General features: G+C 66.6%; 224 protein-coding genes, 2 tRNA genes and 5 pseudogenes (2 of these 231 only partly in view). 125 read left to right on the top strand and 106 right to left on the bottom strand.

Translation table 11 applies throughout. The features are described 5' to 3' along the window. From ACT53N_RS05555 to hemC, 14 genes are all read right to left on the bottom strand, one after another. Positions 1-818: the start of a DEAD/DEAH box helicase gene (locus ACT53N_RS05555; protein WP_476062960.1), read on the bottom strand. It extends 1246 nt beyond the left edge of the window; 818 of the gene's 2064 nt are visible here — the first part of the coding sequence; the start codon lies at positions 816-818; the stop codon falls past the left edge of the window. A 38-nt stretch (positions 819-856) separates the two neighbouring features. Next, positions 857-2047 (bottom strand): hypothetical protein, encoded by a 1191-nt coding sequence (locus ACT53N_RS05550; protein WP_476062959.1) that lies wholly within the window; start codon positions 2045-2047, stop codon positions 857-859. After that, complete coding sequence (locus ACT53N_RS05545) at positions 2044-4800, bottom strand: class I SAM-dependent DNA methyltransferase (RefSeq protein WP_476062958.1); 2757 nt, start codon at positions 4798-4800, stop codon at positions 2044-2046. The genes ACT53N_RS05550 and ACT53N_RS05545 overlap by 4 nt, the downstream gene beginning before the upstream one ends. 95 nt (positions 4801-4895) lie before the next feature. Continuing rightward, the gene (locus tag ACT53N_RS05540; protein ID WP_476062957.1) at positions 4896-5453 is read right to left on the bottom strand and encodes a hypothetical protein; all 558 of its coding nucleotides are present in this window, start codon (positions 5451-5453) and stop codon (positions 4896-4898) included. A gap of 215 nt (positions 5454-5668) precedes the next feature. Continuing rightward, positions 5669-6781 (bottom strand): tyrosine-type recombinase/integrase, encoded by a 1113-nt coding sequence (locus tag ACT53N_RS05535; RefSeq protein WP_476062956.1) that lies wholly within the window; start codon positions 6779-6781, stop codon positions 5669-5671. 17 nt (positions 6782-6798) lie between these two features. Further along, positions 6799-7257, bottom strand: coding sequence for a helix-turn-helix domain-containing protein (locus tag ACT53N_RS05530; RefSeq protein WP_476062955.1), 459 nt, complete (start codon positions 7255-7257; stop codon positions 6799-6801). Continuing rightward, positions 7244-7432 carry a helix-turn-helix domain-containing protein gene (locus ACT53N_RS05525; protein WP_476062954.1) on the bottom strand — a complete coding sequence of 63 codons (189 nt, stop codon included), beginning with the start codon at positions 7430-7432 and terminating at the stop codon, positions 7244-7246. Before ACT53N_RS05525 ends, ACT53N_RS05530 begins: the two co-directional genes overlap by 14 nt. A gap of 114 nt (positions 7433-7546) precedes the next feature. Continuing rightward, complete coding sequence (locus ACT53N_RS05520) at positions 7547-8011, bottom strand: hypothetical protein (RefSeq protein ID WP_476062953.1); 465 nt, start codon at positions 8009-8011, stop codon at positions 7547-7549. Between the two features lie 202 nt (positions 8012-8213). Next, positions 8214-9467, bottom strand: a complete 1254-nt coding sequence (locus ACT53N_RS05515; protein WP_476062952.1) for a tyrosine-type recombinase/integrase — start codon at positions 9465-9467, stop codon at positions 8214-8216. 165 nt (positions 9468-9632) lie between these two features. After that, positions 9633-9708 (bottom strand) — tRNA-Thr (locus ACT53N_RS05510). A gap of 41 nt (positions 9709-9749) precedes the next feature. Beyond that, on the bottom strand, positions 9750-11285 hold the full coding sequence (locus tag ACT53N_RS05505) for a heme biosynthesis HemY N-terminal domain-containing protein (protein WP_476062951.1): 1536 nt from the start codon (positions 11283-11285) through the stop codon (positions 9750-9752). Next, the gene (locus tag ACT53N_RS05500) at positions 11282-12178 is read right to left on the bottom strand and encodes a COG4223 family protein (RefSeq protein WP_476062950.1); all 897 of its coding nucleotides are present in this window, start codon (positions 12176-12178) and stop codon (positions 11282-11284) included. Before ACT53N_RS05500 ends, ACT53N_RS05505 begins: the two co-directional genes overlap by 4 nt. A gap of 43 nt (positions 12179-12221) precedes the next feature. Further along, positions 12222-12908, bottom strand: coding sequence for a uroporphyrinogen-III synthase (locus ACT53N_RS05495; RefSeq protein WP_476062949.1), 687 nt, complete (start codon positions 12906-12908; stop codon positions 12222-12224). Positions 12909-12912: 4 nt separating this feature from the next. After that, entirely contained in the window at positions 12913-13881 is a 969-nt protein-coding gene (gene hemC / locus ACT53N_RS05490; RefSeq protein WP_476062948.1) for a hydroxymethylbilane synthase, read from the bottom strand. A gap of 72 nt (positions 13882-13953) precedes the next feature. Between hemC and tsaD the strand changes: the two genes are divergently transcribed. From tsaD to trpS, 9 genes are all read left to right on the top strand, one after another. After that, a complete protein-coding gene (tsaD, locus tag ACT53N_RS05485) occupies positions 13954-15057 on the top strand; it encodes a tRNA (adenosine(37)-N6)-threonylcarbamoyltransferase complex transferase subunit TsaD (protein ID WP_476062947.1) in 1104 nt (367 codons plus the stop codon). Next, on the top strand, positions 15054-16064 hold the full coding sequence (locus ACT53N_RS05480) for an NAD(P)H-dependent glycerol-3-phosphate dehydrogenase (RefSeq protein WP_476062946.1): 1011 nt from the start codon (positions 15054-15056) through the stop codon (positions 16062-16064). Before tsaD ends, ACT53N_RS05480 begins: the two co-directional genes overlap by 4 nt. 16 nt (positions 16065-16080) lie before the next feature. Continuing rightward, positions 16081-16362, top strand: a complete 282-nt coding sequence (locus ACT53N_RS05475) for a YciI family protein (RefSeq protein WP_476062945.1) — start codon at positions 16081-16083, stop codon at positions 16360-16362. A 4-nt stretch (positions 16363-16366) separates the two neighbouring features. Continuing rightward, positions 16367-16735: a Rieske (2Fe-2S) protein gene (locus tag ACT53N_RS05470; RefSeq protein WP_476062944.1), complete on the top strand. Its 369-nt coding sequence runs from the start codon at positions 16367-16369 to the stop codon at positions 16733-16735. A gap of 57 nt (positions 16736-16792) precedes the next feature. Continuing rightward, positions 16793-17566, top strand: coding sequence for a class I SAM-dependent methyltransferase (locus tag ACT53N_RS05465; protein ID WP_476062943.1), 774 nt, complete (start codon positions 16793-16795; stop codon positions 17564-17566). Between the two features lie 161 nt (positions 17567-17727). Beyond that, on the top strand, positions 17728-19524 hold the full coding sequence (locus ACT53N_RS05460) for a methyl-accepting chemotaxis protein (protein ID WP_476062942.1): 1797 nt from the start codon (positions 17728-17730) through the stop codon (positions 19522-19524). 90 nt (positions 19525-19614) lie between these two features. Then, positions 19615-21225: a murein biosynthesis integral membrane protein MurJ gene (gene murJ, locus ACT53N_RS05455; RefSeq protein WP_476062941.1), complete on the top strand. Its 1611-nt coding sequence runs from the start codon at positions 19615-19617 to the stop codon at positions 21223-21225. Between the two features lie 41 nt (positions 21226-21266). Then, positions 21267-21314, top strand: coding sequence for a hypothetical protein (locus ACT53N_RS05450; RefSeq protein ID WP_476063398.1), 48 nt, complete (start codon positions 21267-21269; stop codon positions 21312-21314). Positions 21315-21391: 77 nt separating this feature from the next. Next, a complete protein-coding gene (trpS, locus tag ACT53N_RS05445; protein WP_476062940.1) occupies positions 21392-22426 on the top strand; it encodes a tryptophan--tRNA ligase in 1035 nt (344 codons plus the stop codon). Between the two features lie 137 nt (positions 22427-22563). Here the strand turns inward: trpS and ACT53N_RS05440 are convergent, their stop codons facing one another. Then, complete coding sequence (locus ACT53N_RS05440) at positions 22564-23832, bottom strand: cytochrome P450 (protein ID WP_476062939.1); 1269 nt, start codon at positions 23830-23832, stop codon at positions 22564-22566. Positions 23833-23953: 121 nt separating this feature from the next. On the opposite strand from ACT53N_RS05440, the gene ACT53N_RS05435 reads away from it, so the two are divergent. From ACT53N_RS05435 to trmB, 14 genes are all read left to right on the top strand, one after another. Continuing rightward, positions 23954-24526 carry a NifU family protein gene (locus ACT53N_RS05435; protein WP_476062938.1) on the top strand — a complete coding sequence of 191 codons (573 nt, stop codon included), beginning with the start codon at positions 23954-23956 and terminating at the stop codon, positions 24524-24526. Positions 24527-24595: 69 nt separating this feature from the next. Then, a complete protein-coding gene (locus tag ACT53N_RS05430; RefSeq protein WP_476062937.1) occupies positions 24596-25183 on the top strand; it encodes a malonic semialdehyde reductase in 588 nt (195 codons plus the stop codon). Positions 25184-25268: 85 nt separating this feature from the next. Continuing rightward, entirely contained in the window at positions 25269-25901 is a 633-nt protein-coding gene (locus ACT53N_RS05425) for a DUF1131 family protein (RefSeq protein ID WP_476062936.1), read from the top strand. Between the two features lie 3 nt (positions 25902-25904). Next, entirely contained in the window at positions 25905-26540 is a 636-nt protein-coding gene (gene tsaB / locus ACT53N_RS05420; RefSeq protein ID WP_476062935.1) for a tRNA (adenosine(37)-N6)-threonylcarbamoyltransferase complex dimerization subunit type 1 TsaB, read from the top strand. Between the two features lie 7 nt (positions 26541-26547). Beyond that, complete coding sequence (locus ACT53N_RS05415; RefSeq protein ID WP_476062934.1) at positions 26548-27000, top strand: GNAT family N-acetyltransferase; 453 nt, start codon at positions 26548-26550, stop codon at positions 26998-27000. Positions 27001-27045: 45 nt separating this feature from the next. Further along, positions 27046-27453, top strand: coding sequence for a Fur family transcriptional regulator (locus ACT53N_RS05410; protein WP_010917946.1), 408 nt, complete (start codon positions 27046-27048; stop codon positions 27451-27453). Positions 27454-27629: 176 nt separating this feature from the next. Further along, positions 27630-28976, top strand: a complete 1347-nt coding sequence (gene miaB / locus ACT53N_RS05405) for a tRNA (N6-isopentenyl adenosine(37)-C2)-methylthiotransferase MiaB (RefSeq protein WP_476062933.1) — start codon at positions 27630-27632, stop codon at positions 28974-28976. Beyond that, a complete protein-coding gene (locus ACT53N_RS05400; RefSeq protein ID WP_476062932.1) occupies positions 28973-29917 on the top strand; it encodes a PhoH family protein in 945 nt (314 codons plus the stop codon). Before miaB ends, ACT53N_RS05400 begins: the two co-directional genes overlap by 4 nt. Positions 29918-29936: 19 nt before the next feature. Continuing rightward, complete coding sequence (gene ybeY, locus ACT53N_RS05395; RefSeq protein WP_476063397.1) at positions 29937-30404, top strand: rRNA maturation RNase YbeY; 468 nt, start codon at positions 29937-29939, stop codon at positions 30402-30404. Positions 30405-30412: 8 nt separating this feature from the next. Then, positions 30413-31327 (top strand): hemolysin family protein, encoded by a 915-nt coding sequence (locus ACT53N_RS05390; RefSeq protein WP_476062931.1) that lies wholly within the window; start codon positions 30413-30415, stop codon positions 31325-31327. Beyond that, entirely contained in the window at positions 31324-32916 is a 1593-nt protein-coding gene (lnt, locus tag ACT53N_RS05385; RefSeq protein WP_476062930.1) for an apolipoprotein N-acyltransferase, read from the top strand. The genes ACT53N_RS05390 and lnt overlap by 4 nt, the downstream gene beginning before the upstream one ends. Positions 32917-32944: 28 nt before the next feature. Then, positions 32945-33379 (top strand): helix-turn-helix domain-containing protein, encoded by a 435-nt coding sequence (locus ACT53N_RS05380; RefSeq protein ID WP_476062929.1) that lies wholly within the window; start codon positions 32945-32947, stop codon positions 33377-33379. Between the two features lie 120 nt (positions 33380-33499). Continuing rightward, positions 33500-34723, top strand: a complete 1224-nt coding sequence (gene metK, locus ACT53N_RS05375) for a methionine adenosyltransferase (protein ID WP_476062928.1) — start codon at positions 33500-33502, stop codon at positions 34721-34723. A gap of 89 nt (positions 34724-34812) precedes the next feature. Then, a complete protein-coding gene (trmB, locus tag ACT53N_RS05370; RefSeq protein WP_476062927.1) occupies positions 34813-35493 on the top strand; it encodes a tRNA (guanosine(46)-N7)-methyltransferase TrmB in 681 nt (226 codons plus the stop codon). Positions 35494-35545: 52 nt separating this feature from the next. Here trmB and ppa read toward each other — a convergent pair whose 3' ends face one another. Then, positions 35546-36079 carry an inorganic diphosphatase gene (gene ppa / locus ACT53N_RS05365; protein WP_062097522.1) on the bottom strand — a complete coding sequence of 178 codons (534 nt, stop codon included), beginning with the start codon at positions 36077-36079 and terminating at the stop codon, positions 35546-35548. Between the two features lie 258 nt (positions 36080-36337). Here ppa and rimP point away from each other — a divergent pair, with 258 nt between their 5' ends. The 12 genes from rimP (at position 36338) to ACT53N_RS05305 (ending at position 49835) form a co-directional block, all read left to right on the top strand. Beyond that, the gene (rimP, locus tag ACT53N_RS05360; RefSeq protein WP_476062926.1) at positions 36338-36913 is read left to right on the top strand and encodes a ribosome maturation factor RimP; all 576 of its coding nucleotides are present in this window, start codon (positions 36338-36340) and stop codon (positions 36911-36913) included. A gap of 2 nt (positions 36914-36915) precedes the next feature. Beyond that, the gene (gene nusA / locus ACT53N_RS05355) at positions 36916-38568 is read left to right on the top strand and encodes a transcription termination factor NusA (RefSeq protein ID WP_476062925.1); all 1653 of its coding nucleotides are present in this window, start codon (positions 36916-36918) and stop codon (positions 38566-38568) included. A 77-nt stretch (positions 38569-38645) separates the two neighbouring features. Then, on the top strand, positions 38646-39296 hold the full coding sequence (locus ACT53N_RS05350; RefSeq protein ID WP_476062924.1) for an RNA-binding protein: 651 nt from the start codon (positions 38646-38648) through the stop codon (positions 39294-39296). A 276-nt stretch (positions 39297-39572) separates the two neighbouring features. Next, complete coding sequence (infB, locus tag ACT53N_RS05345; RefSeq protein WP_476062923.1) at positions 39573-42602, top strand: translation initiation factor IF-2; 3030 nt, start codon at positions 39573-39575, stop codon at positions 42600-42602. Positions 42603-42704: 102 nt separating this feature from the next. After that, positions 42705-43223, top strand: coding sequence for a DUF2939 domain-containing protein (locus ACT53N_RS05340; protein ID WP_476062922.1), 519 nt, complete (start codon positions 42705-42707; stop codon positions 43221-43223). Next, a complete protein-coding gene (locus ACT53N_RS05335) occupies positions 43223-43798 on the top strand; it encodes a hypothetical protein (protein WP_476062921.1) in 576 nt (191 codons plus the stop codon). The genes ACT53N_RS05340 and ACT53N_RS05335 overlap by 1 nt, the downstream gene beginning before the upstream one ends. A gap of 58 nt (positions 43799-43856) precedes the next feature. Beyond that, the gene (locus ACT53N_RS05330) at positions 43857-44645 is read left to right on the top strand and encodes a dienelactone hydrolase family protein (protein WP_476062920.1); all 789 of its coding nucleotides are present in this window, start codon (positions 43857-43859) and stop codon (positions 44643-44645) included. A 106-nt stretch (positions 44646-44751) separates the two neighbouring features. Then, positions 44752-45201: a 30S ribosome-binding factor RbfA gene (gene rbfA / locus ACT53N_RS05325; protein WP_476062919.1), complete on the top strand. Its 450-nt coding sequence runs from the start codon at positions 44752-44754 to the stop codon at positions 45199-45201. Between the two features lie 2 nt (positions 45202-45203). Further along, the gene (truB, locus tag ACT53N_RS05320; RefSeq protein WP_476062918.1) at positions 45204-46136 is read left to right on the top strand and encodes a tRNA pseudouridine(55) synthase TruB; all 933 of its coding nucleotides are present in this window, start codon (positions 45204-45206) and stop codon (positions 46134-46136) included. Positions 46137-46150: 14 nt separating this feature from the next. Next, positions 46151-46420: a 30S ribosomal protein S15 gene (gene rpsO, locus ACT53N_RS05315; RefSeq protein WP_004618114.1), complete on the top strand. Its 270-nt coding sequence runs from the start codon at positions 46151-46153 to the stop codon at positions 46418-46420. Between the two features lie 249 nt (positions 46421-46669). Then, on the top strand, positions 46670-48808 hold the full coding sequence (gene pnp, locus ACT53N_RS05310; protein WP_476062917.1) for a polyribonucleotide nucleotidyltransferase: 2139 nt from the start codon (positions 46670-46672) through the stop codon (positions 48806-48808). Between the two features lie 172 nt (positions 48809-48980). Further along, entirely contained in the window at positions 48981-49835 is an 855-nt protein-coding gene (locus ACT53N_RS05305) for a DUF1206 domain-containing protein (RefSeq protein WP_476062916.1), read from the top strand. On the opposite strand, the gene ACT53N_RS05300 is transcribed toward ACT53N_RS05305, so the two are convergent. Continuing rightward, the gene (locus ACT53N_RS05300) at positions 49836-50549 is read right to left on the bottom strand and encodes a ribonuclease T2 (protein WP_476062915.1); all 714 of its coding nucleotides are present in this window, start codon (positions 50547-50549) and stop codon (positions 49836-49838) included. 183 nt (positions 50550-50732) lie between these two features. Here ACT53N_RS05300 and ACT53N_RS05295 point away from each other — a divergent pair, with 183 nt between their 5' ends. The 4 genes from ACT53N_RS05295 (at position 50733) to ACT53N_RS05280 (ending at position 58379) form a co-directional block, all read left to right on the top strand. Then, positions 50733-53042, top strand: a complete 2310-nt coding sequence (locus ACT53N_RS05295; protein WP_476062914.1) for a TonB-dependent receptor — start codon at positions 50733-50735, stop codon at positions 53040-53042. 149 nt (positions 53043-53191) lie between these two features. Continuing rightward, positions 53192-53875, top strand: a complete 684-nt coding sequence (locus tag ACT53N_RS05290) for a Fe2+-dependent dioxygenase (protein ID WP_476062913.1) — start codon at positions 53192-53194, stop codon at positions 53873-53875. A gap of 92 nt (positions 53876-53967) precedes the next feature. Further along, positions 53968-56670 carry a PAS domain-containing hybrid sensor histidine kinase/response regulator gene (locus tag ACT53N_RS05285; protein ID WP_476062912.1) on the top strand — a complete coding sequence of 901 codons (2703 nt, stop codon included), beginning with the start codon at positions 53968-53970 and terminating at the stop codon, positions 56668-56670. A 56-nt stretch (positions 56671-56726) separates the two neighbouring features. Then, the gene (locus ACT53N_RS05280) at positions 56727-58379 is read left to right on the top strand and encodes an MFS transporter (RefSeq protein WP_476062911.1); all 1653 of its coding nucleotides are present in this window, start codon (positions 56727-56729) and stop codon (positions 58377-58379) included. Positions 58380-58389: 10 nt separating this feature from the next. Here the strand turns inward: ACT53N_RS05280 and ACT53N_RS05275 are convergent, their stop codons facing one another. Together ACT53N_RS05275 and ACT53N_RS05270 are read right to left on the bottom strand one after the other, a co-directional pair. Next, positions 58390-59280, bottom strand: a complete 891-nt coding sequence (locus tag ACT53N_RS05275; RefSeq protein WP_476062910.1) for a precorrin-2 dehydrogenase/sirohydrochlorin ferrochelatase family protein — start codon at positions 59278-59280, stop codon at positions 58390-58392. A 17-nt stretch (positions 59281-59297) separates the two neighbouring features. Then, the gene (locus ACT53N_RS05270; protein ID WP_476062909.1) at positions 59298-59612 is read right to left on the bottom strand and encodes an MliC family protein; all 315 of its coding nucleotides are present in this window, start codon (positions 59610-59612) and stop codon (positions 59298-59300) included. A 200-nt stretch (positions 59613-59812) separates the two neighbouring features. On the opposite strand from ACT53N_RS05270, the gene ACT53N_RS05265 reads away from it, so the two are divergent. From ACT53N_RS05265 to ACT53N_RS05255, 3 genes are all read left to right on the top strand, one after another. After that, complete coding sequence (locus ACT53N_RS05265; protein ID WP_476062908.1) at positions 59813-60343, top strand: (2Fe-2S)-binding protein; 531 nt, start codon at positions 59813-59815, stop codon at positions 60341-60343. Next, entirely contained in the window at positions 60340-62532 is a 2193-nt protein-coding gene (locus ACT53N_RS05260) for a xanthine dehydrogenase family protein molybdopterin-binding subunit (RefSeq protein ID WP_476062907.1), read from the top strand. Before ACT53N_RS05265 ends, ACT53N_RS05260 begins: the two co-directional genes overlap by 4 nt. Positions 62533-62652: 120 nt before the next feature. Next, on the top strand, positions 62653-62991 hold the full coding sequence (locus ACT53N_RS05255) for a hypothetical protein (protein ID WP_476062906.1): 339 nt from the start codon (positions 62653-62655) through the stop codon (positions 62989-62991). A 100-nt stretch (positions 62992-63091) separates the two neighbouring features. On the opposite strand, the gene ACT53N_RS05250 is transcribed toward ACT53N_RS05255, so the two are convergent. Beyond that, positions 63092-63715, bottom strand: a complete 624-nt coding sequence (locus tag ACT53N_RS05250; protein ID WP_476062905.1) for a nucleotidyltransferase family protein — start codon at positions 63713-63715, stop codon at positions 63092-63094. A gap of 30 nt (positions 63716-63745) precedes the next feature. Between ACT53N_RS05250 and moaA the strand changes: the two genes are divergently transcribed. Genes moaA through moaC form a run of 5 tightly spaced genes read left to right on the top strand, consistent with a single transcriptional unit; the run spans position 63746 to position 66503 of the window. Further along, positions 63746-64795: a GTP 3',8-cyclase MoaA gene (gene moaA, locus ACT53N_RS05245; protein WP_476062904.1), complete on the top strand. Its 1050-nt coding sequence runs from the start codon at positions 63746-63748 to the stop codon at positions 64793-64795. Beyond that, entirely contained in the window at positions 64796-65035 is a 240-nt protein-coding gene (locus ACT53N_RS05240) for a MoaD/ThiS family protein (RefSeq protein ID WP_476062903.1), read from the top strand. Then, positions 65032-65475 carry a molybdenum cofactor biosynthesis protein MoaE gene (locus ACT53N_RS05235; protein ID WP_476062902.1) on the top strand — a complete coding sequence of 148 codons (444 nt, stop codon included), beginning with the start codon at positions 65032-65034 and terminating at the stop codon, positions 65473-65475. The genes ACT53N_RS05240 and ACT53N_RS05235 overlap by 4 nt, the downstream gene beginning before the upstream one ends. 9 nt (positions 65476-65484) lie before the next feature. Then, entirely contained in the window at positions 65485-66036 is a 552-nt protein-coding gene (gene moaB, locus ACT53N_RS05230) for a molybdenum cofactor biosynthesis protein B (RefSeq protein ID WP_476062901.1), read from the top strand. After that, positions 66033-66503, top strand: a complete 471-nt coding sequence (moaC, locus tag ACT53N_RS05225) for a cyclic pyranopterin monophosphate synthase MoaC (protein WP_476062900.1) — start codon at positions 66033-66035, stop codon at positions 66501-66503. The genes moaB and moaC overlap by 4 nt, the downstream gene beginning before the upstream one ends. Before the next feature lie 2 nt (positions 66504-66505). Here moaC and ACT53N_RS05220 read toward each other — a convergent pair whose 3' ends face one another. The 4 genes from ACT53N_RS05220 to dnaK form a co-directional block, all read right to left on the bottom strand. Further along, entirely contained in the window at positions 66506-69328 is a 2823-nt protein-coding gene (locus tag ACT53N_RS05220) for a [protein-PII] uridylyltransferase (RefSeq protein WP_476062899.1), read from the bottom strand. Between the two features lie 20 nt (positions 69329-69348). After that, positions 69349-72054, bottom strand: a complete 2706-nt coding sequence (gene mutS / locus ACT53N_RS05215) for a DNA mismatch repair protein MutS (protein ID WP_476062898.1) — start codon at positions 72052-72054, stop codon at positions 69349-69351. Between the two features lie 93 nt (positions 72055-72147). Continuing rightward, positions 72148-73305 (bottom strand): molecular chaperone DnaJ, encoded by a 1158-nt coding sequence (dnaJ, locus tag ACT53N_RS05210; RefSeq protein WP_476062897.1) that lies wholly within the window; start codon positions 73303-73305, stop codon positions 72148-72150. A 162-nt stretch (positions 73306-73467) separates the two neighbouring features. Further along, on the bottom strand, positions 73468-75363 hold the full coding sequence (dnaK, locus tag ACT53N_RS05205) for a molecular chaperone DnaK (RefSeq protein ID WP_476062896.1): 1896 nt from the start codon (positions 75361-75363) through the stop codon (positions 73468-73470). A 420-nt stretch (positions 75364-75783) separates the two neighbouring features. Here dnaK and ACT53N_RS05200 point away from each other — a divergent pair, with 420 nt between their 5' ends. Continuing rightward, a complete protein-coding gene (locus ACT53N_RS05200) occupies positions 75784-76395 on the top strand; it encodes an alpha-ketoglutarate-dependent dioxygenase AlkB (RefSeq protein ID WP_476063396.1) in 612 nt (203 codons plus the stop codon). 51 nt (positions 76396-76446) lie between these two features. On the opposite strand, the gene ACT53N_RS05195 is transcribed toward ACT53N_RS05200, so the two are convergent. From ACT53N_RS05195 to ACT53N_RS05155, 9 genes are all read right to left on the bottom strand, one after another. Further along, on the bottom strand, positions 76447-76809 hold the full coding sequence (locus ACT53N_RS05195; protein ID WP_476062895.1) for a hypothetical protein: 363 nt from the start codon (positions 76807-76809) through the stop codon (positions 76447-76449). A 232-nt stretch (positions 76810-77041) separates the two neighbouring features. Then, positions 77042-78514 (bottom strand): chromosomal replication initiator protein DnaA, encoded by a 1473-nt coding sequence (gene dnaA / locus ACT53N_RS05190; protein ID WP_476062894.1) that lies wholly within the window; start codon positions 78512-78514, stop codon positions 77042-77044. A gap of 400 nt (positions 78515-78914) precedes the next feature. Continuing rightward, positions 78915-79190, bottom strand: coding sequence for a 30S ribosomal protein S20 (gene rpsT, locus ACT53N_RS05185; RefSeq protein WP_004617408.1), 276 nt, complete (start codon positions 79188-79190; stop codon positions 78915-78917). 149 nt (positions 79191-79339) lie between these two features. After that, positions 79340-80128 (bottom strand): enoyl-CoA hydratase, encoded by a 789-nt coding sequence (locus tag ACT53N_RS05180; protein ID WP_476062893.1) that lies wholly within the window; start codon positions 80126-80128, stop codon positions 79340-79342. Positions 80129-80261: 133 nt separating this feature from the next. Beyond that, positions 80262-80975, bottom strand: coding sequence for a DNA polymerase III subunit epsilon (gene dnaQ / locus ACT53N_RS05175; protein ID WP_476062892.1), 714 nt, complete (start codon positions 80973-80975; stop codon positions 80262-80264). A 31-nt stretch (positions 80976-81006) separates the two neighbouring features. Then, a complete protein-coding gene (coaE, locus tag ACT53N_RS05170; protein ID WP_476062891.1) occupies positions 81007-81606 on the bottom strand; it encodes a dephospho-CoA kinase in 600 nt (199 codons plus the stop codon). A gap of 1 nt (position 81607) precedes the next feature. Then, positions 81608-82465, bottom strand: a complete 858-nt coding sequence (gene aroE / locus ACT53N_RS05165) for a shikimate dehydrogenase (RefSeq protein WP_476062890.1) — start codon at positions 82463-82465, stop codon at positions 81608-81610. Continuing rightward, positions 82462-83061, bottom strand: a complete 600-nt coding sequence (locus tag ACT53N_RS05160; protein WP_476062889.1) for a Maf family protein — start codon at positions 83059-83061, stop codon at positions 82462-82464. Before ACT53N_RS05160 ends, aroE begins: the two co-directional genes overlap by 4 nt. Further along, positions 83058-83963 carry a pyruvate, water dikinase regulatory protein gene (locus ACT53N_RS05155; RefSeq protein ID WP_476062888.1) on the bottom strand — a complete coding sequence of 302 codons (906 nt, stop codon included), beginning with the start codon at positions 83961-83963 and terminating at the stop codon, positions 83058-83060. The genes ACT53N_RS05160 and ACT53N_RS05155 overlap by 4 nt, the downstream gene beginning before the upstream one ends. A 445-nt stretch (positions 83964-84408) precedes the next feature. Here ACT53N_RS05155 and hemE point away from each other — a divergent pair, with 445 nt between their 5' ends. The 4 genes from hemE (at position 84409) to rho (ending at position 88667) form a co-directional block, all read left to right on the top strand. Further along, positions 84409-85452 carry a uroporphyrinogen decarboxylase gene (gene hemE / locus ACT53N_RS05150; protein ID WP_476062887.1) on the top strand — a complete coding sequence of 348 codons (1044 nt, stop codon included), beginning with the start codon at positions 84409-84411 and terminating at the stop codon, positions 85450-85452. After that, complete coding sequence (gene hemH / locus ACT53N_RS05145) at positions 85449-86492, top strand: ferrochelatase (RefSeq protein ID WP_476062886.1); 1044 nt, start codon at positions 85449-85451, stop codon at positions 86490-86492. The genes hemE and hemH overlap by 4 nt, the downstream gene beginning before the upstream one ends. After that, complete coding sequence (locus tag ACT53N_RS05140) at positions 86462-86956, top strand: CopD family protein (RefSeq protein WP_476062885.1); 495 nt, start codon at positions 86462-86464, stop codon at positions 86954-86956. Before hemH ends, ACT53N_RS05140 begins: the two co-directional genes overlap by 31 nt. Positions 86957-87227: 271 nt before the next feature. Continuing rightward, a complete protein-coding gene (gene rho / locus ACT53N_RS05135; protein WP_476062884.1) occupies positions 87228-88667 on the top strand; it encodes a transcription termination factor Rho in 1440 nt (479 codons plus the stop codon). Between the two features lie 81 nt (positions 88668-88748). On the opposite strand, the gene ACT53N_RS05130 is transcribed toward rho, so the two are convergent. Continuing rightward, positions 88749-89714: a quinone oxidoreductase family protein gene (locus tag ACT53N_RS05130; protein ID WP_476062883.1), complete on the bottom strand. Its 966-nt coding sequence runs from the start codon at positions 89712-89714 to the stop codon at positions 88749-88751. After that, positions 89714-90409, bottom strand: a complete 696-nt coding sequence (locus ACT53N_RS05125) for a dienelactone hydrolase family protein (RefSeq protein ID WP_476062882.1) — start codon at positions 90407-90409, stop codon at positions 89714-89716. Before ACT53N_RS05125 ends, ACT53N_RS05130 begins: the two co-directional genes overlap by 1 nt. 119 nt (positions 90410-90528) lie before the next feature. Here ACT53N_RS05125 and ACT53N_RS05120 point away from each other — a divergent pair, with 119 nt between their 5' ends. The 6 genes from ACT53N_RS05120 to ACT53N_RS05095 all read left to right on the top strand — a co-directional run bounded on the left by ACT53N_RS05120 (position 90529) and on the right by ACT53N_RS05095 (position 96547). Beyond that, complete coding sequence (locus ACT53N_RS05120; protein WP_476062881.1) at positions 90529-90786, top strand: DUF6489 family protein; 258 nt, start codon at positions 90529-90531, stop codon at positions 90784-90786. A gap of 4 nt (positions 90787-90790) precedes the next feature. Continuing rightward, on the top strand, positions 90791-92131 hold the full coding sequence (gene mnmE / locus ACT53N_RS05115; RefSeq protein WP_476062880.1) for a tRNA uridine-5-carboxymethylaminomethyl(34) synthesis GTPase MnmE: 1341 nt from the start codon (positions 90791-90793) through the stop codon (positions 92129-92131). Positions 92132-92302: 171 nt separating this feature from the next. After that, the gene (gene mnmG, locus ACT53N_RS05110; protein ID WP_476062879.1) at positions 92303-94159 is read left to right on the top strand and encodes a tRNA uridine-5-carboxymethylaminomethyl(34) synthesis enzyme MnmG; all 1857 of its coding nucleotides are present in this window, start codon (positions 92303-92305) and stop codon (positions 94157-94159) included. Then, positions 94149-94799: a 16S rRNA (guanine(527)-N(7))-methyltransferase RsmG gene (gene rsmG / locus ACT53N_RS05105; protein ID WP_476062878.1), complete on the top strand. Its 651-nt coding sequence runs from the start codon at positions 94149-94151 to the stop codon at positions 94797-94799. Before mnmG ends, rsmG begins: the two co-directional genes overlap by 11 nt. Next, complete coding sequence (locus ACT53N_RS05100; RefSeq protein WP_096052982.1) at positions 94789-95592, top strand: ParA family protein; 804 nt, start codon at positions 94789-94791, stop codon at positions 95590-95592. Before rsmG ends, ACT53N_RS05100 begins: the two co-directional genes overlap by 11 nt. Before the next feature lie 37 nt (positions 95593-95629). Beyond that, positions 95630-96547: a ParB/RepB/Spo0J family partition protein gene (locus tag ACT53N_RS05095; RefSeq protein ID WP_476062877.1), complete on the top strand. Its 918-nt coding sequence runs from the start codon at positions 95630-95632 to the stop codon at positions 96545-96547. A 237-nt stretch (positions 96548-96784) separates the two neighbouring features. Here the strand turns inward: ACT53N_RS05095 and holA are convergent, their stop codons facing one another. From holA to ACT53N_RS05075, 4 genes are all read right to left on the bottom strand, one after another. Then, the gene (holA, locus tag ACT53N_RS05090; protein ID WP_476062876.1) at positions 96785-97837 is read right to left on the bottom strand and encodes a DNA polymerase III subunit delta; all 1053 of its coding nucleotides are present in this window, start codon (positions 97835-97837) and stop codon (positions 96785-96787) included. A 5-nt stretch (positions 97838-97842) separates the two neighbouring features. Then, positions 97843-98343, bottom strand: coding sequence for an LPS assembly lipoprotein LptE (lptE, locus tag ACT53N_RS05085; protein WP_476062875.1), 501 nt, complete (start codon positions 98341-98343; stop codon positions 97843-97845). An 11-nt stretch (positions 98344-98354) separates the two neighbouring features. Further along, positions 98355-100940, bottom strand: a complete 2586-nt coding sequence (leuS, locus tag ACT53N_RS05080) for a leucine--tRNA ligase (RefSeq protein ID WP_476062874.1) — start codon at positions 100938-100940, stop codon at positions 98355-98357. A 137-nt stretch (positions 100941-101077) separates the two neighbouring features. Continuing rightward, positions 101078-101605: a DUF3576 domain-containing protein gene (locus ACT53N_RS05075; protein WP_310214064.1), complete on the bottom strand. Its 528-nt coding sequence runs from the start codon at positions 101603-101605 to the stop codon at positions 101078-101080. A gap of 253 nt (positions 101606-101858) precedes the next feature. On the opposite strand from ACT53N_RS05075, the gene ACT53N_RS05070 reads away from it, so the two are divergent. Further along, positions 101859-102269, top strand: coding sequence for an NtrZ family periplasmic regulatory protein (locus ACT53N_RS05070; RefSeq protein ID WP_310214062.1), 411 nt, complete (start codon positions 101859-101861; stop codon positions 102267-102269). A gap of 7 nt (positions 102270-102276) precedes the next feature. Here the strand turns inward: ACT53N_RS05070 and ACT53N_RS05065 are convergent, their stop codons facing one another. Continuing rightward, positions 102277-102837, bottom strand: a complete 561-nt coding sequence (locus tag ACT53N_RS05065) for a thiamine phosphate synthase (RefSeq protein WP_476063395.1) — start codon at positions 102835-102837, stop codon at positions 102277-102279. Between the two features lie 72 nt (positions 102838-102909). Here ACT53N_RS05065 and ACT53N_RS05060 point away from each other — a divergent pair, with 72 nt between their 5' ends. Further along, on the top strand, positions 102910-103563 hold the full coding sequence (locus tag ACT53N_RS05060; RefSeq protein ID WP_476062873.1) for a YggS family pyridoxal phosphate-dependent enzyme: 654 nt from the start codon (positions 102910-102912) through the stop codon (positions 103561-103563). On the opposite strand, the gene ACT53N_RS05055 is transcribed toward ACT53N_RS05060, so the two are convergent. Beyond that, a complete protein-coding gene (locus ACT53N_RS05055) occupies positions 103560-104069 on the bottom strand; it encodes a L,D-transpeptidase family protein (RefSeq protein WP_476062872.1) in 510 nt (169 codons plus the stop codon). The genes ACT53N_RS05060 and ACT53N_RS05055 overlap by 4 nt on opposite strands. Before the next feature lie 74 nt (positions 104070-104143). On the opposite strand from ACT53N_RS05055, the gene ACT53N_RS05050 reads away from it, so the two are divergent. After that, entirely contained in the window at positions 104144-104830 is a 687-nt protein-coding gene (locus ACT53N_RS05050; RefSeq protein ID WP_024266002.1) for a response regulator transcription factor, read from the top strand. 199 nt (positions 104831-105029) lie between these two features. Here the strand turns inward: ACT53N_RS05050 and secB are convergent, their stop codons facing one another. Continuing rightward, positions 105030-105521 carry a protein-export chaperone SecB gene (gene secB / locus ACT53N_RS05045; protein ID WP_310214052.1) on the bottom strand — a complete coding sequence of 164 codons (492 nt, stop codon included), beginning with the start codon at positions 105519-105521 and terminating at the stop codon, positions 105030-105032. A gap of 145 nt (positions 105522-105666) precedes the next feature. On the opposite strand from secB, the gene timA reads away from it, so the two are divergent. The 3 genes from timA to ACT53N_RS05030 are packed head-to-tail and all read left to right on the top strand — an operon-like array spanning position 105667 to position 108021. Further along, positions 105667-106269 carry a TIM44-related membrane protein TimA gene (gene timA, locus ACT53N_RS05040; RefSeq protein ID WP_476063394.1) on the top strand — a complete coding sequence of 201 codons (603 nt, stop codon included), beginning with the start codon at positions 105667-105669 and terminating at the stop codon, positions 106267-106269. Continuing rightward, on the top strand, positions 106269-107450 hold the full coding sequence (gene mltA / locus ACT53N_RS05035) for a murein transglycosylase A (RefSeq protein ID WP_476062871.1): 1182 nt from the start codon (positions 106269-106271) through the stop codon (positions 107448-107450). The genes timA and mltA overlap by 1 nt, the downstream gene beginning before the upstream one ends. Position 107451: 1 nt before the next feature. Then, positions 107452-108021 (top strand): Smr/MutS family protein, encoded by a 570-nt coding sequence (locus ACT53N_RS05030; protein ID WP_476062870.1) that lies wholly within the window; start codon positions 107452-107454, stop codon positions 108019-108021. On the opposite strand, the gene ACT53N_RS05025 is transcribed toward ACT53N_RS05030, so the two are convergent. Genes ACT53N_RS05025 through ACT53N_RS05000 form a run of 6 tightly spaced genes read right to left on the bottom strand, consistent with a single transcriptional unit; the run spans position 108018 to position 112086 of the window. Continuing rightward, a complete protein-coding gene (locus ACT53N_RS05025; RefSeq protein WP_476062869.1) occupies positions 108018-108344 on the bottom strand; it encodes a phosphoribosyl-ATP diphosphatase in 327 nt (108 codons plus the stop codon). The genes ACT53N_RS05030 and ACT53N_RS05025 overlap by 4 nt on opposite strands. Next, positions 108341-109123 carry an imidazole glycerol phosphate synthase subunit HisF gene (gene hisF / locus ACT53N_RS05020; protein ID WP_476062868.1) on the bottom strand — a complete coding sequence of 261 codons (783 nt, stop codon included), beginning with the start codon at positions 109121-109123 and terminating at the stop codon, positions 108341-108343. Before hisF ends, ACT53N_RS05025 begins: the two co-directional genes overlap by 4 nt. Beyond that, the gene (gene hisA / locus ACT53N_RS05015; protein ID WP_476062867.1) at positions 109123-109857 is read right to left on the bottom strand and encodes a 1-(5-phosphoribosyl)-5-[(5-phosphoribosylamino)methylideneamino]imidazole-4-carboxamide isomerase; all 735 of its coding nucleotides are present in this window, start codon (positions 109855-109857) and stop codon (positions 109123-109125) included. The genes hisF and hisA overlap by 1 nt, the downstream gene beginning before the upstream one ends. Further along, positions 109845-110486 carry an imidazole glycerol phosphate synthase subunit HisH gene (gene hisH / locus ACT53N_RS05010; protein ID WP_476062866.1) on the bottom strand — a complete coding sequence of 214 codons (642 nt, stop codon included), beginning with the start codon at positions 110484-110486 and terminating at the stop codon, positions 109845-109847. The genes hisA and hisH overlap by 13 nt, the downstream gene beginning before the upstream one ends. Positions 110487-110498: 12 nt before the next feature. Next, a complete protein-coding gene (gene hisB, locus ACT53N_RS05005; protein WP_476062865.1) occupies positions 110499-111089 on the bottom strand; it encodes an imidazoleglycerol-phosphate dehydratase HisB in 591 nt (196 codons plus the stop codon). 7 nt (positions 111090-111096) lie between these two features. Next, positions 111097-112086: an adenosine kinase gene (locus tag ACT53N_RS05000; RefSeq protein ID WP_476062864.1), complete on the bottom strand. Its 990-nt coding sequence runs from the start codon at positions 112084-112086 to the stop codon at positions 111097-111099. A gap of 144 nt (positions 112087-112230) precedes the next feature. Between ACT53N_RS05000 and ACT53N_RS04995 the strand changes: the two genes are divergently transcribed. Further along, positions 112231-113088 carry an ATP-grasp domain-containing protein gene (locus ACT53N_RS04995; RefSeq protein WP_476062863.1) on the top strand — a complete coding sequence of 286 codons (858 nt, stop codon included), beginning with the start codon at positions 112231-112233 and terminating at the stop codon, positions 113086-113088. 120 nt (positions 113089-113208) lie between these two features. On the opposite strand, the gene nth is transcribed toward ACT53N_RS04995, so the two are convergent. Further along, the gene (nth, locus tag ACT53N_RS04990; protein ID WP_476062862.1) at positions 113209-113934 is read right to left on the bottom strand and encodes an endonuclease III; all 726 of its coding nucleotides are present in this window, start codon (positions 113932-113934) and stop codon (positions 113209-113211) included. A 63-nt stretch (positions 113935-113997) separates the two neighbouring features. Between nth and ACT53N_RS04985 the strand changes: the two genes are divergently transcribed. Then, positions 113998-114474, top strand: coding sequence for a DUF2244 domain-containing protein (locus ACT53N_RS04985; RefSeq protein WP_476062861.1), 477 nt, complete (start codon positions 113998-114000; stop codon positions 114472-114474). Positions 114475-114520: 46 nt separating this feature from the next. Further along, positions 114521-115423 carry a methylated-DNA--[protein]-cysteine S-methyltransferase gene (locus tag ACT53N_RS04980; RefSeq protein WP_476062860.1) on the top strand — a complete coding sequence of 301 codons (903 nt, stop codon included), beginning with the start codon at positions 114521-114523 and terminating at the stop codon, positions 115421-115423. 125 nt (positions 115424-115548) lie between these two features. On the opposite strand, the gene hslU is transcribed toward ACT53N_RS04980, so the two are convergent. Together hslU and hslV are read right to left on the bottom strand one after the other, a co-directional pair. Continuing rightward, on the bottom strand, positions 115549-116841 hold the full coding sequence (hslU, locus tag ACT53N_RS04975) for an ATP-dependent protease ATPase subunit HslU (RefSeq protein ID WP_476062859.1): 1293 nt from the start codon (positions 116839-116841) through the stop codon (positions 115549-115551). Further along, complete coding sequence (gene hslV, locus ACT53N_RS04970) at positions 116841-117443, bottom strand: ATP-dependent protease subunit HslV (RefSeq protein ID WP_476062858.1); 603 nt, start codon at positions 117441-117443, stop codon at positions 116841-116843. The genes hslU and hslV overlap by 1 nt, the downstream gene beginning before the upstream one ends. 5 nt (positions 117444-117448) lie before the next feature. On the opposite strand from hslV, the gene ACT53N_RS04965 reads away from it, so the two are divergent. The 4 genes from ACT53N_RS04965 to ACT53N_RS04950 all read left to right on the top strand — a co-directional run bounded on the left by ACT53N_RS04965 (position 117449) and on the right by ACT53N_RS04950 (position 121364). Then, positions 117449-118186: a HesA/MoeB/ThiF family protein gene (locus tag ACT53N_RS04965; RefSeq protein ID WP_476062857.1), complete on the top strand. Its 738-nt coding sequence runs from the start codon at positions 117449-117451 to the stop codon at positions 118184-118186. A 54-nt stretch (positions 118187-118240) separates the two neighbouring features. Beyond that, on the top strand, positions 118241-119200 hold the full coding sequence (locus tag ACT53N_RS04960) for an alpha/beta fold hydrolase (protein ID WP_476062856.1): 960 nt from the start codon (positions 118241-118243) through the stop codon (positions 119198-119200). Between the two features lie 80 nt (positions 119201-119280). Then, positions 119281-120795: an acetyl-CoA hydrolase/transferase family protein gene (locus ACT53N_RS04955; protein ID WP_476062855.1), complete on the top strand. Its 1515-nt coding sequence runs from the start codon at positions 119281-119283 to the stop codon at positions 120793-120795. Between the two features lie 179 nt (positions 120796-120974). After that, the gene (locus tag ACT53N_RS04950; RefSeq protein WP_476062854.1) at positions 120975-121364 is read left to right on the top strand and encodes a group II truncated hemoglobin; all 390 of its coding nucleotides are present in this window, start codon (positions 120975-120977) and stop codon (positions 121362-121364) included. Between the two features lie 4 nt (positions 121365-121368). Here ACT53N_RS04950 and ACT53N_RS04945 read toward each other — a convergent pair whose 3' ends face one another. Continuing rightward, positions 121369-122355 (bottom strand): 2-hydroxyacid dehydrogenase, encoded by a 987-nt coding sequence (locus ACT53N_RS04945; protein WP_096053008.1) that lies wholly within the window; start codon positions 122353-122355, stop codon positions 121369-121371. 72 nt (positions 122356-122427) lie between these two features. On the opposite strand from ACT53N_RS04945, the gene ACT53N_RS04940 reads away from it, so the two are divergent. The 5 genes from ACT53N_RS04940 (at position 122428) to ACT53N_RS04920 (ending at position 127521) form a co-directional block, all read left to right on the top strand. Then, positions 122428-122973, top strand: coding sequence for an SH3 domain-containing protein (locus ACT53N_RS04940; RefSeq protein ID WP_476062853.1), 546 nt, complete (start codon positions 122428-122430; stop codon positions 122971-122973). Between the two features lie 68 nt (positions 122974-123041). Next, positions 123042-123554 (top strand): 3-hydroxyacyl-[acyl-carrier-protein] dehydratase FabA, encoded by a 513-nt coding sequence (gene fabA, locus ACT53N_RS04935; protein WP_476062852.1) that lies wholly within the window; start codon positions 123042-123044, stop codon positions 123552-123554. A 70-nt stretch (positions 123555-123624) separates the two neighbouring features. Further along, entirely contained in the window at positions 123625-124836 is a 1212-nt protein-coding gene (gene fabB / locus ACT53N_RS04930) for a beta-ketoacyl-ACP synthase I (RefSeq protein ID WP_476062851.1), read from the top strand. A gap of 12 nt (positions 124837-124848) precedes the next feature. Beyond that, entirely contained in the window at positions 124849-126639 is a 1791-nt protein-coding gene (locus ACT53N_RS04925; protein WP_476062850.1) for an O-linked N-acetylglucosamine transferase, SPINDLY family protein, read from the top strand. A 66-nt stretch (positions 126640-126705) separates the two neighbouring features. Next, positions 126706-127521 (top strand): enoyl-ACP reductase FabI, encoded by an 816-nt coding sequence (locus ACT53N_RS04920; protein ID WP_096053013.1) that lies wholly within the window; start codon positions 126706-126708, stop codon positions 127519-127521. An 18-nt stretch (positions 127522-127539) separates the two neighbouring features. On the opposite strand, the gene ACT53N_RS04915 is transcribed toward ACT53N_RS04920, so the two are convergent. The 4 genes from ACT53N_RS04915 to ACT53N_RS04900 form a co-directional block, all read right to left on the bottom strand. Beyond that, on the bottom strand, positions 127540-128148 hold the full coding sequence (locus ACT53N_RS04915) for a TetR/AcrR family transcriptional regulator (RefSeq protein WP_476062849.1): 609 nt from the start codon (positions 128146-128148) through the stop codon (positions 127540-127542). A gap of 16 nt (positions 128149-128164) precedes the next feature. Continuing rightward, positions 128165-129769 (bottom strand): DHA2 family efflux MFS transporter permease subunit, encoded by a 1605-nt coding sequence (locus ACT53N_RS04910; protein WP_476062848.1) that lies wholly within the window; start codon positions 129767-129769, stop codon positions 128165-128167. Between the two features lie 16 nt (positions 129770-129785). Next, positions 129786-130892 (bottom strand): HlyD family secretion protein, encoded by a 1107-nt coding sequence (locus ACT53N_RS04905; RefSeq protein ID WP_476063393.1) that lies wholly within the window; start codon positions 130890-130892, stop codon positions 129786-129788. A gap of 112 nt (positions 130893-131004) precedes the next feature. Further along, positions 131005-132795 carry a methyl-accepting chemotaxis protein gene (locus ACT53N_RS04900; RefSeq protein ID WP_476062847.1) on the bottom strand — a complete coding sequence of 597 codons (1791 nt, stop codon included), beginning with the start codon at positions 132793-132795 and terminating at the stop codon, positions 131005-131007. Positions 132796-133176: 381 nt separating this feature from the next. On the opposite strand from ACT53N_RS04900, the gene ACT53N_RS04895 reads away from it, so the two are divergent. Beyond that, a complete protein-coding gene (locus ACT53N_RS04895) occupies positions 133177-133317 on the top strand; it encodes a hypothetical protein (protein WP_476062846.1) in 141 nt (46 codons plus the stop codon). Here ACT53N_RS04895 and dut read toward each other — a convergent pair. Both dut and coaBC read right to left on the bottom strand, forming a co-directional pair. Then, complete coding sequence (gene dut / locus ACT53N_RS04890) at positions 133314-133781, bottom strand: dUTP diphosphatase (RefSeq protein WP_476062845.1); 468 nt, start codon at positions 133779-133781, stop codon at positions 133314-133316. The genes ACT53N_RS04895 and dut overlap by 4 nt on opposite strands. Positions 133782-133839: 58 nt before the next feature. Next, the gene (gene coaBC, locus ACT53N_RS04885) at positions 133840-135036 is read right to left on the bottom strand and encodes a bifunctional phosphopantothenoylcysteine decarboxylase/phosphopantothenate--cysteine ligase CoaBC (protein WP_476062844.1); all 1197 of its coding nucleotides are present in this window, start codon (positions 135034-135036) and stop codon (positions 133840-133842) included. 150 nt (positions 135037-135186) lie between these two features. On the opposite strand from coaBC, the gene ACT53N_RS04880 reads away from it, so the two are divergent. Next, positions 135187-135747 (top strand): hypothetical protein, encoded by a 561-nt coding sequence (locus ACT53N_RS04880; protein WP_476062843.1) that lies wholly within the window; start codon positions 135187-135189, stop codon positions 135745-135747. A 40-nt stretch (positions 135748-135787) separates the two neighbouring features. Further along, entirely contained in the window at positions 135788-136102 is a 315-nt protein-coding gene (locus ACT53N_RS04875; protein ID WP_476062842.1) for a DUF5076 domain-containing protein, read from the top strand. A gap of 4 nt (positions 136103-136106) precedes the next feature. On the opposite strand, the gene ubiB is transcribed toward ACT53N_RS04875, so the two are convergent. Both ubiB and ACT53N_RS04865 read right to left on the bottom strand, forming a co-directional pair. Next, positions 136107-137612 (bottom strand): 2-polyprenylphenol 6-hydroxylase, encoded by a 1506-nt coding sequence (gene ubiB / locus ACT53N_RS04870; RefSeq protein ID WP_476062841.1) that lies wholly within the window; start codon positions 137610-137612, stop codon positions 136107-136109. Positions 137613-137616: 4 nt separating this feature from the next. Next, positions 137617-138375, bottom strand: coding sequence for a class I SAM-dependent methyltransferase (locus ACT53N_RS04865; RefSeq protein WP_476062840.1), 759 nt, complete (start codon positions 138373-138375; stop codon positions 137617-137619). Positions 138376-138456: 81 nt separating this feature from the next. On the opposite strand from ACT53N_RS04865, the gene mutM reads away from it, so the two are divergent. After that, positions 138457-139320 carry a bifunctional DNA-formamidopyrimidine glycosylase/DNA-(apurinic or apyrimidinic site) lyase gene (gene mutM, locus ACT53N_RS04860; RefSeq protein ID WP_476062839.1) on the top strand — a complete coding sequence of 288 codons (864 nt, stop codon included), beginning with the start codon at positions 138457-138459 and terminating at the stop codon, positions 139318-139320. A 12-nt stretch (positions 139321-139332) separates the two neighbouring features. Here the strand turns inward: mutM and xth are convergent, their stop codons facing one another. From xth to ACT53N_RS04845, 3 genes and pseudogenes are all read right to left on the bottom strand, one after another. Then, complete coding sequence (gene xth, locus ACT53N_RS04855; RefSeq protein WP_476062838.1) at positions 139333-140139, bottom strand: exodeoxyribonuclease III; 807 nt, start codon at positions 140137-140139, stop codon at positions 139333-139335. A 240-nt stretch (positions 140140-140379) separates the two neighbouring features. Further along, positions 140380-141039 carry an outer membrane lipoprotein carrier protein LolA gene (locus ACT53N_RS04850; protein ID WP_476062837.1) on the bottom strand — a complete coding sequence of 220 codons (660 nt, stop codon included), beginning with the start codon at positions 141037-141039 and terminating at the stop codon, positions 140380-140382. Positions 141040-141163: 124 nt separating this feature from the next. Beyond that, positions 141164-143639: pseudogene (locus tag ACT53N_RS04845) on the bottom strand (FtsK/SpoIIIE family DNA translocase). A gap of 273 nt (positions 143640-143912) precedes the next feature. Here ACT53N_RS04845 and ACT53N_RS04840 point away from each other — a divergent pair. Continuing rightward, positions 143913-144011: pseudogene (locus tag ACT53N_RS04840) on the top strand (hypothetical protein); the annotation flags it as partial. Between the two features lie 444 nt (positions 144012-144455). Here ACT53N_RS04840 and ACT53N_RS04835 read toward each other — a convergent pair. Continuing rightward, positions 144456-144596: pseudogene (locus tag ACT53N_RS04835) on the bottom strand (hypothetical protein); the annotation flags it as partial. A 42-nt stretch (positions 144597-144638) separates the two neighbouring features. Further along, complete coding sequence (locus ACT53N_RS04830; protein WP_476062836.1) at positions 144639-145487, bottom strand: glutamate racemase; 849 nt, start codon at positions 145485-145487, stop codon at positions 144639-144641. Between the two features lie 135 nt (positions 145488-145622). On the opposite strand from ACT53N_RS04830, the gene ACT53N_RS04825 reads away from it, so the two are divergent. The 3 genes from ACT53N_RS04825 to ACT53N_RS04815 all read left to right on the top strand — a co-directional run bounded on the left by ACT53N_RS04825 (position 145623) and on the right by ACT53N_RS04815 (position 149370). Beyond that, complete coding sequence (locus ACT53N_RS04825) at positions 145623-147749, top strand: M3 family metallopeptidase (RefSeq protein ID WP_476062835.1); 2127 nt, start codon at positions 145623-145625, stop codon at positions 147747-147749. A gap of 71 nt (positions 147750-147820) precedes the next feature. After that, positions 147821-148789 (top strand): TraB/GumN family protein, encoded by a 969-nt coding sequence (locus ACT53N_RS04820; protein ID WP_476063392.1) that lies wholly within the window; start codon positions 147821-147823, stop codon positions 148787-148789. Positions 148790-148848: 59 nt separating this feature from the next. Next, positions 148849-149370 carry an ATPase gene (locus ACT53N_RS04815; protein WP_476062834.1) on the top strand — a complete coding sequence of 174 codons (522 nt, stop codon included), beginning with the start codon at positions 148849-148851 and terminating at the stop codon, positions 149368-149370. A 79-nt stretch (positions 149371-149449) separates the two neighbouring features. Here ACT53N_RS04815 and creS read toward each other — a convergent pair whose 3' ends face one another. Together creS and ahpD are read right to left on the bottom strand one after the other, a co-directional pair. Beyond that, positions 149450-150823, bottom strand: coding sequence for a crescentin (creS, locus tag ACT53N_RS04810; RefSeq protein WP_476062833.1), 1374 nt, complete (start codon positions 150821-150823; stop codon positions 149450-149452). 152 nt (positions 150824-150975) lie between these two features. Then, complete coding sequence (gene ahpD, locus ACT53N_RS04805) at positions 150976-151527, bottom strand: alkylhydroperoxidase, AhpD family (RefSeq protein WP_476062832.1); 552 nt, start codon at positions 151525-151527, stop codon at positions 150976-150978. A gap of 222 nt (positions 151528-151749) precedes the next feature. Between ahpD and ACT53N_RS04800 the strand changes: the two genes are divergently transcribed. Next, on the top strand, positions 151750-152652 hold the full coding sequence (locus tag ACT53N_RS04800; RefSeq protein WP_310213986.1) for a hydrogen peroxide-inducible genes activator: 903 nt from the start codon (positions 151750-151752) through the stop codon (positions 152650-152652). Positions 152653-152658: 6 nt separating this feature from the next. Here the strand turns inward: ACT53N_RS04800 and ACT53N_RS04795 are convergent, their stop codons facing one another. Genes ACT53N_RS04795 through ACT53N_RS04775 form a run of 5 tightly spaced genes read right to left on the bottom strand, consistent with a single transcriptional unit; the run spans position 152659 to position 156299 of the window. Then, positions 152659-153429, bottom strand: coding sequence for an ABC transporter ATP-binding protein (locus tag ACT53N_RS04795; protein WP_476062831.1), 771 nt, complete (start codon positions 153427-153429; stop codon positions 152659-152661). After that, the gene (locus ACT53N_RS04790; protein WP_476062830.1) at positions 153426-154235 is read right to left on the bottom strand and encodes an MlaE family ABC transporter permease; all 810 of its coding nucleotides are present in this window, start codon (positions 154233-154235) and stop codon (positions 153426-153428) included. The genes ACT53N_RS04795 and ACT53N_RS04790 overlap by 4 nt, the downstream gene beginning before the upstream one ends. Position 154236: 1 nt before the next feature. Next, on the bottom strand, positions 154237-154749 hold the full coding sequence (mlaD, locus tag ACT53N_RS04785) for an outer membrane lipid asymmetry maintenance protein MlaD (protein WP_476062829.1): 513 nt from the start codon (positions 154747-154749) through the stop codon (positions 154237-154239). 30 nt (positions 154750-154779) lie between these two features. Beyond that, positions 154780-155445 (bottom strand): MlaC/ttg2D family ABC transporter substrate-binding protein, encoded by a 666-nt coding sequence (locus tag ACT53N_RS04780; RefSeq protein WP_476062828.1) that lies wholly within the window; start codon positions 155443-155445, stop codon positions 154780-154782. After that, on the bottom strand, positions 155442-156299 hold the full coding sequence (locus ACT53N_RS04775; protein ID WP_476062827.1) for an MlaA family lipoprotein: 858 nt from the start codon (positions 156297-156299) through the stop codon (positions 155442-155444). Before ACT53N_RS04775 ends, ACT53N_RS04780 begins: the two co-directional genes overlap by 4 nt. 304 nt (positions 156300-156603) lie before the next feature. Between ACT53N_RS04775 and ACT53N_RS04770 the strand changes: the two genes are divergently transcribed. Beyond that, complete coding sequence (locus tag ACT53N_RS04770; protein WP_476062826.1) at positions 156604-157182, top strand: PadR family transcriptional regulator; 579 nt, start codon at positions 156604-156606, stop codon at positions 157180-157182. A 13-nt stretch (positions 157183-157195) separates the two neighbouring features. Further along, entirely contained in the window at positions 157196-157483 is a 288-nt protein-coding gene (locus ACT53N_RS04765) for a DUF2218 domain-containing protein (protein ID WP_476062825.1), read from the top strand. 12 nt (positions 157484-157495) lie between these two features. Here the strand turns inward: ACT53N_RS04765 and ACT53N_RS04760 are convergent, their stop codons facing one another. From ACT53N_RS04760 to ACT53N_RS04750, 3 genes and pseudogenes are all read right to left on the bottom strand, one after another. Next, on the bottom strand, positions 157496-158581 hold the full coding sequence (locus ACT53N_RS04760; protein WP_476062824.1) for a GNAT family N-acetyltransferase: 1086 nt from the start codon (positions 158579-158581) through the stop codon (positions 157496-157498). A 130-nt stretch (positions 158582-158711) separates the two neighbouring features. Beyond that, positions 158712-160856 (bottom strand): prolyl oligopeptidase family serine peptidase, encoded by a 2145-nt coding sequence (locus ACT53N_RS04755; RefSeq protein WP_476062823.1) that lies wholly within the window; start codon positions 160854-160856, stop codon positions 158712-158714. Further along, positions 160857-163117: pseudogene (locus ACT53N_RS04750) on the bottom strand (prolyl oligopeptidase family serine peptidase). It abuts the gene before it with no gap. Between the two features lie 14 nt (positions 163118-163131). Between ACT53N_RS04750 and dapF the strand changes: the two are divergent. Then, positions 163132-163983, top strand: coding sequence for a diaminopimelate epimerase (gene dapF / locus ACT53N_RS04745; RefSeq protein WP_476062822.1), 852 nt, complete (start codon positions 163132-163134; stop codon positions 163981-163983). A gap of 4 nt (positions 163984-163987) precedes the next feature. Beyond that, positions 163988-165328: a tRNA (N(6)-L-threonylcarbamoyladenosine(37)-C(2))-methylthiotransferase MtaB gene (gene mtaB / locus ACT53N_RS04740; protein WP_476062821.1), complete on the top strand. Its 1341-nt coding sequence runs from the start codon at positions 163988-163990 to the stop codon at positions 165326-165328. Positions 165329-165356: 28 nt separating this feature from the next. Here mtaB and ACT53N_RS04735 read toward each other — a convergent pair whose 3' ends face one another. The 4 genes from ACT53N_RS04735 to ACT53N_RS04720 all read right to left on the bottom strand — a co-directional run bounded on the left by ACT53N_RS04735 (position 165357) and on the right by ACT53N_RS04720 (position 168062). Next, positions 165357-166370, bottom strand: a complete 1014-nt coding sequence (locus ACT53N_RS04735) for a TerC family protein (protein ID WP_476063391.1) — start codon at positions 166368-166370, stop codon at positions 165357-165359. 134 nt (positions 166371-166504) lie between these two features. Next, a complete protein-coding gene (locus ACT53N_RS04730; protein WP_476062820.1) occupies positions 166505-166642 on the bottom strand; it encodes a hypothetical protein in 138 nt (45 codons plus the stop codon). A gap of 41 nt (positions 166643-166683) precedes the next feature. Then, complete coding sequence (locus ACT53N_RS04725) at positions 166684-167142, bottom strand: tellurite resistance TerB family protein (RefSeq protein WP_476062819.1); 459 nt, start codon at positions 167140-167142, stop codon at positions 166684-166686. A gap of 269 nt (positions 167143-167411) precedes the next feature. Next, complete coding sequence (locus tag ACT53N_RS04720; RefSeq protein ID WP_476062818.1) at positions 167412-168062, bottom strand: trimeric intracellular cation channel family protein; 651 nt, start codon at positions 168060-168062, stop codon at positions 167412-167414. Positions 168063-168153: 91 nt separating this feature from the next. On the opposite strand from ACT53N_RS04720, the gene ftsY reads away from it, so the two are divergent. The 3 genes from ftsY to ACT53N_RS04705 all read left to right on the top strand — a co-directional run bounded on the left by ftsY (position 168154) and on the right by ACT53N_RS04705 (position 170384). Further along, complete coding sequence (gene ftsY, locus ACT53N_RS04715; RefSeq protein ID WP_476062817.1) at positions 168154-169095, top strand: signal recognition particle-docking protein FtsY; 942 nt, start codon at positions 168154-168156, stop codon at positions 169093-169095. Positions 169096-169098: 3 nt separating this feature from the next. Further along, a complete protein-coding gene (locus ACT53N_RS04710; RefSeq protein ID WP_476062816.1) occupies positions 169099-169722 on the top strand; it encodes an inner membrane-spanning protein YciB in 624 nt (207 codons plus the stop codon). Positions 169723-169823: 101 nt separating this feature from the next. After that, positions 169824-170384, top strand: a complete 561-nt coding sequence (locus ACT53N_RS04705; protein WP_476062815.1) for a MarR family winged helix-turn-helix transcriptional regulator — start codon at positions 169824-169826, stop codon at positions 170382-170384. A gap of 216 nt (positions 170385-170600) precedes the next feature. Here ACT53N_RS04705 and ACT53N_RS04700 read toward each other — a convergent pair whose 3' ends face one another. After that, entirely contained in the window at positions 170601-170876 is a 276-nt protein-coding gene (locus tag ACT53N_RS04700) for a hypothetical protein (protein ID WP_476062814.1), read from the bottom strand. A 116-nt stretch (positions 170877-170992) separates the two neighbouring features. On the opposite strand from ACT53N_RS04700, the gene ACT53N_RS04695 reads away from it, so the two are divergent. After that, on the top strand, positions 170993-171376 hold the full coding sequence (locus ACT53N_RS04695) for a hypothetical protein (protein WP_476062813.1): 384 nt from the start codon (positions 170993-170995) through the stop codon (positions 171374-171376). Positions 171377-171379: 3 nt separating this feature from the next. Here the strand turns inward: ACT53N_RS04695 and ACT53N_RS04690 are convergent, their stop codons facing one another. The 4 genes from ACT53N_RS04690 to ACT53N_RS04675 form a co-directional block, all read right to left on the bottom strand. Continuing rightward, the gene (locus ACT53N_RS04690) at positions 171380-171892 is read right to left on the bottom strand and encodes a DsbE family thiol:disulfide interchange protein (RefSeq protein WP_476062812.1); all 513 of its coding nucleotides are present in this window, start codon (positions 171890-171892) and stop codon (positions 171380-171382) included. Beyond that, complete coding sequence (ccmD, locus tag ACT53N_RS04685; RefSeq protein WP_476062811.1) at positions 171889-172056, bottom strand: heme exporter protein CcmD; 168 nt, start codon at positions 172054-172056, stop codon at positions 171889-171891. The genes ACT53N_RS04690 and ccmD overlap by 4 nt, the downstream gene beginning before the upstream one ends. Beyond that, the gene (locus ACT53N_RS04680) at positions 172053-172796 is read right to left on the bottom strand and encodes a heme ABC transporter permease (protein ID WP_476062810.1); all 744 of its coding nucleotides are present in this window, start codon (positions 172794-172796) and stop codon (positions 172053-172055) included. Before ACT53N_RS04680 ends, ccmD begins: the two co-directional genes overlap by 4 nt. A 100-nt stretch (positions 172797-172896) precedes the next feature. Next, a complete protein-coding gene (locus ACT53N_RS04675) occupies positions 172897-173550 on the bottom strand; it encodes a Spy/CpxP family protein refolding chaperone (protein ID WP_476062809.1) in 654 nt (217 codons plus the stop codon). A gap of 222 nt (positions 173551-173772) precedes the next feature. On the opposite strand from ACT53N_RS04675, the gene ACT53N_RS04670 reads away from it, so the two are divergent. Continuing rightward, positions 173773-174666, top strand: a complete 894-nt coding sequence (locus ACT53N_RS04670; RefSeq protein WP_476062808.1) for a DMT family transporter — start codon at positions 173773-173775, stop codon at positions 174664-174666. A gap of 9 nt (positions 174667-174675) precedes the next feature. On the opposite strand, the gene ccmB is transcribed toward ACT53N_RS04670, so the two are convergent. After that, the gene (gene ccmB / locus ACT53N_RS04665; protein WP_476062807.1) at positions 174676-175341 is read right to left on the bottom strand and encodes a heme exporter protein CcmB; all 666 of its coding nucleotides are present in this window, start codon (positions 175339-175341) and stop codon (positions 174676-174678) included. Continuing rightward, positions 175338-175952 carry a heme ABC exporter ATP-binding protein CcmA gene (gene ccmA, locus ACT53N_RS04660; protein ID WP_476062806.1) on the bottom strand — a complete coding sequence of 205 codons (615 nt, stop codon included), beginning with the start codon at positions 175950-175952 and terminating at the stop codon, positions 175338-175340. The genes ccmB and ccmA overlap by 4 nt, the downstream gene beginning before the upstream one ends. 183 nt (positions 175953-176135) lie before the next feature. Between ccmA and acnA the strand changes: the two genes are divergently transcribed. The 3 genes from acnA (at position 176136) to ACT53N_RS04645 (ending at position 180582) form a co-directional block, all read left to right on the top strand. After that, positions 176136-178823, top strand: a complete 2688-nt coding sequence (acnA, locus tag ACT53N_RS04655; protein WP_476062805.1) for an aconitate hydratase AcnA — start codon at positions 176136-176138, stop codon at positions 178821-178823. A 170-nt stretch (positions 178824-178993) separates the two neighbouring features. Further along, positions 178994-179737, top strand: coding sequence for a DUF1223 domain-containing protein (locus ACT53N_RS04650; protein ID WP_476062804.1), 744 nt, complete (start codon positions 178994-178996; stop codon positions 179735-179737). Positions 179738-180249: 512 nt separating this feature from the next. Next, on the top strand, positions 180250-180582 hold the full coding sequence (locus ACT53N_RS04645; protein ID WP_476062803.1) for a DUF2794 domain-containing protein: 333 nt from the start codon (positions 180250-180252) through the stop codon (positions 180580-180582). Between the two features lie 97 nt (positions 180583-180679). Here ACT53N_RS04645 and ACT53N_RS04640 read toward each other — a convergent pair whose 3' ends face one another. After that, positions 180680-181432 carry a Bax inhibitor-1/YccA family protein gene (locus ACT53N_RS04640; protein ID WP_476062802.1) on the bottom strand — a complete coding sequence of 251 codons (753 nt, stop codon included), beginning with the start codon at positions 181430-181432 and terminating at the stop codon, positions 180680-180682. Positions 181433-181634: 202 nt separating this feature from the next. On the opposite strand from ACT53N_RS04640, the gene ACT53N_RS04635 reads away from it, so the two are divergent. Together ACT53N_RS04635 and thpR are read left to right on the top strand one after the other, a co-directional pair. Further along, entirely contained in the window at positions 181635-182687 is a 1053-nt protein-coding gene (locus ACT53N_RS04635) for an aldo/keto reductase (protein ID WP_476062801.1), read from the top strand. A 7-nt stretch (positions 182688-182694) separates the two neighbouring features. Next, entirely contained in the window at positions 182695-183234 is a 540-nt protein-coding gene (thpR, locus tag ACT53N_RS04630; protein ID WP_476062800.1) for an RNA 2',3'-cyclic phosphodiesterase, read from the top strand. Here the strand turns inward: thpR and ACT53N_RS04625 are convergent, their stop codons facing one another. Beyond that, on the bottom strand, positions 183235-183618 hold the full coding sequence (locus ACT53N_RS04625) for a DUF2237 family protein (RefSeq protein ID WP_476062799.1): 384 nt from the start codon (positions 183616-183618) through the stop codon (positions 183235-183237). Between the two features lie 134 nt (positions 183619-183752). Here ACT53N_RS04625 and ACT53N_RS04620 point away from each other — a divergent pair, with 134 nt between their 5' ends. Together ACT53N_RS04620 and ACT53N_RS04615 are read left to right on the top strand one after the other, a co-directional pair. Then, entirely contained in the window at positions 183753-184640 is an 888-nt protein-coding gene (locus ACT53N_RS04620) for an HpcH/HpaI aldolase/citrate lyase family protein (RefSeq protein WP_476062798.1), read from the top strand. Next, on the top strand, positions 184549-185682 hold the full coding sequence (locus tag ACT53N_RS04615; protein ID WP_476062797.1) for a hypothetical protein: 1134 nt from the start codon (positions 184549-184551) through the stop codon (positions 185680-185682). The genes ACT53N_RS04620 and ACT53N_RS04615 overlap by 92 nt, the downstream gene beginning before the upstream one ends. On the opposite strand, the gene ACT53N_RS04610 is transcribed toward ACT53N_RS04615, so the two are convergent. Next, a complete protein-coding gene (locus ACT53N_RS04610) occupies positions 185679-186104 on the bottom strand; it encodes an HIT domain-containing protein (protein ID WP_476062796.1) in 426 nt (141 codons plus the stop codon). The two genes, ACT53N_RS04615 and ACT53N_RS04610, sit on opposite strands and share 4 nt — an antisense overlap. Beyond that, a complete protein-coding gene (locus tag ACT53N_RS04605) occupies positions 186097-187143 on the bottom strand; it encodes a MaoC family dehydratase (protein WP_476062795.1) in 1047 nt (348 codons plus the stop codon). Before ACT53N_RS04605 ends, ACT53N_RS04610 begins: the two co-directional genes overlap by 8 nt. A 147-nt stretch (positions 187144-187290) precedes the next feature. On the opposite strand from ACT53N_RS04605, the gene mdh reads away from it, so the two are divergent. Continuing rightward, positions 187291-188253: a malate dehydrogenase gene (gene mdh, locus ACT53N_RS04600; RefSeq protein ID WP_476062794.1), complete on the top strand. Its 963-nt coding sequence runs from the start codon at positions 187291-187293 to the stop codon at positions 188251-188253. 61 nt (positions 188254-188314) lie between these two features. Here mdh and ACT53N_RS04595 read toward each other — a convergent pair whose 3' ends face one another. Next, entirely contained in the window at positions 188315-188746 is a 432-nt protein-coding gene (locus ACT53N_RS04595) for a CBS domain-containing protein (protein ID WP_476062793.1), read from the bottom strand. Positions 188747-188867: 121 nt separating this feature from the next. Here ACT53N_RS04595 and ACT53N_RS04590 point away from each other — a divergent pair, with 121 nt between their 5' ends. The 6 genes from ACT53N_RS04590 (at position 188868) to ACT53N_RS04565 (ending at position 194103) form a co-directional block, all read left to right on the top strand. Further along, positions 188868-189374, top strand: coding sequence for a DUF1993 domain-containing protein (locus ACT53N_RS04590; protein ID WP_476062792.1), 507 nt, complete (start codon positions 188868-188870; stop codon positions 189372-189374). A gap of 338 nt (positions 189375-189712) precedes the next feature. After that, a complete protein-coding gene (gene ffh / locus ACT53N_RS04585) occupies positions 189713-191239 on the top strand; it encodes a signal recognition particle protein (protein ID WP_476062791.1) in 1527 nt (508 codons plus the stop codon). 27 nt (positions 191240-191266) lie between these two features. Next, the gene (gene rpsP, locus ACT53N_RS04580; RefSeq protein ID WP_096053077.1) at positions 191267-191764 is read left to right on the top strand and encodes a 30S ribosomal protein S16; all 498 of its coding nucleotides are present in this window, start codon (positions 191267-191269) and stop codon (positions 191762-191764) included. A 57-nt stretch (positions 191765-191821) separates the two neighbouring features. Then, positions 191822-192388 (top strand): ribosome maturation factor RimM, encoded by a 567-nt coding sequence (gene rimM / locus ACT53N_RS04575; RefSeq protein ID WP_476062790.1) that lies wholly within the window; start codon positions 191822-191824, stop codon positions 192386-192388. A gap of 20 nt (positions 192389-192408) precedes the next feature. Then, the gene (locus tag ACT53N_RS04570) at positions 192409-192996 is read left to right on the top strand and encodes an NUDIX hydrolase (RefSeq protein WP_476062789.1); all 588 of its coding nucleotides are present in this window, start codon (positions 192409-192411) and stop codon (positions 192994-192996) included. Positions 192997-193053: 57 nt separating this feature from the next. Then, positions 193054-194103, top strand: a complete 1050-nt coding sequence (locus ACT53N_RS04565; protein WP_476062788.1) for a S41 family peptidase — start codon at positions 193054-193056, stop codon at positions 194101-194103. Here the strand turns inward: ACT53N_RS04565 and ACT53N_RS04560 are convergent, their stop codons facing one another. Then, entirely contained in the window at positions 194104-194958 is an 855-nt protein-coding gene (locus ACT53N_RS04560; protein ID WP_476062787.1) for an acyl-CoA thioesterase, read from the bottom strand. It lies immediately after the preceding gene. Positions 194959-195039: 81 nt separating this feature from the next. On the opposite strand from ACT53N_RS04560, the gene ACT53N_RS04555 reads away from it, so the two are divergent. Further along, on the top strand, positions 195040-195954 hold the full coding sequence (locus ACT53N_RS04555) for a histone deacetylase family protein (protein ID WP_476062786.1): 915 nt from the start codon (positions 195040-195042) through the stop codon (positions 195952-195954). An 81-nt stretch (positions 195955-196035) separates the two neighbouring features. Here the strand turns inward: ACT53N_RS04555 and ACT53N_RS04550 are convergent, their stop codons facing one another. The 3 genes from ACT53N_RS04550 to ACT53N_RS04540 all read right to left on the bottom strand — a co-directional run bounded on the left by ACT53N_RS04550 (position 196036) and on the right by ACT53N_RS04540 (position 197267). Next, positions 196036-196134: a hypothetical protein gene (locus ACT53N_RS04550; protein WP_310213912.1), complete on the bottom strand. Its 99-nt coding sequence runs from the start codon at positions 196132-196134 to the stop codon at positions 196036-196038. A gap of 216 nt (positions 196135-196350) precedes the next feature. After that, positions 196351-196770, bottom strand: coding sequence for a PaaI family thioesterase (locus tag ACT53N_RS04545; RefSeq protein ID WP_476062785.1), 420 nt, complete (start codon positions 196768-196770; stop codon positions 196351-196353). Further along, complete coding sequence (locus ACT53N_RS04540) at positions 196767-197267, bottom strand: PaaI family thioesterase (RefSeq protein ID WP_476062784.1); 501 nt, start codon at positions 197265-197267, stop codon at positions 196767-196769. The genes ACT53N_RS04545 and ACT53N_RS04540 overlap by 4 nt, the downstream gene beginning before the upstream one ends. Positions 197268-197365: 98 nt before the next feature. On the opposite strand from ACT53N_RS04540, the gene ACT53N_RS04535 reads away from it, so the two are divergent. Continuing rightward, a complete protein-coding gene (locus ACT53N_RS04535; protein WP_476063390.1) occupies positions 197366-198433 on the top strand; it encodes a ligase-associated DNA damage response exonuclease in 1068 nt (355 codons plus the stop codon). Here ACT53N_RS04535 and ACT53N_RS04530 read toward each other — a convergent pair. Next, complete coding sequence (locus ACT53N_RS04530) at positions 198409-199587, bottom strand: citrate synthase family protein (protein ID WP_476062783.1); 1179 nt, start codon at positions 199585-199587, stop codon at positions 198409-198411. The two genes, ACT53N_RS04535 and ACT53N_RS04530, sit on opposite strands and share 25 nt — an antisense overlap. A gap of 74 nt (positions 199588-199661) precedes the next feature. On the opposite strand from ACT53N_RS04530, the gene ACT53N_RS04525 reads away from it, so the two are divergent. From ACT53N_RS04525 to queG, 5 genes are all read left to right on the top strand, one after another. Continuing rightward, complete coding sequence (locus ACT53N_RS04525; RefSeq protein ID WP_476062782.1) at positions 199662-200747, top strand: citrate synthase/methylcitrate synthase; 1086 nt, start codon at positions 199662-199664, stop codon at positions 200745-200747. Positions 200748-200779: 32 nt separating this feature from the next. Beyond that, complete coding sequence (locus ACT53N_RS04520) at positions 200780-201709, top strand: cation diffusion facilitator family transporter (protein ID WP_476062781.1); 930 nt, start codon at positions 200780-200782, stop codon at positions 201707-201709. Positions 201710-201770: 61 nt separating this feature from the next. After that, entirely contained in the window at positions 201771-203222 is a 1452-nt protein-coding gene (gene rfaE1 / locus ACT53N_RS04515) for a D-glycero-beta-D-manno-heptose-7-phosphate kinase (RefSeq protein WP_476062780.1), read from the top strand. A 119-nt stretch (positions 203223-203341) separates the two neighbouring features. Continuing rightward, positions 203342-204028, top strand: a complete 687-nt coding sequence (fzlA, locus tag ACT53N_RS04510; protein WP_476062779.1) for an FtsZ-binding protein FzlA — start codon at positions 203342-203344, stop codon at positions 204026-204028. Then, on the top strand, positions 204009-205127 hold the full coding sequence (gene queG / locus ACT53N_RS04505) for a tRNA epoxyqueuosine(34) reductase QueG (RefSeq protein WP_476062778.1): 1119 nt from the start codon (positions 204009-204011) through the stop codon (positions 205125-205127). Before fzlA ends, queG begins: the two co-directional genes overlap by 20 nt. Here queG and ACT53N_RS04500 read toward each other — a convergent pair. Continuing rightward, positions 205124-206020 carry a UTP--glucose-1-phosphate uridylyltransferase gene (locus ACT53N_RS04500; RefSeq protein WP_476062777.1) on the bottom strand — a complete coding sequence of 299 codons (897 nt, stop codon included), beginning with the start codon at positions 206018-206020 and terminating at the stop codon, positions 205124-205126. The two genes, queG and ACT53N_RS04500, sit on opposite strands and share 4 nt — an antisense overlap. Positions 206021-206163: 143 nt before the next feature. Between ACT53N_RS04500 and ACT53N_RS04495 the strand changes: the two genes are divergently transcribed. Further along, positions 206164-206661, top strand: coding sequence for an FKBP-type peptidyl-prolyl cis-trans isomerase (locus ACT53N_RS04495; RefSeq protein WP_476062776.1), 498 nt, complete (start codon positions 206164-206166; stop codon positions 206659-206661). Positions 206662-206778: 117 nt separating this feature from the next. On the opposite strand, the gene ACT53N_RS04490 is transcribed toward ACT53N_RS04495, so the two are convergent. The 3 genes from ACT53N_RS04490 to rfbC all read right to left on the bottom strand — a co-directional run bounded on the left by ACT53N_RS04490 (position 206779) and on the right by rfbC (position 209637). Next, entirely contained in the window at positions 206779-207981 is a 1203-nt protein-coding gene (locus tag ACT53N_RS04490; protein ID WP_476062775.1) for a threonine ammonia-lyase, read from the bottom strand. A gap of 75 nt (positions 207982-208056) precedes the next feature. Further along, on the bottom strand, positions 208057-208959 hold the full coding sequence (locus ACT53N_RS04485) for an alpha/beta fold hydrolase (protein WP_476062774.1): 903 nt from the start codon (positions 208957-208959) through the stop codon (positions 208057-208059). A gap of 120 nt (positions 208960-209079) precedes the next feature. Continuing rightward, positions 209080-209637: a dTDP-4-dehydrorhamnose 3,5-epimerase gene (gene rfbC, locus ACT53N_RS04480; RefSeq protein WP_476062773.1), complete on the bottom strand. Its 558-nt coding sequence runs from the start codon at positions 209635-209637 to the stop codon at positions 209080-209082. A gap of 36 nt (positions 209638-209673) precedes the next feature. Here rfbC and ACT53N_RS04475 point away from each other — a divergent pair, with 36 nt between their 5' ends. Beyond that, positions 209674-210699: a glycosyltransferase family 2 protein gene (locus ACT53N_RS04475; protein WP_476062772.1), complete on the top strand. Its 1026-nt coding sequence runs from the start codon at positions 209674-209676 to the stop codon at positions 210697-210699. 8 nt (positions 210700-210707) lie between these two features. Here ACT53N_RS04475 and ACT53N_RS04470 read toward each other — a convergent pair. Together ACT53N_RS04470 and argE are read right to left on the bottom strand one after the other, a co-directional pair. Then, positions 210708-210791 (bottom strand): annotated as a pseudogene (locus ACT53N_RS04470) (hypothetical protein); the annotation flags it as partial. A 30-nt stretch (positions 210792-210821) separates the two neighbouring features. After that, on the bottom strand, positions 210822-212000 hold the full coding sequence (gene argE, locus ACT53N_RS04465; RefSeq protein ID WP_476062771.1) for an acetylornithine deacetylase: 1179 nt from the start codon (positions 211998-212000) through the stop codon (positions 210822-210824). A 176-nt stretch (positions 212001-212176) separates the two neighbouring features. On the opposite strand from argE, the gene purU reads away from it, so the two are divergent. From purU to ACT53N_RS04450, 3 genes are all read left to right on the top strand, one after another. After that, on the top strand, positions 212177-213019 hold the full coding sequence (gene purU / locus ACT53N_RS04460; protein WP_476062770.1) for a formyltetrahydrofolate deformylase: 843 nt from the start codon (positions 212177-212179) through the stop codon (positions 213017-213019). Between the two features lie 74 nt (positions 213020-213093). Then, the gene (rfbB, locus tag ACT53N_RS04455) at positions 213094-214158 is read left to right on the top strand and encodes a dTDP-glucose 4,6-dehydratase (RefSeq protein ID WP_476062769.1); all 1065 of its coding nucleotides are present in this window, start codon (positions 213094-213096) and stop codon (positions 214156-214158) included. An 81-nt stretch (positions 214159-214239) separates the two neighbouring features. Beyond that, the gene (locus tag ACT53N_RS04450) at positions 214240-215517 is read left to right on the top strand and encodes a serine hydrolase domain-containing protein (RefSeq protein WP_476062768.1); all 1278 of its coding nucleotides are present in this window, start codon (positions 214240-214242) and stop codon (positions 215515-215517) included. On the opposite strand, the gene ACT53N_RS04445 is transcribed toward ACT53N_RS04450, so the two are convergent. Next, positions 215514-215948: a COG3650 family protein gene (locus tag ACT53N_RS04445; RefSeq protein WP_476062767.1), complete on the bottom strand. Its 435-nt coding sequence runs from the start codon at positions 215946-215948 to the stop codon at positions 215514-215516. The two genes, ACT53N_RS04450 and ACT53N_RS04445, sit on opposite strands and share 4 nt — an antisense overlap. Before the next feature lie 47 nt (positions 215949-215995). On the opposite strand from ACT53N_RS04445, the gene ACT53N_RS04440 reads away from it, so the two are divergent. The 3 genes from ACT53N_RS04440 to ACT53N_RS04430 all read left to right on the top strand — a co-directional run bounded on the left by ACT53N_RS04440 (position 215996) and on the right by ACT53N_RS04430 (position 218647). Next, positions 215996-217120, top strand: a complete 1125-nt coding sequence (locus tag ACT53N_RS04440; protein WP_476063389.1) for a DNA cytosine methyltransferase — start codon at positions 215996-215998, stop codon at positions 217118-217120. Between the two features lie 67 nt (positions 217121-217187). Beyond that, the gene (gene cysK / locus ACT53N_RS04435) at positions 217188-218174 is read left to right on the top strand and encodes a cysteine synthase A (RefSeq protein WP_476062766.1); all 987 of its coding nucleotides are present in this window, start codon (positions 217188-217190) and stop codon (positions 218172-218174) included. Positions 218175-218191: 17 nt separating this feature from the next. Then, complete coding sequence (locus ACT53N_RS04430; RefSeq protein ID WP_476062765.1) at positions 218192-218647, top strand: very short patch repair endonuclease; 456 nt, start codon at positions 218192-218194, stop codon at positions 218645-218647. Here the strand turns inward: ACT53N_RS04430 and ACT53N_RS04425 are convergent. The 3 genes from ACT53N_RS04425 to ACT53N_RS04415 all read right to left on the bottom strand — a co-directional run bounded on the left by ACT53N_RS04425 (position 218581) and on the right by ACT53N_RS04415 (position 221175). Next, positions 218581-220347 carry an ATP-binding protein gene (locus ACT53N_RS04425; protein WP_476062764.1) on the bottom strand — a complete coding sequence of 589 codons (1767 nt, stop codon included), beginning with the start codon at positions 220345-220347 and terminating at the stop codon, positions 218581-218583. The genes ACT53N_RS04430 and ACT53N_RS04425 overlap by 67 nt on opposite strands. Positions 220348-220568: 221 nt before the next feature. Continuing rightward, positions 220569-220859, bottom strand: coding sequence for a DUF167 domain-containing protein (locus tag ACT53N_RS04420; RefSeq protein WP_476063388.1), 291 nt, complete (start codon positions 220857-220859; stop codon positions 220569-220571). Position 220860: 1 nt separating this feature from the next. Continuing rightward, positions 220861-221175, bottom strand: coding sequence for a YggT family protein (locus tag ACT53N_RS04415; RefSeq protein WP_476062763.1), 315 nt, complete (start codon positions 221173-221175; stop codon positions 220861-220863). Positions 221176-221280: 105 nt separating this feature from the next. On the opposite strand from ACT53N_RS04415, the gene ACT53N_RS04410 reads away from it, so the two are divergent. After that, a tRNA-Ala gene (locus ACT53N_RS04410) sits at positions 221281-221356 on the top strand. Between the two features lie 176 nt (positions 221357-221532). Continuing rightward, a protein-coding gene (locus tag ACT53N_RS04405) for a carbohydrate porin (protein ID WP_476062762.1) crosses the window boundary here: on the top strand, positions 221533-221953 show its start. Its footprint extends 767 nt past the window's final position; the window shows 421 of its 1188 coding nt (coding positions 1-421); its start codon is at positions 221533-221535; the stop codon falls past the right edge of the window.

Below are 221953 nucleotides of genomic sequence, written 5' to 3'. Positions count from 1 at the left end.
CGGGCGTTGACGTTGGGAATGTGGATGATGGTCTTCAGGTCAGGGTCGAGCACCTTCATGATGCTGTCGAGATAGGACCCCGAGTAGAAGAAATAGCCGATGTCCAACGTCTTCAGATGGTCATAGCCGTTTAGCTGCTCATGGTAGGTGTAGGTCACGGTCACGAACCGCGCCTCGTCACCAGGACTCAAGACGGCCTCGGCGTCGCCCCGGAAGTAGGACCCCGTCATCGCCACGATGTGCGCCTTGTCGCGGGCGATGAACTGGGTCAGTTGCGCGCCCAGGCGGTTGTCGGGATTGGCGCTGACATGGTGGAATTCGTCGACCGCGATCAGGCAATCGTCGAACGCCTCGATTCCCAACTCATCGACTGCGAACCGGAAGGTCGCGTGGGTGCAGACCAATACCTGATCGGCGCTGGCCAGGAACTCGCCCACGGCCTTGACCTTGGACTGGGCCACCTTGGGCTGATCGATGCCCGGCAGATTGCACAGGTTCCATTGCGGCTTGACCGTCCAGTCGGCCCAGAACCCGAACTTCGATAACGGCTCGTCGGCGAAGCTACCGCCGATCGACCGTTCGGGCACGACGATGATCGCCTTGCGCACCCCCTGCCGGTGTAGCTTGTCCAGGGCGATGAACATCAACGCCCGCGACTTGCCCGAGGCCGGCGGGGACTTGATCAGCAGATACTGCTCGCCCCGGCGCTCATAGGCGCGCTCTTGCATGGCGCGCATGCCCAGTTCGTTGGGGCGGTTCGAGGCGCCAGTGCGGGCGGTGGCGATAGAAACGGCCGGAATGGCTTTCACGCTACTCATTGGATACGGCCTTGCCCCGATAACTCAATCATTTCGGCCTATGGTCCTTGAAACGCTTCGGCGGCGCGATTTCCTTCGCGCCATGCGTGGATCAGCGCCGCTTCGTCAGCTAGGAAAAACTCGCCGCCGAGCGACTTCCCCCTTTTAGCCAGCGCATCCTTCATAGCCTGCTCGCCAGCGAGAGCGTGACCGGAGGAAGGAAAAGGCGCGCCGCGTTCATCGTGGGTCGATTTCAGGACCGCCCACCTATAGGCGCATGCCGGCAGCGCCTTGTTGTGCGCGTAGCATCTGACCGACGGCGCTGACGAAAGACCTATTTTCACTACCCATCGACCTCCCGGATCATAGCCAAGGAGGCCCTTCTCATCGCCCTCCATTCTGAGAATGTAGAGATGCTTTGGCCCCTCCGCTTCTCGTACGGTGTACGCTGACTGGGAAATGGGGCCGGCTCGGCTGGGCGCAAAAATCTCCTTCGCAGGCTCTGGAACAAACGCGTTGACGGTAGGCCCGCCGAAAACGGGCACCTCAAAGAGATTTAGCTTGAGGAACGCTTGAGCCTCGAGAGATCGCAGCTGAAGACCATAGGCTCCAATGGCTGTGCCATTGTCGCCCCCCTTGTGGGTCCACGGAAAGATGTCACGAACTAGGGGGCGTTCCTCAGGCGGAACGCGCCAAGCGCGAAGGGCCTTTAGGGCGAACCCCCAGCGTCGAGCGCGTTCGGGATCAGCGCGCTCATGCTCGTGAAGTTCAGGCGACAGATACCGCCACTTGGACACCGGGATATGAGACTGCTGCTGTACGCCAAGCACGCGCAATCTTTCGGCAGGTTCTGCTGCTGAGGCGGTGCCACAGATGACCACCAAAGCGCCAGGCTTGCTTTCTCGAAGGAAGCGATCGCGGCCCTTTTGCTGCGTAAAACCTAGGAAACCCCAAGTTTCGGGGTCAAAACCGTAGAGGCTTTTTAGGAAAACTTGCGGCGGGTCCGAACGGAAGGCCGCCTGGGGGTCTAGCATAGGGTTGAGATCGCGCCCCTCGGCGTGAGCCTTTGCAAAGGCCTCCGTGCTTCCGTAGGTCTCTACAATGCGCCTGCCCTGGGCGGGCATCATGTCTCCGCCCCGTTCAGGCCAGCCGTGCGCCTCGAACAGCGCGGCCATGCCGCCATAGTAGCGCTTGGCGATGGCGGCGATCGCCTGGGCGTCCCAACCCGGAGCGCGGCGTTCAGCGCTCATGCAACGGCCTTTCTACCGGTCATCTTGGTGTAGAGGTCGAACAGCGTCTCCAGTCGTTCGGTGTCGTTGCGGAAGCGTCGACCGATGTAGATGCGCTCCAGCGTCTCGTCGTTCCGGTCATGCGCGGCGCGCAGGTCGTCGGGCATGGCGTCGGGATCATAGAGGTCGGCGATGGTGGCGGGCCAATGGGCCTCGCGCGCCAGTAGGATGTCCTCCGCACAGCGCGTTAGGTCTGCCTTGTTTTTTCCCGTCAACGTCGGGATCGGGAAGGTGTTCCAGCCCATAGTGTTTGAGTAGCGATACCGCGTCTCAAGTTTTCCGCAGACAGTAGCAATCCAAATTAGATGAAGGCGACTGGAAATAACAGCAAGATTGTATAGATCAGCGTCGTAAAGACCATATGTAGCATTAGTAAGCGTGCTACCATTGTCAGTTAGTCCTACTGGCAAATAAGGACGACTCTCAGACGAGTGAATTGGAACAATAATTGTTTGCAAACTCCCAATTCTCATCAACTTCATTTGGTGCGGACGCTTGGCGAGGATTGTTCGCGCGCCTTTATCGGGACTAGCTAGCCTGAGTTCGCGCACGGCATCAATGCGCTCCTTGAGCACGGGGATACTCAGGGCCTCGTTAAGATACCTATCTTCAATCCAGATACAAAATCGCACTGTATCATTAATCAAATCGTGCGCGCCATAGATGCGACGAACAAAACGCTTCTTTTGAGATGGAGACAATCCGAGCGAGATCATCTCATCATGATTAAGAAGCAGATAGCCCCCATCACTCGGCTTATTTCCAAACTCCATAACTCCGCGACCAGAAAGAGGGTCGCTCTTCTTGCTTACAATAATTCTTGGTCCGATAGTAAGATAAGGCGATATGGATTCACCCTCACGCAGAACAACCTCACCGCTCTCCTGGTGTGCATATAGGCGACGCGGAGCACCATTAGGAACACCGATGCCAACTACCGCAACAGTCACGCCCGCATTATTGCTAGCGAGATTAGCCCACCTAAATGACGTATAGGCAAATACGATGTCACATCCAGTGTCATAAACCATAGGCCAAAGTATTGGAACGGATTGCCCCTGGCAAATAGAGTTTGTACTGACAAACGCAGCTACTCCCCCGGCAATGCGGATATAATCTGCAGCTTTCACAAACCATCCCGCAACATAGTCCAAGAAGCCAGGAGAGGCGCTACGGCCCTTCACGACATCTCTAATTTCGGCTTTCTGCTCCTGAGTCTGATAGGTGTTGCCCAGATAAGGCGGATTGCCGCAAATGAACGTCTCCCCGCCCTCATTTTCAAAGTCGATCTCCGTCTGCTCCATCGGCGTGTGGAGAAGGTCGTCACCTCGGTACTTCACTGTCGTCCCCGTGGGACGGCAAACGCTCAGCCAATCAATCTTCAGAGCGTTGTCGCATGTGATCCAATTCCTGGTGTCCAGCGGCAGGAAAGTCGCCAGCGCTTCCTTCTGACCTCGATAGAGCACGTCGCACTGATACTCCGCGATGATCAGCGACAGACGCGCGATCTCCGCCGGAAAGTCGCGTAGCTCGATGCCTCGGAAATTTGTAAGCGGGATTTCGCTGCGGAGTTCCGGCTCCTGTCGGCGGCGATTTACCTCCGCCTCAATCGCCCGCATCTCCTTGTAGGCAATGACCAGGAAGTTTCCCGAGCCGCATGCCGGGTCGAACACCCGGATGCGCGCCATCCGCTTGCGCAGGTTCAGAAGGGCGCGGGGATTGTCGCCGGCCGCATCCAATTGAGCCCGCAGGTCGTCGAGGAACAGCGGGTTCAGCACCTTCAGGATATTGGGCACCGACGTGTAGTGCATGCCCAGAGCGCCGCGCTCTTCGTCGTCGGCGACGGCCTGGATCATTGATCCGAAGATGTCAGGATTGATCTTCGTCCAGTCCAGCGCCGCCGCCCGCAGCAGGTATGACCGGGCGATCTTGCTGAAACGTGGGCAGTCGGTGGTTCCCGAGAATAGGCCGCCGTTCACGTAAGGCAGGGCGTCAGCCCAGGGGCGTAGCTTAGCCGCCGTCCGGTCGGCGCCCTTGGTGTTCATCGCCCGGAACAGCTCGGAAATCACCTCGTGGGTGTTCGTCGACTGCGGATCACTCATCCGCTCGATGGCGCCCGAGAAAGGCCGCTCGCCCAGGAAGATGCCGGTGTCTTCTGCGAACAGGCTGAAGATCAGCCGGGCCATGAACTGATTGAGGTCGTGCCGACGCTCGGCCTTAGCCCAATCAGGATTGTCCTTGAGCAGCTCGACATAAAGCTTGTTCAGCCGCCCGGTCGCCTTGATGTCGACAGGGTTGTCCTTGATCTGCTTGACCGTCGAGATACCGGCCAGGGGCAGGAAGAACGCGAAGTGGTTGGCGAAGTCGGGGAACTTGCACGCCAGCGCCTCGCCGCCGATCAGGTCTTCGGCCTCCAGCGTCACCCCGTCGGTCGCCAGGATGAACTTGGCCTTGTTCGCCGCCGTCTTCGGGCTGGCGCGCAGGGCGTTCAGGGTGTCGACCACCGCGCCGGGCTCACAGACCGCGATATGGATGTTGCTGCGTTGCAAGACCCCGCCGGGGATGTCCGACGCATTGCCCGACCCCGCCCGAAGGCGCTGGATCGTGACCGGCTTGTTGCCGAAGGCCAAAAGGAAGTCAAAAGCGAACTCGGCGCGATCAAACGGCGCGGCGGCAAGCTCCGATACGGCTTCCTCGATCTCGACGGCGTTCATGGGGCCCTTAAAGCGGCTGACACGGAGACAGCCACTCTAGCGGAGTCGCCGCCACGATCTAAAGGCCCAGTTGCAGGGGCGAGGGGGACTTGGCGCTATAGATCCAGCCGGGTTGTCGGCCAGCCAAAGTGAAAGCGTCCGACATAGTATTCACTATGAAGGAATTCGAGGTCGGCCTCCCAATCCGAGATTGCGATCTCAAAACGCTCATCACCCCGGCGCTTTGCGTTGCGCGCGAGAGCCGCCAAGGTGTTTGCCATCTTTCTCAGGCGGTGCGGGGTTGCCGGCGAACCCCATTCTTCCAATTGCCGAGTTGGAAACGCGGGCGGTAGTTCGCCCAAAAAAGCCCTGGTGAGGATCGCGCGGCGTAGGGGTGATGATAGATCGGCACCCTTGCCTACGTGATAGCCCAGGTACGCCAAAACTCCTTCGTCCCACCAGTCACCAGCGAGCGAGCCATCACCCGGCCTTGCCACTGTGTCCGGCCATTTGAACCAACCCTCCTGGGCAGCATTCCTTACTCTCCGGCGCTGCCATTCGGCTTCTACAGCCGTGATAACCGCGCGCGCGTCATCCCAAAAGCGTCGTCGATTTTGATTTTCTAACAAAATCAGAGCGTTATGCCAAGTTTGGATGGTTTCGGGGAGGGGCATCCGAACCAACTTTTTGATTGTTCGAGGGGCACTTACTTTTATAGGTTTCGGGTTTAGGCGCTTTGCTTTCGGAGGCTTGGGCGGCTCACGGGGGACATCTTCTGGGATGTTTATGACGTTCACTTTCAACGTCTTTGGCGGAACCTGCCTCTTTCGCATTTGATGAGTCTCGCCTCTGAGGCCCTCAGCCGTACAGTCTCGGACGCCTCGCGAACTCACAAGACAGATTCGACGGACAGCTCTCGGGCCATCTCCGCCAGCAAGTTCTTCAGCTTCGGATTGATCGGAGGGGCATGGCCAGAATTTTTCTGCCCCAGCCCCCGGATTAACGCAGCCTGCCGGTGCGAGGCCACCGAGCCGTAGCTGGAAAAGGTGGTCATAACCTTCTCATGGCCCAGGTTCTGCGACCAGGCCTTGAACTCCTCGGGCGACCGGCAGGTCTGCTCGCCAAGCTGGACCAGGGTGTCGCGCAGAGCGTGGGGCTTGAAATAAGGCAGACCGGCGCGCTCGAAGGCTTGGCGGAAGATGCGCCGGATCGGCTCGGCGGTGGTCCAGGCCTCGCGCTTCAGGCCGGCGGCGACGAAACCGCCCTCGGGGCCGACCTCCATCCGAGTCGCCGGGAACAGGGGATCGCTGTCGCCCCATAGAAGTGCGCCGCGCATATGGTCAACCCAGTCGACCAGGATGTCCCGCGCCGGGCCCTCGACGGGGAAGAACCAGGTCGAAAAGGTCTTGGAGAACTTGGTCCGGACCTCGCGCGCATCCTGATCCAGCCGCCCCTCAGCGATGTTGAGATGCTTCAGGCGCAGCGACGCGACCGCTCCGTCCCGCGCGCCGGTCAGGAGGATTAGGGCGATCAGCGCCCGGTCGCGCAGTTCGATATCGGTCTCGGCAGGGGCGGTGGTCAGGACGTGGTTGACCTGGGCCAGGGTCGGGAATGGCTTTTCGCGGACGGCGCGGGCGATCCGAACGTCCTTTTCCGCGAGGTTGAAATAGTCGGCGTCCGAATAGCTGATCTTGCGCTTGTAGCCGGGCTGATCGGCTAGCCAGATGAAAAAGCTCTTGAGGGCCGACAGGGTGGAGTGGACCGTTGCTCGGCTAAGGCGCTCGCCGCTGCGCGCGGCGATCATTTCGTCCAGTTTGCGCTTGAAGGCGACGGCTTGCTCGCGATGGAACCGTGCGAAGTCGCGATATGCGGTGGCGTCCTCGAACCGCGCCAGAGCCTTGGCGACCGCATCAATCGACGCATCGTTCCGACGACGGGCTTCGCGCAGATAGATGAAATAGGCGCGCTTGATGCGCTCGTTGGCGGGGTTGTGCTTGGCCATGTCAGGCTATCCTTTCGCTAGTCACAAATCATGAAGGGCTGCGGGCGCTCATCTATGTGTCGCTCCGCCTCCACGATCTGGACGGCCACGCCGGGCAGAATGGCGGGCAGGCTAGCCCGCGCCGCACGGCGGAACATGCGGGCGCCGCAAGTTCCGCAGATCGCCTTCAGCGTCCCGGCTCGGGCTTTCCCCACCTCGAAGACCGCCCGACCATCCGCTGGGGCGCGAGGCTCTTTGCACCGGAAGCAATAGATGGTTCCCGGCGGACAGGGCCGCTTGGCCTGAGCGCGGCGGGTTTGCAGGAACGCGCGCAGGGCCCGCCCCTGAATCAGCACCGGCCGGCCTCCGTCCAGGACGGGCAAGCCCCTGTCGCACCAGTTTCGGACGGTGTTGCGGTGAACCCGGTAGAGGCGGGCGACCTCCTCCACCGTGTAGGATCGGTTCACCTTGGCCCGGTTGGGATTAGGCCGCGTCATGGGCGACGCCCTGCTCAAGCTCCATGAGGCGGCGAACCGACGCGGTCTTGATCAGCGTGCGGCGGCCCAGCTTGATGGTGTCCAGCCGTCCCTCGCGGATCAGCATGTAGATCGAGGTCCGCCCCAGGCTGAGGGTCTTGGCGGTCTCATTGATGGATAGGGCGATGGGCTCCACGGCGGGGCCTCCTGTTTGCTGACGAGCACCAGCGTGCACAGGAAGGATCGTTGTCCGCCGACCGGATTCGGGGCAGCCGGAATGGGCCGGAAAGCGCCGGAAACGGGCGCAGGGCTAGTTTCCGGCGTTGCGCAACCGCACGAGAACGGCGCGCGCTGTCGCCTGAACGGTCGTCCTGCTGGGTGCGGTCAGCCCCCTCTCAGAAAGCCGCTCTTCAATCGTTGCAATGATCGCATCCAGACCGGCGGCGCCGGCGCCAGAGGGTACGCCATCAAAATGGACGTAGGCCACTAGCTCGGCGACCCATTCAGGCCACCGATCCGACATTGGCCGACCGCTGGTCTCTTTCGTCGGCTGAGTTTCGCGAGGGGATTGTCTGGCAGAGGCGGTCCGGACGATCTCGTCAACATCGTCGCGATGAAACTTCACGCCGAAAACTTGATATCGGACACGGCGATCGATCCACGTCTCAAAGTCACCAAGATCCCAATCTTGCTTCAGTGCATCATGGCCGTCCGCCCACCAAAATCCGGCCGGAACATCACAGTCCATGTGCCGCTGAGTGTTGTTGACGACCATAAGCCGCGCCCGCGCCCTCAAAAGCCCCGCATGAGCGCGTTTGGCCATCGATACGTGGGCTGTCGGGGACAGGGTTGCAGCGCGGACCAGCGCTATGGCTGCGGAAGAATACACCCAATCGTCGTCCCGATAGACTGACGAGGGTTCGCACTGCTGATCTGTTTCTCTCACACGTTGAGCAATTCATGCGAATCGCACAGGTTCAAGTCGCGCTCGTGCCTCGCGTCAGAAAAACAACCGTGCCGCCGATTTTAAGCTGGTCCAGATAGTCGCTCCACCATTGAGCCATCTGGACGCGTTCTGCCCAGTGCGCGCCACGGTGATAGGCGGCGCGGATCGGATCGCGGTCTTTATGGGCGAGCGCCCTCTCTATTGCGTCCGGTTGCCACTTGCCGGATTCATTTAGCAGGGTCGACGCCATGGCCCGGAACCCATGGGCCGTCATCTCATCGCCAGAAAAGCCCAAACGCCGCAACGCGGCATTGACGGTGTTTTCCGACATGTGGTCAGCCGGTGTTCGTATGGATGGGAACACGTAGCGGCCATTCCCGGTAAGCTCATGCGCCGCGCGGAATAGGGCGACCACCTGCCGGGAAAGGGGGACAGCATGCTCTTGCCGCGCCTTCATCTTGTGGGCGGCAATGCGCCAAACCGCGCCATCGAGATCAATTTCGTTCCACTCAGCCTTTCGCAATTCTCCAGGCCTGACGAAGACGTGCGGCGATAGGGCAAGAGCGATCTGAGTGACCATGCCTCCCCGATAGCCGTCGATGGCCCGGAGAAGTTCACCCACCTGCTTCGGGTCTAGGATTGCAGCGAGATGTTTCGGCTTCGGCGCGGTCAGTGCGCCGCGCAGATCACGGGTCGGATCGGCGGTGACAAGCTGATTGGCCACCGCAAAGCGAAAGACTTGGCCGATGAACTCCAGAGTACGGCGAGCACTTTCAAGCTTGCCCTTAGCCTCAATTGGTTTGACGGCCTGTAGGACGTCGTAGGGCTGGATTTCCGAGATTGGGCGGTTGCCCAAGGTCGAGCTGACAAGCTTCAAGAACCAAACGCGCTTTGCCAAGGTCGCCTCAGCAAGGCCCTCGCGGCGATTTTTCTCGATGCAAGCGCGCGCAACCACTGCGAAGGTCTGAACGGCGGCGGCTTTGGCCGCTCGTTTATCTTGCTGCTTTCGAAGCGCGGGGTCGATGCCCTGGGCTTGGCGCTCCCTTGCCTCATCGCGGCGCTCGCGAGCCGCTTTCAGGCTCACCGCCGGATAAGCGCCGAACGAAAGAAGCTTCTCAACGCGCTTTGGTAGGCCACTTTCATCAACCCCATTGACTCGGATCTTCATGCGCCAAAGCAAGCCGCCGGATGGCGAAACGAGCAGATACAGCCCTTTCTCGTCCGACAGCTTGTAAGCCTTGGCCCGGGGCTTTGCCGCCCGGATCGCCGCATCGGTCAGGGCCATTTTGGGGGTATCTCGCCTTAGCGCCTTGGGAATACCCCCAGAAAAACCCCCAGAATGGGGTGCCTGCGGGCGAACGCCAGCGATCAACAGCGGTCGCTGGAGAGGAAATATCTTTGTTTTTGCTTGATTTGTCCACACACTGGCGACGTGTGACGAACAGGGTGGTGGTGCCGCCTAGGTGACTCGAACACCTGACCTACGCATTACGAATGCGCCGCTCTACCGGCTGAGCTAAGGCGGCCCACGGGCTCCGAAGCGGGCGCTTCAGAGCGAAGGGAGCGCCTATTTAGCGGCGCGCGAGCCACTTGCCAAGCGCCGTCTTGCACCAGAATTGCGACGGGGCGCAGGACCGCCTTCCGGGGGCTCTGGAACCGGGGGCGCGTCGAACACGCCAGGGTCGTCGGGAATGGGCAGCAGGGCCCCGCCAGTCTCGGCCGCGCGGATGAACGGCGTCGACTCCGCATAGGCCGACGGCAGCTCGGGCAGGTCGTTCATGGTCCGCTCGCGCCGCTCGTGACGGGGGTGGATCAACTGGCCGCTTTCGGCGTAGCTAACGGCCAGACGCGCCCAGTCGTCGCGCTGATAGGCGAAGGCCAGCCCCTCGGGGTCGAGATCAGACCAGTCGGGCTCCTGCGGCGCGGCCGCGCCCCGCGCGACCCAGGCGCGGGCCTCGTCGGCCTCGCCATTAGCGGCGGCCACGCGCGCCATAAGGCCGGCGAAGCGCGCCGTCGGCGCCTCGTCGTCCAGGAGACGGGCGGCGGCGCGGGCGGCGACCGGATCACCGCCGATGAGCGCGCTTTCCACCCGTAACAGGCGGCTCTCCCGCGCCTCGGGCTTCAGGGCGGCCAAGGCGGCCAGGCGCTGAGCGCGGGCCTTGGGGGTCTCGTTGGTCTTCAGGTCGCGATAGGCCAGCCAGAGCGCCGGGTGCGGTTCCGCCTTCCAGGCGGTCTCGATCAGCCCGCTGGCCTTGGCGGCCTTGCCGTCTTCCGCCAGAAGCCGCGCGGCCATGACCACGCCGGGCGCGAAGTCGGGCTTGAGCTTCACCGACTGGGTCGCGAAGTCCAGCGCCTGGGCGCGGGCCTTGGGGTCGGGCGCGTTGACGAGGCTGGCGGCCGAGGCGGCCAACAGCGCCGCGCGACTGCGCTCGGCCACGACCGGCGAAACGATCTTGCGCTCCAGTGCGCCACGGACGAGCTCTAGGGCCGCAGCCCAGTCGCCAGCTTCGAGGCGGGCCTCCAGCAGCGCGCGCCAGGCCCAGCGGGCGGTGCGCGCCAGACCATAGGCGGTCTCGGCGTGACGGATCGCGGTCTGCCGGTCGCCTTCCGCCTGAGCTGCGAGCATCAGACCGCGCAGGCCGGCCAGGCGCATCTCGGGAAAGCCGAGCATGGCGTTGTAGGCGCTCTTGGCGGCGCCGCGGTCGCCGGCGGCTTCGGCGGCCTGGGCGGCCAGCACGCGGACCAGGGCCGGGGCGTCCTCGGCCAATTCGGACGATTTCTGCGCCAGACGGCGGGCCTCCGAGCCGTCGCCGGCCGCCACGGCCAGGAAGCCGCGCGAGAGGGCCTCGATCGCCTGCTTGCGCTTGGCCTCGGCGCGCGTCCGCGCCGCGCGGCGAGGGGCCTCGACGATCCAGATGACCCCCCGCCACAGCAGGGTGAACATCAGCGCCGACAGCAGGGTCATGAGCGCGGCGGCGGCGGCTGTCATCTCGACCCGCCAGCCCATCCATTCCATCGAGGCGCGGCCCGGCTCGCCGGTCAGGGCCAGGACGCTGACGGCGACGACGGCGACCAGGAAGAGCGAGAAGGCGACCCGGGTCATGGCGAAACCGGCGCGGAGGCGCGCGAGACCCGCGCCAGTTCGGCCAGGGCGTCGGCGCGGACGGCCGAGACGTGGCGGTCGATCTCGATGCGCCGATTGGCGGCCACGAACCAGGGCGCGAGCACTTCACGCGAGGAGTCGTTGAGCGGGTCGAGCGCGGCGACCGCGCCCTCGACGTCGCCTTCATCCAGCAGGGCCTGGGCGCGCGCGAGCATCGCGTCGGGCGTCGAGCCCTTGGTAGAGCCCACATAGCGGATCGAGACGATGCTGGAGAGGGCGTAGCGGATCCGCGAGAAGAGGTCGGCCTCGACGCCGGGATTGCGCGCGGCGCTGGCGGCGCGGCCGGCCAGATTGCCGAACTGGGTGGCGAGGCCCGCGCGGGTGGGCGCGCCCGTGCGAGAGAGGGGCTCCAGGGCGCGCAGGTCCGGCGAGCCGGGCAGAACCCGCTCCAGACCCAGCAGTTCCGGACCGAACGGCCGAGAGGTCCCCGCCGCCTCGGCCAGGGTCGCGACGGCGAGCGCGGCGACGGCGGCGTCGGCCACGGTCTTCTGGCCGGCTTCCAGGGCGGTGATTCGGCCGTTGAGTCGTTCGACCTCAGCCTGTGCGGGCGCCGGCGCCAAAGGCTGGGGGCTTTCCAACGGAAGCGCAGTTCCCGCCGCCACCCGCTCGGCGATCGGGCTCGGGCTGGGCGTGGCCGAGACGGGTGCCTCGGGCGCGGCGGGCTTGGCCGAGAACCAGGACGGCCCAAACCAGGCGACACCGGCTCCGAGGGCGACGCAGACGAGGCACAGGAAGAGCCAGGCCCAGACGCCAGGGCCCATCACCCGACGACGGGCGTAGAGCGCCGGATCGCTGGGCGCGGCGATTTCAACGGGATCGGCATCGGCGTTCATGGCCCATTCGTGCCCCACCCCGCCGCGTCGCGCAACGCCGCGCTCAAGCTCCCAGCAGTTCGAGCAGCGCGGATTCGTCCGGGCGCGGCGCGAAGGCCACAAAACGCGGTTCGTCCACCTCGGCCAGCGGCGCGGCGACCGACGCAGAGAGGCAGAGGAGGCGCAAGTCGGCGTGGGCGCGGTTCCTCAGAATCCGGGCCAGGGCGCGCGCCGCGCGCGGAGAGTGGATCAGCACGGTCAGCGGCGCGTTGAGCAAGGCCAGTGTGGCGGCGGATGCAGCTCGCTCGACCGTGGCGTAGATCGCGACGCCCCGCGCCGAAAGGCCTCGTGCGCGCAAGCCTGAGACAAGGTCCCCGGCCGGCGTTGCGGCCCCCGCCCACAGCACCGGGCCCGGTCTTGCCTCGGCGATCAGCCGCTCCAGGGCCTCGACGTCGCCATCGGCGCTGCGCGTGTCGGAAAAGCCAGCGTCCTGGGCGGACCTGGCCGTGGCCGCGCCCACCGTAAACACCGGTAGATCGCGCCGGGCGCAGCAGCGCGCGAAGCCCTCGACGCCGTTGACGCTGGTGAAGGCCAGCGCAGCCACGCCCGCCAGATCGATCGTCGCCGGGATGGGTTCGACCGCCAGCAAGGGATCGATGATCGGCGAAAAGCCCAGCGCGGCAACGCGTTCGCTCGTCGCCGCAGCGCCAGGCTGGGCGCGGGTGATCCAGACCGGCGCGCCCGCGTGCAAGGCTCTATTCCGGCAGGATGATGGCGTCGCCGCCGGCCGCGCGGACGTCCGCGCCCAACGTCAAGCCGAAGGCGCGGGCTTCGCCCACATCGTCGGCGCCGGTGAGGACGATCTGGCCCTCGCGCCGGAAACGCTGGGCGCCGTCGGGGGTCAGGGCCTCGACGATCATGGAAAGACGCGCCCCGTTGAGGATCGCCCGCGCGCCGATGGCGGTGCGGCAGGAGCCTTCCAGCGCCAGGAGGGCGCCGCGCTCGGCAGCCACGGCGATCGTGGTGTCTCGGCAGCGGACCGCCTCAAGCCAGGGGGCGCCGACATCCTCGGCCCGGGTCTCGATGACGAGCGCGCCCTGTCCGGGCGCGGGCGGGCAAGCGTCGGGATCGAGCCAGCTCCTGGTCAGATGGCCCAGACCCAGGCGGTTAAGGCCCGACTGGGCCAGCAGGATGGCGTCAGCCTCGCCGCGCTCCAGCTTGGCCAGGCGCGTGTCGACATTGCCGCGCAGCATGACGATCTCGAGATCGGGCCGCACATGCAGGGCCTGAGCCTGGCGACGCAGGGATGCGGTCCCAAGGCGCGCGCCCTTAGGCAGGTCTTCCAGCCGCTCGCAGATGTGGCTGATAAAGGCGTCGCGCGGGTCTTCGCGCTCCGGCGTGGCGGCCAGAACAAGGCCCGGCGGCAGCTCGGCCGGCATGTCCTTCAGCGAGTGGACGGCGCAGTCGATGCGGCCGTCCAGCAGGGCCTCCTCGATCTCCTTGGTGAAGAGGCCCTTGCCGCCGATCTCCATCAGGCGGCGGTCCTGGATGCGGTCGCCGCTGGTGACGATCGGGATCAGCGGGGCGGCCGCCTCGATCTCGTCCTTGGACGCTCCGACCGGAACTCCCAGGGCGTGGGCGATCCGCGCCTGCATGAGGCCAGATTGCGCCAGAGACAGCTTGGAGCCGCGCGCGCCGATGCGGATGGGAGGTTGCCGGGACACGGTCTGAACGTTACCTGCGGAGACGAATTTTATCCTTCGCTGCTACAGGAGCGGCGGAAAGCCCGCAACCTGATGACATCCCCTAAGCAATCCGACCTTCTCATCCTCGGCCTCGAGACCAGCTGCGATGAAACCGCGGCCTCGGTCGTGCGCCGCGCGGCGGACGGGACGGTGAGCGTGCTGTCGTCGGTGATCGGGACCCAGTTCGAAAAGCACGCCCCGTTCGGCGGGGTCGTGCCCGAGATCGCCGCCCGGGCCCACGTCGAGTCGATCGACGCCATCGCCGCCGAGGCCGTTCGCGCGGCGGGCGTCGGCTTTGCGGAGCTGGACGGTGTCGCGGCCACAGCGGGGCCGGGCCTCGTGGGCGGGGTCATGGTGGGGCTGGCGTTCGGCAAGGCGGTGGCCCTGGCGCGCGGCGTGCCGCTGGTGGCGGTGAACCATCTGGAGGGCCACGCCGTCTCGGCGCGGCTCGGCGCCGACATCGCCTATCCGTTCCTGCTGCTGCTGGTGTCCGGCGGCCATTGCCAGCTGCTGGAAGTGTCGGGCGTCGGCGCCTGCAAGCGCCTGGGAACCACGATCGATGACGCCGCCGGCGAGGCCTTCGACAAGATCGCCAAGAGTCTCGGCCTGCCCTATCCGGGCGGACCGGCGCTGGAAAAGCTGGCCGTGGGCGGCGATCCGACCCGATACGCCCTGCCGCGCGCCCTCTTGGGCCGCAAGGACTGCGACTTTTCCTTCTCGGGTCTGAAGACGGCGGCGGCGCGGATCGCCGAGACCTTGACCACGGAGGACGAGCGCCGCGATCTGGCCGCCGGCGTCCAGGCCGCCATTGCGCGCCAGCTCTCGGAGCGGGTGGATCGGGCGATGAAGCTCTATAAGGACAGCCACGGCGCGGAGGACCTTCGCTTCGTGGTCGCCGGAGGGGTCGCCGCCAATGGCGCAGTGCGCGCGGCCCTGCTGGCCGACTGCGAGAAGAACGGCTTCTCATTCGCCGCCCCGCCGCTGGCCTATTGCACCGACAACGCCGCCATGATCGCCCTGGCCGGCGCCGAGCGGTTGGCGCTGGGGATTTCCGACGACCTCGACGCCGTCGCCCGTCCGCGCTGGCCGCTGGACGAGGCTGCGGCGCTGGCCAATCCCGCCAACGCCTACGGACGCAAGGGAGCCAAGGCATGACGTTGCAGCCCACGACCTTTGAAAAGGTCGGCGTCATCGGCGCCGGCGCCTGGGGTACGGCCTTAGCTCAGGTCGCGGCCCGCGCAGGCCTGACAGTGACGCTGCAAGCGCGCGAGCCCGAGGTCGTGGCCGCGATCAACGACAAGCGCGAGAACGCGGTGTTCCTGCCGGGCGTCGCGCTGGAGCCGGGGATCAGGGCGGTCGCCGACCTCTCGGACCTGGCCGACTGCGACCTGATCCTGGCGGTCGCGCCCGCCCAGCACCTGCGCGCCGCCCTGACCGCCTTCGCGCCCTATCGCAAGGCGAGCGCCCCGGTGGTGCTATGCTCCAAGGGCGTCGAGCAGGGCTCGCTGAAGCTGATGACCGATGTGGCGGCAGAGGCCCTGCCGGGCGCGCCGATCGCCGTACTGTCGGGGCCTAGCTTCGCCGGCGAGGTCGCTCGCAATCTTCCCGCCGCCGTCACCCTGGCGTGCGAGGACGAAGCCCTGGGCCGCGCTATCGCCGAGGCCATCGCGATCCCGACCTTCCGTCCCTATACGGCGAGCGACCTGATCGGCGCCGAGGCCGGCGGGGCGGTCAAGAACGTGCTGGCCATCGCCTGCGGCATCGTCGAGGGCAAGGGCCTGGGCCGCAACGCCCACGCCACGGTGATCACCCGCGGCTTCGCCGAGCTGACCCGCCTGGCGGTGGCGCTGGGCGCTCGGCCGGAGACCGTGGCCGGTCTTTGCGGTCTGGGCGACCTGGTCCTGACCTGCTCCAGCCCGCAGTCGCGCAACATGAGCGTCGGCCTCGCGCTGGGACAGGGCCTGACCCTGGAGCAGGCGCTGGCCGGCAAGGTCTCGGTGGCCGAGGGCGTCGCCTCCGCCCCCGCCGTCCGCGCCCTGGCCCGAAAGGTCGGAGTCGAGGCGCCGATCTGTGAGGCCGTCGCCGCCATTCTGGCCGGCGAGGTCGCCGTCGACGCCGCCATTGCGGGCCTGCTGTCTCGCCCCCTGAAACCCGAAGCCTGATCAAAGGACCGCCCGCATGGCCCTCTTCGCCATCATCTGCAAGGACAAGCCCGGCGCGCTGGAGACCCGCCTGGCCACGCGTCCCACCCACCTCGACTACCTGAACCAGTCGACCGGCCTGAAGCTGGCCGGCGCGCTGCTGGGCGACGACGGCAATCCGATCGGCTCGCTGCTGATCGTCGAGGCCGAGGACCTGGCCGCCGCCCAGGCCCAGGCCGACAACGACCCGTTCACCACCGCCGGGGTGTTCGAGAGCGTCGAGGTCCGCCCCTGGCGCGTGGCGATCGGCGCGCTCTGAGCCCTTGCGGGACGCCGACGACAATCCCGCCCGCCCGCCCGTCGGGACAGTGCTCTGCGGCCTGGACGAGATCGCCTCGCCCGGGTCGAAGGGCTTTCGCTGGCGCGAGGGCGACGCGATGTTCGCGGGCTTCGTGGTGCGCACGGACGAGACCCTGGTGGGCTATGTCGACAGTTGTCCCCACGCAGGCTGGCCGCTGGCCGGCTTTGCGGGACGCTACCTGACCCGCGACAACGACCTGATCCTGTGCGCCGGCCATGCGGCCCTGTTCCGCATCGAGGACGGCGGCTGCGTCGCAGGGCCCTGTCCGATCAGCGCCCGCCTGACGCCCTGGCCCGTCGTGGTGAAGGGCGGACAGATCGTCACGGCCTGACCCTTCCTTAAGACCTTGGCCCTAGTCTCCCCGGCGACCGATGGAGGAGCCGGGACCATGACCGCCGACATGCACTTCGACGCCGAGACCGTCACCCATCGCGGCGGCCTCTCGAAGCTGCGCTCGCTGACCAAGGTCAATCCGCGCCTGGCGCCGAATCTGGCCAAGACCATGCTGGGCGGTCCGCGCGACCACGCGGTGGTCGAGGCCTTCAACGCTCACGCCGCCGACAAGGGGTTCGAGTTCACTTCGACCTGGGCCAGCAACAACATCCCGTTCGTCACGCCGCTGCTGCGCGACTTCGCGGCCAAGCGGCCGGCGGGCGAGACGATCCGCTACATGGAGATCGGCGCCTATGAGGGTCGCAACCTCGCCTTTATGGACTGGCTCTTGCCCGACCGTCTGGCGGTCACCGTCATCGATCCGTGGTTCGACGAGGCCCTGAACCCGGAAGAGAAGTACCATGCCGTCGAGCCGCGCTTCCGCCGCAACATGGAAAAGTGCGGCTTCAAAAGCCTGGCCACGCACAAGGGCTTCTCGACCTACGTCCTGCCCCAGATGCTGGAGCGCGGCGAGCAGTTCGACCTGATCTATGTCGACGGCAGCCACACGGCGCTGGCGGTCCTGATCGACCTGTGCTTCTGCGCCAGCCTGCTCAGCGTGGGCGGCATGATGGTGCTGGACGACTACTGGCACGACATCAGCGAGATCGGCGGGCCGGGCGTGAAGCAGGCCGTCGACCAGTTCCACGCCGCCTTCGGCCGCTACTTCGAGATCGCCGCCGTTTACCGTCAGGTGGCGCTGGTGAAGACCGCTGAAATCCCGCGCTAAGGGCGAGAACCCTTAAGTATTGGAAGAATAGATACTTTTTCTCGAACCTCGCGCCTTGCCCTGCGACACTATGCCACCAGAGCACGAAGGTCGTGGTTAAGGCTCGCTAGACTGGTCGCCCCGCATGATCCTCCCGGTTTCGGCCTCTGGGAGAAAACGGTATGGCGTCGTTGGGTCAGAAGGTCATGGGCGCCGCCGCCGGCGCGGCGATGCTTTGCGCGGCGACGGCCGGCGCAGGACTCTGGGTGGCCTGGAGCCTCGACGCCGCGCTGACCCGGGCAGAGGACTCTGCCAAGATCCTGCAGCTCCATATGCACGCCGACATGATGCACGACGCCCTGCGGGCGGATGTCATGGGCGCGATCATGTCCAGCGACCCTACGCTGGGCGTCGACCTCAAGGCCGTTCGCGCTGATCTGGCTGAGCATACTCAGGCCTTCCGGGACGATATCGCGCAAAGCAGCAAGCTGGCCAAGAACCCACGGACGAAGGCGGCTCTTCAGGCGGTTGAGGCGCCGCTCAACGCATACATCGCTGCGGCCCAAGATATCGTACGAACGGCGGACAGCGATCCGACCGGAGCGCACGCCAAGCTGCCCGGCTTTGGCCAGCAATTCTCCGCACTGGAAGACAAGATGGAGGCCGCGTCGACAGAGATCGAAGCCGCCGCCTCGCACGATGCGGCATCGGCGAAATCGCTGGGCGTGATCGGTCAGGCGATCATGGCGGGCCTCTTGCTGTTGGCGGCGGCCTTTGCGGGCCTCCTGATGTTCGCCGCCCGTCGCGGCCTGGTGGCGCCTCTGGTCGAGATCACCCGGTGCCTGCGCCGCCTGTCCGCCGGGGACCTCGACGTCGCCCTTCCCAAGAAGAAGAGCGAGGACGAGATCGGCCAGATGACCGATGCGCTGCGGGTCTTTCACGAAACCGTCGAGGCGCGGCGCAAGGAGCTGGAGGCCGCTGACGTCCGTGACGCGCTGGAGACCGAGCGGCGCGAAAGCGATCGCCGTCGCGCGGAGGCCGAGGCGACACAGAAGGCGGTTGTCGAAAGCCTGGCCGAAGCCCTCGGCCGTATGTCCGACGGCGATCTGACCTGCCGACTGGATCGTCCCTTCCCGACCGGATACGAGGCCCTGCGCCTGGACTTCAACACCGCGATCGAGAAGCTCTCCGGCGTCATCGCCGCCTCGCTCGACGCGGCGCGCGTGATCCATGGCGGGACAGCCGAGATCTCCGAGGCGGCCGACGACCTGGCCACCCGCACCGAGCGGCAGGCCGCCAGCCTGGAAGAGGCCGTGGCGGCGCTGGATGAAATCACCAGCACCGTGCGCCAGACCGCCGAGGGCGCGGCGCGCGCCCGAAAGGTCGTGGAGCGCGCTCGCTGCGCCGCCGACGCTTCGGGGTCGATCGTCAGTCAGGCGGTCGAGGCGATGGGCGCTATCGAGAAGTCCTCCAGCCAGATCGGTCAGATCATCGGCGTGATCGACGAAATCGCTTTCCAGACCAATCTTCTGGCGCTGAACGCGGGGGTTGAGGCCGCACGCGCGGGCGAAGCGGGACGCGGCTTCGCGGTCGTGGCCCAGGAGGTTCGCGCCCTGGCGCAGCGTTCGGCCGACGCGGCCAAGGAAATCAAGACCCTCATCAGCACGAGCACCGCCGAGGTGGGACAGGGCGTCGAGTATGTCGGCAAGGCCGGCGAAGCGCTCAGCGCCATCGCTCACGAGGTCGACGAGATCGACAGTCTGGTCTCGGCGATGGCCGCATCGACCCAGGAACAGGCGCGCGGCCTGTCCGAGGTGAACACGACCATGAACCAGATGGATCAGGTGACCCAACAGAACGCGGCCATGGTCGAGGAGACCACCGCCGCCAGCCACACCCTGGCTCAGGAAGCTACGCGGCTGGCCCAGCGTATGGGGGAGCTGCGGATCACGCGCGCCCAAATGCAGGCGGCGGCCTAGACAAGCCGCGGCCCGGCGGTGCGGGAGCCGATGGATCCCGGGACCTAGCAGGGCCTTGACGCCCCTCTGTCGAACGCCCAGAAGCCGGACGTGACCGACACCGCGCCGCCCGCATCCGCCCCCCAAAAAGCCCCCGGCATGATCCGGTCCTCGGCGATCTATTCGGGCCTGACCCTGGTCAGCCGGCTGATGGGCTTCGTCCGCGATCTGGTGATCTCGTACTTCCTGGGGGCCAGCGCCAATTTCGCGGCCGACGCCTTCAACACCGCCCAGATGTTCCCCAACCTGTTCCGGCGGATCTTCGCCGAGGGGGCGTTCGCGGCCGCCTTTGTGCCGGCCTATTCAAAGACCCTGGACCGCGACGGGGCCGAGGTGGCCGACAAGCTGGCCGCCGACGCCATGGCCACCATCGCCGCCTTCACGGTGGGCCTGACCCTCATCGCCCAGGCGACCATGCCCTGGCTGATGATGGTGATCAGCCCAGGCTTCGGCTTTGGCACCGACAAGTACAAGCTGGCCGTGATCCTGACCCAGATCACCATGCCCTATCTGCCCTGCATGGCGATCGTGGCCCTGCTTTCGGGCGTGCTGAACGCGCGGGGCAAGTTCATCGTCTCGGCCGCAGCGCCGATCCTGCTAAACCTCGTGACGCTGATCGCGGTGATCCCGACCAGAAACGCCCACGACGCGGCGTTGGCGGCTTCCTGGGGCATCTTCGCGGCCGGGCTCGCCCAGGTGGCGCTGCTGATCTGGGCGGTGCGCAAGGCGGGCGCCACGATCCGGTGGCGGCTTCCGCGCCTGACACCGGAGATCAAGGGTCTGATCGCTCTGGCAATCCCCGGCGCCATCGCCGCCAGCGCCAGCCAGATCAACATCACCATCTCGGGCGTTCTGGCCAGTCATGTGAACGGCGCGCGGACCTGGCTGGCCTACGCCGACCGCCTCTACCAGCTACCGCTGGGCCTGGTGGGCGTCGCCATCGGCGTGGCCTTGCTGCCGCGCCTCTCGCGGGCCGTGGCCGCCGAGGACCGCGCCGAGGCGCAAGGCGCCATGGACCAGGCCATCGTCTTCGCCCTGGCCCTGACCCTGCCGGCCGCCGTGGCCCTGTTCAGCATTCCGTTCTTCCTCATCGATGGTCTGTTCACCCGCGGCGAGTTCACGGTCTTTGACGCGCGCCAGACCGCCAACGCCCTGCTGCACTATGGCTGGGGCACCCCGGCCTTCGTGCTGGCGCGTATCCTGTCGCCGGCCTTCTTCGCCCGAGGCGACACCAAGGGGCCGATGCGATTCGCCCTGATCTCGGTCGCGGTCAACATCGGCCTGGGCCTGGCCCTGTTCCCAGTGATGGGAGTTCCCGGCCTGGCGGCGGCGACCAGCGCCGCCTCCTGGATCAATGTCCTGCAGATGGCCCTGACCCTGAACAAGCGCGGCGACTACGCCCCCAGCGCCGCCGCCTGGGGCAAGATCCTCCGGGTGCTGGCGGCCAGCGTGGCGCTGGGCCTGATCCTCGCGGCGATGTCGCACTGGCGCGCCGCGCTCGAGGCGCCCATCCTGGCGATGGGTCTGAGGTCGGCCAAGGAGCTGGCCATCCTGACCACCTGCGCCGCAGCTGCGGGACTCTACCCCGCTCTGCTGTTGCTGTCGGGCGGCGTCACCCTGGCCGAAGCCCGGACCGTGCTGCGACGTGGCGCGGGCCGTTGAGCCGGCTTGCCCTGCGCAGCGCGGAGCGGTAACCAGCGTCCATGGCCGTGATCGGATTGCGCGCGCCGCGATGGCGCGGCTCACACTGACCTGATCACCGCATCCCAGGATGCGGTTTGCGCCGCCGCGCTCGCCATTCCAAGTTTCAAGACCCAAGGCTGAAGCCATGACAGACCAAGCTCCCGTCACCTATGCGGGCCCGCCCCGCGTGCTTTCGGGCGTCCAGCCCTCAGGCGCCCTGCACCTGGGCAACTATCTCGGCGCGCTGGTGAAGTTCACCCGCCTGCAGCACGAGATCGACACCTTCATCTTCGTGGCCGATCTGCACGCCATCACCGTCTGGCAGGACCCGGCGGCCCTGGCCCAGCAGACCCGCGAGATCGCGGCGGCCTACATCGCCTCGGGCCTGGACCCCGACAAGGCGACGATCTTCCCGCAATCGGCGGTGCGCGAGCACGCCGAGCTGTCCTGGATCTTCAACTGCGTCGCGCGCCTCGGTTGGCTCGACCGCATGACGCAGTTCAAGGAGAAGAGCGGCAAGCACAAGGAGCGCAGCTCGGTGGGCCTCTATACCTACCCGGTGCTGCAGGCGGCCGACATTCTGATCTACAAGGCCACGCATGTGCCGGTCGGCGAGGACCAGAAGCAGCACCTGGAACTGACCCGCGACATCGCCCAGAAGTTCAACCACGACTTCAATGCGCCGGGCTTCTTCCCGCTGCCCGACCCGCTGATCCAGGGGCCTGGCGCGCGGGTCATGTCCTTGCGCGACGGCTCGGCCAAGATGAGCAAGTCTGATCCGTCGGACTATTCGCGCATCAACCTGACCGACACGGCCGACGACATCGCCGCCAAGGTCAAGAAGGCCCGCACCGACCCGGAACCGCTGCCGGAGACGATCGAGGAACTGGCCGGCCGCGCCGAGGCCGACAACCTGGTGGGCATCTTCGCGGCCCTGGCCGGCAAGACCAAGGCCGAGGTGCTGGCCGAGTACGCTGGCAGGGGCTTTGGCGCCTTCAAGCCGGCTCTGGCCGAATTGGCGGTCGAGAGTCTGGCGCCGGTGGGCGAGCGGATGCGCGGCCTGCTGGGCGATCCGGCGGTGCTGGATGCGATCCTGGCCAAGGGCGCTGAGAAAGCCCGCGAGGCCGCCGCCCCGACCCTCGCCGAGGTTAAGAAGCTCGTCGGCTTCTGGGGGGCATAGGCCCGTCGGCTCTAGAGCCGCAAACCGTGTCATCCCGGAAGCCTTGAAGAGGCTATCCGGGACCCAGGGGCCGGCGCACAGCAGTCGCCGCTGGGTCCCGGCTCGGCGCGCTTCGCGCTGGGCCGGGATGACAGGCTTTAAATGCGTTCCGGGATCCGCACCATCATGCGCTCGTAGCCCTTCACGAAGGTCGAGTAGACCCGCTTGGGCTCTTCCAGGACTTCGATCTTCGGGAAGCGCTTGAGGATCTCCTCCCAGACGATACGCAGCTGCATCTCGGCCAGGCGGTTGCCCACGCAGCGGTGAATGCCGAAACCGAACGACAGGTGGCGACGGGCGTTCGGGCGATCGACGATGAACTTGTCGGCGTCCTCGATGACGGTGTCGTCGCGGTTGCCTGAGACGTACCACATGACGACCTTGTCGCCCTTCTTGATCGTCTGGCCGGCCAGCTCGAAGTCTTCCAGCGCCGTGCGGCGCATGTGGGCCAGCGGCGTCTGCCAGCGGATGATCTCCGAGACCATGTTCGGGATCAGGCTGGGATCGGCGCGCAGCTTGGCTTCTTCCTGCGGGTTCTTCGACAGGGCGTAGAGGCCGCCGGTCAGCGAGTTGCGGGTGGTGTCGTTGCCGCCGACGATCAGCAGGATGACATTGCCCAGATATTCCATCGGCGGCATGTCGCGGGTGGCTTCGCCGTGGGCCAGCATCGAGATCAGGTCGTTGCCCGGCTCGGTCAGGTTCACCCGCTCGTTCCAGAGGTTGGTGAAATAGGCCAGGCACTCCAGCAGCTCGGCGCGGCGCGCCTCCTCGCTCTCGATCAGGCCGCTCTCGGGCGAGGCGGTGGCGATATCGGACCAGCGGGTCAGCTTGCGACGCTCTTCCCAGGGGAAGTCGAACAGGGTGGCCAGCATTTGGGTCGTTAGCTCGATCGACACCTTGTCGACCCAGTCGAACGGCTCGTTGATCGGCAGGGCGTCGAGGATCCCGCAGACCCGCTCACGGATAATGCCTTCCAGACGACCCAGGTTCTGCGGCGAGACGATCGGGCTGACCGTCTTGCGCTGGATGTCGTGCTTGGGCTGGTCCATGGCGATGAACATCGGCAGGACGAAGTCCTCGTCGAAGTTCCGGATCGTGATGCCGCCCAGGTGCGCGTCCGACGAGAAGACCTGGTGGGTCGTGTCGACGGTCATGATGTCGTTGTAGCGGGTGACCGACCAGTAGGGGCCGACCTCTTCGTCGCCCTTCGAATAGTGGACAGGGGCTTCCTTCCGCAGGCGCTCGAAATACGGCCACATCGCATCGGCCTGGAACAGGGCCGGGTCGGCGACGTGATAGTCTTCGAGGGGAATGGAATAGGCCCGCGCCCGCGCGTCAGCCTTAAGGTCGATCGAACCGTCGCTCATGAGATCCTCCCGCGGATCGTTGTTTTGCGACATCACGCCAGAAAATGACGCCTGTGTCACTTTTAAAATGCGCGCGTTCGGCGCCCTTGCGTCACGACGTCGCGAGGTCCATCTGAAGCGCATGTTCATTCAGACCGAAACCACCCCCAATCCAGAGGTCCTGAAGTTCCTCCCCGGCCGTGAAGTGCTGGGGGACGGCGCGCGCGAGTTCCGCACGCCCGAGGAAGGCGACGCCTCGCCGCTGGCCAAGGCGCTGTTCGACCTCGGCGACGTGACGCGGGTGTTTTTCGGCCCCGACTTCCTCACTGTGACCAAGGGCGAGGACGCCCAGTGGCCGCACCTGAAAGCGCCGATCCTAGCGGCGATCATGGACCACTTCACCAGCGGCCGACCGCTGCTGCTCGACCAAAGCGCCGAAAGCGGCGGTCACGACGAGGGCGACTACGACGAGGAGACCTCGCAGATCGTCGCCGAGATCAAGGAACTACTCGACACCCGCATCCGCCCGGCGGTGGCCCAGGACGGCGGCGACATCGTCTTCTCGCGGTTCGAACCGCAGACCGGCGTGGTGTGGCTGCACATGCGCGGCGCCTGCTCGGGCTGCCCGTCCTCGTCGGCGACGCTGAAGTCCGGCGTCGAGAACATGCTCAAGCACTACGTCCCCGAAGTGACGCGGGTCGAGCAGACCCTCTGAACCTTCGAGGTTGATCCGCGCTTTCGGGGCGCTATATCGTAACCGATCTAGTTACGGAAAGGACGTTCCATGGCCAAGCTCGAAGACACCACGCTCGCGCAGTTGTTCACGGAGGCCCGCAGCTACAACGGCTGGAACCCCGAGCCCCTGCCGGAAAGCGTGCTGCGCGAGCTGTACGCTCTGACCAAGTTCGGCCCAACCGCCGCCAACGCGACGCCGGCCCGCTTCTATTTCCTGACTTCGGCTGACGCCAAGGCGCGCCTGGCCAAGCTGTCGTCCGGCTCGAATGGCCCTAAGATCCTGCAAGCCCCCTGCACGGTGATCGTGGGCTACGATCTCGATTTCCCCGAAACCCTGCCCAAGCTCTTCCCCCATGCGCCCGGCGCCAAGGACTGGTTCAACGATCCGGTCGCCAAGGAATGGGGCGCGCTGCGCAACAGCTCGCTGCAGGGCGGCTACTTCATGATCGCCGCCCGCGCGCTGGGTCTGGACGTCGGCCCGATGTCGGGTTTCGACAACGCCGGCGTCGACGCCGAATTCTTCGCCGGGACCAACATCAAGAGCAACTTCATCGTCTCGATCGGCCACGGCACGGACGAGGGCCTGTTCCCGCGCAACCCGCGCCTGGACTTCGACGAGTCCGCCAAGATCCTCTGATCGGGATCGCATCGCCCGGACGTGAAGCTACGTCCGGGCGACAAGCGTTTTGTGCGCAGGACGCACATTCGCTAGAAGGATCCCCATGACCCTCCGCCACAGCTATCTCGCCCTGCCGTTCGTGCTTTTGGCCGCCTGTGGCCCGGCCAAGACAGATCAAGCCGCCAAGGCTGAGGACGGCGCCAAGGGCCCGGTCACCGTCGCCATCGCGCCCTATGCGGGCGGCCCCCTGAAGATCAGCAACGACGGCGTTGGACCGATCAACACGTCGGTGGCCTTCGACTTGGCGACCCTGAAGGTTCTCTTCCCCAAGGCCAAGGTCGAGCAGGCCTTCCTGCAGTCCGGCGAAGGCCCGGCCCAGCCGATCATCAATGTCGAACAGGACGGCACGCCGCTGGCCGAGATCGGCAAGACCGACGATGGCGAGATCGCCTATGTCCGCGTCGAGGCCGGCGATGCGCGCGGCCCCCGTGACGAACAGCTCTTGGCCAAGTGGGGCGAGCTTGGTTTTACGCTCGACCAGTGCCGGGCGGGCGCAGGCCGGGAGATCAATATGACCATCTGCGTGCGCCCTGACGCACCGCAGGTGTCCTACGTCTTCGGCGTCCCGGGCTGGACGAAGGCCGGCCTGCCGTCGGAAGCCGCCCTGAAGACCAAAGGCCAGCTCAACGCCCTGATCTGGCGTCCCGCCGAGGGCGCGGTCGTCGGCGCGGCTTGATCCATGATCCTCTCGATCGACACCTGCCTGGGCGCCAGTTCTGTCGCCATCGTCGACGGCGAGCGCGTGCTGGCCACGCGCGCGGAGCCCATGACCCGCGGTCACCAGGAGCGCATCGGGATTCTGGCGCGTGAGGCCGCCGCCGAGGCGGGCGTCGCGCTCTCGGACCTGTCGCGGATCGCCGTGACGGTGGGACCGGGCTCCTTCACCGGCCTGCGCGTAGGTCTCGCCTTCGCCAAAGGCCTGGCCACCGCGCTTTCCATCCCCTGCGTCGGGGTCAACACACTGGAGAGCCTAGCCTATGGCGCGCCGGGCTTCGCCGTCGCCCTGATCGACGCCCGGATGAGCCAGGTCTACATCCAGGCCTTCGTCGATGGCGCGGCGGTGATGGCGCCGGACGCGCTGGGCCTGGGCGAGGCTGCGGCGCGACTGGTCGAGCTGCATCCCGGCGGCCCCGCGACCCTGGTCGGTTCGGGCGCGCCCTTGCTGGGCGATGTGCTGAAGGACGCGACCATCCTCACTCCCGCCGCGCCCGACCCCGTGGCGGTCGCACGTCTGGCCGCCGCCCGCCCTGCGCCGACCCACACGCCCCGGCCGCTCTATCTGCGCGCGCCGTACGCAACCCTGCCTGCGGCCTAGGCTGAGCATGAACCTGCGTCCCGTCGGCTCCGAAGCCGCCTTCGATCTCGCCGACCTGCACGACAAGGCCTTCGACCGCCCCTGGACGGCGCTGGAGCTCGATGACCTCCTGAAGTCGCCCGGGGCCTTCGCCATCCTCGGCGAGGCCGGCGAGCCGGCCCAGGCCAAGGGCTTCATCCTTTGCCGATCGATCGCCGGCGAGGCCGAGATCCTGACCATCGCCGTCGATCCCGCCGCCCGCCGGCGCGGCTGGGGCGCGGCCCTGGTCGAGATCGCCGCCGGGATCGCTGCGGAGACCAAGGCCGAGGCGATGTTCCTGGAGGTCGCCGCCGACAACCTCGCCGCCATCGCGCTGTACCAGGCCACCGGCTTCCTCAAGGTGGGTTTGCGCAAGGGCTATTATCCCCATCCCGATGGGGCCAAGGACGCGCTGGTGATGCGACGGGCGCTTAACACTTAAGGGTCTTGCCCCTATCTTGCCGGCGACTCAGACGGAGGCTCCGCCGTGGATCGACTCGAAAAGGCCTGTATCGAAAAAGGCATGCGCATGACCGACCAGCGTCGGGTCATCGCGCGCGTGCTGTCGTCGGCCGAGGATCATCCGGACGTCGAAGAGCTGCACCGCCGCGCCCACGCTATCGATCCGCACATTTCGATCGCCACGGTCTACCGCACCGTGCGCCTGTTCGAGGAAAGCGGCATCATCGAGCGGCACGACTTCCGCGACGGCCGCTCGCGCTACGAGCAGAGCCCGGACCATCACCACGACCACCTGATCGACATGAAGACCGGCAAGGTCGTTGAATTCGTGGACGAGGAGATCGAGGCCCTTCAGCACGCAATCGCCAAGAAGCTCGGCTACAAGCTGATCGACCACCGCCTCGAGCTCTATGGGATGCCGCTGGAGGAGTGACGCCAACCGTCCTCTCCCCAGGGGAGAGGTGTCGGCGAAGCCGACGGAGAGGGAAGTTTTACTGAACCTCCCGTCCCCCTTCCCCTCATATCGCTTCGCGATCACCTCCCCGGCTAGGGGGAGGATCGCCCCGCCGCCCTTGCGGAACGGGCCTCTCGACCCCATAACCTCGCCGCATGAGCGAGACCCCGCAAAAGCGCCTCTTTATCAAGACCTACGGCTGTCAGATGAACGTCTATGACAGCGAGCGCATGGCCGATGTCCTGCGCCCGCTGGGCTATGGCGTCGTCGATGAGCCCGAGGGCGCGGATCTGGTGGTGCTGAACACCTGCCACATCCGCGAGAAGGCCACCGAGAAGGTCTATTCCGAGCTTGGCTACATCAAGCAGATGAAGGACCGGAAGGCCGAGGCCGGCGGTCGCATGACCATCGCCGTGGCCGGCTGCGTCGCCCAGGCCGAGGGCAAGGAGATCATGAACCGCCAGAAGGCGGTCGATCTGGTTGTCGGCCCCCAGGCCTATCACCAGCTGCCCGAGCTGATCGCCCGCGCCCACCGCGCGACCGGCGAGCGCTTGGCCGCCGACTTCGCCGCCGACGAGAAGTTCGACGCCTTACCAGCCGAGCGCCATGTCACGGGCGTCACCGCGTTCCTGACCGTGCAGGAAGGCTGCGACAAGTTCTGCACCTTCTGCGTCGTGCCCTATACGCGCGGCGGCGAGTGGTCGCGTCCGGTCAACGACATCGTCGAGGAGGCCAAGCGCCTAGCCGGCGCCGGCGTGCGCGAGGTCACCCTCTTGGGCCAGAACGTCAACGCCTATGACGGCGACGGTTCGAGCCTGGCTAAGCTGGTCCGCCAGTTGGCCAAGATCGATGGCCTGGACCGTATCCGCTACACGACCAGCCACCCGCGCGACATGGGCGATGATCTGATCGAGGCCCATGGCGAGCTGCCGGAGCTGATGCCCTATCTGCACCTGCCGGTGCAGGCGGGCAGCGACAAGATCCTGAAAGCCATGAACCGCGATCACACGGCCGAGAGCTATGTGAAGCTGATCGAGAAGATCCGCGCCGCGCGCCCCGACATCGCCATGAGCGGCGACTTCATCGTCGGCTTCCCCGGCGAGCGCGACGGCGACTTCGAAAAGACGCTGGAGCTGGTCCGCGAGGTCGGCTTCGCCTCGGCCTTCTCGTTCAAGTATTCGCGCCGCCCGGGTACGCCGGCCTCGGCCATGCCCGGTCAGGTCGACGAAGCCGTCAAGGCTGAGCGGCTGGAGCGCCTGAACCAGCTGCTCGACGAGCAGCAGCGCGCCTTCAACGCCAGCCAGGTCGGCAAGGTGCTGCCGGTGCTCTTCGAGAAGGCCGGGCGTCATCCTGGCCAGATCGTCGGCCGCAGCCCCTATCTTCAAGCCGTCCACGCCGAAGGCGGGGAGCATCTGATCGGGAAGATCGTTCCTGTCCATATCGAGAGCGCCGCCAAGATGAGCCTGGCGGGACGTCTCGAACCCGTGCTGGAGACCGCTTGAGCCGCACCCCTGAGTTCCTGCCGCTGTCCGATGACGCGGTGCACGCCGTCTCCGGCCCGAGCGGCCGCCACGCCGCCCTGATCGAGGACGCCTTCAAGGTGCTGATCGAGACGCCGGGCGGCGGCGTCACCATCACCGGCGACGCGCGGGGCCGCACCAGCGCCAAGCGCGCCTTGCAAACCCTGGCCGCTCGCGCCGACGCGGGCGACGAGGTAGTCGAGGCGGACGTGCGGATCGCCATCGGCGGCGCGCACGAGACCAGCGGCCAGGCCTCGCCCCGCGCGGTGCGCAAGGGCAATGTCTCGCCCAAGACCAAGAGCCAGGCCCAGTATCTGGAACGCATGGCCAGCCATCCGCTGGTGTTTGGCCTGGGTCCGGCCGGCACGGGCAAGACCTTCCTGGCCGTCGCCCATGGCGCGGGCATGCTGATGCGGGGCGAGGTCGACCGCCTGATCGTCACCCGCCCGGCTGTCGAGGCCGGTGAGAAGCTGGGCTTCCTGCCCGGCGACCTGAACGAGAAGGTCGATCCCTACATGGCGCCGGTCTGGGAGGCCCTGACCGACATCATGGGCGCCGACCAGCTGCGTCGCCGCCGCGAGAAGCTGGAGATCGAGGTCGCCCCCATCGCCTTCATGCGCGGCCGCACCCTGGCCCATGCGTTCGTCATCGTCGACGAGGCCCAGAACTGCTCGCGCCTGCAGATGAAGATGGTGCTGACCCGCATCGGCGAAGGCGCGCGAATGGTTGTCACCGGCGATCCGACCCAGGTGGACCTCTTGAACCCGCGCGACTCCGGCCTGGCCCACGCCGTGTCGATCCTGGAAGGCGTCGAGGGCGTCGCGGTGTCGCGCTTTACGTCTTCCGACGTCGTGCGCCACCCGCTCGTCGAACGCATCGTCAAGGCCTATGACGCGGACGCGGCGCAGAGTACTCCCCGGTAACATGACCATCACCGTAGATATCGAGATCGAGGACGAAGCCTGGACGGCGGCGGAGCCGGAGGCCGAGGCCTTGGTCTGGCGCGCCGCCCAGGCTGTTCTGGACGCGCATGAAGACATCGAGGGCCAGGGGATCGTGATCCTGCTGACCGACGATGACAGTGTGCGGACCTTGAACCGCGACTTTCGCCAGAAGGACTACGCGACCAACGTCCTGTCCTTCCCATCCCCTCAAGGTCCCGAGGCCAATCCCGAAGGTCAGATCGGCGACATCGCGCTGGCCTATGGCGTCTGCGCGCGCGAGGCGGCCGAACAGGGCAAGCCGCTGGCCCACCACCTGCAACATCTGGTGGCGCACGGCGTGCTTCATCTTTTAGGATATGACCACGAGCGCGACGACGAGGCGGAAGCCATGGAGGCGCTCGAACGCGAAATCCTGGCGGGTCTGGACGTTCCCGACCCCTATGCCGGCGATGAAGAGGGACGCTGACCGGGGCCATGCCCAGCGACGAGCCTAGTCAACAGCCCGCCGCCCGACGAAGCCGGGGCGTGCGGGCGTTCTTCCGACGTATGCGCAAGCAACTGACGGGCGGCGGCGAGTCGCCTCGCCCGCCCGAAACCGCAGCGTCCGCGGCTGCGGTCGACCTAGTGGATCAGGCCGAAGCCTTTCAAAGCCTGCGGGTCGCCGATGTGATGACGCCGCGCGCCGACATCGTCGCGGTCGAACTGTCGACCCCGTTCGAAGCGGTCGCCGCCCAGTTCGCCGAAGCCGAACACTCCCGCATGCCGATCTACCGCGAGACGCTCGACGACCCTGTCGGCGTCGTCCACGTCAAGGATGTGTTCCGCCTGCTGGCCGACGAGGCCAAGCGGCCCGCGCCTGGCGATCTGGTGCTGAACAAGCTGCGCCGCGACGCGTTGTACGTGCCTGCGTCAATGAAGGCCGCCGACCTCCTGCTCCGCATGCGCACCAGTCGTATTCACATGGCCCTCGTCATCGACGAGTTCGGCGGCACCGACGGGCTGGTCTCCATGGAAGACCTTATCGAAGCCGTGGTCGGCGAAATCGACGACGAACATGACGACGCCACCGCCGCGGCTGTGGTCGCCCGCCCGGGTGGCGTGTTCGACGCCGACGCCCGCGCGCCGCTCGAAGAGCTGGAGGCCGCCCTGAGCCATGATCTGGCGCCGCCGGACATGGACGAGGACATCGACACGGTCGCCGGCCTGGTCGTCGCCTTGGCCGGGCGCGTACCGCAGCGGGGCGAGGTCATCGCCCATCCCGATGGTTTCGAGTTCGAGGTGGTCGAGGCCGACCCCCGTCGGGTGCGGCGCGTTCGCGTGCGCGGCGGTCCGTCTCGACCCTCGGAGGCCGTCCTTGACGGCGCCGTCATGGATTCAGAGCGCTCGTGACAGCCTGGGCGCAGTTTCGCCAACACCGCTGGAGCGGACCCCTGCTGGCCCTGATCTCGGGCCTCGCGGCGGCGTTTGCCCATCCGCCCATCGGCTTCCTGCCTGGCCTGCTGGGTTATGCGGGACTGCTCCATCTGCTCGACGACGCGAGTCCCCAACGTCCGCTGCGCTCGGCGTTCTGGCGCGGCTGGCTCGCAGGCCTTGGCTACTTCAGCCTTGGCACCTGGTGGATCGGCGAGGCCTTCATGGTCGACGCCGCCAACCAGGGCTGGATGGCCCCGTTCGCCGTCTCCGCGATGGCGGCCGGCCTGGCCCTGTTCTGGGGTCTCGCCGCCTTGATCTACCGTCTTGTCCGGCCGGCCGGCGTGATGCGCGTGCTGGCCTTCGCCGGCGCGTTCGCGACCCTGGAGTGGATGCGCGGACACGTATTGACCGGCTTTCCCTGGAACCTCCCGGGCGAGACCTGGCGAGCAGGCTCCGCCCCCTCGCAGGCCGCCGCCCTGGTCGGCGCCTATGGCCTGACCTGGATCACCATCGCTACGGCCGCCGCCGCCGCCGTCTGGCGCGAGGGCCGCGCGGGCCGGATCGCGGTGGGAGTCGCCGGGAGCGCGCTGATCGGCCTCTATGGCTACGGCGCAATCGCTCTGTCGCGCCCCGTCGCGACAGGCGCGCCGACCACGGTGCGCATCGTTCAGGCCGACATTCAGCAAGACGCCAAGTGGGACGCCGTGCGCTTCTCCCAGATCGTCCAGGCCTATGTGTCGCTGACCGCCAAGCCCTATTCGGATAGGCCCACAGATATCGTGATCTGGCCCGAAGGCGCTTTGCCGGCCGCGATCAATGACTATCTCGCGCCGGGAACCTGGGTGCGCCAAGCGATCACCGACAGCTTGCGGCCCGGACAGTTGCTGTTGATCGGTGGCTACCGTTACGAGGGCCCCGCCGAACGTCCGGTCTATTTCAACAGCCTGATCGCCTTGCGGCGCACGGAAGCGGACCTCGAACTGGTCGGCATCTATGACAAGCATCGTCTGGTGCCGTTCGGCGAGTACCTACCCGCTGACCGGTTCCTGACCGCGATCGGCTTCAAAAGCCTGGCGCACCTGGGCGACGGCTTCGCCACAGGTCCCTCGCCCGCGCCCTTGCGGGTTTCGCCCGAACTCCTGGTTCAGCCCCTGATCTGCTACGAAAGCCTCTTCCCAGGCTTGGCCAGACCGGATCCCAATGTCCGCGCCCTGATCAATGTTTCGAACGACGCCTGGTTCGGCGTCACGTCCGGCCCGCCACAGCATCTGAACCTGGCGAGCTACCGTGCGATCGAAAGCGCCAAGCCGATGTTGCGCGCGACACCGACGGGTATCAGCGCCGTTGTCGATGCGCGCGGACGAATCGCACCTGGCGCATCGCTTGCCTTAGGAAAAAGTGGCGTCATTGACGCGCAAATACCCGGCATGGGCCAGGTTACGCCCTACGACGACTTCGGAGATTTGGCGTTTTTGATGCTTATACTTATATCAGGGGTTGCATCAGCTCGCCCTTGGATCGTCAAAACCTCATCCTCTATTGCACGCCAGCGAAACTTAAGCTGAACTTGAAATCCAAGTTTCAGCTTCTGGCGTGGGCATGAGCGAACCGTCGGATACCGAACGCCGCCCCAATCCCGTCGACCTGCATGTTGGCGCTCGTATTCGCATGCGTCGGCGGATCCTGGGCGTCAGCCAGGAGCGGCTCGCCGAGGACCTGGGCCTCACCTTTCAGCAGGTTCAGAAATACGAGCGCGGCGCCAACAGGGTCAGCGCCAGCAAGCTCTACGAGATCGCCAAGAGCTTGCAGTCGCCCGTGGACTACTTCTTCGAGGGTCTGGAGGACACCACAAGTGGCGGCATGGCCGAGCGGGGCGGGCCCTTCGTACATGACCTGTTGCTGACTTCAGAGGGGCTGGAGCTCGCCACGCTGTTTCCCAGGATCGACAGACAGAGGGTTCGTCGACGGATCCTGGAGCTGGTGCGATCGATGGCCGCGGAAGATGCGGCGGCCGAGACCGACGATTGACGCCGCTGTTAGATAAGCTCGCCTTGCTCGCATAAACATATCTTTATATGATTCTGGTCTAACTGGACGCCGACTGGGCGTCCGCGCGCCCGTGCGTGTCTTCATGACCGGAGCTGTCTCTTGAGCCGTTCGTCCTACATCTTCACCAGCGAGAGCGTTTCCGAAGGTCATCCCGACAAGGTCGCCGATCGGATCAGCGACACCGTCGTCGACGCCTTCCTTTCGGTCGATCCCGAGGCGCGGGTCGCCTGCGAGACGCTGGTGACCACCAACCGCGTCGTGCTGGCTGGCGAGGTCCGCGCCGGCAAGCCGGACGGCGACAAGAAGGCCAACAAGCAGCTGACCAAGGACATCCTTGGCTCGCTGGAGCCCAAGGTCCGGGCGGCGATCAAGGACATCGGCTACGAGCAGAAGGGCTTCCACTGGCAGAAGGCGAAGTACTCCAACTTCCTGCACGGCCAGTCCGCCCACATCGCCCAGGGCGTGGACGCGACCGACAAGAAGGACGAAGGCGCCGGCGACCAGGGCATCATGTTCGGCTACGCCAGCACCGAGACCCCGGAGCTGATGCCGGCCACGCTTCAATACAGCCACAACATTCTCAAGCGCCTCGCCGAGCTGCGCCACTCGGGCGACCTCTCGGAGCTCGAGCCGGACGCCAAGAGCCAGGTCACGCTCGAATATGACGGCGCCGGCCGCCCGCAACGCGTGGTGTCGATCGTCGTGTCGCACCAGCACAAGAAGAAGATCGACGGCAAGGCCGCGACCTCCAAGCGGGTGCTGGAGCTCATCAAGCCGCACATCCTGCCGATCTTCCCGGACGGCCTGATCACCAAGAAGACCCAGTGGCTGGTCAATCCGACCGGCCGTTTCGAGATCGGCGGCCCTGATGGCGACGCCGGCCTCACCGGTCGCAAGATCATCGTCGACACCTACGGCGGCGCGGCCCCGCACGGCGGCGGCGCGTTTTCAGGCAAGGATCCAACCAAGGTCGATCGCTCGGCGGCTTATGCCTGTCGGTACCTCGCCAAGAACGTGGTGGCCGCCGGCCTCGCCGACCGCTGTACGATCCAGATCGCCTACGCCATCGGCGTGGCCCAGCCGGTCTCGTTCCATGTCGACCTGCACGGCACGGGCAAGGTGGATCCGGCGGTGCTGGAAAAGACCCTGCCGCAGCTGATCGGCGGCGCGACCCCCCGCGCCATCCGCGAGCACCTGCAACTGAACCGTCCGATCTACGCCCGCACCGCCGCCTACGGCCACTTCGGCCGCACGCCCGACAACGAAGGCGGCTTCTCCTGGGAGAAGACCGATCTGGTCGGCGACCTGAAGGGCTTGGCGTAAGCCTCAGGCCACATCCTGATAGCGCGGGCTCCGATCCTCACAGGTCGGAGCCCGTTTTCTTTTCCCGCCCAGCGCTTTAAGACCCGCCCATGACCAACCCCCAACAACCCCATGGGCCGCTGCGCTCGTTCGGCCGGCTGAAGTCGCGCCCGGTGAAGCCACGCCAGCAGGCGCTGCTCGACACCCTGCTGCCCGAGATCGCCGTGCCCCAGGGTCCGTTCCAGCCGCTCGACCTGATGCCGGGCGCCAAGGCGGTTTGGCTTGAGATCGGCTTCGGCGGCGGCGAGCACATGGCCGCTCAGGCCGGCCGAAACCCCGAGACCCTGGTGATCGGCGCCGAGCCGTTCGTGAACGGCGTGGCCAGCGCCGTGCGTCACGTCGAGGAGCAGGCGCTCAAGAATGTCCGTATCCACGAAGGCGACGCCCGCGACGTGGTGGACTGGCTGCCTGAGGCGTGTCTGGACCGGGTTTTCATCATGTTCCCCGACCCCTGGCACAAGGCCCGCCACAACAAGCGCCGCCTGATCCAGCCCGAGTTCGTCGCCAAGCTGGCCCGTGTGATGAAGCCTGGCGCGGCTCTTCGGTTCGCGACCGACTGGGCCGACTACGCGGAATGGACCACAGAGCGCGTACTCGCTGATTCCAGCTTCTGCTTCGCCGAGGAAACAGCGGACCGCAACGCGATCCCGGCCGATCACGTGACCACGCGCTACGAGGAAAAGAAGCTGGGCGATTGCGCGCCGGTGTTCCTGGATTTCATCCGCGCGTAGAGCGTGATCGCCGCCAAGAAAAAGGGCCGGCTTGCAGCCGGCCCTTCTGAACTCAGTAGCTTTCGTTGTAGCGCTTGATCGCAGTGCGGATGATCTCGGCGGTCTCGTCCGGATCGGCCCAGCCGGTGATCTTGGTCGACTTGCCCTTTTCCAGGTCCTTGTAGTGCTGGAAGAAGTGGGCGATCTGCTCGGTCAGGATGGTCGGCAGGTCGCGCCAGCTGGTCACGCCCGTGTAGAACGGGTGCAGCTTGTCGACCGGAACAGCCAGGATCTTTTCGTCCGAACCGGCTTCGTCGACCATCATCAGGGTACCGATCGGACGGCAGCGGATGATGGCGCCGGGCACCACCGGGGTTGGCCCCACCACCATGATGTCGGCGGGGTCGCCGTCATCGGCCAGGGTGTGCGGGATGAAGCCGTAGTTGGCCGGATAGAACATCGCCGTGTGCAGGAAGCGGTCGACCATCAGGGCGCCGCTTTCCTTGTCGATCTCGTACTTCACCGGCTCGCCGCCCTGCGGGATCTCGATGATGGCGTTCAGGTCGTACGGCGGGTTCACGCCGACGGCGATCTTGGACAGGTCCATTTTGACTCTTTATCAGATGCGGCCCTTGGGGAGCGGCCTGCGCGGCTGGGCTTATAGGCCCAAAATGCTGCGACGCGGAAGACGACTCTGGAGATTTCCCCGCCATGAGTCGACAACGGCCGGCAATTCGCCTACAAAGCGTTCCACATCGTCCGTTAGCGCTAGATGGCGCTTTCGAGCGGCGGCCCGAAAGGCTGCCGCTTTTTGTTTGGCCGAACGGTCTCAGCGCCGCCGGCCCAGAACTTGAGTTGAGAGACCGTGCGCGGCAAGACGCAGGAAGACCGTGATCTGATCGAGATGCTCGATCCCGTGGCTGAAAGCCTCGGCTACGAGATTGTCCGCCTGCGCCTGATGGGCGGCGAAGAGCAGCGTCGTCTGCAGATCATGGCCGAGCATCCGCTCCTGGAAGACGGCACGGGCGGCGACATGAACGTCGAGGACTGCGCCAAGCTGTCGCGCGCGGTTTCCGAGGTGCTGGACGCCGCCGATCCGATCTCCGGCGAATACACCCTGGAAGTCTCCAGCCCCGGGATCGACCGGCCGCTGACCCGCCTGAAGGACTTCGACGACTATGCGGGCCTTGAGGCCCGCATCGAGCTCGATCGCGTGGCCGAGGGCCGCAAGCGCTTCAAGGGCGAGCTCGCCGGCGTCGAGGACGACCAGGTGGGCCTGAACATCGAGGGCGAGGACGACGTCACCGTCTACTTCCCCTTCGCGTGGGTCATCGACGCCAAGCTCGTCATGACCGACGCCCTCATGGAGCGGGGGGCCAAGCAACGGGCCGCCCGCCTCGAATCCGAAAACGAAGACCTGTCCGAAAGTGAAGAGGACTGACCATGGCCATCGGCATCGCCGCCAACCGGCTTGAACTCCTGCAGATCGCCGACGCGGTCGCCCGTGAAAAGGGCATCGAGAAGGAAGTTGTCATCGAGGCCATCGAGGACGCCCTGCAGAAGGCCGCCCGCGCCCGCTACGGCGCCGAGCACGACATCCGCGTCAAGATCGACCCCAAGACGGGCGAGACGACGCAAAAGCGTGTGATCGAAGTCGTCGCGGACGAGACCGATCTGGAAGGCGAGATCGGCAAGATGCCGTTCTCGATCGCCAAGCGCACGTGGCGCGACGCCGAGATCGGCAAGGTCTACGAAGAAGTCCTGCCGCCGTTCGAAATCGGCCGCGTCCAGACTCAGATGGCCCGTCAGGTCGTCATGCATAAGGTCCGCGAAGCCGAGCGCGAGCGTCAGTACGACGAGTACAAGGATCGCGTGGGCGAGATCGTCAACGGCAGCGTCAAGCGCGTCGAGTACGGCAACGTCATCGTCGACCTGGGCCGCGGCGAAGGCATCATGCGCCGCGACCAGTCGATCCCGCGCGAGAACTTCAACGTCGGCGACCGCATCCGCGCCTACATCTACGACGTCCGTCGCGAGACCAAGGGCCCGCAGATCATGCTGAGCCGGGCGCACGGCGGCTTCATGGCCAAGCTGTTCGCCCAGGAAGTGCCGGAAGTCTATGACGGCGTCATCGAGATCCGCGCCGTCGCTCGCGACCCGGGCTCGCGCGCCAAGATGGCCGTCATCTCCAACGACGGTTCGATCGATCCCGTCGGCGCCTGCGTCGGCATGCGCGGCTCGCGCGTGCAGGCCGTCGTGGCCGAGCTGCAGGGCGAGAAGATCGACATCATCCAGTGGTCGGAAGACGAAGCCACCTTCATCGTCAACGCCCTGGCCCCCGCCGAAGTCTCCAAGGTCGTCATGGACGAGGAAGACGAGCGCGTCGAAGTCGTGGTGCCGGACGAACAGCTGTCGCTGGCCATCGGCCGTCGCGGCCAGAACGTTCGCCTCGCCTCGCAGCTGACCGGCTGGCAGATCGACATCATGACCGAAAGCCAGGAGAGCGAGCGCCGTCAGCGCGAGTTCGCCGAGCGCACCGCTCTCTTCCAGGAAGCCCTGGACGTCGACGAGGTCATCGCCCAGCTGCTGGTCACCGAAGGCTTCGCCGCGGTGGAAGACGTCGCCTATGTCGAGCCGCATGAAATCGCCTCGATCGAGGGCTTCGACGAAGAAACCGCCGAGGAATTGCAGGCTCGCGCCCGCGAATTCCTCGAGAAGGAAGCCGCCGAGCTGGACGCCAAGCGCAAGGCTCTGGGCGTCGAGGACGAGGTCCTGGCGATCGAAGGCGTGACCCTGGCCATGGCCGTGGCCCTGGGCGAAGGCGACGTGAAGTCGGTCGAAGATCTTGCCGGTCTGGTGCCTGACGACATGCGCGGCTGGTTCGAGAACAAGGGCGGCGAGCGCGTGCGCGAGCCGGGCATCCTGGAAAGCTTCAACCTGTCGCCGGAAGACGCCGAGGCCCTGATCATGCGCGCTCGTATCGCCATGGGTTGGGTCGAAGCCCCGCCGGAGCCGGAATACGAAGACGCCGAGGGCGACTCCGCTGAAGAAGCGACCGCTGAAGGCGACGTCGCCGCAGAGCAGGAAGAGGCCTAAGCGCTTTGGAGCTGTGCTGGACGGCCTCGCGGAGCAATCCGCGGGGCCGTTCGCGCTCCTAGGCCGCTCGCAAGATCATGACCGAAGCCCCCGCGCCCAGGACCCACGCCGAAGCCAATCGCCTGCGCAAGGACATCGTCCTGGGCGAGGCGACCGACGAGGCGCGCCTGATCCGGTTCGTGGCTGGGCCGGACGGCGCTGTGGTTCCGGACCTAGCGCGCAAGCTGCCCGGGCGAGGCATATGGGTCGGCGCCGACCGCGAGTCGATTACGACAGCGGCCAAAAAGGGGCTCTTCTCGCGCGCCGCCAAGACCAAGCTGACGCCGCCGGCGGATCTGGCCGACCAGGTCGAGGCGCTTCTGGCGCGGCGCGTTCTTGAGGGCCTGGGCCTTGCGCGTAAGGCTGGGAGCATTATTTCCGGGTTCGAAAAGGTCGTGGCCGCCCTTGGAACGGGCAAGGTCGCTTGGCTGATCGAGGCCTCGGACGGGGCCGAAGACGGTCGCCGCAAGGTCCTGGCGGCCGCGCGAAGGGCCACAAATCAGCCGCGACTGCTGGGCGCATTCAATTCCGACGAATTGGGTTTGGCCTTGGGCGGGGAGAATGTGATACACACAGCGTTTCTCGCTGGGCGCGGGATCGATCGCTGGGCATTGGATGTCGAGCGTTTGTCCGGCTTCCGCCCGCTTCTGCCTCCCGAATGGTCGGCGAACGGACGCGAGGGCGACTAGGCGTTTCTGCTTCGGCGGGAGCCCTGATCAGACGGCGGGCCTGTCCGCCCGGTCGGTTCGCTGACCCTGGCAGGCGCTAGAGCTTTTCCATCCTACCGGGCCTCCGGTGAGATGGAAAAGCTCTAGAATCTTTGAGTGAGCCCAGGTGTTCGGCCGGGCTCGTGAGCGAAGGGTCGGGGAAACGGCTTCCTTTTGGAGGTACGTCCGGGCCCCTTTCTCACATGGAACGAACGGTTTTTTAGCCGGGTACCGCCCGGCGGAAGTACAAGCGAGCGCATGAGCGACGAGAACGAAAACGGCCGACCCGGCGGACGCACCCCGATGACCCTGAAGCCCCGCCAGGGCTCAGTGAGCGCTGGGGTCGTGAAGCAAAGCTTCAGCCACGGCCGGACCAAGACGGTGGTGGTTGAAACCAAGCGGACGCGCACCCACGCGCCTGCAGCAGGCAATCTTGCCGCGCCGTCCTCGGCCGAGCGTCGCCAGGGCGATCCGCCCGCGCCGCGTCCGTCGCAGCCGCAAGGCGGCGGTGGTGGCGGTTCTGCCGGCGGCCTGTCGCAGGAAGAGCTGCGCGCCCGTCAACGCGTTGTCGACGCCGCCCGGGAGGCTCAGGCCCGCCAGGCGGCTGAACAGGCCGCCGCCGAAGCCCGCGCCCGCGCGGCTGCGGAAGCCGCCCAGCGCGAAGCCGCCGCCAAGGCCGCCGCCGAACGCGCCGCAGCGGCTCCGCCGCCCGCCGCTCAGGCTCCGGCCGCTCCCGCAGCGCCCGTGACGCCGCCGCCGGCCGCTCCGCAGGCGCCGCGCCCCGTGGCCCAGACTCCAGCCGCGCCGTCGGCGGCGCCGCGCCAGGACGCCCCGCGTCAGGACGCGCGCCCCGCTGCGCCGGGCCAGACCCGCACCTACGAGCCCAGCCGCGACCGGCGCGATGATCGTCCCAGCACGACGACCTATCGTCCGGCGCCGCAGGGTGACCGTCCGTTCAACCAGCGCGCTCCGCGTCCCGACGCCGGCGCCAACTTCGGCCAACGCGCTCCGCGTCCCGAGGGTGACCGCCCGCGCGGCCCCCGTCCCGACGGTGATCGTCCGCAAGGCGATCGCAGCGGCTATCGTGGCGACCGGCCGCAGGGTGACCGCCCGCAAGGCGATCGTCCGCAACAGACCGTGCGTTACTCGGCCCTGGCTCCGCGCCCGGCTCCCGGTGGCGCGCGCGGTCCCGGCGGTCCGCCCCGTGGTCCTCGCCCTGGCGTACCCGCCTCGGCCCCGGCGACACCGGAAATCCAGCGCGCCATGCGCTCGGCTCCGCGTCCCGGCGGTGAAGTCAGCCGTCGTCCCGACGAGGATGACGATCGCCGCAAGAGCGCCGCGCCGAACAAGGCCGTCTCGCGCGTCAAGGGCGCTCCGCAGCGCCGCGAAGGCCGCCTGACCATCCAGGCTGTCGCGGGTGACGGAGATTCCGCCGACCGGATGCGTTCGCTCGCCTCGGTCCGCCGGGCTCGCGAACGTGAAAAGGAAAAGCGTCGCGGCGGCGTGGCCGAACAGGCTCGCGTTGCGCGTGAAGTCGTCATCCCGGACGTCATCACCGTGCAGGAACTGTCCAACCGGATGGCCGTGCGCGGCGTCGACATCATCAAGTTCCTGATGCGTCAGGGCGTGATGCTGAAGATCAACGACGTCATCGACAACGACACCGCCGAGCTGGTGGCCACCGAGTTTGGTCACACCGTCAAGCGCGTGTCGGAAGCCGACGTTGAAGAAGGCTTCATCGGCGCCGAGGATATCGACGATCACATGGAGCCGCGTCCTCCGGTCGTGACGATCATGGGTCACGTCGACCACGGCAAGACCAGCCTGCTCGACGCCCTGCGTTCGACGGACGTGGCGGCCGGCGAACACGGCGGCATCACCCAGCATATCGGCGCCTATCAGGTTCGCCTGAAGGACGGCCAACGCGTGACGTTCCTCGACACGCCCGGCCACGCCGCCTTCTCGGCGATGCGCGCCCGCGGCGCCAACATCACTGACATCGTGGTGCTGGTCGTGGCTGGTGACGACGGCGTGATGCCCCAGACGATCGAGGCGATCAAACACGCCAAGGCCGCCGAGGTGCCGATCATCGTCGCCGTCAACAAGATGGACAAGCCGGGCTCGGATCCGACCCGCGTGGTCAACGAGCTGCTGCAGCACGAGATCGTCGTCGAAAGCCTGGGTGGCGACACCCAGATCATCGAGGTCTCGGCCAAGGCCCGCACGGGTCTGGACGACCTGCTCGACGCCATCCTGCTGCAGGCTGAAGTGCTGGACCTGAAGGCCAACCCCGACCGCACCGCCGACGGCGTTGTGATCGAGGCCAAGCTGGACAAGGGTCGCGGCGCGGTTTCGACCGTCCTGGTCAACCGCGGTACGCTGAAGCGTGGCGACATCGTCGTCGCCGGCGCCCAGTTCGGTCGGGTTCGCGCCCTGCTGAACGAGCGCAACGAACAGCTGACCGAAGCGGGTCCCGCCACCCCGGTCGAGATTCTCGGCCTGGACGGCGTGCCCTCGCCGGGCGAAGCCTTCGCCGTGGTCGAGAACGAAGCCCGCGCTCGCGAGCTGACCGAGTACCGCATCCGCCAGAAGCGCGAGAAGTCGCTGGCGCCGATCGGCGCGGGCGCCTCGATGGCCGACATGATGGCCAAGCTGCAAGACAAGAAGCTGAAAGAGCTTCCGCTGATCATCAAGGCCGACGTGCAAGGTTCGGCCGAGGCGATCATCGGTTCGCTGGACAAGATGGCCACCGACGAGGTCCGCGCGCGGATCATCCTGTCGGGCGCCGGCGCGATCAGCGAAAGCGACGTCATGCTGGCCAAGGGCGCCGGCGCTCCGGTCATCGGCTTCAACGTCCGCGCCTCGGCGCAGGCGCGAGCCCTGGCCGAACGCGAAGGCGTCGAGATTCGCTACTACGCCATCATCTACGACCTGCTGGACGACATCAAAGGCGTGCTCTCGGGCATGCTGGCCCCGATCCAGCGCGAAACCTTCCTCGGCAACGCCGAGGTGCTGCAGGCCTTCGATATCTCGAAGATCGGCAAGGTCGCCGGCTGTAAGGTCACCGAAGGCGTGGTCCGCAAGGGCGCGAAGGTCCGGATCATCCGTCAGGACATCGTCGTTCTCGAACTGGGCACCCTGCAGACGCTCAAGCGCTTCAAGGACGAGGTCAACGAAGTCCCCGTCGGTCAGGAGTGCGGCATGATGTTCCAGGGCTTCCAGGACATCAAAGTCGGCGACACGATCGAGTGCTTCACCGTCGAGGAGATCAAGCGCCAGCTCGACTAAGAGCGACGCTGGATCGGAAAATCAGGGCGCGGGTCGAAAGGCTCGCGCCCTTTTTCTTGGAAAAGACACAGACTGGAAATCGCCCCAATCTGTGGCTACGCCTTGCGGATGCGCCTGAAAGCCCTTCTCGCCCTGACCGCTGTCGCCGCGTCCTTGAGCGCCTGCGCCACCGCCAACCGCCTCGATGCGGGCGCCGACGTGCATGATTTGCTGGTCGCGATCCGCGACAATGATCGCGCGACCTTTGACGCGCACGTCGATCGGCAAGCCCTCAAGGGTCAGATCGAGGCGCGATTGATGGCGGAGGCCCGACAGCGCGCCGGCCAGAGCAACAGCGCCATGGCCCTGGCGGCGATCGCCGCCGGCCCGCTGGCCGACGCTGCGGGCGAAGCGCTGATCCGCCCGGCGACCTTCCGGGCGGCGGCCAACTACTACGGCTACACCCCCGACAAACCGATCCCGGGCCGCGTGGCGATCGCCGCCGCCCTTCGCCCCACCGGCGACGGCCGCGTCTGCGCCGCGCGCAAGGATGGCCCTTGCCTGCTGACCTTCAGCCGCGAAGGCGATCGCTGGCGCCTGTCGGGCTTCGACGCCCAGGCGGCCAATCTTCGCGGCAAGTAATGCGTCGCTCGCTTGTCCGCAGCACAATCCTCGCGGCGGCCCTCGTCGGCGCGTCATCGTCGGCCGCCCACGCCGAGACGCGGATGTTCTCGTATGACCCGATCTCGCCCGACGCCAAGCGGCTGACCGGCGCGGGGGTGACTCTCCTGTTCAAGGACGGGCTTCTGGGGGCCAGTCGGCCGCTCAAGGTGTTGGCCACCGGCGTGCCCGCCCAGGCGATGCTGAAGGCCGCGCGCTCAAAGGACCTCGGCCCCGGCGGCCTGTCGGCGATGAGCGGCGTCGACGCCAACGCCGCCCTGTACGAAGTCGACGCCTCGGCCGCCCAGGGCAAGATCTATCTGCGCGCCTTTTGCCCGGGCTCGACGCGGCTCTGGCTGTCGTTCAGCCCCATCGCCGTACGCCGCGACCTGCGCATCCAGGCGTTCGGCGACGATCCCAAGGCGTCGGGACAAGCCCGTCTGTGCGGAACGCTCGACTTCTCCTATCGCGGCGAGTGGCGTCTGCCGGACAATCGCACCCCCGATCCCATGTCGGACTGGACCGACACCCCCCAGCGGCCGGACGTCTCCAACTAGGTGTCTCGCCAGCCGCGTGGCCACGGTCTAGCCTCGCTCCAAAGCAAAGGGGGGCGAGATGGCCGACGACAAGGTGCTGGCGGGTTTTGAGCGCTTCGACTTCGACGACGGCCGCTGGTCCCGCGAGGTCTACAAGATCGGCGCGGGCCCCGCCGTCATCGTCATCCATGAGGTTCCGGGTCTGCATCCGGGCGTGCTGGCCTTTGCGCGCGACCTGGCGGACGCCGGTCTCACCGCCTATTGCCCCAGCCTGTTCGGCAAGCCGGGCAAGCAGGTCTCACGCGGCTACGCGATCGGTACGATCCTCAAGAACATCTGCGTGCGGCGCGAGTTCAGCGTGTGGAAGGACGGCCGCTCCAGCCCGATCGTCGACTGGCTGCGCGCCTTGGCCCGCCAGGCCCACGCCGATTGCGGCGGCAAGGGCGTCGGGGCGGTGGGCATGTGCTTCACCGGCGGCTTTGCGCTCGCGATGATGACCGAGCCCTCAGTCGTGGCGCCCGTACTTTCCCAGCCCTCGCTGCCGCTGAAGGACAAGGGCGGCCTTGATTGCTCGGCGTCCGAGATCGCCTGCGCCAAGAAGCGGTTCCAGGACGAGAACCTGTCGCTGATCGCCATGCGCTTTACCTCCGACAAGCTGGTGCCCGACGCCCGCATCACTCGCCTGAAGGCCGAGTTTGGCGACAAGGTCGAGGTGGTGGAGCTAGCCGACGAAGACGCCGCCCCGGGTCAGCCGATGGACCCGCACTCTGTGCTGACCCTGCATCTGCATCGCTCGGTCCCCTCCAGCGGCAGCATGAAGGCGCGCGACAAGGTGATTGCGTTTTTTAAGGAGAGGACGGGAGCCTGAGGCGCGGCTGGACATTCACGACTGGGAGGCCTAGACACCGCGCCTTCCGATTTTCCCCGCGCACCGGCGTTCGATCCGCCGGCCGGGCCACAAGGACGTCCGCGCCATGAAGCGCCAATCTGACACCAAGAAGGGCGCCCTGACCGGCCCCTCGCAACGCCAACTGCGCGCCGGCGAACTGATCCGCCACGCCCTCGTCGAGATCCTTCGTGAGGAGGAGCTGCAGGACGAGGCGCTGCACAACATCTCCGTCACGGTCTCCGAAGTGCGGATGAGCCCCGACCTCAAGCACGCCATCTGCTTCGTCGAGCCGCTGGGCGCGGGCCTGACCGGTCAGGATACGACCGACATCATCAAGGGGCTGAACCGGGTGTCGAAGTTCCTGCGCGGACGTCTCGGCCGCAGCATCGACATGAAGTTCACGCCGGACCTGAAGTTCATCCACGACGAGAGCTTCGGCACGGCCGCCTATATGGACAAGCTGTTCCTGGATCCGCGCGTCCAGCAGGACACCCGCCGCCTGTCCGACGTGGTCGACGACGAAGACGAGGCCTGAGCATGGCCCGCCGCAAGAAGGGCGACGCCGTCTCGGGCTGGCTGTGCCTGGACAAGCCCTACGACCTGACCTCGACCACGGCCGTTTCCCGCGTGCGTCGGGCGTTCAACGCCCAGAAGGGCGGCCATGCCGGCACCTTGGATCCGCTAGCCACGGGGATCCTGCCGATCGCGCTGGGCGAGGCCACCAAGACCGTCCCGTTCCTGATGGACGCCGACAAGGCCTATCGCTTCACCATCGCCTGGGGCCGCGACACAACGACGCTGGACCGCGAGGGCGAGACCACCGCGACCTCCGACGTGCGGCCCACCCGAGAACAAGTCGAGGCGGCGCTGCCCGCCTTCATCGGCGAGGTCGACCAGGTTCCGCCAAACTTCTCAGCCATCAAGGTCGACGGTGAGCGGGCCTATGATCTGGCCCGCGACGGCGTAGAGTTTGAACTGCCGACCCGCAAGGTCAGCATTTTCGATCTTCAGGTGGTCGACCAGCCGGACGCCGATCACGTCACGCTCACGATGGAATGCGGCAAGGGCACCTATGTCCGCGCCGTGGTCAGGGACCTGGCCAAGGCCTTGGGAACCTGTGGTCACGTCGCCGACCTCCGCCGCACGCGGGTGGGCGGCTTCTCCGAGGCATCGGCGATAGCGCTGGAAACTCTGGAGAATTTGAGCTATGAGGCCCGGCTGTCGGAGGCATTGCTTCCGGTCGAGACCGCGCTGGACGACATCCCGGCGTTGGCCGTGACCGATGAAGACGCTTTCCGGCTTGCACAGGGACGCGCCATCGTCCTGCTTCCGCGTCAGGTGGAAACGTTGAAAGCCGAGCTTCCGCCCGGTGATCGCACCGTTTCCGCCATGCTCGGCGACAGGTTGGTGGCCCTGTGCGAGATGCGCGCTGGGAAGCTCAATCCCGTGCGGGTCTTCCAACTCACCTGAGCGGAGACAACCCGATGTCGATTACTCTCGAGCGCAAGGCCGCTCTCATCGCCGAACACGCCCGCGGCGCGGGTGACACCGGCAGCGCTGAAGTCCAGGTCGCGATCCTCTCGGAACGCATCTCGAACCTGACCGAGCACTTCAAGACGCACAAGAAGGACAACCACAGCCGTCGTGGCCTGCTGAAGCTGGTTTCCCAGCGTCGCCGGCTTCTCGACCACCTGAAGAAGTCCGACGCCGGTCGCTATCAGTCCCTGATCGAAAAGCTGGGTCTGCGTCGCTAAGGCATCAAGATCCGCCGCCCCGCTCCGGCAGGGCGGCGGATCGCGTATTTGGGATCCGGCGGCCGAGACAGGCCGAACGCCGGATTACCCCAGGGCGGTCCGCTCAAAACGGATTGTCCGATTGTCCGAGGGTTCACGTCCTCAAACCCGCCTGTCACACTGGATGAGGATCATCGGGCCGGCTTCCGTTAGCCGTCCGCCCCTGTCCGCCCCGACGGGAATCCGCCCGCGGGAACCGAAAGAAGAAAAATGTTCGATATCAAACGCAAGACGATCGAGTGGGGCGGCAAGACGCTGGTCCTCGAAACCGGTCGCATCGCCCGTCAGGCTGACGGCGCCGTCCTGGCCACCATGGGCGAAACCGTCGTCCTGGCCACCGCCGTGTTCGCCAAGAGCCAGAAGCCGGGTCAAGACTTCTTCCCGCTGACGGTCAACTATCAGGAAAAGACCTTCGCGGCCGGCAAGATCCCCGGCGGCTTCTTCAAGCGCGAAGGCCGTCCGTCGGAAAAGGAGACCCTGGTCTCCCGCCTGATCGACCGTCCGATCCGTCCGCTGTTCGTCAAGGGCTTCAAGAACGAAGTCCAAGTCGTCGTCACCGTGCTGCAGCACGACCTCGAGAACGATCCCGACATCCTGGGCATGGTCGCCGCCTCGGCCGCCCTGACCCTGTCGGGCGCTCCTTTCATGGGTCCGATCGGCGCCGCCCGCGTGGGCTGGATCAATGACCAGTACGTGCTGAACCCGACGCTCGACGAGCAGAAGGAAAGCAAGATGGACCTCGTCGTGGCCGGCACCGCCGACGCCGTGATGATGGTCGAGTCGGAAATCCAGGAGCTCTCGGAAGAGATCGTGCTGGGCGGCGTCAACTTCGCCCACCAGCAGATGCAGGCCGTGATCGACGCGATCATCGAGCTGGCCGAGCACGCCGCCAAGGAGCCCTTCGCGTTCGAGCCGGAAGACACCGACGCGATCAAGGCGAAGATGAAGGATCTGGTCGGCGCCGACATCGCCGCCGCCTACAAGATCCAGAAGAAGCAAGACCGCTACGAAGCGGTCGGCGCCGCCAAGAAGAAGGCCGTCGCGGCCCTCGGCCTCTCGGAGGAGAACCCGACCGGCTACGATCCGCTGAAGCTGGGCGCGATCTTCAAGGAGCTGGAAGCCGACGTCGTGCGTCGCGGCATCCTGGACACCGGTCTGCGCATCGACGGCCGTGACGTCCGCACCGTGCGTCCGATCCTGGGCGAAGTCGGCATCCTGCCGCGCACCCACGGCTCGGCTCTGTTCACCCGCGGCGAGACCCAGGCGATCGTGGTCGCCACCCTGGGCACCGGCGACGACGAGCAGTTCATCGACGCCCTGGAAGGCACCTACAAGGAATCCTTCCTGCTGCACTACAACTTCCCGCCCTACTCGGTCGGTGAGACGGGCCGCATGGGTTCGCCGGGCCGTCGCGAGATCGGTCACGGCAAGCTGGCCTGGCGCGCCCTGCGCCCGATGCTGCCGAGCAAGGAAGACTTCCCCTACACGATCCGTCTGGTCTCGGAGATCACCGAGTCGAACGGTTCGTCCTCGATGGCCACGGTCTGCGGTTCATCGCTGGCCATGATGGACGCCGGCGTGCCGCTGGTCCGTCCGGTCTCGGGCATCGCCATGGGTCTGATCCTGGAAAAGGACGGCTTTGCGGTTCTGTCGGACATCCTGGGTGACGAAGATCACCTGGGCGACATGGACTTCAAGGTCGCCGGTACCAGCGAAGGCCTGACCTCGCTGCAGATGGACATCAAGATCGCCGGCATCACGCCCGCGATCATGGAGCAGGCCCTGGCGCAAGCCAAGGAAGGCCGCGCGCACATCCTGGGCGAAATGAACAAGGCCATGGACGCGCCGCGCGCCGACGTGGGCGACTTTGCGCCGAAGATCGAAACCATCACCATCCCGACGGACAAGATCCGTGAAGTGATCGGTTCGGGCGGCAAGGTGATCCGCGAGATCGTCGCCACCACCGGCGCCAAGGTCGACATCAACGACGAAGGCACTGTGAAGGTCTCGGCCTCGGACGGCGCTAAGATCAAGGCCGCGATCGACTGGATCAAGTCGATCACCGACGAAGCTGAAGTGGGCAAGATCTACGACGGCAAGGTCGTGAAGGTCGTCGACTTCGGCGCCTTCGTGAACTTCTTCGGCGCCAAGGACGGTCTCGTCCACGTCAGCCAGATCAGCAACGAACGCGTCGCCAAGCCGTCGGACGTTCTGAAGGAAGGCCAGATGGTCAAGGTCAAGCTCCTGGGCTTCGACGACCGCGGCAAGACCAAGCTCTCGATGAAGGTCGTCGACCAGGAAACCGGCGAAGACCTGAGCAAGAAGGAAGCGGCGGCCGAAGAGGCGTAAGCCTCTTCAGCTTCCATTCCGGACGCAATCAGGCGGGCGGCTCCGAAAGGGGCCGCCCGTTTTGCGCTTGGGAGCCGGCGGCCGCGTCCGGCGTTTCGCTCCCAAGCAGGGAGTCGCCGATCATGACCCGCCACGAGCGCCAGAGCGCGCACGTCTTCGACGGTCGCGTGGCTTGACGCCGACCGCCTCCTCGCTTGTTCGCCGCCTCTTCGCAGCGCCGACCGGCTTCGCCGCAGGCGTTCAGTGGACCGCCCGTATCGGCTATGCGGCGCGTGGCGCGGTTTACTTAGGCCTCGGCGCGATCGCCCTTCTCGCGGCGCTGGACCTTACACCGCGGGCGAAGGGCGCACGGGGCGTCCTTGAGACTTGGGCAGCTTGGCCGTTCGGGAGCCTCCTGATCGCGCTGATCGCCAGCGGCTTGATAGGTTTCGCCATCTGGCGGGGCGTCCAGGCGGTCTTTGACGCAGACCGCCACGGCGCGACGCTAAAAGGCTGGACGGTCCGCGCCGGCCAGGCTCTGAGCGGCGTCGTCTATGGCGGCCTCGCGTGGTCGGCGCTCGAGTTGCTCGATGTCTTCGAAGATGTCGGCGAGGCCGATGAAACGCAGGATATCCATCAGTACGCCGAAACCATCCTGGCCTGGCCTGGCGGCGACCGCCTCCTGATCCTGGCGGGTCTGATCGTCCTGGGCTTCGGGATCGGCAATGTGATCCAGGGTCTGATGCAGGACTTCGCCAAACGCCTCTCCTGCGACGCGGACACCTGCGCGCGGGTCGTGCCTCTGGCCAAGATCGGCTACGCGGCGCGCGGTCTCGCCACCTTACCCCTGGGCGCCTTCCTCGTCGTCGCCGGGCTTGAGGTGCGCGCGAGCCAGGCGCGAAGCTGGGGCGACGCGCTACAGGTCGTCGAACAGCAGCCCGCCGGCGCCTGGATCCTCGGTCTTGTCGCGATGGGGCTGATCGCCTTCGGCCTGTTCGGGTTCGTCGAAGCCCTGTCACGCCGAATCCGACCGCCGGACGCGTTGTAACTAGCCCCTGGGGGTGACCCGTACGACCGCAGCGTCCGGCGCACCATTTCCGCCCCGACACGCCGCCAGCCTGTACTTCAGGTCCATGCAGACCCAGACCTCGGTCAGCCGGCCCTGTTTGACTCGAATGTTCAGACCCGCGCGGCTCATGCCGCGATTGCGCTCGACAAACGCCTGGCGGATCTCGCCAGCGGTCATGGTCTCGTCGGCGCCGGGATCAAGGTCCGGCACGTTCAGCCGCTCGCGGATCTGGCGGGTCTTCTTGAAATAGGCCTCAGGCGTCTTCCAGTTGCACGTTCCGTGCGCCTGCCATTCGTGCTGCAGCAGCCAGGGCGAGGGCGTCATGCAGAGGTTGGCCTTCACCGTCTTCACCCGCATCGGCGGGCTCATGCGGCAGTAGCGCGGATGCACCTTGTCGGGTCCGTTGGGCCACAAGCCATGCACGGTGAACCCGAAGCGGTTGGCCTGACACTGGATGGCCTTGTCAGACTCCGGAATGCCGGCGCGGCAAGCCTCGGGCGACCAGTAGAGGGCCAGCAGATAGGCCGCGATCGGCACGTTGGGGTGGATCTCATCCGGCGGCGGGATCTCGGTCGGCGCGGGCGTGACGTCCTTAGGCACGGCGCACGCCTGCAGGCTGGAGGCTTGGGCGCCGCCGGCAAGGGCCAGGGCGAGCAGGGCGATAGCAGCGGCGGTTCTCATCCAAGGCTCCATGCGGGACACCGCGATAGGGTCCAGGGAGCACCACCGCGTCAAGCCCACGCCCCGACCGATCCAATCCGACGACTCGTGTTCTTGCGAATTATTATCATTGCGACCTTGTCGCAACAAAGCTAAGAACGCCTCGCAATTTCAGGAGGGGCGCGGCTTGCGGCGCCCCCTGGGGATAGGACCATCATGCGTAATCCGAACTTCGCCGGCGTTGTGAGCCGGCCCCGTCGCGCCTTGGGCGCCGCCGCCGTCGCCGGCCTCGCGGGTCTTGGGCTGGCCCAAGCCGTCTCGGCGACCGAGCTGGACGCCGCGCCAATCGCCACGGCGCCCGCCGCTGACAGCACCGAAGTGGCTGGCGTCAAGATCGACGCCAAGCGGGTGGTCGATCCCTCGTCGAGCAAGTTCACCGCGCCGCTGCTCGACACCCCGCGGTCGGTGACAGTCATTCCCTCGAAGATCATCGAGCAGACCGCCGCCACCTCTCTGGCGGACATCCTGCGCACCTCACCGGGCATCACGTTCGGCGCGGGCGAAGGCGGACAGCCGCTGGCGGACCGGCCGTTCATCCGGGGTCAGAGCTCCGGCAACAATGTGTTCGTCGACGGCGTCCGCGATACGGGCGGCCAGACCCGCGAGGTGTTCAACCTTGAGCAGGTCGAAGTCATCAAGGGGCCGGACTCGGTCTACAGCGGTCGCGGTTCCGGGGGCGGCAGCATCAATCTGTCGTCCAAGTCGCCAAAGCTCGACACCTTCGTGGCCGGCTCGGCCGCCGCGGGCACGGATGACTACTATCGCGTCACCGCCGACGGCAACTACGCCTTCGGCAAGAACGCCGCCCTCCGTCTGAACCTGATGGCGACCGGCGGCGAGACCCCGGGGCGCGACAGCGTGGACTTCAAGCGCTGGGGGCTGGCCCCGTCGCTAGCCTTCGGCATCGACACCCAGACCCAGGCGACCCTGAGCTACTACCACCTCGATAGCGACCAAGACCCGGACTATGGGATTCCGCTGGCGGCCAAGCGCACGTGGGGCGCAGCCGGAACCGACAGCCGCACGCACCCGGCCGATGGCATCCTGGATGTCTCGCGCAGCGCCTATTACGGCCTGGATCGCGACTGGATGAAGACCAAGGCCGATATCGCCACGATCGCTGTCCGCCACGAGATCAGCGACGACCTCGCCGTCCGTCAGGTGGTCCGCTACGGCAAGACGCTGAACGACTATCTGGTCACCAACCCCGGCGACGGCGGCGCGGCCCAGTTCGTGGCCGGCGAATGGTGGATGAAGCGCGGGACCAAGTCGCGCTGGAACGAGACCGAGACCACCGCCTTCGTCACCGATCTGACGGGCAAGTTCGAGCTGGCCGGCCTGAAGAACCGCTTCAACCTCGGCCTGGAGCTGTCGCGCGAGATCAACGACAACGCCACCTACGTAATTTTCACGACGGCGGGTTCGGCCTGTCCGACGGGCTTCGCGGGCGCAGGAACGGGCGACTGCACCCGGCTCTACGCCCCCAATCCGGGTGACGCCTGGACGGGCGTGATCAATCGCGGCCCCGCCTCGCAGTCCAAGACCCGCAGCGGCTCGATCTATGCGTTCGACACGATCGACCTGTCGGAGAAGCTGCTGCTGAACCTCGGCGTCCGCTACGACGACTATTCCACGCAGGGCTTCAACGCGACGGCGACCTCCGCCAATGGCTTGGTCACCGGCGTGACCTACGCCAGCCTCGCCAAGGCCGGCTGGGACTTCGTCAATTATCAGATCGGTCTGAACTACAAGCCGACGCCGTCGAGCAGCCTCTATGTGTCGTATGCGACGGCCTCGACCCCGCCGACGATCGCCGCCGGCGACCAGAACACCGCCGCCACGCCGGCCCAGGCGCTGCTGGATCCTGAAGACACCACCAGCCTCGAAGCCGGGGCCAAGTGGAACGTGTTCGGCGACAAGCTGGCGCTGTCCGGCGCGGTCTTCCGCACCGAGCGCAAGAACGCGGTGATCGCCGTCAGCGCGACCCAGACCGAACAGGCGGGCGAGGTTCGGGTGCAGGGCGTCGAGCTCGGCGTCTCAGGATCAGTCACCCGCGCCTGGCAGGTCTTCGGCGGCTACACCTTCATGGACAGCGAGCTGGTCCGGGGCCCCTACACCAGCGTCAACATCGGGGATCCGCTGGCCAACACGCCCAAGCACACCGTCAGCCTCTTCTCGACCTACCGGGTGACGCCGCAGCTGTCGGTGGGCGGCGGCGCCTACTACGTCTCCAAGAGCTTCGGCGGTAATCAGGGCGGGGCCGGCGGCGGGACCAACAAGGTCTTCGCGCCGTCCTACACCCGCTACGACGCCTTTGCGTCCTGGTCGCTGAGCAAGACGATCGACCTGCAGCTGAACGTCCAGAACCTGACGGATGAGCGCTACATCCTGCGGACCAACGGCGTCCACCACGCCGACCCGGCGCCTGGCCGGCAGGCGATCTTGACCGTCAACGTGAAGTACTGACCTCCCCTCGAAGGACTTCACGCCAGCGCCCCGTTCGGCCTGCGGCCGGTCGGGGCGCTTCTTCGTTCAGGACCGGCGATGATCTGATCCGGATCAAAGGATCGACAAGGCCATCCAGATAGGAACGGCTCGCAAACAGGATGTCGCTGATGATGCTGCAGATCCCCGAGGTGCTGACCAAGACGCAGGTGGCCGAGTGCCGCGCGATCCTCGACGCTGGACCTTGGGTGGACGGGAACGTCACCTCTGGGTTCCAGGCTGCGATGGCCAAGAACAACGAACAGTTGCCGCAGGACTGCGCCGAAGCGCGTCAGGTCGGGGCGATCATCGTTCAGGCCTTGGAAGCCAATCCCCTGTTCGTCTCAGCCGCCCTGCCACAGACCATCCTGTCGCCGATGTTCAACCGCTATGGCGAGGGCATGGGGTTCCGGGATCATGTCGACAACGCCATCCGACGCGACCCCGTGACGGGGCAGCGCCTGCGCACCGACCTGTCGTGCACCCTCTTCCTGGCCGAGCCCGAAGACTATGACGGCGGCGAACTGGTGGTGAACGACCTCTATGGCGACCATGTCGTCAAGCTGGCCGCGGGCGACGCCATCCTCTATCCCAGCACCAGCCTGCATCACGTCACGCCCGTGACCCGCGGCCGCCGCACGGCGAGCTTCTTCTGGATCCAGAGCCTGATCCGCGACGACGCCAAGCGCACCCTGTTGCTGGACATGGACGTCGCGATCCAGCGGCTATCTCGAAAGATCGAGCGCGACGACGACGCGATCCTGTCGCTCACCGGTGTCTATCACAACCTGTTGCGGCAATGGGCCGAGGTCTGAAGCCGCGCACGCGTTCGTCGAACATTGCTACGCCGCGCGAACTATAAGTTTACGGTTGCGCCCCAACATCCGCCCAACTTTTTGGAGACCGGATGTCCAAGGTGTCGACTCCTGCGCCCCCTTCCGCTTCGTCCTTTGGCGAGGTCGAGGCTGCGCGCTGGTTCTTCGCGCACGCGAGCGATCTCTTCACGGTCGTGTCCGCGGACGGCAGGTTCATCAGCGTCAACGAGGCCTGGTCTCAACTGACCGGCTGGGCGCAGGACGAACTGGTAGGACAACCCACGATCAAGTTCGTTCATCCCGACAGTCAGGCCGAGCTCGTCGACACGGGTCGCCGGCTTCGCGAGACGGGGTCGGCGATCAATGAGCTGAAGATCCGCTGCAAGGACGGCCGCTGGATCTGGCTGCAGGGTCGCTCCCGTCTTGGCCCCAACGGCGAGATGGTCGGCGTCATGCACGATATCTCCGCCGAGGTTCGGGCGCGCCTCGAGTTGGACGCGGCGCGACGGACCCAGGCCTTGCTCGCCGAAGAAGCCGGGATCGGCGTCTGGAGCTATGATCCCGAGACGGGGCGCATCGACTGGGCGCCTGACGCGCTGGCCCTGATGGGCGTGTCGCCGGAAGATGTCGCCACCCCCGAGCTGTTCCTCGCCCGCCTGCCAGACGACCAGCGCGCCAGAGTCCAGGCGACCTTCGCGCGCGCCGTCCTGACCGGAGAAGGTGGGTCGCTGGAGTATAGGCTTCGGGCCAATGACGGCCGCTGGTTCACACTGCGCGCGACCTATCGCGCCGAAGCCACGCCTGGGTCGCTATTTGTGCTCAAAGGCGTTTCGCAGAATATCACCGACGTAGCCCGCAGCCGCGACAAGGCGATCTGGAGCGAGCGTCGCGCCCGACGCCTGATCGAGGACGCGCCCTTCGCCGTGGCGGTCTACGACCTCGACATGCGATTGAGGATGGTAAGCCCGCGCTTCCTGGAGATCTTCCGGTCGACCGAAGACCAAGTCATCGGCAAGACCCTGACCGAGCTGACGAACGGAGCGCGCCAGCGGTTCGTGACGCGGGTCACACGCGCGCTCACGGGCGAGATCGTAAAGCGCCGGGAAGACCGCCTCTACGACGCCGAGGGCGTCGAGCGCGCGTTCCGCTGGGAGGCCCGGCCTTGGCGCGACGTGGCCGGCGAGATTGTTGGCGTAATCACCTACATGGACGAGATCACCGCTCTCACCGAGGCGCGGCGTGACGCTCGAAACAATGCGCGGCGACTGAAAGTGGCCCTGGGCGCGGCCCGGGCTGGGGTCTACGAGATCGATCACGAAAAGCAGGCCTTCTGGGGCTCTCCGGAGTTCCATCGTATGATGGGCCGTCGCATCGCGTATCAGGATGTTCGTGACGCGGTCTGGCCGATGGTGCATCCGGACGACAGGGCCCAGCTTTACGAAACCGCCGCCGTCTGGTGGCGCGAGGGGCGTACGGGCCCCCAGCACTACGAAGTCCGACTGATCTCGCCCGAGGGCGAAACGCGCTGGGTGCGGATCTTCCACGAAGTTCGGCGCGACGGACAGGGTCATGCGCGCAAGGCTGTGGGCCTGATCCTGGATATCGATGAAAAGAAGAAGGCCGAGCTGGCCTTGATTGCGGCCGAACGCGCCGCCCAGACCGCCAACGAGGCCAAGGCGCAGTTCCTGGCCAATATGAGCCACGAGATCCGCACGCCCATGAATGGCGTTCTGGGCGTGATGCATGTGCTCAAGCGCGAGCTCCCGCCCGGCGATAGCGCCGATCTCTTGGGTGAAGCGCTCGCCGCCGGTCAGATGCTCTCGACCCTGCTCGACGATGTCATCGATATCTCGCGCATCGAGGCGGGGCGTCTCGACCTCAACCGTGAACCCGTTGATTCGCGCGAGCTCGTACGTAGCGTGGCCCGGCTCCTGGCCGCCCAAGCTTCGCACAAGGGCCTGCGTCTGGAGCTGGACCTCCCCGAGGACCTGGGATGGATCGAGACCGACCCCACCCGGGTCCGTCAGGCGCTGTTCAACCTCGTGGGCAACGCCGTGAAGTTCACCTTGAAGGGCTCGGTGACCGTGCGCGCTCGACGCCTGATCACCGATGCAGGACCTCAGCTGGTGTTTGACGTCATCGACACCGGCGTCGGCGTCCCACTTGCCGCGCAAGGTAGGCTCTTCGAGCGCTTCCAACAGGCTGATGCGGGGACGACGCGGCGGTTTGGGGGCTCCGGCCTTGGACTGGCGATCACTCGCAAGCTAGCTCGCATGTTAGGGGGCGAAGTGGCCTTCAGCTCGACCCCGGGCGAAGGCTCGACATTCTCTCTGAGCATCGCCGCACCGCCGGCGTATCCCCCGAGCGTCGCGCCCCGCGAGAGCCCGGACCTGCTGACGGACCTCCAGGTATTGGTCGTAGAGGACAACCGTACGAACCAGCTGGTCGCTCGGCGGATTCTCGAGCAGCTGGGCGCTCAAGTCAGCGTGGCCGACGACGGCGCCGCCGGCGTCGCCGCGGCCGCAAGCGGCGCTTTCGACCTGATCCTGATGGATGTGCAGATGCCGGGCATGGACGGCCTGGAAGCCTCCCGACAAATTCGCGCCTTCCCGGGTCCCGCCGGCCTCACGCCGATCATAGCCCTGACCGCCAATGTCATGGCCCATCAGCGGGCGGCCTATCGCGCGGCCGGCATGGACGGGGTCGCCGCCAAGCCGATCTCGCCAACAGCCCTGGTGACCGAAATCCTGCGTCTGTCCAAGAAGGAGCCGGACAACCGAGCTGCGGTCGCCTAACCCCGTTCCCCCAAGCCCTGAACCACGCTAAGCAAGGCCAAAATAGGGGGAACCAGATGGCTGACGAAGGTCAGGAACGCGCGTCGATGCGCACGGTGGTCGCGGCCTCTTCGGCCGGTACGGCCTTCGAGTGGTACGACTTCTTCATCTTCGGCAGCCTGACCCAGGTGATCTCGAAGACCTTTTTCGCGGGGCTGAACGAGACCGCCGGCTATATCGCCGCCCTCGCCCTCTTTGGCGTCGGCTTCGCCTTCCGGCCGCTGGGCGCCCTGGTGTTCGGCAAGATCGGCGATCAGGCCGGCCGCAAGGGTGCGTTCCTGGCCACGGTTCTGCTGATGGGCGGCGCCACCTTCGCCATTGCGTTCCTGCCCACCTACGAACAGGCGGGGATCATTGCGCCGATCCTGCTGATCATCATGCGCTGCCTGCAGGGCTTCGCCCTGGGCGGCGAGTACGGCGGGGCGGCCATCTATGTCGCCGAGCACTCGCCCGCCAACAAGCGTGGCTGGTCGACCTCGTGGGTGCAGACCTCGGCCGCGTTCGGCCTGTTCGGCGCGCTGCTCGTGATCCTGGCCACCCGGTGGGTGCTGGGCAAGTATGTCGGGCCCGACGCTTTCGACGCCTGGGGCTGGCGGATTCCGTTCGCTGTCTCGATCGGTCTGCTGGGTGTTTCGGTGTGGATGCGCCTGAAGCTGACCGAAAGCCCGACCTTTGAAGCGATGAAGGCCGAGGGGCAGGCCTCAAAGGCCCCCTACGCCGAAGCCTTCGGCCAGTGGAGCAATCTCAAGCTGGTGATCCTGGCCTTTGTCTCGATGATGTGCGCCCAAGGGGCGGTCTGGTACACGAGCTTCTTCTACGTCCAGACCTTCATGGAGAAGTTCCTGAAGGTCGATCCGGTGACGATCAACGAGTTGATGATGATCGCCACCGCGATCAGCGCCATCTTCTACGTCGTCTTCGGATGGCTGTCGGACAAGATCGGTCGCAAGCCCGTGATGCTGGGCGGCATGACCCTGGCGCTGTTGTTCTACTTCCCCGGCTTCCACCTGCTGGAAAAGGCCGCCAATCCCGCGCTCGCCGAAGCCAGCGCCAAGGCGCCGGTGGTCGTGTTCGCCGATCCCAAGGACTGCTCGCTGCAGTTCGATCCCGTCGGCAAGACCGCCTTCGTCACCTCGTGTGACATCGTCAAGAGCACCCTGGCCAACGCCGGCGTTTCCTACGCGAACGAGGCCGCGCCGGCTGGCTCCGTCGCGGTGATGCGCATCGGCGGCGCCGAGGTCGTCTCCAAGAGCGCCGCCGGTCTCGGCAAGGACGAGGTCAAGGCGACGAAAGCCGAGGTGGAGACCCGGATAAAGGCCGCGCTTGTCGAGGCCGGTTATCCGGCCAAGGCCGATCCTGCGCGGATGAATGTCCCGATGATCCTGGGCGTGCTGTTCGTCTTTGTGATCGCCGCCACCGCGCTGTTCGGGCCGCTGGCTGCGTGCCTGGTCGAGCTCTTCCCGACCCGTGTGCGCTATACGGCGCTGTCGCTACCCTACCATATCGGCACGGGCTGGGTCGGCGGCTTCGTGCCGTTCTTCGCCTTCGCCATCGTGGCGGCGGTCGGCAATATCTATGCGGGCCTGTGGTATCCCGTCGCCTTCACACTGCTCAGCGTGCTGACCACCGCCTTCCTGCTGCCCGAGACGAAAGAGCGGCCGCTGAACTAGCCAAGTCGGGTCAGGTCGCGACGGGGACAACCTCGACCGCGACCTCGGCCTGGGTGAGGGCGTGGACCAGGGCCGGATCCACCGGATGCGTGATCAGCCGGACGATCTGACGACCCTCCCGGGCCAGTTGGATCAAGTGTCCGGCGTCAGCCCCTTCGGCGTCCACCCGTTCGGCGTCGCGTCGCGCCATCTTAAGCACCTCGGGCTCAACGTCGACGTCCAGCACCAGGACATCGGCTGAGCCGAGCGCGCGAAGCGCGCGGAGCGTCAGCAGGTCGGACGGTCCCTTGCCCGCGATGAAGCGCACGACGCCCCTGCGTGCGCCGCCACTGGCCAAGGCCTCGCGGAACAGCTGGCCGGCGCGGTCCATGTCGCCCGCCCGAGCCGCAGCGGCCGCTTCGCCCATCACCGCATCGCGCAGGAACGCGCGGCGCTCATGCAAGGCCGGCAAGGTCTTGCGCACTTCGCTTTGAAACTTGGCGAGCAGGGCGGCCACCCGGCCCGTACCCTCCGGCACCTGGGCCTCGATATCGTTGCGCAGCATGGTGGCCAGAACCGGCGCCCCGCCGCCGGTTCCGACGGCGGCTACGACCTGACCCCTGTCGATCACCGCAGGCGTGTTGAAGTCGCAGAGTTCGGGCCGATCCACGACATTGACCAGCACCCGCGCCGCCCGCGCCGCGCCAGCGGCCGCCTGGACGAACACTTCGTCCGGACTGGCGATGAAGGCGAAGGCCGCACCGCTGTAGGATCCAGGCAGATAGGCCGCATGACCGTCCAGGCGAACCAGCGTCGCGGGCGAACCGTCGAAGAGCCGCGCCTTGGCCTCGGCGGCTTCGCCAGAGCCTGCGATCACCACCTTGCGGCCGGCCAGGGGAAAGAAAGCGGGAAACGAGTCCAACACGAATCCTCGAAGGCTTATTGCGAACGGCAGTTGTCGTAAGGGCCTCCGGGGAACCCGGTGAGCATGGCGTCGACGCCCTTGCTCCAGATCTCCGCCTGACCCGCAGTGTAGCGCGCGCCGGAAGCCGATCGCGCCAGTTTGAGCGTTTTGGTCGCGCCGCCGGCGGTCACGACGACCCGTTTTCCATGCAAGGCGTAGGCGGCCGTGAAACGCTTGCCCGCCTTGCAGCTGTAGCGGATAGGCGCATCGGTGGAGTCCATCGGCGCGACCGTCGCGCACCCTGCAAGCGCAACGGATAGGATGGCGGCGGCGATGACGATGCGACGCATGACGCAAACTCCTGAACAAGGCCAGCATAGCCCGTTTCGCGCCTGGCGCCCTGCAAAGCCGCGTCCAGATCGCGATTTTCGAGGAAGGAACGCTTGTGGGCCGCGTGGTTGAAAATCCTTCTGGCCAAGCCATGTGTGAACAGTGTTAGGTTTCGTTTGGGGCGCGATGCGTCCCGTCTTTCGTTGGGAGGCGAAGACGCATGGCCATGACTCTGGACATCAACGGCAAGCCAATCTCGGTGCAAGCCGCGCCCGAGACGCCTCTGCTGTGGGTGCTGCGCGACGAGCTCGGCATGACAGGCACCAAGTTCGGCTGCGGCGTCGCCCAGTGCGGCGCCTGCACGGTGCATTTGGACGGGCAACCGATCCGGTCCTGCGTTACGCCGATCGAGGCGGTCGGCGGCGCCAAGGTCACGACGATCGAGGGCCTGGGCGGTCAGCATCCGGTGCAACAGGCCTGGGTGCGCCACGACGTTCCCCAGTGCGGCTACTGCCAGTCAGGCCAGGTCATGTCGGCCTGCGCGCTCCTGGCCCAGAAGCCCAAGCCCACCGACCAGGACATTGATGAGGCCATGGCGGGCAACATCTGCCGCTGCGGCGCTTACCAACGCATCCGCGCCGCGATCAAGGACGCCGCCGATTTCGGCCCGCCCACGGGCGAAGCGCACGCCGATATCGATGAAGCCATCGTCGCCGCCTCGGGCGCGACGCACCGGGGAGCCGGCCGATGAACGCCCCTGTCGATTCCAAGGACCTGAAGACCGCCCAACCCAGCCGCCGCGACGTTGTCGTCGCTTCGACCCTGGTCGGCGGCGCGCTCTTGGTCGGGTGCTCTCCCGCCGACCTGATGAGCGCTGGCTCGAAGGTCGAGGTCGGCGCGTTTGGCCCCTTCATCAAGATCGCGCCAGACGGCGTGGTGACGGTGATCTCCAAACACATCGAATTTGGCCAAGGCAATCACGCGGGCCTAGCGGCCATCGTCGCCGAGGAGCTGGACGCCGACTGGAGCAAGGTCAAGGTCGAGCAGGCGCCAGCCAACGCCAAGCTCTACGCCAACGGGACCATGGGCGCCCAGCTCACGGGGGGCTCGTCGGCGATCTCGAACTCGTGGGAGCAGCTTCGCAAGGCCGGCGCGGGCGCCCGGGCGATGTTCGTCCAGGCCGCCGCCAACCGGTGGAACGTCCCGGTCGGCGAGATCACGGTGAAGGACAGCGTCCTGACGCATACGTCGGGTAAGACCGCGACCTTTGGCGAGCTGTTGAACGACGCCGCCAAGGTCAATCCGCCCACCGATCCCAAGCTGAAGGATCCAAAGGCGTTCACGCTCATCGGCTCCGACCGCGTGCGCCGCAAGGACTCGCAAGCCAAGAGCGACGGCACTGCGCGCTACACCCAGGACGTCCGCCTGCCCGACATGCTGACGGCCATGGTCGCCCATGCGCCGCGGTTCGGCGGCAAGGTGAAGAGCTTCGACGCCGGCGAGGCCAAGAAGGTCCCGGGGGTCGTCGACGTTTTCGAGATCCCCACCGGGGTCGCGGTCGTCGCCCAGACCACCTACGCCGCCCGCATGGGCCGCGAGGCGCTCAAGGTCGAGTGGGACGAGGAGAAGGTCGAGAAGCGCGGCAGTCCGGCGATTATCCAGGGCTATCGCGACGTGCTGTCCGGGAAGGACGCCTCGGTCAAATGGGAGCCCTTCGACCAGCGCGGTGACGCGGCTTCACTGGAAGGCGCCAAGGGCGCGGACGTGGTCGAGCTGAACTATGAGTTCCCCTATCTGGCTCACGCCACGATGGAGCCGATGAACTGCGTCGCCGCCGTCGACGGCAACAAGGTCAAGCTGACGTTCGGATCTCAGGGCCAGACCTTGGACCAGCTGAACGTCGCCAAGGTGGTCGGCTGTCTGCCGGGCGCGGTCGAGATCGAAACTCTGTTTGCGGGCGGCTCATTCGGCCGCCGCGCCACCTTCCAGTCGGACTACGCTGTCGAGTGCGTCCACATCGCCAAGAAGGTCGGCAAGGGCCGTCCGGTGAAGCTGGTCTGGACGCGTGAGGACGACATGCGGTCGGGCTATTTCCGACCGATCGTCTTGCACGCCCTGAAGGTGAAGCTGGACAAGGACGGCTTGCCGGCGGCCTGGCGCCACCGGATCGTCACCCAGTCGATCATGAAGGGCGCGCCCATGCCGATGGGCAAGGGTCCTGACTCATCGGCGTTCGAGGGCATCAACGACTCGCCCTATATGAAGGCCACGCCGGTGGTCGACGCCCAGGTGGCCTTTCCCGACATCGGCGTCCCCGTGCTCTGGTGGCGCTCGGTGGGCGCGACCCACACCGCCTTCGTGATGGAGCACACCATCGACCAACTGGCCGCCAAGGCCGGCAAGGACCCGGTGGCCTACCGCCAGGCGTTGTACGCCAAGGCGGGCGCGGATCGTCACCTGGCGGTGATGAACCTGGCCTTGGAGAAGGCGGGTCCCAAGGCGACGGCGGGCTGGACGCGCGGCGTGGCTGTTCACGAGAGCTTCGGCTCCGTCGTGGCGCAGATCGCCGAGGTCAAGCTTGAGAACGGCGCGCCGCGCGTCGGCCGCGTGGTCACCGCGATCGACTGCGGCGTGGCGATTTCGCCTGACCAGATCGCCGCCCAGATGGAGGGCGGCACCTGCTATGGCCTGTCGGCGGCTCTGTTCGGCGAGATCACTCTGACGGACGGTCAGGTCGATCAAACCAACTTCGACGGCTACCGAGTGCTGAGGATCAATGAAGCGCCCTCGGTCGAGACCCATATCGTTCCCTCGGGTAACCGACCGAGCGGGGTTGGCGAACCCGGAACGCCCGTGATCGCTCCAGCCGTGGCCAACGCCCTCTTTTCGTTGAACAAGGTCGCCACGTCACGATTGCCGTTCGTCAGGTCGGACGCCTGATCGATCACCGTTCTCAAAATACACGCTGGACGGGAAGAAATTCCCCGATCATCCTAGGGCCATGGGTGAGCGTCTCAGTACTTGTTTTGGCGGGCCGGGTTCGAACGGGCGGGAAGCTTTATGGCTGAGCGCGTCGAATCCTCGCGTTCTAGAAGTTGCGCGATTTCTCGGTACGTCGTTCAAGGTGACGGAAACGCGCGTCCCGCGGCTCCGCGCTCGCAGGGGAATGACCCTGTGAGGCCGTATTCCGACACTGATCTCGAGGCGATTGCTGACCAGGAAGACGTTGCGCTTTTTATCGAGGCGCTGGCAAGGGTCGGTATGGACTATCGCCGCGTCCTGAGTTTGCTGATCCCCCGTTTGGCGGCGTTGGAGGAGCGCGGCGACATCGTCGGCGCGCTCCAACTGATCAAGGAGATCCGAGCAATCGTCACGTCTCCGGAGCAGCCGGAACAGTAGACGCCAGCAAAGCGGATGGTACGCCGAAGCCGCTCGAGCGCCCTCTAAGGCGTTAGGTCACAACCCATTGTTCTAGATGGACCTTCTCTCCGCGAGAGGCCTATCGTCTCGTCGCGATGGACGCGAGATCGCCAGGGCGATCGACATCCATATGAATACCCGCATCCTCCACGGGGACGCGGATCAGTCGTTGGCCTGCGCTGTCGACGATCTCACGTGCGCCTTCGTCGCCCGATTGCGTGCGTAGCGCCGGTAGCCAGTTCGCGCCGAATAGAACGGGATGACCCCGGCGGCCCAGATGGGTGGGCGCCACGATATCGTCCGGATCGAGAAGAAACCTGGCCAGATGGGTGGGCGTGGCCGGATCGATCCTCGGCATGTCTCCCAGAAAGACGAAGACGCCCCCCGTATCGTCAGGAACGGCGCGCGCGGCGACCGCCAGCGAGTCGCCCATGCCCGCCGAGGGGTCGGCGATCGACACGACCACCAGCCGGTCGTCCGCCGCCAAGCGCGTCGCAGTCGCTTTCACCGCCCTGAGGACACTAGGATCTGGGCCCACCGCCACAACGACCCGGCGAACTGGCGCCAGGAATGCGGTGAGCAGGGCCCCCGTCACCAAGGGCGCGCCGTCCAGTGGCGCGGTCAGCTTGCCGCCGCCGAAACGAACACCGCGACCGGCCGCCAGGACGATGGCGTCGAGGTCGCTCGTAGCTCTTTGCGTCATCGGTCGCAGCGCCTATTCTAATCTTCCGACATGACGCCCTACGACGACAGTCCCGCGCAAGCGGTCTCAACCGCTTCCCGAACGCCCGGACCGTCCCTGATCGACGGCTTTGGGCGCGCGGTCACCTATTTGCGCGTCTCTGTCACCGATCGCTGCGATCTGCGCTGTGTCTACTGCATGGCCGAGCACATGACCTTCCTGCCCAAGGCGGAGGTTCTGACGCTTGAGGAACTCGATCGCCTGGCCTCGGCCTTCGTCGGCCTGGGGGTCCGCAAACTGCGCCTCACCGGCGGCGAGCCCCTGGTGCGCAAGGGCTTCATGGATCTTGTGGCCGGCCTGTCGCGGCATCTGCGCTCAGGCGCGCTGGACGAGCTGACCCTGACGACCAATGGGTCACAGCTCGAACGCTATGCCCCCGATCTGGCGCGCCATGGCGTCAAGCGGATCAACGTCTCGCTCGACACCCTCAAGCCCGAACTCTTCAGCGCCCTGACCCGGGGCGGTGACGTCGCCCGGGTCATCGCCGGGATCGACGCGGCCCAGACGGCGGGTATGGCGGTCAAGATCAACACCGTCGCGCTCAGGCACGACAACGCCGATGAAATCCCCGCGCTGATCCAGTGGGCGCACGGGCGGGGCTGCGACATCACCCTGATTGAGACCATGCCCCTGGGTGAGGTTGACCAGGACCGAACGGATCAGTTCCTCTCTCTGAAGGACGTACGCCAGGACCTGTCGGCGTTCTGGACCCTGGAGGACATCCCGGATACGACCGGCGGGCCCGCCCGCTATGTGCGCGTAGCCGAGACCGGCGGTCGGCTCGGCCTGATCACGCCGCTCAGCAATCATTTCTGCGACACCTGCAACCGCGTGCGACTGACCTGCACGGGGACATTGCACACATGCCTGGGCCGCGATGACGCCAGCGACCTGCGGGCGGTGATCCGAAACGGGGCCAGCGACGCGGAGCTTGTTGAGGCGATCCAAGCAGCCATCGGCGCCAAGCCCAAGGGTCACGACTTCCAGATCGCCGCCGCGCGCCCCGCCGTGGCCCGCCACATGTCGACGACCGGAGGTTAGATGGCGCGGGTTCTTCTGTTCGGGCGCTTGGCCGACCAGGCAGGCTGGCGTGAGTGTCAAGTCGAGGCCCCGAACCTGGACGCCTTACGCGTCGCTATCGGCCTGGCGGATCAGATGCTCGGCGAAGCCCTGACCGCGCCAGGCGTCCAGGTCGCCGTGGACAAGGCCATCGTCCGAGGTGAGGCGGAGCTATCGCCCACCAGCGAGGTCGCCTTCCTGCCGCCGATGAGCGGCGGATGATCGTCACCCTGACCGACCAGCCGTTCGAGCCCGGCGCGCTGGTGACCGCCTTTTGCGCGGCGCGCGAAGAGACAGGTGCGGTCGCGACCTTCGTCGGACTCGCGCGCGCCGAAAAGGGCGCCGCCAGCGCTCTGGAGCTCGAGGCCTATCCTGGCTTCACCGACTCCGCGATCGCGGAGATCGCCCAAGGCGCCGTGACGCGCTTCGCCCTGCAAGACGTCCACATCGTGCATCGTGTCGGCCGCATCGCGCCGGGCGAGGCGATCGTCTTCGTGGCGACGGCCGCCGCTCATCGCCGTGAGGCTTTCGAGGCTTGCGACTACCTGATGGACTATCTGAAGAGCCGCGCCCCTTTCTGGAAGAAGGAGCATGGGCCCAACGGTCCGCGCTGGATCGAACCGACCGCGCGCGATAGGACCGACGCCGAACGCTGGGATTAGGAGGCCTGAGTGTCCGAAGCGCTGAAGCCCGGCGGCGGGATCAAGCCCGACCTGCCCTTCACCGCCGTTCGCGTGGCGGTGCTGACGATCTCTGACACCCGCGACGAGGCCAGCGACACCTCTGGTCAGATCCTGGTGGAGCGGATCAAAACGGCCGGCCATGAGCTGGGTGGTCGCGTCGTCGTTCGGGACGACATCGACAAGATCCGGGCTCAGGTCCGGTCGTGGATCGCCAGCGGAACCGTCGACGCGATCATCACCACCGGTGGGACCGGCTTGACCGGTCGCGATGTCACCGTTGAGGCGCTGGAGCCCCTGTTCGACAAGAAGATCGACGGCTTTTCGGTCGTCTTCCATCTCATCAGCTACGCCACGGTCGGCCTGTCGACCCTGCAGTCGCGGGCCACAGCGGGCCTGATCGACGGCGTCTTCGTCTTCTGCCTGCCGGGCAGCAACGGCGCGGTGAAAGACGGCTGGGACAAGGTCATCGCCGCCCAGTTGGACAGTCGGCACAAGCCCTGCAACATGGTCGAACTGATGCCGAGGCTTCTGGAACGTTGAGCAAGCTCACCCATATCGATGACGACGGGCGCGCCCGGATGGTCGACGTTTCCGAGAAGCCGGCGACCGCACGCGAAGCCGTCGCGACAGGGTTTGTGCGCATGCGCCCTGAAACCCTGGCGCTGGCGATCTCGGGCTCAGGTCGCAAGGGCGATGTCCGCGCCGTCGCCGAACTGGCCGGTGTGATGGCCGCCAAGCGAACGTCCGACCTGATTCCGCTTTGCCACCCGTTGGTCCTGTCGAAGGTCGAGGTGGCGGTGGAACCGGTCGAAGAGGGGCTGGCCGTGACGGCTCGGGTCAAGACCACCGGGCCCACCGGCGTCGAGATGGAGGCCCTGACGGCCGCCTCGGTGGCTTGCCTGACGATCTACGACATGCTCAAGGCCGCCGAGAAGGGCATGGTCATCGAGACTGTTCGTCTCCGGGAAAAGACCGGCGGAAAGTCGGGCGACTGGCGGGCGGACTAACCCTACCGCGCGACGCTGGCCCGAGCCCTCTTGAGTCCTGGCCGCGCCGCCGGGGCGCTGGCTTCGTTCTGCTCCAGCGCGGCCAGCAAGTCCGCCTTCAGCGCGTTGAGCTTGCGCGTGTCCGTAACCTTGCCACCCTCGGTCGTCTGCACATAGAAGGCGTCGACCGCGCGCTCGCCATAGCCGTCGATATGCGCTGACTGGATGGACAAGGCGCTGTCGGCCAGGGTCTTGGCCAGGGCGTGCAACAGACCGGGACGATCGCGTCCTGAGGCCTCGACGACTGTGGCGTCGTTGGAGGCGTCATTGTCGATGGTGACCGAAGGCGCGATCGCGAAGGCCGCCGCGCGCGAGAGCTCCGAGCCTCGGCGAGGCTCAACGGCCAGCGCGTCGCCCTTCCCGGCCGCTTCCAGGGCGTCGGCCAGTCGACGTAGCGCGCGGGGATTTTCGCAGCCGAACGGCGCGCCCATTACGTCCTGGACGTAGAAGACATCCAGCGCCTGGCCCTGGCGGGAGGTGAACACGCGGGCCCCGACGACGTTGCCGCCGAGAGACGAGATCGCCAGGGCGAGATCAGCGAACAGACCACGCCGGTCCTTGGCGGCGACAACCACCTCGGCCGCGTTGCTGCCCGGGCGGACTTGGCCCTCAGCCGCAGCGCCGCCTTGGATCGCGGCGCGACGCGCAAGTTCGGCATGATGGAAGAGGTCTTCCTGCGAGAAGGCGCTGAAATAGGCGTTTTCCATCGCTGCGACCCAGCCCTTGGCGGCGGGATCCGTTTCCAGCAGAGCGGCTCGTGCGGCTTCGGCCGCGTTCTCCTGGTGGCGCTGGACGTTGGCGGCCGCGTCGCTGCCCCGCCCGCCCCGGAACACCGCCTCGGTGGCGTTATAGAGTTCCCGCAGCAGCTGGCCCTTCCAGCCGTTCCAGACGCCCGGCCCAACGGCGCGGATATCGGCCACGGTAATGACCAGCAGCAAACGCAGGCGTTCGGGATTCTCGACGATCCGCGCGAAGGCCGCGACGGTGCCAGGGTCGGAAACGTCGCGCTTCTGGGCGAAGTCGCTCATCACCAGATGGTTCTCGACCAGCCAGGCGACCAGTTCGACCTTGCTTCGCTCGACGCCCAGGCGCTCGCAGGCGCTGCGGGCGCTGCGGGCGCCGGCCTTTTCCTGGCCACCTACTCCGCCCTTGCCGGTGTCGTGCAGCAGCATGGCCAGGAACAGCGACTCGCGGTCCTCGATCAGAGGCATGATCGAAACCGACAGCGGATGATCCTCGACCAGCTGACCGGCCGCCATGTCGCCGATCACGCCGACCGCGCGCAAGGTGTGCTCGTCCACCGTGTAGGAGTGGTACATGTTGAACTGCATCTGGGCGACGACCCGCCCGAACTCCGGGATGAAGCGCCCCAGAACGCCAGCGTCGTTCATCAAGGTCAGCGTGCGGTAGCTACGCTTGCCGCGCGCCAGCAGGTGCAGGAACGCGCGGCAGGCGTCAGGATCGCGACGCACCTTCGAAGTGATCAGCGGCAGGCTACGCGTGACCGCGGTGAACGCGTCAGGATGCAGATCAAGGTCGCGCTCGTCGGCGATCTTGAACAGCCGGATCAGGTTGACCGGGTCAGCCTCGAAAATCTCCGGTCCGGCGATGTTCAGGCGTCCGCCGTCCTCGTAGAAGCCCTCGACATCCAGCGCCTTGCGCTTGGGTCGTCCGCCAGGAAGGAAGCGCGAGATCCCCTTGGGCTCGTTCTTGAAGTGCTCGGCTTCCAGCTTGGCCGAGAAGGCGCGGGTGAGGGTCCCGACCTCCTTGGCGATCAGGAAGTAGCGCCGCATGAAACGCTCGACCGCCGGCGCGTCGCCGCGGTCGCCATAACCCATGCGGCGGGCGATCTCGGGCTGCAGATCGAAGGTTAGCCGCTCCTCGGGCCGGCCGGTTGTGAAGTGCAGGTGGGCCCGCACGGCGTGCAGGAAGTCGAAAGCCCGGATAAAGGCTTTGGTCTCGCGGGTCGAAAACACCTCCATCTTGAAGACGTCTTCGGGCCGGTCGACGGGATGCAGGTATTCGGCGATCCACATCAGGGTGTGGAGGTCGCGCAGACCCCCCTTCCCTTCCTTGACGTTGGGCTCGACCATATAGCGGCTGGCGCCGGCGCGCGCTTGCCGGTCGTCCCGCTCCTTAAGCTTGGCGGCGACGAACTGGGCCCCGGTGCCCTTCATCACCTCGTCGCGGAAACGCTTTTTCAGATCCTCAGCCAGGCGCTCGTCGCCGGTCAGGCGTCGCGCCTCCAGGATCGAGGTACGGATCGTGAAGTCTTCCTTCGAGAGACGGACGCACTCCTCGATGGTCCGCGACGCGTGGCCGACCTTGAAGCCCAGGTCCCACAGCGCATACAGCATGTACTCGATCACGCTCTCGGCGTGCGGCGTCTGCTTGTAGGGGCGCAGGAACAGCAGATCGATGTCGCTGAACGGGGCCAAGGTCCCCCGGCCGTAGCCGCCAACGGCCAGCAGGCAGAGACGCTCGCCTTCGGTCGGGTTTCGGGCCCGGAAGACGTGGACCGTCGTAAAGTCGTAGAGGGCAGTGATCACCTCGTCGGTGACGCCGCTCAGCAGACGGCTGGTCTCGACGCCGCTGGCGCCGTTCTCCAGGCGCTCCTTGGCGATCATCCGGCCGCGAAACAGGGCCTGCTTGAGGATGTCGATGGCGCGGGCGCGCTGCTCGGCCTCGTTGCCGATTGAATCGAGGGCGGCGGCCGAAAGCCTCGCCCGCAGAGCGTGACCGTCGACGACGTGTTCCAGGCGGGTTGGGCGAAGGCGACGGGGCATGCGGGTAATATGGTTACATCCTAGGCCCTGAGCAGACCCTTAAGACGATAAAGCGCGTCCAAGGCCTCGCGGGGACTCATGCCGTCAACATCCAGATCGGCGAGTGAGGTCTCGACGGCGCTGGGCGCCGCCTTGGCGGGCGCCTGGGCCGCCGCCTGACTCACGGCGAACAGCGGCAGGTCATCCAGCTTGGCCGGCGATTGGTCCTTGCTCTCCAGGCGATCGAGAACTTCGCGGGCGCGAACCACCACGGGCGCTGGGACACCGGCCAGCTTGGCGACCTGAACACCGTAAGAGCGATCGGCGGGTCCTGGCGCAGCTTCGTGCAGGAAGACGAGATCGCCGTTCCACTCCTTGGCGCGCAGGGAGAGGTTGGAGACGAAGCTCATGCGCTCCTCGAGGGTGGCCAGCTCATGATAGTGCGTGGCGAACAGCGCCCGGCAGCGGTTCACGTCGTGCAGGGCCTCGGCGCAGGCCCAGGCGATCGCCAGACCGTCATAGGTCGCCGTGCCCCGGCCGATCTCGTCCAGGATCACCAAGCTGCGGGGCCCGGCCTGGGTGAGGATCGCCGCGGTCTCCACCATCTCCATCATGAAGGTCGAGCGGCCACGCGCCAGATCGTCGCCCGCGCCGACGCGGCTGAACAGCCGGTCGACCACGCCCAGCCGGAAGCTGGCGGCCGGCACGTAGCAACCCGATTGAGCCAGGATCGCCAGCAGGGCGTTCTGGCGTAGGAAGGTCGACTTACCAGCCATGTTCGGGCCGGTGACGATCGACAGACGCGCGCCGATCTCGCCCGAGGCGTCCAGACAGCAATCGTTAGGGGTATAAGGCTCCCCCGCCCGCTTGACGGCGGCCTCGACCACCGGGTGGCGCGCGGCCTTGGCGTCGAAGGCCAGGGACTTATCGACGATCGGACGGACGGCCCCGGCGTCCTCGGCCCATTCGGCAAGGCTTGAGGCGACGTCGAGCCGGGCCAGCGCTTCGGAAGCGATCTGGATCGCGTCGGCCAGCATCCGGGCCTGTTCGCGCCAATCCTCGAACGCGGCGACTTCCATGGCGAGCGCCCGCTCGGCGGCCTGGGCGATGCGGGCGTCGAGATCGGCAAGCTCCACGGTGGTGAAGCGCACCTGATTGGCCAGGGTCTGGCGGTGGATGAAGGTGGCGTTCAGCGGCGGCTGGAACAGCGGGTCGGCCTTGCCGGCCGTCGCCTCGACGAAATAGCCGAGCACGCCGTTGTGTCTGATCTTCAGCGGCACGCCGCTTTCCAGGGCCAGCTGGGATTCCAGGGCGGCGATGACCTTGCGGCTGTCGTCGCGGAGGCTACGCGCCTGATCCAGTTCAGGCCGCACGCCCGAGGCGACGAAACCGCCGTCGCGGGCTAACGCCGGAAGGTCAGCGCCCAGACCCTGCTCCAGCGTGTTCAGGAACGATGACAAGCCCTCATGCAGAGCCGGCGTCAGGGCCTTGAAGACGTGCTCCAATTCAAAGGGCGGCGGTGACAGCGGATCCGGAGACCCGCCAGCCATGCCCGCGAGGCGCTCGCCGACTTTGAGCGTGTCGCGAATGCAGCCCAGATCACGGGGACCGCCCCGTCCCAGAGCCAAACGCGAGAGCGCGCGGGCCATGTCCCCGGCGCCCTTGAGCACTTCGCGCAGGCGCTGGCGCAGCTGGCGATGTTCGACGAACCATTCGACGGCGTCGAGGCGCTGGTCGATCGCGGCGACGTCCAGCAGCGGCCGCGCCAGGCGCGAAGCCAACAAGCGGGCGCCGCCGGCCGTAACCGTACGGTCAATCGCCGCTAGCAGCGAACCATTGCGATCACCGCTCTGGGTTCGGTCAATCTCAAGGCTCGACCGGGTGGCCGGATCAATCGCCATGACGTCGGCGTCAGCCGCGCGACGCGGCGCCCGCAGCGCCGGCAACCGGCCCGCCTGGGTCATTTCCAGGTGAGCGGCGATCAGGCCGAGCGCACCGACTTCGGCCGGCGACAGGCCGCCGAAGCCGTCCAGTGTGTCGACGCCGTAGAGTCGCTTAACCCGGGTCTCCGACGCCTGAGGTTCGGACAGAGCCGACGGCATCGGCTGTACGAGGCCCCCGCAGATCTTCAGGGTCTGGGACAGGCTGTCGTCGGACAGCAGGCGGTCGGCGACCAGAGTTTCGGACGGAGCCAGGGCCGCAAGGATCGGCGCCACGCCTTCCTTGGCGACGGCGAACACCTCGACCTCGCCGGTGGAGAGCTCCACCGACGCCACGGCGGCCTGGCCGGCGCGCAGGGCGACAGCGGCCAGACGGTTGGCGCCCCGGGCGTCGAGAAGCCCGTCCTCGGTGAGCGTACCCGGCGTCACCACCCGGACAATGTCACGACGGACCACCGCCTTGGAGCCGCGCTTCTTGGCCTCGGCGGGGTCTTCCATCTGCTCGCAGACAGCGACCTTGAAGCCCATACGGATCAGCTTGGAGAGATAGGCCTCGGCCGCGTGCTGCGGCACGCCCGCCATGGGAATGGGCTGACCATTGTGCGTTCCCCGGAACGTCTGGCTGATGCCCAGGGCGGCGGCGGCCTTGTAGGCGTCGTCGAAAAACAGCTCGTAGAAGTCGCCCATTCGGAAGAAAATCAGCGCGTCCGGCTGACGCGCCTTCATCTCGAAGAACTGCGCCATCACCGGGGTGGCGCCGGTGGGGTCGATCTCGTGGGCTGGGGTCGGCGTGGCGTGGGCGTTCATCGCCCCGGAAACTACAGAGCGTCGCGCCTCGCGTTAAGAGTCGGCGTTAAGGAATTGCGGGGACGGCGCGAAAACAGTGCTGGACGCGAAGCCCTAGCTGCCCGTCACCTCTTCCCAGAAGCGTTTGGCCTTGCCGACGAAGTTCGCCGACTTGGGGTTCTGCTTCTCGCCGCACAGGCCGGCCAGTTCGCGCATCAATTCCTTCTGACGCGCTGACAGGTGGGTCGGCGTTTCGACGAACAGCTCCACCACCAGGTCGCCGCGCTGGCGGCTACGCAGGGACGGCATGCCCTTGCCTTTGAGGCGGACGGTCTTACCGGTCTGGGCGCCCTCCGGGACCTGGACCATGACCTTGCATTGGCCATCACAGGACTCACCGCCGAGCAGACAGGGCGCCTCGATCTCACCGCCGAGGGCGGCGGTCGTCATCGGTACCGGCACCGTGCAGAGCAGGTCCAGGCCATCGCGCTCGAAAAGCTCGTGCGGGGTCACCGACAGGAAGATGTAGAGGTCGCCGCGCGGACCGCCCCGAGCGCCGGCGTCACCTTCTCCGGCCAGACGGATGCGGGCGCCGTCATCGACGCCGGCGGGAATGCGGACCGAAAGGACGCGCTCGCGGCGCACCTGGCCATGGCCGTGGCAGTTGGAGCAGGGATCCAGCACCATCCGGCCCGAGCCGCCGCAGCGAGGGCAGCCGCGCTCAACGGCGAAGAAGCCTTGTGTGGCGCGAACGCGACCGGCGCCGCCGCAAGTGCCGCAAACGGTAGGACTGGTGCCCGGTTTGGCGCCCGAGCCCTCGCAGACCTCGCAGGTCATGGCGGCGGGAACGGTGATCTCAACCTCGGCGCCGGCATAGGCCTGCTCCAGGCTGATCTCCAGATCATAGCGCAGGTCCTGGCCGCGCTGCGGGCCATTCGACTGACGTCGGCCGCCGCCGAACATCTCGCCGAAGACATCGCCAAAGACGTCGTTGAAGATATCGCTGGCGTCGAAGCCCTGACCGCCGAACCCGCCTGCCCCGCCTTGCGGGCCATTGACACCGGCATGGCCGAAACGGTCGTAGGCCGCGCGCTTCTGGGGGTCGGAGAGGACCGAATAGGCTTCGTTGATTTCCTTGAACCGCCCGGCCGCTTTCTCGCAACCGCCGTTGCGGTCGGGGTGATGTTCCATCGCCAGCTTGCGGAACGCGGACTTCAGACCTGCCTCATCGACAGTCCGGGTCACGCCGAGAATTTCGTAATAGTCGCGCATCGTCAGCGTCTGGCGCCCAAAAGGCCCACGAAAGTGGCGTTAATGTTGGAAGAGGTGGGATAGCCTCCGGCCCGGCGCAAGGCGCTCTTGGACCTAGAGACAGAAGGTCGCGGCCGCGGAACGATCCTTTGACGAATGTTCCGCGGCGCACGCATGGCGGTCTTAGGCCGCCGGCTTGTTGTCGTCGACTTCCTCGAACTCGGCGTCGACGACGCCGTCGTCGGCCTTGGCGTCGCCGCCTTCGGCCGAACCTTGCTGGGCGGCGTACATGGCTTCGCCCAGTTTCATCGAGGCCTGGATCAGGGCTTGAGTCTTGGCTTGGATGGCCTCGACGTCTTCACCTTCCAGAGCGGTCTTCAGCTCGGTGATACCGGTCTCGATCGCGGTCTTCTCGGCCGCGCCGACCTTGTCGCCGTGCTCGGCCAGGGCCTTCTCGGTCGAGTGCAGGATCGCTTCGCCCTGGTTCTTGGCCTCGACCAGCTGCTTCTTCTTCTCGTCCGCAGCCTTGTTGGCCTCGGCTTCCTTGACCATGCGCTCGATGTCGCTGTCCGAAAGGCCGCCATTGGCCTGGATGCGGATCGAGTGCTCCTTGTTGGTCGCCTTGTCCTTGGCGTGCACCTGGACGATGCCGTTAGCGTCGATGTCGAAGGTGACCTCGATCTGCGGCACACCACGCGGCGCCGGCGGGATGCCGACCAGGTCGAACTGGCCCAGCATCTTGTTGTCCTGCGCCATCGGGCGTTCGCCCTGGAACACGCGGATCGTCACGGCCGACTGGTTGTCGTCGGCCGTCGAGAAGGTCTGCGAGCGCTTGGTCGGGATGGTGGTGTTGCGTTCGATCAGCGGGGTGAACACACCGCCCAGGGTCTCGATGCCCAGGGTCAGCGGGGTCACGTCCAGCAGCAGCACGTCCTTGACGTCGCCTTGCAGCACGCCGGCCTGAACGGCCGCGCCCAGGGCCACTACTTCGTCAGGGTTCACGCCCTTATGCGGCTCACGACCGAAGAAGTCCTGCACCGCCTGTTGGACCTTGGGCATGCGGCTCATGCCGCCGACCAGGATCACTTCGTCGATGTCGCTCTTCTTGAGGCCGGCGTCCTTGAGGGCCTGTTCGCACGGACCGATGGTGCGCGCGATCAGATCGTCGACCAGGGCTTCCAGCTTGGCGCGCGACAGCTTGATGTTCAGATGCAGCGGACCCGAGGCGTTCATGCTGATGAACGGCAGGTTCACTTCGTACTGGGCCGTCGAGCTCAGTTCCTTCTTGGCCTTTTCAGCCTCTTCGCGCAGGCGCTGCAGGGCCAGCTTGTCCTTGCGCAGGTCGACGCCCTGCTCCTTCTTGAACTCGTCGGCCAGGTAGTCGACGATCCGAAGGTCGAAGTCTTCACCGCCCAGGAAGGTGTCGCCGTTGGTCGACTTCACTTCGAAGACGCCGTCGCCGATTTCCAGGATCGACACGTCAAAGGTGCCGCCGCCCAGGTCGTAGACGGCGATCTTCTTGCCGTCGTTCTTGTCCAGACCATAGGCCAAGGCCGCGGCGGTCGGCTCGTTGATGATGCGCAGCACTTCCAGGCCGGCGATCTTGCCGGCGTCCTTGGTGGCCTGACGCTGGGCGTCGTTGAAATAGGCCGGAACCGTGATGACCGCCTTGGTCACCGGCTCACCCAGATGGGCTTCGGCGGCTTCCTTCATCTTCTGCAGGATGAAGGCCGAGACTTCCTGCGGGCTGTAGTCCTTGCCGTGCGCCTTGACCCAGGCGTCGCCGGTCGGGCCCTTGACGATCTCGTAGGGCACCATGCCCTTGTCCTTCTCGACCACCGGATCGCTGGCGGTGCGGCCGATCAGGCGCTTGATCGCGAACAGCGTGTTGGTCGGGTTGGTCACGGCCTGGCGCTTGGCGGGCTGGCCGATCAGGCGCTCGCCGTCTTCCTGGAAGGCGACGACCGAAGGAGTCGTACGCGCGCCCTCGGCGTTCTCGATCACCTTCGGGTTCTTGCCGTCCATGATGGCGACGCACGAATTCGTGGTGCCAAGGTCGATACCGATAATCTTGCTCATCTTCGTACCTGTCGCTCCTTTAGGCGGACGGCGGTGACAAGGGCCTTCTCAGAAGCGCCCCGGTTTTTCTCGCTCCGTCCCCAGTGGCTTCGCACTCATTACGGTTCAAGTTCCGCGCTCCGCGCCGTCGACGAAAATCGAACGGGCGGAATGCGTTGTGCGAAGTTGACGAGCCCGTCAACCCCGCTTCGAAGCCGGATATGGGGGATAGGGGCCGCCGCGCAAGGTCATAACCCCATCAGGCGAGGGGGAATCTGGCGTCAGGACGAAGAAAAATCGCCGCACCTGCGCCGCCAGAGCCAAGCACCACGTCCGCTGAGGAGTCTCTACCTCAATGGCGGGGTCGAAGGATGCATCGGCATCGGTTTTGTGGAACATGGCGGAGGCTCCTTAACCCTCGCCGCGTGTGAATTCCAGACGATGTGCAACGCCCTACGCGTCATGCCCGGCTTCGATCTCTGGCCCGGCTTGCTGGATGCGTCGGCGCAACGCGCTCTGCTCGATGTCGTCCTGGCCGCAGCAGAGCATGCGCCCTTCTCAAACTATGAAGCCGCCTACGGAAAGCCGATGAGCGTGGCGATGACAGCACTCGGACCCCTGGGTTGGACCAGCGATACGCAGGGTTACCGGTATGTCGATCGCCATCCTGACACGGGCCGACCCTGGCCAGACATTCCGCCAGTTCTACTTGACCTCTGGGAGGCGCTTGGCGACCCGGAAACGCCGCCAGACTCCTGTCTGGTCAATCTCTATCGCGACAGGGCTCGCATGGGCCTGCATCAGGATCGCGACGAAACAGACCCTCGGTTTCCCGTGCTGTCGATCTCCCTCGGCGATACGGCGGTGTTCCGGATCGGCGGCGTAAGCCGCAAGGAGCCGACACGCAGCCTCAAGCTTAGCTCAGGCGATGTGTGTCGGCTGTCCGGACCCGCGCGACTGGCGTTTCACGGGGTGGACCGGATCTTGCCAGGCTCATCCGCGCTGGTTCCTGGCGGCGGTCGGATCAATTTGACTCTGCGACGCGCACGTTAGGCGGCGCCCGAACGCTTGACCGAGGGAGCCGGAGGGCTCGCGCCATGCCCACTAGTTGTCCTTCACATAGGGCACGAACTCTCCGAGCCTGACGCCGCCATTGAAGCCAGGTCCCGCGCCGCGACCACCATTGTCACTAGTCGGCAGATTGTTGCCCTCGCATAGGTTTACGGCCTGATTGAGCATCAGTGCGTTGTTGGAGTGCAGATCCTCCAACCCCGCCGTCGGTCGGTTCACATAGAGCGTGGGGCTGCCCCGGAGCCGATACACGATCGCCGTTCCGGTAATGATTTCGGTGGTGATGATCTTGCGGACCTCGATGCAAGGCATCCCGGCGCGCACTGAGCGCCCCTCCAGCAGCTTGGCGAGCTTCACCTCGCCCTTGGCGTCCCTGGCCTGGGCGCTCGACGCCATCACGAGCCCCAAAGCCGTCGCCAAGACCAGTCCTCTCATCGCTCCGTTCATCAACCTGCCCCTCAACCTTCATTCATTACGACATGAAGGCTCAACCATAAATGGTTCCAGGTCAATCTCAGAACAGCTCGATCTGCGAGCGCAGGTTCCAGCCCGGCGCCCGAGAACGCGCAAAAGAAAGGGACCGCGCCTTCAACGCGGTCCCTTCATAGAGCTGGTCTCAAACCTTCAGCTAGCCGCGCAGCTTGCGCGTCAGCGTCTCAAGATCGTGGCTCAGCGCGCTGTCTTCGGCGCGCAGGGCCTCGATCCGGCGCACAGCGTGCAGGACCGTGGTGTGGTCGCGACCGCCGAAACGACGGCCGATATCCGGCAGCGACCGGGTGGTCAGCTGCTTGGCGAGCCACATAGCGGCCTGACGCGGACGGGCCACGGCGCGATTGCGGCGTTCGCTCAGCAGATCGGCCTGTTTCATGCCGTAGTGCTCGGCGGTGGCCTTCTGGATATCGTCGATGGTGATGCGTTTCTCGCCCGACCGCAGGTGCGGGCGCAGGATCGCCTGCACCTCGTCCAGCGTCATGCGCGAAAGGCCTTCGCCGGCGCGCGCCGAGAGGGTGTTCAGCGCGCCTTCCAGCTCGCGGACGCTGTCGGTGAAACGATCCGCCAGGAACTGCATGACTTCCGGCCGCATGCTGGGCTCAAAACCCTGGGCGGCCGACAGGGTCTGGATCTTACGCTCCAGGATGCCGAGGCGAAGGTTACGATCAGCCGGCTCGAGGCCACAGACGAGGCCCGCCGATAGATGCGAGCGCAAGTGCGCGTCCATCTCGCTCATGGCCGACGGCGGTCGATCGGCCGAGAACACCACGCGGCCGCCCTCCCCGACCAACGCGGTCAGGGTGTGGAACAGCTCTTCCTGGGTCGACTGCTTGCCGGCGATGAAGTGGACGTCGTCGATGATCAAAAGGTCCGCAGCGCGCAGCTCCTCCTTGAAGGCTGCGGTCTGGCGATCCATGACCGCGCGCACAAAGGTCGAGAGGAAACGCTCGGCCGTGAGATAGACCACCCGCTTGTCCGGCGCGTTGCGCATGGCTTCCCAGGCGAGGGCGTTCAGCAGGTGCGTCTTGCCGAAGCCATAGGGGCCGTGGAACAGCACGGGATTGAAGTGACCGTCCGCCCAGTTGGCGATCCGACGCGCAACGGCGTGGGCGAACTCGTTGGCCGGACCGGGCACGAAGGTCTCGAAGGTGAAACGCTCCTGCAGGCCCTGGGTGCGCGGGGACTTGGCGCTCGGCGCCACGACGCTCGGCGCGTCGGTCGACACAGGAAGGACAATTTCGATTGGTTCAGCGGCGACGGCCTTGGGGGCGGCCTCGACATAGACGCCGGCCGCCGCCTCGAACTCAAGGCGTGACTTCAGGTCTATGCGACGACCTGTCGCATCATGCGCGGTCCAAAGTTCGCAGATCCGGCGCCAGGCGCTGCGACGGATCCAATCGCGGGCGATGCCTGTCGACGTAACGAGAACAACGTCGCCGGTGGCGGCCTCGCGCAGCATCGCCGGAGCGATCCACGACCCGAAGGCCGCATCACCCAGCTCGCGCTTCAACGCCACGCAAACCTTCGACCACACGCTCGCCGACGGCTCGCACGCCGTCGCGATCGCCGCCGAGAAGTCCTGGCTGGCAACCCCGCCCTTCATGGTCATTCGTCCACCGCCTTGCACAAAAACAATCGCCGCATCTATCAGCCGCCGCCCCCCATGGCGCGCGACCGTTTTTCTCAACGCACACAGGTTCTTACTCGGCGAACACGATCGGTCCGCCGCCGCCTTGTTTTGTCCAAGACTGGAAGAGCGTTGAGACCCTTAAACTAGCCAGCGGCCCGGGCCGGTCAAACGGAAAACTTGCGTCCGATCGCGGATATTTCTGTTGACTCGCGAGAGGCCCTCGCCCCGCAAGGGAATAGCGGCTCCGACTACTCAGATCACAGATTGCAACACAAGAAATAGAGCGTTGGATTCAAAGCAAAAGCCGACCAGGTTACCCTGATCGGCTTTTGTAAATCTTTGAAAAGATTGAACGAACAGGGTTCGTCCAGGATCTTGACTAGGCTGCGGCCTTGTCCAACTTCTTCAGGCGAGCCGCCAGACGCGAGACCTTGCGCGAGCCCGTGTTGGGGTGAACCACACCCTTCGAAACGGCGCGCATCAGCTCGGACTGAGCCTCGACGAACGCGGCCTTGGCGACGGCGACGTCGCCCTTGGCGATCGCGTCTTCGAACTTGCGCAGGAAGGTGCGAACGCGCGAGCGGCGCGCGGTGTTGACTTCAGTGCGGCGAGCGATCTTGCGGATCGCTTTCTTGGCGCCGGGATTATTGGCCATAGGTCGGACCTTCAAACGGACAGCCGCGCGGGCGGCCGCGAAGCAGGTGGAAATGTGAGCGCGCGGATATACGGGAAGCGCTGGCCTGGGTCAACGGTCCACAGGCAGGATTCCCGAGGCCGTTTCGCCGTCACCATTTTGGTTCTGGATCACACGCCCTTGAACGTGGGTTTACGCTTCTCGACGAAGGCTGTCATGCCTTCCTTCTGATCTTCGAACGCGAACAGCGAATGGAACAGTCGCCGCTCCAGGGCGACGCCGGTTGTTAGCGTCGTCTCGTAGGCGGCTTCGACGAGCTCCTTGTTCATCGCCACAGCCAGCGGCGACTGGCTGGCGATCTTGGCGGCGATGGCCAGCGTCTCATCGACCAAGCTGTCGACGGGGAAAATCCGCGACACCAGACCCGAGCGCTCGGCTTCTTCCGCGCCCATCATTCGACCGGTCAGGATCATGTCCATGGCCTTGGACTTGCCCACAAAGCGGGTCAGACGCTGGGTCCCTCCGATGCCCGGGGCGACGCCCAGATTGATCTCGGGCTGGCCGAACTTGGCGGTGTCAGCCGCTAGGATGAAGTCGCACATCATCGCCAGCTCGCAGCCGCCGCCCAAGGCGTAGCCGGCGACGGCCGCTATGATGGGCTTGCGGCACTGTTCGATCGTGCGAGCCCCGGCCGTGAAGAAGTCAGCCTTGAACATCTGAGCATAGCTCTTGTCCGACATCTCCTTGATGTCGGCGCCGGCCGCAAAGGCCTTAGCCGATCCGGTCAGCACAACGCAGCCGACACTGTCGTCGGCTTCCGCCGCCGCCAGCGCCTGGGCCAACTCGCCCAACAGGGTGGTGTTGAGGGCGTTCAGCGCTTCAGGTCGGTTCAAGCGGATCAGCGTGACGCCCGGCGCGCTCTCCGGCGCTTCGACGATCAGGGTCTGGAACTGGGTCATTGGGTTCTCCTGCTTGAGCCGGCGCAGTTATAGAGACGCCCATCGTCTTGGGGAGCCCCGAGCTTTCACCGATGCCCAGCCACGGCTCTGACCGGCGGGTAGCGCATTGACCAGAACCAGGAGGGTAGGGAGCTCAGCCTTCGGCCGCCACGACGCCGAACTGGATCCAGAGCGCCTTGTCCTTGAGGTTCTTGCGGACCCAGGCGGCGTGCGCCTCGCGCTCCGCATCGGATGAACGCGGAGCCAAGGGACGCGACCGAGCGCCGTAAGACCCCTGGATCGCTGCGGACACGGCCAGGGCCCCAACGGCGTGGGTGAGCTCAAGCGCCCGCTCCTTGCCCCCCTGCAGCTCAAGATAAACCTCGGCCAACAGGTGGGCGTCGATCAGGGCGCCGTGCTTGTCGCGGCTTTCCAGGCTGATCTTGAACCGCTTACAGAGCGCGTCCAGCGAGTTGTACATGCCGGGGAAGCGCTTCTTGGCCATGGCCAAGGTGTCGACCCAGCGCTCCTCGTGGATCGGGGCCTTGCCACACTTTTCCAGCTCGAAATTGACGAACTGCCGGTCGAAGGCGGCGTTGTGCGCCACGACCACGCTGTCGCCGACAAACTCCAGAAAGCGATCGGCGATTTCGTGAAACTTGGGCTTGCCGGTCAGGAAGGCGCTGGACAGCCCGTGGACCTTCTCGGCCTCGGCCGGCATGTCACGCAGCGGGTCGCAGTACTCATGGAACGAGCGACCGGTGGGCATGAAGTCGACCACCTCGATGCAGCCGATTTCGACCAGACGGTCGCCGGTCTTGGGGTCGAAGCCGGTGGTTTCGGTATCGAGGATGATCTCGCGGGCCATGGTCCTTCAATGGAGCCGTTCGCGGTCCGCTTCAAGCCGAGGGAGCGGTTCTCAACAGAGTCAGAAGGTCGCGGACCTGCCCGCGCGCGTGGTCCAGACCTTGCCCCGTATCGATGACGAAGTCAGCGCGCGCGCGCTTGTCCGCATCTGGTGTCTGGCGCGCCAGGATCGCTTCGAACTTTTCCGGCGTCATCTCCGGGCGGGCCAAAACCCGTTGGCGCTGAACATCAGCGGGGGCGGACACTACAACCACCTTGTCGACACGCTTCTCGCCGCCCGTTTCGAACAGCAGCGGGATGTCGAGCACGACGATCTCATGGCCCTCCGCCTTGGCCTGCTCGAAAAAGCCGATGCGGTGAGCGCCGACCAGCGGGTGGACGATCGCCTCCAGCTTGGCCAGGGCTTCGGGGTCTCCAACGACCTGAGCGCTGAGCTTGGCCCGGTCGATAGCGCCGTCCACGACGACCCCGGGAAAGGCCGCCTCCACCGGCGCGACGGCGGCGCCGCCCGTCGCGTAGAGCGCGTGGACGGCGGCGTCGGCGTCATAAACCGGCACGCCTTCGTCCTGGAACATCTTCGAGGTCGTCGACTTGCCCATGCCGATCGAACCGGTCAGTCCGAGGATCAACATGTCAGACTTCTCCTAGCAGCTTGAGCGCCAAGCCCCTGACATCGACGGCGGAGGAGGGGGCCTGGCCGTAAATCGCCTCGAAGGTCGGGATCGCCTGGCGCAGCAGCATCTCCAGCCCATCCACCGTGCGACGGCCAGCGGCCTCGGCGCGACGCAGGAACTCGGTCCGCAGCGGCTTGTAGACCATGTCCATCACGACCACGCTCTCGGGGGTCAGGGTCAGGTCGGCTTCAGGTCCCGCGCCGCCCCCCAGACCCAGCGAGGTGGCGTTGATCACCAGGCCCGCCTGCGACAGCAGCGCGGGAAGGGCGCCTTCGCCATGGGCGAGAACCTTTTCCCCGAACGCGTCGGCCAAGTCCTGGGCGCGCGCGACGGTGCGGTTGACGACAGATACCTGCGGCGCGCCCGCGAGTAGCAGGGCCGCCACCGCGCCCCGCGCTGCGCCGCCTGCGCCGAGGATGACCACAGGGGCGGCGGCCACGTCGAAACCTGGCGCCTGAACGGCGATCGCGCCCAGCAGACCCGGGCCGTCGGTGTTGTCAGCGTAGACGCGGCCCTCGCCATCGAAGAGCAGGAGATTGGCGGCCCCGGCCATTCGCGCCAGGTCGCTGGCGGTGTCGGCGACCGCCAGGGCCCGCTCCTTGAACGGGATGGTGACGTTGACGCCGCGCACCGCGCCACCGCGCAGTCCATCGACAAAGGTCTCGAACCGGTCTGCGGCGGGCGCAAACGGGACATACGCCGCGTCGAGACCCGCGGCGGCGATCCAGGCGTTATGGATCACCGGGCTCATCGAATGCTTGATCGGCTGGCCGCAGACACCGCCGACAATGGCCGCGCCCGTGAGGGAATTGCTCATGCCGCCAGGGCTCCATGAAGACGCAGGAAATCCAGCAGACCGATCAGCGGCAGGCCCAGGATCGTGAAGTAGTCGCCGTCGATCTTGTCGAACAGCTGAACGCCCTCGCTCTCCAGCTCGTAGCAGCCCACGGACCAGAGCAGGGCCTCGCCGCGACGCTCTATGTAGGCGTCGAGCCAGGCCTCGCTGAACGGGCGCATGGACAGCTTGGCGCTTTCGACAACCCGCCAGATCGGCCGGCCGTCGCGCGCCACCACCACAGCCGAGTGCAGCTTGTGGGTCGTTCCGCGCAGGTCCAGCAAACGCGCGCGGGCTTCGTCCAGCGAGTTGGCCTTGTCGATCAACTGGCCCTTCAGGTCGAGGGTCTGATCGGCGCCGATGACGAGGCCCGGGCGCTTTGTCGAAACCTTGACGGCTTTCATTTCGGCCAAGGCGTCGGCTATATCGCGGGGCGTGACGTCTTCGGCCAGCAGCCCGGCCTTGGCCGCCTCTTCGTCGACGCCGGGGCTGACCGCCTCGAAGGCGACGCCGGCGTTCTTGAGGATCATCTGTCGCGCCGAGCTTTGCGAGGCGAGGGTGACGGGGGTCAGGCTCATCCCAGGACCTCGACCTTGCCACGTCCTCCGGACAGCAGGTTGATTACCGCAGCGGCCGTCTCCTCCACGGAGCGACGCGTGATATCGATCACGGGCCAGTTCTGACGCTCGAATAGACGACGCGCGGCGATGATCTCCTGGCGCACGGCGTCAGCGTCGACGTAGTCGCTTTCGCGGTTCTCTTTCAGAGAGAGCAGGCGATTGCGCCGGATCTGGATCAGGCGGTCGGGCGAAGTGATCAGGCCGACGATGAGGGTGTTCTTCAACTCGAACAGCTCGGGCGGCGGCGGGCGGCCGGGCACCAGCGGCACATTGGCGGCGCGCACGCCGCGATGCGCCAGATAGATGCAGGTCGGGGTCTTGGAGGTTCGCGACACCCCCACCAGGATCACATCGGCTTGGGTCAGGTCCTGTCCGCCCTGACCATCGTCATGGGCGATGGCGTAGTCCAGCGCCTCGATCCGATCGAAATAGTCGTTCGTCAGAGCGTGCTGGGCGCCGACCCGGGTTGAGATGCGCGCGCCCAGATATCGGGACATAGCGCTGATCACCGGATCCAGCGCCGCGATACAAGGCATTTCCAGCTTTCGACAGCCGTCTTCCAGTGCGGCGCGCAGGCCGGGGTCGACGATAGTGTGCATCACCACGCCCGGAGCGCCCGCGATCTCCTCAAGCGCTCGGTCCAACTGACGGGTGGAACGGACCAGCGCATAGATGTGTTCGATCGGCAGGATGTCCGTAAACCGGGCGCACACGGCGCGCGCCATCGCGTTCAGGGTCTCGCCAGTGGAGTCCGAAACCAAGTGGATATGGAAGTAGGTGGCGAAACGGGGCGGTAGCCTTTCGCCCTCGCCCTGAGCCAGACTCTCCTGTGGATCATCCGTTAACGGTTGCTTAACCACTTGCCCTGCCTCTGGGGACGTCCGGGCGCCGAACAGCTCCGAAGACGTCGTGACACGGCGCCGCTGTGATCAACGGTCGCATTGCTCGCCTATCATCCCCAGACCTGCGCCGCATCCCCAGAAGTCTAAATCCAGGTTTTCCCGAGACGTGAAGCGAGTCCTTCGCGGGGTTTTCGCACGCCATCCGATGTTAAGAATTCATTAAGGTCTTCAAGGCGCTGCTGGATCATCCACATGATTAACAGAGCGTTAACCCCATGTGGGAAGGGCTGGGGGAAACCCGGGACGGCGTGTGCGAGTCACTCGCCTTTCAGGTGTTTTCCCCGCTTTGCAGTTGCCCTTCCGCTCCCTCCTTCAATCTTAATTTCTTATTAAGATATGTTAGAAAGATCTTAAGGGACGTCCGGACTTGAGCCGGAGCCCGCGCCGGGCTTTAACGCCAGACATGACGTCTCCCGCAAAGACCCCGAAATTTCTCTCCGCGCTGCAAGGCGAAGCCCATGCGAACCCTCCGGTGTGGTTCATGCGTCAAGCTGGCCGCTATCTCCCGGAATATCGCGCGGTGCGTGCGACAGCCCCGGACTTCATCAGCTTCTGCTTTGATCCTGAGAAGGCGGCCGAAGTCACCTTGCAGCCGATGCGTCGGTTTCCGTTCGACGCTTCGATTGTTTTCGCGGACATCCTGCTGATCCCCGGCGCCTTGGGCCAGAAGGTTTGGTTCGAGGCCGGCGAGGGACCGAAGCTGGGCGATATGCCGGCTGTGGAGTCTATGGCTGAGAAAGCCGGGGAGGCGGGTAAGGCCCTTTCGCTAGTCGGGGAGACGTTGACCCGGGTTCGTTCGGCGCTTGATCCGGACAAGGCCCTGATCGGTTTCGCTGGCGCGCCCTGGACCGTGGCGACCTATATGATCGAGAAGGGCTCCAGCGATCGGAGCGGGGCGCGGACCTTCGCCTATCAGAACGCCGAAGTGCTTGATGCGCTGATCCAGGTTCTTGTCGACGCCACCATCGACTACCTAGCCATGCAGGTCGACGCCGGTGCTCAGGCCTTGAAGCTGTTCGAGAGCTGGGCCGAGGGTTTGTCGGAGCCGCTGTTCGATCGTCTGGTCACCCAGCCGCATATCCGCATCATCGAAGGCTTGCGCGCGCGGGGCGTGACCGTGCCTGTCATCGGCTTCCCCCGCGGCGCCGGAACCTTGGTCGAGGACTATGCCGCCAGGACGCCTGTTCAGGGCGTGGCTCTGGACACCTCGGCTTCGGCCAAACTCGGACAGACGATCCAGAAGACCAAGACCATCCAGGGCGCGCTAGACCCGCTGCTGCTCCGCGCCGGCGGTGACGCCTTGCTCAAGCGGGTCGACGAGCTGCTCGAGCAGTGGAACCAAGGCCCGTACATCTTCAATTTGGGCCACGGCATCCTGCCGGACACGCCGATCGCGAACGTCGAGGCTGTGCTTGAGCGCGTAACCGGACAGAAGGTGGCCAAGTGAGTCAGAAGCTCGCCGTCGTTCTCTTCAATCTCGGCGGGCCGGACGGCCCCGACGCGGTGCGGCCGTTCTTGTTCAACCTGTTCCGCGATCCAGCCATTATCGGAGCCCCGGCGCCCATCCGCTATCCGCTGGCGGCCTTGATCTCGACCACGCGCGAGAAGTCGGCCAAGGCCAACTACGCCATCATGGGGGGCGGCTCGCCCTTGCTCCCTGAGACGCAAAAGCAGGCCAGCGCGCTCGAGGCCGCGCTGGCGGTTTCGATGCCGGGCGTCGAGGTCAAGTGCTTCATCGCCATGCGCTACTGGCATCCGCTGACAGGTGAGACAGCGCGTCAGGTTGCGGCCTTCGCGCCCGACCAAGTGGTGCTGCTGCCGCTCTATCCGCAGTTTTCCACGACGACGACGGGATCGTCGCTGAAGGCGTGGAAGAAGGCGTACAAGGGCTCAGGCGTTCAGACGACGGTGGGCTGCTATCCGACCGAGACGGGTCTGATCGAAGCTCACGCACGAATGATCCGCGAAACCTGGGAGAAAGCGGGTTCGCCCGCAAACATCCGTCTGCTGTTCTCGGCCCACGGTCTGCCTGAAAAGGTGATCCTGGCGGGAGATCCCTATCAGAAGCAGGTTGAAGCCACGGCTGCTGCAGTGGCCGCGCTTCTGCCAGCGCAGATCGAGTGGAACGTCTGTTATCAGAGCCGGGTCGGGCCCCTGAAGTGGATCGGTCCGTCGACCGATGACGAGATCCGCCGCGCAGGCGCAGAAGGAAAAGGCGTGATGATCACGCCGATCGCCTTTGTCTCCGAGCACGTTGAGACCCTGGTTGAGCTGGACCACGAATATGCCGAGCTGGCCGAAGAGGTCGGCGCGGCCCCGTATCTTCGCGTCGCCGCTCTAGGCACGGAGCCGGCCTTCATCGACGGTCTGGCCAAGGCGGTCCAGATGGCCCTGGACAAGAGGCCAGGAACAACATCCGCCGCCTGCGGCTGGCGGTGCGGGCTTGAGTGGTCCAAATGTCCTTGCCGGGAAGGAGTCTCGAGGTGATGGATTTCCTGGTGGCGCACTTCAACCTGGTGCGCGGTCTTCACATCCTGGCGGTCATCGCCTTCATGGCCGGCATGCTCTATCTGCCGCGCCTGTTCGTCTATCACACCCAGGCGGAGCCCGGGTCCCAGATGGACGAGACCTTCAAGGTGATGGAGCGTCGTCTCCTGAAGGGCATCATCAATCCAGCCTCGATCGCCACGGCGGTGTTTGGTCTGGGCTTGATCCTGGCCGATGGCCAGATCCGGGGTTGGGACTTCCTGCTGCAGCCGTGGATGTTCGCCAAGCTTGTGGCGCTTGTCGGCCTTTACGGCTTCCACGGTTTCCTGTCGGCTTCCCGCAAGAAGTTCGAGAGGGGCGAGAACGTCCGCTCGGAAAAGTTCTGGCGGATGGTCAACGAGATCCCCTTCGTGCTGGCGATCGTCATCGTGATCTCGGTGACGACGAAGTACTTCAACCACTGAGCTTCCGGCGGCGGCGCTTGACCCGCCGCCGTCCGCGTGGTTTGCATCCACGGTCGGTCCGGCGCTCGCCGAACCCTCTTCTTCCACGGACTGGCGCCCGTCCTGGCGCGCCCCGCGAGCGATCCCGCCGCAAGTCCGTCCCCCGAACGATCCGCGTCATCGTCAATTGGCGCGCTTGTCCGGCCCAGCCTTAGGGCTTCGCCCGACATGATCATTGAGTTCTACCGGCCGGACTCCGCCTTGGAGACCGCGCCCAGCCTTGAGTCTTGTCATGACCGAAGAAACTGAAAACCAAGTCCCGGCCGCTGAAGACGCGACCACCGAGGACGCCATCGAAGTGTCGGCGACTGTCGAAGCTTCGGTCGAAGCCGCCAGCGAAGGCGAAGGCGAAGGTGAGGGTGAGGACGAAGGGTCCGATATCGCCGCCGCTGTCGCCGCCCTTGGCCTCAAGTCCATGTCCCTGCAGGAGCTGAAGGAGAAATCCCCGGCCGACCTGCTGGCGTTCGCCGAGACCTTCGAGGTCGAGAACGCCAACTCTATGCGCAAGCAGGACATGATGTTCGCCATCCTGAAGACCCTCGCCGAGGAAGGCGTGGAGATTTCGGGGTCGGGCACCATGGAAGTCCTGCAGGACGGCTTCGGCTTCCTGCGCTCGCCGGAAGCCAACTACCTGCCGGGCCCGGACGACATCTATGTCTCGCCGTCGCAGATCCGGAAGTATGGCCTGCGCACCGGCGACAGCGTCGAGGGGGCGATCCGCTCGCCGCGCGAAGGTGAGCGCTACTTCGCCCTGACCAGCGTCACCAAGATCAATTTCGAAAGCCCAGACAACGTGCGCCACAAGGTGCACTTCGATAACCTGACGCCGCTCTATCCCGAAGAGCGTCTGAACATGGAGCTGCCCGATCCGACCGTGAAGGATCGCTCGGGACGGGTCATCGATATCGTCGCCCCGCTGGGCAAGGGCCAGCGCTGCCTGATCGTCGCCCCGCCACGCGTCGGTAAGACGGTGATGCTGCAGAACATCGCCAAGTCGATCGAGACGAACCACCCCGAGTGCTACCTGATCGTCCTGCTGATCGACGAGCGCCCGGAAGAAGTCACCGACATGCAGCGTACGGTGAAGGGCGAGGTGATCGCCTCGACCTTCGACGAGCCGGCGACCCGTCACGTCCAGGTGGCCGAGATGGTCATCGAGAAGGCCAAGCGCCTGGTCGAGCACAAGCGCGACGTCGTCATCCTGCTGGACTCGGTCACGCGTCTGGGTCGCGCCTACAACACCACCGTCCCGTCGTCGGGCAAGGTGCTGACCGGCGGTGTCGACGCCAACGCCCTGCAGCGTCCGAAGCGCTTCTTCGGCGCGGCGCGGAACGTCGAGGAGGGCGGCTCGCTGTCGATCATCGCCACGGCCCTGATCGACACCGGCAGCCGGATGGACGAAGTCATCTTCGAAGAGTTCAAGGGCACCGGTAACTCGGAAATCGTCCTGGACCGCAAGGTGGCCGACAAGCGCATCTTCCCGGCGATCGACGTGCTCAAGTCGGGCACCCGCAAGGAAGAGCTCATCACGCCGCGCGACCAGCTGCAGAAGACCTACGTCCTGCGCCGCATCCTCAACCCGATGGGCGCCTCGGACGCGATCGAGTTCCTGCTGGACAAGCTGCGTCAGTCGAAGACGAACGGCGACTTCTTCCAGTCGATGAACACCTGAGTCCAAACAGACTCATCCCGAAACGAGAAAGGCGCCGGTGCTACCCGGCGCCTTTTTTGTTGGGTCCTACCGGGTAAGGCCCTACGGAATCAGCAGAGTGGCGCCGACGGTCTTACGGCCCTCCAGAGCCTCGTGCGCGGCGCGGGCCTCGGCGAGAGGGAAGGTCTGGCCGATGTCGATCTTGACCGCGCCCGTGGCAAGCACCGCGAACAACGCCTCAGCGCTCTCGTCCAGCTCCTCGGTCGTGACGATATAGTCGAACAGCTTCGGCCGGGTGACGAAGGCGGACTTCGGCGCCAGCGCCAGCGGCGGGAAGGCTGGCGCTGGACCCGAGGCGTTGCCGAAGGTCACCAACATGCCGCGTCTGGCCAGGCTGGACAGGCTGGCCTCCCAGGTGTCCTTGCCGACGCCGTCATAGACGACCGCCACACCTTGGCCGTTCGTAAACGCCGCGACGCGGGCCGCGACGTCCTCATGGCTGTAGTCGATCACGTGGTCGGCGCCGAGATTGCTTGCGATCTCCGCCTTCGCCGCCGCGCCAACCGTGGCGATCACTCTCGCGCCGAGAGCCTTGCACCATTGTACGAGGATCTGGCCGACGCCGCCGGCGGCCGCGTGCACAAGAACCCAGTCGCCTTGTTTCACGTGGAAACACCGACGAACCAGAAACTCGGCGGTCATGCCCTTTAGCAGCGCGGCCGCAGCGACTTCGAGACTGACGCCGTCCGGAACCTTGACAGCGCGGTCGGCCGGAACGACCGCCGCTTCTGCGTAGGCCCCCATGGTTCCATTGTAGGCGACACGGTCGCCACTCTTGAACCGGGTGACACCTTCGCCGACGACCTCGACCATACCAGCGGCTTCCAGCCCGATCACCAGCGGCGTCTTCACGGGATAAAGACCCGACCGGTGATAGGTGTCGATATAGTTCAGGCCGACCGCCTGGTGACGGACGAGGATCTGGCCTGGACCCGGCGAGGGCAGGGGAAGATCGGCAACCTCGAGGACGTCGGGGCCGCCGGTTCTGACGGCTTGGACTGCGAGCATCAGGCCAGCGCCTTCTGGAAGAAGGTCAGGCTGCGGCCGTTGGCCTTGGCGGCGTCCGCCGCGTCATAGTGGGCGCCGCCCTCGCGGGCGAAGGCATGGTCCCGGCCCTCATAGGTATGGACCTCGATTTGCGGGTGATCCTTCAGAGCGTTGAGGATCAGCTGCTGGGCCTCGGGTGGGACGAACTGGTCCTTCTCGGCGATGTGCATCAGAAGGGGCCGCGCCAGCTTTTCAGCTTCGCCGACATGCTTCTCGATGCCGACGCCATAGTAGGAGACCGCCGCGTCGACGTCGGTACGGGTCGCGGTCAGGAAAGCCAGCAAGCCGCCCAGGCAATAGCCGACCGCGCCGACCTTACCGTTGACGCCATTGAGCTTCCGGGCGGCGGCGATGGTCGCAGCGATGTCCGAAACACCGGCGTCCACGTCGAACGCGTTGAAGAGCTCGAACGCCTTCTTCCATTCGGCTTCGCTCTGGTCGGTGATGTCGATGCCAGGCTCGATCCGCCAGAAGAGATCGGGGCAGATGGCGACGAAGCCCTGGGCGGCCAGGCCGTCGCAGATATCGCGCATCACCTTGTTGACGCCGAAAATCTCCTGGATCACGACGATGGCCGGTCCGCTTGCTACCTGAGGGCGCGCTACATAGGCCGAGAAGGCGCCGTCCGGGGTGTTGATCGTGAGGGTCTCGCTCATCGGGGCTCTCCGTCGCTTTCGGGTCCACAGGACCAATGTGACTTTCGACCGAAGCGCTCTACCCTGACCCGGCGGGCTTGCCCCATAACAAAATCGTGCCCTGACCGAAGGGAACTCTGATGAAGATGACGATCGAGATCGACTGCACCCCGGTGGAGGCGCGCGCCTTTCTGGGCCTGCCCGATGTGAGCGCTTTAAACGACCATCTGGTCAAGGAAATGCAGAACCGCATGGACGCCAACATGGCGATGCTGGCGCCCGAAGAGTTGATGAAGAACTGGATGGCCTTCGGAGCTGGGGCGCAGGAGTCGTTTCGCAAACTGATGACGGCGGCGGCGGGCGCGGCTGTTGGCGCGGCAACGCCGAAGCGCGACTGAGACGATGACGGATACGATTTTCGCGTTGGCTACGGCCGCCGGACGCTCGGCTGTCGCCGTAGTGCGGATGTCGGGTCCCAGGTCTACTGAGATCGCCGCTGTTCTGTGTGGACGCCTTCCGCCGCCGCGCGTGGCCGCAGTGCGTAGGTTGAAGAAGGACGGCGTGGCGCTGGACGAGGCGCTGGTGCTGCGCTTCGAGCGGCCCGCCAGCTATACCGGCGAAGACAGTGTCGAGTTTCACGTGCACGGCGGCCGCGCCGTCGTCGAAGCCTTGTTGGGCGCGCTATCGGAACTGGGCGCGCGCCTCGCCGAGCCAGGTGAGTTCACGCGGCGAGCGTTCGAGAACGGCAAGCTCGATCTGGCCCAGGCCGAGGGTGTCGCCGATCTGATCGATGCCGAGACCGACGCACAGCGCCGGCAGGCCTTGGGTCAGGTCGGCGGCGCTCTGAGCCAGCGCTATGGCCGGTGGCGAGATCTGCTGGTCCAGGCTTTGGCGATGCTGGAAGCAGCAGTCGACTTCCCCGACGAGGACCTGCCCGAGGAAGTGGCCGAGCGCGCTCGACCAGGCCTGAGGCAGTTGAGCGCCGAGTTGGACGCGGCCTTGGCGGATGTTTCACGTGGACGTCGGGTACGCGACGGCTTTCGTATCGCTTTGGTCGGTGCGCCCAACGCTGGCAAGAGCACGCTGCTCAATGGCCTTGCCGAGCGCGACGCTGCGATTGTCACTGACGTCGCAGGCACCACCAGGGACATCATCGAGGTCCCTTTAGTTCTGGGGGGGTACAAGGTTCTGGTCGCGGATACGGCGGGCATCCGGGAGACCTCGGACGTGGTCGAGGCGGAAGGTGTTCGACGCGCCAAGGCCTGGGCCCAGAGCGCGGACCTGCGGCTCTGGATCGTCGATAGTTTTCACGTGAAACAGGCCGACGACTGTCCCGAGATTGTCCGCCCCGGCGACTGGCTGATCCTGAACAAGACGGACATCGCCGACGGCGCGGTGCTTTTGCATGCCGAGGCCCACTGGGCGGAGAGGGGGCTCGCCGTTATCCGCTTGATCGGCAAGTCCGAGGATGGAGCGCGCACACTGCGCGCAGCTCTTGCAGCCCACGTGACGGATGCGCTGTCGGGCGCTGAGTTCCCCGCCGCGACTCGGCTGAGGCATGCGGAGCGGCTTGAAGAGGCGAGGCGCTATCTGGAACGGGCGCTCTCCGATGTTGGCCTCGAGGTCGAGCTGGCGGCTGAAGATGTGCGTCTGGCCGCGCGAGCTCTTGAGAGGATCTCAGGCCGGATTGATCCAGAGGATGTGCTGGGTCGCGTATTCTCGACCTTCTGCATCGGCAAGTGATGTTTCACGTGGAACATCTCCCCATGCTGTCCACAACCCGCTCACAGTTGTGGCGGGGGTGTTTCACGTGAAACGCCGATGAGTCACATCGACCCGCTCGCCTGATTGGCGTATAGAACGACTCCAGCGCCCCCGCTCAAGCCCGGGGGCGTTCGCATTGAGGCGAGTGTCTTGTCCAAGTTTTGGGATGTCATTGTCATCGGCGGCGGTCACGCCGGCTGCGAGGCGGCGGCCGCCTCGGCGCGCACGGGCGCGCGTACGCTCTTGCTAACCCACAAGCTAGAAACCATCGGCGAGATGTCGTGCAACCCGGCCATCGGCGGCCTGGGCAAGGGGCATCTGGTCCGCGAGATCGACGCCCTTGATGGCGTCATGGGCCGTATGGCCGACAAGGCCGGCATTCAGTTCCGAATGCTGAACCGCTCCAAGGGCCCCGCCGTGCGCGGTCCGCGGTCTCAGATCGATCGGCGGCTGTATCGCGAGGCGATGCAGGCGGAGCTGTTTTCCACGGGAAACCTCGACATCATCGCTGCAGCCGCCGAGGACTTGATCGTTGAGGACGGCAAGGTGGCTGGCGCGATCGATGCGGACGGCCAGGCCTACCGCGCGACCCACGTGGTCCTGACGACCGGCACCTTCCTGAAGGGCGTGATCCATCGCGGCGAGGATCGTATCCCCGCCGGCCGGGTGGGGGACCAGCCGGCGATTGGTCTTTCGGATCGGCTCTACGGTCTCGGCTTCCAGATGGGGCGGCTGAAGACCGGGACGCCCGCGCGTCTCGACGGCAAGACCATCGCCTGGGATCGCCTGGAGAGCCAGGCAGCTGATGATCAGCCCGTTCCGTTCTCATATCTGAACGACCGGATCGACGTGCCGCAGATCGCCTGCGGGGTCACCTACACCACCGAAGAAACCCACCGCATCATCGCCGAACGGATTGCTGAGTCGCTGGTCTATAGCGGTCGCGCCACGGGTGTCGGTCCGCGCTATTGCCCGTCGATCGAGGACAAGGTGGTCCGCTTCGCCGACAAGACCAGCCACCAGATCTTCCTGGAGCCCGAGGGTCTAGACGACGATACGGTCTATCCGAACGGCATTTCCACCTCGGTTTCGGAAGAAACTCAGCTCTTGTTCCTGCGGACCATTCCGGGCCTCGAGCAGGTGGAAGTCATCCGCTACGGCTATGCGATCGAGTACGATTACGTCGATCCTCGCGAGCTTTATCCCACCCTGGAAACCAAGCGCCTGCCTGGCCTCTATCTGGCAGGGCAGATCAACGGCACGACTGGCTACGAGGAGGCGGGCGCCCAAGGTCTGGTCGCCGGCCTCAACGCGGCCTTGGCGGTCCAGGGCCGTGAGCCCGCGATCTTCGCCCGTGACGAGGCCTATATCGGTGTGATGATCGACGATCTCGTCACCCGTGGTGTCACCGAGCCCTATCGGATGTTCACCAGCCGAGCCGAGTTCCGCCTGACCCTGCGCGCCGATAATGCCGACCAGCGCCTGACCGACCGTGGGATCGATCTTGGGGTGGTGGGGTCTGTACGAGCGGCGGCGTGGGCGGAGAAGAAGGCTCGGTTGGGCGCTGCCCGCGCCTTCGCTCGCTCGGTGTCTCTCACGCCAAACGAGGCTGTGAAGGCCGGCTTCAAGGTCAATAGCGACGGCGTACGTCGCGACATCTTCGCCATGCTGGCCTATCCCGATGTGACGCTAGATGACCTCGGCCGGATCTGGCCCGAGGTTTTCACGTGGAACACCGATGTCCGCGAACAGATCGAGATCGAAGCCGCCTATGCCGGCTATCTGGATCGCCAGCGGGCCGACGCCGAGTCCCTGCGAAAGGATGAGGACCTGCGCCTGCCGGCCGACCTCGACTATGCCGAGATCGGCAGCCTCTCGAACGAGGTGCGCGAGAAGCTAGCGCGCGTGCGTCCCCTCACTCTAGGCCAGGCGGCCCGGATCGAAGGGGTCACGCCGGGCGCGCTCACAGCGTTGTTGGCTCACGTGAGGCGCGGCCGTGCAGCCTGATCTTGCCCTTGCCCCCGAGACGGTCCTGGACGCGTCCGGCTTCCAGACCCTGATCGGCGCCACCGACGCTCAGATCGCAGATCTGACGCGTTTCCAGGCGCTGCTGGCCGAATGGAACGAGGTCATGAACCTTGTCGGGCCGCTGACCATCGCGACCTACTGGACCCGTCACGCTCTGGACAGTGCTCAGTTGATCCCGCTGGCGCCGGCGGCGACCACGTGGGCTGACCTCGGTGCGGGTGCAGGTCTGCCGGGCGTCGTGCTGGCCATACTTTTAAAGGGTAGGGCGGGAGCCAAGGTGCATCTGGTCGAGTCTATGACCAAGCGATGCCGCTTCCTGGAGGTGGTGGCCAAGGATCTCGACCTGCCCGTCCAGATCCACAACGCTCGGGCCGAAGATCTGAAGCTGAAGGTCGAGGTCGTCACCGCGCGCGCGTGCGCCCCGATGACCAAGCTTCTCGGCTTCGCCGAACCTTATCTGCGCAACGGGGCGCTGGGTCTGTTCCTCAAGGGGCGGGATGTCGAGGCCGAGCTCGCCGAGGCGCGCAAGGCCTGGACGTTCGAGAGCGAATTGCGCACCAGTCAAAGCGACCCTCGGGGCCGCATCGTTCAAGTGAAGAGGCTTTCCCGTGTCCGCTAATCCTCTGCGCGTGCTGGCCATCGCCAATCAGAAGGGTGGGGTGGGCAAGACCACGACCGCGATCAATCTAGGCACCGCCCTGGCGGCGTGCGGCGAGCGCGTTCTGCTGATCGACGCCGATCCGCAGGGCAACTGTTCCACGGGGCTTGGCATCGGGCGCACCCAGCGTCGTACGACGCTCTATGACGTGCTGATGGGCGAGGCCCCCGTAGTCGACGCTGCGGTGAAGACCGAGCTGCCCGGCCTGGACGTCATACCGGCCGACGCCGACCTATCAGGCGTGGAGATCGAACTCGGTCAGACCGCGCGCCGGTCCTACCGTCTGCGCGACGCGCTGGAGACGATCCGGGCCAACGGCCCCTACACCTATGTTCTGATCGACTGCCCGCCGTCGTTGAACGTGCTGACCGTCAACGCCATGACCGCCGCCGATGCGGTGTTCGTGCCGCTGCAGTGTGAGTTCTTCGCCTTGGAAGGCCTGACCCAGCTGATGCGGACGATCGAACGGGTGCGGGGAAGCCTCAACCCGCGCCTTGAGATCCAAGGCGTGGTGCTGACCATGTATGACCGCCGCAACAGCTTGTCGGAGCAGGTCGCCAAGGACGTTCGCGAGCACTTTGGCGACAAGGTTTATGACGCGGTGATCCCGCGCAATGTCCGCGTTTCCGAGGCTCCGTCGTTCGGCAAGCCTGTGCTGTTGTATGACCTCAAGTGCGCCGGCAGTCAGGCCTATCTGAAGCTGGCCCGTGAGGTGATCAGCCGAGAACGTGATCGCCAGGCCAAGGCCGCCTGAACCTAACCGTAAGAACCGTAGCTTGACTGAGATAGTGATGGAGTCCGTCGTGGTGGGAGAGCCCGGTATGTCCGAAGGGCGTCGTGGTCTAGGGCGAGGGCTTTCCGCCTTGCTGGGCGAGGTCGACGCCGCCCCGGCTCAGGCCCCGGGCGAACAGCTGGGCGGCTCACGTGAGGCGCCGATCGAGATTTTGCAGCGCAATCCCGACCAGCCCCGCCGGACCTTCCGCGAGGAAGACCTCGAGGACCTGTCCAACTCGATCCGCGAAAAGGGCGTGCTCCAGCCCATCCTGGTGCGGCCTTCGCCCGACACCGCCGGGGAATACCAGATCGTCGCCGGCGAGCGTCGCTGGCGTGCGGCTCAGCGCGCTGGCCTCAAGACCGTGCCGATCATGGTGCGCGAGCTGGACGATCTGGCGGTTCTGGAAATCGGCATCATCGAAAACGTCCAGCGGGCCGACCTGAACGTCCTGGAAGAGGCGCTTTCCTACAAGGTGCTGATGGAGAAGTTCGAGCGCACCCAGGAGAACATCGCTCAGACCATTGGCAAGAGCCGCAGCCACGTGGCCAACACCATGCGTCTGCTGGCCCTACCGGACGAGGTCCAGTCGTACCTCGTCAGCGGCGAGCTGACGGCCGGTCACGCGCGCGCCATCGCGGCCGCTGCAGACCCGGTGGCTCTGGCCAAGCAGATCATCGAGGGAGGGCTGTCGGTCCGGGAGACCGAGGCTTTGGCGCGCAAGTCCCCGAACCCCGGCCCCGCAGGGAAGAGCAAGGGCGGCCGCCCGCCGCGTGTGAAGGACACCGACACCCAAGCGCTTGAGTCCGACCTGTCCTCGGTCCTTGGCCTCGACGTCTCGATCGACCATCGCGGCGCCACGGGAACGCTGACGATCACCTATGCGACGCTTGAGCAGCTCGACGACCTCTGCAACCGGCTGACGCGCGGGATGTGATCAGGCGCACGCAAAAAGGTGCGATCGCCCGGTTTTCCGGTGCAAACTCACCCTTTTAAAATCGCCTCTGTCGCGCATGAAGGGGCGCCTTTCCGTACGCCGGGAGGCGCCGCTTTCGTCAGGCGAGGGCGGGGCTTGCGAATATCGGGTGCAAGCATTTGCCCCATAAGGCTTTCTTGCAAAGCATCCACAGCAGCGCAAAGCGGCCGATTTCGGGGCCCGAGACGGTTACGTAGACTACAAGCCCAACCGTCGCGCGCGACCGGCGATCATCAGCGCGAGGCGCTCGGCGATCAGCTGGTCCGGGGAGCCCGACGTCTTGCAGGCCCGGTCGGCGATCAGGATCTCGCCCTGGATCTCGAGGATGGCTTCCAGGTTCCAGGCGCGCGCCTGGCGCAGGAACTCGCGCTCCTGTTTCCAGAACACGCCGGCGGCCTTCGCGGCGGCCTGAAGATCGACTCCGTTCTTGTGGAGCGTCAGGACGCGACGCAGACGTCCCAGATAGTAGCCCATGGCCCGGACCGCCCCCGGCCCGCCTTCACCCTCGGCGGCCGCTCGGCGGAGGGCTTGTTGGGCGGCGCCCAGCTTTCCACCAAAGGCGTCCGCCGCCGCGTCGCTGAGCGAGGCTTCTGGCTCCACGCCGAGAAAGTCGGTCAGATCGGCGGCCGTGGCGTTGATCCCGCTGCCGGGGCCCAGATAGAGGGCTAGCCGCTCGATCTCGGCGCGGGCGACGCCGCGTTCCTTGGGTAGGCGTGAGACGAACAATTCCAAGGCTTCGCTATTGAGGCTGACCTTGTCGTTCGCCAGCGTGTCGCGCGTAAGGCGGGCCAGATCGCCGGCCTCATCCTCGTAGCAGGGGATGACAGCGCACCCGCTGGCTTTTTCGCCGACCTTCCGAAGTTGCGAGTCGCGGCCCAGGGCGCCGGCCTCGACCAGAAAGAAGGCGTCCGGATTGAGAAGGCCCTCAACGTGACGTGTGAGCGCTTCGGCGGCCTGCTTGTCGGGGCCGGCCTTGTCGCTCGACAATCGAAGACGGACGAGGCGACGGCCACCCATCAGCGACATCGCGGACAGCTCGTCCTCAAGCTTGGCGGGATCCGCGTCGAGGTCACCGTCGGTCAGCTGGGCTGTGTCAAACGGATCGTCCGGACGCTCCACGACACGTCGCGCCAGCGCGTCGGCCCGGTCACGCACCACGCCCCGGTCCTTGCCATAGATCACCACGGCCCGGATGTCCGGGGTCGGCTCCTTGAGGAAGCGCTCGACGTCCGGACGCTTGGACAGGATCATCTAGGTCAGGCCGGCTTTCTGCCCGCCAGCCAGGTTGCGAGATCCAGCTGGATCTTGCGGGCGGCCTCGGCGGCGGCCCGCTCCTGACCATCCTGCTGGGCTGCAATGGCGGCATAGGGCTGGTCGGCCGAGTCGTAGGTCACGGAGACATCCGCGCGACCCTTGTGAACCTCGCCGCCGTTCTTGGCGTCGAGCAGGCGCCAGTCGACGCTCATGCGCAATTCATAGCGGTTGGCGACGTTGTCGAGACGGACCCCCCGCGCGAAGCGTTGTTCGTTGACCGACAAATAGAGCTTGTAGGCCGCTGGCGAGTTGGGGCGATGGGCCAGGGCGTCGTCGAGTTGCTCGCGCAACAGGTAACCGCCGCGCCCCTCGGCGGCGACCGTCTCAATGCTCGACAGGCCGCCCTCAACGCCGGGACGGCCGTACAGGGGCGTGAAGCCCGCGCAGGCCGAGAGCGCCATCGTCGAAAAGGCCAGAGCGGCCGCCGCCAGGGTGCGTTTCATCGCTTGGGGTCTCAATTGGCCACGATGTTGACGATACGGTCCTTGACCACGATCACCTTGCGGACCGTCAGACCCTCAAGGTGGGCCATGACGTTGGGATCCGCCAGAGCGATTTTCTCGACTTCGGCCTCGGCCGAGCCGGCCTTTACCTTGATCTCGCCGCGACGCTTGCCGTTGATCTGGATCGGCAAGACGCGTTCGTCGTCGGCCGCGAGGGCGGGGTCGGCCTTCGGCCAGGGCGCGTTGACGACCATGCCTTCGCCTCCGATGCGCGCCCAGGCTTCCTCGGCGAGGTGCGGGGTGAACGGGGCGACGAGGCGGGCCAGGATATGCAGCGCCTCCGCCCGCGCGGCCAGCACAGCTTCCGACGCGCCGTCGGCGGGGGCGGCTTTCAGAGCGTTCAGGAACTCATAAAGGCGCGCCACGCCGCTGTTGAAGCGGAAGCCCTCGATGCTGTCGGTGACGAAGCCAATCAGTTTGTGAGCGGCCTTGCGCAGCGCCACCGCGGCTTCGTCAGCGGCGTCGTGGGCGAAATCGCCGGCAGGCTGGCTGTCGAACTCATTCCACAGGCGGTGCGTGAAGCGCCAGCTCCCCTCGACACCCGAGTTGGTCCACTGGACATCGCGCTCGGGTGGGCTGTCGGACATCACGAACAGGCGGGCGCTGTCGACGCCGTAGGCTTCGAAGATGTCCTCGGGGGCGACGACGTTCTTCTTCGACTTCGACATCTTCTCGATGTCGCCGATGACGATAGGCGCGCCGGTCTTGGCGTGGGTGGCCGAGCGGCTATTGCCCTCGACCTTGATCACCACGTCCGAGGGTTCGACCCACTCGCCGGCCTCGTTCTTGTAGGCCTCGTGGGTGACCATCCCTTGCGTGAACAGGCCCGCGAACGGTTCCTCCACCGAGACCAGACCCTCGTCCTTCAGGGCGCGGGTGATGAAGCGGGCGTACAGCAGGTGCAGGATCGCGTGCTCGACGCCGCCGATATACTGGTCGACGGCCAGCCAGTAGTCGGCCGCAGCCTTGCCCACCGGCTCCGCAGCTTGGGTGTCGGCGAAGCGGGCGAAGTACCAGCTCGAGTCGATGAAGGTGTCCAGCGTGTCGGTCTCGCGCTCGGCCTTGCCGCCGCAGGACGGACAGGTCGTGTGCCGCCAGGTCGGGTGGCGCAGCAGCGGGTTGCCCGGCTTGTCGAAGGTGACGTCGTCGGGCAGGGCGACGGGTAGCTGGTCTTCCGGCACCGGAACCACGCCGCAGCTTTGGCAGTGGATGACCGGGATCGGGCAGCCCCAATAACGCTGGCGCGAGACGCCCCAGTCGCGCAGGCGATAGACCGTCGCGCCCTGGCCCTGGCCGGCGGCTTCGATGCGCGCCACAGCCTCGGCTTTGGCGGTCTCGACGTCCATGCCGTCCAAGAACTTCGAATTGAAGATCTTGCCGGGGCCGACATAGGCCTCCTTGCCAACCTGGAAGGTCGCCGGATCCTCGCCGTTCGGCAGCACCACCGGCCTGACCGGCAGGTCGTACTTGCGGGCGAAGTCCAGGTCGCGCTGGTCGTGGGCCGGGCAGGCGAAGATCGCGCCCGTGCCGTAGTCCATCAGGATGAAGTTGGCGATCCACACGGGCAGGGTGATCGACGGGTCCAGCGGGTGCTTGACCCGCAGGCCGGTGTCGTAGCCCAGCTTCTCGGCGCTCTCGATCTCGGCTTCCGAGGTGCCGCCCTTGCGGCAGTCGGCGATGAATTGCTGGATTTGCGGGTTCTCGACCGCCAGCTGCTCGGCCAGCGGGTGCTCGGGCGCAATGCCGACGAAGCTGGCGCCGAACAGGGTGTCGGGGCGCGTGGTATAGACTTCCAGCCCCTCTGCCAGGCCATCGGGGGCTTCACCCTCGAACTGGAACTTGAAGCGCAGGCCCTTGCTGCGGCCAATCCAGTTCTCCTGCATCAGGCGAACCTTGTCGGGCCAGCGGTCCAGGGTCTTCAGGCCCTCGATCAGGTCGTCGGCATATTGGGTGATGCGCAGGAACCACTGGGTCAGCTTGCGCTTCTCGACCGTCGCGCCCGAGCGCCAGCCCTTGCCGTCGATGACCTGCTCGTTCGCCAGCACGGTCATGTCGACCGGGTCCCAGTTGACCGAGGCTTCCTTGCGATAGACCAGGCCGCGCTTCAGCAGGCGCAGGAACCAGGCCTGTTGCTTGCCGTAGTACTCAGGGTCGCAGGTGGCGAACTCGCGCGACCAGTCGACCGAGATGCCCAGCGACTTCAGCTGCTCGCGCATGGCGGCGATGTTGTCGTAGGTCCAACCCTTGGGGTGGACGCCGCGCTCCATGGCCGCGTTCTCGGCCGGCATGCCGAAGGCGTCCCAGCCCATCGGGTGCAGGACGTTGAAGCCCTGGGCGCGCTTGTAACGAGCGACCACGTCGCCCATCGCGTAGTTGCGGACGTGGCCCATATGGATGCGACCCGACGGATACGGGAACATCTCGAGCACGTAGTATTTCGGACGGCCGTCGTTGATTTCGCCGGTCTTGAAAACGTCGGCCTTCGCCCAGGCTTCACGCCATTTGGGTTCGGTGTCTTTGGGATTGTAGCGGGCCATCGGAAACCAGGTCTTGATCGGCGGAAAGCGCGCCCGGAAGGAGCGTCCGCGATGTCATAAGCGGTTTCGCGGTCCAGGCGCGCGGAAAATCGGAGAGGAAACGGGTCCCAGCCCGAAGGCCGGGACCCGAACGGGCCTTAGCCCTTAATGTTCGAAAGTCGAAGCTGACGCGCGCGCGTCAGGATCGCATTCTCGATATCAGCGGCCGTCTGGTCGGAGACCGGCGCGTCGACCCAGGCTCCGTTGATATCTTTGGTCTGCTTGAACACGGTCACGTTCAGGCCGTCAGCGCGCAGGCGCGTGTCCAGGATATAGACCGTGGCCTTGAAGCGCTCGGCGGGCGTTTCCGGATTCACATACCAGTCGGTGACAATGACGCCGCCGTAGGGGTCAGCCGAGGCCAGCGGCATGAACGCCAGCGTGTCCAGGCTCGCGCGCCACAGATAGCCGTTGACGCCAATCGAACCTTCGGTGGCGGGGGCCTTGGCGCCGCCGCCCAGACGCTTGAACGGATTGAACCCAGGCTCATCGCTCTGTGTGGAGAACGTCTTCGGGGCCTTGTCGCTGGCGCAGGCCGAAACGCCCAGCACCGACAGAGCCAGGACGCCCGCGGCGACGCCGCGCATCACAGACCCACGCTCAAACGCCATAGTACCTCGCTCCAATGTCTCGCCGACGCTGTCAGCGCGTCCAGGCGCGCCCCCGCGGCCGGGAGCCGGTCTATACCATGGCAGCGCCGCCTCAAAACAGGAATCGCGTGACCTCACCGCCACAGGAGTCGATTGAAACGTCGATTGTACGACCGCGTGCGACCAAACGCCGGTTGACCGCGTTCCAGCGAGGCCTTTAATCGCAAAGCAAGGGGCCTGATCCTATATGGAGCGGGTGGGGACAACTGAGTATAGGCGGCGAGTAGCGATGGTCGCGAAGCGTTTCTTCCTGGCGGGAACTGCCGCGTTGATCCTGACGGGATCGGCCGCGACGGCGTTCGCTCAGGCCAAGCCGCACGCGGTCGCCCCCGATTTCACCGTCAAGAACGACTTCACCAGCGCCGCCTCGGGCGTACAGTATCCGCGGGATGACAAGCGCACTCTGCGTTGGGACGCCAAGAAGGGCCGTTGGGGTCTGAAGCTCGACCTCGACCAACCCTCCAGCCGTGAAATGGAACTGCAGGACGTGAAGGCGGGCGCCTACTTCAAGGTGACGCCGTCCATTCGCGTTGGCGGCGCCGTCAGTCTGGGCGAAACCAATCCGGCTCTGGCTGCGCGCAAGGCCCAGCAAGCCGATCCGGCGCCGCGCGTGCGCCTGGAAACTGCTTTCAAGTTCTAGGCCGGTCTCAGCCCGCCAACGCCTCGACCGCCGCTAGGCCGGCAACGCTGCTGCCTGCCAGCGAAGCCGCCGTGCTCGCGTTGACGCCGCCCAAGGCGTAGACGGGCAGCGTGGTCGCCGTGACCAGCCTGTTAAGCCCTTCAAGACCCAGAGGTTCGCCCGCTGAGGGGCTATTGCTGGGGAAAACCGGTGACACCACCGCCGCGTCCGCTCCGGACCGTTCGGCGGCCTGAAGCGCCACGAGATCGTGCGCGGCGGCGGTGATCAGATAACGCGGATGCTCGGCCCGCAGGCGCGGAAGAGCAGACACCATGCGTTGCGGCAGGTGAACGCCATCGGCGCCGACGCCCTCGGCCAGACTGACATGTGCGCCGACCAGCAGCATCAGGCCGCGCGCCGTCGCGATCTCGCGCAGTCGACGTCCCTGGTCGACGGCGTCCGGCGCGCCGAAGGCGCGGAAGACGATGGCCGACCCGGCGGGGAGCCGTCCAGCGACCGCTCCTGGGTCTGCAACACGCGCTGGGTCAGTGAAGAACAGCAACCTTGGCAGCATCAAGCCGCGCACCATCCTTGGCGGAAGGGCCAGGGCCGCATTAGACAGGGCTTCCAGTTCGCTCACATCGCCCAAGGCACGATCCCCATGTCGTCATCGCTCGCCGAGATCCGCGCCCGCATCGCCGCCGCCGAGGCCCGCGCCGAACGTCCAGCAGGGGGCGTGACCCTGGTGGCGGTGTCCAAGACCCAGCCGTGGGATCATATCGCGCCGGTGCTCGACGCGGGACAGAAAGTGTTCGGCGAAAACAGGGTTCAGGAGGCGATGGAGCGCTGGGCCGACCGTCGTCAGGGACTGGAGTTGCGGCTGATCGGGCCCCTGCAGACCAACAAGGCGCGCGAGGCGGTTGGCTTCTTTGATGTGATCGAAACGCTCGATCGGGAAAAGCTGGCCCGCGTGCTGGCTGACGAGATCCAGCGAGCGGGCACGGCGCCGCGACTCTACGTCCAGGTCAATATCGGCGAGGAGCCGCAGAAGGCCGGTGTTGCGCCGGCCGAGGCCGACGCCTTCATCGCCGCGTGCCAAATAACCTACGGCTTGGCGATCGAGGGCCTGATGTGCATCCCGCCCTTCGAGCAGGATCCGGCGCCGCATTTCGCGAATCTCGCCGCGATCGCCTCTCGGAATGGTCTCGACAAACTCTCCATGGGCATGAGCGACGATTTCGAGATCGCCATCGCGCAAGGCGCCACCTCGGTTCGGGTGGGCTCGGCGCTCTTCGGAAGCCGCAATTACGGCTAGTCCGCGAGGATCTCGACCGCATCACCTGGTCGCGCCGCCGCCAGAACCGCTTCCAGATCGCCGCGCGCCAGAGCCACGCAGCCTTCAGTGCCCGGATAGCCGTCACGGGCCAGGTGCATGAAGATGGCCGATCCCAGTCCCGGTACGGGCGGATCGTCATTGTGGCCCAGGATCACTACCAGGTCGTACACGGTGTCGTCGCGCCACATCCGCTCAGCGCTGGCCGGATAGGGGAGGGTGACCGGGCGGTTATAGTTCGGATCGCTCGGCGCATCGCACCAGCCGTCCGTGGGCTGGGTGGCGCGCACGGACAGGGCCGTATCTGGGCCTTCTGGATAGACATCGGGTCGATACCAGACCTCCCGCATCACCCAGACGCCGATAGGACTCTTGTTGTCACCCTCGCGCTTCTCAGCGGCGGCGATCGCACCGGCCTTGCCGAGCGCGCAGCGCACCATGCGTCCATCCAGCTCGAAACGGCCGTCAGCGTGGGCTCGAAACAGCATAAGCGGCGACTCCTCGACTTATAGGCCGCGCGCGGGGTTGTCCCCGGGGGGCGCAGCGGTGCATGTTCCGCCTCATGGCGCAACGCAAGACGCTTCTTCTGATCGACGACGACGACGACCTGCGCGGGGCGCTGGCGGAACAGTTGGCCCTGCACGAGGAGTTTGCGGTCAATGAGGCCTCCAGCGCCGGCGAGGGCGTAAAGCTGTCGCGGGAGCTCAAGCCCGACCTGATCCTTCTGGACGTCGATCTTCCCGATATGGACGGCCGCGAGGCCTGCCGCCTGATGCGCAAGAACGGCGTGACCGCGCCGGTCATCATGCTGACGGCCGCCGCCAGCGACAGCGACACGATCCTGGGCCTGGAGTCCGGCGCCAACGACTATGTGACCAAGCCCTTCCGCTTCGGCGTGCTGCTGGCCCGCATCCGCGCTCAGCTACGCAGCTATGAGGCCTCGGAAGACGCGCTGTTCCGGATCGGCCCCTACGAATTCCGCCCGTCGGCCAAGCTGTTGGTGGATGAAAAGCAGAAGAAGGTGCGGTTGACTGAGAAGGAAACCAACATCCTGAAGTACCTCTATCGCGCGGGTTCCAAGCCCGTGTCGCGCGAGGAACTGCTGACCGAGGTGTGGGGCTACAACGCTGGTGTCACGACCCACACGCTGGAGACCCACGTCTATCGCCTGCGCCAGAAGATTGAGCCTGATCCGACTGTGGCGCGGATCCTGATCACCGAGATGGGCGGATACCGGCTCCAGCCGTAGCCTAAAGCCAACATCCCTCGTCATCCCGGCTCCAGCGGAGCGGAGAGCCCGGATCCAGTGCAATCGCACCGCGTTGGCCCCTGGGTCCCGGGTCGGCTACGCTGCCTGGGATGACGCTGACTTTTTTGGCTATAACGCCCGAAGAAAAAGGCCCGGCCTTTCGGCCGAGCCCTTCTTGCAATCACATTCGATCAGACGCTTACGCGTTGCCGACCACTTGGCCTTCGGCCTGGGCCTTGCGCGCGGCGTAGACGCCGGCGAAGTCGATCGGATCGATCAGGAACGGCGGGAAGCCGCCTTCGGCCGTCACGTCCGAGATCAGACGACGGGCGTAGGGGAACAGGAAGCGCGGGCACTCGATCAGCAGCACCGGCTCCAGATCCTGCTCTGGGATACCGGCGATGTGGAACAGGCCGCCATAGACCACTTCAACGTGGAACACGGCTTGGCCTTCGCGCTCGGCGCGGGCCGACAGCTTCAGGTCGACTTCGAACAGGCCATCGGCGCGACCGCGCGCGTTCATTTCCACGCCCATGTCGATGGCGGGCTGGGCGCCGCCGGCGCGCAGCGCGTCGGGAGCGAGCGGGTTCTCAAACGAGAAATCGCGGACGAACTGAGCCAGGATGCGGATGCCCGCTTGGCCGGCCTCGGCGCCGTCCGGGGTCGCCTCGGGGGCGGTGGTGTCGGTCATTAGGATAAAATCCGTAATCGGCGGCTAGAACGCCAAAAGAAAGGTGGGCGCTGCTACCATGAGGGCTGGTCTGGCGCAACGTCAGGCGCCTGACGGGCGAACCTGTCTCACCTATATAGATACCATCTCCAGGGCCTAAAGCCCGCTGCCGGACCCCGACGTGTTCCAGATCCTGTTCCTTGCCGCCGTGGCCGCCGTTGTACTCTACCAGCTGTACGCGACCCTTGGTCGTCGCGTCGGCCGGCAACCCGAAGACGTTGCTGTGACGGCGACGTCGGGCGCCGCGTCCGCGCCGGTAGATCCGATCCTGCAAGCCGAGGGCGTGGCCACCCTCAAGGCGCGCCAACCTGACTTCGATCCCAGCCGCTTCCTGACGGGGGCCCGCGCCGCCTATGAGCAGATCGTCAAGGCCTACGCCGAAGGTGATCGCGAGACGCTCAAGCCGCTGCTGGCGCCCGACGTCATGGAAAACTTCGAGCGCGCCATGGCTGCTCGCGAAGCGGCCGGGCGCACGGAAAAGGTCGAGTTCCTGACGCCGCCGCGCGTTGATCTTGAGCGCGTCGATGTGGTGGGCGACACGGCCAAGGCCGTGGTGCGCATCCTGGCGGAAGTCCGCACTCGCACAAAGGACGAGCGTGGCGAGGGTGTCGACGACCGCCGCACCGCCGAACTCTGGACGTTCGAGCGCGAGGTCAAGAGCACTGACCCGAACTGGAACCTTTCGTTCGTGGCCGCCGCCGAGGCCTGATGATCCGCCTGTCCTGCTCTTCGCTGGCGCCGGCCGCCTTGGCGGCGCTGCTGCTCAGTGCGTGCGTCAGCACGCCCTCAGCGCCCCCGACGGTCGCCCCGCCCGCTCCGCCAGCGACCCCTCCGCCCCCTACCGCGCCCGTCGCGCAAGAGCCGGCGCCGACCGCGCTGTCTTTCGAGAAGCTCGCGGGTTGGGCGCAGGAGGACCATCTTGCGGCGCTGGACGCCTTCCGCGCCGGCTGTGGCGTGTCCAAGGATCCGAGCGTCACGCGGGCGTGCGGTCTAGCTAAGGCGGCGAAGGACCTTGATGGCTCGGCCGCTCGGGCCTTCATCGAGGCCAACTTCCGGATTGAGCCTGTCGGCGGCGACGGTGCTGGCGCGGACGGTCTGCTGACCGCCTATTTCGCGCCACAGTACGAGGCGCGCATGTCGCGCAACGCCGAATTCAGTGCGCCCCTGCGCGGACTGCCCTCAGATCTGGTGGTGCTGGATCTCGGCCCCTTCGAACCCGCCCTGGTCGGCAAGAAGATCACAGGCCATGTCGAGGGCTCGACCTTCGTGCCTTATCCCGATCGGGCCGAGATTGAGGCGGTCGCCACCGACAAGCCTCTGGCGTGGATGAGGCCCGAAGAGCTGTTTTTCCTACAAATCCAGGGCTCCGGTGTTCTGGTGCTGCCAGACGGCCGTCGGGTCCGCGCGGTTTTTGCCGGCACCAACGGCAGGCCATTCGTCGGGATCGCGATCGCCATGCGCGACAAGGGCCTGCTCGCCGACAACAACACTTCGGCCGAGTCCATCCGGACCTGGCTGGCCGAGAATCGGGGTCCCGAAGCCGATGCGATCATGCGGCTGAACCCACGCTATGTCTTCTTCCGCACGGTTCCTGACGACGGCAAGGAGCCCGCCGGGGCCGCCGGTGTGGCCCTGCCGTCCGGCCGCGCGATCGCTGTTGATCCGAGCCATCACGCCTATGGCGGCTTCTATTGGCTGGACGCCGCTGCGCCGAAACTGGCGGGAGCCTTCCCGGTCTATCGACGGGCGGTGATCGCGCTGGACACCGGCGGCGCCATCAAGGGCCAAGTGCGGGCTGATCTCTATATGGGCTCTGGCGCCGCCGCCGGCGTCGAGGCCGGTCGTGTACGCCACACCTTGCGTCTCTATCGGCTGACGCCGAACCCTTAGCGTGAGCAAGAAGCCGCCACCCGGACCGGAAGACGACAAGCGCCTTTGGCGGCTCGTCGCCTCGACCGTGACGCCGCGCGCGCCGGTCAAGCCTGAGAAGATGCGCAGTAAGGCGCGGATCCGGCCCTCGTTGAAGGCCGACACCGCCCTGCCGGCCGACCCGCCGACCCGTCTCGCCTCGATCGCCCCGCTGCGGCTGCATCCCGAGGACCTGAAGCCGGCCGCGCCAAAGCCGATCAAGGGCCCGGCGGGCCACATCGAGCCCAATCGCAAGCTGCGGATCGTCAAGGAACGCGACCCGATCGGTGCGCGACTAGACATGCACGGCCTCGACCAGGACCAGGCTCGCGCGACACTGGAAGCCTTCATCCGCCGCTCATTCGGGCAGGGCCACCGGGCGGTGCTAGTTATCACCGGCAAGGGCAGGGTGGGGCAGGGGGTTTTGCGCACCCGGACGCCCGAGTGGCTGACCGACCCGTCGCTGCGCGAGATGGTCGCCGGCGTCTCCACCGCCGACCGCCGGCACGGCGGCGAAGGGGCGTTATACGTGGCGCTGAAGCGGCGGGTTTAACCCTTCCGCGACGCCTTTTCGGCGATGCCGGACGTTCCCTCGCGGGCTTCCAGCTTTTCAGCCACGGCGTCCAGCGAGACGCCAGAGGCGGCCATCAGGGCCAGCCAGTGGTAGAGCAGATCCGCGCTTTCGGCCGCCAGGGCGTCAGACCCTTGCGCGACCGCGGCGATCACCGTTTCAACGGCTTCCTCGCCCAGCTTCTTGGCGGCGAGGGCCGGGTCGTTCAGCAGCTTGGCGGTGTACGACACCGACGCATCGCCACCCTTGCGGGCCTCGATCGTCGCGGCCAGGCGTTTCAGGACGTTTGTCAGGCGCTCGCTCATGCGGCCCCCTTCAGCGCGTCGAGGCGCACAGGGATGCCGGCGTCGGCCATGGCCTGCTTGGCCTCGCCGATCGAGATTTCGCCGAAGTGGAAGATCGAGGCGGCCAGGACGGCGGCGGCGTGGCCGTCGCGAGCGGCTTCGACCAGGTGTTCGGTCTTGCCGGCCCCACCCGAGGCGATCACCGGCACATTGACCGCGCCCGTGACGGCCTTCAGGAGCGGGATGTCGTAGCCGATCTTGGCGCCGTCGCGGTCCATCGAGGTCAGCAGGATCTCGCCCGCGCCGCGCTCGACCACCTCGGTGGCCCATTCGACGACGTCGAGGCCGGTGTCCTTGCGGCCGCCATAGGTCCAGACGTTCCAACCGGAGCCGTCCTCGCGCGCCTTGGCGTCGATGGCCACGACCACGCACTGCGCCCCGAAAGCGTCCGCCCCGCCTGCGATCAGGTCAGGGTTTTCGACAGCGGCCGTGTTGACCGAGACCTTGTCGGCGCCGGCCAGCAACAGGCGGCGCATGTCAGACACCTGCCGCACGCCGCCGCCTACGGAGACGGGCATGAAACAGACCTCCGCCGTGCGCGAGATGACGTCCAGGATCAGGCCCCGGCCTTCGCTCGAGGCGGTGATGTCCAGGAACATCAGTTCGTCGGCGCCGGCGGCGTCATAGGCGCGGGCCTGCTCCACCGGGTCGCCGGCGTCGCGCAGGGAGACGAAGTTGACCCCCTTGACCACCCGCCCGTCCTTCACGTCGAGGCAGGGAATGATCCGGGTCTTCAGCATCAGGCGGCCGCCGCGATCAGAGCTTCGGACGGCTTGATGGTGCCGGCATAGAGCGAGCGGCCCAGGATCGCGCCAGCGATCTCGACGCCCTTGCGAGCCTTCAGGCGCTCGATGTCTGCCACGGCGGCGACGCCGCCCGAGGCGATGACGGGAATAGAGACCGCGTCGGCCAGCTCGCCCACGCCCTCGACATTAACCCCCGTCAGGGCGCCGTCGCGGCTGATGTCGGTGACGATAAGGGCCGCGACACCGGCGTCCTCAAAGCGCTTGCCGAGCGTGATGGCGTCGATGTCCGAAAGGCCCGTCCAGCCGTCTACGGCGACCTTGCCGTCGCGCACGTCGACCGCCACGGCGATCTGCTCGGGCCACAGGCGCGCGGCCTTCTTGACGAGTTCCGGATCATGCACGGCCACGGTGCCGAGGATGACGCGGGACACGCCCGCTTCAATCCAGGTCTCGACGCCTTCCAGCGTCCGGATGCCGCCGCCCAACTGCACCGGGATCGAGATCGACTCGAGGATCTGTTCGACGGCGGCTGTGTTGACCGACTGGCCCTCAATGGCGCCGTTCAGGTCTACGACATGCAGCCACGAGAAGCCGTCCTGGACGAAGCGCTGGGCCTGGTCGGCGGGCGAGGTGTTGAAGACCGTGGCCTTGTCCATGTCGCCATGCAGCAGGCGCACGCACTGGCCGTCCTTCAGGTCGATGGCCGGATAGAGGATCATGGGCGCCATTCCAGGAAGTTGGCGAGCAGGGCGAGCCCTGATGCTTGTGATTTTTCAGGGTGGAACTGTACGCCCGCGACATTGTCCTTGGCCACAGCGGCCGTGAACGGTCCGCCGTGATCGGCGGTCGCGACGACATCTTCCATATGGGAAGGGGTCAGGGCGAACGAGTTGGCGAAATACATATGGGCGCCGTCGTCGATGCCCGCGAACAGGGCATGAGGACGTGTGAAGCTGATCGCGTTCCAGCCCATGTGCGGGATGGTCAGTGACGGATCGTTGGGCTCCAGCTTCTTCACCTGGCCGGAAATCCAGTTGAGGCCCGGTGTGACGCCGAACTCCAGGCCTTCGGTGGCCAAAAGCTGGTGACCGACGCAGATGCCCATGAACGGGACGCCCCGACCATGGACTGCCTGGTTCATCGCTTCATAGACGCCGGTCGCGTCAAGCCCGGCGCGGCACGAGGCGAAGGCCCCGACGCCGGGCAGGAAGACGCGATCGGCCTTGGCGACAAGGTCGGGGTCAGCGGTGACAACGATGTCGGCGTTCAGGGCGCGGCGGCGGGCCGCCTCACGCAAGGCCTTCTCGGCCGAACGCAGGTTGCCCGACCCGTAATCGATCAGGGCGACGGTCTGCATGAAATCAGGTTCCTACAGCACGCCCTTGGTGGACGGAGCCTGGCCGCCGGTCTTGGGGTCGATCTCGACCGCCTGACGCAGCGCCCGGGCCAGGGCCTTGAAACCGCTTTCGGCGACGTGGTGGGTGTTGTCGCCGTACAGGGTCTCAAGATGCACGCACGCCCCGCTGTTCATGGCGAACGCGTGGTGGAACTCCTTGAAGAGCTCGGTGTCCATCTCGCCGACCTTGGGCCGCTTGAACTCGACCTTCCAGATCAGATAGGGCCGGTTCGACAGGTCGATGGCGCAGCGCGTCAGGGTCTCGTCCATCGGGATATAAGCCGAGCCGAAGCGTCGGATGCCCTTGAAGCCGTCCAGCGCCTTGTTGATCGCTTGGCCCAGCACGATGCCGGTGTCCTCGACCGTGTGGTGCATGTCGATATGCAGGTCGCCCTTGGTCTCGACCTTCAGGTCGAAGCCGCCGTGGCGCGCGAAGCTCTCCAGCATATGGTCGTAGAAACCAATGCCGGTGGAGATCGTCGAGACGCCGGTCCCGTCGAGATCGATCCAGACCCGGATCTGGGTCTCCTTCGTCTCGCGGACCACTTCAGCGGTGCGGGCCATCTGAATCCTAAAGTCCGTTCTTTTGAGCCAGTTCGCGCAGGGAAACCTGCGGACGCGGGCCGTAGTGGTCGATCACCTCGGCGGCCGCCAGGCTGCCCAGCTGGCCACAGATAGGCAGCGGACGGCCCTGCGAAAGGCCAAAGAGGAAACCCGCCGCGTATTGGTCGCCCGCGCCGGTCGTGTCCACGACTTTTTCCACGGGGTAGGCCGAGATTTCGTGCAACTGCCCGTTCGCCGCGACGACCGAGCCCTTCTCGCTACGGGTTACGGCGGCGATCTCGCAACGCTCCGCCAGGGCCTTCACGGCCGCGTCGAAGTCGTCCGTCTCGAACAGCGCGCAGACCTCAGCGGCGTTGGCGAAGACGATGTCGCATTGCGTTTCGACGAAGCCGAGCAGGGCGCCGCGATGGCGGTCGACGACGAAGCTGTCAGACAGGGTCAGAGCGATCTTGCGGCCTGCGCCGTGCGCCAGGGCGGCGGCCTTGGCGAAGGCGCGGCGGGCTTCCGGCGGATCGAACAGGTAGCCTTCCAGATACGAGATCTGCGCGGCCTCGATGATCTCGGGATCGACGTCGGCGGGGTTCAGTTCGACGCAGGCGCCCAGATAGGTCGACATCGTGCGCTGGGCGTCCGGCGTGACATTGATCAGGCTCTGGGCCGTCGCAGGACCTTCGGCCAGCGGCGGGGTCGTGAAGACGCAGCCGATCGCCTTCATGTCGTGGCGGAAGACGCGGCCCAGTTGGTCGTCCGCGACTTTGCCCAGAAACGCGGCCTTGCCGCCGAAGCTGGCGACGCCGGCCACCGTGTTGGCGGCGCTGCCGCCCGAGGCCTCGATCGCCGCCGACATCACGTCGTACAGGCTGGCGGCCCGGGCCGGATCGATCAGGGCCATCGAGCCCTTCACCAGGCCCTCGCGCTCGAGGAAGGCGTCGTCGCACTGGGCGATGACGTCGACGATGGCGTTGCCGATGGCGGCGACGTCGTAGAGCGCGGTCATGGGACGGAAAAACCTTTGAAAGAACAGGACCGAAGGTCCAAGTCGCGTTGCGATTAAAGGATGTGGTCGGCCGTGGCAACGCGAGGGTTGCCCAAAGTCCTGCGACATCCTAGCTGCGCAGTTCTAGCAAGCATGGGTAAACCGATGGTCGACGTTCTGCTCCTGGTGCCCGCCCGCGACGAGCATCGCTATGGCGACAGCTGGTCCACCCTGTTCGAGCGGCTCGCCGCGCCGCTTCGGGCCCAGGGCCTGACGGTCGAGGCGCAGCCGTGGACGGATCCCGTTGAACCTGGCCAGGCGCGCTTGGTCATGCCGTCCCTGGCCTGGGGCTATCACGCCCGGCAGGCGGACTGGTTCGCGCAGCTCGAGGCTTTCGAGGCCAGCGGCGTGCGGATGGTGAACCCGCCTTCGGTTCTGCGGTGGAATGCGACCAAGACCTATCTCGTCGAGCTGGCAGCTAAGGGCGCACCGGTGGTGCCGACCCAGGCTCACGACCATCTGACGGCCGAGGTCGTCGAGGCGGCGTTTGACGCTTTCGGGGTCGCCGAGGTGGTGGTCAAGCCGCAGGTCTCGGCCGGATCTCACGAGACGATCCGGGTCAAGCGTGGAGGGTCTCTGGCTGGCGGCCCGAACGGTCCGGCGCTCATCCAGCCCTTCCTGCCGGCGGTGGGCGAGGAGGGGGAGCTGTCCCTCTTCTATTTCGACGGTCACTTCAGCCACGCCGTCGCCAAGGTCGCGGTCGAGGGCGACTTCCGGGTCCAGCCTCAGTTCGGCGGCCGAGTGAGCCAGATAGCGCCCGAGCCGGAAGCCCTACGCGCCGCCGCCATTGTGCTGGAGGCCGCCGGTCGCCCCCTGACCTATGCTCGGGTCGATCTGATCCGGGGATTGGATCGCACGCCCCAGTTGATGGAGCTCGAGGTCATCGAGCCAGACCTCTTCCTGGAGCACGCCCACGACAAGGGCGCGGCGTTTGCGGCGGCGGTGATGCGGGCGATCGGCTAGCTCAGCAGACTCCCACCTGACTTCGCCTTGCGAAGTCGTCCGCCCCCATAGGGGGCGGAAGGCCCAAACCCTCCTTCTTCTCCTTCTGGGGGAGGAGCGCCGCCGGCGCGGAGGGGCAAGTCACGCCCCCAGAAACAGCTCCCGAGACGGGCAAAGATCGCTGATCTTGCAGATCTCGCACTTGGGCTTCCTCGCCACGCAGACATAGCGGCCGTGCAGGATCAGCCAGTGGTGCGCGCGAGTCTGGTAGGGCGGGGGGACCACCCGCATCAGGTCCTGCTCGACGGCGTCGGGGGTCTTGCCAGCCGACAGCTTCAGGCGATGCGATACCCGGAAGACATGGGTGTCGACGGCTATGGCGGGCTCTATGTCCAGCTCGTTCAGCACCACGCTGGCGGTTTTTCGGCCTACCCCCGGGAGCGCCTCAAGCTCCTCTCGGTTCAAGGGAACCTGACCGGCATGCTTCTCGATGATGATCCGGGCGGCGGCGATGACGTTCTTGGCCTTGCTGCGGAACAGGCCGATCGAGGCGATGTACTTGATCAGCCCCTCTTCCCCGAGCGCCAGCATCGCTTCGGCGCTGTTGGCGACCTGAAACAACGGGCCGGTGGCCTTATTGACCTGAACGTCGGTGGCCTGGGCCGACAGCGCGACCGCCGTGACCAGTTCATAGGCGTTCGAATAGTTCAGCTCGGTCTTGGGATGCAGGTCTAGGCCCTCGAACCGGTCGAACAGAACGGCGACGCGTTCGCGCTGGGCCGGTGAGAGCCGTTTTACGGGCTTCTTGGCGGCCTTGCGCACGGGCGCCTTGGTGACCGAAGCGGCTTTGCGGGGAGTCTTGACCATGAGGCGACCATGCCGTGGGGGACTCCGCTCGCCAAGAGCGCGGCTGACACCTAAATTCGCGCCATGGCCAAGCCGATCTACATGGACCGTGTGATCGCACCGCACCGCTCGCTGAGCCCGCAGGGCGGCGCGGTGCTGTTGGCCGTCGTGATGGGGTTCAACGTGCTGGTGGCGATCTTCCTGATCGTGGTCCGCGCGCCGCCGGTTCTGCCGTTCCTGGGGCTCGACGTCCTGGCGCTGTGGATTGCTCTTCGGGCCAGCGAACGGGCCGCGCGCCGGGTAGAGCGCATCCAGGTCACTGCCGAGGCTGTGACGGTTAGTCGCGAGGATGAGAAGGGCGCACGCACGGTCTGGACCTCGCCGACCGCCTTCACCCGCGTGGACCTCGACCATCCGGGAGAGCACGACGTCCGGGTTCGCTTGATGATCCATCGCAGGCGTTTGACCCTGGCCCGCGCGCTGGGCCCGGATCAGCGTGCGGAACTGGCCGATGCGCTGCAGGACGCGATCCGCGCGGCCCGCAGCGAGCGCTGGTCGTGAACGCCGCAAGAACCGGGCGGACGGCGCGAGTTCGAGAGCCTAGCCTATGACCATGGCTTACGACGCATCCCCCTTTTCCGACGCCATTTCCGAGGCGGCCCGCCAGGAGCTTGCCCGCTTGGCGGAACGCTCGGTCGACTATCACCGGATGGCCAAGGCGCTCGACTGGTTGGCTGAGCGGTGGTCGGACCATCCGTCCCTCGACGATGCGGCCCAAGCGGTGGGCCTGTCGCCTTTCCATTTCCAGCGCATCTTCACCCGCTGGGCCGGGGTCAGCCCCAAGACCTTTGTCTCGGCCATCGCCCATGCCGAGGCGCGGCGCTCGCTGGAGGCTGGCGGCACGGTGCTGGACGCCGCCTTCGACGCTGGGCTTTCGGGGCCCTCGCGCCTGCATGATCTGTTCATCGCCCAGGAGGCGGCCACGCCGGGTGAGGTTCGTCGGCGCGGCGCGGGCATGCGGTTGCGCTGGGGCTGGGCGCCGACACCGTTCGGCAGAGGTCTTTTCGTGATGGCCGATCGTGGTTTGGCCGGCCTGGCGTTCTCCGACGGAGACGACGAGGCCAGCTTCGCTGACATGCATCGCCGCTTTCCCGCCGCTGACTGGGTCCGCGACGACGGCGCCGCTCAGACCATGGCTCTCCGCGCCTTCTCAGGAGGGGAGGGGCCCCTGCCGGTGGTGTTGATCGGCTCGCCGTTCCACATCCAGGTCTGGAAGGCGCTGTTGAATATCAAGGCCGGTGAGACGGCCACCTATGGCCAAGTGGCCGCCTGGGCCGGAAAGCCCAAGGCCTTCCAGGCGACCGGCGGCGCCATCGGGGCCAATCCGATTTCGCTCCTGATCCCCTGCCACCGCGCCATCGCCAAGGACGGCCGGCTGACCGGCTATCACTGGGGTCTTGCTCGCAAGGCGGCGATCCTGGGGATGGAGGCTGTGGCGGCGGCGGGGTGAGTAAAATCCTCTCCCCAAGGGAGAGGTGTCGGCGAAGCCGACGGAGAGGGATGAGGCCGGTTCAGCAGAACTTCCCCCTCCGGTCGCTTCGCGACCACCTCCCCCACGAGGGGGAGGATTTGTGATTACAGGATAAAGCGACTGAGATCCGCATTGGCCGCCAGCGCGCCCACGCGCTCGGTCACATAGGCCGCGTCGATCGTCACGGTGTCGCCGCCGCGATCGGCTGCGCTGAAGCTGATCTCCTCGACCACCTTCTCCATGATCGTCTGCAGGCGGCGGGCGCCGATGTTCTCGACCGAGCCGTTCACAGCCACGGCCGCGTCGGCCAAGGCGTCGATCGCCTCGTCGGTGAAGACCAGCGTGACCTCTTCGGTCGCCATCAGCGCCTGATGCTGGCGGATCAGGTTGGCTTCCGGCTCAGTCAGAATGCGGCGCATGTCGTCGCGCGATAGGCCCTTCAGCTCCACCCGGATCGGCAGGCGGCCCTGCAGCTCGGGCAAGAGGTCCGACGGCTTGGCGACATGGAAGGCGCCCGAGGCGATGAACAGGATGTGGTCGGTCTTGACCGGCCCGTGCTTGGTCGAGACCGTCGTGCCCTCGATCAGGGGCAGGAGGTCGCGCTGGACCCCTTCGCGACTGACATCGGCGCCGGAGCGCTGAGAGGAGCTGGCGACCTTGTCGATCTCGTCCAGGAACACGATGCCGTGGTTCTCGGCCAGTTCCAGGGCCTCCTGGGTCAGCGCTTCCTGATCCAGCAGCTTGTCGCTCTCCTCGGCGATCAGCGGCGCCCAGGCGCCCGAGACGGTGGTCTTGTGGGTCTTGGTGCGTCCACCGCCCAGCGACTTCATCATGTCCGACAGGTTGAACACCGCCGCACCGGGCTGGCCGGGAATGTCGAAGCTGGGGCCGCCGGTGTCGGCCAGCTGCAGCTCGACCTCCTTGTCGTCCAGTTCGCCGGCGCGCAGCTTTCGGCGGAATGCTTCGCGAGCGGCCGTCGAGCCCGGACCGGTCAGGGCGTCGAGGATGCGCTCCTCGGCGGCCCCCTCGGCCTTTGCCTTCACGGCGGCGCGGCGCTTGTCGCGCACCATGGCCAGGGCGCTTTCGACGAGGTCGCGGACGATCTGGTCGACGTCGCGGCCGACATAGCCGACCTCGGTGAACTTGGTGGCCTCGACCTTCAGGAACGGGGCCTGGGCCAGCTTGGCCAGGCGGCGCGCGATCTCGGTCTTGCCGACGCCTGTGGGACCGATCAGCAGGATGTTCTTCGGCGTGACCTCGTCGCGCAGGTCCGCAGGGACGCGACGACGGCGCCAGCGGTTGCGCAGCGCCACGGCTACGGCCTTCTTGGCCTCAGCGTGACCGACGATGTAGCGGTCGAGCTCGGAAACGATCTCGCGGGGCGAAAACTCGGTCATTATAGGCTTTCGACGGTCAGGTTGCCGTTGGTGTAGACGCAGATCTCGGCGGCGATGCCCATGGCCTTACGGGCGATGTCCTCGGCCGAAAGATCCAGATCGATCAACGCCTTGCCGGCCGCCAGGGCGTAGTTGCCGCCCGAGCCGATCGCCGCAACCGCGCCGCCGCCAAGGCTCTCGCCCGGCTCCAGCACATCGCCGACGCCCGTGACGGTGTAGATGGCGGTCTTGTCGGCGACCAGCAGCATGGCTTCCAGCTTGCGCAGGTAGCGATCGGTTCGCCAGTCCTTGGCCAGATCGACGCAAGCGCGGGCCAGCTGGTCGGGATACTGTTCCAGTTTAGCTTCCAAGCGCTCAATGAGCGTGAAGGCGTCTGCCGTCGCCCCGGCGAAGCCCGCGACCACCTTGCCGCCGGCCAGGCGACGCACCTTGCGGGCGTTGCCCTTGACGACGGTTGGCCCCATGGAGACCTGTCCGTCGCCGGCGATCACGGTCGAGCCGTTCTTGCGCACCGCCAGAATGGTCGTGCCGTGCCAGTCGGGGAAGGAAGAGCTGTTGCTTTGCATGGCTTCGCATGTGGCGAGGCCGGGCCGGAGGGTCAAGCGCCATGAGTTTTTCGGAAGCCGAAGTTGAGCGCTACGCCCGCCATCTGGTGCTGCGTGAGGTCGGTGGCCCGGGCCAGCAGAAGCTGAAGGCCGCGCGGGTTCTGGTGGTGGGGGCGGGCGGCCTCGGCGCGCCCGCTGCGCTGTATCTGGCCGCCGCCGGGGTCGGGACGATCGGGCTGGTCGACCCGGACATGGTTTCACTGTCGAACCTGCAGCGTCAGGTGCTCTACGCCACCGCCGACATCGGCCGACCCAAGGTGGAGGCGGCCAGCGCGCGCCTGGGCGCGCTGAATCCGAACACGACCATCGAGACCCATCCGGTATGGCTGGATGCGTCCAACGCCGAGGCGGTGGTTTCCGGGTATGACCTCGTCCTCGACGGCACCGACGACTTTGTAACCCGCTTCGCCGTCAGCGACGCCTGTCTCGCGCAGGGCAAGCCCCTGGTCAGCGGCGCCCTGGGGCGTTGGACAGGTCAGGTCGGCGTGTTCCATGGCCAGCCCTGCTATCGGTGCCTGGTGCCCGATGTCCCGCCGGATGCGGAGACCTGCGCGATGGTCGGCGTGGTCGGGGCGCTCGCCGGGGTGATCGGCTCCATGATGGCCCTGGAGGCGGTAAAGCTCATCACCGGCGCCGGTGAGCCCCTTTCTGGGCGCTTGCTGATCTACGACGGCTTGGCCGGCGAAACGCGTACGGTCCGGATCGGGCGCGACACTCAGTGCCCGTCCTGCGGCGCTTGACCTCCCTAGCGTAACGCCGTTCGCTATGGGGCTCACCTTCTGTGGGAGTCTTGGATGAAAACCTGGGCGCGGGGCCTGGCGATCACGCTGGGTGTGTTGATCGCTCTCGCCGTGGGAGCCTGGTTTCTGTTGCAGAGGCCGGATATTCCCTATGCGACGCTTGAGGCCAAGTATGGCTATCCGGACTCGCAATACATGGATCTGCCCGGTGGCGTGCGGGCGCACTACCGCGATCTGGGACCGCGAGACGCGCCGGCGATCGTGCTGGTGCACGGCTATTCCGCCTCGACCCACGCTTGGGACGCCTGGGCCGCGCGGCTATCAAAGACCTACCGCGTGGTGGTGCTGGATCTCCCTGGCCACGGCCTGACTCGCACGTCGGGTCCCTATCTCGCGGGCCGCCAGGGATTTGTGGCGGTGGTCGACGCGCTGACGGCTCGGCTGGGTCTTACGCGGTTCACCCTGGCTGGAAACTCGATGGGCGGCGCGGTGGCGTGGACCTATGCGGTCGACCACCCGGACAAGGTTCAGCGGCTTGTCCTGGTTGATGCGGCGGGATGGCCTTCCGAGAAATCGGGTGGGGCGCTGATCTTCACCATACTTCGCCATCCGCTCGGCCGCGCCCTGCTGAAGGACGTCGACACCCGGCCGCTGGTCGCTCAGGGGCTGCGTTCGGGGTACTGGGACCAGAAGCTGGTTACTCCGGCCCTGATCGATCGGTATGTCGAGCTGTCCCGCGGACCCGGTCATCGCGATGTCCTGCTCTCCCTGCAGAGCGGACCCCGTCGCGACGCTACGATCGCCGAGCTTTCAACGATCCATGCCCCGACCCTGATCATGTTCGGCCAGGAGGACAGGATCATTCCCGCCGCCGACGGCGAGAAGTTCCACAAGGCCATACCGGGGGCGACCCTGATCCTCTATCCGGGCGTGGGTCACGTGCCGATGGAGCAGATCCCCGACCGCTCGGCGGCGGACCTGGAGGCCTGGCTGGCCGCGCATCCGGTCGAATAACGCCGTCTTCGGGTTCGTACGGACCTGACAGGGTTGCTGCGGGTCAGCCATATGCGAGCGGACCAGAGGCGCGAGGCGACATGGACGGGTCACGGATAGGGCTGGACGCGCTCAAGGCCAAGGTGATGTCGCCCGAGGATGCTGCTGCGCTGATCCACGCCGGCGAGACCGTCGGCATGAGCGGCTTTACTGGCTCTGGCTATCCCAAGGCTGTCCCTACCGCGTTGGCGCGCCGGATCGAGGCGGAGCACGCGGCGGGCAATCCTTTCAAGCTGCGGGTCTGGACCGGCGCCTCGACGGGACCGGAACTCGACGGCGCCCTGGCCAGGGCCAACGGCATCGAGTTCCGCCTGCCTTACAATTCCGACCCTATCGCCCGCGAGATGATCAATCGCGGCGAGATGGACTATTTCGATATGCACCTGTCGCAAGTGGCGCCGATGGCCTGGCAGGGGTTTCTGGGCCCCCTCGACACCGCCGTCATCGAGGTCACCGGCATCCGACAAGACGGCTCGCTGATCCCGTCCTCCTCGGTGGGCAACAACAAGACCTGGATCGACCGGTCCTCGAAAGTGATCCTCGAGGTGAACCGTTGGCAAAACCCCGCGCTGGAGGGGATGCACGACATCTACTACGGCACGGCCCTGCCGCCGGCGCGCATCCCCATCCCGCTCACACGGCCGGACCAGCGGATCGGCGAGTCCTATTTCCGGTGTGACCCGGCCAAGGTCGTGGCGGTGGTCGAAACCGACACCCCTGACCGCAACCTACCCTTCGACCCGCCGGGCGAGGATCATCGCGCCATCGCCGGCCACCTTCTGGAATTTTTCCGTCACGAGGTGGCGCGCGGACGCCTGCCGGCCAACCTTCTGCCGTTGCAATCAGGCGTCGGTAACATCGCCAATGCGGTGATGTTTGGTCTCGTGGACGGGCCCTTCGACGGCATGACCGCCTATACCGAGGTCCTGCAGGACGGGATGCTGGCGCTGCTGGAATCCGGCAAACTGCTGAGCGCCTCATCGACGGCCTTCTCGCTCAGTCCCGAGGCCGCGCATACGCTGAACGCCGACCTTGACCGGCTCCGCGATCGTCTGGTGCTGCGACCCCAGGAGATCAGCAACCATCCTGAACTGATCCGACGCCAGGGCTGCATCGCCATGAACGGCATGATCGAGGCCGACATCCACGGGGCGGTCAACTCGACGCACCTGATGGGCTCGCGCATCCAGAATGGCATCGGCGGCAGCGGCGATTTTGCTCGCAACGCCTATGTCTCGATCTTCATGGCCCCATCGACGGCCAAGGGCGGCAAGATCTCGACCATTGTCCCCAAGACACCGCACGTCGATCACATCAACCAGGACGTCCAGGTGTTGGTCACTGAGCAAGGCTTGGCTGATCTGCGGGCCCTGTCGCCGCGGCAACGGGCCGAGGTGATCATCGAGAACTGTGCTCACCCGGACTATCGCCCGGCCCTGGAGGACTATCTCGCCCGGGCCCGGCGCGACTCCTACGGCCAGCAGTCGCCGACCCTGCTGATGGAGGCCTTCGCCTGGCATCAGAGGTTCATCGAGGCGGGCGACATGCGCGGGTGAGGTTGCGGCGGATCAAGGCGCCACAGGCTGTCTCCCCGCCATCTGTCGCTTTCGACAGAGCGTGACGCCGAAAGTGGAAATCGGTTTCGGTGCGAGTCGCGCTCTAAGTATCTGATTTAGATCCTCTTTATCGCGTCGAAACGATTCCGCTTTGATGCGCGAGGCTCTAGGAGTTCGCCATGACTGACGCCGACCAGCAGACCGCCTTTGACCAGATCGGCGGCGCCGCGCCGGTCGCGGCGATGGTCAACGCTTTCTACGACCTCATGGAGACTGACCCGGCCTATGCGCGGCTACGCGCGATCCACGCTGACGACCTGACGCCGATGCGCGCTTCACTGACGGGCTTTATCACCGGATGGCTGGGTGGGCCCCGCGACTGGTTTGTTCAGCGGTCGGGCGTCTGCATGATGTCGCTGCATCGCGCCATGCCGATCGACGCCGAACTGGGACGGCAATGGGTCGAGGCCATGGCGCGCGCGATGGGTGAGGCCAAGATCGAACCGGATATGGCGCAGGCCCTGAGCGAGGTCTTCGGCCGGATGTCGGCCAATATGACGACGCGCTGAGGGCCTACAGCATCGCCGGAATGACGCGGTCCGGTGGCCTGTGGCCGTCCATGAAGGTCTTCACGTTGACGATGACCTTCTCGCCCATGTCGATCCGGCCCTCGACCGTGGCCGAGCCCATGTGGGGCAGCAGCACGACGTTGGGCAGTTTCAGGAGCTTGGGATTGATGGCCGGCTCGTGCTCGTAGACGTCGAGACCGGCGCCGGCGATCTCGCCCTTGGCCAGCATATTGGCCAGGGCGCCCTCGTCGATCACCTCGCCGCGCGCGGTGTTGACCACCACGGCGTGGGGGCGCAGCAGCTTCAGGCGACGGGCCGACAGAAGGTGGTAGGTGGCGGGGGTGTGCGGGCAGTTGACCGATACGAAGTCCATTCGGGCCAGCATCTGGTCAAGGCTTTCCCAGTAGGTGCAGCCCAGTTCCTCGGCGATGCGCGGGCTGACAGGCTTGCGGTTGTGGTAGTGCACCTGCATGCCGAACGCCTTGGCGCGACGGGCGACGGCCTGGCCGATGCGGCCCATGCCGATGATGCCCAGGCGCTTGCCCCACAGGCGGCGGCCCAGCATCCAGGTCGGTGACCAGCCATGGAACCCGCCGGCCTTGACCACCTCGGCGCCTTCGACGATCCGGCGCGAGGCGGCCATGATCAGCGTCATGGTCAGGTCAGCGGTGTCTTCGGTCAGCACACCGGGCGTGTTGGTGACGATGATGCCGCGGGCGTTGGCCGTGGCGACGTCGATATTGTCCACGCCGGCGCCAAAATTGGCGATCAGCTTGAGCCGATCGCCGGATCGCGACAGAAGGCGCGAGTCGATGCGATCCGTGATCGTCGGCACGAGCACGTCGGCGCGGCTCATCGCGTCGACCAGTTCGTCCGCCGTCATGGGCTTGTCGGAGACGTTCAGTTCGGTGTCGAACAGTTCGCACATCCGCGTCTCCACCGGATCGGGGAGTTTGCGGGTGACGATGACTTTGAGCTTGCGGGCGGCCATGGGCGGTTTGAAAAGCTCTCTCTGACAGGCGTTTGAAAGCTGTAGCAAAGGGGCCGGTGGGGGCCAAGCAACATGCGGTCAAAAACAGAACAAGGTTCGTCTCGGATGGGTTTGACGCGCGTCATGGTCGGAATTGCGGCGGGAGCGGCCTTGCTGGCCGGCCCGGCCGCCGCGCAAGCGCCCAGGGTCACGCCCTCGGGGCTGGAAGTGCCGCGCTACGTCTCGCTCAAATACGCCGAGGTCAACGCTCGCAACGGTCCGGATGAGGATCACCAGCTTCTGTGGGTCTATCACGCCAAGGGATTACCGGTTCAGGTGGTGGCCGAAACCCGCGAGTGGCGCCGGATCTGTGACCCGGAGGGCGGCTTGGCTTGGGTCCACAAGCGCACGACCGATGGCCGACGCTCGGCCATGCGGGTCCAGTCGACCAATCTTCCTCTGCTCAGCGCGCCGAAGGAAGGCGCCAAGGTCAATGCCTATCTGAAGGCCCGGTCGGTCGCCTCGCTGGAAAAGTGCGAAAAAGGGTGGTGCAGACTGCGGGCCGACGGATCGTCTGGCTGGGCTCGCGAAGGCGAGATCTGGGGTGCTGATCCCGCCGTCCAGTGTCGCAAGCGCTAGGGCGCGTTGGATCGCTTCGCGTAGGGAAACGTTGAGGCCTCACCCACCGCCGTGCTAGGGCGTGCGCCATGCAGAAGAACGCCTACACCTTCGAAGAACTCTTGGCCTGCGGCCGCGGCGAGATGTTCGGCCCCGGCAACGCCCAACTTCCCGCGCCACCGATGCTCATGTTCGACCGGATCGTCCGGATCGAGGCCGAGGGCGGCAAGTACGGCAAGGGCTACGTCGAAGCCGAGTTCGACATCAATTCGGACCTCTGGTTCTTCGACTGCCACTTCATCGGCGACCCCGTGATGCCCGGCTGCCTGGGCCTGGACGCCATGTGGCAGCTGGTCGGGTTTTTCCTGGGCTGGTCGGGCGGTCCTGGCCGCGGCCGGGCCCTGGGCGTTGGCGAAGTGAAATTCACGGGCCAGGTCACGCCCGACATCAAGAAGGTCGTCTACAAGATCGACCTGAAGCGTGTGATCATGCGCAAGCTGGTCATGGGCATCGCCGACGGCGTCCTGGAAGCCGACGGCAAGGTGATCTACGAAACCAGTGACCTGAAGGTTGGCCTGTTCACGCCCGAACAAATGGCTTGATCCGTTAGACGAGACCGGCCCTAGAGAGCTGGCCCCTGTCGGATCGTAGGGGGAGAAGAGGATTTAGAATATGCGTCGCGTCGTCGTCACCGGACTGGGGATCGTCTCGTCCATCGGCAACAACGCCCAAGAGGTCTTGGCCTCGCTGCGCGAAGCCAAGTCCGGCGTCATCGCCGCGCCGGAGTACGCCGAGCTCGGCTTCCGCTGCCAGGTCCACGCCGCGCCCCAAATCGAATGGGAGTCGCTGGTGGATCGCCGCGCGGCGCGCTTCCTGGCGCCCGGCACGGCCTATGCCCACATCGCCATGGAGCAGGCGATCACCGATTCCGGACTGTCGGAGACCGAGATCTCCCACGAGCGCACGGGCCTGATCGTCGGTTCGGGCGGCCCCTCGACCCGCGTCATCATCGACGCGGCGGCGATCACCAAGGAAAAGGGTCCCAAGCGGATCGGCCCGTTCGCCGTGCCCAAGGCCATGAGCTCGGGTCCGTCGGCGGTGCTTTCGACCTGGTTCAAGATCCGCGGCGTCAACTATTCGATCAGCTCGGCCTGTGCGACCAGCGCCCACTGCATCGGCGCGGCCGCCGAGCAGATCCAGATGGGCAAGCAGGACATCATCTTCGCGGGCGGCTGCGAGGAGCTGGACTGGAGCCTGTCGAACCTGTTCGACGCCATGGGCGCCATGAGCAGCAACTTCAATGACCGTCCGGCCGTGGCCAGCCGCGCCTACGACAAGAACCGCGACGGCTTCGTGATCGCCGGCGGCGCCGGGATCGTGGTGCTGGAAGAGTACGAACACGCCAAGGCGCGCGGGGCCAAGATCTACGGGGAAGTGGTTGGCTACGCGGCCAATTCCGACGGCTACGACATGGTTGCGCCGTCGGGCGAGGGCGCGGCGCGCTGCATGCGCCTGGCCATGGCAGAAGCGGGGAACCGCGCCATCGACTATCTGAATCCGCACGGCACTTCGACGCCGGTCGGCGACAGCAAGGAAATGGGCGCGGTGCGCGAGGTGTTCGGCGACAAGGCGCCGATGATCTCGTCGACTAAGTCGCTGACCGGGCATAGCCTGGGCGCCGCCGGCGCGCAGGAGGCGATCTACTCGATCCTGATGCTGAACAACGACTTCGCGGCCGAGAGCGCCAATATCGAGGAGCTCGACCCCGAATTCGCCGACCTGCCGATCCTGCGCCAGCGCGCCGACAAGCCGCTGGAGACGGTGATGTCCAACAGCTTCGGCTTTGGCGGCACCAACGGCACGCTGATCTTCAGCCGCGTCTAGAGCCGGCGGGCGTTGACCAGCGCCCGCGAGGCCTTCGACCTCTATCGCGCCGGGCGACGGGCCGAGGCGGCCGCCCTTTGTGAGCAATTGGCCGCCGACGCGCCGAGCGTCGAGGCCTGGCATCTGCTCGGCCTTTGCAGGCTGGAGTTGGGCCAGGTTGAAGCCGCGCTGATAGCCCTGGATGCGGGGCTGATCTTGGACCCTGCGCGTCCCGGTCTCCTATCGGCGAAAGCCTTGGCCCTGACCTCTCTGCGGCGCGACGGCGAGGCGGTGGTCGCGGCGCGCGCCGCCTTGGCGGTCGATCCCGACAATCCGCCGGTGTTTAACGCTCTGGCGGCTTCGCTTCAGCGGCTGGGCGGACTCGCCGAAGCCTTGGCGGCGATGGATCATGCTGTCGCTGCGGCCCCCCGCGAACCGACCTATCGCGCACATCGCGCCGCCCTGCTGACCCTGCTCAACCGGCCCGCCGACGCAGCGCATGACCTGGAGGCCGTGCTCGACTTGAACCCCAGTCATCCCCGTGTCGCCGGAGACCTGATGTGGGCCCGGCGCCAGACCTGCGACTGGCGGGAGGACGCGGCGCTGGACATGCTGGTCAAGGCGGACCTGAAGCTGGGGCGACCGGGCGTCGCGCCGTTCGCGGCCCTGGCCCTGTTCGACCTTCCCGTACTCCACCGCCGCTGCGCGGCGCTGTCCGCGCCGCCGCACATTGCGGCGCCGGTATGGCCGGTCAAACCGCCGGGTGATCGCATTCGGGTCGGCTACTTGTCTTCCGACTTGCACGAGCACGCGACGGCGCGGCTTCTGGCGGGGACTTTGGAGGCGCACGACCGCTCAAGGTTCGAGATCTATGCGGTCTCCTACGGGCCAGAAACGGGCGGAGCCATGCAAGCGCGGCTACGCGCCGCCTGTGAACACTGGATCGCGGCGCGCCGCCTGTCCGACGCTGAAATCGCTCTTAAGTGTCGTGATCTGGGCCTTGATATCGCAGTGGATCTCAAGGGCTACACCCAGGACGGTCGACCAGGGATTCTAGCGCACCGGGCAGCGCCCGTTCAGATCAGCTGGCTGGGCTATCCTGGCACGCTGGGCGCGCATGCCGATGTGGTCCTGGCGGACGCCGTGACGATTCCGCCGGGCGCAGAGGCGTATTGGTCTGAGGCGGTGGTGCGGCTGCCGCACTACCAGCCTAACGACGCTCTGGCGCCGGCCATACCGCCCCCTCGGCGCGGGGAGGTCGGCTTGCCCGAGGGCGCGCGCGTCTTCTGCTGCTTCAACAATCCGGCGAAGATCACGCCCGAGGTGTTCGCGACCTGGATGCAGATCCTGCGCGCCGCGCCGGACAGCGTGCTTTGGCTCTACGCCGGCGCGCCAGGCGCGGCGGATAACCTTCGAGCCTACGCGCGCGACGCAGGCGTGAGGCCGGATCGCCTGATTTTCGCCGATCCCGCGCCGCACGACCAGCATCTGGCCCGCCACTCCCTGGCGGACCTGGTGCTCGACACCTGGCCCTACGGAGCCCACACCACCGCCAGCGACGCGCTGCGCATGGGGGTTCCGGTTCTCACCCTGCCGGGAGAGAGTTTCGCCAGCCGGGTTGGGGCCAGTCTTCTGACCGCCATCAGCATGACCGACCTTATCGCGGCTTCGAAGGCCGACTATGTCGCCAAGGCCCTGGCCCTGGCGGCCGATCAGAGCCTCAAGTCCCGTGTGGCGGAGGCCGTCCGGCGCTCGACGCTCTTCGATCCCATCGCCTTCGCGCGGTCTCTGGAAGCCGCCTACACCGCGTTGGTCCGTCGCTGAAGGGTTCCGCAGGGCGACGGCGCCTGCTAACCAGCGGTCAACGATTTGCGAAAGAGGGCCCACCACATGGCCGACGATTACGCGTTCCCCAAGGGCGAGCTGATGCGGGGCAAGAAGGGCCTCGTCATGGGCGTGGCCAACCACAACTCGATCGCCTGGGGCATCGCCAGCCAGCTGGCCGCCCAGGGCGCCGAGATGGCCTTCACCTACCAGGGCGAGGAACTTGAGCGCCGCGTGCGCCCGCTGGCCGAGAGCATCGGCGTCAAGACGATGATCCCGTGCGACGTCACCGACGACGCCTCGATGGACGCGGCCTTCGCCGAGATCGAGAAGGCGTTCGGGACGATCGATTTCGTGGTCCACTCGGTTGCTTTCGCCAACAAGAATGAGCTGAAGGGCTCGTTCGTCGACAACACGACCCGCGAGGGGTTCCTGCTGGCCATGAACATCTCGGCTTTCAGCTTCGTGGACGTGGCCAAGCGCGCCAGCAAGATCATGCCGAACGGCGGTTCGCTGATCACCATGACCTATCTAGGGTCGGAGCGGACTATCCCGAACTACAACACCATGGGCGTGGCCAAGGCCGCGCTGGAAGCGTCGACCCGCTACATCGCCCGTGATCTGGGCCCGAAGGGCATCCGCTGTAACGCCATCTCGGCCGGCGCCATGCGCACCCTGGCCCTGGCGGGCATCGCCGGTGGTCGCGGCATGATCGCCCAAGGCCGTGCGTTCAGCGCGATGAAGGAAGACACCTCAATGGAAGGCGTCGCCGGTTGCGCTCTATGGTTGGCTTCGGATCTTGGCAAATCGACGACAGGCGAAGTCGTCCACGTCGACGCGGGTTTCCACATGATGGGCATGCCCGACGCCGAGGAGGCTTAGGCCCTCAGGCCTGCGCGCCTAAGGCGCGTAGGCCCGCATGAATCGTTCGGCCGCTTCGCGTGCGAGGCGGCCGAACTGTTCCTGGCTCTTGTCGGATGGCAAGCGCAGCAGGGACCGCAGCTGGCTGTGGCCCATGACCATGCCAGAGAAGAACTCCGCCGCTTGGTCGAAATCCTCCACCTTCATCCGGCCCAGGCGCGTCTCGGTCTCCAGGAACGCGGCTAGCTGCCGCCGCGCGTTCAGCGGCCCGGCCTCGAAGACTTCCTGGGCGATATCAGGCATTTCGCCCGAGCCCAGAACGATCACCCGCATCATCGAGTAGCTCTTGGTGGTGATCACCGTCTCCAGAACCGAGCGCGCATAGGCCTCGAGCGCCTCGGTCGGATTGTCGACCGCGCCGGGTTCGCGCAGCGAGGCGGTGATGCTCTCGACGCGCCGCTGCATCAGCGCCCGCATCAGTTCGGCCTTCGAGCCATAGTGGTTGTACACGGTCTGTTTGGAGACCCCGGCATGGCGGGCGATCGCCGCCATGGGCGCGGCCAGACCGCGCTCGCCCATCACCTCGACGGCCGCGTCCAGGATGGCCTCGGTCTTGGCGACATCGATCTGTCCGGGAATGCGGGGCATCTGGAAACTCCGGGCGTCAGTGGGCGTCGGACGGCGGGGGCGGGGCGTTCTTGACCGGCGACGCCAGCAACGACACCGCAGCGGCGATGAAGCAGCCGATCGCCAGCAGGGTGAAGCTGTCGCCAAAAGCCATCACGGTAGCCTGCTGTTGCATCATGCCGCTGACGGCTTTGCGCGCGGCGCCGGCGGGATCTGCGACGCCCAGCTGCATCATCCGCTCGGTCAGTCCGGCGATCATGCCGGCCGCGGGGCTGCCCTGGATCACCTTGGACGTCATGTCGTCGTAGTAGAGCGCGGTCTGTTGCGTGATCGAGGTGGCGAGCAGCGCAAGGCCGATCGCGCCGCCGGTGTTGCGCGACAGGTTCACCAGCCCGGAGGCGTTCTTGACCATGTGCGGGGGCAGGGTGCTCATCGTGATCTGCTGGGTGGCGATCATGGCGATCATGACCCCGACGCCGCGGCAAGCCTGAACGCCGGCGAACTCCCAGAAACCCCAATCCTTTGTCACGCCGTGAGCCATGTACATGCCAAAGCCGGCCAGCAGGAAGCCGATGCACATCGGGATACGCGGATCGGTCTTGCGCACGAGGCGTCCGGCGATCGGTCCTGTCAGGAACATCGACAGGCCGGATATGACCATGGTCGTACCGACTTCGGACGCCGAGTAGTGCCGCACCCGGCCCAGGAACTGCGGCAGCAGGAAGGTGCCGCCGAACAGGCTGGCCCCCGACACCGCCGTCATCAGCACGCCGACGGTGAAGTTACGATTGGAGAAGGCGCGCAGTTCAACGATCGGGTTGCGGTAGGTCATCTGCCGCCAGACGAACAAGATCCCGCCGAGCACCGCCACGACCGTCAGCCACAGGATCAGGCTGTCGGAGAACCAGTCCTCCTTGGCGCCTTCCTCCAGCACGTACTGCATGCTCATCAGGAAGACCGCCATCACGGCCAGTCCGAACCAGTCGAAGCCTTTTGCCAGGCTGGGGTCACCCTTGTCGAAATCGCCCCAGCGCGCCACGCCGAACAGCACGATCAGGCCCGTCGGCACGTTGATGAAGAACAGCCACCGCCAGCTTAGCCATTCGGTCAGGTGGCCGCCCAGCGTCGGACCAACGGTCGGCGCCAGCGTGACGATCAAGCCCATGATCACGCTGGCCGTCACCCGGCGCTCGGGGGGGAAAGCGGTGAACGCCGTGGCGAACACCGTCGGGATCATCGCGCCGCCGATGAAGCCCTGCAGGGCGCGGGTTATGATCATCATGTCGATCGAGGTCGACAGGCCCGTCAGCACGCTCATGACGATGAAGCCGGCGCAGGAGGCCAGGTAGAGCCTCTGCGTGCCCCAGAGGCGCGAGAGGTATCCCGACAGCGGGATCATCACGACCTCGGGGATCAGATAGGCGGTCTGAATCCAGCTGACCTGGTCGGTGCTGGCGCCGACCCCGGCCTGGATCTGGGGCAGAGACGCCGCCACGATCTGGATGTCCAAGATGGCCATGAACTGGCCAATGACCATGGCGCCAAAGCCGAGGAACAGCTTGGTCCAGTCGACCGGCGCCGTTGGTGCGCTGGCGGATGCTGTCTTGCCGAGCGCGTCGGCGGGGAGGGCGGCGTCGGCCATGGGTGTGTGGCCCCGACTAGCGGGCCGCGCCCTGTCGGGCCATCTGCGGCGTCATCTGCGCGGCTTCCGCGAATGAGAGGCCCGAGCGGTCGCGGACGTCGACCTTGATCTCGACCGAGAGGCCAGGACGCAGCGCCGCGCCGAGCTGGCTACGGTCGACGGCGATCTTCACCGGCAGGCGCTGGGTGATCTTGGTGAAGTTGCCCACAGCGTTCTCGACCGGAATGAGGGCGAACTCCTGGCCCGTCGCCGGGGCGAAGCTGTCGACCTTGCCGACGATCTTCTGCTTGCCGAACGCGTCGGCCTTGATCTCGACCGGCTGGCCGATCCGCAGGCGCGCGACCTGGGTTTCCTTGAAGTTGGCCACGACATAGGCTTGGCCCAGCGGCACCACCGACATCAGGGCGACGCCCGGCTGGACTAGCTGGCCTGGACGAACCGAGCGGGCGCCGACCACGCCGCCGACCGGCGCGCGAATGACAGTGCGCTCAAGGTCCAGCTTGGCTTGCTCGACAGCGGCATGGGCCGCGGCGGCTTGGGCCACGGCCTGGGCCTTGGCGGAGCCCAGCGATTGTGCGGCGCGCTTTTCCGCCTCCAGTGCGGCTTGAGCGCTGGCGACCCCGGCGGCGGTCTGGGTGGCCGCAGCCTTCGTGGTCTGGACCTTCTGTTGCGAGACCCAGCCCTGGCCTGCCAAGGCGTTGTAGCGGTCGAAGTCAGCCTTGGCCCGACTGGCGTCGGCCTGGGCGCTGGTCACGCCAGCGGCCTTCTGGGCGATCACGGCCAGCTCGAGACGGCTCTTGTCGTCAATCGAACGGACAGCGGCGTCGGCGGCGGCGGCGTTGGCGACCGCCTGATCGACTCTGGCCTGGAAGGTGGAGGGGTCGATCTTGGCCAGCACCTGACCCGGATCGACGCGCTGATTGTCGGTGACGAGAACCTCAGCGACATAGCCGGCCACCTGCGGGCTCACCTGCACGGTGTCGGCCTGCACGAACGCGTTGTCGGTGCTTTCGAAATGCTGCTTGTCCAGAAACCAGAGCGTTCCGCCAACCAGGACCGCGACCAGCGTCACGCCGCCCACGATCAGGGGAACCAGCTTCTTCTTCTCGGCCGCCATGCCCAGACCCTTGTCAAAAGACAACAAGCGCGCCGGATAGAAGGGTCTGGCGCGCGGTTCAAGGGATAAATGGACGCAGTCGTCCAAAAATCAACGCGCCCGACAGAGATTTCTCCTCTCAGGCCGCGCGACGCTCCCGGCCGTCTTCCGTGAGACGGAATTTCTGGACGAGGCGACCCAATTGGCGAGCCTCGTTCGACAGGGCGTGACTGGCCGCCGTGCTTTGCTCAACCATGGCCGCGTTTTGCTGGGTGGCCTGATCCATCTGGTTCACGGCGGTGTTGACCTGATGCAGTCCCGTGGCCTGCTCGTTGGCCGAGGCGGCGATCTCCGCGACAATGCGATTGAGATCCTGCACGCCGGCGATGATGCGGTGCAAAGCTTGCCCGGTTTCGCCAACCAGACTGACGCCTTCATTAACTTGGTTGGTCGAGTTCGAGATGAGAGTCTTGATCTCCTTGGCGGCTTCAGCCGAGCGCTGAGCCAGGGCGCGCACCTCCTGAGCGACCACCGCAAACCCCTTTCCGGCGTCGCCTGCACGCGCGGCTTCGACGCCCGCATTCAGGGCCAGAAGGTTCGTCTGGAACGCGATTTCGTCGATGACGCCGATAATCGCCCCGATCTCATGGGAACTGGCCTCGATCTGGCCCATGGCGGCCACGGCGCGCTCCACGACCTCGCCGCCCTTCTCGGCGTCCTGGCGAGCGGACTCGACGTTTCGGCGGGCGCTACCCGCGCCCTCGGCGGTCTTTCGGACCGTGACGGTGATCTCGTCCAGGGCGGCGGCCGTCTCCTCAAGGCTGGCGGCCTGTTGTTCGGTGCGTCGCGCCAGGTTGTCGGCGGCCTGACTGATTTCACCCGAGCTTCCCTGGATCCCGCTCACCGCGCCATTGATGACCGCCATCGTCTGGCTCAGCTGGTCCATCGCCGCGTTGAAATCGGCCTGCAGCTTCCGATAGGCGGCCGGAAACGCCTCATGTAGCCGGAAGGTCAGGTCGCCCGCCGCAAGGGCTTCCAGCCCTTCGCCCACGCGCCCAACGACAATGGTCTGCTCGCGCGCATTGTTGTGCCGCTCGGCCTCCGTCAGCTCGCGGGTTCGCTCGACCTCGGCGCGTTGTTCGGCCGCGACCCCTTCCAGACGCTGCTTCTCGATCGCGGCTTCTTTGAACGTGAGCACGGCGGCCGCCATCCCACCGATTTCATCCTTGCGGCCGACCGCAGGGACTTCGACGCTATTGTCGCCACCTGCGAGGCGGCGCATGGCGGCGGTCATAGCCGTAACGGGCGCTGCGATGCTGTTGGCGAGCAACCAGCCCATCAGGCCGGCGATCCCAACGGCCAGGGCGCCGCCGACTACCAGCACCATCAGGCCGCTCTGGAACGCGCGCTGTTGGCTGACCTGTCTCGCCGCCAGCTCCGCAGTCTCGATCTCGTCGATTTCCTTCATGACCTTCCGCGTGGCGGTAAGTCGACCTGTGGTGAGGATTTCCTGACGCGCCATCTCCAGCGTCGCGGGATCCTTTGCATGGGCGATCTGTAGCTTCATCTCGTCGTGAAACACCGCGACGGCGGCGGCCAGCTTGTCCAACCGGGCCAGCTGCGCCTCAGACTCAGCGTTGTCGCGAAGCTTGGCGTACTCAGACTGATAGGCTTGAACCTGCTTGTCCTGCTTCTCCAGGAACGAAGGATCGAGGCTGGCGACATAGCCCCGTACGGCGTTCTGCTGTTCGACCAGAGCCGCCAGGGTCTGGTTCAGGGTGTTGACCTTGGCGTGACTGCGTTCGTTCGCGGCGGTCGCTGTCTGGATCGAGAGGAGGCTCGCGCCGACGAAGCCGCCCGCAGCGATGACAGCCGCGACCAGAATGGCGAAGGCCAAGACCAGTTTGTGAGCAACCTTGAGATTAGACATGAGAAAGCCTCCGACGCGAAGTCGGGCTTAGGTTGCATTGCTAAGGTTAACAAACATCAAGGGAACAATCGAGGCCTAGTATCCCGGCTCCATCGCACCGCCGGATGAAGCAAAAATTGCCGTAAGGTATTGATTATAAATAATTTGCGGCGATTTGACGCAGAATTCCCAAAATCGATGCTCTACTCAGTGAATACTATCCGTAGTCGGATGATTATGGGCGGCGGCGTACGCTGACCTGCGACACCGCGCCACAATTTCCACTTGCGTCGGAATCACGACAGATTAAAAGCCGCTCCCCATCGCAACCAAGGGTTCGGGAGCGCGTATCTCCTCCGGCGTGTGTCCGCCGATCTCGCCTATTGGCTGCAGGAGGTTCTCGTGAAGTCTTCGTCTCCGATCGGCCAAACGCCGCTCGACATGCTCCGTCCGGTCTTGTGGATGGCCGCCGTCGCTTTCGTGGCGGGCTTTGGCGGCTACTTGGTGCTGGGCCTGCGGACCATGCGTCCGCTGATCAACTAGACCCCGGTCGACCCGAAGCCTCCGGCGCCCCGCTGGGTGGCGTCCAAGTCGTCGACCTCGACCAGAGTCCACTGCGGCGCGGCGGCGATGACGCCCTGGGCGATGCGGTCGCCCCGGCGGATGGTGAAGTCTTCCTCGCCCAGATTGATCAGCAAGACGCAGACCTGACCGCGATAGTCGCTGTCTACGGTGCCCGGCGCATTGACCACCGTCAAACCGTTCTTGAGCGCCAACCCCGACCGTGGGCGCACCTGCATTTCATAGCCGTCGGGGATCGCCACCGAAAAGCCGGTGGGCGCCATGCAACGTGCGCCCGGTTTCAGGACGATCGGCGCGTCTTCCGGCACGGAGGCCCGCAGGTCGAAACCGGCCGCTCCGGCCGTCGCGTAGGCGGGGACTGGCAGGTCGGAATTGCCTTCCCAGCGCTTGAAGCGGATGGCGAGACCAGCGGGAATGGCGGACATGCGAGGCTCCTCGAAGGGGTCGCCCCGGCTGTAGCTGATTTGCCGCCTATCCTGAAGGCTAAGCCAGGACCTCTGCGATCCGGGCAGCGATCTGAGCTGCGACACGATCCTTTGCGGCGCGCTCCCAGCGTTCCGTTCCAGATTTTGTCACCAGCAACACCGCGTTCTCACCGCCGCCCATGACGCCGAGCTCTGTCACGTCGTTGGCGATGATCCAGTCGCAGCCCTTGCGCGCGAGCTTGGCGCGGGCGTGTTCCTCGACATGGTCGGTCTCGGCGGCGAAGCCGACGACCAGTCGTGGCCGGTGTGGGCCTGACGCAGACAGGGTCGCCAGGATGTCAGGGTTTTCCACGAAGGTCAGGGCGGGAGGGCCGCCCTTCTCCTTCTTCAATTTGCTGCCGAAGGCTTCGTCGACTCGCCAATCGGCGACGGCTGCGACAAACACGCCGACATCAGCAGGAAGTGCGGCCTGGCTGGCGGCCAGCATCTGCCGGGCGGTCTCGACATCCACCCTGCGGACGCCGGGCGGCGTCGGCAAGGCGACGGGACCCGCGACGAGGGTCACCTCAGCGCCGAGCCTGGCCAAGGCCTCGGCGATCGCGAAGCCTTGCTTTCCGCTTGAGCGGTTGGTGATTCCGCGCACCGGATCGATGGGCTCAAATGTCGGGCCGGCGGTGACGAGCGCACGCTTGCCTTGGAGCGGGCGAGCAGCGGGCCCCTCCAACGCGGCCATGATAGCGGCGAAGACTTCCTCGGGCTCTTCCAGACGGCCGGGACCGAACTCGCCGCACGCCATCGCGCCGTCCGCAGGTCCCACGAAGGTCACGCCATCGGCCTTGAGCGTTGCGATGTTGCGCTGAGTAGCGGGATGCAACCACATGCGCACGTTCATCGCGGGCGCCATCAGCACAGGCTTGTCGGTCGCCAGCAGGGTGGTGGAGGCCAGATCGCCCGCCAGGCCGTTCGCCGCCTTGGCGATCAGGTCGGCGGTGGCCGGTGCGACGACCACCAGATCGGCCGACCGCGACAGTTCAATATGGCCCATCTCGTGTTCGTCCGTGAGCGAGAACAGGTCCTGATAAACCTTGTCCTCGGCCAGGGCCGCGAGAGAGAGTGGTGTGACAAACTCGGCGCCGGCCTTCGTCAGGATGGGCCGTACGGCGACGCCGGCCTTGCGCAGAAGTCGGGTTAGCAGCAGCGCCTTGTAGGCCGCCACGCCGCCGCCGACGATCAGAAGAACCCGCTTCTCGCCCACGTTCCGCTCCGCGCTCTGCTCGAACGGTTCAGCACATGCCCATCCGCGCCGCAAAGCGCCAGAGGCAATCGCGACGGGAAAAAGAGACTCGACTCGCGTTCCGCTTTCGTTCATTAAACGCATGGGTAGAGCAATGGGGCATTTACGATCATGAAGGTTATCAATCAAGCATCGACCGGCGCCCTGGCGATGCTCCTCCTGTTGGCGCTAGCGGCCTGCGACAGCGGCGCGTCAGCGGTCAAGGCCCCGACCGGCGGCGACCGCGCTTCGGCCGACGCCGGGGCCGCCCCTGTCGCCGGCGTGAATGGGGAAAGCCGCCGGGATGATCCCCGAGACGCGCCGGTCAAGTTGATCGCCGGCAAGCCGTACTGGGCCGCTAACCGCACGCGCTCGGCCGATGAGAACGCCCAACGATCCTTCGAGCGAAACGGCGCCACCTTTTCCGCAAAGTCGGTTGATGACTATGTCTCGAAGACCCACGCCTTCGTCAGCGATCCGCCCAAAGGCGCGGAGACCTTGAAGCGCGCGAATGGCGACCTTTTGATCTACGATCCGAAGGGAAACATTTTTGCGGTGGTGTCGCGCGAAGGCGCGCCGCGCACGATGTTCAAGCCCGATGAGGGCGGCGCCTATTGGGACGAGCAGAAGGCCCGCGAAGCTCGCCGAACGTCTGCGTCGAAGGCGCGTGGTCGGGATCAGGCTGAGGGTTAGCGCGCCGCGCGATCGTTTGTGATGTCTCGGAGAGATTACGATGGATGTACGGATTGTCCCGTCCGCCGCGCTTCGCGACCCGAACGCCATCGAGCTGGCGCGGATCTGGACCGCGGAGCGCGGGCTACATTGCTCGCTGAAGTGCGGTCTCTACGCCGACCAAGGGGTCGTGATGGAGACCACAGCCTGGGGCGTCATCCTCGCTGACATGGCTGGCCATGTCGCCGATGCGCTCTGCGCCGAGGGTATGGGTCCACGGGCGGCGCTGTATGACGCGATCGTCGGCAGCTTCAGTATCGAGGCGATGATGCCGACTGCGCAGCGAACGGCAGACAAGCCCGTTGGGCTGGCCTGAAGGGCTACCGGGCCAGCAGCACGCCCGTGACGAACGCCGCACCTGCGGTTGCCGCCCCAACGAGGAACCAGATCAGCGGCCAGGTATGCGGTCGCTCGGCGATCACGGGCTCGGGCGGAGGCGCGTCGGCCAGGCGGGCCAACGCTCTGATGGCGCGCAAGGCCTCGTCAGCGAAATCGCGCGCCTTGGCGGCGGGCGAAAGCTCGCGGCCGATCCAGCGTCGCACCACGGGATCTGCAGCAGCCCACAGGTCGTGAGTCGGATCGATGCGGCGGGCGACGCCCTCCACCGTGACCATGGTCTTCTGCAACAAGACCAGCTCGGGACGCAGCGCCATGTCGAACAGAGCGGTGATTTCGAACAGTTGGGCCAGAAGACGACCCATCGACACCTCGCGAGCATTGCGCCCGAAAACCGGTTCGCCGACCGCTCGCAAGGCCTGGGCGAAGGCGTCCATGTCCTGGTGGGCGGGCACATAGCCAGCGTCGAAATGGATCTTGGCCACGCGCGCATAGTCGCGATTGAGAAAGCCGTAGAGGATCTCGGCCAGATAGCGTCGTTCGCCAGGTCCGAGCCGGCCGACAATGCCATAGTCCACGGCGGTGATGGCCGATGGGGCGGCCACGAACAGGTTGCCCTCGTGAAGGTCAGCGTGGAACAGCCCATGATCCAGGGCCTGGGCCAGGAACCCTCGCGTGACGTTCTCGGCCAGCGCCTTGCGGTCCAGGCCTGGCAGATTCAGTGCGGCGGGGTCGGAGAGAGGCGCGCCTTCCGCCCATGTCAGGGTCAGGACACGCTTGCCCACGCCTTCCCAGCAGACGGCGGGGGCTCGCATGTAGGGATCCTTGGCCATGGCCTCGCCCAGTTCGGCGCAACCGGCGGCCTCAAAGCGCAGGTCCATCTCAAGGTCGAGCGCGCGGATCACGACCTCGACAAACTCTGTCGGACGCAAGCGGCGCGAGGCGGGCGCGAGGGCTTCGGCGAGACGTGCTGCGAGACGCAAAACCGCGCTGTCGCGGGCCACCTGTCGCTCGACGCCGGGGCGCAGGACCTTGACCGCCACCTTACGGCCATCGATCAGCGCCGCGGGGTGGGCCTGAGCCAGAGAAGCGGCGGCGACGGGCTCGCCGATCTCGGCGAAGATCTCGTCGTGCGGCTTGCCGAGGTTGCGGGCGATCTCGGCCTTGGCGACGCTCAGCGGAAAAGCCGGCAGTCGGTCCTTGAGGCGCGAGAGGTCCTCGGCGAAGGCCGCGCCAAAGATGTCGGCCCGGGTCGACAGGAATTGGCCCATCTTGATCGCGGCCGGGCCCTGTCGCTCCAACACCGCCGCCAGCCGTTCTCCGGGGCGTCCCTTACGCGCCGCCGAGCCAGCGAAGAGGCGTAAGACGCGCCCCGCCAGCTTGGCGCCGGTGGGGAGCAGCGGCTCTAGTTCGCGGGGGATCAGGGCGTCCGCCCGAACCAGGGCCCAGCCCGCCCCAGTCAGACGCCAGAAGGCTTCAAGCGTCGCCACGATCCTAGATCGCCCAGCCCTGATGCAGGGCCGCGACGCCGCCGGTGAAATTGGTGAAGGTCACCCGCTTGAAGCCTGCGGCCTCGATCATGCTCGCGAAGGTCCGCTGGTCGGGGAAGCGTCGGATGCTTTCCACCAGGTATTGGTAGGCGTCGCGGTCCTTGGCCACCCATTCGCCGACCTGCGGGATCACCTTGAAGCTGTAGGCGTCGTAGGCCTTGGCCAGCGGCTCGGTCACGGGGCGCGAGAACTCCAGGCATAGGAAGCGGCCGCCCGGCTTTAGGACGCGCCGCGCTTCGCGCAAGGCCGCGTCGATATCGGTCACGTTGCGGATACCGAACGAGATCACATAGGCGTCGGCATAGGCGTCTGGCAGCGGCAGGCGCTGGGCGTCGCCGACGGTCCAGGTGATTTCCGGCTCACCGCCGCGCTCGATGCCGGCCATGATCATCTCGGCGTTGTAGTCGACGATGTTGATCGTCGCATCGGGGCCGCCGCGGCGTTCCTGCGCCTTTCGCGCCATCTTGGCGAAGCGGCGCGCCATGTCGCCGGTGCCGCCGGCGCAGTCGATGATCACTTCGCCCGGCTGCGGGTTGAGGCGCGCAGCCACTGCGTCCTTCCACAGCCGGTGGACGCCGCCGCTCATCAGGTCGTTCATGATGTCATAGTTCTTGGCGACGCGGTCGAAGACCCCGCGCACCAGACCCGCCTTCTGCGAGGCGTCGACATCCTTGAAACCGAAGCTGGCGGAGGTGTTGCTCATGACGTCTTTGGGCCGGGCTTTCTGTATGTAGGTCCGCTATTAGCTCGCGACACGCCCGCCGTCATCCGCCGAAGGTTCCCCGTGCCCGAATTGCCCGAAGTCGAGACTGTCCGCAGAGGCCTGGAGCCCGTCCTGGCCGGCGCGCGTCTCTCCAGCGTCCGCGCCAATCGGCCCGACCTTCGGTTCCCGTTGCCTGAAGGCTTCGTGCAGCGGCTGACGGGCGCGCGAATCCTGCGCCTGGATCGCCGCGCCAAGTACATCCTGGCCCCGCTCGACCGGGGCGACACGCTCGTCATGCACCTGGGCATGACCGGCCGCTTCGAGATCGCGGCTCCGGAAGGGACCGTGCGGCCCGGCGACTTCGCCCGCGAGATTACGCCCGACGACAAGCACGCCCACGTCGTGTTCCAGACGGAAGACGGCGCGACGATCACCTATTTCGACCCGCGCCGTTTCGGCTTCATGGACCTGATCCCGACCGACCGCGTGATCCATCACCCGTGGTTCGCGACCATGGGGCCGGAGCCCCTGGGCGAGGGTTTCGACGTTCGCACGCTCGAAAAGGCGTTCGCCAACCGCAAGCAGGGTCCCAAGACCCTGCTTCTGGACCAGCGTACGGTCGCGGGTTTGGGCAACATCTATGTCTGCGAGGCTCTGCACCGGTCCGGCATCTCGCCCTTCAAGCCGTCGGGCGCCATCGCGAAGAAGCGGCTGACGCCGCTGACCGCCGCGATCAAGGACGTCCTGGCCGAGGCCGTCGAGGTGGGCGGTTCCACGCTGAAGGATTTCGCCGCCGCCGACGGTGCGCTGGGCTATTTCCAGCATCGTTTTCGGGTCTACGACCGCGAGGGCGAGCCTTGCCCGACCTCTGGCTGCAAGGGCGTGATCGCCCGCGAGGTCCAGGCGGGGCGGTCGACGTTCTATTGCCCCGTCTGTCAGCGCTGAGCGCCGCCGGCGTCAGACTCTCAGATCGGCCGTGACCGGCGCGTGATCGCTGGGGCGTTCCCATTCGCGGACATCGTCGTGGACGCGCGACGAGACCTTGCCGTCGAGGATCGCGGCCTCGCGCAGGGCGGGGCTGGCCAGGATGTGGTCCAGCCGCAGGCCGCGATTGGACTTGCGGAAGTCGGCGGCGCGATAGCTCCACCAGGAGAACAGCTTTTCCGGCTCCGGGGTCGCCAGGCGCGGCAGGTCCAGCAGGTCCATCGACTTCATCAGCGCGTCGAAGGCTTCCAGCTCCGGCGGCGTATGGCTGACCACCTTGAGCATCTGCCGGTGGCTCCAGACGTCGTTCTCGCCGGGCGCAATGTTCAGGTCGCCGGTGACGATCAGCGGATCCTTCGGATCGCGCCGCCTTAGCGCGGCGGTGAGCGTCTCGTAGAAATCCAGCTTGTGGTCGAACTTCGGATTGGCGACACGGTCAGGCGTATCGCCGCCCGCCGGGATGTAGAAGTTCTGAATCTCGACGCCGGCCACCTTGACCGCCACGCAGCGCGCATGGCCCTCGCGGCAGTTCATCAGCGTCGGGACGTCCTCGATCGGCAGGCGCGAGGCGATGGCGACACCGTGCCAGCCCTTCTGGCCGGCGATCTTCAGGTGCGGCAGACCCATGGCCTCGAAGGCTTCCCGCGGGAATTCGGCCTCCTGGCACTTGATCTCCTGCATGCAGAGCACGTCGGGCGCCTGTTCGTCGACGAAGCGGGCGGCCTGCTCGGCGCGCAGGCGGACGGAGTTGACGTTCCAGGTGGCGATACGGAGGCGCATGGCGTCGCTCTAGCGCGGTTTCGAAGGACCGGAAAGAAAAACGCCCAGACGCATCGAGCGCCTGGGCGAAAGTCTAGTCTCTCATGCCGCCGCCGGGAGGGGATAGGATCCGGCACGGTTCGCGAGGGGCGGGTCGGTCGCCCATCGCCATGCGTGTTAAATATGCCACGTCCTAATTTTTAGTCAAGTGGCGACGCGGTTGATTGTTGCCTGTTGTGAGAATGTCACAAATTGATCCGGCTAGGGTTTGCCGACCTTCCGGCGGGGATCGGTGAGCACGAACAGTTTGGGATCAAGATCGGCCGTCTCGGCGAAGTCGCTCAGGCGGACGCGGATTTGGCCGCCCTTGATGTCGGTGACCGTCCAGCCCATCAGCGCGGTGGGGCCATTGGAAAAGTCGATCGAGATCCGGCCCAGAGCCTGGCGCTTGGCGTCCTGCGCCACGATCGTGAAGCCGTCGGCCAGCGGCCGCACGTCGGTGATCACCACGCCGCGATCCAGGCGGACTTCGCGGGCCAGAAGCAGGTTCAGCGGCGTCTTGCTGAGCGGATAGCTCTCATAGGTCTTCAGCCGGCTATCGAAGATGTTGACGTTGTTGCCGTTGGACACGACTAGCAGGCCAGCCGGCGGGTCATAGGCGAAACGGGCCTTGCCAGGCCGCTGCAGGTAGAAGGTTCCCTGCGTCTGGGTTCCGCGCTGATCTGTCTGCACAAAGCGGCCCTTGGCCGAGGACAGGCCCTGGATATAGGCGGTGGCCTTGTCCAGCAGCGCCTTCTGCTCGGCGGAAAGCTTGGCCGGAACGGGAGCGGTCGAGCCCTGGGCCCAGGCGGGCGTGACCAAGGCGGGCGAGGCGAGGGCGGCGGCGAGGCCGGCCGCCAGGAGGATACGGCGTGTCGTCATCTGGACTCCTTAGCCCCTAGCTTGGCCCGCGCGAAGGCGGCCGCAAGGCCATTTTCCGGCGGCCCGATGAAGCCGCGTTCAGGTTGGGAGCGTCCGAAACGCCCTTGTCCTGCTCCAGGTTGCCTCACAGCGGTGGGGGCGGCGGCGCGAGGATCTCGCGCTTGCCGGCGTGGTTGGCGGCGCCGACGACGCCCTCCTTCTCCATCCGCTCCATCAGCGAGGCCGCCCGATTGTAGCCGATCTGCAGGCGGCGCTGGATGTAGCTGGTCGAAGCCTTGCGGTCGCGGGTGACCACGGCCACGGCGTGGTCGTAGAGATCGTTGGCCCCGCCCTCGCCCGAGAACGCGCCCTCGATCGCCTCTTCCTGCTCCTCGTCGCCGCCGGCGGTGACTTCCTCCAGGTACTGCGGGATGCCCTGGTCGCGCAGGAACTTGGCCACGGCCTCCACCTCGCCGTCCGACACGAACGGACCGTGCAGGCGGGTGATGCGGCCGCCGCCGGCCATGTAGAGCATGTCGCCCTGGCCCAGCAGCTGCTCGGCGCCCTGTTCGCCCAGGATGGTGCGGGCGTCGATCTTCGACGTGACCTGGAAGCTGATCCGCGTCGGGAAGTTGGCCTTGATGGTGCCGGTGATGACGTCGACCGACGGGCGCTGGGTGGCCATGATCAGGTGGATGCCGGCGGCGCGGGCCATCTGGGCCAGGCGCTGCACGGCGCCCTCGATGTCCTTGCCGGCCACCATCATCAGGTCGGCCACCTCGTCGATGACCACGACGAGATACGGCATCGGCTCGGGCCGGATCTGCTCGGTTTCGTAGATCGGCCGGCCGGCGTCGTCGAAGCCGGTCTGGACCGTGCGCTCGAAATGCTCGCCCTTGGCGGCGGCCTCATTGGCCTTCTCATTATAGCCGCCGATATTGCGCACGCCGATCTTGGACATGCGGCGATAGCGGTCCTCCATCTCGCGAACCGTCCACTTCAGGGCCACGACGGCCTTCTTCGGGTCGGTCACGACGGGGGCCAGCAGGTGCGGAATGCCGTCATAGACGCTCAGTTCCAGCATCTTGGGGTCGACCATGATGAAGCGGCACTTTTCGGGCGGCAGCTTGTACAGGATCGACAGGATCATGGCGTTGACGCCGACCGACTTGCCCGAGCCGGTGGTGCCGGCGATCAGCAGGTGGGGCATCTTGGCGAGGTCGGCGATGTAGGGCTCGCCGCCGATCGTTTCGCCTAGCGCCATCGGCAGGATCTGGCTGGCCTTCTCGTAGTCGGCGCTCGACAACAGGTCGCGCAGATAGACGGTCTCGCGGCGCTGGTTGGGCATTTCGATGCCGATGGCGTTGCGGCCCTGGGCCACCGCGACGCGGCACGAGATCACGCTCATCGAGCGGGCGATGTCGTCGGCCAGGGCCACGACGCGGGCGGTCTTCACGCCCGGGGCTGGCACCAGCTCGTACATGGTGACCACGGGGCCGGGGCGGATCTGGTCGATTTGGCCTTTAACCCCAAACTCGGCCAGCACGCTTTCCAACAGGCGCGCGTTTTGGCGCAGCGCTGCGGCGTCCACCTCGGACGAGCGGGGCTTGGACTTGGCCAGCATGGCCAGTTCCGGCAGCTGGAAGCCCGCGTCCTCCTCGAAGTCGAAGGCCTTCTGCTGCTCGCGCGCCTCGCGGCCGGATTCCTTGACCGGAGCCTTGGGCTTGGCGATGGCCATGGGGCGGGCGTCGAGGCTGTCCTCGAAGTCGTCCTCGTCATCCTGCACCGGCGGCGGGGTATAGGCGCGTTGGGCCGGCGCGGGCTGCGACGTGGCGATCGGGGTCTCGTCGTCTTCGGCCTCCAGCGGCGGCAAGCGGCCCGTGCGCTTCGGCGCGGCCTCGGGCTTTTCACGCTTGGCGCGGACCGGCTTGGCGACCGGCGCAGGCTCAGGTTCCGGCTCGGGACGGGCGCGCGGCTGCAGCGCATGGCTGACCGCAGCATGGATCGCGTCGGGATCGACCTCCCGCACCCCGATCGCGAAGCCAAGCGCGACGATGGCGGCGATCCCGAACAGGACGGCGGCGATGATCGTCGCGCCGGGGATGTGGGCGAAGCGCAGGACGGCGGCCACCATGTGCAGCAGCGAGTCGCCCCAGAAGCCGCCGAGGCCCTTTTCCAGTTGCCAGATGGCGGGCGGGGGCGGGGCGGCCAGCACGGCCGACAGGGCCAAGAGGCCCAGCGCCCCGACCAGCGCCCGCTGGCGCAGGTCCTTACGGTCGGCGTCCGGGTCGGCCTGGGCCACGCGCGTGACGCCGAACACCAGCATCAAGAGGGCGATGCCCCAGGCCGACAGGCCCAGGGACTGCATCAGGACGTCGGAAATCGCCGCGCCCACGCCGCCCAGGGCGTTGCGGGCGGGCTCGTCGGTGACGGCGTTGAAGCTCGGATCGGTGGCGTTGTAGGTGGCGATGGCCAGCAGCAGCACCGCTCCGACCACGGTGACGATCCCGCCCCGGAATCGGGCCGTCCAGGGCTGGACCCAACCATAACGGATCGCATCCCAAAGGAGCTCCGTCGTGGATCGCCGCGCGGCTCGCGCCATGAAAAGTCTCCGAACTCAACGTCGTATCTCGGGACCGGCGGGGCCGGTCGAACCGCCATGTTGTGCCTCAAGACCGTTAAGGGCTGTTTACGACGTCCGTTAGGACGGCGGTCACGACGTCACGGGGTCCAGAAGTTCTCCCTTTCCCTTGATGAGGAAGGGCCGGGGATGGGGTGACAGCTGAGGCGGCGACGGTGCGCGGCATTTGGCGCTGTGCTCACCCCCCCCCTACCCCTCCCCATCAAGGGGAGGGGCGCGTTTTATCCGCTTCACACGATCGCTCGCTGAAGGTCTGGAAAGGGACGCGGAGCGCCGGACGTCCGTCCGGAGGCAATGGATAAATACCGTTTCGACGAAGCTCGACGCCCCGCGCAGCCGTTATCCGGAAGCGTGATCCCGCGACGCTGTTGGCGCCTCGAAACCCTTGAAGCCTCCGGCGGGCGGGTCGGGCCGCGAAGCCTGATCCCGGACAGACGCTTTTCAGCGTCCCTGTCGCTCTCGCCAGCCGATGTCCAACGTCGTTTCTGTGTTCCAGGGTCGACCACCGCCAGATGAACATCGTTGCGGAGTGTCCCCCGCGCCGGCGAGCGCGCCCGCTCAACCGCCCCCCGCCGCCGCAAATGGTCGCTGGCCACGCGCCCTTCCTCGCGACGAGGTGAGATCATTGTGCGGGCGGTTTGGCGTGTGATGCGTCGATTTTGGATGAGCCCGTCGCTTGGCGGGCTAAGGTGTTGATTGCGTTGGCGGCGGCTGGCCTAGCCCCCCGCGAGATGGCGGGGATTGGGGGCTGCGAAGCGGACGTCTGTAGCTTCCGGAATGGGTGGTGAGCGGATCAAATCCTCCCCCTAGCGGGGGAGGTGTCGGCGAAGCCGACGGAGGGGGAAGAAGCCGGCTCAGCAGGACTTCCCCCTCCGGCCTTCGGCCTCCTCCCCCTCTCGGGGGAGGATTTTCCAAACGTCCGCTCAGGGTCGATAGCCGTCTGGGGCGCGGCCGCATAAAGCCGACCTCTCGTCAGCCGCTAAGCCGCCTCGAACGCCAGCGGACCGCCCCAGAAGCTCTGGACCAGGCCGTTTTGCGGACCCGGCGTTCCGGTGGTCAGGAACACGCGCCCGCCGCCCGTGCCCACGTCATATTCAGGGTGACGCTCCAGATAGAGCGCCAGGCCCTCGGCGGTGGCCGCCGGCTGCTGGATCAGCGGCGTGCCGGCCGGCAGGGCGGCGCGGAAGACATCGGCGATGATCTCGTAGTGGGTGCAGCCCAGCACGACGCGGTCGGGATAGCGGCCGATGCGGGTCTTCAGCGCCTGCACGTGAGCCTCCACAGCCTTGGCGATCTCGACGACGCTGGCGTCGCCCTCAATCAGCGGGACCAGTTCCGGGCAGGCCTCGGAGAACACCGCCAGGTCCTGTTTGCGCTTGTCGATCTCGATCTCATAGACGCGCGAGCGCACGGTGGCCTGGGTGGCGAAGACGCCCAGGATGTCCAGGGCCTGGACCATCTCGCCGCGGCGCTCGGCCTCGTGCTCCCAGGGCAGGCCCGTGGCCTTCTCGATGGTCGGCACGATGATGCCGAGGATGTTGACCGGACGACCGATCTCTTTGCGATAGGTCGGTAGCCAGGTCTGCTGCAGGCGGCGCAGGGCGATGGCTGACGCCGTATTACAGGCCAAAACGACCAGGCTGGCGCCGCGCTCGAACAGGCGCACGCAGCCAGCCTTGGTCAGCTCGACGATGTCCTCGCCGGTCCGCACGCCGTAGGGCGCGTTGGCCTGGTCCGCCAGATAAGTGAAGTCCGCCTGGGGCAGACGTTGCACGAGGGCGCGGTGGACCGAGAGGCCGCCCACGCCAGAGTCAAAGACGCCGATCATGGGCCAAGCTTTAGACGCCAAACCCCCCGCCGTCCACGTACGGGCCGTTCCGGAAAGAAGGTTACGGTCCTGTCATGTGACAGGCCGCTCGCCCATATCCTAGAGTCAGGTCCATACTTCCTCCGGAGATGTTCCGTGCAACGTCGTACGTTTCTCGCCGCCACCGCCGCCGCCGGCGCGATGGCCGCCATCAACCCCAGCCTCGCTCTGGCGGAGACCATGAATCCTCTGACCCAGAAATGGAGCGGCCCCTTCGGCGGCGTCCCCGCCTTCGACAAGGTCAAGGTGGCTGATTTCAAGCCGGCGCTCGAGGCGGCGATGGCCAAGAACCTGGCCGAGATCGACGCGATCACCGCCAACACGGCCGCGCCGACCTTCGAAAACACCATCGCGGCGCTGGAAGACGCCGGGCGCCTGCTCAATGACGTCCAGACCTACTACGGCATCTGGGGCTCGAACATGAGCAGCCCGGAGTTCCAGAAGGTCGAGGAGGCGATGGATCCGGCGCTGTCGGCCCACTACGACAAGATCAACCAGAACGCTGCGCTCTTCGCCCGGATTCAGGCCGTCTATGACTCGCCCGATAAGGCCAAGCTGACGCCCGAGCAGCAGCGCGTGCTGTGGATCTACTACACCAACTTCGTGCGCTCAGGCGCCAAGCTGTCGCCCGAGGCCAAGGCCCGGGTCGGTGCGATCAACACTGAGCTAGCGGGCCTCTACACCAAGTTCAGCCAGAACCTCTTGGCCGACGAGAACACCTGGATCGAGCTCTCCGAAGCCGATCTGGTCGGTCTTCCCGAGGGCCTCAAGGCCGCCGCCGCCTCGAACGCCGCGACGCGCAAGCTTCCGGGCAAGCACGTGATCGTCAACACCCGCTCCAGCGTCGATCCCTTCCTGACCGAGTCGCCGGTGCGGGCCGCGCGCGAGAAGGTCTGGCGCTCCTTCGTCAATCGTGGCGACAACGGCGGGGCGACCGACAACAACGCCATCATTCGCAAGATCCTGAAGCTGCGCGTCGAGCGGGCCAAGCTCCTGGGCTACAAGACTCACGCCCACTGGCGCCTTGAGAACGCCATGGCCAAGACGCCGGAAAACGCCATGGCGCTGATGGAGGCGGTCTGGAAGCCGGCCATCGCCCAGGTGGCCATCGACGTCGCCGACATGCAGGCGATCATCGACAAGGAAGGGGGCGGCTTCAAGCTGGAGCCTTGGGACTACCGCTTCTACGCCGAGAAGGTGCGCAAGGCGAAGTACGACCTCGATATGAACGAGGTGAAGCCGTACCTGCAGCTGGACAAGCTGCGCGAGGGGATGTTCTGGGCCTCGGGCCAGCTCTACGGCTTCGAATTCAAGAAGCTGGAGGGCATTCCCGTCTTCCACGAGGACGTCACGGTCTATGAGGTGACCCGCGGCGGCAAGCATGTGGGCCTATGGTACTTTGACCCCTACGCCCGCCCCGGCAAGCGCTCGGGCGCGTGGATGAACGCCTACCGCACCCAGGAGCGGTTCAAGGGTGACGTCACCACGATCGTCTCGAACAACTCCAACTTCATCAAGGGCAAGCCCGGCGAGCCGGTGCTGATCTCGTGGGACGACGCGGTCACGCTGTTCCACGAGTTCGGCCACGCGATCCATGGCCTGAACGCCAATGCGACCTATCCATCGGTGTCGGGCACGGCGGTCGCGCGCGACTATGTCGAGTTCCCCAGCCAGCTGAACGAGCACTGGCTGTCGACGCCGCAGGTGCTGAACCAGTTCGCTCTGCACTACCAGACTGGCAAGCCGATCCCGGCGGACCTCGTCAAGAAGATCGAGGCCGCCGGCAAGTTCGGCCAGGGCTTTGGCACCACTGAGTATCTGGCCAGCGCCCTGATCGACATGAAGCTGCATCTGGCCGGCGACGTCGACATCGATCCCGACGCGTTCGAGCGCGAGGAGCTGGCCAAGCTGAACATGCCCAAAGAGATCGTCATGCGGCACCGCACGCCGCAGTTCGGCCACGTGTTCTCGGGCGACGGCTATTCGGCCGGATATTACAGCTATCTGTGGTCCGACACCCTGACCGCCGACGCCGCCGAGGCTTTTGCCGAGGCGCCGGGCGGCTTCTACGACAAGGCCGTCGCCAAGCGCCTCTACGAGGACATCATGTCGAAGGGCAACACGATCGATCCGGTCGAGCAGTTCCGCGCCTTCCGGGGCCGGGACGTCAAGATCGGCGCGTTGATGCGCAAGCGCGGCTTCCCGGTTCCGCCGGGGGCCTAAGGCAGATCCCCTAGCCCTTCTCCTGCACGGACGGAGGGCTAGGGGACCTTTGGGGGGCTGAAGGAGTTTCGCTGATCGTGTCCGCCGCCCTGACCCTTTCCCTGCTGCTTTCCGCACAAGCGGCGCCCCTGCCGCCCGGCTCCCTCGGCGTCGCGCCGGCCCAGGACGAGAGCGCGGTGGTCGCCGAGCTGACGATCATGGCCAAGCCGCCGGGTCCTGCCGTGTGGCTGGTCGAAAAGGACGGCGCCAAGCTCTACATCCTGGGCTCGGCCCCGCCGCTGCCGCATCAGCTGAAATGGAATAGTCCGCGCCTGAACAAGGCCTTGTACAAGGCCAGCCTCGTCCTGGTTCCGCCCGAGGCGGCGGTCGGCGTCACCCAGATGGCCGGCTTCGTCCTCAAGTTCGGGGCCGGTCTGCGCCAACCGCTCGGCAAGTCGCTGGAGGACCAGCTTCCGCCCGACCTGAAGGCGCGGTTTGTCGAGTCCCGCACCCAGGCGCGCAAGGGCGCGGGCGAGTACAAGAACTGGAAGCCGGCGGTCGCCGGGTTCCTGCTGCTGTCGGATTTCCGCCAGGCCGCCGGCCTCTCAGAGGCCAAGCCGGTCAGCACCGTCGAGCGCATGGCCAAGACGCGGAAGCTGAAGGTCAAGGCGGTGGGGCAGTACCGGATGAGCGCGGTCACCGCCATCGCCGGCAAGCTCTCGCCCGAAGACCAGCTCTATTGCCTGCGGGTGGCCCTGGACGAAGTGGCCTACGACGGCGCCCATTCCACGACGATCGGTCGGGACTGGGCGGAAGGCGACCTGGCGTCGGTGCGCGCCCGCTACCGGGCCAGCGCCGCCCAGCGCTGCCTGACCCACGTTCCGGGCGGCCCGGCCTTGCTGGAGAAGGGTTTGGCCCAGACCACAGAGGCGATGACCGAAGCGCTGAAGCGGCCTGGGGTCACAGTTGCGGTGGTGGATCTGGGCTTCCTGCTGCCGGCGGATGGCGTTTTGGATCGCCTCAAGGCGCAGGGCGCGACGATCACCTCGCCCGTCGAATAGGTTGGCGAGTTGACGCTTGCCGCCGGTGGCGATCAAGCTCCTGGCGGGAGGATGAACCGATGAAGACGATGATCGCCGCGAGCGTTCTGGCGTTGCTGGCTTCGGGCGCGGCGCGAGCCGAGGTGACCGACGCCCAGCCCAGCGGATTCCAGGCTCGCCATCAGGTGGTGATCGCTGCGCCAGCGGCCGCCGTCTGGGCCGTGCTGGTCCAGCCCTCGAAGTGGTGGGCCTCGGCCCATACTTGGTCAGGTTCGGCCGCCAACCTGTCGTTGGGCGCGGCCTCGGGCGGCTGTTTCTGCGAGCGCCTGCCGAGCGGCGGTTCGGTTCTGCACATGACCACCATCCACGCCGCCCCGGGCCAGAAGCTGGTGCTGAGCGGGGGGCTCGGGCCCTTGCAGTCGTCGGGCGCTACGGGCGCGATGACCGTCGTCCTGGCTGAGAAGGACGGCGCCACCGCCGTGACGGTGACCTACGATGTTGGGGGGTACTTCAAGGGCGGCCTCGACAAGATCGCGGCGCCTGTTGACATGGTGTTGGGCCAGCAGGTCCAGGGGCTCAAGGCCGCTGTCGAGGGGCGGTAGGACGCCTTACGACGCCTAAAGAGAAACGCCCGCGAACCTCTCGGTCGCGGGCGTTTTCGTTTCGTTGTGAGGCGAACGCCTAGGCGGTCGCGGCCACGTTATCGTCGCTGGCGCCGAGCAGAGCCATCTGCAGGCGCGAGCGGTCGCGACGCGCGGCTTCCAAGGCGCCTTCGGCCAGGGCGGCCTCGGAGGTGAGGCGCTCGATGGTCGCCTGCAGTTCGGCGACCTTGGCCTCGTGATCGCGGCGGGCCTGATCTTGCGCTTCCTGCATCGCATCGAGGCGGGCGCGCAGTTGCTGAGCGCGTTCTTCGGCGCGCTTGAGCGCCTTTTCCTGGGCGACGGCGCTCTTGGCCAGTTGGTCGGCGCGTTCAATGGCGGTGGCGCGGGCGGTGTCGACGCCGGCGTGGCGCTGACGCAGGCCGTCGGCCTCTTCTTCCAGGGCGCGGATACGGTCGAGGGCGCGTTCCAGCGCGACATTGAGGTCGCCGGCGCGGCGTTCCACCGCCTTTTGCTGGGCGCTGGAGTCGGCGAGACGGGCCGAGATCTGGCCGTTCATCTCTTCCAGCTTGTCGGCGCGACCGGTCGCGGTCTCCAGGCGGGTTTGCAGGGCCGAGATCTCGGCGCGGTTGGCCTCGACCTGGCTTTCCAGGCCGCGGATGGTCCGACCGCTGTCGGTCTGGTGAGCGGCCAGGGCGTTCTCGACGGCCTGCACCCGCGCCCGTTCGGCGGCGAGCTGAGCCTCGAGGTCGGTTTCGATCCGCGAAAGACGAGCCAGATCCAGGCCGGCCTGATCGACGCGCTTCTTGAGCGTGGCGGCTTCCTCGCCCAGCAGGGCGTTGTCCTGGTTGGCGCGGGCCAGAGCGGCCTCGGCGTCGCCGCGACGGGCGTCAATGTCCTGGGCCTGGATCCGCAGGCCCTCGACGTCTTGCACCAGGTGCTCGATGCGGGCGGTGGCGTCGCGCAGCGAGGCGTCGAGGCTGGAGACCTTCAGGTCCGACTGCAGCAGCGCGTTGCGCAGGCGGTCGATCTCGAGGGCGTTGTCCTCTAGCGCCGCGTCTTGGGTCTGACGGCGGGCCTCGGACTCGCCAAGGGCGGTTTCAGCGGCGGCGAGACGGGCGGAGACCTCGCGCTCCTCGGCCTGGATCAGGGCGATCTGGCGCTGGGCCTGGTCGAGATTGGCGCGGACGGCGATCAGTTCGGCGTGCTCGGCGCGGCGGGCTTCGAACTCCTGGCTGACGGGGCCACGGATCTCGGCGATCAGCGGCTCGATGGCCTTCAGGTGCTCCATGACCCGGCCGATGCTGTCGAGGCCGCCATGGATGGTTTCGTAGCGTTGACCGATGGCCTGGGTGGACTCGATCTGGTGCTGCATCGCCTCGGAACGGGCTTCCTCGCCCAGAACGGTCGGCTTGCCGTTCTTCGTCTCGCGCGCGTTCTTCGACAGCAGTCTCATTCGGCCCACCTTCGCCCCATGCGAGTCCTCGGCGTCCTCAACGGGACGGCTCGGCGGACGCCGCGAATCTGTTACCCAGAGGTTAACAACTTAGTTTACGGACAAGATGAATGTCGAGGGGCCGACGCCGCGACCGGGCGTCGCGGCAGCGCTCAACCGTCCGAATTCTGGGGACGGAGCGCGGCCTCGGCCGCCAGCGTCCGGGCCACCGCCGACACAACCGCCGCGATGCGCAGCGCCGCCTGCACTTGGGCGGGCTCTACGCCTCGCTCGCGTAGCGCGGCTTCGTGGCTGTCGAGGCATGCGCCGCAGCCGTTGATCGCCGACACGGCCACGCAGAAGAGATCATAGGCCACAGCGCCCACTCCGGCGTGGTCGAGCGGGTTCAGGCGAAGCCGGGAGGGCAGGGCCTGATACTCTGACGGCGCCATCACGTGCAGCGCGCGGAAATAGACATTGGTCATCGCCATCGTGGCGGCCGCCTTGCGGGCGGCGAGGTTCGCCTCGGGGCTCAAGCCGGCGGCGGTGGCGGCCGCGTCGATCACCCGAAGCGTCTGTGGCTCGCCGACGGCGCAGGCGCTGGCCAGCAGGCAACCCCATCGCGCCTCGGGATCCAGCGCAGGATCATCGACCACCAAAACGAGATTGGTCCCCAGGTCGCGGGCGTACTCGGGCAGGCGTGCGCGCAGGGCGTCGATCGACACGTGATGCTCCATGGCCATCGATGACGAGATAGCATCGGGTGGAGCATTCGTCCCGGTCCGAGCCGCGAGGGGGAGGCGGTCGGACCGGGAGGCGCCGGACATCCGGGTCGGGGTGGGGAGACATCACCGGACGCGTCGACGGTCGAGTTGTAGATTGTGGCTGGCTCGCGGTCCAATCGATAGTTTTTTGAGAATGGATAGATCGGGCCTATATGCAGGGTCATGCTTCTGCCCACCCTGCGCCAACTCCAGTATTTGAAGCTCCTGTCCGAGCACGGCTCGTTCAGTCGCGCCGCCGAAAACGCCCACGTCACCCAGCCGACCCTGTCGGCGGGGATCCAGGAGCTGGAGAAGATCCTGGGCGCGCCAGTGGTCGATCGTGCTCGGTCCGGCGTGATCCTGACGGCGGCCGGCCAGGAGGCCGTGCGACGAGCCGAGGACATTCTGGCCCGAGCCGAGGATCTGGTGCAGGCGGCGCGCGGCGCGGGTCAGCCGCTGGCCGGGCGGTTCCGGCTGGGCGTGATCCCAACCGTGGCGCCCTACCTCCTGCCGCGCGCGCTGCCGGTGCTGCGCGACCGTTTTCCCAAGCTGAAGCTGTTCCTGCGCGAGGACCTGACCCACCGACTGATCAGCGCGCTGAAGACCGGAGCCCTGGACGCGGCGCTGATCGCGCTGCCCTATGACATGAGCGGTCTCGACTGGGCCCATGTCGAGGATGACGAGCTACTGGCCGCCGCACCGGCCAATCATCCGATGGCCGCCTCGACCCAGGTGGATCCCGACAGCCTGGCCGGCGAGGACCTGATCCTGCTGGAGGACGGACACTGTCTGCGCGACCATGCACTGGCGGCCTGCGGCCTGGAGCCGCCGCGCGGCGTCGGCGAGGAGGAGACCTTCGCGGCCACGTCCCTGCCGACCCTGGTGCAGATGATCGGCTCGGGCCTGGGCGTTTCGTTCCTGCCCAAGATGGCGGTTCAGGCGGGCCTGACCGACAAGGCCGCCGTCACGGTTCGGCCTCTGGCGACCGAGCACCCCAGCCGCGAGATCGTCGTGGCCTGGCGCGCGGGCTCCAGCCGGGGCGTCGAGGGACGCCTTCTGGCGGACACTTTGCGGCAAGCGGTCTGATCGATCCTAGTGGGTGTGTGAGATTGGACCCTCGGCCCGCCCTTCCACGAACTGCCGCACATAGGGATTGTCGGTGGTGGTCAGCTCCGCAGCCGGCCCGCGCCAGATGATCTTTCCGTCGTGCAGCATGGCGATCTCGTCGCCGATCGTTTGAGCCGAGGCCAGATCGTGGGTGATCGACACCGCCGTCGAGCCCAGACGACGCACCTGGTCGGAGATCAGCTGGTTGATCGCCGCCGCCGTGATCGGATCAAGGCCGGTGGTCGGCTCGTCGAAGAACAGGATCTCCGGCTGGGCGACCACAGCGCGGGCGAGGCCGGCGCGCTTCTGCATCCCGCCCGAAAGCTCCGACGGGAAACGATTGGCGACGTCGGGGGACAGGCGGACCTGCTCCAGCGCTTCGATCGCCCGTTCGCGCGCCTGGCGGCGGGGAACGCCGTCGGCGTTGATCAAACGAAACGCGACGTTCTCCCAGATGGAGAGGCTGTCGAATAGCGCCGCGCCCTGGAACAGCACCCCGACCCGCGAGAACAGCTTGCGGCGCTGGTTCTCGGACAGGCCGACGACGTTCTTGCCGTCCAGCTCGATAGCCCCCGCTTCGGGACGCAGCAGGCCGAGCGCAGTCTTGATGGTGACCGACTTACCCTGGCCAGAGCCGCCGATGATCACGAGCGAGCGGCCCGGGGCGACCGACAGGTCAAGCTGGTTGAGAACCTTGCGATCCCCGAACTGCTTGGTGACGCCCTTCCAGGCGAGTTTCGGAACCGGACTCGTCATGACATGTGCGTGAAAAGGGTGGTCAGGAGATAGTCCGAGGCGAAGATCAGGATCGCCGAGGAAACCACCGCGTGGGTCGTAGCGCGGCCGACGCCGCGCGCGCCGCCTGAGGCGTTGTAGCCGTGATAGCAGCCCATTAGGGCCACGATGAAGCCGAACACGGCCGCCTTGATCAGGCCCGAGACGATGTCCCAGCTTTCAAGGAAGTTGATGGTGTTGCGGACATAGACCGTCGGATTGAACTCTAGCACCCGCGTGGCCACCAGCCAGCCGCCGGCGATGCCGATGATGTCCGCCACGGCCGTCAGAAGGGGCAGGGTCAGCACCGCCGCCAGCAGGCGAGGCGCGACCAGATAGCGGAAGGGGTCGGTCGACAGGGTGCGCATGGCGTCGATCTGCTCGGTCGCGCGCATGGCGCCGATCTCTGCGGCGATAGCTGCCGAGACGCGGCCCGCCAGCATCAAGGCCGCCAGCACAGGACCCAGCTCGCGCGTAATGCCCAGCGCCACGATCTGCGGCATGACCTGCTCGGCGTTGAAGCGGCCGCCGCCGGTGAAGATGTTCAGCGCCAGGGCCGCGCCGGTGAAAATGGCGGTGAGGCCCACGACCGGCAGCGAGAAGAAGCCGATCGCCACGATCTGTCGCCGCAGCTGGCTGACGAACCAGATCGGCGTCAGGGCGGCGATGACGCCGCGCACGGCGAAGACGCCGACCGCTCCGACCATGCGCACGGCGGCCAGGGTCGAGCGGCCCAGCGCCTGGACGGGGTGGGTGGCGACCCGCTTGGCCGCCTCGGCCGCGGTCATGTCAGTAGCTCTCGGCCGGTTGGGTGGCCGGATTGGCCGCCTCGGGCGTCGGTGCGGCCGCAGCCCCGCCTTGCGGCCGGATCACCGAGCCGATCAGGCCGAACAGGTCGACCGCGCCCTGGGTGTTCTCGATCTCGCCGCCCGGCTTCAGGTCCTCCAGCGCGCCGCCCGGCGCGATGGCGACATGCGCGCCGCCCAACAGGCCATCGCTGGTGATCTTGGCGGTGGAGTCGGCAGGAAGCTTGACGGTGGGGTCGATGCTCAGCTTCGCCACCGCCAGATAGGTCTTGGACTCCAGAGTGATCTCCGAGACGGTCCCAACCTTCACGCCGGCCACGGTGACCGCCGCTCCAGGGGCCAGCGAACCAGCTTCGCCGAACTTGGCGCTGATCTCATAGTCGCCGCGCTTCATGTGAACGCCGCCGACCGTCAGCGAATAGGTCAGGAACCCACCCGCCAGGGCGAGGACGACGACCCCCATGGCCGTCTCGGCCCACTGTTCGCGCAATGCCATATGCCGTTGTCCTTCCAGTTCGGGTTGCGTCTAGCGACGACCCGAGCCGCCCTTCTGAAGCTGGTTGGTCAGCACGTCGATGTTGCCGCCCGCGTTATCGATCGTCGACACGAAGTCCTGTTGCTGGGTGATCGCCAACCAGACGCCCTTGAACTGCACATCGACGACCTTCCAGGTCCCGCCATTGTTGAGGACGCGCCACGAGACGGGGACGGGCTGGCTCAGCTGGCCTCCGGCGACGACGGTGTTGACGATCACGTCGCCCGGCTTGCGAACGACCGAGCCGGTCACCTTCAGCTGCTCGCCCCGATAGTCATCGATGCGGCTCTGGTAGACGTTCTCGGCGTAGGCCCTGAAGACCGGCGTGAAGCGTGCGCGTTGGTCCGGCGTGATGGTCCGGGCGTACTTGCCCAGTACGAAGTTGGTGATGCGCGGCACGTCGGCCAGCTCATCCACCGCCTGGCGGAAGACCTGCTTCTTCTGCGCTTCGCTCATGCTCTTGTTGGCCAGCACGCTGATCACGCGCTGGGCCTTAGTCTGAACGAAGGCCTCCGCGCCGGGATCGCGCGCGCCGCTTTGGGCCAGGGCCGGGCCGGCGATCGACAGCGTCGCGGCGCCGACGAAAGCCAAAAGCGCGGCATTGGCGCCGCGCCGGGTGAGGAAGGTGTTTCGCATGGTTTTACCGGGAAGGATCATGGATTGGCCGCTGCGGGCGATGGGGTCGGTTCCGGCGGCGCGTCGAAATCGGGCAGCGCCTCGGTCTCGCCCGTCGCTTCGCGGATGAACGCCTCGCGATACTGAGCGTAGGCGGATCGGGTGGTGACATAGGGGTCGGCGGCGTCCTTCAACGCCTCGTACGCCGAGTCCGTCGAGGCGCGCAGGTCGACCACGGTGACCGCTGTGCGGGCCTTGCCGAAGTCGGTGTCGAAGCCGCCGACGAACAGCGAGACCGGATCGGTCGCGATGTCGAGCGCGCGGCCAACGCCGTCGCGAACGTTCAGGGGACCCATCAGCGGCACATAGATATAGGCGCCGGGGCCCGCGCCCCAGCGACCGAAGGTCTGGCCAAAGTCGGCGCCGCGCGGCGGCAGGCCGATCTTGGCGGCGACATCGAAGAGGCCCAGGACGCCGACAGTGGAATTGACAACGAAGCGGGTGCTTGAACGTACGGCCCGACGTGGCTTGGCCTGGAGAACCTGGTTCATGACCGTGTTCGGCTCGCCCAGATTATAGATCGCCGCGCTCACGCGATCGCGCACGAAGCGGGGCGTGACGGCCATGTAGCCATGCGTGACTGGCGCCAACAACGCCCGGTCCAGTCCCATGCCCAGCTTGAATGAGGCCCGGTTCAGGCCCTCCAGCGGGTCGTTGGGGGCCGGTCCGGCCGCAGAAACGGGCTGGGCTTCGGCCTGCGCATGGGCGTTCGACGCCAGGGCCAAAAGACCGGCGGCCGCCATCGCGCCAACGGCGACGCGATGTCCGGGACCTTGTGGCCGCGCGCTTTGGGACGGGTCGCGCAAGCGGATGCTCCTGCTTCTCATAGGCGCCATGTATTCACGACGCCCTCCGTATCAAGATTAAGGCCGACTATTTCGGTTACGCTTGAACGCCCGAGCGCAAATCGTCAGGTCGGCGCCGACTCGGTCGCGCGCGCCGCGAACCATAGGATGTGGTCGACTGACGGGCGCACTGGAAGCCCTGGAACGCGGGGGAGGGCACGGTTTGTCGACAAGCGTGGCGCCGGCGCCGCGGCGGTCGATATGCGACTCTATTCAGATATAACGAAATGCGCTCTTGACGATCCGTCATTTCGATATATCTGTAATTCCGATATAACGAAACAGGATCTAAAACATGTTTGGACGACATCATTCATATCGCGCGGCGTGGGGCGGCCATGGCGGCCAGCATCACGGCCGGCATCCCTTTGGCTTCCACGGCCACCATCACGGGCCCCGGGGGCGCGGCGGACGCATGGGCCGCTTCTTCGAGCACGGGGACCTGCGCTTCGTGGTGCTCAAGCTGATCGCCGACAAGCCCAGCCACGGCTACGAGCTGATCAAGGCCATCGAGACGGCGGCGGGCGGCGCCTACACGCCCAGTCCGGGCGTGGTCTATCCGACCCTGACCCTGCTCGAGGAGCTGGGCTATGTGGTCGCCAGCGAGGCCGGCGGCGGTAAGAAGCTCTATACGATCACGCCGCAGGGCGAGGCGTTCCTGGCCGACAACGCCCAGCCCGTGCGATCGCTCTTTGAACGCATGGCCGAAGCCGCCTCGACCAGCGCGGCCTTCTCGCCGCAGATCCTGCGGGCGCGCGAAAACCTGAAGACGGCGCTGCGGCTGAAGCTGCATGGCGGTCAGCTGACGACTGAGCAGATCGCCGGAATCGCCAAGGCGCTCGATGACGCCGCGGCGACGATCGAGACCCTTTGAGGAGCCCGCGATAATGGAAAGCCACGCTCGCGTCGCCACCGACAAGGCGGCCCGCTACATGACCCAGCTAGCCAAGCACTGGAGTCACAAGTTCGAGGTTCGCTACGACGACACGTCAGCAGATTTCCCTCTGTCGCTGGGCCTCTGTCGCATGACGGCCCATGGGGATGGTCTCGACATCACCGTGGAGGCCCCCGACGAGGCGGGGCTAGCCAGGCTGGAAGATGTGGTCGCCAAGCATCTCGATCGTTTCGCCTTCCGCGAGGGCGAGCTGACATACGGCTGGACCCGGGCGGCGTGACGCCCAGGGCCCTTAGTGCAGGCCCCTCAGGAGGTCGATGCGCCGCATCGCCTTGCCCGGAAGCTCCGAGATCCGTCCCAGCGGCAGGGCCTCGGCGACGCTTCGGACGCCATAGACCGCGTGCCGCACCAGGGTCGGCACCGAGGGCGAACCCAGAAAGCCGAACACCACGCGCTGCTGGGCGTTGGAGAGCTCTCGCTTGAACCTGTAGTCGCCCGTCCCAAGATCGAGGCGCTTGTGGGGCGTGCCGTCCATGCTCTTCAGGATGTCCTGGAAGAGCATCATGCCCGGCGAATAGCGCTCGAGGTCAGGATTGTGGGCGATCAGCCAACCGTGGATCGTGTGCTCGCCACGAAGGTGGAAATGAACGGCCGCAAGACGCTCGCCCAGGTGCAGCGTGTAAAGCGCCCCGCCGAAATCGGCGTCGCGGCGCGCGAAAAGGTCATCCAGAAGCTTGTTGACCCACGGGGCCTTGAAGAGGTCGGTCTGGTGGGTGAGCAGCAATTGCACCCGCTTCCAGGCCATCAGCTGATCGAAGGCTGACCGGCTCTGCGACATCGCGGTGAAGCGGCAGGGGCCAACCTCCCGCTCGGCCTTGCGGCGCTTCTTGTCGATATCCTTCAGCGCACCGACCCCAGCCGCCTTGCGCTCGGCGGCGTAGGCTTCGTAGCCGTTGGGGGTTTCGACAACCCAGCTGTCGGTCTGGCCGCGGGCATGGCGGCCCAGGGTCTCGTCATCGGCCATCATGTGACAAAAATCGATCCTGCCGACGCCCAGCGCGTGCAGCAGCTCGCGCGGGTCCATGGTTACGCCGGGCGCGGAGATCAGGGCCTGATAGTCGCACATCGGCGCGCCGACGGGCATAGCCACGTCCTGACGCACGCGGACGGGCAGGTAGGCCAGCGCCTGCCCTTCGGGTCCGCGCTGGATCGCGACCTTGACCTGGTCGCCCTTGTCGCCCTGAGCGCGGGCGACGGCCAGCGTCCATTGCGGCGACAGGAAGGGCGAGTCGAGACGCGTCTGGCCATGCTGAAGCTGCGTCCACCGCACGCGGTCGGCGTCCGAGATATCCAGCGCTTTGACGATTTCGATGGGCAAAGAAGCCAGTCCGACAGAGAGAGTCGGCGCGGAGTGTGAGCCCGAGAGATTGCCTTAGGGTTGACGAGACGTCGTTCTGCAAGACTTGGCGCCGCTCGTCTCTCCTTAAGGGCGAGCGGCGCCAGCCTTGTCAGTCCATCAGCTTGCGCGTCAGATAGACGTACTCCAGCGCCTGGCGACGAGCGGTCTCGGCGAGGTTTGCAGCGCCGGCGTGACCGCCGTCGATGTTCTCGTAGTAGAGCACCGGATAGCCCAGCTCCATCAGGCGCGCGGCCGCCTTGCGGGCGTGGGCGGGGTGGACGCGGTCGTCCTTGGTCGAGGTCTCGATGAAAACCTCGGGATACTTCTGACCGGCCTTCAGGTTGGAGTACGGATCGTACTTGGCGATGACGGCGCGTTCCGACGGGATCGCCGGATCGCCGTACTCGCCGACCCACGAGGCGCCCGCGCCGAGCTGGCTGTAGCGGATCATGTCGAACAGCGGCACCTGCACCACAATGGCGTTGTAGAGGTCAGGCCGCTGGGTCAGGGCGACGCCCATCAAGAGGCCGCCATTCGATCCGCCCATGATCCCAAGCCGACGCGGCGAGGTGATCTTGCGGGTGATCAGGTCCTGCGAGACCGCGAAGAAGTCGTCATAGACCTTCTGGCGGTTCTCCTTGAGACCAGCCGAGTGCCAGGCCGGACCAAACTCGCCGCCGCCCCGGATATTGGCCACCACATAGACGCCGCCGCGCTCCAGCCACAGCTTGCCCATCACGCCGGAATAGCCGGGCGTCATCGGCACCTGGAAGCCGCCGTAGGCGTAGAGCAAGGTTGGGGCAGAGCCGTCGTACTTCACGCCCTTGGGTCGCACGATGAAGTAGGGGATTTTGGTCCCGTCGGTGCTGGTCGCCTCGAACTGCTCAACCACATGGGTCGAGGCGTCGAAGCGCGCGGGCGAGGCCTTGACCTGTTCCAGTTTCAGCGAGCCGGCGTCGGCCAGCCAGTAGGTGGTCGGCGTCAGATAGCCCGTGACGGTGACGAACAGGCGGTCGCCCTTGTCGTCCGACGAGCCCAGGCCGATCGAGCTGTTGGCCGGCAGGTCGAGGGCCTGCGCTGTCCAGCCCTTGGGGCCGTGGGTGAACACCTTGGCCGCGCCCTTGACGTTGTCGAGCATGCCGACCACCAGCTTGGTGCGGGTGGTCTGAACCTGCTCCACCGACTGGCGGTCGGTCGGGCGCAGCACCAGCGTGGCCACAGCCTTGTCCGGCGTCGCCTTCAGCTTGGCCAGATCGAAGCTGATCAGGTCGCCGGTCTTGAAGCCCTTCGCCGGCCAGTCCTGCTCCATCAGCACGACCATCTGGCCGTCGACATAGCCCTGGATCGAGCTCTTCAGCGGCAGATCGAGCTTCACGGGCTTGTCGCCCTCGATCAGATAGGTCTCGCTCTCGAAGAAGGTGACGCCGCGCGTGGCCATGACCGCCACCACCTTGCCGTCGGCGTCGCGCAGCACGAACGGGCTGACCGAAACGTCGGTCTCGACGCCGCGATAGACCTCCTTGGCCTGGTCCAGGGGCTGCCCGCGCTTCACAGCCTTCAGCACATAGGCGTAGCCGGACTTGGTCAGCTCGCCCGGCGTCCACTCACGGCCGACCAGCAGGGTGTCCTTGTCGAGCCAGGTGTAGTTCTGTTTGCCCTCCGGCAGTTCGAACCCGCCCGGCACGAAGCTCTTGGTGGTGGTGTCGAACTCTCGAACCGTCACGGCGTCCTTGCCGCCGTTCGACAGGGTGATGAGGCAGCGGGTGTCGTCCGGCGGCAGGCAGTTGGCGCCCTTGAACACCCAGTTGGCGTTCTCGGCCTTGGTCAGGGCGTCGATGTCGAGAATCGTCTCCCAGGCGGGCTCGACGGTGCGATAGCTGTCCAGCGTGGTTTTGCGCCAGATTCCGCGCACGTGGTCCTTGTCCTGCCAGAAATTGCGCAGGGAGCCGTCGCCGGCGAACGAGACGCCGGGCACGCGGTCCTTGGCGTTCAGAATGGTCAGGGCCTTGGACTCAAGATCGGCGTAGCGCGGGTCGCCCTGCAGCACCGGCAAGGACCGCGCGTTCTGGGCCTTGGCCCAGTCCATGGCGCGCGTTCCTTCGATCTCCTCCATCCAGATATACGGATCGTCCTTGCCCAGTTCCGACAGGGGCGTGCGGGCCTCGGCGGCGGGCTTGGGGGTATCGGCGGCGATCGCGGGGGTCAGGGTCATCAGACTCGTGGAAGCGAGGAGGGCAAGCAGCGACTTACGCATTTAGTGATCCATCAACTGGCGCGACAGGTAGGTGTAGTGCAGGGCCCAGCGACGGGCGTTGGCCTTGGGATCGGCTCCGTTGGCGTGGCCGCCGTCGGTGTTCTCGAAATAGAGGTTATCGACCTTCAGGTCGTCCAGGCGCGCGGCGAACTTGCGGGCGTGACCGGGATGGACGCGGTCGTCCTTGGTCGAGGTGGTGATGTAGGCCAGCGGGTATTTCACGCCCGCCTTCAGGTTCTGATAGGGGCTGTATTTCTCGATCCAGGCGCGCTCGGCCGGGATGGCCGGATCGCCGTACTCGCCGATCCACGAGGCGCCGGCGGGCAGCTGGGTGTAGCGGATCATGTCCAGCAGCGGGCTTTCCACGATCACCGCGTTCCAGAGGTCCGGTCGCTGGGTCATGGCCACGCCCATCAGGAGGCCCCCGTTCGAGCGGCCATAGGCGCCGAGGTGGCGCGGCGAGGTGATCTTCTTGGCGATCAGATCCTCGGCCACGGCGAAATAGTCGTCATAAGCCCGCTGGCGGTTGGCCTTCAGGGCCGACTGGTGCCATTCGGGCCCGAACTCTCCGCCGCCCCGGATGTTGGCCACGGCGTAGCTGCCGCCGCGTTCCAGCCACAGCTTGCCGATCAGCGGGTCATACACCGGCAGTTTGGACAGGTTGAAGCCGCCATAGGCGTGCAGCAGCAGCGGGTTCTTGCCGTCGTGCTTGTGGCCCTTGGGGTGGATCAGGAAGTAGGGGATCTTGGTCCCGTCCTTGGAGGTGGCGACCTTCTGCTCGACTTCGAGCTTGGTGGCGTCGAACTGGGCGGGCTGGGCCTTGACGGTCTGGGCGGTGGTCCCGGTCGCGTCGGCCAGCTTGAGCTGGGTGGGCGTCGCAAACCCCTCGTCGGTGTAGAAGACAAGGTCGCCATCGTCGGAGTGCGAGCCCAGGGTGACGGCGGCGTTGTCGATGACGGGCAGGTTGGTCTTGACCACGCCGCGCTCGCCCCGGTTCTCCAGGCTGACCAGCGAGCCCCGGACGTTGTCATAGACGACCGCGACCACGCGGTTGTCGGTGACGGTCGCCTGAGCGATCGACTGGCGCGGGCCTGGCGAGAGGAGGGCGCACGGGTTGCAGCCGTTGGACGTCACGATCTCGCTGCCCGGGCGCAAGCGTTCGGGCGTCGCCAGCGCCAGGCTGCCGGCCGGGATGGTGACCCCGGCGAAGGTCCACGGCTCTTCGGTTTTCACGACCAGAGAACCGTTCAGCATGCCGATCACGCCGCCCTGCTTGGGAAGGGGAAGCTGCGCCAGACCCTTGGGCGTCCACTCGAAATAGAGGCTGTTGAAGAAGTCGCTCGCCTGCTCGATCAGGACGACGCGGTTCCCCTTGGCGTCGCGGATGACGTTCGGGCGCACCGAGACGTCACCCTTCTGGCCGCGATAGATCTCGACGGCCTGGTCTAGCGGCTGGCCGCGCTTCAGGGTCTTGACCACCATGCCGTAGCCGCTGTCGGTGGTCGTGCCCGGACCCCAGTCGCGGGTCAGGATCAGGGTGTCGGGGTCAAGCCACTCGATCGACTGCTTGCTCTCGGGCAGGACGAAGCCGCCGGCCGCCGGATCGACGAAGCTCTTGGTCGCAAGATCGAACTCGCGGACGGTGACGGCGTCCTTGCCGCCATTGGACAGGTTTACGAGGCAGCGGTCATGGGTCTTGGGGCGGCAGTCGGCGCCCTTCCAGATCCAGTTCTTGCCCTCGGCGGCGGCCAGTGCGTCCAGATCGATCACCGTCTCCCACTGGGGACCAGCGTTCTTGTAGGACTCAAGGCTGGTGCGCCGCCAGACGCCGCGTATGTGGGTCGCGTCCTGCCAGAAGTTGAACACCGTCTTGCCGACGAAGTTCGGCATGGCGATCCGGTCCTTGGCGGCGAGGATCTTCAGAGCCTCGGCCTGCAGGCCCGCAAAACGCGGATCGCTTGAGAGCAGCGGCAGGGTCTTGTCGTTCTGCGCCTTCACCCAGGCGAGGGACTCGGGGCTCTCGACGGCCTCCAGGGCCAGGTGAGGGTCCTGCGCCTGGGCTCGCGCGGAGCCGGAGGCCAGGAGGGCGAGGGCGAGAGCGGCGGCCGAGCCGTGGCGGAGCTTGATCATGGCGCGGGACGGTACCGGACATTCCGTCGCGCGCCAGCCCACTTTTCGCACGTCTTGAGCCAGTAACGGCCCGCGCGTGGTCGATCATGCCCCGCGTCGCCGCGTCCCCTGACTTGGCGAGGCTTTTCCACTATATAGCCCGGCCATGAGCCGCACCTTCCTGAAGATGAACGGCCTGGGCAACGACTTCGTCGTGATCCAGACCCTCACCGAACGCTTCGATCCGACCCCTGAGCAGATCCGCGCGATCGCCAAACGGGACGGGGGGATCGGCTGCGACCAGGTCATCGCCATTGACCCGCCAAGGGCCGAGGGGGCCTCGGCCTATGTGCGGTTCTGGAACGCCGACGGCGAGGAAGCCGGCGCCTGCGGCAACGGAACCCGCTGCGTCGCCTGGCTCCTGATGCAGTCGGCCGGCAAGGACGCCGTCACCTTCGACACGGTGGCGGGGCGCCTGTCGGGTAAGGCCGCCGGCGACAAGCTGGTCACCGTCGACATGGGGCCGCCGGGCCTGGACTGGACCCAGATCCCCCTCTCCGAAGAGATGAACACCGAGCGCGTCGAGCTGCAGGTCGGCCCGATCGACGCCCCGCTGGTCCACACGCCGGTCTGCGTCTCGATGGGCAATCCGCATGTGGTGTTCTTCGTTGAAGCGCCGGCGACCGACGCCTTCGCGACCGGCACGGGCTCGCTGGTCGAGCACCATCCGCTGTTTCCGGAAGGCGTCAATGTCGGCTTCGCGCATGTCGTCTCGCGCGATCACATCCGCCTGAAGGTCTGGGAGCGCGGCGCGGGCCTGACCCAGGCCTGCGGCACGGGCGCTTGCGCGGCCCAGGTCGCGGCCGTGCGTCGCGGGCTCACCGATCGCAAGGCGCGGGTCGAGTTCGACAGCGGTTCGCTGACCATCGAGTGGCGCGAAAGCGACGGCCACGTGATCATGACGGGCCCGATCACCATGGAATACGCCGGCAAGCTGCCGGAGTCGGTCGCGGCCTAGGGATATGGCGACCTACACCGTCATCAAGGCGACCCCGACGCCCAGGCCTGAACCCGGCGAGGAGGGCGGGCCGGCGACCACGTTGTCGGGCCCCGACGGCGTCGACGTCGTCACCTTCGGCTGCCGTCTGAACGCCTACGAAAGCGAGGCCATGCGGGCTCGCGCCTCGGCGGACGGGCTCTCGGATGCGGTGGTGTTCAACACCTGCGCGGTGACCAACGAGGCTGTTCGACAGGCGCGGCAGGCGATCCGCAAGGCGCGGCGTGAACGGCCCGGCGCACGGATCATCGTCACCGGCTGCGCCGCCCAGGTCGACCCCGCCGCCTTCGCCGCCATGCCCGAGGTTGATCTCGTCTTGGGCAACGCCGAGAAGGCCGCGCCGGGCGCCCTGACCGACACCTCGGCCCGCGTGCGGGTCAACGACATCATGTCGATCAAGGAGACCGCCGGTCACCTGATCGACGGCCTGAAGGACCGCGCCCGCGCCTATGTCGAGGTGCAGAACGGCTGCGATCACCGCTGCACCTTCTGCATTATCCCCTATGGCCGGGGAAACTCGCGTTCGGCCCCGGCCGGCGAGGTCGTCGAGCAGGTCCGAAAGCTGGCCGCCGAGGGCTATCGCGAGGTCGTGCTGACCGGCGTCGACGTGACGTCCTGGGGCGCGGACCTGCCAGGTCAGCCGACCCTGGGCCAGCTGGTCGGCCGCATCCTGCGCATGGTCCCGGACCTGCCGCGCCTGAGGCTTTCGTCGATCGACGCGGCCGAGATCGATCCGGATCTCTTCAAGCTGCTCGAGACCGAGCCGCGCCTGATGCCCTATCTGCATCTGTCGTTGCAGGCCGGCGACAACCTGATCCTCAAGCGTATGAAGCGGCGTCACAGCCGCGAGGACGCGCTGAAGCTGGTCGCCGAAGTGCGCCGCGTGCGCCCCGACACCGCGTTCGGCGCCGACCTGATCGCCGGTTTCCCGACCGAGACCGACGAGGCGTTCGACAACACGCTGAAGCTGGTCGAGGAGGCGGGCCTGGCCTTCCTGCACGTCTTCCCCTACAGCGCCCGCCCCGGAACCCCAGCCGCGCGGATGCCGCCGGTGAAGGGGCCGGTGATCAAGGACCGCGCCCGGCGCCTGCGGGAGGCGGGCCAGCGCGGGCTGGAGCGCCACCTCCAGGCTCAGGTCGGGCGAACTCTGTCGGGCCTGGTCGAGCGGCCGGGCGTGGCGCGCGCCGAGGACTTCACCGAGATCGCCTTCGAGGGCGCGGCGACGCCCGGCGCCATCCAGGCGTTCCGGATCGTCGGCCACGACGGCGCCCGGGCGCTCGCCGAGCTGGTCGAGGCTGCCGCCTGATCGCCGCAGCCCCGCCAACGGCCAGGGATTAGTCGCCGGCCGTCGTCTTGGGCAAGGCCGTGCTTCGCGTCTTCCACAACGACCAGCCGATACCCGCCGCCAGGATGGCGAAGGTGATCGACAGTGACAGGCTGGCGGGGAACTTCTCCCAGCCCAGGGCGTCGGCGATGAAGATCTTGCCGCCGATGAACACCAGCAGCACGGCCAGGGCCTGCTTCAGATAGGCGAAGCGGTGCAGCACTGCGGCCAGCGCGAAGTACAGGGCCCGCAGGCCCAGGATCGCCATGATGTTCGAGGTGTAGACGATGTACGGGTCGGTGGTGATGGCGAAGATGGCCGGCACCGAGTCGACGGCGAACACCAGGTCGGCCAGCTCCACCAGCACTAGGGCCAGGAACAACGGCGTGGCCAGCAGCGCCATCTTGCCCGTCCGCTTGTCGACGCCCCGCACGAAGAAGCGTTCGCCCTCCAGCTTTTCGCTGACCGGCAGCACACGGCGAAGCCATTTGAGCGCGGGGTTGTTGTTCAGGTCGACGGGCTCGTCGCCGGCGAACAGCATCTTCACGCCCGTGATGATCAGGAACGCGGCGAAGATATAGAGCACCCAGCCGAACTGGCTGACCAGCGCCGCGCCGATGCCGATCATGATCCCGCGCAGGACGATCACGCCGATCACGCCCCAGAACAGCACCCGGTGCTGCAAGGCCGGCGGGATGGCGAAGAAGCCGAAGATCAGCGCGATGACGAAGACATTGTCGATCGCCAGGCTCTTCTCGATCACGAAGCCGGTCAGGTACTCGACGCCTGCCGTGGGGCCCAGCTGCATCCAGACCAGGCCGCCAAACCCAAGACCCAGGCTGATATACATCAGCGACATCGTCAGGCTGTCGCGCACGCCGATTTCGCGGGGCCCGCGCTTGCGGCCGGGGACGACACCGAGGTCGAACGCCAGTAGCGCCAGGACCGCGAGAATGAAGCCCGCCCACATCCAGAGCGGTTTGCCGATGATCGGCAGGGTGAGGAAATCCATGATCTCGTTCAATCGTGAGCAGTGGGCGAGGGGGCGGCGCATAGCGCCAGGCGCGCGCAGCGATCGCGTCGCCGCAGCGCTCCTCCCGCCTCATGAGAGGGCGCGCGCCGCCTATTCGGCGGCGCGCTGTTCAGTGATGGGGGGTGTCAGGCCCGGATATCCAGCCGTCCCGCGCTCAGCGGGCGAGGCGCCGGTCCACGTTCGACACGGTCAGGCGCTGTCACCGGCTTGGCGGTGGGCTGGCTGGCGTGCGACGCGGCCTGGACAAAGGTCTGCTGGGCCATCCGCAGCGCCACCCACGTCGCAGGGGAGGGGGTTCCGACTCTCATCGCCTGCCCCGCTCGGCGATCAGGTCGAACTGGACGGGGCTGAGGGCCAGCAGGCTGCAGACCCGCAGCAGGACATCTCGCTCCTCAGCGTCCAAGCCGCCATCCGAGGTCGCCACCACGCAGGCGGCGTTGACCACGGATCTGGCCGCGTCGTCGCGCCCCCGCAGGCGCCGGATGGCCATCTCGGCCTCGAACTGGGCGGCGTCGGGGTCCTGCTCGAAGCGGCGCTCCAGAGCCTCGAACGCTTCGAGCGCGTCGTCGACGCCAAACACGGCCAAGGCCGCCAGGCCGCGCATGCGTTCCAGCATGCGCGCGCGCTCCTCGGGGGTGACCCAACCGTCAGCGCGGGCGACCAAGGCGCAAACCGCGACGAGGGCGTCCAACTGGTCCAGCTGCGCGGGAGTCCAGGTTTCAGCGATCCGCACGCGCGCGGCATGAATGGGATTAAGGGACATATGTGCTCTCCTCTGTTTGGAGGGAGCGCCCGACACCGGGTTGGCGGGGTTCTGGGGGGCTTGACCCTTGGACCCGACGCCGGGCGCACCCGACGCGGTCCGACATCACGATCACGCTTTTGAAGCGCGAGAGTCGTCAGAGGGGCCCGGCCCGCACTAGAGATATTGGATCAAGCGTGAGCGGGCGCAAGGGGTGACGTTCGTCGATCTTGCGGCCGGTTGTCGCGACTGGCCGATGGCGGCGCGCCCGATCATGGCGCCCAACGCGTTCAGCTCAGGGGCTGAGGCCGCTCGTCCCCGTCATGGAAGCCTGGCAGGCTCCAGCCGAACAGGATCGCACAGGCCCGCAGGCCGAACGCCGCTGCAAAACCCGCGATACCGGCCGGCCAGAAGGGAACGCCCGCCAGCTTCAGCGCGGCAAACACCCCCGCGCCCAGCAGGGCGGCGGTGATATAGATCTCCCGGCGAAGCAGAAGGTTCGGCTCTTCGGCCAGCACGTCACGGATCACGCCGCCGAAGGCGGTGGTCAGCACGCCCATGACGACAGCGCTCAGAGGGGGGACGCCCAGACCCAGGGCTTTGGCCGTCCCGACGACGGCGTAGGCGGCCATGCCCAGGGCGTCGAGCCAGAGCAGGGCCCGGAACCGCCAGCCGCGCTTGCCCATCAGCCAGACCACGGTGGCGGCCGCCAGGCAGGCGAGGATGTAGCCGGGCCGCTGCACCCAGAAGACCGGCGCGCCGATGAGGAGGTCCCGAAGTGTGCCGCCGCCCACGCCGGTGATCGCGGCGAAAAATCCGAACGTGATGATGTCATGCTTGCGCCGAGCCGCCGCGAGGGCGCCGGTTGCCCCGAAGACCGCCGCAGCGGCGTAGTCGAGCCAGAAAAGCGCGGTTCCAAACGGGTCAAGCTGCAAGTCCATGCCCCTTCATCGCATGCGTCCGCGCGTGGCGCTAACCATCGACCGTTAAATCCCGATTTACACTTTCGCCCGTTCGCCTAAAGGAGCGCGGATGAGCGATAAGCCCGATCAGAAAAAAGGCTGGTTCCAGCGCCTGACCTCCGGCCTGACCCGGTCCTCCCAGGCGATGACCGAGCAGGTCACCGGGGTGTTCACCAAGAAGCCCCTAGACCAGGAGCAGCTTGACGCCCTCGAGGAGATGCTGATCGAGGCCGACCTTGGTCCGCAGATCGCCGCCCGCATCACCGAGGCGTTCGGCAAGGCGCGTTTTGGCAAGTCGTCGACGGACGAGGAGGTCAAGGAAGCCCTGGCCGAGCTGATCGCCGCTGAGCTGGCCGATCGCCAGGGAGACTTTGATCCGCTGAACGGACCGCGCCCCTATGTGGTGCTTTTCATCGGCGTGAACGGCTCGGGCAAGACCACGACCCTGGGCAAGATCGCCGCCGACCTGACTGAGAAGGGCGCGCGCGTGCTGATCGCGGCCGGCGACACCTTCCGCGCCGCCGCCGTCGAGCAGTTAAAGGTCTGGGCCGATCGCGCCGGGGCCGACTTCATGTCCAAGCCCACGGGCTCGGACGCCGCCGCCCTGGCCTATGAGGCCGTCGAGCGCGCCAAGGCCGAGCACTACGACGTCGTGCTGATCGACACCGCCGGCCGCCTGCAGAACAAGCAGGGCCTGATGGACGAGCTCCTGAAGGTGATCCGGGTCGTGAAGAAGGTCGATCCGGACTACCCGCACGAGACGCTGCTGGTGCTGGACGCCACCGTCGGCCGCAACGCCCTGGCCCAGGAAAAGATTTTCGGCGGCCAGGTCGGGGTCTCGGGCATTGTCATGACCAAGCTGGACGGCACCGCGCGCGGCGGGGTGCTGGTGCCGGTGGCCCGCGCCTCCGACAGCCCGATCAAGCTGATCGGCGTCGGCGAGGGCGTCGAGGACCTGCAGCCGTTCGATGCGCGGGCGTTCTCACGCTCGCTCGTCGGCTTGAAGGACTGATCCGTGAGCGAAGCTTCCCCGAAGGATGATCAAGCGGCCAAGAAGCCCAACAACGGCTGGGTGCGGACGGTCGTCGACTATGGCGCGGCGATCGCGTTCGGCGTCGCCTATTTCGTCACCAAGGACTTCCAGAAGGCGACTTGGGTGCTGGTCGCGGCGTCGGCCGCCGCGCTCGCCATCGGCTACGCCGTGGAGCGCCGCTTGGCCATGTTGCCGCTGTTCTTCGGCGGCATGGCGCTGATTTTCGGGACCCTGGGCCTGATCTTCCATTCCGACGTGTTCGTGAAGATCAAGGTCACGGTGATCAATCTCGCCCTGGCCACTTTCCTGGTCGGCGGCGTGCTGGTGCAGCGCCAGCCGCTGAAGGTGATCATGGGCGAGGCGCTGCATATGCCCGACGCGGCCTGGCGCACGCTGACCTTGCGGTACGGCGCCTATTTCGCGCTCGTGGCCATCGTCAACGAGGTGGTGCGCAACACCCAGGACACCGACACCTGGGTCAAGTTCCGCCTGGCTCTGCTGCCGGTGGCGCTGGTGTTCGTGGCGACGCAGCTGCCCTTCATGATGAAGCACATGGCCAAGGGCGATGATCCCAAGGCGGCCGAACCGCCGGACGCCGGCTTCTAGCTTTCGACCGTCCACGGACCGTTGTCGTCAAACCGACGCGTTCGGGTGCTAGCCTTTGACCGTCGGCCGAGGGATGGCCGTGCGAGCAAGGGGCGGCGGCGATGGCCAAGGGCAAGGGCGACAAGCAGGGCGCTGGACTTCTGGAGCGCTCGCCCAGTCACCTGCTGCACCGCGTGCTGCAACTGGCGCTCGACATCTACGCCGAGGAGTGCGGCGACGCCGGCGTGACTCAACGCCAGTTCGCGGTGCTGGCCGCCGTGGCCGAGAACGAAGGCGTCACCCAGACGGCCCTGGTGCGCGCCACCGGCATCGACCGCTCGACCCTGGCCGATATGGTCGCCCGCATGATCACCAAGGGCCACCTGGAGCGCCAACGCTCCAGCGAGGACGCCCGCGCCAACAGCGTGCGCCTGACCGCCGCCGGCCGCGAAGCGCTCGAAGCCATCCGTCCGATGGTCGCCATGGCTGACGCCCGTATCCTGGCTCTGCTCAAGCCCGGCAAGCGCGACGGCTTCCTCGACCTTCTGGCCGACATGGCGGGCGCCGAGCTGCACCCGGCTGAAGCCGAGCCCAAGGCCAAGAAGGTCAAGGCGCCGAAGGCTGAAAAGCCCAAGAAGGACAAGAAGCCCAAGAAGGACAAGGCCGCCAAGAAGGCGGCCTGATCGGCGTGGAGTTCTTCCTCGATCCCCTGAGATGATTTTCCGTCGTCATCCCGGCCGGAAGGTCGCGTAGCGGGCTGGAGCGCCGGGACCCAGAGGGGCTACCGCACTGCCGCTCGCCCCTGGGTCCCAGACGGCCTCTTCGAGGCTTCCGGGATGACGAGAGGTTCGATCTCTAAGGCATCGGGGGCGGCTTGCCTCCGCAGCTAGGGCAGGACCCTAGACCACGATATTCAGCAGCGAGCCTGGACGCAGGATCCGCGTGGGCTGAGCGTCCGGCTGTACGAAAGGCTTTGGCGGCGCCTGGCGCTGCTGGGGCTGGGCCATGGTCTGCATCTGCACCGTCGAGGGCGCGGCGACCGGACGGGTCGGCGCGGCGTCGCCCAGGGCCGCCTGGAAGAAGGCCGCGCGCGTCGAGGCGCCCTGACCCGAAGCGGGGGTCGAGGTCGTGTTCGACGTGACGGTGGGCCAACCGGCGGGGCGGACGGTGCTCATGACTCGCAGACTAACATGGTTAATGGAGCGTCGGCGAGTATGGTCAACGCTCGGTTAACGCGCTAGCTCCGCGACCTGTGAGCGCACCTGGCGCGGACGGCGAAGGCGAGAGGTTCATGAACCGGCAGAAGATCATCTTCCTCATCGTGCTGGGCGCGGTCGCGGTGTTCATCGCCGCGATGGTGAGTTCGATGTTGCCCAGCCACCAGGTCCTGGCGAACGGCTATCAGGTGTCGGTCGGCGGCAAGGGGGAGACCTGGGTGCGCACCCCGGACCGCAAGACGCTGATCACCGAGGTGACGTCGGTCTGGGCGTCGAGCGACCGCATGCTGATCGAACGTCATCCCACGGATGATAAGCCCCCGTTCAAGCTGCTCGACTGCGATTATCAACTGGGCGAGGGGCGCGCGCCCTTGCGATCGATCTCGAACGCCGAAGCGAAGGCGATGATGGGAGCGTTGCGTCGCGAGGCCGCCTCGCCCAAGACCTGCGTCAGGTAGCGGCTATTTCGCCTGCTTCAGAAGCGTTTCAGCCGCGTCGGGCGTCAATGGGCCCGTGTGCTTGGCGAGGATCACCCCGTCGGAACCGACGAGATAGGTCTCCGGCACGCCGGTGACGCCAAATTCGAGTCCTGCGCGGCCGTCACGATCGATCCGCTTGGCGGCGAAGGGGTCGCCCAGCCGCGTGAGGAAGGCCTGTGTGTTGGCCGGCGCGTCCTTGTAGGCGATCCCGACAACCTTCACGCCTTGCGCCTTCAGGGCCATCAGCTGCGGGTGCTCAATCTCGCAGGGCGCGCACCAGGAGGCGAAGAAGTTCACGAGGATCGGTCCGTCGCCCGCCTCACGCAGAGGCGCTTGGCGTCCGGTGTCCAGGTCGGGCAGGGTCATGGCGGGCATGGGCTTGCCCACCAGCGCCTGGGGCTGGACGCGCGGGTCGCGCTTCAGCGCATAGCCGGCGAACAGCACCGCCAGGGCCGCGAGAACGATCAGCGGCGAGAAGGCCAGCCAGCGCTTCACGGACGCGGCTCGTCCAGCTCGGCTTGCAGCCGCTCGGCCTCGCGACGCCAGCGACGGGCCATGGCCAGGCTGTCGCCGATCAGCCAGGCGAACGCCACGGCCGAAATCGCGAAGGCGGGCCAGAGGTAGATGGCGTACTTGCCGGCGTCGAAGTCGAAGCTCATCGCGCGCCCTCCGCCAGCTTCATGGACAGGCTCCGCGCCTTGCGCCGCCAGACCAGCGCCCGGATGCGCACCAGCCACAGGGCGCCGAAGCCGCCGAGATAGGCCAGGGCCATGAAGACCGCCGGCCAGGCGTAGATCGCCGGCAGGTGGTCGCCCTTGTCGGCGAAGAAGGTCGAGGAGCCCTGGTGCAGGGTGTTCCACCAGTCGACGGAGAACTTGACGACCGGCAGGTTGATCACGCCGACGAGGGCGAGGATGGCGGCCGAGCGCGCCGCCTTCTGTTCGTCTTCCAGCGCGCCGCGCAGGGCCATGTAGCCGAGATAGAACAGCAACAGGACGAGCACCGAGGTCAGACGCGCGTCCCAGACCCAATAGGTCCCCCACATCGGGCGGCCCCACAGCGATCCGGTGATCAGGGCCAGGACAGTGTAGACCGCGCCGATCGGCGCGCAGGCCTGGGCGGCCAGATCGGCCAGGACATGACGGAACACCAGCGACAGCAGGCTGGCGATCCCGAGGCAAAGATAGATGAACATCGACAGGGACGCGGCCGGGATGTGGATGAACATCATCCGCACGGTGTCGCCCTGCTGGTAGTCCTCGGGAACCATGAAGGTCAGGACCAGCCCGACAAGGCCGGCCAGTACGGACAATACGCCCAGCAGCGGTGCGGCCCAGCGCGAGAAGGCCATGAACCGCTCGGGGTTGGTCAGGAAATCGAACGTGTGGCGGGCGTCCATGAAGGCTGCTTAGTGCGGCCGGCGCGCGCGGGCAATGGCCGTATCGCTACGGAGGGGAAGCGGCGCAAGTTCGCGCGCCGCTTCCGCCGCAGGGCTGCGGTCAGCCGACCTTGCGCTGGATGATCACCTTGCGGTCGCCGCCCTTGAACATGGCGGGGCCCTTGGTGTCGAAGCGGCGCACGAAGACGTGCTCGCCGCCACCCATGCCATCTTCGCCCATGCCCAGCACGTCGAAGGTCTTCTGCTGGCTCGGGGTCAGGGCGGTGTAGAAGGCGCGCGTGGCCTCGGCGCGCTGCTTCATGGCGTCGGCGGCCTTGGTCATGCGGTCGAGGCGCTCAAGCGTCGTCAGCGGCGCGCGCTCGGTCCATTCCATCTTGTCGCCGTCAGCCTTGTCGCCCTTTTCCTTTTTGATGACCTCGCGCTTGATCTCGATCTTTGGCGTGGTCGCCGCGACGAAGGCCTTCAGCGCGCCGTCCTGGTCAGGACGTAGCTGCAGCACGTCCCGCAGGCGCTGGGCGCGCTTTTCCGGATCGGCCGAGCGGCCGTGGCGCATCATCATGATGTCCATGCCCGGGCCCGCCATGGCCATCATGCCCTCCATAGGCATGGGCGGCATCGGGGGCATGGGCGCTTCGGGCGGCGGGGGCGGCGCCGGCGGCGCGGGCGGAGCCGGGACCTGCGCGAGCGCCGCGCCGGCGATGAGGGTGGAGATGGCGGCGCCGGCGAAGGCCAGCTGAAGCGTTGTCTTACGCATGGTTGTGAGCTCCCTGTCGTAACGTGAAGCTGAAGCTTGGCCACCGGCTTATGGCGCGAAAATGTCCGCGTTCATGAACAAATCTACATGTTTGCCCAAGACGGGTAACGTTGTTCGGCCATGCGGCGCGCCCCAGCTGACAGATCCTGGCGCGTCTCCCTCTAGAAATGACCCTCGCGCCGTGCCATCGCCCGGTCCGTATCCTCGCCGGCCGGAGTCCGCATGAAGTCGCTCGCCTTTGTCGCGCTGGCCCTGGCCGGGATCAGTTGGGGTCTGGGCTTTCCCACGGGCAAGCTGATCCTTGAGGAGACCGATGCGGCCCACATGGTGCTGCTGCGTTTCCTGGTGGCCGCCCTGGCCGCCGCTCCGTTCGCGCTGCGGCGTCCTGAGGTGCGGGCGCTATTTCGCTCCCCGATCGTGCTGCTGGCCGGCGCCCTGTACGGGGTGGCGTTCATGGTCCAGTTCGAGGGTCTGGCTCATGTCAGCGTCACGGTCGCGGCCCTTCTGGTCGGCGCCATGCCGGCGCTGATCGCTGTCAGCGCCCGGGTGCTGGGCGAGAAGGTCTCGCGCCTGTCCTGGATCGGCGTGGCGGCCGCGACCCTGGGCGCGGCCCTGATCGCCGGAAAGCCCGATGGGGCCAGTTCGCCGCTGGGCGTCGCGCTATCCATTGCGGCGCTCTTCCTGTTCCTGACGTGGCTGCTGGTGCTGCGTCGCGCCCCGCCCGCGCCCAATCCGATGGCCATTCCTGCGGTGTCGATCATCATCGCCGCAGTGGTCGTGCTGCCGATCGCGCTCGTCATGCACGGTCCGCCGAAGCTGGCCCTCAGCGCGCCGGCCTGGACGGCGATCATCGCCCAGGGCGTTCTAGCCACCCTGCTGGCGACCGCCGCGTGGCAGTACGGCGCCGCCAAGGTCGGCGCGGCCAGCGCCGGGGTGTTCATCAATATCGAGCCCTTGATGGGCGCAGCCTGCGGCGTTCTGCTGTTCGGCGACCATCTGACCGCCGCTCTGTTCGCAGGCGGCCTCTTGATCATCGGCGGCAGCTTCGCTGTGGTGCTGGGCGAGCGCCAGGCCAAGCCCGGAGACCTGCAGGCCACCGTCGCGCCGACGCCTTAGTCGCCGTCCCTAATCCAGCGCGCTGCGGCAGGCCGCGCCCATGGCGAGCGGGGTCAGGGCGACGGCGCCGACGCTGTAAGCCAGCAGGAACAGCAGGCCGCCGGTCCAGTGCAGGCCGGCCGCATAGCCGTCCAGGGCGCCGGCGCCGAAGATCACCGGCGGGGCGAACAGCGGCAGCACGATCACCGCCACCAGAAGGCCGCCGCGCTTGCTCCCCAGGGCCAGGGCCGCGCCCAGGCCGCCGAGGAAGGCGAAGGCCAGGCCGCCCGCCAGGGCGCACAGCACCAGCAGCGGCATCACCTTCGGCTCCGCGCCCAGCATCAGCGCCGCGACAGGGGCGGCCAGAGCCAGCGGCGCGCCGGTGGCCAGCCATTGGGCCAGGCACTTGGCGACCGCCACGGCCTCCAGCGGCGCGGGGCCCATCGCCAGAAGGTCTAGCGTCCCGTCCTCGTAGTCGCGCTCGAACAGACGCTCCAGCGACAGCAGAGCCGCCAGGGCGAGGGCCAGCCAGGCGATCCCCGGGGCGATGGCGGCCAGGCGCTCGGGCGCGCGGCCGGAGGCCATGGGCAAGAGCACGACGACGCAGGCGTAGAAGGTCAGCGCCAGCAGCGGACCGCCCCCCTTGCCCCAGGCCAGGGCCAGTTCACGCCGAAGGAGGACTCCGAACGCCCTCATGCGCCGACCTCCACGCTGCGGGCCGGGATGGGCAGGGGGTCGTGGACTGAGGCGAGGATCATTCCTCCCCCGGCGATATGTTCGGCCATCACGGCGCCGAACGCCGCGCGCTGACCGGCGTCCAGCGGGGCCATGGGTTCATCGAGCAGCCACAGCGAGCGCGGGCTGGCCGCAAGGCGCGCCAGGGCTAGGCGGCGGCGCTGGCCGGCGGAGAGACGGCGCACCTCCAGGTCCAGCAGGCGGCGCAGGTCGAAGCGCTGGGCGGCCGTGCGGGCGCTGTCCTCGGTCCCGCCGGTCCACAGGGTCTGGAAGCGTAGTTCCTCCCAGGCCGTGCGGCTGGATTTCAGCCCATCCTGGTGGCCCAGCATATGCAGATGGTCGGCGCGAGCGGCGTCGGCCTCGATCGGACCGGCGTCGCCCTCGAACGCGATCGAGCCGGCGGCTGGACGCAGAAGGCCGGCGACGGCGCGCAGCAGGCTGGTCTTGCCCGCGCCATTTCGTCCCACCAGCGTCGCGGCCTCGCCGGCGCGAAGTGTCAGATCCAGCTTGGAAAACAGCGTTCGCTCGCCGCGCGAAATCGCCAGATCCTTAATGAGAACAGCTCTCAACACGCCAAGACCCCGCGCGTAACATGGACGTTGGTCGACGGCGGCGCTAAGAAGCGGCCGGTCGCCCCCCTCCAGTCGTTCAGGGTGGTACGCGGCGCGGAGGCGGAACCTGTGTGTCCCTTCCGATCTGCGCGTGATTCCGGGAGTGGTTTTCGGGCGGCCGTGGACAGAGAAGGATCCTTGAATATGGCGTCTGTGGACAGCCTCAAAGCCCGCCGCGAGCTCAAGGTCGGCAAACAGTCTTACGTCTATTACAGCCTTCGCGCCGCCGAGGAAGCCGGTCTTGCCGACGTTTCCTCGCTGCCGGTGTCGATGAAGGTGCTGCTCGAGAACCTCCTGCGTAACGAGGACGGTGTCTCGGTCAATGAAGACGATCTCAAGGCGGTCGCCGCCTGGCTCAACAACAAGGGCTCGGTCGAGCACGAGATCAGCTTCCGCCCCGCGCGCGTGCTGATGCAGGACTTCACCGGCGTTCCCGCCGTCGTCGACCTGGCCGCCATGCGCGACGCCATGGTCGCCCTGGGCGCCAACCCGGCCAAGATCAACCCGCTGAACCCGGTCGACCTGGTGATCGACCACTCGGTGATGGTCGACAACTTCGGCGACGCCAAGGCCTATGACGCCAACGTCAAGCGCGAGTACGAGCGCAACATCGAGCGCTACCGCTTCCTGCGCTGGGGCTCGTCCGCCTTCAACAACTTCCGCGTCGTGCCGCCTGGCACCGGCATCTGCCACCAGGTGAACCTCGAATACCTGGCCCAGACCGTGTGGACGAACGAAGTCGACGGCGAACAGGTCGCCTATCCCGACACCGTCGTCGGCACCGACAGCCACACCACCATGGTCAACGGCCTGGCCGTGCTGGGCTGGGGCGTCGGCGGTATCGAAGCCGAAGCCGCCATGCTGGGCCAGCCGATCCCGATGCTGATCCCGGAAGTCATCGGCTTCAAGCTGACCGGCGCCCTGCCGGAAGGCGCGACGGCCACCGACCTGGTGCTCACCGTCACCCAGATGCTGCGCAAGAAGGGCGTGGTCGGCAAGTTCGTCGAATTCTATGGCGACGCCCTGGCCAACCTGACCCTGGAAGACCAGGCGACGATCGCCAACATGGCTCCGGAATACGGCGCCACCTGCGGCTTCTTCCCGATCTCGGCGGCGACCATCGCCTATCTGAAGGGCACCGGCCGCACCGCCGAACGCGTCGCCCTGGTCGAGGCCTACGCCAAGGAGCAGGGCCTGTGGTGGGAGCCGGGCGTCGCCGAGCCGACCTTCACGGACACCCTGGAGCTCGACCTGTCGGCGGTGCAGCCGTCGCTGGCCGGCCCGAAGCGTCCGCAGGACCGCGTCCTGCTGGCCGAGGCCTCCTACAAGTTCCAGGAGTCGCTGGTCGGCGAGTTCGGCAAGGCCGAGCAGCCTGACTTCCGCGCCCCGGTGGAAGGCGAGGATTTCGCCGTCGGTCACGGCGACGTGGTCATCGCGGCCATCACCTCGTGCACCAACACCAGCAATCCCTCGGTGCTGATCGCCGCCGGCCTGCTCGCCAAGAACGCGGTCGCCAAGGGCCTGAAGGCCAAGCCGTGGGTGAAGACCTCGCTGGCCCCCGGCTCGCAGGTGGTCACCGACTACCTGGCCAAGGCCGGCCTGACCAAGCACCTCGACGCCCTGGGCTTCAACCTGGTGGGTTACGGCTGCACGACCTGCATCGGCAACTCGGGCCCGCTGCCGGAAGCCATCAGCAAGACGATCAACGACAACGACCTGGTCGCCTGCTCGGTGCTGTCGGGCAACCGCAACTTCGAAGGCCGGGTGAACCCGGACGTCCGCGCCAACTACCTGGCCTCGCCGCCGCTGGTGGTGGCCTACGCCCTGGCCGGCACCCTGAAGATCGACCTGGCCACCCAGCCGATCGGCAAGGACAAGAAGGGCAATGACGTCTTCCTGAAGGACATCTGGCCTTCGAACGAAGACATCGCCGCCCTGCAGCGCAAGGCCATCAACGAGAAGATGTTCGCCAGCCGCTACGGCGACGTCTTCAAGGGCGACAAGAACTGGCAGGGCATCAAGGTGACCGGCGGCCAGACCTACGCCTGGGAAGCTGACTCGACCTACGTCCAGAACCCGCCGTACTTCCCCAACATGTCGATGACGCCGGCTCCGGTGACCGACATCGTGGAAGCCCGGATCCTGGCCGTGTTCGGCGACTCGATCACTACCGACCACATCAGCCCGGCCGGTTCGATCAAGGCCTCCAGCCCGGCCGGCAAGTTCCTGATCGACAACGGCGTCGAGCCGGTGGACTTCAATGGCTACGGCGCCCGCCGCGGCAACCACCAGGTGATGATGCGCGGCACGTTCGCCAACATCCGGATCCGCAACCGCATCACCCCGGATATCGAAGGCGGCGTGACCAAGCACTTCCCGACCGGCGAAGTGATGTCGATCTACGACGCCGCGATGAAGTACCAGGAAGAAGGCCGTCCGGCGGTCGTCTTCGGCGGCAAGGAATACGGCACCGGTTCGTCGCGTGACTGGGCCGCCAAGGGCACCAAGCTCCTGGGCGTCCGCGCGGTGATCTGCGAAAGCTTCGAGCGCATCCACCGCTCGAACCTGGTCGGCATGGGCGTGCTGCCGCTGCAGTTCGTTCAGGACGGCTGGCAGAAGCTGGAGCTGACCGGCGAGGAGATCGTCTCGATCCGTGGCCTCACCGACCTGGCCCCGCGCAAGCAGCTGATCGTCGAGCTCTACCGTCCGACGGACGGCCGCATCGCCCGCTTCCCGGTGCGCTGCCGCATCGATACGCCGACCGAGCTTGAGTACTTCAAGAACGGCGGCGTGCTGAACTACGTCCTGCGCAACCTGGCCAAGGCCGACTAAGCAGGACGCTTCGGCATCTCGAAAAAAGGCGGCCGGTCCCTCGCGGGGCCGGCCGTTTTCGTCTGTGAGGCGAACTGACAACGATGTCGGTGCGCTTTCTCCCCACATGACACCGCTATTCACGGCCTCGTGAACGGCTAAGCGGGGCGTTCTTGGCTTAAGTGCGCTCGATGCGTAAGGCCGCCCTTTCCCTGTTCAGCCTGGTTCTGTCCGGCGTCGTCGCCACCCTGTCGTGGGGGGGCGTCGCGTGGGCGCAGAAGCCGCCCGTGGTGGTGGAGCTCTTTACGGCTCAAGGCTGCTCGTCTTGCGGCAAGGCCAATCAGGTCGCCGCCGACCTCGCCAAGCAGGACGGGGTTCTGGCCCTGACCTATGCGGTCGACTACTGGGACTATCTGGGCTGGAAGGACACCTTCGCCAAGCCGGTCTTCGCCGAGCGCCAGCGCGCCTACGCCAAGAAGTTCGCCCTTCGTGACGTGCCCACGCCGCAGATGGTCGTGGCCGGCCGCGTTCAGGCCTCCGGGACCAAGGCCGAGGCGGTCGAGGATCTGGTGAAGACGGCGGCCCGCGCGCGCTTGAGTCCGCCGGACATGCAGTTCATCGGCAAGGCCCGCGTTGCTGTAGGCTCGGGTCCGGCTCCGCGTGGCGGCGGCGAGGTCTGGCTGGTGCGCTACGATCCGCGCGAGCAGGACATCGCCATCAAGCGCGGCGACAACAAGGGCCAGACCCTGGTCCACCGGAATGTCGTCCGCGAACTGGTGAGGCTGGGCCCCTGGGCCGGCAAGCCCAAGCTCTATCGTCTGCCCGCCGCCAACGACGACGACCTCGTGACGGTCGTGCTGCTTCAGGGGGCCAAGGGCGGGCGTATCCTGGGCGTCCTGCAAAGCGTGGGCGAGGCCAAGCGCGTCGAGCGCTGATCCCAAAAGCCGGACAAGGAAAACCCGCGCGGCTGGAGGGGACGAGCCGCGCGGGTCCTTTTGTCAGCCGAAGACAACCGTTGGCGACCGGGAGGGCTGGGGGGCTGGTCAGGAACCCGGTCCGGTCGTCTTCGACCCTTCCCTTATCGCGGCTCAACGCGGCGGGGGAACGACCGGATCAAGGTCGTTTCGCGGCGGAGCATGGCCCGATCAAGGCGCACGAAAAAGCCCGCGCGGTGGGGGAAGTCCGCGCGGGCTCATTTCGGGGGAGGGGATATAGGTTTGTCGGCTGACCGGCCCATGATCTGGGGGCTGGGGGGGCTGTTCAGGATCCTGGACCACAGGGCGTCCGATCAGCCGACAGTGATGTTATCCAGTCGCAACCGGGCGGGGGATGGACCGAATTAAGGTCATATCGGGGCGCCGCGTGACGGGGGCGTAGCATTTCCTGCGGGCGTGGCCGTCGTGACACGGATGGTTTCAATCCGTCGATTTGACGATAGATTCCGACCATGGCCCTGGAGTCTTCATCCGCGCCGCTCAGCGGCGTTGTCTTCTTCGAGCGGCGCGAGCTCGATCAGCTGATGCGCCTGTACGGTCGCATGGTGGCGGCTGGGGAGTGGCGCGACTACGGCATTGCGGGCCTGTCCGAGAGCGCTGTGTTCTCCATCTTCCGTCACGCGGCCGAAGCCCCGCTCTACCGGGTGGAAAAGCGCCCGGCCCTGGCGCGCAAGCAGGGGGCCTGGGCCGTCTATGGTCAGGGCGGCCAGGTCCTCAAGCGCGGCCATGAGCTGGCTCAGGTCCTGCGCGTCTTTGAGAGAGGCAAGTTCGCGGTCGTCGACTGAAACGCCGAGCGATCGGCCTCAATGGCGAAGCAATCAAAAAAGCCCCGGCGGGTGTCCGCCGGGGCTTCCGTCATCGCCAAGCGATGAAGTCTCCAACCTATTCGCGATTGCCGCCCAGGAACGACAGCAGGAATTGGAACAGGTTGATGAAGTTGATGTAGAGGCTCAGCGCGCCGAAGTTGGTCGCCACCGCCATCGAGGCGCGGTCGCCGCCCAATTCGTAGTAGGTCATCTTCAGGCGCTGGGTGTCATAGGCGATCAGGCCCGAGAAGATGAACACGCCGAGCACGTTGATCGCGAACAGCAGCGCCGGGCTCTTCAGGAAGATGCTGACCAGCGAGGCCACAATCAGACCGATCACGCCCATCATCAGGAAGCTGCCGAAACCGGTCAGGTCCTTCTTGGTGGTGTAACCAAACAGGCTGAGGCCACCGAAGGCCGTGGCGGTCACGAAGAAGGTCGCGGCGACCGATTCGCCCGTGTAGCGCAGCATCACCGCGCCCAGCGACGCGCCGATCAGCGAGACGATCGTCCAGTAAAGCGCGCCGGCCGTCTGGGGCTTGGGGTTCCGCATCGCAAAGCCCGCGACCAGCATCAGCACCAGCGGCGCGAAGGCCACCACCATGTAGAGCGGGGTCACGCCAGCGAGACGGCCGCCCTGCACCACGAACATCAGGTCGCGGATCGCGGGGACGGACGAGGTGGCGTAGGCGAGCGCGCCAGAAACCACCAGACCCAGCGCCACCTTGTTGTAGACGCCGAGCATGAATTTGCGCAGGCCGGCGTCAACCGACATGTCGGCGCGATCCGCCGGGATCGAGCGCGCATAGCCGCGGTTGAAGTCGTTCATAGAATTAAGCCCTTGAGCTAGGCGTCCACCATGGACGCGCTTTGAATATCGTGTGTCGCGCGCCGGGACGCAATCCCCCAATCCTGCGTTCATGGTATGCGTTCGCGAAAGCGGCGGCGGGATCCCTTTCCCTACGGTCCATCTTGCGAGGCGCGCGCGGACCCTCCTACAACGCAGGCTCCGCGAAAAAGAGGCATTGCTCATGGAATACGCCAAGCTCGGCCGGTCGGATGTGATGGTGTCGCGTTGTTGCCTAGGAACCATGACCTGGGGGTCGCAGAACTCCGAGGCCGAGGCCCATGAGCAGATGGACTACGCGCTGAGCCGGGGCGTGAACTTCTGGGATACGGCCGAGCTCTACGCCAGCCCGCCCAATCCCGAGACGCAAGGCCTGACCGAGACCTATATCGGCTCCTGGCTGCGCAAGACCGGCAAGCGGTCCGAGATCGTGCTGGCCTCCAAGGTCGCCGGCCAGGGCGCGGCCTTCGGCGGCCTGCCGTGGCTGCGGAAGGACGGCGCGGTGACGCGCCAGACCAAGGCGCAGATTGACGAGGCGGTCGAAGGCTCGCTGCGGCGCCTGGGGACGGACTATATCGACCTCTACCAGCTGCACTGGCCCGACCGGCGGGTGCGCGTGTTCGGGGGTCAGACCTACAAGGACTACAGCCAGGACTTCGAGCGCTTTGGCGACATCCTGCTGGCGCTGGACGCCCATGTGAAGAAGGGCAATGTTCGCCACGTCGGCGTCTCCAACGAGTTCCCCTGGGGGGTGATGCGCTTCCTGTCGGAGAGCGACACGCGCGGCCTGCCCCGCATCGCCTCGATCCAGAACGCCTATCACCTGGCCAACCGCACCTTCGAATATGGTCTGGCCGAGATCGCCATGCGTGAACAGGTCGGCCTCCTGGCCTATTCGCCGCTGGCCCAGGGGCAGTTGACGGGCAAGTATCTGGACGGCGCGCTCCCGCCGGGCTCGCGCAAGGCGCTCTATGACCGGATGCAACGCTATGAGGGCCCCGGCGCGCTTGAGGCGTTCCGCAGCTATGTCGAGCTGGCTCGCGCGAACGGCGTGGACCCCGCGCAGCTGGCGCTGAAGTTCTGCGATGCGCGCCCGTTCGTCACCGCCACCATCATCGGCGCCACCTCGATGGAACAGCTGAAGACGAATATCGACGCTTTCGACCTGACCTGGACCGACGAGCTTGAAAAGGCGGTCGAGGCCATCCACCTGCGCCACCCCAATCCGTGCCCGTAAAGCGTCGATGATCCGCCTGTTCACCGCCATCGCCATCCCGCCCGAAATCGGCGAGGGCCTGCTCTCTCGCCAGCACGGGATCGAGGGCGCGCGCTGGCGGCCTCTGGAGGCGTTTCACATCACCCTGCGCTTCGTCGGCGACGTGGCCGAGGATGCTGCGGCTGACCTCGACGAGGCTCTGGCGGAGATCGCCGCCGCGCCGTTCGACCTGTCTTTGGCCGGCGCGGGTCACTTCGGCGAGGGCGCCGACATCCACGCGGTCTGGGCCGGGGTGGACGAGAGCGCGCCACTTCGCCAGTTGCAGAAGAGCCATGAGCGCGCGGCGCGGACGGCGGGCCTGAAGCCTGAAAGCCGTCTCTATACCCCGCACGTGACCCTGGCCTATCTGAAGCGGCCGGCGGTTTCGGAGGTCGGCGCTTGGCTCCAGGCCAACAACCTGCTGCATTCCCCGGCGTTCACGGTCGATCGCTTCGGCCTCTATTCCAGCTGGCGGACGCGCGAAGGTTCGGCCTATCGGCTTGAGCGCGAGTACCGGCTACAAGCCTGATCAGGCGGCGGCGTGATCCTTGAGGACACCCAGGGGAACCACCGCCAGCATTTCCTCATGCGTGGCCTCGAGCACGACCTGAGGTGCGACGCCGGCGTCCAGCGCCTCTTTCCAACGTCCCGCGCACAGGCACCAGCGATCGCCAGGCTTGAGCCCTGGAAAGGCGAGGTCTGGACGCGGCGTGGAGAGGTCGTTGCCCTGAGCCTTCGAGAAGGCCAGGAACTCACTGGTCATCACGGCGCAGACGGTGTGCAGGCCCAGATCGTGCGGACCCGTCTCGCAGCAGCCATTGCGATAGAAGCCTGTAACGGGATCGAACGAGCAGGGGAGCAGTTCCTGGCCGAGCACATTCCTGGCGTTCTTGTCATAGCGGGTGGTGGTCATGCGCCGATCCTGCGCTCCAGACCGGCGGGCGACAAGCGGCCTCCCCGTGGCGATGATTTGTGCGGGAAGGCTTTTGCTGCGTCGCAGCAATGCTAAGGTCGCGGCAAAGCACAAAAGACCGCAGGGGAGTTCCAATGACCACCGCCCAAGCCAACCGTCCGCGCCGCAGTGCTCTCTACATGCCGGCTTCCAACGCCAAGGCGGTCGAGAAAGCCCGCACCCTGGACGCCGACGTCATCATTCTGGACCTGGAAGACGCCGTCGCGCCCGAAATGAAGCCCGCCGCGCGCGAGGCGGCCGTGGCGGCGGTGAAGGCGGGCGGGTTCGGTCCGCGCGAAGTGGTGATCCGGGTCAATGGGATCGATACGCCGTGGGGCGCGGACGACCTGGCCGCCGCCGCCGAGGCGGGGCCGGACGCGGTGCTCGTTCCCAAGGTCAATGACGCCGCCGACGTGCGCCTCTACGACCAGCACCTGACGGCGGCGCCGCCGAGCACGCGCCTTTGGACCATGATCGAGACGGCGAAGGCGGCGTTCCACCTGTGGGAGATCGCCGAGGCTCGCCACGGAACGCGTCTGTCGGCCTGGGTGATGGGCGTCAACGATTTCGCCAAGGAGATGCGCGCGCGCCAGACCCCGGATCGCGCGCCCTTCCTGCCGTTGCTGACCTTGTCTGTCGCCGCCGCGCGGGCTCACGGGCTGATGATCCTGGACGGCGTGCACAACGACATCGAGGATCTGGCGGCGCTGGAGGCGGTCTGTGTGCAGGGCGTCGACTTCGGCTTCGACGGCAAGACCCTGATCCACCCCAAGCACCTGGAAATCTGCAATCGCGTCTTCTCGCCCTCGCCCGAGGACGTCGCGTGGAGCCATGCGGTCATCGCGGCCTTCAATGCGCCGGAAAATGCGGGCAAAGGCGCTCTAAGAGTCGATGGAAAGATGGCCGAGCGCTTGCATCTGGCGCAGGCAGAGCGTCTTGTCGCGGTGGCGGAGGCCATTTCGGGACGATCAGCCCAAGGTTAGGCGGTCCAAGGCTAGGCGGCGGTTGAAGGTTTCTATGCGGGCTATCGTTCTCTCCGTCGTCCTGGTCGCCAGCCCCGCGTTGGCGCAGCAGCAGACTCCGGCGATGCCCCCGCTCTCGGACTACGTGCCGACCTTCGGGACGCAGAGCGCTCCACCAGGCGCCCAGTCGGCTGCTCCGGCTCCCGAAGCGCCGGTCGGCGCCGCGCCTCAGGTCACGCCGTCCGGCGCCGATGCCGCCCAGGTCCCAGAGGCTTTGGACCCCCTGGCCGATCTGATCGCCCAGAGCGCCCAGACCCTTGACGAAGAGGCGGCTGAAACGGCGGCCGCGCCGGCCCCGCGCCGTCGTGGCCGCATCCTGCCGATTCCGCCGCCCGAGCCCGAGGCCCCGACCACGCCCGGCGCCTACCTGACGACCGCGCAGATCTATGAGTTGAGGGTCAAGGGCTCTGTGGCGGCGGCGCAGAACCTGCAAGGCCCTCTCGATGGGAGCTGGAGGGTCACCGGCGCCGACGGCGCGCAGCTCTTGGCTCTGCAGATCGTCGACAAGGTCGGCGGCGCGAGCGAACTCGAAGGCGCTTGGCGTGATGTGCGACGGCCCGGTTCGGTCGGCTCGACGGGTCTGATCGACGACCTCCGGCAGGACGGCGACCAGATCATCGCCCGCTTCAGTCCGCGCGGCGGCGAGTCCGCCGTGCTGACCTTGCGTCGCACCGGCTACGAGGTCTGGTCAGGCGAGCTCTACGAGAACGGCCTCCCGATCGCGGTGCAGGCCGAACGAATCCTGCCCGAGGCGCCCCCTGGATACGAGGCGCAGGGGCGCGGCCCCTATGTCTGGCCGCCGCGCGTCGTCGCCAGCCGTCCTGCGCCCGCCGCCAAGGCCGTCTGCTCGACCAAGGGCAAGAAGGGCAAGGCGTTGAAGGCCGCCAAGGCCAAGTGCGCCGCCGCCGCTAAGAAGACCAAGGCCTCGGCGAGCAAGAAGGGCAAGGCCAAGGCGACCGCCGCCCGCAAGGGCAAGGCGACGGCCAAGAGCAAAAAGCGCTAGAGCGTCAGCACGCCCCGCACTGCTGCGACTGCTGAGAGGCGGATAGCCTCATCGTAGGACAATGCGGGGCTATGGCCCCACACAGGGCCAGGCCATGCTGGATCGTCAGCCCGTCGTCCGACGACGTGGACATGGAGCTGGGCGGTGACATTGCCCAAGGCGCCGACGTTCAGCTTGTCGACGGCGAGCCTCAGCGTCGCCCCTACGGCCCGCACAGCGGCGCCAGCGCGGATGGTCTCTTCCAGAAGCAGCGCGCGATCGGTCGGGCTCAGATCCTCCAATTCCCGCAGGCCTGGCCGGCGTGGGATCAGCACCAGCCAGGGATAGCGGGCGTCGTCCTGCAGCCTGAGCTCGCAGAGTGGAAGATCGATCACGGCGTGCGAGGTCGCCACGAAGGCGGGATCGAGCTGGAACTCAGCCACGCTTGGGAACCGCCGCCCAATAGTCGAAATCGAGGATGACCGCTGGGTTGTAGGCGCCTTCGGAGTCCTTGTCCGGGAAGTCGTCGCAAGGGCGGTCCTTGGTGGCCACGAGGCGAAGGCGCAAGGCGCCGGCGGAGCCGAGATCGGCCTTGTCCAGCACTTCGCTCCAGGCGAACACCGTGCCGCCGGCGAAGAACGGGGCCACGTGCCGCCCGCCGTTGATCGCCAGGATCAGGCCAGCGTTCTGCAAGCCGTTGAACGACAGAGCCTTGGCCGTCGAGATCACCACCCCGCCATAGACAAGGCGCTTGCCGGACGGGTCCTTGGCGCGCTCGAATTGGTTGAAGTGCACCTTGGCTGTGTTCTGCCACAGGCGCGTGGCCATCTGGTGCTCTGCCTCCTCGACCGCCATGCCGTCGACATGGTCGATCTTCTCGCCAATCGCGTAGTCCTCGAAAGCGTGCGGCGCGCCGGCCAGGCTCCAGTCATAGGCGGAGAAGTCCACACCGGACGGCAGCGTCAGGTCGGCCGGGGCCACGGCGGAGGCGAGCGACGGAACCGTCTGCTCGGCGATCTCCGCTTCGGCGTCGCGCTTGCGCACCATCACCCAGCGCACATAGCTCAGCACCGCCTCGCCGCGCTGGTTCATGCCGGTGGTGCGGACATAGACGACGCCAGTCTTGCGGTTGGAGTTCTCCTTCAGCCCGATGACGTCCGAGACCGCGCTCAGGGTGTCCCCGGGGAACACCGGCGCCAAAAAGCGGCCCTCGGCGTAGCCTAGGTTCGCGACGGCGTTCAGGCTGATGTCGGGCACGGTCTTGCCGAACACCACGTGGAACGCGATCAGCGGATCGACAGGGGCGGACATAAGGCCGCAGGCTTGCGCGAAGGCGTCGGACGAAAACAGCGAGAACCGCGGGCCGTAGAGCGCGGTGTAGAGCGCGACGTCGCCGGCCGTGACCGTGCGCGGCGTGGCGTGAACCAGCCTTTGGCCCAGTCGGAAATCCTCGAAATAGTTTCCGGGATCGGTCTTGCTCATCGTGCCCCTCGCCCCTGGCGCTGCTTATCGTTGTTCAGTCGACTTTGCCGCAGTGCAGCGAAACGGGAAAGGGGGCTTGAGGCCGGGCCGCTAGAGGTCTAGACCGCGCCCCGAGATTTGACTGTCCACAGCCTTGATGGAGACCCCATGGCTCGCGCGAAGATCGCCCTTATCGGCGCCGGCATGATCGGCGGCACCCTGGCCCACATCGCCGCTCGCGAAGAGCTGGGCGACGTGATCCTGTTCGACATCGCCGAAGGCACCCCGCAGGGTAAGGCCCTCGACATCGCCGAAGCCTCGGCCGTGTTCGGCAAGGACGTGGCCCTGAAGGGCGCCAACGACTACGCCGACATCGCCGGCGCCGACGTCTGCATCGTGACCGCCGGCGTGCCGCGCAAGCCGGGCATGAGCCGCGACGACCTGTTGGGCATCAACCTGAAGGTCATGAAGGCCGTCGGCGAAGGCATCAAGGCCCACGCCCCCAATGCCTTCGTCATCTGCATCACCAACCCGCTTGATGCGATGGTCTGGGCGCTGCAGCAGTTCTCGGGCCTGCCGAAGGAAAAGGTCATCGGCATGGCCGGCGTCCTCGACTCGGCCCGCTTCGCCTACTTCCTGGCCGAAGCCACCGGCGTGTCGGTGGAAGACATCCACGCCTGGACCTTGGGCGGCCACGGCGACGACATGGTCCCGATGGTCCGTCACTCGACGGTCGGCGGCCTGCCGCTGCCGGAACTGGTCAAGCAAGGCTGGCTGACCCAGGACAAGCTGGACGCCATCGTCGAGCGCACCCGCAAGGGCGGCGGCGAGATCGTCGCTCTCTTGAAGACCGGCTCGGCCTTCTACGCCCCGGCGGAATCGGCGATCGCCATGGCGACCTCGTACCTGAAGGACAAGAAGCGCGTCCTGCCGTGCGCCACCTACCTGACGGGCCAATACGGCCTGAACGACCTCTATGTGGGCGTTCCGGTCGTGATCGGCGCCGGCGGCGCCGAGAAGATCGTCGAGTTCGAAACCAACGACGACGAAAAGGCGATGTTCGCCAAGTCGGTCGAGTCGGTGAAGGGCCTGATGGAAGCCTGCAAGGCCATCGACAGCTCGCTGGTCTAAGCGACGCTCGATCCTGGAACGACGAAGGGCGGCTCCTCGCGGGGCCGCCCTTTTTCTTTGCCTAGTGCGCCGCGTCGCCGGGTTCCTGGGAGATTTCCTCCAGGGTCTTGCCGACCTGCTTGGCGCCGTAGTCCTTGGCCACGTCGCCCAGCGACAGGATGCCGGTCAACTTGCCGGCGTCATTCAGCACGACCAGGCGGCGGACCTGGTTGTTGGCCATCTTGGCCGTGGCGTCGGCCAGGACGTCGTCTTCTTTCACCGAAAGCACCTCGCCGTCCGACATCACCTCGGAGACCGCGCTGTCGAAGCTCCGGCCCTCGGCGACCACGCGCAGCACGATGTCGCGATCGGTCACCAGCCCGACGACCTTGCCCTCGTCGACCACCGGCACGACGCCGCTATCGACCTTGGCCATGGTCTCGGCGACCTGGCGAACGGTGTCGGACGGACGGGCGACCGAGACCTGGCTGGTCATGGCGTCGCTGACTTTCATGGCGGACCTCGTGGGTTGCGAATGCGAAGCCCTAAAAACCCTCAGCGTCGCAGAAGCGTTCCGCTTCCGATCGTCACAAGGCGGCCCTATCTAGGCGCATCTCGTCTTCCCGGAGCTTTCCATGTCGATCTCGATCCATCAGGCCAGCGCGCCCGTTTTTGTTCAGGGCCTGAAGGGCTTGAAAGGCGTGCTGACCAAGGCCGCCGCCCAGATCGAGGCCAAGGGCTGGGACGCTGACGCGCTCCTCAAGGCGCGGCTCTATCCCGACATGTTCCCGCTGATCCGCCAGGTGCAGATCGCCACCGACTTCGCCAAGGGCTGCTGCGCGCGTCTGGCCGGCGAAGACGTTCCGGCCTGGGACGACGTCGAAACCAGCTTCGCCGAACTGATCGCCCGCATCGACCGGGCCATCGCCTATGTCGAGGGCCTGGACCCGGCCGCCTTCGACGGCGCGGAGGATCGCGACATCACCCTGACCCGCCGCGGCGAGACCAGCGTCGTGAAGGGTCTGGCCTATTTCCAGGGTCAGGCCCAGCCGAACTTCTTCTTCCACCTGACGACCGCCTACGCGATCCTGCGCCACAACGGCGTCGAGGTCGGCAAGCGCGACTATCTGGGCATGGCCTGATCTCTATGAACGCCGATCTCCCCGGCGAATGCCGGGGCCCAGATCTCTTGGCGATTGGGATGACTGGAACGGCTCAGAGCTTCTTGAGCCCACCTCAGCGCCCTTCCATCTGGATCCCGGCCTTCGCCGGGACGGCCGGATGAAGAGGTGCTTTTGACTCTCGCCTGGTTTTCAGCCATAAGCCCTGACTTCCGGCGCTTTATCAGCAGCGCCTCCACCGTCACGACCCCGGCCTGTTAGCGCAGGATCCATCCGGACGAGGACGGCGAGGACCCCCGTCGACGTGATCGTCCACGGGGGCTGATCGCGTTTGGTCTTGTACTTAACCAGGGTTCGACATGTTCGACGGCCTTACAGAGCGACTTTCCGGCGTCTTCGAACGCCTCGGCGGTCGCGGCGTGCTGTCCGAGAAGGACATCGACGAGGCGCTGCGCGAGGTCCGCGTCGCGCTGCTCGAGGCCGACGTCGCCCTGCCGGTCGTCAAGGACTTCATCAGCAAGGCCAAGGAACTGGCTTCGGGCGAGGCGGTGATCCGCTCGGTCAAGCCGGCCGACCAGGTGGTCAAGATCGTCTATGACGGTCTGGTCGACATGCTGGGCGGCGAGCAGCCGACCGGCCTGAACCTGGCGCTGAACCCGCCTTCGGTCATCCTGATGGCCGGCCTGCAAGGCTCGGGCAAGACCACCACCACCGGCAAGCTGGCCCTGCGTCTGTCCAAGACCGACCGTAAGAAGGTCCTGGTCGCCTCGCTCGACACCCGTCGACCCGCCGCCATGGAGCAACTGGCGACCCTGGCCAAACAGGTCGAGGTCGAAAGCCTGCCAATCGTCGCGGGCCAGAGCGCTCCGGACATCGCCAAGCGCGCCCTGACCGCCGCCAAGCTGGGCGGCTACGACGTCCTGATCCTCGACACCGCGGGCCGCACCACGCTGGACGAGTCGATGATGAGCGAAGCGGCCGAGATCGCCCGCATCGCCAGCCCGTCCGAGACCATCCTGGTCGCCGACAGCCTGACCGGTCAGGACGCCGTGCGCACGGCCAAGGCGTTCCATGAGCGCCTGCCGCTGACCGGCCTGATCCTGACCCGCGCCGACGGCGACGGCCGGGGCGGCGCGGCGCTGTCTATGCGCCACGTCACCGGCCTGCCGATCAAGTTCCTCGGCGCCGGCGAGAAGATCGACCAGCTCGACGTGTTCGACGCCCGCCGCGTCGCCGGCCGGATCCTGGGCCAAGGCGACGTCGTGGCCCTGGTGGAGAAGGCCGCGGCCGATCTCGACCAGGCTGAAGCCGAGCGCATGGCCAAGAAGCTGGCCAAGGGCAAGTTCGACCTGGACGACCTCGCCGCCCAGCTGCGGCAGATGCAGAAGATGGGCGGCATGGAAGGCATCATGGGCCTTCTGCCGGGCGTCCAGAAGGTCAAGAAGCAGATCGCCGAGAGCGGCGTCGACGACAGCATCTTCCGTCGCCAGCAGGCGATCATCAGCTCGATGACCAAGGAAGAGCGCAAGAAGCCCGACATTCTCGCCGCCTCGCGCAAGCGCCGCATCGCGGCCGGCGCCGGCGTCGACGTGGCCGAGGTCAATCGCCTGCTCAAGCAACACCGCCAGATGGCCGACATGTTCAAGGCCATGTCCAAGGACGGCGGCAAGGGCCTGGCCCGCATGGCCCAGATGATGGGTGGCGGCGACATGGCCCGTCTGAAGAACCTGGGTGGCGGCAAGATGCCCCAACCCGACCCCAATGCAGCGGGAGGCCAAGGCCTCCCGGGGCTGCCCGGTCTGCCGGGCCTCGGGAGTGGCGGCGACGCCAAGCCCAACCCTCTCTCCGGCCTGGGCCTGCCCGGCTTCAACCCGTTCAAGAAATAGAACTTTAGACCCTAAGGACTACCGCAAATGCTGAAGATCCGTCTCGCCCGTGGCGGCGCCAAGAAGCGTCCGTACTACTCGATCGTCGTCGCCGACAGCCACTCGCCGCGCGATGGCCGTTTCATCGAGAAGGTCGGCACCTACAACCCGCTCCTCAAGAAGGACGACGCCAACCGCGTCACCCTGAAGGTCGAGTCGATCCAGGAGTGGCTCAAGAAGGGCGCCCAGCCGACCGACCGCGTCGCCCGCTTCCTGGCCGCCCAAGGCCTGACCACCTGGACCGCCGGCAACAACCCGGAAAAGGGTAAGCCGGGCAAGAAGGCGCAAGAGCGTCTGGCCGAGCGCGCTCAGCGCGAAGAAGAGCGCAAGCAAGCCGAAGCTGACGCCAAGGCCGCCGCCGAAGCCGAAAAGGCCGCCGCTGCTGAAGCCGCCGCCGCCGCCGCCGCGGCTCCGGCCGTGGAAGAAGCCCCAGCTGAAGAGGCTCCGGCCGCTGAAGCTCCGGCTGAAGAAGCCTCGGAAGGCTAATCAGGGTTCCAGCGCCGCCGTTCTCCTTCGAGACGGCGGCGCGACTCTGTCCAGGCGATGGCTTTGTCTCCCGACGATCCGCTGATCCTGGTCGGCCGCGTGGCCGGCGGCTTTGGCGTGCGCGGTGAGGTGCGGATCGCGACCTATACCGAAGACCCGCTCAGCATCGCGGGCTTCAAGACGCTGAAGCGCCAGGATGGCTCGCCGGCCCTGACCATCGCCTCGGCGCGCAAGACCAAGGACGGCGTGGTATGTCGCTGTCCGGGGGTCGAAACGAAAGAAGCCGCCGACGCGCTGCGCGGCCTGCGACTCTACGTGCCGCGCTCGGCCCTGCCCGAGCCCGATGAGGACGAATTCTACCTGACCGACCTTGTCGGTCTGACCGTGCGCCACGTCCAGACCAACGCTCTGCTCGGCCGTGTGAAGAGCGTCCAGAATTTCGGCGCCGGCGATATTCTCGAGGTCACGCCGGACCTCGGCGGCCCCACCTGGTACCTGCCGTTCACCCGGGCGGCCGTGCCCGAGGTGAAAATCAGCGAAGGTCTGATCCTGGCCGACCCGCCGGCCCTGGTGGGCGAACAGGAAGGCCCTTCTGAAGACGAAGAGCTCGGCGAGCGGGACTGATTTCCGGAAGGACCTTGGTTATGTCGGACGGAAAGTGGCGGGTCACCGCCTCGCGCCACATTCACCAGGACCGCTGGATCAGTCTCCGCGCCGACGACTGCGTCACTGACGAGGGCGCGGTGATCGCGCCGTACTACGTTCTGGAGTATCGGGACTGGGTCGAGGTCGTGGCGTTGGACGCTGACAACAACGTCCTGCTGGTCAAGCAATACCGCCATGCGCTTGGCGATATCTCTACCGAACTGGTGGCCGGTGGAATGGACGCCGGCGAGACGGATCCAGTGGAAGCGGCCCGCCGCGAACTGTTGGAGGAAGCCGGTTGCGCGGGGGTTTTAAGTCTTGTCGGCGAGACGCGCCCCAACGCCGGCACCCACACCAACCGCACCCACATCATCCTGGCTCGCGACGTCGTGAAGGTCGCCGAGCCTCAGGACGAGCCCAGTGAACGGATCGAGAGCTTCTGGGTCCCGCTCGCCGAGGCGATCCGCATGGCCCTGGCCGGCGAGATCACTGTTGGCATGCAGGCCGCGTCCCTGCTGCGTGGCTTGGCGGCGGCCGGCGTGGCGAAGATCGCGCCGGATGACAAACAGGTCATGACGCAGCCTTAACTGGCGCGCGCGCTGGTCCGATGCGACTTCCCCCGTGAGCTTTCTCGAGGGGACTCCATGCGCATCCTGCCGATCACGGCCCTGGCCGTCGCCCTGGCCTTGGCCTCGCCCGCCTTCGCTGACGAACCCTTGAGCGCCAAGGACGCGGGCCAGGTGGTCGACGCCCTGATCGCCGACCTCAACGGCTATTTCGATCCGGCTAAGGCGAGCGAGGTGCAAAAGGCGCTGCGCGCCCAGCGCGAGGCCTTGATCCAGATCCATGATCGCGCGGCCCTGGCCGAGGCGCTGAGCGCGATTACTTTGAAGGTCTCCGGCGATCAGCATCTGAAGGTCTCGGTGGCCACCAGCGACGCCAGAGTCACCCAGATCAGCGACGCCGATCAGGCGTTGATCGACCAGCGCATCGCCTATGGCCTGATGGCCATCCGCCGCCTGCCGGGAAATATCGGTTATCTGAAACTCCGCTATTTCGAGCAGGGGCCGGAGGGCGCCCGGTTGATCGACGCAGCCATGGGCCTGCTGCAATATTCCGACGCCCTGATCATTGATCTTCGCGAGAACACCGGCGGGGGCGGCGCGTCCGACACCCGGTTGCTGGGCCATCTGTCCCGTACGCCGATTGTCATGGCCCAGTTGCATTGGCGTAAGCCCGACGGCAAGGCGGAGATCGAGCAACGCAAGGTCGACACGCCGGAGGCGGGGCCGCTCTATGCCGATAAGCCGGTCTTCGTGCTGACCGGAAGCCGCACCTTCTCGGCGGCGGAAGGCTTCGCCTACGACATCCAAGCCAATAAGCGCGGCCTGTTGATCGGAACGCGGACGCGCGGCGGCGGCAATCCCGCCAACCGCCCCGCCCCGCCGCTCGGCTTCGGGCTGACGGTCTTCGTCCCAAACGGCCAGGCGATCCATCCGCTGACCGGCAAGGGCTGGGACGGCGTAGGCGTCCAACCCGATGTCCAGACGCCGCTCGAGGGCGCTCTGACCGAAGCCTATCGTCGCGCTCTGGCGGCGGCTAAGCCCCTGGTCTCGACGCCGAGGTCGGAGAAGGAGCGCGCCGACGCGATCGCCGATCCCGCGGCGGCGCTGCTAGCGGATCAGAAGCTGTAGCTACTTCCGCACCCGCATCAGGCATTCCTGAGCCACGGAGGCCAAGAGCTTGCCGTCCTGGCTGAACATCTGGCCGCGCACCAGGCCGCGCCCCTGCGAGGCGCTGGGGCTGTCCTGGGCGAACAGGGTCCAGTCGTTGAAGTTGAACGGATGATGGAACCACATGGCGTGGTCCAGGCTGGCGGCCTGGATGCCCGGCGTGGTCCAGATCAGGCCATGCGGGCGCAGGGCGCTTTCCATGAAGGCCATGTCCGAAGCATAGGCCAGGGCGGCCTGCTGCATCTTCACGTCCTCGCCCAGCGGGGCCTTGGCGCGCATCCAGACCTGCTTGGTTCCCGGCTTCTTGACGGGCGCCATCGGATTCTGCGGATCGATCCAGCGGATGTCGACGGGGCGAGGCCGTTCGGCGATGGCGACCATTTTCGGATGGATCTGATCGCCCAGACTACGCAGGAACTCAGCTTCGGTCGGCAGGCCCTCCGGGTCGACCGAGCCGGGCATTTCCGACTGGTGTTCGAAGCCGTCTTCCGGGGTCTGGAACGACGCGGCCAGGTTGAAGATCTGTTCGCCGTGCTGGATGGCGGCCACCCGGCGCGTGGTGAAGGTGCCGCCGTCTCGGGCGCGCTCCACCTCGTAGAGCACCGGGGCGGTGACGTCCCCGGGGCGGATGAAATAGGCGTGCAGCGAGTGGCAGATGCGATCTGGCACCGTCTTATAGGCGGCCAGCAGGGCCTGGGCGATCACCAGACCGCCGAAGATGCGGGGGAAGCCGTCGTTCGGGCTGACGCCCCGGAACAGGTTCACCTCGATCGGTTCGAGGTCCAGGATGTCGGCGAGGTTCTCGGTGGTCTGCATGGCGCACTGCGATAAGCCTCGTTTTGCGGCGCCGCAACCCGTCTCCTTGCGTCACGCAGCCGCGCTCCCCATCGTCAGGGCATGTCCGCGCCGCCCCCAATCGTCCATCACCCCGCCTTCCGCGCCGAGATGCCGCCGGGCCATCGCTTTCCGATGGACAAGTTCTCGCGCCTGGCCGCCGTCCTGGAAGCCGAGGCCGTGGCGGGACCGGTTGGTTTCGCGCGTCCTGACCTGGTCGACACAGAGACCCTGTGTCTGGCGCATTCCGAAGACTATGTGCGGGGCGTCATCGAGCTTTCCCTGCCGCCCGATATCGTCCGTAGGATCGGCATGCCCAACACCGAAAGCGTCGCGACCCGGGCGCGGGCGGCCACGGGCGGCACTTTGCTGGCGGCCCGCCTGGCGCTGGAGCATGGGATCGCCTGCAACACGGCGGGCGGCAGCCACCATGCGGCGGCGGATGGCGGAGCCGGCTTCTGCGTCTTCAACGATGTGGCGGTGGCGGCCCGACGGCTCTTGGCCGAAGGCGCGATTGGCCAGGCCCTGGTGATAGATCTGGATGTCCATCAGGGCGACGGCACGGCGCGGATTTTCGAGGAGGATCCGAGCGTCTTCACTTTTTCGATGCACGCGGAAAAGAATTTCCCGCATCGCAAGGCGGTGAGCGATCTTGATGTCGAGCTGCCCGACGGGACCGACGACGGGCCCTATCTGACCAAGCTGACGGAAATCCTGCCGGACCTGTTGTCGGCGGTGAGGCCCGACATCGTGTTCTTCAATGCGGGCGTTGACCCACACGCGGACGACAGGCTGGGCCGGCTGGCGCTGACCGACGAGGGTCTGGCGCGGCGAGAGGCCTATGTCCTGGGCGCTTGTCTTTCCTCTGAAACCCCTGTGGTCGGGGTGATTGGCGGCGGCTACGACGCGGATATTGATCGTCTGGCTGCGCGCCACGCCATCCTGCACCGGACGGCGAAAAGTCTTTATTCTTTATAGTCTTGGGCGACTTTTCATCGCCATCTCCGTCGGGCCGGCTCCAGGAGGAGCGGCGCCCGACGGAGGTTAAGCGGCGATCACTTAGAAGCTCGAGGCGAGCGAACCAGCGATAACGACGAGCGGCAGAACCGCGAGAACGAGCGAGGCGAAGCCGGCGACAGCGTTGGTCTTCATGGTCATGGTCTTGATCCCTTTTTTGTCTTCGGCCGCCCCGTCGGCGTCCGATGAGAGGGATATAGGCCCGCCCCATGGTTATTACACGTTACTCTTGCTTCATTACGTCGATTTAAGAAACGTTGACGCCCATAATCGAGGTTACTGGGGTGTAATGTGATCGCAAATTTTGGTTTCAAGAGAAACTTTTCCCTTTGAAACCGTCTCGCCGGCCCTTTGGTGTTAATCCTCGCTGGGCGCCACGAGAAAGAGTCCACGCAACGTCGCGATCGGGGCGGATCGTGTCTCCTGCCAGGCTTCCACGTGCACATTGGCGATGCGTCGGCCCAGTTTCTTGATGCTGGCGCGGGCGTAGGTGGTCAGGGGGCGGCCCGAGCGCAGGTACTCGATCGAGACATCGATCGTGCGGGGCTGACGTTTCATCGGCGCGGCGACGGAGAGCTGGGCCAGGGCGGTCATCTCCATGAAGGCGCCGAGGACCCCGCCGTGGATCGCGGGCAACATCGGGTTTCCGACGATATGCTGGGCGAACGGCAGGACCGCTGTCATCTCATCCCCCGCCAGCTCGGCTTTGACGCCCAAGAAGCGCGCATAGGGGATCGAGTCCAGCATGGAGACGAGGCGGGTGTCGGCGTCGCTCATTGATCGAGCCCTCCGGTCTTGGCGCGCTGTTCACGCGAGGGCTTCAGGTTGGCGCCGGCCTTCTTGCCCGCACTGGAGTCGAGCATGAATGTCGCCTGGCCCGTGGCGATCGGATCCTCCGGGTTGCGGTCGTAGGCGACCGCGCGAACGAAGGCCACAGAGCGGGTCAGCTTGTAGCAGTGGGCGCGGGCCATCACGTCGAGACCGGGCTCAGCGGCGCGCATGTAGTCAATCCGCAGGTCCAGGGTCGCGATCGAGGTCCAGGTGGCCATCGCGGCATGGACCGCCTGACCGCTGGCGTGGTCCAGCAGGGTGGTGACCACGCCCCCGGCGATGACGCCGGTCTCGGGATCGCCGACGATCTCCGGCCGATAGGGGACCTTCAGCACGGCGACCGCATCGCCGATCTCCAAGGTGGCGAAACCCAAGGCCTTGGCCTGGGGGCTGCCCTCGTTCATCGCCGTGGCGATGAGTTTTGTCTGTTCGTGATCGCTCATGCGGATAGGCTTAGCGCCTGGAGCGTGACGCCGAAAGTGGTAACCGGATTCGACGCTACTTGCGCTCTAACCCTATGATTTACAGCCTGTTTGTCGGGTTGAGGCAGTTTTCTCTAAACCCGGCGAACTCTAAGGCGTTATCCTGTCCAGCCGTGATCAAGCCCGAAGACCTTCTCTGTCCCCGACCGGCCGGCCTCTATTGCCCGCCGGGGGACTTCTATATCGACCCGGTCCGACCTGTGGAGCGGGCGGTGATCACTCACGGCCATGCCGATCATGCGCGGGCGGGCCACGGCGTGGTCGCCGCCACGCCCGAGACGCTGGCGATCATGGCGGTGCGTTATGGCGAGGACTTCGCCGGCCGCCGCGAGGCCATCCCCTACGGCGAAAGCTTCACGCATGACGGCGTCTCGGTGACCTTGGTTCCTGCGGGCCACGTCCTGGGCTCGGCCCAGGCGGTGGTGCGCTGGAAGGGCCTGACCATGGTCGTCTCCGGCGACTATAAGCGTCGTCGCGATCCGACCTGCGCGCGCTTCGAGCCCGTCCCCTGCGATGTGTTCATCACCGAGGCGACCTTTGGTCTGCCAGTCTTCCGCCATCCCGACGACGCCGGTGAAATCCGCAGTCTGTTGGCGTCGGTCGAGCAGTTCCCGGACCGCAGCCACCTCGTCGGCGCCTACGCGCTGGGCAAGGCCCAGCGCGTGATCCGCCTGCTGCGGGAAGCCGGTTGGGACAGCACGATCTATGTCCACGGCGCGCTGGAGCGCTTGAACGCGCTCTACGAGGTCCATGGCGTCAACCTGGGACCTTTGGCGCCGGCCACCGCTTCCGGGCCGAAGGACGCTTTCGCCGGCCAGATCGTCATCGCCCCGCCCAGCGCCATCGCCGATCGCTGGTCGCGGCGTTTCCCTGATCCCGTTGATTGCTTCGCTTCGGGTTGGATGCGGGTGCGGGCCCGAGCGCGGCAACGCGGCGTCGAGTTGCCGCTGATCCTGTCGGATCACGCAGACTGGGATGAGCTGACGGCGACGCTGGACGAGCTGCGGCCCGGCGAGGTCTGGATCACCCACGGGCGCGAGGAGGCCCTTGAGCGCTGGTGCCAGTTGCAGGGCATCCCGGCCCGCGCCTTGCGCCTGGTGGGCTACGAGGACGAAGAGGGCGAGTAGCCTGCGGTCATTGGTCTGCTTCCCACATAGCGGGCGCGAGGCCTGATCAATCGGCCGGTCTGCAACTGTTCGATAGCGTGGGCGCTCCACCCGGCGCTGCGCGCCGTGGCGAAAAGGATGAATGGCGCGTCCGGGGGCAGGGCCAGGGCGCGCGCCAGGGCGACCAAGGCGAAGTCGATATTCGGCGCCAGACCCGTCGCCGTCCGGGCGGTCCGGCGCAGCGCCGCCAAGGGCGCGGGCGGCTCGAATCTGGCAAAGAGGGCCGCCGCGCGCGGATCGCCGTCGGGATAGAGTGGATGGTCGAAGCCCGGCAGGTTCGCGCCTTGCTCCAGGCGGGCTGAGACCGCACGGGCGTCGCCGCGGCGATCGGCGTCTTCGACGAAGGCCTCGACCCGCGCCGCCATGCCGCCATGCAGAGGTCCCGATAACGCCGCCAGGCCCGCCAGGCACGCCGCCGACAGCGACGCGCCGGTCGAGGCCGCCACACGCGCGGCGAAGGTCGAGGCGTTCAGCTCGTGGTCCGCCAGCAGCACCAACGCTCTCCGGACGAGGCCGGCGCCGTCAGGGGTTAGGCCCCAGGCTTGGGCGAAGCGCTGGTGTGCGGGGCCGTCGCCGACTTGGCCGGTCGCTGCGTCGACGATCGCGTCCAGCAGGTCGGCCGCCTCCATGGCCAGGGCCAGAGGCGCGCGGCCCCTGGCGGGCGGCTCGCGTCCCGCACGTTCAGCCAGGACCAGGAACAGGCGCGATCGGGCGCTGTCCGTCGCGGGCGGCGGCGGCCGGTTGGACGCTTTCAGCGCCACGCCGTGACCGCCGCGAAGGAGGCGTGCGATGTTTTCGAGCGTCAGCCCCTGATCCGCGAGCGTCGTGGCGTCCTGCCCCCTGTACCAGAGCTTGCCGCCGCTCACGGTGGTGATTCCCGACGGCAGTACGGGCTCGCCCCAGGCGATCGCTTCAGCGGCGACATCCGCGACGCGCCGGCCGCGAGCCTTCTTGCGAGCCAGAGCCGCGACATCCGAGGCGCGATAGAGGCTGCGTCGGGGGTCAGCGGGATGCGCAGCCGCCTCGATCCGTCCCCGGCTGACATAGGCGTAGAGCGTCTGCGGTCGGATCCCCAGCCGTTCCAACACCTGCTCCGCGTCTAGCCAATCACCCATATAGATTGATTATATTGATCAAGATTGACGATCAAGGCGATGAGGCGCTCCTTCGCCGCGAAAGGAGACCGCACATGTCTGAGGGTCTTGAGGGCGTGATCGCCGCCCAAACCGTTCTGTCCGACGTCGACGGCGCCCGTGGACGGCTCGTGATCCGGGGTTATGCGGTGGAGGATCTCGTGGGCCGCACGCGCTTCGAGGACGCCGCCCACCTTTTGCTGGACGGATTCTTCGACGACGCCCCCAGCGACCTGGCCGCCGCGTTGGGCGAGGCCCGCACCGTCGTGTTCGCAGAGGTCGGCGCGCTGGATGAGGCTCTGGCTCGACGCGATCCGGTGGAGGCCCTTCGCGCCCTGCTGGCCCGGATTCCTGACGGGGACGATCTGAAGACGGCCTTGATGCTGATCGCCGCGCCGGCGGTCTTCACGCCCGCTGTGCTCCGCGTCGCCGCCAGCCAAGCGCCGATTCCGCCGGACCCGGCCCAGTCGCACGCCGCTGATATCCTCCGTATGAGCCGGGGTCTCGCGGCCTCCGACGCCGAAGCTGCGGCGCTCGACGCCTATCTGGTGACGGTCTGCGACCACGGTCTCAACGCCTCGACGTTCGCCGCCCGGGTGGTGGCCTCGACGCGGGCGGGCCTGACCTCGACGGTGCTGGCGGGGCTATCGGCGCTGAAGGGGCCATTGCACGGCGGGGCGCCGGGGCCGGTCATCGACATGCTGGACGCGATCGGGACGCCCGAGAACGCCCGGCCATGGCTCGAACACGCCCTGGCGCGTGGCGACCGGCTGATGGGTTTCGGGCATCGGATCTATCGCGTCCGCGACCCTCGCGCCGACGCCTTGAAGGCTGCTGTTCGCCGATTGTCGAGCGCTTCGGGCGGTCTGCCGGGCCGGCTCGCCTTCGCCGAGGCGGTCGAGCAGGCTGCGCTCGAGATCCTGCGCGCGCACAAGCCTGATCGGCCGCTCGACACCAATGTCGAGTTCTACACCGCCTTGCTGCTGGAGGCCCTGGGTTTGCCGCCGTCGAGTTTCACCTGCGTCTTCGCGATGGGACGCGTCGCCGGTTGGCTCGCTCATGCCCGCGAACAGCTGGCGGGCGGCCGTTTGATCCGGCCGCAATCGGTCTATGTCGGTCCGGAGGTCCGCGTCGCGGCTTAGCCTTCGGGGCCCGAGTGCGGTAGAGAGGGGCCATGTCGCTCTCCGCCGCCTCACCCGAGATCCGGGCCGCCACCCAGCGCGTGGCGCTGCTGTCAGTCGCCACCGCCGCCGTGCTCATCGTGGTCAAGGCGATCGCCTGGCAGGCTAGCGGCTCGGTGGCGATCCTGGCGTCCTTGTCGGACTCGGCCCTGGACCTCATCGCCTCTCTCATCACCGTCTATGCGGTCCGTTACGCGGCTGAGCCGCCTGACGCGGAACATCGCTTCGGGCATGGCAAGGCCGAAGCCTTCTCCAGTCTGATGCAGGGCGGGCTGGTCTTCGCCTCCGGAGCCCTGGTGGGGCGCGAAGCCATCAACGCCTGGCTTCATCCTCAGCCTGTTGAGCATGGTCTGGCGGGCGTCGTGGTCATGGCGATCTCGATTGTCCTGACCTTCGCCCTGATCACCGCCCAGACGCGCGTGGTGAAGGCCAGCGGTTCGATCGCGATCTCCGGCGACCGGGCCCACTACGCCGCCGACCTCGCCTCCAACGCTGTCGCCCTTGTCGGGGTTGGCGCGGCGGCCTGGCTGGGCCTGCCCTGGGTGGACGCGGCGGCGGGCCTGATCGTGGCGCTGTGGCTGATCTGGGGCGCGGTCGGGGTGTTCCGCGAAGCCTCGCACCAGCTGATGGACCGTGAATTGCCGGACGAAGATCGCGAGAAGATCGTCGCGCTCGTCACCGCCGACGCCAATGTTCTTGGCGTCCACCAGCTGCGCACGCGCGCCTCAGGCCCCTATATCCACATCCAGATGCACGCCGATCTCGCCGGCGACATCTCGTTGGCGCAGGCCCACGCCATCATCGTCGCGGCCGAGAACCGGGTGCTGGCGGCCTTCCCGGCGGCGGACCTGATCATTCACGGCGATCCGCGCGGCCTCGCCGAGAAGCATGGCGGGCTGTTCGCCGAGGTCGAGCACGACTGACGAGGCTTGCCCCGCCCGCCCTGACGGGGGCAAAAGCGCCGTCAGAACTTGAAGGACCCTCATGGACGACACCCTCGCTCATCTGCCCGGCGCGTTCGCCGGCAAGACCGTGCTGGTGCTCGGCGACGTGATGCTGGACCGCTTCATCTATGGCGCGGTCGACCGCATCTCGCCCGAGGCGCCGGTGCCGGTGATCGCGGTCGAGAAGGAAACCGCCATGCTGGGCGGGGCCGGCAACGTGGCGCGCAACGTCGCGGCGCTGGGGGCCAAAGCCGTGCTGATCGGCCTCGTCGGCCAGGACGACGCCGGGGCGGCCCTGCGGGGGATGATCAACGCCGAAGCGGGCCTGGAGGCCGAGCTGGTGGCGGACCCCGCGCGACGCACGACCGAGAAGGTCCGCTACATCTCCGGCTCGCACCAGATGCTGCGGGTCGACCGCGAGGACCGCAGCCCCGGCGACGGCGCGGCCCTGCTGGCGGCGTTCGCGGCGAGACTGGCCCTAGCCGACGTTGTGGTGCTGTCCGACTACGCCAAGGGTGTCCTCACGCCGGAGGTGATCCGGGGCGCGATCGACGCCGCCAAGGCAGCCGGCAAGCCGGTGATCGTCGATCCCAAGAGCCGCGACTTCGCCCGCTACGACGGCGCGACCCTGATCAAGCCGAACCGCAAGGAAGCCGCCGAGGCCACCGGCATCGTCGAGAATAGCGACGCGGCGTCGGAAGACGCCGGCGCGGCGATCCTGGCCATGGCGCCGGGCCTGGAGGCCGCTCTCATCACCCGCGGCGGCGCGGGCATGACCCTGGCGGTGCGGAACCAGGCGCCGATCCATCTGCCCGCCACCGCGATCGAGGTGTTCGACGTATCCGGCGCCGGCGACACCGTGGCGGCGACCCTTGCGCTCTCTGTCGCGGCCGGCGCCAACCTGACGCAGGCGGCGCAGCTGGCCAATCTGGCGGGCGGCCTGGTGGTCGCAAAGCTCGGCACCGACGTCGTCACGGCGGCGGAGCTGACCGCTTGCGCCAGTTCCATCCAGGGGGAGCCCGGCGAGATCAAGATCGCCGACCGCGACCAGGCCCAGCGGATCGTGGAAGGCTGGCGCGCCCGGGGCCTGAAGGTCGGCTTCACCAACGGCTGCTTTGATCTGCTGCATCCTGGCCATGTGTCGCTGCTGTCCCAGGCCAAGGCCGCCTGTGATCGCCTGATCGTCGGGCTGAACACCGACGCCTCGGTCTCCAAGCTGAAGGGCCCGACCCGCCCGGTGCAGAAGGAGCAGGGCCGCGCCACGGTGCTGGCCTCGCTCTCGTCGGTGGATCTGGTCGTGCTGTTCGACGAGGACACGCCGCTCGAGCTGATCAAGGCCTTCCGGCCCGATGTCCTAGTCAAGGGCGCGGATTACACGGTCGAGACCGTGGTGGGCTCTGATGTTGTGCTAGGTTACGGCGGCAAGGTTGTTCTGGCCGAGCTGAAACAGGGCCAGAGCACGACAAATCTCATCGCCCGGATGAACAGCTGAGCCGGCAGGGTCGAAAAGTTGCGCAAAAGCCTGGATTTCCTGGCTAAACGCTGTTCAGCAATCTGTTGTTAAGCAAAACGGCGCATCGCTCTTTTGATGCAGCCTGATTGCGCCTGGGCATGAGCGTCGAACGTACACTTCATCATTTCCCCCTCGATCCCGCCTCGCGACAGGTGCGCTTGGCGTTGGGCGAGAAGCGCCTGCCGTTTGTCGAGATTCAGGTTCGCTATTGGGAGATGCCGCCCGAGTTCACCGCGCTGAACCCCTCCGGCATGCCACCGGTGCTGGTCGAGACCAAACATCAGCGCAATCTGGTGGTCTGCGAGACGCGCGCGATCCTCGAACACATCGAAGAGACCGAAACCGAGCCGCCGCTTCTTGGCCGCGATCCGGCCGAGCGCGCCGAGGCCCGCCGGCTGCTGCAATGGTTCGACCGCAAGTTCGACAACGAGGTCAACGGCTTCCTGCTTCACGAGAAGATGGAAAAGCGCCTGCTCCGGATGGGCGCGCCCGACCTTGCCGCGCTGCGTCAGGGCCGCGAGGCGCTGCGCATGCATCTGGGCTATATCGAAAGCCTGTTGCAGACCCGCGATTGGCTGGCCGGACGCCGGATGAGCCTGGCCGACTTCGCCGCTGCCGCGCACCTGTCGGTGATCGACTACTTCGGCGACGTGCCGTGGAAGGACTTCCCGACCGCCAAGACGTGGTACATGAAGCTCAAGTCGAGGCCATGCTTCAGGCCGATCCTGGCCGACCGCTGGCCCGGCCTCGCGCCGGCCGCGCATTATGACGACCTCGATTTCTGAGCTTTCGCCAGACCGCATCAAGGATGAGATCCGCGCCGAGGCCTTAAGTCTCGGCTTCTCCGCCTGCGGCTTCGCCAGCGCCACCGACGCCTGGCCTAACGGCGACTGGCTGCGAGAGTTCGTTCAGGCCGAGCGTCACGGCGCGATGGGCTGGATGGAGGAGACGCTGGAGCGGCGCGCGCATCCGACCGCCATGTGGAGCGATGCGAAATCGGCGGTGGTGCTGGGCGTCAACTACGGCCCTGACATCGATCCGATGGAACAGCTCGTCGATTCAGGGCGCGCGGCGATCTCGGTCTACGCCCAGGGCGACGACTATCACGACGTCATCAAGAAGCGTCTGAAAGTGCTGGCGGGCTGGATGCATCGCCGGTTCGGCCAGGACGTGAAGGTCTTTGTCGACACCGCGCCGCTGCTCGAAAAGCCGCTGGCCGAGCGGGCGGGCCTGGGCTGGCAGGGCAAGCACACCAATCTGGTGTCGCGTGGGTTCGGTTCCTGGCTGTTCCTCGGCAGCGTGCTGACGACGCTCGACCTGCCACCGGACGACGCCGAGGTCGATCACTGCGGCTCGTGCCGGGCGTGCCTCGACATCTGCCCGACCCAGGCGTTCCCCGCGCCGCGCCAACTGGATGCGCGGCGCTGCATCTCCTACCTGACCATCGAGCTGGCCGGACCGATCCCGGCGGAGTTTCGGCCCGCGCTAGGCAACCGGATTTATGGCTGCGACGACTGCTTGGCGGTGTGTCCGTGGAACAAGTTCGCGTCGCTATCCAACGAAGCCAAGCTGGTGGCGCGCGAGGCCTTGCGTCAGCCGTCCCTGGCCGAACTGGCGGTGCTGGACGACGCCGGGTTCCGGGCATTGTTCTCGAAGAACCCGATCAAGCGGATCGGTCGCGACCGCTTCGTGCGCAACGTCCTCTACGCGATCGGCAACAGCGGGGACGCCGGCTTGATGACGGTGGTCGAGCCGCTGCTGGTCGACCCAGCGCCCGTGGTTCGCGGCGCGGCGGTATGGGCCGCGCGTCGCCTGCTCGGAGACGACGCGGCAGCCCTTAAAGGGCGCGAGGACAACGAGAGCGTCCTCGCCGAGTGGTCTTAAGCCTTCAGCGCCGTCTCAACCGCCGCGCGGGCGGCCGCGCCCAGGTCGGGACGCTTCAAGGCCAGGGCCACATTGGCGCGCAGCAGGCCGATCTTGTCGCCGCAGTCGTGGGTCACGCCCTCATAGACATAGGCGTGGAAGGCCTGATCCTGCATCAGCTTCGCCATCGAGTCGGTCAGCTGGATCTCGTTGCCTGCGCCCCGCTCCTGGGCGGCCAGCAGGGCGAAGATCTCGGGCTGCAGGATGTAGCGGCCAGCGATCGCCCAGTTGGACGGCGCCGTGCCTTGCGGCGGCTTTTCGACCATGCCGGTCATGGTGGCCATACGGCCATCGACCTTGCCCGGGGCGACGACACCATACTTGTGCGTTTCGCTTTCCGGCACTTCCTCGACGCCGATGACATTGCCGCCGCCGACCTTGTTGTAGAGGTCGATCAGTTGGCCGAGGCACGCGCGTTCGGCGTCGACGATGACGTCCGGCAGCATGACCGCAAAGGGCTCGTCGCCGATGATGTCACGGGCGCACCAGACGGCATGCCCGAGGCCCAGGGGCGCCATCTGGCGCACAAAGCTCATTTCGCCGGGCTTGGGCAGCTCCGCGCGCAGTTGCTCGAGGATGTCCGTCTTGCCCTTGGCCTCCAGCTGGGCCTCAAGCTCGACCTGATGATCGAAATAGTCCTCGATCGCGCCTTTCGAGCGGCCCGTGACGAAGACGAAGTGTTCGATACCGGCCTTGCGACCTTCTTCGACGATGTAGGACAGAATTGGCCGGTCGACGACGTTCAGCAGTTCTTTGGGCGTGGTCTTGGTGCCCGGCAGGACACGGGTGCCGAGACCGGCGACGGGCAGAACAGCTTTGCGAACGGGTTTCATGGCGATCTCGTCTGCGGACACAGGTCGCTGTTTCTAGGCGCCTCGTCGCAGGAGCGCCACCACTGTTCCGTGAAATCAGCGCCGCGCGAGCCCTTAGGGACGTCGAGGCGTGGAATTTCGAGCAGGCCGTGCTAGCTGGACGGCCTGTTTGGATCGAGGTTCTCATGCATCGCCGCGCCCTGCTCGCCGCCTTCGCTGTCGCTGGTTTGACGCTCTCCGCCTGCGGGCCCAGCAAGAAGGCGCAGGAGAATCTCGCCGTCGCCGACGCCTTCATGGCCAAGAACGCCAAGGAGCCGGGCGTCGTCACCCTGCCCCAGGGGCTGCAGTACAAGGTCGTGCGCGAAGGGCCGAACGGCGGCATGCACCCGAACAAGGCCGACGAGGTCAAGGTCCACTACGAGGGCAAGCTGATCGACGGCACGGTGTTCGACTCCAGCTACGAGCGCGGCGTGCCGGCCGTGTTCCCGCTGGACGGGCTGGTGCCGGCCTGGGTCATCGCCCTGCAGCGCATGAAGGCCGGGGATGAGTGGATTCTCTACGTGCCGCCGGCCCTGGGCTACGGCGCGCAGGACAAGGGCCCGATCCCCGCCAACAGCGTGATGATCTTCCGGATCGAACTGCTCGACGTGAACCGGATCGGGCCGGGTAAGCCGAAACAATAGCTTCGATGTCATCCCGGCCGTAGCGTAGCGAAGAGCCCGGAGCGCGGAACGCTGAGGGTTGAGGACTTCCGGCGGTCCCGGATCGGCCTTTGGCCGTCCGGGATGACAAGTGCTCTACTAAACCGCTCGCGGCGGATAGCCGCTCTCGCGCAGGGCTTCCATGACGTCCTGGGTGTGCTGGGCGTCGCGGGTTTCGATGGTGATGTCGAACTCCGCGCCTTTGGCCGGCACGTCCAGGGCCAGGCGGTTGTGGTTCACCTCGATGATATTGGCGCCCATGGTCCCGATCACCGAGGCCACGGTCGACAGCAGGCCCGGGCGGTCGTCGCCGATGATCCGCAGGCTGATCAGGCGCTGGGCGCGGACCAGTTCGCGGGTCAACACCGAGGCCAGCAGGCGGGTGTCGATATTGCCGCCGCACAGGATCAGGCCGCACTTCTTGCCCCGGAAGCGTTCCGGATAGGCCAGCAGGGCGGCCAGCGAGGCCGCGCCCGCGCCCTCGGCGATGGTCTTCTCGACGTTGCAGTACAGCGAGACGGCCTGTTCCAGATAGGGCTCTTCCAGCAGCAGTACGTCGTCCAGCAGTGGGCGAACGACGCCATAGGTCAGCTCCCCGACCTGTTTGACCGCGACGCCTTCAGCGATGGTCTGGCCGCCGCAGTGAGCGGCGACACCGCGCATCTTGGCGGTGAAGGACGGGTACATGGCCGGTTCGCAGCCGATGATGCGGATATCGGGCTTCAAGGCCTTAGCCGCTGTCGCCACGCCGCTGATCAGGCCGCCGCCGCCGATCGGCACGGGCAGGACCTCGAGGTCGGGCGCGTCTTCCAGCATCTCAAGAGCGATCGTGCCCTGGCCGGCCATGATGTCGTAGTCGTCGAACGGGTGGACGAAGGTCAGGCCCTGCTCGTCGCGCAGCTTGCGGGCGTGGGCGTTGGCGTCGTCATAGGTCTCGCCCTCGATGACCACGGTCGCGCCGAAGTCGCGCGTGTGCTGCACCTTCACGAAGGGCGTCGTCTTGGGCATGACAATGGTGACCGGCACGCCAAGGCGGGCGCCGTGATAGGCCAGGCCCTGGGCGTGGTTGCCGGCGCTGGCGGCGATGACGCCGCGCTGCTTTTCGGTCTCTGACAGAAGCATCAGCTTGTTCAGCGCGCCGCGCTCCTTGTAGGCGGCGGTGAACTGCAGGTTCTCGAACTTCACCCACACCTCGGCGCCGGTAATCTTCGAGAGGGTCTTGGAGTGGCGGCACGGCGTGCGCTCGATCTGGCCTTGGAGACGGCCGGCGGCGGCCTGGATGGCGGCGAGGTCGAGGGTCATGTCGTCCACTTCTGTCGCGGCGAAAAAGCGCCGTGGCCGCGCCTCTAGCACGGCGAGGCTTTCCGTTCACGTCCCTTACGGCGCTTCGGTCAGCAGCTTTTCTATCGCCGCCCAGGCTTCCGGCTCGGTCAGCATGGGCGCGTGACCGACACCGGGGACTTCGGCATAGGCCATGTCGGGCGCGGCGGCGCGCATCCGTTGGGCGATGTCGCCGTCGATCAGGTCGGAGATGGCGCCGCGCACCAGCAGCACCGGCCGCCCCTTCGTCAGGGCCCGGAACAGCGGATACATGTCCGGCGGCGCCAGGGCCTGACCGCCCTCGGCCTGGGTCTTGGCCGCAGCCTGCGCGGCGGCCTTGATCGGGGCGGAGATATCGGGGTCGTAGGCCAGCACGAAGCCGTCGTCGGTTTCGTCGAACAGGCGGCGGGCGAAGGCCTCCCAATCGTCCGGTCCATAGCCCGGGAAGGCCGCCTCGTTGATCGCCGTGGCGTAGGCTACGGCGGCGTCCCAGGTGTCGAAGCGGCTGGCGAGACCGGTGTAGCCGGCGATCCGGGCCAGTCCTACCGGCGACAGCTCGGGACCGACATCGTTCAGCACCGCCGCCGCGATGGCTTCGGGCTTCAGCGAGGTGAGCACCAGGGTGATCAGCCCGCCCATGCTGGTGCCGACGAACACCGCGCGCTCGATACCGGCCGCCGCCAGCAGGCTGACAACGTCGGCTGCGTAGGTTCCCGGGTGGTAGTTCATCGGCTGGGGATCGCGCGCCGAGAGGCCTCGTCCTCGCACATCTACCGCCAGCACGCGACGGCCTGTGGCGGCGATCCTGGGAGCCAGGTCCTCGAAGTCTCGGGCGTTTCGGGTCAGGCCGTGGATGCAGATCACCGGAGCCCCGCGCGCCTCCCCGGCCGGCGCGTAGTCGCGCGCGTGCAGCCGGAGGCCGTCGTGGGAGGTCCAGAACAGGTCGGTGAAAGCGGTCATCTCAAATCCTCTCCCTAAGGGAAAGGTGTCGCCGAAAGGCGACGGAGAGGGAAGTGGTAGGCTCTCCGGAACTTCCCCCACCGTCCGCTTTGCGGACATATCCCCCGCTGGGGGAGGATCTCAGTACTCGAACGGCGACTCTATTTCGCCCAGCAGCGGCGCTGTGTTGTCGCGATCGTTGGCGGTGATCTCCGTAACCGGGATCGGCCAATCAATCCCGATGGCGGGATCGCTCCAGCGCACGCCGCCTTCGGCCTGGGGCGCGTAGTAGTCGGTGACCTTGTAGAGCACCTCGCAGGCGTCGGTCAGGGTCACATAGCCATGGGCGAAGCCCTTGGGCACGAGCAGTTGCTGGCGGTTTTCGGCCGACAGCTCGGCCCCGACCCATTGGCCGAAAGTCGGCGAGCCTTTGCGAATGTCGACCGCCACGTCGAAGATCGAGCCGACCACGCAGCGCAGCAACTTGTCCTGGGCGTGGGGCGGCTTCTGGTAGTGCAGGCCGCGCTGGATGCCGCGCGTCGTCGAGCGCACATGGTTGTCTTGGACGAACGCCGCGTTGAACCCGGCCTCTTCCAGCGCCGCCTGGCGGAAGGTTTCCGAAAACCAGCCGCGCTCATCGCCATGACGCGCGGGCGTGATAAGCAGCACTTCGGGGATCGCCAGCGGCGTGATCTTCATGACGCGATACTTTGTTCTGGAACTCGTTGACCACCGATGCCGCCTGAAACGATCGAACACAAGACCGGCCCGGCGGTGACGGTGATCATTGTCTCGTACCAGAGCGGTCCGACGCTGGAGCCTTGCCTGGCGAGGCTCGCGGCGCAGACATTCCGCGACTTCGAGACGATCCTGATCGACAACGCCTCGACCGACGGCGCGCCCCAGGCCGCCGCCAAGGCTCACCCGTGGGTCGATTTCGTCGAGGCGGGCGTCAATCTCGGCTTCGCCGCCGGCAACAATCTGGCGGCCCGCCGCGCCAAGGGCCGGTGGCTGGTATTGCTCAATCCAGACGCCTATGCCGAACCCGACTGGCTTGAAGAGCTAATGGCGGGCGCCGCGCGCCACCCGACCGTGAAGAGCTTTGCCTCCCTCCAGCTCTCCGCCGATCGTCCCGGCCTGCTGGACGGGGCCGGGGACAATGTCACCAGCGCGGGCATACCGTTCCGTGGCGGGTATGGCCGCAAGGCCCCGGCGGTATTACCCGAGGGCGAGGTGTTCTCGGCCTGCGGCGCGGCGATGCTGATCGACCGGGAGCTTTTCCTGGCGGTCGGGGGCTTTGACGAGCGCTACTTCTGCTACTGCGAGGACGTCGATCTGGGCTATCGCCTCCGGCTCTATGGCGAGCCTACGCTGCTCTTGCCCAAGGCCAAGGTCGCTCATGTGGGCTCAGCCAGCACCGGGGTTCGGTCGGATTTCTCGATCTTCCACGGCTCGCGCAACCGCGTCTGGACCTTCTTGAAGAACACGCCTGGCTGGCTTTTGCCGGTCACGCTGCCGCTGCATGTGGCGGTCACGGCCGGTCTGTTGCTGCTGCACTGGCGGCGGGGGGACGTGGCCCCGGCCATCCGCGGCATCCGCGCGGCCCTAAAGCGCGAGGATCTGGACCAGGTGATGGCCGACCGCCGCGAGATCCAGGCCCGGCGGAAGGTTTCACCGGGCGCGATCCTGCGGGTGATGTCGATCGATCCGGCGGCGTTCATCGGCCGGCGGTTCGTGATCAGGAAATGGAGAGGGGGCTAACTGTCCCCGTCATCCCGCGCTTTATGCGCGGGACCCATTTGTCCGCCACAAGTGCGCAGCGGAATGAAGCTCTCACGTGGAAGCTGAACCATGGGTCCCGCGAACAAGTCGCGGGATGACGGCTATTGAATTGTCAGGTCCTCGATCAGCCGCCTCATGAACGCCGCGCCGCGCTGCATCTGGCTGATCTCGACATACTCATCGGGCTGGTGGGCCTGGTCGATCGAGCCCGGACCGCAGATCACGGTCGAGAAGCCCGCGCCCTGGAACTGCCCGGCCTCGGCGGCGTAAGGCACGACGCGCGCCGGGCCGTTATCGCCGGCCAGTTTGCGCGCGAAGGCTTCGGCGACGCCGTCTTCCTCGGGCGCGAAGGCGGGCGTCAGTGAGCGTCGCTCGACCTTGACGCCGCCCTCGGGCGCCTTGGCCTTGATCTCGGCGTTCAGGGCCGACGCCATGGCGAAGAAGTCCGACAGCAACGCGACAGGATCCATCCCGGCGGGCGTCCTCAGATCGAAGATGAACACGCATTCGCGCGCCAGGATGTTGACCGCCGTGCCGCCGTTCACCTGGCCGATGGTGAGGGTCGCGCCCTTCGGCGTGAACGGCGAGTTCGGGTCGGCCTCACGCTCCAGCCTTTCCGACAACGCGACCAGCATAGCCATCAGCTTGATCGCAGCCATGTTGGCCGAAACGCCCAGATGCGTGAGGCTGGAATGGGCCTCGCGACCAGTGACCGTGACCTTGAAGCTGGCGATGCCCTTGTGGGCGCGCACCGCGACCATGTCGGTCGGCTCGCCAACCACCACCAGGGCGGGGCGAGGCGTTTCGCTGGCGATCACCTCGATCATGTCGGGCGCGCCCAGACAGCCGACTTCCTCATCATAGGAGAAGGCCAGATGCACCGGTCTGCGCAGGGGCGCGGCCGCCAGGTCGGGCGCGGCGGCCAAGGCCAGAGCCAGGAAGCCCTTCATGTCGCAGGTCCCGCGCCCATACAGCCGCCCGTCGCGCTCCGTCAGCGTCCAGGGATCGCTCGACCAGGGCTGGCCATCGACCGGCACCACATCCGTATGGCCCGACAGCACGACCCCGCCGTCGACCGCTGGTCCGATGATCGCCATCAGGTTCGATTTCGTCCCGTCTGCGTTCGGCACGCGGCGGGTCGGGACGTTCAGGTCGGCCAGATAGCGCTCAACCCATTCGATGAGCTCGAGGTTCGAGCGGCGCGAGGTGGTGTCGAACGCCACCAGCTTGGCCAGGATGTCGATGGCGCGGGCGGACAGGGCTTCGGAGGAGGCGACCATAACCCGAGCCTAGACCCGTTTGCGCGGGATCCGCCACCCCGGCGCCCCTCAGGACTTGGCGTCGCAAAGACATGCCCCTGTGGCGGCCAGCCTGCGCGCCGTTGGGTGATTTCGTGCTCGCCCTTTGGGATCAAGCGCTTTTCTTTGCGCGCGGGCTTCTCTAGAGGGAGCGGACCATGATCCTGACCCTCTCCTGCCCCGACCAGCGCGGCATCGTCGCCAAGGTCTCCGCCTTTCTGTTCGAGCGCGGCTGCAACATTCTCGACGCCCAGCAGTTCGACGACCAGGAGACCGGTCAGTTCTTCATGCGCGTGGTCTTCGACGCCGACGGCGCGGACCGCGAGGCGCTTCGCGGCGACTTCGGCGACCTCGCTGACGGTTTCAAGATGAAGTGGACCCTGCGCAATCGCGCCGACCGCTACCGGGTGCTGCTGCTGGCCAGCAAGTTCGACCATTGCCTGGCCGACCTCGTCTATCGCTGGCGCATCGGCGAGCTGCCGATGGACATCACCGGCGTGGTCTCCAACCACCCGGCCGAAACCTACGCTCACGTCGATCTGTCGGGCCTGGCTTTCCATCACCTGCCGGTGACCAAGGAAACCAAGTTCGAGCAGGAAGCCGAGCTGTGGAAGCTGATCCAGGAGACCAAGACCGACATCGTCGTGCTCGCCCGCTACATGCAGGTGCTATCCGATGGTCTGTCGGCCAAGTTGCAGGGCCGGTGCATCAACATCCACCACTCCTTCCTGCCAGGCTTCAAGGGCGCCAAGCCCTACCACCAGGCCCATGCGCGGGGCGTGAAGCTGATCGGCGCCTCGGCCCACTATGTGACCGGCGACCTCGATGAAGGCCCGATCATCGAGCAGGACGTCGAGCGCATCAGCCATCGCGACACACCCGAGGACCTTGTCCGCAAGGGCCGCGATATCGAGCGCCGGGTTCTGGCGCGGGCCCTCCGCTATCGCCTGGAAGACCGGGTGCTGCTCAATGGCCGCAAGACGGTGGTGTTCACCGACTAGGCGCCGAGAGTTGCGCGTACACTAAAAACTGGATACGGGGCTTGCTCCTTGAAGAGGCGAGAGCCGTCCAGCGCATGTCGCAGCAAAATCTCCGCGTGATGGTGACCGGCGGGTCGGGCTTCATCGGCTCAGCCGTGTGCCGTCATCTGGCCGGCCAGAACGACGTCGCGATCCTCAACTACGACAAGCTGACCTACGCCGCCTCGCAGGCCAGCCTGGCCATGTTGGAGGGCAAGGCCGACTATCAGTTCGTGCAGGGCGACGTCGCCGACGCGACGGCGGTCAGCGCCACGATCAAGGCGTTCCGCCCGGACGTCGTAATGCATCTGGCCGCCGAGAGCCACGTTGATCGCTCGATCACGGGGCCTGGCGACTTCATCCAGACCAACATCGTCGGCGCCTATGTGATGCTGCAGGCCGCGCTGGAGCATTGGCAGGGCCTGGAGGGCGAGGCCAAGGATCGCTTCCGCTTCCACCATATCTCGACGGACGAGGTGTTCGGCAGCCTGGGCGCCGAGGGGCTGTTCAGCGAGACCACGCCCTACGATCCGCGCTCGCCCTATTCGGCGTCGAAGGCCTCGTCGGACCATCTGGCGCGGGCCTGGCATCACACCTACGGCCTGCCGGTGGTGGTCTCCAACTGCTCGAACAACTACGGACCCTATCACTTCCCTGAGAAGCTGATCCCGCTGGTCACGCTGAACGCCCTCGAGGGCAAGCCGCTGCCGGTCTACGGCAAGGGGGACAATGTCCGCGACTGGCTGCATGTCGAGGACCACGCCCGGGCCCTGCACCTGATCGCGACGAAGGGCATCCCCGGCGAAAGCTACAATGTCGGCGGCCGCAACGAGCGCACCAACCTGCAGGTCGTCGAGGCGATCTGCGATATCCTTGATGAGCTCCGCCCGATCGCGGGCCAGAGCCGCCGCGACCTGATCACCTTCGTCACCGACCGTCCCGGCCACGACGCCCGCTACGCCATCGACGCCACCAAGCTGGAGACCGAGCTTGGCTGGAAGGCGCAAGAGACGTTCGACACCGGCCTGCGCAAGACCATCCAGTGGTACCTCGACAACCAGGCCTGGTGGGGACCGCTGCGCGAGCGCTACGCGGGTCAGCGGCTGGGCCTCACCAAGTAGGCTACGACCACGTCACGCTGGAAAAGCCCTGCTTGCTCGGCGACAGTCCATCGTTGTCATAAGGGCGTTGTGGGAGGTCGCGTGTCCAAGAAGTTCGTGCTCGCCGTTGCGGCGGCTTCGCTGCTTTACGCGGGAACCGCGCCCGCGATCGCCGCGCCCGCTCGCGCCGTCGAGGCTTCGGCGAGCGTCAAGATCGACAAAGCCAGGATCGACGCGGCGCTGAAGGCCATGGTCGACAGCGGCCGCGCTGTCGGAGTCTCCGCGCTGGTCTGGAAGGATGGGCAGGAGCGCTATTTCGGGGCGGCGGGGATGGCCGACCGCGAGGTCGCAAAGCCGATGCGTCGCGACACCCTGGTCCAGATCTTCTCGATGACCAAGCCCGTCACGGGCGTGGCCCTGATGCAGCTTTGGGAGCAGGGCAAGTTCGGCCTGGACGACCCGCTGTCGCGCTACCTGCCCGAATTCGCCGACATGAAGGTGTCGGACGGCCAGGGCGGCGTGCGGCCGGCGGCGCGGCCGATCCTGATCCGCGACATCCTGCGCCACACGGCGGGCTTTTCGTACGGCTGGGGCGAGACCCCTGCCGATGCGGCCTTCCGCGCCGCCGATCCGCTGAACCTGAACAACGACCTCGCCGAGTTCGGCCGTCGCCTGGCGACCGCGCCCTTGCTGTACGATCCGGGCGAGCAATGGAACTACAGCGTCGCCGTCGACGTCCAGGCGCTGCTGGTGGAAAGGCTGTCAGGCCAGCCGTTCGAGACCTACGTCAAGGCCAACATCCTTGGGCCGCTGGGCATGACGAGGACCGCCTGGACCCAGCCGGAGGCCGCCTTCGCCGGTCTGGCGGCGACCTACCAGAAGGGTGCGGACGGCAAGCTGGCGCGCCAGGACGACGCCGTCACGCGGCGGATGAACTTCGACCCCAGCCGACGCCTGACCATGGGCGGGGCGGGGCTAGTGGCGTCGATCGACGACTACGCCCGCTTTTCCCGCATGCTGCTCGGCGAAGGCGCTTTGGACGGCGTACGGATCCTCAAGCCCTCGACCGTGCGCTTGATGGCCTCCGACCATCTCGATCCCCGGGTGACGGCGCGAAGCTGGCTCCCCAGCAAGGGCGCCGTCGGCTTCGGCTTCGATGTCGCCGTCCGCAAGCGCCAGCCCCAGACGCCGGACGAAAATCGCGGGGCGGTGGGCGAATACTTCTGGGACGGCATGGCCAGCACGGTGTTCTGGGTCGATCCGGCCAACCAGCTGACCGCGGTCTTCTTCGTGCAGACCGTGCCGTTCGACGGGACCCTGCACCGGGATCTTCGCGCGGCCGTCTATGGCCCAGACTATCTGGGGCCGAAGGGCGACTAAGGCTTCGGCTGGGCGGCCAGGGCGGCGGTCTTGGCCGCGCAGCCCCGCAGGGTCTCGCCGTCGATCCAGACCTCGGCGGCGTAGCCGTAGCGGCGGTCCGACATGCCGTCCGAGCATTCGCCCGGCGTGAGCCGCAGGACCAGCCTTTGTTCGCCCGCCGTGCCGTCCCAGACGCCCTGCTCGCCATCGGCTCGCACGCCTGGGTTCGCGGTGGTCACCTCAGGCTGGTCCGGACGCGTCAGGGTGAAGCTGGCGGCGCGGACCTTCACCGACCAGAAGGGCTCGGTCCCGATCGCATCGAAATCGCCGGAATAGTCGGGGCCGACCGTGATCGGCGCGTCGGCTGGCGGCGGCGCGTCCTCCGACGAGCCCATCGGCGCTCCGCAGGCGGCGAGCATCAGGGCGGCGGTGATCAGCAGGGCGTGACGCATGTCTCTGGCTATCCCCCAAAGGTCGCTTGAGGCTAGACTCCCCCGTGATGAATCGGAACGGTCAAAGGCGCTTTCTGGAGTTCTTCGCCGGCGGCGGCATGGCCCGTCTCGGCCTGGGCGACGCATGGTCGTGCGCTTTCGCCAATGACTTCGATCCCGTCAAGGCCGCGACCTATCGCGCCAATTTCGCGGACGCCGCCGAGCATTTGCAGGAAGGCGATGTTTTCGCGCTCAGCGCCGAGCGCTTGCCCACCGCCGATCTGGCCTGGGCCTCCAGTCCTTGTCAGGACTTCAGCTTGGCGGGCGGCCGGGCGGGGCTCTCGGGCGGCCGGTCTTCCGCTTTCTTCGGCTTCTGGAGTCTGATGCGGGCCCTTTCTGCGGAGGCGCGCGCGCCGTCCGTGATTGTGATCGAGAACGTGGTCGGCCTTCTGACCTCGCACGGCGGCGCTGACTTCACCGCGCTGTGCCAAGCCCTGCATGAGGAAGGTTATCGGTTCGGCGCGCTGGAGATCGACGCCGCCGCGTTCGTGCCTCAGTCCAGGCCGCGCGTCTTTGTTATCGCCACACGGAACCCGCCCGGCGACCTCGTTGGGCCCAGCGCCTTCCACACGCGGGCGGTCCGCGAGGCGGCGGCGCGTCTGCCGCCGCTGCTTCAGGCGTCCTGGATCTGGTGGGGCGCGCCGTCGCCGCCCGCGCGCAACACGGACCTCGCTACGATGCTGGAGCCTGACGACAAGGTCGTCTGGAACCCGCCGGAACGCACCGCAGCCCTGCTGGCGCTGATGGCGCCATCCCATCGCGCCGCCGTCGAGGCCCGTCAGGCGGGACGCGAACGGGCCGTGGGCGCGGTCTTCCGGCGCATGCGCGGCGGGGAGCAGCGTGCCGAGGTCCGGTTCGACGGTCTCGCCGGATGCTTGCGCACCCCCAGGGGCGGTTCTTCGCGCCAGACTCTGCTGGTGATCGACGAGGGGCAAGTTCGTTCCCGCCTGATCTTGCCGCGCGAGGCCGCACGCCTGATGGGGCTACCCGAGAGCTATCAGCTGCCCAAGTCCCAGACCGCTGGCCTGCAGGTCATGGGCGATGGCGTCGCCGTTCCCGTCGTTCGCTGGCTCGCCGAAACTCTTCTGGCGCCGCTTGTTGATAGCAAAACTGCAAGCCTCGCCGCCGAATGACCCCCTGACAGCGGCCTGAGGCGGGTCTAGGGTGCCGCCTCCCCGCAACAGGCCCAAGGGTGTTCCGATGGACGACGCTTCCTCCCTCTACGACGCCGCCCGCTTCAAGCGCGCGGGCCGCGGTAAGATCTATGACTCTATCATCGACACGATCGGTGACACCCCGCTGGTGCGCCTGCCCCGCCTGACGGCCGAGCTGAACCCCAAGGCCGAGGTCCTGGCCAAGCTGGAGTTCTTCAACCCGATCGCCTCGGTGAAGGACCGGATCGGCGTCTCGATGATCGAGGCGCTGGAGGCGCAAGGGGTCCTCAAGCCGGGCGCGACGATCATCGAGCCGACCTCGGGCAACACCGGCATCGCCCTGGCCTTCGTGGCGGCCGCCAAGGGCTACAAGCTCACCCTGGTCATGCCCGAGAGCATGTCGATCGAGCGTCGCAAGATGCTGCTGCTGCTGGGCGCCAAGCTGGAGCTGACCCCGGCCGAGAAGGGCATGCGCGGCGCCGTCTCGCGCGCTCAGGAGCTGATCGAGGCGACGCCTGGCGCGGTGATGCCGCAACAGTTCGAGAACAGCGCCAATCCGCTGATTCACCGAGTCTCGACCGCGGAGGAGATCTGGAACGACACCGCCGGCGCGGTCGACGCGGTGGTCTCGGGCGTCGGCACCGGCGGCACCATCACCGGCGTTGGCCAGGCGCTCAAGGCCCGTAAGCCGTCGCTGAAGATGGTCGCGGTCGAGCCCGAGGCTTCTCCGGTCCTGTCGGGCGGCGCGCCCGGCCCGCACAAGATCCAGGGCATCGGCGCGGGCTTCGTGCCGGGCGTGCTGGATCGCGGCGTGATCGACGACATCGTCCAGGTCAGCAATGACGACGCCTTCGCCATGGCGCGTCGCGCGGCGGCCACCGAGGGTCTGCCGGTGGGCATCAGCTCGGGCGCGGCCCTGACGGCGGCGTTCGATCTGGCCCTGCGCGACGCCTACAAGGGCAAGACGATCGTCGTGATCATTCCCAGCTTCGCCGAGCGCTACCTGTCGACGGCTCTGTTCGACGGCCTGTAGGCCGGCGGTCGGGCGCCGTGTCCGACGTCTATGACAAGGCCAAGCGGTCGGCCGTGATGGCGCGTGTGCGGAGCCGGGACACCGGTCCTGAGCTCCGGCTGCGGCGATTGCTGACGGGGCTGGGCGCTCGTTATCGTCTGCATCGCAAGGACCTGCCGGGTTCGCCGGACGTGGTCATGCCGGGACGGAGGCTGGTCTTCTTCGTGCACGGCTGCTTCTGGCATGGCCATGACTGCGCCCGGGGCGCGCGCACGCCGAAGGCCAATCGCGACTATTGGCAGGCCAAGATCGCCCGAAACGTCACGCGAGATGCGCGGGTCTTGGCGGCTCTGTCTGACGCCGGATGGCGGGCCGAAATTGTCTGGGAATGTGACTTCAGAGATGAAGCGGCGCTAACCGCTCGACTTCAGGCGCTGCTCGAGGCGACGTCGGGACCAGCAAGCCCGTCAGCGTCACCCGCAGCCATGACCTGAGCGAGCGTCGAGAACAGTTCCGCCGGATCGATCGGTTTGGCGACGTGCGCGTTCATGCCGGCCGCCGCGCAAGCCTCCCAATCCTTGACCGTGGCCGAAGCGGTCACCGCGATGACCGGGGCGTGGCGATTGGGCCCCTGGGCGGCGCGCAGGACGCGCGTGGCCTCGCGGCCGTCCATTCCGGGCATGTAGACGTCCATCAGAATGGCGTCGAAGACCTCCGAGCGGAGAAGTTCGAGGGCTTCCTCGCCCGACTCGACCAGGGTCGCCTCTACGCCAAAGGGCTGCAGGATCAGTTCGACCGCGCGTCGATTTACGACGTGATCGTCGACGACCAGCACACGCAGGCCGCTGATCGAGGGGCCGTTGGCCTGAACCTGAGGCGCTTCGGCGGCTTCCAGCAGGACAGACAGGCGGAAGCACGCGCCCTGGCCTTGCGCACTGACGGCGATCAGATCGCCGCCCATCAGCCGCGCCAGCTCGCGGCTGATGGCTAAGCCAAGGCCGGACCCGCCGTGTTGGCGAACCACCGAGGCGTTCAGCTGGTCGAAGGGCGTGAACAGGCGGGGCAGGGCGGCCTCCGGAATGCCAGGGCCCGTATCCAGTACTTCGACGCGGAGGCGTATCTGATCGTCGACGGTCTCGGCCGCCAGGGTGACGGAGACCCCGCCGTGCGAGGTGAACTTCGCCGCGTTGGATAGCAGGTTGTTCAGCACCTGTTTGAGGCGCATGGCGTCGCCGACGACCCACTGAGGAATGGTTGAGGCGCCGGTCACCCGCAGCTTCAGCCCCTCGCGGGCAAGCTCCGGGCGCCACAGGCGCAGCGTGTCCGACAGGCTTTGGCGGAGGTTGAACGGGGTCTTCTCCACCGACATTCGGCCCGCTTCGAGACGCGAGAAGTCCAGCAGATCGTTCAGAAGCGTCCGCATCAGTCCGCCGGCGTCGGCGATCAACTGGGCGTGAACCTTGGAGCTAGCCTCGGGAACCTCGCTGTGCAGGCGGGCGGCTCCTGCGAGAATGGCGCTGATCGGGGTCCGAAGCTCGTGGCTGATCATGGCCACGAAGGCCGATTTCGCCGCGACGGCTTCTTCAGCCTCATGGCGGCGACGCTCGGCCTCCGTCTTGGCGTCGGCCTCGGCCTTCAGGGCGGCGCGGAGGGTGCGTGACGCGACAGCCACCGCCGCGATCAGCAACAGCGCCCCAAACCACAGGGCGTTGGCCAGAGGCGCGTCGGGATTGGCCTGGCGGGCGATGATCGGGATGATCAGGAGATAGAGGATATGCGGCGTGGCCGCGGCGATGGTCGCCGAGCGCAGGCTTCCGTTGACGACGACGACATTCATCAGCGCCCCGGCCAACAGCATACCCCCCAGGGTCGGCGCGAACCGCGCTTCGGAAGCGAACAAGGGGATCGCCAGGAACCCGAAGACGGCGGAGGTCAGGAAGGGCGGGACGGTGGTCGCCACACGTCGCCAAGGATCACCTGGACGCGCCGGACGTTCGAAGGTCCGGATCGAAAGCCAGGTCTCGAAGAGTTGGATTGCGGTGTAGAGCCCGGCCCAGATCCAAACCCAACGCATGCCCACAAAGACATGCAGGATCACGGAGATCGCCAGGGTCGACGCCAGGCGCAGGTACGTATTGGCGCGTCGCGAGGCGACGGCGCGGGCCACGTCGATCTCCTTTGTTGCGGCGCTCATGGGCGCTCTGTCCCCCCGGAGATCGCAGAGCAATCCCTAACCCGATCACGCTAGCCGTGAGGGGCTAAAAGGAAATGAAAGACCAGCGTTTCGTCAATGGCTTGGCGAAATCAGCGGGCTAAGGTTCATTGTTGCGCAAGCGGGCCCAAAACCGGCAGTATAGGGAATAAAATTCCAATATGAGCCGATTGCCGCTGCCGACCCTCGGCGGTGCGGCGGCCTTACGAGGGCGGCGCTCCGAATACGCGCGCCAGATCGGCGGAATCGACGCCGTCCAGCTCCAGCCGCTTTAATCGCGATGTCTCGCCCGCCGCCAAGCGAACGGCTGACCGCGGAACCTTCAGGGTCTTGGCGACGAAGGCGATCAGGGCCGCGTTCGCCGCACCCTCGACGGGTGGGCTTGAGACCCGCACCTTCAGGTAAGGACGACCGTCGCCGTCGTGCGCCCAACCCTCTGCGGCGTCGCGGCCGCTACGGGGGGTGAGGCGCACCACGAGGGTGAGGACCACCAGATCAGCCGAGGATGCCGATCAGCGTGCCGCGCAGCGCCGGCAGCAAGTAGTTCTGCACGCCCGATATGATCAGCAGCACGATGATCGGGCTGATGTCGACGCCGCCCAGCGACGGAATCATGCGCTGGAAGGGGCGCAGCACCGGCCCGGTGACGCGATCCAAGAAATCCAGCACCTGGTACACGGCGGTGTTGCGACGATTGATGACGTCGAACGCCACGAGCCAGCTCAGGATCGCGGAGATCACGATCGCCCACCAGAGAAGGCTGAGCAGGCCGCCCAGGATGAAGAAAACGAATTGAATGATGGCGGTCATGGGTTTCCCGTCCGAACTTTCCGCTTCTTGCCGCGCTACGCGCGCGCTGGCAAGCAAGGAGCCGCTTGACGAGCGCGCTTTGGGGCCGTATCTCCGCCGCTCCTTGGGGCCGTAGCTCAGATGGTAGAGCGCCTCGTTCGCAATGAGGAGGTCAGGGGTTCGATTCCCCTCGGCTCCACCAAGGACCTTCCAAAGTCAGTTTAAATGTTCGATCAGGCCCCGGCTCGGGGTCGGTTTCGCATTTTCTTGCCTATCGTCGCGTTGACCCTGCGACGACGCGCCACAGCCCAGATTTACCGAACGGCGCCCTCTCGTCCGCAAGATCGGCGGGCTTCGATCAATCGCCGGGGGGCGTAGATGCGTCAGGCCAAGACGAAACGGGGCTTAAGTGGGCTGGTGGCTTGCTTGGGTTTAGCCGGCGCCGTCCTGACGGGCAGCGCGGCCGCCGCCGAGGGCGATCCGGCGATCCAGCTCAGCCTCGCCTACAAGGCTGATGTCGCAGCGACGCTGAGCGGCGGGCTCGCCAAGCGCGGTCGCCTTCTGGACAATCTGCAGATCTTCGCTGACGCCGACCTGGACCGGGCTATCGGCTGGAAGGGCGCGATCGCCCATGTCCAGTTGTTGAACAACAGCGGCGCGACGCCGAACGACGACGTCGGCAGCTTGCAGGGCGTGGACAACATTGAGGTCTCGCGTCACCGCTTGCGCCTGTTCGAGGCCTGGATTGAGCAGGGCTTTGGCGACAGGGGGTCGGTCCGCGCCGGCCTCTACGATCTCA

The sequence above is a fragment of the Caulobacter sp. DMC95 genome, from assembly GCF_056313785.1.
The sequence above is the reverse complement of the archived record's forward strand: the minus strand, read 5'-3'. Positions and strand labels throughout refer to the sequence as shown.

Coding starts and splice junctions, on each gene's coding strand:
- ACT53N_RS05550 (WP_476062959.1), bottom strand. CDS start 2,047: ATGAGCGCTGAACGCCGCGCTCCGGGTTGGGACGCCCAGGCGATCGCC.
- ACT53N_RS05545 (WP_476062958.1), bottom strand. CDS start 4,800: ATGAACGCCGTCGAGATCGAGGAAGCCGTATCGGAGCTTGCCGCCGCG.
- ACT53N_RS05540 (WP_476062957.1), bottom strand. CDS start 5,453: ATGCCCCTCCCCGAAACCATCCAAACTTGGCATAACGCTCTGATTTTG.
- ACT53N_RS05535 (WP_476062956.1), bottom strand. CDS start 6,781: ATGGCCAAGCACAACCCCGCCAACGAGCGCATCAAGCGCGCCTATTTC.
- ACT53N_RS05530 (WP_476062955.1), bottom strand. CDS start 7,257: ATGACGCGGCCTAATCCCAACCGGGCCAAGGTGAACCGATCCTACACG.
- ACT53N_RS05520 (WP_476062953.1), bottom strand. CDS start 8,011: ATGGTCGTCAACAACACTCAGCGGCACATGGACTGTGATGTTCCGGCC.
- ACT53N_RS05515 (WP_476062952.1), bottom strand. CDS start 9,467: ATGGCCCTGACCGATGCGGCGATCCGGGCGGCAAAGCCCCGGGCCAAG.
- ACT53N_RS05505 (WP_476062951.1), bottom strand. CDS start 11,285: ATGACCCGGGTCGCCTTCTCGCTCTTCCTGGTCGCCGTCGTCGCCGTC.
- ACT53N_RS05500 (WP_476062950.1), bottom strand. CDS start 12,178: ATGAACGCCGATGCCGATCCCGTTGAAATCGCCGCGCCCAGCGATCCG.
- tsaD (WP_476062947.1), top strand. CDS start 13,954: ATGACATCCCCTAAGCAATCCGACCTTCTCATCCTCGGCCTCGAGACC.
- ACT53N_RS05480 (WP_476062946.1), top strand. CDS start 15,054: ATGACGTTGCAGCCCACGACCTTTGAAAAGGTCGGCGTCATCGGCGCC.
- ACT53N_RS05475 (WP_476062945.1), top strand. CDS start 16,081: ATGGCCCTCTTCGCCATCATCTGCAAGGACAAGCCCGGCGCGCTGGAG.
- ACT53N_RS05465 (WP_476062943.1), top strand. CDS start 16,793: ATGACCGCCGACATGCACTTCGACGCCGAGACCGTCACCCATCGCGGC.
- ACT53N_RS05460 (WP_476062942.1), top strand. CDS start 17,728: ATGGCGTCGTTGGGTCAGAAGGTCATGGGCGCCGCCGCCGGCGCGGCG.
- trpS (WP_476062940.1), top strand. CDS start 21,392: ATGACAGACCAAGCTCCCGTCACCTATGCGGGCCCGCCCCGCGTGCTT.
- ACT53N_RS05440 (WP_476062939.1), bottom strand. CDS start 23,832: ATGAGCGACGGTTCGATCGACCTTAAGGCTGACGCGCGGGCGCGGGCC.
- ACT53N_RS05435 (WP_476062938.1), top strand. CDS start 23,954: ATGTTCATTCAGACCGAAACCACCCCCAATCCAGAGGTCCTGAAGTTC.
- ACT53N_RS05430 (WP_476062937.1), top strand. CDS start 24,596: ATGGCCAAGCTCGAAGACACCACGCTCGCGCAGTTGTTCACGGAGGCC.
- ACT53N_RS05425 (WP_476062936.1), top strand. CDS start 25,269: ATGACCCTCCGCCACAGCTATCTCGCCCTGCCGTTCGTGCTTTTGGCC.
- tsaB (WP_476062935.1), top strand. CDS start 25,905: ATGATCCTCTCGATCGACACCTGCCTGGGCGCCAGTTCTGTCGCCATC.
- ACT53N_RS05415 (WP_476062934.1), top strand. CDS start 26,548: ATGAACCTGCGTCCCGTCGGCTCCGAAGCCGCCTTCGATCTCGCCGAC.
- miaB (WP_476062933.1), top strand. CDS start 27,630: ATGAGCGAGACCCCGCAAAAGCGCCTCTTTATCAAGACCTACGGCTGT.
- ACT53N_RS05390 (WP_476062931.1), top strand. CDS start 30,413: ATGCCCAGCGACGAGCCTAGTCAACAGCCCGCCGCCCGACGAAGCCGG.
- trmB (WP_476062927.1), top strand. CDS start 34,813: ATGACCAACCCCCAACAACCCCATGGGCCGCTGCGCTCGTTCGGCCGG.
- ppa (WP_062097522.1), bottom strand. CDS start 36,079: ATGGACCTGTCCAAGATCGCCGTCGGCGTGAACCCGCCGTACGACCTG.
- nusA (WP_476062925.1), top strand. CDS start 36,916: ATGGCCATCGGCATCGCCGCCAACCGGCTTGAACTCCTGCAGATCGCC.
- ACT53N_RS05350 (WP_476062924.1), top strand. CDS start 38,646: ATGACCGAAGCCCCCGCGCCCAGGACCCACGCCGAAGCCAATCGCCTG.
- infB (WP_476062923.1), top strand. CDS start 39,573: ATGAGCGACGAGAACGAAAACGGCCGACCCGGCGGACGCACCCCGATG.
- ACT53N_RS05335 (WP_476062921.1), top strand. CDS start 43,223: ATGCGTCGCTCGCTTGTCCGCAGCACAATCCTCGCGGCGGCCCTCGTC.
- ACT53N_RS05330 (WP_476062920.1), top strand. CDS start 43,857: ATGGCCGACGACAAGGTGCTGGCGGGTTTTGAGCGCTTCGACTTCGAC.
- rbfA (WP_476062919.1), top strand. CDS start 44,752: ATGAAGCGCCAATCTGACACCAAGAAGGGCGCCCTGACCGGCCCCTCG.
- truB (WP_476062918.1), top strand. CDS start 45,204: ATGGCCCGCCGCAAGAAGGGCGACGCCGTCTCGGGCTGGCTGTGCCTG.
- rpsO (WP_004618114.1), top strand. CDS start 46,151: ATGTCGATTACTCTCGAGCGCAAGGCCGCTCTCATCGCCGAACACGCC.
- pnp (WP_476062917.1), top strand. CDS start 46,670: ATGTTCGATATCAAACGCAAGACGATCGAGTGGGGCGGCAAGACGCTG.
- ACT53N_RS05300 (WP_476062915.1), bottom strand. CDS start 50,549: ATGGAGCCTTGGATGAGAACCGCCGCTGCTATCGCCCTGCTCGCCCTG.
- ACT53N_RS05295 (WP_476062914.1), top strand. CDS start 50,733: ATGCGTAATCCGAACTTCGCCGGCGTTGTGAGCCGGCCCCGTCGCGCC.
- ACT53N_RS05290 (WP_476062913.1), top strand. CDS start 53,192: ATGATGCTGCAGATCCCCGAGGTGCTGACCAAGACGCAGGTGGCCGAG.
- ACT53N_RS05285 (WP_476062912.1), top strand. CDS start 53,968: ATGTCCAAGGTGTCGACTCCTGCGCCCCCTTCCGCTTCGTCCTTTGGC.
- ACT53N_RS05280 (WP_476062911.1), top strand. CDS start 56,727: ATGGCTGACGAAGGTCAGGAACGCGCGTCGATGCGCACGGTGGTCGCG.
- ACT53N_RS05270 (WP_476062909.1), bottom strand. CDS start 59,612: ATGCGTCGCATCGTCATCGCCGCCGCCATCCTATCCGTTGCGCTTGCA.
- ACT53N_RS05265 (WP_476062908.1), top strand. CDS start 59,813: ATGGCCATGACTCTGGACATCAACGGCAAGCCAATCTCGGTGCAAGCC.
- ACT53N_RS05260 (WP_476062907.1), top strand. CDS start 60,340: ATGAACGCCCCTGTCGATTCCAAGGACCTGAAGACCGCCCAACCCAGC.
- ACT53N_RS05255 (WP_476062906.1), top strand. CDS start 62,653: ATGGCTGAGCGCGTCGAATCCTCGCGTTCTAGAAGTTGCGCGATTTCT.
- ACT53N_RS05250 (WP_476062905.1), bottom strand. CDS start 63,715: ATGACGCAAAGAGCTACGAGCGACCTCGACGCCATCGTCCTGGCGGCC.
- moaA (WP_476062904.1), top strand. CDS start 63,746: ATGACGCCCTACGACGACAGTCCCGCGCAAGCGGTCTCAACCGCTTCC.
- ACT53N_RS05240 (WP_476062903.1), top strand. CDS start 64,796: ATGGCGCGGGTTCTTCTGTTCGGGCGCTTGGCCGACCAGGCAGGCTGG.
- ACT53N_RS05235 (WP_476062902.1), top strand. CDS start 65,032: ATGATCGTCACCCTGACCGACCAGCCGTTCGAGCCCGGCGCGCTGGTG.
- ACT53N_RS05220 (WP_476062899.1), bottom strand. CDS start 69,328: ATGCCCCGTCGCCTTCGCCCAACCCGCCTGGAACACGTCGTCGACGGT.
- mutS (WP_476062898.1), bottom strand. CDS start 72,054: ATGAACGCCCACGCCACGCCGACCCCAGCCCACGAGATCGACCCCACC.
- dnaJ (WP_476062897.1), bottom strand. CDS start 73,305: ATGCGCGACTATTACGAAATTCTCGGCGTGACCCGGACTGTCGATGAG.
- dnaK (WP_476062896.1), bottom strand. CDS start 75,363: ATGAGCAAGATTATCGGTATCGACCTTGGCACCACGAATTCGTGCGTC.
- ACT53N_RS05200 (WP_476063396.1), top strand. CDS start 75,784: ATGTGCAACGCCCTACGCGTCATGCCCGGCTTCGATCTCTGGCCCGGC.
- ACT53N_RS05195 (WP_476062895.1), bottom strand. CDS start 76,809: ATGGCGTCGAGCGCCCAGGCCAGGGACGCCAAGGGCGAGGTGAAGCTC.
- dnaA (WP_476062894.1), bottom strand. CDS start 78,514: ATGACCATGAAGGGCGGGGTTGCCAGCCAGGACTTCTCGGCGGCGATC.
- rpsT (WP_004617408.1), bottom strand. CDS start 79,190: ATGGCCAATAATCCCGGCGCCAAGAAAGCGATCCGCAAGATCGCTCGC.
- ACT53N_RS05180 (WP_476062893.1), bottom strand. CDS start 80,128: ATGACCCAGTTCCAGACCCTGATCGTCGAAGCGCCGGAGAGCGCGCCG.
- dnaQ (WP_476062892.1), bottom strand. CDS start 80,975: ATGGCCCGCGAGATCATCCTCGATACCGAAACCACCGGCTTCGACCCC.
- coaE (WP_476062891.1), bottom strand. CDS start 81,606: ATGTTGATCCTCGGACTGACCGGTTCGATCGGCATGGGCAAGTCGACG.
- aroE (WP_476062890.1), bottom strand. CDS start 82,465: ATGAGCAATTCCCTCACGGGCGCGGCCATTGTCGGCGGTGTCTGCGGC.
- ACT53N_RS05160 (WP_476062889.1), bottom strand. CDS start 83,061: ATGAGCCTGACCCCCGTCACCCTCGCCTCGCAAAGCTCGGCGCGACAG.
- hemE (WP_476062887.1), top strand. CDS start 84,409: ATGACGTCTCCCGCAAAGACCCCGAAATTTCTCTCCGCGCTGCAAGGC.
- ACT53N_RS05140 (WP_476062885.1), top strand. CDS start 86,462: ATGTCCTTGCCGGGAAGGAGTCTCGAGGTGATGGATTTCCTGGTGGCG.
- rho (WP_476062884.1), top strand. CDS start 87,228: ATGACCGAAGAAACTGAAAACCAAGTCCCGGCCGCTGAAGACGCGACC.
- ACT53N_RS05130 (WP_476062883.1), bottom strand. CDS start 89,714: ATGCTCGCAGTCCAAGCCGTCAGAACCGGCGGCCCCGACGTCCTCGAG.
- ACT53N_RS05125 (WP_476062882.1), bottom strand. CDS start 90,409: ATGAGCGAGACCCTCACGATCAACACCCCGGACGGCGCCTTCTCGGCC.
- ACT53N_RS05120 (WP_476062881.1), top strand. CDS start 90,529: ATGAAGATGACGATCGAGATCGACTGCACCCCGGTGGAGGCGCGCGCC.
- mnmE (WP_476062880.1), top strand. CDS start 90,791: ATGACGGATACGATTTTCGCGTTGGCTACGGCCGCCGGACGCTCGGCT.
- ACT53N_RS05095 (WP_476062877.1), top strand. CDS start 95,630: ATGGAGTCCGTCGTGGTGGGAGAGCCCGGTATGTCCGAAGGGCGTCGT.
- holA (WP_476062876.1), bottom strand. CDS start 97,837: ATGATCCTGTCCAAGCGTCCGGACGTCGAGCGCTTCCTCAAGGAGCCG.
- lptE (WP_476062875.1), bottom strand. CDS start 98,343: ATGAAACGCACCCTGGCGGCGGCCGCTCTGGCCTTTTCGACGATGGCG.
- leuS (WP_476062874.1), bottom strand. CDS start 100,940: ATGGCCCGCTACAATCCCAAAGACACCGAACCCAAATGGCGTGAAGCC.
- ACT53N_RS05070 (WP_310214062.1), top strand. CDS start 101,859: ATGGTCGCGAAGCGTTTCTTCCTGGCGGGAACTGCCGCGTTGATCCTG.
- ACT53N_RS05065 (WP_476063395.1), bottom strand. CDS start 102,837: ATGGTGCGCGGCTTGATGCTGCCAAGGTTGCTGTTCTTCACTGACCCA.
- ACT53N_RS05060 (WP_476062873.1), top strand. CDS start 102,910: ATGTCGTCATCGCTCGCCGAGATCCGCGCCCGCATCGCCGCCGCCGAG.
- ACT53N_RS05055 (WP_476062872.1), bottom strand. CDS start 104,069: ATGCTGTTTCGAGCCCACGCTGACGGCCGTTTCGAGCTGGATGGACGC.
- ACT53N_RS05050 (WP_024266002.1), top strand. CDS start 104,144: ATGGCGCAACGCAAGACGCTTCTTCTGATCGACGACGACGACGACCTG.
- secB (WP_310214052.1), bottom strand. CDS start 105,521: ATGACCGACACCACCGCCCCCGAGGCGACCCCGGACGGCGCCGAGGCC.
- mltA (WP_476062871.1), top strand. CDS start 106,269: ATGATCCGCCTGTCCTGCTCTTCGCTGGCGCCGGCCGCCTTGGCGGCG.
- ACT53N_RS05025 (WP_476062869.1), bottom strand. CDS start 108,344: ATGAGCGAGCGCCTGACAAACGTCCTGAAACGCCTGGCCGCGACGATC.
- hisF (WP_476062868.1), bottom strand. CDS start 109,123: ATGCTGAAGACCCGGATCATTCCCTGCCTCGACGTGAAGGACGGGCGG.
- hisA (WP_476062867.1), bottom strand. CDS start 109,857: ATGGCGCCCATGATCCTCTATCCGGCCATCGACCTGAAGGACGGCCAG.
- hisH (WP_476062866.1), bottom strand. CDS start 110,486: ATGCAGACCGTCGCCCTGATCGATTACGGGTCGGGCAACCTGCGTTCG.
- hisB (WP_476062865.1), bottom strand. CDS start 111,089: ATGGCCCGCACCGCTGAAGTGGTCCGCGAGACGAAGGAGACCCAGATC.
- ACT53N_RS05000 (WP_476062864.1), bottom strand. CDS start 112,086: ATGACCGCGCTCTACGACGTCGCCGCCATCGGCAACGCCATCGTCGAC.
- ACT53N_RS04995 (WP_476062863.1), top strand. CDS start 112,231: ATGGTCGACGTTCTGCTCCTGGTGCCCGCCCGCGACGAGCATCGCTAT.
- nth (WP_476062862.1), bottom strand. CDS start 113,934: ATGGTCAAGACTCCCCGCAAAGCCGCTTCGGTCACCAAGGCGCCCGTG.
- ACT53N_RS04985 (WP_476062861.1), top strand. CDS start 113,998: ATGGCCAAGCCGATCTACATGGACCGTGTGATCGCACCGCACCGCTCG.
- ACT53N_RS04980 (WP_476062860.1), top strand. CDS start 114,521: ATGACCATGGCTTACGACGCATCCCCCTTTTCCGACGCCATTTCCGAG.
- hslU (WP_476062859.1), bottom strand. CDS start 116,841: ATGACCGAGTTTTCGCCCCGCGAGATCGTTTCCGAGCTCGACCGCTAC.
- ACT53N_RS04965 (WP_476062857.1), top strand. CDS start 117,449: ATGAGTTTTTCGGAAGCCGAAGTTGAGCGCTACGCCCGCCATCTGGTG.
- ACT53N_RS04960 (WP_476062856.1), top strand. CDS start 118,241: ATGAAAACCTGGGCGCGGGGCCTGGCGATCACGCTGGGTGTGTTGATC.
- ACT53N_RS04955 (WP_476062855.1), top strand. CDS start 119,281: ATGGACGGGTCACGGATAGGGCTGGACGCGCTCAAGGCCAAGGTGATG.
- ACT53N_RS04950 (WP_476062854.1), top strand. CDS start 120,975: ATGACTGACGCCGACCAGCAGACCGCCTTTGACCAGATCGGCGGCGCC.
- ACT53N_RS04945 (WP_096053008.1), bottom strand. CDS start 122,355: ATGGCCGCCCGCAAGCTCAAAGTCATCGTCACCCGCAAACTCCCCGAT.
- ACT53N_RS04940 (WP_476062853.1), top strand. CDS start 122,428: ATGCGGTCAAAAACAGAACAAGGTTCGTCTCGGATGGGTTTGACGCGC.
- fabA (WP_476062852.1), top strand. CDS start 123,042: ATGCAGAAGAACGCCTACACCTTCGAAGAACTCTTGGCCTGCGGCCGC.
- fabB (WP_476062851.1), top strand. CDS start 123,625: ATGCGTCGCGTCGTCGTCACCGGACTGGGGATCGTCTCGTCCATCGGC.
- ACT53N_RS04920 (WP_096053013.1), top strand. CDS start 126,706: ATGGCCGACGATTACGCGTTCCCCAAGGGCGAGCTGATGCGGGGCAAG.
- ACT53N_RS04915 (WP_476062849.1), bottom strand. CDS start 128,148: ATGCCCCGCATTCCCGGACAGATCGATGTCGCCAAGACCGAGGCCATC.
- ACT53N_RS04910 (WP_476062848.1), bottom strand. CDS start 129,769: ATGGCCGACGCCGCCCTCCCCGCCGACGCGCTCGGCAAGACAGCATCC.
- ACT53N_RS04900 (WP_476062847.1), bottom strand. CDS start 132,795: ATGTCTAATCTCAAGGTTGCTCACAAACTGGTCTTGGCCTTCGCCATT.
- dut (WP_476062845.1), bottom strand. CDS start 133,781: ATGTCCGCCATTCCCGCTGGTCTCGCCATCCGCTTCAAGCGCTGGGAA.
- ACT53N_RS04880 (WP_476062843.1), top strand. CDS start 135,187: ATGAAGGTTATCAATCAAGCATCGACCGGCGCCCTGGCGATGCTCCTC.
- ACT53N_RS04875 (WP_476062842.1), top strand. CDS start 135,788: ATGGATGTACGGATTGTCCCGTCCGCCGCGCTTCGCGACCCGAACGCC.
- ACT53N_RS04865 (WP_476062840.1), bottom strand. CDS start 138,375: ATGAGCAACACCTCCGCCAGCTTCGGTTTCAAGGATGTCGACGCCTCG.
- xth (WP_476062838.1), bottom strand. CDS start 140,139: ATGCGCCTCCGTATCGCCACCTGGAACGTCAACTCCGTCCGCCTGCGC.
- ACT53N_RS04850 (WP_476062837.1), bottom strand. CDS start 141,039: ATGACGACACGCCGTATCCTCCTGGCGGCCGGCCTCGCCGCCGCCCTC.
- ACT53N_RS04830 (WP_476062836.1), bottom strand. CDS start 145,487: ATGATCGGCGTCTTTGACTCTGGCGTGGGCGGCCTCTCGGTCCACCGC.
- ACT53N_RS04815 (WP_476062834.1), top strand. CDS start 148,849: ATGAAGACGATGATCGCCGCGAGCGTTCTGGCGTTGCTGGCTTCGGGC.
- creS (WP_476062833.1), bottom strand. CDS start 150,823: ATGAGACTGCTGTCGAAGAACGCGCGCGAGACGAAGAACGGCAAGCCG.
- ACT53N_RS04800 (WP_310213986.1), top strand. CDS start 151,750: ATGCTTCTGCCCACCCTGCGCCAACTCCAGTATTTGAAGCTCCTGTCC.
- ACT53N_RS04795 (WP_476062831.1), bottom strand. CDS start 153,429: ATGACGAGTCCGGTTCCGAAACTCGCCTGGAAGGGCGTCACCAAGCAG.
- ACT53N_RS04790 (WP_476062830.1), bottom strand. CDS start 154,235: ATGACCGCGGCCGAGGCGGCCAAGCGGGTCGCCACCCACCCCGTCCAG.
- mlaD (WP_476062829.1), bottom strand. CDS start 154,749: ATGGCATTGCGCGAACAGTGGGCCGAGACGGCCATGGGGGTCGTCGTC.
- ACT53N_RS04780 (WP_476062828.1), bottom strand. CDS start 155,445: ATGATCCTTCCCGGTAAAACCATGCGAAACACCTTCCTCACCCGGCGC.
- ACT53N_RS04775 (WP_476062827.1), bottom strand. CDS start 156,299: ATGGCGCCTATGAGAAGCAGGAGCATCCGCTTGCGCGACCCGTCCCAA.
- ACT53N_RS04770 (WP_476062826.1), top strand. CDS start 156,604: ATGTTTGGACGACATCATTCATATCGCGCGGCGTGGGGCGGCCATGGC.
- ACT53N_RS04765 (WP_476062825.1), top strand. CDS start 157,196: ATGGAAAGCCACGCTCGCGTCGCCACCGACAAGGCGGCCCGCTACATG.
- ACT53N_RS04755 (WP_476062823.1), bottom strand. CDS start 160,856: ATGCGTAAGTCGCTGCTTGCCCTCCTCGCTTCCACGAGTCTGATGACC.
- dapF (WP_476062822.1), top strand. CDS start 163,132: ATGAGCCGCACCTTCCTGAAGATGAACGGCCTGGGCAACGACTTCGTC.
- mtaB (WP_476062821.1), top strand. CDS start 163,988: ATGGCGACCTACACCGTCATCAAGGCGACCCCGACGCCCAGGCCTGAA.
- ACT53N_RS04730 (WP_476062820.1), bottom strand. CDS start 166,642: ATGGCCCAGCAGACCTTTGTCCAGGCCGCGTCGCACGCCAGCCAGCCC.
- ACT53N_RS04725 (WP_476062819.1), bottom strand. CDS start 167,142: ATGTCCCTTAATCCCATTCATGCCGCGCGCGTGCGGATCGCTGAAACC.
- ACT53N_RS04720 (WP_476062818.1), bottom strand. CDS start 168,062: ATGGACTTGCAGCTTGACCCGTTTGGAACCGCGCTTTTCTGGCTCGAC.
- ftsY (WP_476062817.1), top strand. CDS start 168,154: ATGAGCGATAAGCCCGATCAGAAAAAAGGCTGGTTCCAGCGCCTGACC.
- ACT53N_RS04705 (WP_476062815.1), top strand. CDS start 169,824: ATGGCCAAGGGCAAGGGCGACAAGCAGGGCGCTGGACTTCTGGAGCGC.
- ACT53N_RS04700 (WP_476062814.1), bottom strand. CDS start 170,876: ATGAGCACCGTCCGCCCCGCCGGTTGGCCCACCGTCACGTCGAACACG.
- ACT53N_RS04695 (WP_476062813.1), top strand. CDS start 170,993: ATGAACCGGCAGAAGATCATCTTCCTCATCGTGCTGGGCGCGGTCGCG.
- ccmD (WP_476062811.1), bottom strand. CDS start 172,056: ATGAGCTTCGACTTCGACGCCGGCAAGTACGCCATCTACCTCTGGCCC.
- ACT53N_RS04680 (WP_476062810.1), bottom strand. CDS start 172,796: ATGGACGCCCGCCACACGTTCGATTTCCTGACCAACCCCGAGCGGTTC.
- ACT53N_RS04675 (WP_476062809.1), bottom strand. CDS start 173,550: ATGCGTAAGACAACGCTTCAGCTGGCCTTCGCCGGCGCCGCCATCTCC.
- ACT53N_RS04670 (WP_476062808.1), top strand. CDS start 173,773: ATGAAGTCGCTCGCCTTTGTCGCGCTGGCCCTGGCCGGGATCAGTTGG.
- ccmB (WP_476062807.1), bottom strand. CDS start 175,341: ATGAGGGCGTTCGGAGTCCTCCTTCGGCGTGAACTGGCCCTGGCCTGG.
- acnA (WP_476062805.1), top strand. CDS start 176,136: ATGGCGTCTGTGGACAGCCTCAAAGCCCGCCGCGAGCTCAAGGTCGGC.
- ACT53N_RS04650 (WP_476062804.1), top strand. CDS start 178,994: ATGCGTAAGGCCGCCCTTTCCCTGTTCAGCCTGGTTCTGTCCGGCGTC.
- ACT53N_RS04645 (WP_476062803.1), top strand. CDS start 180,250: ATGGCCCTGGAGTCTTCATCCGCGCCGCTCAGCGGCGTTGTCTTCTTC.
- ACT53N_RS04640 (WP_476062802.1), bottom strand. CDS start 181,432: ATGAACGACTTCAACCGCGGCTATGCGCGCTCGATCCCGGCGGATCGC.
- ACT53N_RS04635 (WP_476062801.1), top strand. CDS start 181,635: ATGGAATACGCCAAGCTCGGCCGGTCGGATGTGATGGTGTCGCGTTGT.
- thpR (WP_476062800.1), top strand. CDS start 182,695: ATGATCCGCCTGTTCACCGCCATCGCCATCCCGCCCGAAATCGGCGAG.
- ACT53N_RS04625 (WP_476062799.1), bottom strand. CDS start 183,618: ATGACCACCACCCGCTATGACAAGAACGCCAGGAATGTGCTCGGCCAG.
- ACT53N_RS04620 (WP_476062798.1), top strand. CDS start 183,753: ATGACCACCGCCCAAGCCAACCGTCCGCGCCGCAGTGCTCTCTACATG.
- ACT53N_RS04615 (WP_476062797.1), top strand. CDS start 184,549: ATGGAAAGATGGCCGAGCGCTTGCATCTGGCGCAGGCAGAGCGTCTTG.
- ACT53N_RS04605 (WP_476062795.1), bottom strand. CDS start 187,143: ATGAGCAAGACCGATCCCGGAAACTATTTCGAGGATTTCCGACTGGGC.
- mdh (WP_476062794.1), top strand. CDS start 187,291: ATGGCTCGCGCGAAGATCGCCCTTATCGGCGCCGGCATGATCGGCGGC.
- ACT53N_RS04595 (WP_476062793.1), bottom strand. CDS start 188,746: ATGAAAGTCAGCGACGCCATGACCAGCCAGGTCTCGGTCGCCCGTCCG.
- ACT53N_RS04590 (WP_476062792.1), top strand. CDS start 188,868: ATGTCGATCTCGATCCATCAGGCCAGCGCGCCCGTTTTTGTTCAGGGC.
- ffh (WP_476062791.1), top strand. CDS start 189,713: ATGTTCGACGGCCTTACAGAGCGACTTTCCGGCGTCTTCGAACGCCTC.
- rpsP (WP_096053077.1), top strand. CDS start 191,267: ATGCTGAAGATCCGTCTCGCCCGTGGCGGCGCCAAGAAGCGTCCGTAC.
- rimM (WP_476062790.1), top strand. CDS start 191,822: ATGGCTTTGTCTCCCGACGATCCGCTGATCCTGGTCGGCCGCGTGGCC.
- ACT53N_RS04570 (WP_476062789.1), top strand. CDS start 192,409: ATGTCGGACGGAAAGTGGCGGGTCACCGCCTCGCGCCACATTCACCAG.
- ACT53N_RS04565 (WP_476062788.1), top strand. CDS start 193,054: ATGCGCATCCTGCCGATCACGGCCCTGGCCGTCGCCCTGGCCTTGGCC.
- ACT53N_RS04560 (WP_476062787.1), bottom strand. CDS start 194,958: ATGCAGACCACCGAGAACCTCGCCGACATCCTGGACCTCGAACCGATC.
- ACT53N_RS04555 (WP_476062786.1), top strand. CDS start 195,040: ATGTCCGCGCCGCCCCCAATCGTCCATCACCCCGCCTTCCGCGCCGAG.
- ACT53N_RS04550 (WP_310213912.1), bottom strand. CDS start 196,134: ATGACCATGAAGACCAACGCTGTCGCCGGCTTCGCCTCGCTCGTTCTC.
- ACT53N_RS04545 (WP_476062785.1), bottom strand. CDS start 196,770: ATGAGCGACGCCGACACCCGCCTCGTCTCCATGCTGGACTCGATCCCC.
- ACT53N_RS04540 (WP_476062784.1), bottom strand. CDS start 197,267: ATGAGCGATCACGAACAGACAAAACTCATCGCCACGGCGATGAACGAG.
- ACT53N_RS04530 (WP_476062783.1), bottom strand. CDS start 199,587: ATGGGTGATTGGCTAGACGCGGAGCAGGTGTTGGAACGGCTGGGGATC.
- ACT53N_RS04525 (WP_476062782.1), top strand. CDS start 199,662: ATGTCTGAGGGTCTTGAGGGCGTGATCGCCGCCCAAACCGTTCTGTCC.
- ACT53N_RS04520 (WP_476062781.1), top strand. CDS start 200,780: ATGTCGCTCTCCGCCGCCTCACCCGAGATCCGGGCCGCCACCCAGCGC.
- rfaE1 (WP_476062780.1), top strand. CDS start 201,771: ATGGACGACACCCTCGCTCATCTGCCCGGCGCGTTCGCCGGCAAGACC.
- fzlA (WP_476062779.1), top strand. CDS start 203,342: ATGAGCGTCGAACGTACACTTCATCATTTCCCCCTCGATCCCGCCTCG.
- queG (WP_476062778.1), top strand. CDS start 204,009: ATGACGACCTCGATTTCTGAGCTTTCGCCAGACCGCATCAAGGATGAG.
- ACT53N_RS04495 (WP_476062776.1), top strand. CDS start 206,164: ATGCATCGCCGCGCCCTGCTCGCCGCCTTCGCTGTCGCTGGTTTGACG.
- ACT53N_RS04490 (WP_476062775.1), bottom strand. CDS start 207,981: ATGACCCTCGACCTCGCCGCCATCCAGGCCGCCGCCGGCCGTCTCCAA.
- ACT53N_RS04485 (WP_476062774.1), bottom strand. CDS start 208,959: ATGACCGCTTTCACCGACCTGTTCTGGACCTCCCACGACGGCCTCCGG.
- rfbC (WP_476062773.1), bottom strand. CDS start 209,637: ATGAAGATCACGCCGCTGGCGATCCCCGAAGTGCTGCTTATCACGCCC.
- ACT53N_RS04475 (WP_476062772.1), top strand. CDS start 209,674: ATGCCGCCTGAAACGATCGAACACAAGACCGGCCCGGCGGTGACGGTG.
- argE (WP_476062771.1), bottom strand. CDS start 212,000: ATGGTCGCCTCCTCCGAAGCCCTGTCCGCCCGCGCCATCGACATCCTG.
- purU (WP_476062770.1), top strand. CDS start 212,177: ATGATCCTGACCCTCTCCTGCCCCGACCAGCGCGGCATCGTCGCCAAG.
- rfbB (WP_476062769.1), top strand. CDS start 213,094: ATGTCGCAGCAAAATCTCCGCGTGATGGTGACCGGCGGGTCGGGCTTC.
- ACT53N_RS04445 (WP_476062767.1), bottom strand. CDS start 215,948: ATGCGTCACGCCCTGCTGATCACCGCCGCCCTGATGCTCGCCGCCTGC.
- ACT53N_RS04440 (WP_476063389.1), top strand. CDS start 215,996: ATGAATCGGAACGGTCAAAGGCGCTTTCTGGAGTTCTTCGCCGGCGGC.
- cysK (WP_476062766.1), top strand. CDS start 217,188: ATGGACGACGCTTCCTCCCTCTACGACGCCGCCCGCTTCAAGCGCGCG.
- ACT53N_RS04425 (WP_476062764.1), bottom strand. CDS start 220,347: ATGAGCGCCGCAACAAAGGAGATCGACGTGGCCCGCGCCGTCGCCTCG.
- ACT53N_RS04415 (WP_476062763.1), bottom strand. CDS start 221,175: ATGACCGCCATCATTCAATTCGTTTTCTTCATCCTGGGCGGCCTGCTC.